Source organism: Gemmatimonadaceae bacterium (assembly GCA_036504815.1).
GTDB lineage: Bacteria > Gemmatimonadota > Gemmatimonadetes > Gemmatimonadales > Gemmatimonadaceae > PNKL01.
This window is the reverse complement of record DASXUN010000021.1, coordinates 57,672-288,357: the sequence shown is the minus strand read 5'-3', so window position 1 is coordinate 288,357 and position 230,686 is coordinate 57,672. Positions and strand designations below refer to the sequence as shown.

Here is a 230,686-nt window from a genome sequence, read left to right as displayed (position 1 = left end):
CTTGAGCCGCGGTGACGTCGCCCGCACGCCCTTCAGCCACGCCGCCAACTCGGTGCGGTCGGCGTGCGCGCTGTACCCGTTGAGCACCGCGACCTGCGCCTTCAGCGGCACCTCTTCGCCAAAGGTCTTGATCACCTCGCGCCGCTCCACGATGCGCCGTCCCAAGGTGTGTTCCGCCTGGAACCCGACGATCAGGATCGTATTGCGCGGATTGCTCGCCCCCTGATGCAGGTGGTGCACGATCCGCCCCGACTCGCACATCCCAGACGCCGAGATGATCACCATTGGCCCCGCTGATTGCGAGAGCTTCTTCGAGTCCTCGGCCTCCGGCGTATACCGCAGCAGCGGAAACTGGAACAGCGACTTCCCGTTGTGGCTGCGCACGAACCGCTCCGACTGGTCGAACACATCGGTGTTCTTCTCGAACACCGCCGTCGCCTTCGTCGCCAGCGGGCTGTCGATGTAGATCGGGAGTTTCGGGATCTCCCCCGCCTCGGCCAGTTGATGCAGGTCGTATACCAGTTCCTGTGTGCGTCCCACCGCAAAGGCTGGCACCAGCACGCGCCCCCCGCGCGCGGCGGTTTCGCGCACCACCTGCGCCAGCTTCGCGCGGGCGTCTTCCACCGTGCCGTGATCGCGATTGCCGTACGTCGACTCCATCAGCACCCAATCCGCCCCTTCCGGCGGTTGCGGGTCGCGAATGATCGGCAGTCCTGACCGGCCAATGTCGCCCGAGAAGACCAGCCGCCGCGTCTGTGTGCCTTCCGTGAACTCAACGGTGATCGACGCCGAACCCAGGATGTGCCCCGCCTCGGAGAAGACCACGAAGATCCCCGGCGCCACTTCGAACCGTTCGCCGTAATCGTGCGACACCATCAGTTCGGCGGTGCGCTGCGCGTCGCGAATGCCGTACAGCGGCTCGAAATACTCGCGCTTGTGCTTGGCCAGGAACTCCGCGTCCTTCTCCTGGATGTGGGCCGAGTCCATGAGCATCGGCTCGCACAGGTCGGCGGTCGCGTGCGTGGCGTGGATCGCCTTCTTGTAGCCGTTGCGCGCCAGCAGCGGCAGCCGCCCCGAGTGATCGATGTGCGCATGCGACAGCACCACCGCGTCGATCTGCTCTATGGGCACCGGCAGGGTCAGGTTCTTTCGCTGCACCTCGCTGCGGCGCCCCTGGAACATGCCGCAGTCGAGCAGGATCGTCTTGCCGTGCACCTGCACCACATGGCACGACCCGGTGACTTCGCGGGCCGCCCCCTGCACCGTCAGTTGCATGGCGCGATCTCCGGGTTACTTGGTGTCGTTCGTCGCCTGTCGCTGGAAGATCACCGTGATGCGCTGGTTGTCCTGCGACATCATTGCGGGCTCCCAGCCGCCGCGGCTGCGCTCGTTCAGCAGGTCGGTCAGCGCGTCTTCATCGTCGCGCACGCGGTCGGCGACGCGGAGGATTACGGCTTGGTATTCTTTCATGCCCGCGAAGATACTAGCTTTGCGCCGGATGGTCACCACCTCGAGCCCTCTCCGCCCATGGCGCTCACCGTCATTGAACACCCGCTGATCCAGCACAAGCTGTCGATCCTGCGCGACAAGTCCACGCCCACCAAGCTCTTCAAGGAGTTGGTTGACGAAATCGCCATGTTGATGGCCTTCGAGGCGACGCGGCACCTACCGCTCGAGCCGGTGACCATCGAGACTCCGTTGGAGACCATGCAGGCTCAGCGCCTCAAGGGGTACGAGCCGGTGCTGGTCCCCATCCTGCGCGCCGGACTGGGAATGGTGGACGGCATCAGGGCGCTGATGCCGTCGGCCCGCGTGGGTCATATCGGTCTCTACCGCGACCACGAGACGCTCGAGCCCATTGAGTACTACTTCAAGGTCCCGCCCGACCTCGGCCAGCGCGATGTCTTCGTGCTCGACCCCATGCTCGCCACCGGCGGGTCCGCCGTGGACGCCATCGCCAATCTCAAGGCGGCCGGCGCACGTCGCATTCGCTTCATGTGCCTCGTCGCCGCCCCCGAGGGCGCCGAAAAGCTCGTCACCGCTCACCCTGACGTCCCCGTCTTCGCTGCGTCGCTCGACCGCGAGCTCAATGAGAACGGCTACATCCTCCCAGGCCTTGGCGACGCGGGCGATCGGCTCTTCGGCACAAAGTAGCCGCCGTCGGTGTGCTCGCGATGCCCTTGAAGATGTGACCTCCGTTCCCTTCTGGGCGTCTCTGGTTTGGTAACCCGTGCCCTTGTTCGCACTCACGTGCGGTCCTATCTTGCCGAACGTCGCGAAGTTTCTCGAAGATCGCTGACCGCGACGCGCCGCTACCCCAGACGATGCTCATCAATCTCGTCCCGGACTTCTTGACGGTCCTGCAAAGCACCGATCCGGTGGCAGCCTACCAGCGCTACTTCGAAACGCATCGCCCGCTGCTCGAGGCGTACTGGCACAATTACGTGCTCGATCCAAGCGGTCCGCATTTCCAGGATGTCGTGCGTGAGGCGGTGTACGCTGACCGTGACGACCTGCGCGCGATGCTCGACCGCGTGGACATTGCAGTGCTGGCGCGCTCTGCCGAGGAGCAGTGCGCAGCGCTCTTTGAGTTGGACTCACGAGTGGACGTCGTTCTCATGGTCGGCGTGGGCGGCGCCAACGCCGGCGAATTGGTCGTTGGCGGCAAGGGGCTTGCCTTTGCCTGTCTCGAGCATTTTACGGGCGTCGCGAACACGTCAACCCGTGGACTCGGACTCGAGCCTGAATTGCTCCCGATGTGGCTATCGCATGAGCTCGCACACGCAGTGCGATACACGTCGCCGAAGAGCCGCAGCGCCATGAAACAGTTCATCGGTGAGCAGGGCGGCTACTATTCTTACTGGGAAACCGGCCGGCACGTAGCCCTGCGTGAGCATCTGGTGAACGAAGGCCTCGCCGTGCAGGCCGCGCGCCTGCTTAGCCCTGGTCATGCGCCGTGGGAATATTTTGGCTTCCAGCGTCGCCAGTACGTGCGCACGCGCGAGATGGAGCCGATTCTGTTCCGCTCCGTGGCTGAAGAGCTGGACCACGCCGCCCTTGGCCTGCGCCTGCGCTGGCTTTCTGGTGGAATGAGCGACGATGCGCGTACTATCGATCGGTATGTGATCCCGGAACGGGCCGGATATTTTCTGGGCGCGCGGCTCGTTGAGGACGCCATTACCGAACACGGGATCGCCAGATGTCTCCGAATGTCGGCACAGGAGCTGCTCGGGATGGCACCGGAAGAGATGGTGGCCAGAACGGCGTAACTACCGCGCTCCGGCTTCGCGGTCAGGATCCATCGCTCACGAAGGATCCCTTACTTCCCGACACAGAACGTCCGAAAGACCCGTTCCAGTACGTCATCCACGTCGACCGCCCCGATCAGTGACTCGAGCGCGGTAACTGCGGCCCGCAGATGCGTCGCCGCCACTGGTGCGGGCAGTGTTTCGGCCTCCCAAGCCCATCGAAACGCGCGCAATTCCTCCGTCGCCCGCTTCAGCGCTGCTTCATGCCGCGCCCGCGTGATGAGGGGGATCTCGTCCGTTGGCGGTGCAACCTGATCGGTGAGCGCCTTTCGGATCGCCGCGCGGAGCACATCCAGCCCCTCACCCGTTACGGAACTGACCGCCGTCTCGTCGACAGAATTCCCGCCTCCGGACGGAACGCTGTGCGCCGGCCTCCGTGACGAGGAGGCTCGAAGGTCGCGCTTCGTCGTCACGGGAATCACCACCCCGACGGTCAGGTGCCTCACCGCCTCCACGGTCGCCGCGAGCGCCTCCGGTGTCTCCGCACACGCCAGCACCACGTGCGCTTGCGCGAGATATCGCTCGCTGACTTCGATGCCCATGCGCTCCAGCACATCGCCGCTTGCGCGGAGTCCCGCTGTGTCCACAAGGCGCAGGGGATATGGCGAGTCGTCCACCAGGACCTCGACGGCATCGCGCGTCGTCCCTGGCACTTCGCTGACGATCACGCGCGCCTCGCCCACCAGCGCGTTGAGCAGGGCGCTCTTGCCGGCATTCGGCGGTCCGGCCAGCACCACCAGCGCGCCATCCCGGCCGAGTGCCGCTGCCGGCAATGTCGCCAGGAGCCGCTCCACCTGTGCGATGACCTCATCGCACGCGGCGACGACGCGCGTGCGGCTCAGCGGCCCGTGATCCTCCGACGGAAAGTCGATGTCATACGCAATCAGGGCGTCCACCTGCAATAGGGCATCACGCAAGGCGCCAAGGCGCCCGGAAAACGCACCATCCAGTTGGCGGACCGCCGCACGGTGAGCCGCGCGGGTCCGGGCATCAATCAGGTCCGCCACCGCCTCGGCTTGCACGAGATCCAGCTTCCCGTGCAGCACCGCGCGCTCGGTGAATTCGCCAGGGAGCGCGGGCCGAGCCCCGGCCGATACGCAGGCCTCGACTACCAGCGCGCTGACCAGCGATCCGCCGTGTACGGCGAACTCCACCACATCCTCGCCGGTGTATGAATGCGGCGCCTGAAACCAGGTCACCAGCCCGTGGTCGATCAGTTGCGCGGGTGTGTCGGGCGCGTGCAGCGATGAAAGCACCACCGCGCGGGCCCCCATCGGCACCGGCACCGCCACGCGCCGGGTGATGGCCAGCGCGTCGCGCCCACTGAGCCGCACGACCGCGATCGCTCCGCGCCCCGCAGCGGTGGCGCACGCCACAATGGTGTCATCGGCCCTGAGCGGCATGCGTCAATTTACCTCGGCCATGGTGGCCAGGGAGCGCACTGCGCGCGCTGTAGTCTCAAAGAACACGGCGCGCCACGCAGAACCCTGCGCGGCGCGCCGTCGTTACTCAAGTATTTGCAGCCTCCGTGCAACTCCGCGCGCTCCGGTCTCCGTGATGAAAGAGCCCGTGGAATATCACCCCGTCTTTGTCTTCTTCAGTCTCTCGCTTGCGATCATCCACTGCTGCGGCAGCGCCGCCAGGTTTTGCACCGTGTAGTACAGGTTCAGCCCCGACGCGAAGTTGATCAGGAAGAACGTCATCATCGCCGGCATGAGGTACGCCATCATCTTCGCCTGCGGGTTCGGCGGTGCATTGCGGATGCCGATCCAGCTCAGCACGTACATCGACGCGCCCATGAGCAACGGGAGGACGTAGAGCGGATCCTTGAGCGAGATATCCGGAAGCCACATGAACGACACGCCGCGGAATTCGATGGTGTTCTGGAAGACGAAGAACAGCGCGAACAAGATCGGCATCGGCAGCAGCATCGGCAGGCAGCCGAGCAGCGGGCTGAGCGGGCTCATCCCGTGCTCGGAATACAGCTTCATGATCTCCTGCTGCTGCTTCTGCGGGTCGCTCTTGTATTTCGCCTGCAGCGCCTGCAGCTCCGGCTGCAGCACCTGCAGCTTGAGGCTCGCGCGCATCGCCTTCTGGTTGAGCGGCCACATCAGCAATCGGATGACCACGCCAAAGATGATCAGCACCCAGCCGTAGTTCATCTGCGTGGTGCGCTTCATCCAGAGCAGCGCGCGCATCACGATGGTCGCGAACGGCTGCACCACCCCCTGCAGGAAGCCGCCGTACGGGTTCGCGTTCTCGAAGTCGCGGCCGAGCGCGCGCATGCGCTCCCATTCCTGCGGCCCCACATAGAGATCGAACGTTGTCGTCCCGTCGGCCGCGAGCGGCAGCACCGCCGTCGCCTGTCCACGCGTCGCCAGCTTCTGCGTGCGCGTGCCGCCCGTGAAGTTCACCTCGGCAATGGTCGGCGCCTTCTCCTGCGCCAGCATCCCGACGAGGAAGTACTTGTTCTTCGCGATCGCCCAGTACATCGGCCCCGCCTCGAGCCGCTGTTCGCCGGGATCAAGTTTCCGGAACGGAATCCCCTTCGCGCTTCCCTTCTGCGGCTTTACCGCGTACGCCAGCGAGTTGATATCGCCCAGCGTGTCCCCTTCCTGCGACACGAACCCAGTCGGCAGGTCGGCCAGCAGGAAGGCCGGCGGCGCGGCGCCGTGTACCGTCGCCCGCACCGTGGTCAGGAAATTCTGCGGGGCAATTGAGTAGTGCAGCGTTACATCGACGGCGCCGCTCACCGCATGGAGCGTCAACTCCTGCGCGCCGTTCGCCTGCGTGCTGCGCGTCGGCGTGAAGAGCACCTTCGAAAGATCGATCGTGTCGCGTCCGGTGAGCAGACGATAGCGCAGCAGTGGCTCATTGCGCTGATGGATCGAAACCGGGCCCTTCTTCGCCCCCAGGCTCGTGAACCCTGGCAGTTCCACCTCAATTGGCGCCGCACCGAGCGTCGAGAAGTGGATGTGGTTCACGGCGGTGTTGACGGTCACCGTTTCGGCGGCTGCCATCGCAGGAGCGGAGGCTACCGTCGGGCCCGTGCCTGTGCCCGTGCCCGCGGTTAGTTGTTGTGCCGCCCCGATCGCCCCGCTTGACGCGCCGGGCGCTGGGGCTGTCGCCGGTGCGACCGTGGCGGCGCCCTGTGTCGCGGCCGCGCTGTCAGCGACAACGGCAGCCGCCGCCGGCGGCGCAACCTTGGGACGCGGAAACAGGTAGGGCGTGGCGACGATCACCAGCCCCGAAAGCGTAAACGCGAGAAAGAGCTTCTTATCCATCGGCGGTGTGCGTGCTCGTCAGGGCACCGGGTCGTAGCCGCCCGGCCGGAACGGATGACAGCGCGCTATGCGCTTCAGCGCGAGCCACCCACCACGCAAAGCGCCATGCTTCTCCAGCGCTTCGATGGCATAGTGAGAACAGGTTGGATAATAGCGACACGCCGCCGGCAGCAGCGGCGACAACGCCACCTGGTAACCACGAACGAGGAGGATCAGCAGGAGTTTCACTCGGCCCCCTCCGGACCGCCTGGTGGCAGCTTCTTCAGCACCTGCCGAAGCGTTGTGCGCAGTTCGTCGAAGCTCGCCGCGTACGCCGTCGGGTTCGCGCGAATGACGACATCAAGAGCCCCGAGGGCTGGCAGCAGTTCCGTTCGCGCCAACTCCCGCAACCGCCGTTTCACCGTGTTTCGATCCACCGCCGAATGGCCGAAGCGGGGCACAACCACTCCGATGCGAGGGCCATGCAGAGGGGAAGCGATGTGTCGCACCTCGAGCTGCGCGGTGCGAATTCGCTTCCCCTGAACACGTACGGCCTCGAGCTCTCGTTCGCGGGTCAGTCGCGACGCGCGAGTGAGGCGAAGGCGATTAGGCGCCGGCGTACTTCGACGGGAGCTTCACAGTGAGGCTCTTCCGCCCCTTCTTGCGGCGGCGGCTGAGCACCTCGCGCCCCCACTTGGTTTCCATCCGGGCACGGAATCCGTGCGTCTTGATGCGGCGCTTGTTCCGTGGACGGTAGGTCGGCTTGCCCATATAAACTCCAAAATGCGTGGCTTCACTTCGTAGACAGAACGCTAAACGTAGTCGCGAGATGGAGATAGGTCAAGTCAGCCAATCTGGTTTGGACTCACGAGCGTTGACTTTTCCACATCGGGCTCATAACCTCGGCTCCCTCGTGGGTCCGCGGCTTTTTTCACCACGGAGACACGGAGGTTCATAGAGGGCCACGGAGAACTGCGACTTCTTGGGGGAACTGCGCTTGCCACTCCAATTTCTGCTCGGCGCGCTGTCGTTACCCCCAGTTTCTTGTAGTCCTCCGTGGCCCTCATCAGTCCTCCGTGCCTCCGTGGTGAAAAAGTCCAGCTAGCCACACCGAAGCCAGCCAGATCAGTCTCTGCTCTATCCTCTTGTTGTAGAACGATGAGTCTTTCCCCCAGCGACGCCTGGGCTCGCCTGCTCGATCGCGCGCGCGACCATATCCCCGCCCATACCATCGACCAGTGGCTCGCGCCGCTGGCTGCGCTCGAATTCGACGACCAACGGCTGACGCTCGCCGCCCCCGACCAATTTGCGGTCGATTGGGTTTCGTCCAAACACTCGCAGTACCTCGAAGGCCTCGCTCCAATCTGCCTCGGCCATCCCGTTCAGCTCGTCCTGAAAGTCCAGGATGAGCGCCGGACGCGCTCGCAAATGGACCTGTTTGTTCCACAGAATGGAGCCAGCATAGAGCCAGTATCGGTAGATAATACCGTTGTATTGAGCCAGTTGAACGAACGGTACACGTTCGACCACTTTGTCATCGGCAAGTCCAACGAACTTGCGGCGGCCGCTGCTGCCGCGGTCGGCGAAGCCCCGGCCACCTCCTACAACCCGCTCTTCATCTACGGCGCCACCGGGCTGGGCAAGACTCACCTCATGCAGGCCATCGCGCACCGCATCATCCAGCGCGACCCGGGCGTGCGGGTCACCTACATCACCGCTGAGCAATTCCTCAACGACGTCATCAACTCCATCGAGACCCGCTCGATGAACGAGTTCAAGCGTCGTTACCGGCAGTCCGATCTCTTGCTGGTCGACGACGTGCACGTGCTCGCCGGCAAGCAGCAGACGCAGGAAGAGTTCTTTCACACCTTCAACGCGCTCTACGAGGCGGGACGCCAGATCGTCCTGACTTCTGATCGTCCTCCCTCGGAGATTCCGCGACTCGAGGACCGCCTCAAGAGCCGCTTCGAGTGGGGAATGGTCGCCGACGTCTCGGCCCCTGACCTCGAGCACCGCATCGCCATCCTGCGCCGCAAGGCGCTGATGGATCACCTCGAGCACACCATCCCCGACGAGGTCCTGCATTTCATCGCCGATCACGTCCAGGCCAACGTGCGCGAGCTTGAGGGGTCCATCATCAAACTCCTCGCCTATTCGTCGCTCCGGCATCGCGTGGTGACCGTTGACCTCGCCCGTGAGGCGCTGCGCGACAAGATCCGCTCCGCCGAGGCCGCCGCCCCGCCCCGCACCACCCGCCAGGACAAGGTGCATCAGGTCCAGCAAGCCGTGGCCGCCGAGTGGGGGGTAACGGTGGATGGACTGACCTCCAAGACGCGAACCAAGGTCCTGACCGTTCCGCGCCAGGTTGCCATGTACCTCACGCGCGAAATCCACGGCCTCCAACTCGTCGAGATCGGCGCCGCTTTTGGCGGCCGTGACCATTCGACGGTCATCCACTCGTTGGAGCGCGTAGCGGACATGGCCAAGGAAGACGCCGTGTTCCGGGGGCGTGTGGAAAAGGTGAGGGAAACTGTGCGTCATACTCATTGGTGAACATCGGCCAGCGGACAGCCCCTATGTGACATATGTTCCACCCATTAGACCCGCACGAATCCACAGCCATTCAACGAGACCGGAAGGCAGGAAAGTGCAAGTAAATGAACCACTTGTATTGCTTTTCCACTTTCCACACGCTACTACTACTACCGCCACGTTTTTCAAATTCCTATGGATTGGTTAAGGAGTTCGTGCCAATCCCCACGTGACCCTCAGCACACCCACTAGGTATGCGGTTCACGATCTCTCGCGAGAAGCTGCAGGAAGGGTTGAACGCCGTGGCTTCGTCGGTTCCTACAAAGACGACGCTGCCGGTGCTGGCCAACCTGCTTGTCCAAACCACGGACAAGGGAATTCGCATTTCGGGCACCGATCTCGATATCGCGGTGTCAACGGAAGTGACGGCCGACGTGGAATCAGCCGGCGCGATCACGATCCCCGCCAAGAAGCTTTCTGAAATCGCGCGCGAGCTGCCCGCGGCGCCGGTGCGCATTTCGTCGTCGGGGGATCAGCGCATCTCACTCGAGTGTGGTCGCTCGAAGTTCAAGTTGCTTGGACTCCCGAAGTCCGAGTTCCCGTCGTTCCCCGCGGTGAACTTCGACAAGAGCATCCGGATTCCGTCAGGTGAGTTGCAGAAGCTCATCGCGCACACCGCCTTTGCCGCCTCCACCGAAGAAAGCCGGCCCATTCTCAACGGCGTTCTTTGGGAACTGCGTGCTGACGTGATGCGGATGGTCGCCACCAACGGCCATCGCCTGGCGAAGATGGAAGTCCCCGTGCGCGGCACGGGCGATCATGCGGACCTCATCATCCCACCGAAGGCGCTCGAGCAGATTCGCCGGCTCTTCCCGGCCGAAGAAGAGCTCGAAGTCGCGCAGGGCGAGAACCACCTTGGTTTCCGCTCGCCGTTCACCGCCGTCTTCACGCGCCTCATTGAAGGGCCGTATCCCAGCTACGATCAGGTCATCCCCAAGGACAACGATAAGATCGTCACCATCGACAAGGCCGCGTTCATCAGCGCGCTGAAGCGCATGTCGGTGGTTGCCTCCGACCAGACGCACCGCATTCGTCTGTCGTTCAACGCCGGGATGCTGAAGTTCAACGTCTCCACCCCCGATCTTGGCGAAGCCCAGGACGAGATGGCGATCCGTTACAACGGCGACCCCCTCGAGATCGGTTTCAACGCGGCGTACTTGCTCGAGATCCTGCGCTTCCTCCCCACCGACGAAGTGAAGGTCAGCTTCAAGGCTCCCGAGCGCGCAGCGACCATCGAACCGGAGGGCTGGAACGACCCGGCCAAGTATCTCTGCCTGCTGATGCCGTTGCGGCTCGTCGACTAGGCTTTTTCACCACGGAGGCACGGAGGAAAGGCTGAGGGCCACGGAGGACTGCAACTTCTTGGGGTTACAGCGCGCGCCACGCAATAGTCTGCGTGGCGCGATGTCGTTACCCCAGTTGCAGCAGTCCTCCGTGGCCCTCCGTGCTCTTCCGTGTCTCCGTGGTGAAAAAGGCATTGTGCCACACCAAACCAAGTTCACCACGTGAGCGTAAGCACCGAGCTCTGCCGCACGCTCTGAGAACGCCGGCTGCTTCTGAGGGAGAACGACAGCGAAGAGCTGCCTGACGCGCGGACGAAGTGACCGGCCGCTGGATCAAAGAGGTACGTGATGCTCCCGCTCGACTCGCCGGCGATCGTCACCTTCTCGCCGAACTGGTCGCCTTCGCCAGTCAGCCGACCGCGCGCCGAGCGTTCAACGACGACAAGCACCCGCTGCCCGTTCTCGACTTCCGCGCGCCGCACCACGAACCGGCGCACGCTCGTGCCGCGCAGCGGGACCCGATCGCGGCACGACAGGGTGTGTACCGTGTCGGTCCACTGCTGACCGACTGACAGCGTCGTCGGCACGACCGCCCACGCATCCTGCAGGCCCTGCACGGAGCTCAGCGCCGGGTCGGTGCACGCGGAGGCCTCCGTGGGGAGCGTGAAGCCAAGCGCGCTTGAAGTCGGCGTAGCCGTCGCCGAGAACGGACGTGCAAGCCGCAATCCCGCCGGCGTAGCAGGAACGGACGCACCCACCGCGACACGATAATCCGTCAGCTGGCCATCGACCTTCCGTGGCGCTCGTGCGGTCCAGGTGTACGACGCGGCAAGCGTGGCTTTCACCGTATCGGTGCGCACCACCGTGTCGCCCGAGATCACCACGGTTGCATCGGTGGTGATGATCACTTTCTCTGATCGCGCCGGAACGCCGACCGTCCACGGCCCGCTCGTGTTCAGCACAACCCCCGCCGCCGTCGTCACCGGCGTCGTCGGCACCGCTCGCCCTCCGCCCCCCGAAACGCACGCCGAGAGCGCAACCGCCAGCACGAGTACGAGGCTACGAGGTTGTGTCATATCCAGAAGATGATCTCCGCGGGTTTGGATAACTACCCCACAAGCGCGGGGTTTCTTCACCACGGAGGCACGGAGGAAAGGCTGAGGGCCACGGAGAACTATTACAACTTGGGGTAACAACAGCGCGCCAAACATGCTCTGGCGTGGCGAGCGCAGTTCCCCCAAGAAGGTGCAGTTTCTCCGTGGCCCTCCGCTTTTCCTCCGTGCCTCCGTGGTGAAAGAGCCCAGCGTGGCGCACAAAGAGAAATCCCTGCTGAGGCACGAAGCCAACAGCAGGGATGGAAATCGGCCGGCCTATAAGCCGGGTTCTGTCGGAACCGAAGTCCCGGACGGTCATTTCTCTGGGCGTACGGTCGCCCGCACGCTCTAGCAGCCAACCCGCGGCGTCTTGATCGCAGAGGACTGCTGCTCGCCGCCTATTTGGCCTTGCTCCCGCTGGGGTTTGCCTTGCCACGCATGTTGCCACGCGCGCGGTGGGCTCTTACCCCACCATTTCACCCTTACCTCCGCTTGCGCAAAGGCGGTGTCTTTTCTGTTGCACTGTCCGTCACATCTTACGATGTGCCCAGGCGTTACCTGGCAGCGTGTCCATGGAGCCCGGACTTTCCTCGGCGCGTTTTCACGCGACGCGACCGTCCGGCCGACCGACCTCCAGTCGAAAGATAGCAGTTTCAAGGCTCGAAAGCGGGTTTTGGGATATCGGTTCAGGTGACGTTCCGGCCTCCTGGCCCACCGCAGCGGTGACAGATGGACCGGAAACGCCGCCAGGCGATGACGCTGCGATGACGGCGCAACAAATCGTGCAGGCAGACCTCAACCTCGGAGGCTGCCATGACCGCTCGCTTCGCGCCGTCGCTTGCTCCCGCCGTGCTCACGTGGGTCGAGCCCAACGATCGTCCCCGTGTCGACGCGGCGGGCAGCGGCGTCTATCGTGCCGTGCACCACGACTCCGTAGATGCGCTTCGTCACGAAGTACGCCGCATCGCCCCTGCTGCTGTCTTCATGTCGGTCGGACGACCCCTGACGGACCACGCGCCGGGCGTGGCCCGACTGGTGCGCGAGTTTCCGCGGGTTCCGATGGTGGCCCTCCTCTCGCGCGTCGACCAGAGCACGCCACACGCCGTGCTGAATCTGGGCAACTGCGGCATCCGCAACCTGGTGGACGTGCGCGACGCCACCGGATGGCATCGCCTGCGCGACTTTGTTGCGCGCGAAGCCGTCGGTGAAATCGACCGTCTCGCGCTGGCGATGTTGCGCGAGGAACTCGAAGGAGCGCCGGACGACTGCTGGAGGTTCTTCGAGGCGCTCTTTCACGGACGTCAGCCAGTGACGACGGTCCGCACCCTGGCGCGTGCGCTGCAGGTGCTGCCCAGCACGCTGATGAGCCGGTTCTTCCGCGCCGGCCTTCCGGCGCCGAAGCGGTATCTCGCCTGGGCGCGCCTAGTGCGCGCCGCGCGCCTGCTCGAGAACCCGGGCCTCAGCATCGCCGATGCGTCAAACCAGCTCGAGTACTCGTCGGCCCAGAGTTTTGGCCGGCACGTCAAGACCGTGCTGGGCATTACCGCGGGCGAGTTTCGCCGAGCGCACGACGGCCAGGCCATGCTCAACCGGTTCCGTGACGAACTCTTGCGTCCGCACCGCGACAAGTTGCTCGACCTGCGCCCGCTTTCCGGCCGCCCCCTTGGCCGGCCGCGTCAATCGGCGGCATAGCTGGGCTTTTTCACCACGCTGGACTTCTTCACCACGGAGGCACGGAGAACTACTTGAGAGCCACGGAGAACTACTACGGCTAGGGTAACGACATCGCGCCACGCATGACTTTGCGCGGTGCACGTGGTTCCTCCAAGAAGTTGTAGTCCTCCGTGGCCCTCAGGCAGTTCTCCGTGCCTCCGTGGTGAAAGAGCTATCGTCCAACCACTGAGACCTCAATGCCATCGCCGGACCTGAAGCTCGAACCAGACGTGCTCACCGAACGAGTAATTGGCGCGGCCATTGAGGTGCATCGGCACCTTGGGCCCGGGCTGCTTGAATCGGTGTACGCCACGGCAATGGAGCAGGAACTAGTCGCCCGAAATATCGACTTCGCCAGCGAGGTGATGCTTCCCGTCTCGTACAAAGGCGCCACGTTGGACGGTCTGTTGCGAATCGACTTGGTGGTCGACCGGGATCTCGTGGTGGAGCTGAAAGCCGTCGATACTGTGCTTCCCGTGCACTGCGCCCAACTGCTGACGTATTTGCGTCTTGGCGGCTTCAGCAGGGGCCTGTTGATCAACTTCAACGTGATCAAGCTGGCGCACGGCGTCCGACGCTTCGTCAACTAGCTTTGCGTGGCACAACTCGTGCCTTTTTCACCACGGAGGCACGGAGAACTGCCTGAGGACCACAGAGGAATAACAACTTCTTGGAGGAACTGCGCGCGCCACGCAATGCTCTGCGTGGCGCGCTGTCGTTACCCTAGTGTTTGCAGTACTCCGTGGCCCTCCGGCATTTCTCCGTGCCTCCGTGGTGAAAAAACCGAGCGTCGCGCGTGGTGAAGAAGGCCAGAGTGCTACACTAAACCATCGCGGAAACGATCTCCCGGGCCCCCGCGAGCGACTCCACGGCGTACCCGGCCGCCTCGATCGCTTCCCGTCCCCCTTCCTCACGGTCGACCACGGCAAGCACGCCGACAATCACGCCGCCGGCCGTCTTGATTGCTTCGATCGCCTTCAGCGCGGAACCGCCGGTCGTGATCACATCTTCGATCACCACCACCTTGTCGCCCGCCTGAAACGGTCCTTCAATCAGCTTGCCGGTTCCGTGCGTCTTCGCTTCTTTCCTGACCGTGAACGCGCGGACCGGCGTCTTGGCGAGAGCGCTCGCATGCGCAATCGCATATGATACAGGGTCCGCGCCCAAGGTCAGCCCACCGACGGAATCGGGCGCCCAACCCCGCGCGCGAAATCGCGCGAGGGCCAGCGGACCGATGGCCGCCAGGCCGTCGGGGCTCATGGTGGTGAGCCGGGCGTCGATGTAAAGGTCGGATTGGCGTCCGGAGGCAAGCGTGAAATTGCCGCGGCGCGCGGAGCGCTGGGCAAGCATCTGAACGAGCGTGGCGTGGGGATCCATGAGGGCTGAGGTTATCCGAGCGTGATCGAGCGGTCAATGCCGGCACGGCGTCCGGGGCGGCGCCTGTCGCTGCTGGCGCTCGCCTTGGTCGTGGTGTGCGTGACAGCGGGACTGATCGTCGGCGATCATCTGGCCCGCCACGCCCTCGACGTCGGAGGGGCCGGCACGTCCGCGGCGGAGATCTGGCGCGATCGCATCGTCCTCTGGGTCTGTGCCCTTGGGGCGCTCGCGGCGCTCATCATCGCGCTGGTGCACGAACGCTCGCAGGCGCGACGCATCGCCGATCGCTCCGACGAACTCGAGCGCCTGTCTGCAGAACTGCTGCGCGCCAATCGGGCCAAGAGCGAGTTCCTGGCCAACGTTTCGCACGAGCTGCGTACGCCGCTCGCCGCCGTCGTTGGCTTCATCGACCTGCTCCGCGACGGCGCATATGGCGAACTCTCCGCACGGCAGGCAGGCCCGGTGGAGCGCATTGAAACCTCCGCCAACCACCTACGCGAGCTCGTGGACCAGATTCTCGACCTGTCCAAGCTTGCCGCCGGCCGTCTCGAGGTGTCCACCGAATCGCTCAGCCTGCGCGCGTTTGTCATCGACGTGGCGAGCGAGGTAGAGTCGCTGCTCAACGAGAAGGGGCTCGCCTTCAGCATCGCGGTGCCGGCGACGCTGCCCAAGGTGGACACCGATCCCACTCATCTGCGGCAAATCCTCGTGAACCTTCTCGGCAATGCCATCAAGTTCACGGAGCAGGGTACCATCACCGTGCGCGCGCTGCGTGTGCCGGATGGTGAGGTGGCGCAGATGGCCGGGCGTTCACGCCGCCGGCCGCTGCTGGCGGAAGGCGGGGCGTTCATTGCGCTGCAGGTGTGCGACACGGGAACGGGCATCGCCGAGCGTGACCAGGAAAGGATCTTCGAGGAGTTCGAACAGGTGAATGCCGGTCCGCGCGGCGATTCCATTCGGCGCGGCACCGGCCTTGGGCTCTCCATCTCCCGCCGGCTCGCGCGCCTGCTCGGTGGGGACATCACCGTGGAAAGCGATCTCGGTTCCGGCGCGACGTTCACCGTCTGGCTGCCGCTCGATCTCGTCGAGCCGCATCCAGCCATATCGAGATAGGGCGCGGGGCTTTTTCACCACGGAGGCACGGAGAACTGCCAGAGGGCCACGGAGGAACTACAACTTCTTGGGGGGAACTGCGAGCGCCACGCATTGATCTGCGTGGCGCGATGTCGTTACCCCTAGTTGTGCAGTTCTCCGTGGCCCTCAGGTCGTTCTCCGTGTCTCCGTGGTGAAAAAGTCCAGCGTGGCGACCGTGGTGAAAAAACGCACCCGAAAGCACCCTAGTCTCGCTTAAAGAGCCCCTTCATCTTCCCGAAGAATCCGCCGCTTTCCCCTGCACCTATTGCATCAGGGGCGAGCAACGCGGAGTGCAGCGCGCCGGAGAAGGTCATCACGTCGGAATACCGCGACTGGGGCGCACGTTCGAGCGCTTTCATCACCGTTTGCTCGACGGTCGCCGAGTACATCACGCCCTGCTTGGCCTTGTTCAACGCAAGTGGCGGTTGCGAAAGCAGTTGCGTGAACATCTCACGTGGCGTTCGCGCGGTGTACGGCAGCGCGCCGGTCAGCAACAGATACGCGATGGTGGCCAGGCTGTACTGGTCGGCGGCGGGCGTGACGATCTCTCCAGACAGAGCCTCGGGTGCCACATACATCAGCGTGCCCACAAAAAACCCGGCCCGCGTCAGCCGCTCATCCGGCGACACATCGGTCGCGGTCGCAATCCCGAAATCGAGCAGTTTCACGCTTCGCGTCGCCGGATCGTACATCAGGTTCTCCGGCTTCAGGTCGCGATGCACGATTCCTGCGGCATGCGCGGCGTTCACGGCTTCGGCGATCTGCTGGATGATGGTGGCAACCTCATCAGGCGGCAGCGGCGCGTTTCGCTTGGCGTACCCCTCGAGGATCTCACCCGGCGCCCATTCGATGGCGAGGTAATGGAGCCCATCGGGCGACTGGCCAGTTTCGATGGTGCGCACCACCTTGGGATGGATCACCCGTGTGCCGAACGTCGCCTCACGCACGAAGCGGGTGACCGCCGTCCGGTCCTGGCGCAAACGTTCGCGCAGTACCTTTACGGCGACGGAACCGTGTTCGGGGTGCTCGGCCTTGTAGACGGTGGCAGTGCCACCTTCTCCAACGCGGTCGAGCAAGAGATATCCGGCAATAGTCGTGCCGACGAGGGGGTCGCGAGCCACGCGGCGAACCTAACGGCGTGACACGGCGCTGGCAAGGAACGCAGGTGCTCTGAGAACCAATTTCCGGGGTACTGGATACATTATGCCGATGCTCCCTCGACCAATGAACGCCCGATTTCTGCCGCGCGTGACCCGAGGCGCCCTCCTCGGCGCGTGCCTTGTGCTGGCGGCCTGTGGTGGCCGCTCCAATCCGCCCGGCGGAGCACCAGCCCCGCGCCAGCCCGGCCTGGCGAACCGGCCCACCAGCGCGGGGCCGGAGTTCGACGCATCGCGCCTGTACACGCAGATGGGGTTCCTCGCCGCCGGCAACCCGCTGCCGTTCGTTGGCGCGGTCTCGTATCTCGCGACGACGAATTCGGACTCCACCGACGTCACCCTCGGGCTCTCTCTCTCGAACGCCTCCCTCGCGTTCGCGCGCGACGCCGACCGGTTCGTCGCCGGATACAGCGTGACCATCACGCTCCGGCAGGGCGGCACCGTCGTCCGTGACATCAGCGCGCATGAAGTGGTGCGCGTCGCGTCGTACAAGGAGACCACCCGACTCGACGAAAGCGTCGTCTTCCAGCAGGGGGTTGTCCTCGCCCCAGGCCAGTACGCGCTCGCGGTATCGGTGCGCGATGATGCGACCGCACGCGCGGCCTCGCAGGAGATGCTCATCGTCGTTCCGCGTCTTGGGTCGAACGGAACGCTCTCGACTCCGGCGCCATACCTGCAGGTCGTGCCACGCCGGTCACGCGCGACCGTGGCGGACCTGGTGGTGAATCCGCGGGCCACGGTGATTTTCGGGCGAGACACCACGATCGGCCTCTACGTGGAAGGTTACGGCGACGGCGCACGCATGCCACTCTCCGTGGAGGCGCGCAACGATGCCGGGCGGCTCATCTGGCGCGACACCCTCTCGCTGCCGCGCCGGGGAGACATTTTCAGCGGCGTGGCATACATCCCTGTGCCGAAGATCGGCATTGGGGTCTCTGTTGTGTCGATCTGGCCCACCGGACGGCCCGATACGACGCGCGCGCCCGTCTTCGTCACGTTTGGCGAAGGTCTCCCGGTCGCGAAGTTCGAGGACATGCTGGTCTACCTGCGCTGGTTCACCTCCCAATACCGCGTGAAGATGCTGCGCGACGCGGAGCCGGAGGCGCGTCCGGAGGCGTGGACCAATTTCGTGAAGGCCACCGACTCGAGTCCGCTGACCCCGGTCAACGAGGACCTGGTCGATTATTTCACGCGCCTGATGGAAGTGGCCTCGCGCTACCGTGAAGAAGGCACGCCGGGCTGGATGACTGACCGCGGCAAGGTCTTCCTCGGGCTAGGTGAGCCTGACCAGATCTATGACCAGGGACTCGCCGGCATGGGAACGCGCGGCCGCTCGCAAGTCTGGGAATACCGCCGGCTCAATGTCCAGTTGGTCTTCTACGATCAGACCGGCTTTGATCGCTGGCGCCTGACCAACTCCAGCGAGATGGAGTTCCAGACCCTCTGGCAGCGCCGCGTCAATCGATAAGCTCGGCGTGGCGCCTTGGCCTCTTTCACCACGGATACGCGGAGGAAAAGCCGAGGGCCACGGAGGACCACTACAACTCGGGGTAACGACATCGCGCCACGCAGATCATTGCGTGGCGCGCGCAGTTCCCCCAAGAAGTAGCAGTTCCTCCGTGGCCCTCAGCGTTTCTCCGTGTCTCCGTGGTGAAAAAGTCCAGCAATTCCACACAGAAAGCTTGCTTGACACCCGATACCGGCAGTCGTAAGACAATTGGGCGGGCCGGCTGCCCTGCCGGCTGACGCGAGGGATCACCGGGCGCAGGAGGCAGAAATGAAGGGGAAGGTGAAGTGGTTCAATGATGCCAAGGGCTATGGGTTCATCGAACAGGACGGCGGCGAGGATGTGTTCGTGCATTTCTCCGCCATCCAGATGGACGGGTTCAAGACCCTCGTCGAGGGCCAGGCCGTCGAGTTCGAGGTGAAGACCGGCGACAAAGGTCTCGCAGCCTCGACTGTCATGACCGTCTGACGGCGACCAGCCGAACGAACCACGCACTGCGCCACGGCCGCCTTCCCCTTGGGGACAGGCGGCCGCGATCGTTTTGGCTGGTATTCCCCCGACCCCCCGTCCAACTTTGAGCCATGTCGCAACCACCGGCGCCACGACTCTTCCTCGTTGACGGCTATGCGCTCATCTACCGGGCCTTCTTTGCGCTCGGCCAGCAGCCCCTGCGCAGCAGCCGCGGTGAGAACACCTCGATCGCGCGCGGCACCAACGACTTCATCGCGCGCCTCATCGAGAAGCACAAACCGGATTACCTCGGCTGGGTGCACGACAAGGGCCTCTCGTTCCGGCACGAACTGTATCCGGAGTACAAGGCAACCCGCGAACGCCTCGAACCGGAACAGCAGGTGGATTTCGACGAGGGGGTGGCCCGGGTCGAAGAACTTCTGGCCGGGTACAAGATCCCCATCCTGTCACTCGAGGGTTACGAAGCCGACGACGTGATCGGCACGCTGGCACGCCAGGCCGTGGGCGCCGGCGTCAACGCGGTGATCGTCTCGGGCGACAAGGACTTCGCGCAGCTCGTGCGCCCCGGCGTCTGGATCCTCAATCCGTGGCACGGCCGTCCGGGCGCCACCACGGAGAAGTGGTACGACACGGAGAATGTGGTCGAACGCCTCGGCGTTCCCGCCGAGCGAGTAATTGATTTTCTCGCGCTCAAGGGCGACTCGTCCGACAATGTCCCTGGCGTGAAAGGAATCGGCGACAAGGGCGCGACGGAGCTCATCGCGAAATGGGGTCCGCTCGAGAACATACTGTCCCACGTGGACGAGATCGAGCCAACCCGTGCCCGCAACGCCCTGCGCGAGTACGGGGCAAACGGGGTCCTGTCAAAGGAATTAGTAACAATTCGAGACGATTTGCCGGTCGCGCTCGACCTTGCCGCGCTCACGCTTGAGACGCCCGACTGGGCGCATCTGCGCGACCTGTTTGTGCACCTGGAGTTCACCACCGCGGCACGCAAGGCGGGAGTGCAGGCGGCCGCCGCGGGAAACACGACGCCGATGGCCGCGCCCGGTGACGCCGTCACTGGCGACACCCGTGAACAGGATGAGAGCGCCGCGACCCCAGTGTCCGAGGTGCGTTACACGACCGTGGATACGGTCGCCGCGATGAAGCGGCTCGTCGCGCGCTGCCGCGAAGTAGGGAGCATCGCCTTCGACACCGAGACGGTGCTCGATCCCGGCGCGCCGCCCATCGTCACGCCGTTGCGCGCGAATCTCGTGTCGATCTCCATCGCCGTCGCGCCGGGCGAAGCGTATTACCTGCCGTTCGCACACCGCGGCCTGCGGGCCGGACAGGGTGATCTCGACCTCGGCGACGCACCGCCGCCGCCGGTCGCCGCCGGGATCAAGAACCTCCCGCCGCTCCTCGGCGACGAAATGGCGCCGCTGCGCGCGATGCTAGAAGACCCGGCGGTCAAGAAAACCGCCCACAACGCCAAGTATGACCTGCTCGTGTTGCGGCGGGCCGGTGTGACGCTGCGCGGCCTGGATTTCGATTCGATGCTCGCCAGCTACGTTCACGATCCGGGCCGCCGGTCGCACGCCATCGATGCCCTCGCGCTCGAGTTCCTCGGCCGGTCCATGACCGACTACGGCGACCTCTGCGGCAAGGGAAAGAGTGCTATCGGGTTCGACGAAGTCCCGGTGGATGCGGCCCGCGACTATTCGTGCGCCGACAGCGACATGGCGCTGCAGCTTCGCGCCCGGTTTACCCCGCGTCTCGCCGAGCACGAACTGACCGCGCTGCTCCACGACGTTGAACTGCCGTTGGTGGAGGTGCTCGCCGACATGGAGTGGGCGGGAATCACCATTGACCTGCGGTGGTTTGCGTCGCTCAAGGAACGGTTTGCGCGCGAACGCGGCGCGGTGGAGCAGCAGATCTATGCCGCGGCGGGCGAGGAGTTCAACATCAACTCCAATCCCAAGCTGCGCGAAATTCTGTTCGGCAAACTGGGCCTGCCCATCAAGAAGAAGACGGCCACGGGCCCGTCCACCGATGCGTCGGTGCTGCAGGAGCTTGCGGACGAAGGGCACGCGTTGCCGTCGCTGCTGATGGAGTACCGCGAGCTCTCGAAGCTCGAGAACACCTATCTCGACACGCTCCCCGCCCTGGTGAATCCGCGCACCGGGCGCTTGCACACGTCGTTCAATCAGACCGTGGCGAGCACGGGCCGGCTCTCCTCCTCCGATCCGAACCTGCAGAACATCCCCATCCGCCGCGAACTCGGCCGGGCCATCCGCCAGGGGTTCGTGCCGCGCACGGGATGGAAGTTGCTCGCCGCCGACTACTCGCAGATCGAGCTGCGCCTGCTCGCGCATCTGTCGCACGACCCCGCATTTGTCACCGCATTCAAGGCGGGCGGCGATATTCACCGGCAGACGGCCTCGGTGATCTTTGGCGTTCCGCTCGCGGCCGTCACTTCCGAGATGCGCGCGCGCGCGAAGACGATCAACTTCGCGACCATCTACGGACAGGGTGCACACTCGCTGTCGCGACAGCTCAAGATCGAGCATGCGGAGGCGCGGGAATTCATCGACACGTACTTCGAGCGATTTGCAGGGGTTCGAACGTTCCTCGATAGCACGGTGGCGCAGGCCAAGCAGCGCGGCTACGTGGAGACAATCTTCCGTCGTCGCCGGTACATCCCGGAGTTGCAGGACCGCAACTTCAACATTCGGGCTTTCGGCGAGCGCACCGCGCAGAACTCCCCTATCCAGGGGTCAGCCGCCGACCTCATCAAGGTGGCGATGATCCATATTCACCGGGCCCTCACGACCTCGGGACTTCAGGCCACGATGTTGCTCCAGGTGCACGACGAACTCGTTTTCGAGGCGCCGGTGGATGAGCTCGATGCGCTGCGCATACTGGTCGAACACGAGATGACCACGGCCGTCGCACTCGACGTGCCGCTGGTGGTCGATATCGGCGTCGGTGACAACTGGCTGGACTGCAAGGCCTAGGGACAAATTGTCGCAGCTTGCGAGGATTTTGGCGAAACGAGCGATAGAAGGGGATGGTGGTTCAGGGTTCCCTTGAACGCCAACGCGTTGTAACATATACGCTTAGGGAAAGGAACTCGGCATGGCCCCAGCGTTGCGTTCTAAGGGCACAGCCAGTCCTTTGGCACGAGGATAGGGCCCCGTTGTTCCTGTGACCTACGACACAACCAGATCCCGGACGCCGAGCCAATCGATCATGACAGCACATCGCCGCGGATTCACCCTGATCGAACTGCTCATCGTCGTTGTGATCATTGGCATACTTGCCGCGATCGCAATCCCCAAGTTCCAGAGCACGAAGGGAAAGGCGAACGCCGCTTCGCTGAAATCGGACCTGCGCAACCTCGCCACCGCGCAGGAGGCGTACTTCTACGACAATTCAGCGTACGCCTCTGATGTAGCAGTGCTTCCCTTCAGCAAGTCGCCCGGTGTGGTGCTGACCATCACGACCGCCACCGGCTCTGGCTGGGCCGCGATCGCGACGCACCCGGCATCGTATCCGCTGACCTGCGCCTTGTATCAAGGCAACGTCTCTGCGCAAACCCCGGCAACTGTCGAAGGGTTGATCGGCTGTCAGTAGGAATCCCCGAACCCCGCTGGCCGGCCGTTCCCCCGTGGCGTGAGTTCGAACGCCGCCGCGACGGAATGATGTACGCCATGTCAGGCGGACTGTGGCTGCACCGGCACATCTGGCAGGGGCGTGCGATGGCGCACCTCGTGTCCGTCGATCGCGAGCGCCTGATTGACGTGGCGCTCGCCATTCGTCTCCCCGTCGAGCGACTCCAGTTCAAGCCGCTCAAGGATCCCGCGACCGGCCTGCGTCGCGACGCCTGGCATTTCGACCTCGGCGGGCCTTTTCTTCCGCCGTAGGGCTGGGTTCGGCGTGGCGACTTGGCCTTCTTCACCACGAAGGCAAGCTAGCTTTCTTCACCACGGAGGCACGGAGAACTACCTGAGGGCCACGGAGGAACTGCAACTTCTTGGGGTAACAGCGCGCGCCACGCATAGCGCTGCGTGGCGCGATGTAGTTAACCCCAGTTGTGGCAGTTCTCCGTGGCCCTCAGCTTTTCCTCCGTGCCTCCGTGGTGAAAAAGTCCGCGCGATCGCTTCTAATCCGTCAGGGCGACGCCGAGCGATGCCGGCGCGGCGGCGCGACGCGGGGTGCCGGCAAGCACCAGCAGCGTGAGCACATATGGCAGGGCCAGGAACAACTGGTATGGCACCGGCCATCCGAGTGACTGGAAGACGTACTGCAGTTGGCTTGCGGCACCGAACAGGAGCGCGGCGCCGGCCACTCCAACCGCGGACCAGCGGCCCAGCACGACGATGGCGATGGCGATGAAACCCCGCCCAGCCGACATTCCCTCGCTGAAGGTGCCAACCTGTGCGAGCACGAGCACGCCGCCAGCGAGGCCACCCATCGCACCCCCGAACATCAGCGCCAGCGCGCGGACGCGCCGTGGGGAAATGCCGGCGGCCATGGCCGCCTCCGGCCGCTCTCCTGTGGCGCGCAGTGCAAGGCCAGCCTGCGTGCGGCCCATCCACCACCACAGGGCCACCGCGAGCGCGTAGAGCACGTAGGTGATGACCGGTTGCTCGAAGAACGCGCGCCCAAGCAGCGGGATCTGCGACACGCCAGGCACAGCCACCGGTCCGATCGTCGGAACCGACAGCGCCGCTCCGGCCGTGCCGTACAACGCACGATACAAGGTGCCGGTCAGCCCCAGTGCGAGCATTGTCACCGCCGTGCCGGCAATCACAGCATCGGCGCGCAACCAGAGGACAACCAGCACCATGAGCATCGCGGTGGCGCACCCGGCAACGGCCGCCGCCGCAAAGCCGCCGCCAACTCCCCCGATGCCGGCGCCAACCAGTGCGCCGAAGGCGCCGGCGATCATCGCCCCCTCGAGGCCGAGATTGATGACCCCGGCGCGTTCGGTGATCAGTTCGCCGTACGCCGCCAGCGCGAGCGGCGTCGCGGTGCGCACCGATGCCTGGAGGAACTCCGCGGTGTCGATGCTCACAACCGCCGTCCTCCTTCGCGAGCGCGCTCAAAGGCCAGCACGCCAAGAATGATCATCGCCTCAACGACCGCGGCAAGGACCGACGGGACGTTGGCATCGCGCTGCATGGCGGCAGCACCCGCCTCCAGCGCGCCAAACAGCAAGGCCGAGGCAATGATGGCCAGTGGGTGAAGCCGCGCGAGCAGGGCAACGGCTATGGCGCTGTAGCCATAACCGGGCGACAACCCCTCGTACAACGCGAATGTCACGCCGGTTGCCTCGCTGGCGCCGGCCAGTCCCGCCAATGCGCCGCTGGCGAGAAAGACTACCGCGAGCGTGCGGGTGGGCCGAATGCCGCCGGCGCTCTGCGCGGCACTGAGGCTGGCGCCCACGGCACGCACGCGAAACCCCGCTGCGGTCTGCGTCAGGATCCACCACGTAGCCACCGCCAGCGCAACGGCAAGGACCAATCCGAGGTGCACACGATGGCCGTCGATCAGCGCCGGTAACCGCACGGCCGCAGAGAGTTCCACCGTCTGCGGATAGATGCGTGTCGGTTCCTGCAGCGGACCGCGGACCAGCCACGACACGCCATACGCGGCGACGAAGTTGAGCATCAGCGTGCTGATGACCTCCAGCACGCCAAACCGGAGCTTGAGCCACCCCGCCACTCCCGCCCAGGCCGCCCCCGCGACGACACCAGCTCCCAAGGTGAGCGGCAGCGCCACGACTCGCGGCCAATCGCCCACCGAAAGACCGACGGCGACGGCCGCCGCGGCGCCGGCGAGCAGTTGTCCTTCGGCACCGATGTTCAGCACACCGGCGCGAAACGCGATTCCCACCGCCAGGCCTACGAACAGCAAGGGCGTGGCACGAACCAGCGTTGCGGAAAGCACGGCGTACGGCGTGCCGAACGCACCGTTCCAGAGCGCGGCGAGCGCCTGCGCGATGTCATACCCGCCGGTCCAGAGCATGCCCAGGACCGCGACAATAGTCGCTGCCACCGTCGCCGCGGCGATCACGCGTGGGGTCATGGGGCGGCCGGTCACGCGGCACCCACCAGGGCCGCGGCCACCGCGGCGCGCTCCACCGGTAATTCGCGAACCTGTCCGGCGAAGACAACCAGCATCCGGTCGACGATGGGCAGGAGCTCGTCGATATCGGCGGAGTAGATGACCACCGAACTGCCAGCGGCCGCACTCGCCGCGCATTCGCGCAGGACATGGCTGGTGGCCCGAATGTCGAGGCCACGAACCGGGTTCTCGGCGACAATCAACGACGGATGCTCGTCGAGTTCTCGACCCACCACGAACTTCTGCTGATTGCCGCCCGAGAGCGCGGCGAGAGGGCTGGCGGGAGATGGCGCGCGCACGTCGTGCCGCATCATCACCCCGGCCGTCTGTGCAGCGATGGCGGACCACAGCAACCGGCCTCGACGCGCCCCAGCGCCGCGCAACGCCAGGTTCTCGGCGAGTGTGAACGCCTCGATCACTGCGTCACGCAGTCGATCCTCGGGGATGAACCCGATGACCGATGGCAGCGTGGCCGAGCCACCACTGGGCGTCAGGCGACCCGCGAGCAATCGCAACAGCTCGTGAACGCCCGATCCCTCCACCCCGACGACCCCGATCATTTCGCCGGCATGGCACTGCACCGTCGCGTCGTGGAGACGCAGCACGCCACGGGAATCGCGAACACTCGCTGCCTCGAGCCGGGCAACACAGGCGCCGGGTGCACTGGCGCGCGTGCGCGGCGCGAGCTCAAGGTCCTCCGTATCGTCGCCGGTCATTGCCCGGATGAGCGAGGGAACATCAAGGTCGGCCGCCGGCACCGTGGCCACATTGCGTCCATGGCGCAATACCGTGACATCGTCCGCGATCGCCAACGCCTCCTGCAACTTGTGCGTCACCAGCACCGCCGTTCCGCCGTCCGCCACGAAGCGTCGCAGCCAGGAAAGGAGTTCATCGCTTTCCCGGGGAGTGAGCACGGCCGTCGGTTCGTCGAGAATCAGGGTCCTCGCGTTTCCGTACAGTGCCTTGAGAATCTCCACGCGTTGCTGCGCACCGACGCTCAGGGAATCCACGCGGGCACCGGGGTCAATCGACAGCCCGGTCCGCTCGGCGAGCTGCCGGACGCGAGTCGCCACATCCCGCTCGCGCAACAGGCCGCTTCCACCGAGCGCGATGTTCTCGGCGACCGTCATCGCCGGCACCAGGGTGAAGTGCTGATGCACCATGCCCAGGCCAAGCGCGATGGCATCCCTGCTCGACGAGAGCGTGATCGGCGTGCCGTTCAGGGAAACGTTTCCCGCGTCGGGACGCACCATGCCGAAGGCGACACGCATCAGCGTGGTCTTGCCGGCCCCGTTCTCGCCGAGCACCGCGTGCAGGGTGCCGCGACCCACGCTCAGCGAGGTCGAGGTCAGCGCCCGCACGGCGCCGTAGCGCTTGTCTATCGCGTGCAGCGCGAGCGCGAAGTCGCTCACAACCCGGTTGGAGCCGGCACAAACGACCACGGGACGCCAGCCTGCTCCGCCATCCAGGCGGCGAGCGCCTGTACGCCAAGCGTCTCCGTGGCATAGTGCCCTGCATAGATGATCACGAGCCCCTTCTCATCGGCGTCCACCGCACTCCAGTGCGGCCCTTCGCCCGTGATGATCGTGTCAAGGCCAAGCTCCGTGGCTTCCCGCATCGTCTCGGCGTTTACTCCCGCGCCAGTCACCACGCCCCAACGATGCGTCCGTCGCCCCGCGTCGTGCGGCGACGCCATTGCGTGCCCGCCGTGCGTGCGAGCGAAGCGGTCGCACGCGGCAATCAGGTCATCGGTGGCGAGCGCGGCCTGGCCGTGCACGCCACAGAAGATCGTCTGATAGCGGGCGAACCCTCCCTCCGGTTCCAGTCCCAGAGTGCGCGCCAGCAGAACAGAGTTGCCCATCGTCTCGTGCGCATCGAGCGGGAGGTGCGCCGCATACAACGCCATGTCGTGCTCGAGCAATGCGCGCACGCGCTCCAGGTGCGGGCCGGTCAGCGGCTGGAGGCCGCCCCAGAAGAGACCGTGATGAACCACCAGTAGGTTGGCGCCGGCCTCCACAGCCCCTCGGATAGTGCGTCGCGAGCAGTCGACCGCGGCAGCGATACGCCGAACCGGAGTGCGGTTGTCCACCTGCAGCCCGTTGAGGGCGGGGGTGTAGTCGGGGGTCTCGCGGCAGCGCAACAGTTCGTTGGCGCGCTGCGCCAGCTCAGCGGCCGCGTTCATGGCATCCTCGGAATTCGCGGCGGTACGACCGGCTTGAACGTTCCATCCCGCATATGCTGCTCGATGGAATCCACCATCTGAAGCGCCCGCGCGGGAACGACGGTTTTCATCGTCGGGTTGAACACCCATTTCATGACACCGCTTTGCGTGTCAAGAACGTGCACGCGAGGCGTGAACGCGCCGCTCTTCACTTCGCGGGCAATGGACATGAACGCCACGGGCAGATCGATGACCACGGAGCCCAACGTGACATTCGGGGCGATGGCATTCTGGTCGGCATTGGACCCGATGACGTAGACGCCCTTCGTTTCCTTGGCGGCCTGGAAGATGCCAAGGCCGGCGGCGTCGGCGTTCTGGTAGATGACATCCACACCCCGGGCGATCTGCGCCAGTGCCTGTTCCTTGCCGGCGCCGGCGTCTTCCCAGTTGCCGATGTAAGCCGTCACCACGGTCGCCTTCGGATTGACCGCGCGCACACCCTGAACGAACGACGCAAAGCCTGACTTCACCGGCGGGAGTTCGGTTCCGCCGATGCAGCCGATCAGCCCTGACTTGCTCACGCTGGCGGCGACAATCCCGGCAAGATACGAAGGCTGCTCAAAAGCAAACGACATCGCCGCCACGTTACGGCTCGTGCGCGTTCCACCGGTTGTGACAAAGACCGTCTTCGGAAAGGCCGGTGCGACCCGCGCGGCAGCATCTTGGAACTCAAAGCCATGTCCGAAGACCAGCGAATATCCCTTGGCGCCGTACTGACGGAAGTTCTCCTCGAATTCCGCCGGCGTCTTGGTCTGGATGTGACTGATGTGCGCGCCCAGCGAATCGCGAATGCGCTGCAACCCCTCATACGCTCCCGCATTCCACGACTGGTCGGAGATCGGACCCGGCGTGAGAAGCGCTACCGAGAAAGGAGCACTATCCACCGCCTTGCTGGAATCCCGCGGTGCCGAACACGCCACAGAAATGCCAACAAGAATGTTGAAAACAAGAAACGTTCTGCCGAATCGTCTCACTTTATGTGTTTGTAATATATTGTAGGACAAGTAATTAGCGCCATTTTGAAAACAGATGATTGCGAAAGAAGCGTGGTGTGGAAAACCGTATAATACCCAACACGCCCATTCGCCGTGCTAGCTGACGGTGTGCACCATACGCACCGGCATCGCATCGTCTTCCGTCCGTCGTCCATCCTGCATTCTCACCGACCCGTTGATACGTGCGCCTTCGAGGACAACGATCGACTTCGTGTCGATGTCCCCGTTGACCACTGCCGAGCTTTGCAGCTCCAGGCGTTCGTCGGCGACAATCGCTCCGTCCACCAGGCCACCCACCACAACCTCACCGGCGTGGACGTTGCCGTGAATTGCGCCGTTGCGCCCGAGCATCATTTGTCGCGCACCGACGACCGAGCCCTCAATGCGCCCGTCGATCTTGATCGTGCCGTTGGTGTCGATGTCGCCGGTGATACGCATCCCGGCCGAGATGATGGAGAGTGCAGCTTCGGGGGAGCTGCTGCGCATCTCATTCTTGTCGCCGTCTTTCTTGAGGAGTGCCATGGGAGGGTCCTTCGTCTGGTCAGTGTGCGGCGGGAGATCCGGAAGGGGCGGGCGTGTTTGCCGGAGCGGGACGTTTGGTGTTTTGTGCGGGCGCTGACGGCGCGGGGGCGCTCTTGGACGGTGCGGGCGCTGTCTTGGCCGGCGCGGCTGACGAGTCTCGAGATATTGCCGGCTTCGCGTTGACCGCAGGGTTGCCGGCCGGGGGTGCTGGCTTTTCCTTCGCTGGTCCTGGTGAGGCGGTGGACGATGAAGCCGATGCGGCCGACGGCGCAACTCGCGCCGACGCACTCAGCATCTGTTGCACCTGCGTATACCGGCGCTGAAGTTGCTCCAGCGTCGCCTGCAACGTGTCGATCTTGGCGGCGTCCTCTTCAAGATGCGTGATGCGCCTGGTCAGGAACGGAACGCGCGCTGTCTGCACTGCAAAGTAGGCCCAGCTGAGCAGGGCGACGGCAAGAACCGCAGCGAACCAGCGCGAGACCACAAGCCGCAACGCCTGCACCTGCCAGGGACGAAGCACAAGCGTGCGATGCGCGAGGCCGCTTTCGCGCTGAACATGAATGAACATGTTCCCCCAGCCGCGACCAAACACGTTGCCGTGTTCGTCCGTGCCGGAACCCCGCCCCGGCGTGGTCACGCGATGCCCCGCTCTGCTCCGGCGAGCAGCAGATCGAGCAGGCGCGTGAGATCATCGTTGTTGTAGAACGACAGGCTGATCTGACCCTGCGCTGCACCCGTGAGCGTGAGCTTCACGTCCGTCTGGTATTTGCGGCGAAGCTGCTCCTCGATGTGGCGCGCCTCCGCCGGTCGCGAATCACCGGCCGTCGGCGCGCCTTTCTTGCGACTGGCGCCGCGCCCTCCGGCCTCGCGAACTCGCTGCTCGACCTCGCGGACACTCAGCCCTTCAGCCACCACGATCTTTGCGAGGTCGGCAATGCGAATGTCATCGCCGAGTGAGAGCAGGGCGCGGGCGTGACCCAGGGTGAGGGCGCCTTCGCGAACCTGGCGACGCACCGACGCAGGCAGTGTGAGCAGGCGCAGCATATTCGCGACGGTCGAGCGATCCTTGCCGACGATATCCGCTGTTTCCTGTTGCGTGAGCGAGAAAGACGACATGAGCTGCTGATACCCTTCCGCTTCTTCGATCGGATTGAGATCGGTGCGCTGCAGGTTCTCGACCAGCGCCAGTGTGAGCAACTCCTTGTCGCCGATCTCACGCACGATCGCCGGAATCTCGGTCCAGTTCAATCGTTGCGCGGCGCGGAAGCGACGCTCGCCCGTGATCAGCTCATAACCAGCACCACTCGGCGCCGGACGAACGGTCACCGGCTGAATGAGGCCGTTCACGCGAAGGCTCGCCTCGAGATCCGCGAGATCTTCTTCGCGGAATTCCTTGCGTGGCTGCATAGGGTTTGGCCGAATCTGCGTCACAGGAATGCGACGCACACCATCGCGTTCGCCCGTCGAGCGAACATTCTCATTTCGAGATGTCGGGCGACTTGAGAGAAGGGCCTCAAGGCCTCTACCCAAACGTGGTTTATCGGCCATATGTCGTTATAGTAATGTGAAAATGTCGCTATTGTGTCGCTAAAATTCGACTATATCAGCTTACTTAGCTGAAGACTCGACGGTCGTGCGTTCAATCAGTTCCTTGGCGACTCCCATATAGGCCTTCGCTCCGACCGACGCCAAGTCGTACACGATGATCGGTTTTCCAAAACTGGGGGCTTCAGCGAGGCGCACGTTTCGAGGAACAACGTTCTTGAAGACCTTCGCCCCAAAGTACTCACGAGCGTCGGCCGCAACCTGACGTGACAGGTTGAGGCGCGAGTCGTACATCGTCAGCACCACGCCATCAATGCCAAGCCCAGGATTCACGCTCTGCTGCACCAAGTTCACGGTATTCAGCAACTGGCTTAGTCCTTCGAGTGCGTAGTACTCGCACTGCAATGGAATCAAGACCGCATCAGCCGCGGCCAGCATATTGAGCGTGATCAGCCCCAGGGAAGGCGGGCAATCAATCAAGATGAAGTCGAAGCCATCGGTCACACGCTCCAGCGCACGGCGCATCGAGAGCTCCCGGTCCTGCTTCTCGACGAGCTCCACTTCGGCGCCAGCCAGATCTGGAGTAGCCGGCAGAACGCTCAGGTAGCGGAACTGCACCTCAGCAATCACGGCTTCATTGACGGCCTGTGGATCAAGCAGGACGTCGTACGTCGTCAGTCGAATATCATCTCGGCTGAGGCCAATGCCACTCGTTGCATTACCCTGCGGATCCCCGTCCACCAGCAGCACGCGCTGCTCCGCTGCGGCTAGGCTAGCGGCGAGATTCACAGCAGTGGTCGTCTTGCCAACCCCACCCTTCTGGTTGGCGATGGCGATGATTCGAGCCAAGGTCGGGGCTACTCCATCCTAAGATGCGACAGAAAATCGAACGGGAGGCCGAATATTGGCCTCCCGTCGTCACAAACGCCAGCGTAAATGTTCCACGTGGAACAATCTAGGCCATGGAGAGCCTCGTTTACTGCTTTATCACCCAGCGCACAGTAACCGTCTCCACGATCTTCAACTCCCCCGGGCTTACGGGTGTTGGCGCCGGGCTCGCCGCCATTCTCGCCATTCCGCCCGCCATATCCATGTTCATCAAAATGGGTCCATCGGACGCGCCGCCGCTGGCGATCTCGATGAGCGCGCCAAGCTGAACTCCAGCGGCATACGCCATGGCTTCCGCGTCCTGTCGTGCAGCGGTCACTGCCTTCGCTAGCGCTTCACGTCGAGCTTCGGCCGATCGAGAAGAATAGAACTGAAGACCCATGACTGTGGTCGCGCCCCGTGTGAGCGCCGCATCCACCAGAGCCCCAGTTTGCTCCAGCTTCTCGACCTCGACTCGCACAGAATTTCTCGCCACGTAGCCGGCGATCCTTGGCGGCTGACCCTGGCCGGGGTAGACCATCTCCGGCGTAACCTGAAGGTTCGCAGTCTGGATCTTCGCGGCGGCGATCCCCATCCGTCTCAGCGTATCGAGAACCGCCTGCTGCCGTCGGCTGTTATCGGCACCAGCTGCAGCGGCAGTGGACGCCCGCGTTTCGACGCCAAACTCCAATCGGGCGCGATCGGGCTTCACCTCGACCTCACCACGTCCGACAACGACGACGTGCGGCACCTGCACCAAGGCCTGTTGCGCGGTCAGTGGGACCGCAAGAAACCCGGCCAAGGCGAGGGTAATGAACGATGGAACGATCAGCCGATAAGGACGCACTAGAGATTCCCCCAAGTCATTCTGCCGATTATTTAGTAACAAAGTGCTACTAAAAAATACCCTACGGACGGACCAGTGACGCCCGGAAACCACCCGACGCCGGGTTGGCGACGCCGATACTGACGTTCCTTCAGGTACTGGTCCGCACCGGGCGAGGTTCCCCCGCTCGGACGCTCCAGACCCTTCAAATGTGAACGTTCTCGCCCGTCGCTGCACGGAGCCGACGGATCCTCACGGGAGCGCGCGCCACACCGCCAGTAAGGAGTCGCGCTGCAGTGGCACGAAGACCAGCGGTGCGTCCACCCGCGTCCCAGCTCGCCTGAGCAAATAGACCGGGCGATCAGGATACTGCATGAGAAGCAGCGAGTCGCGAGCATGCAGGTCGCGCGCGTAGACGTTTCCGCCGGTCGTAACCAGCCGCAGCGGCGCGAGGTGCATGAAACCCGCCCGGTCGTCCTCGATACGTTGCAGGCACATCGGTGAATAACGCGCGTCGGGGCGCACGCGCTCCGTGGGGTCCGGCGTCAGGGTGCTTTTCACGACATGTGCCGAATCCTGACCGAGCAGTGCGACGAGACGGTGTTCCGCGGCGGAACCACGCACCTGCTCGCGCTCGAGCGCGGTGATCTCCTGGTCGAGATGGCATGTGTCGGTGCCGCGGTAGATCGATTCCGTCAGCGGCCGCGAAACGCCCAGCGCCCACAGCCGCGCCACCAACTGCGCGCCCCAGCTCTCTCGAACGAAGACAAGCGCATCGTGCACGCGCTGACGTTCCGCGACCTGCGCGTAGTCCACTCGCATTGAGGTCAACCCGGCGCGATACGTCGCGATCCGCACAGGGAGGTTGAACACGACCGCGCCAGCAGCGCCAAACACGAGCGCAGCGGCCACGGCTCGGCGCGCATGCAGTGAAGCAATCCGCTCGCGGACGACCAGTGGTACGCGGGCCGTCCAGAGTACCAGCGCCGGCAGCAGTGGCAAGACAAAGCGCGGGCCGAGGTAGAAGCCGTCATGCCAGTACAGCCAGTAGAACACGATGATCAGCGCGCTGGAGCCCAGCAAATAGCGATCGAACGCCGTCACACGCCGCCACAAGAGAAGCGACATCACCGGGAGCACGAGCGACGGAAACGGCGTTTCGAACAGATAGGTCTGCAAGCGCCACTGGTAGAGCGACGCGAGCGCGAGCCCGCGCAAGGGCGTGTGCGGCTCCCCCCACGGCGCCGCATGGAACCCGAGGCCGTGCGTGGAGCCCCAGAGCACTTCGTAGCCGAACCGCAGCGGATGCCCGGTGGTCTGCAGGTTCACGTACATCATTGCGGCAAACGGGATGGCGACCCCGATCCCGGCAACCACATTCTCCGCCCAGCGGCGGGAGGAACGTCCGGCGCGAACCACGAGCCAGATGGCAGCCGGGAGCGCAAAGGCAAACGCATCCAACGGGCGGATCGTCGCAGCCGCGCCCAGTCCGAGGCCGAGGATCAGGGCTGTAAGCAGCGCGGGAGATGTTGGCTGCTCGCGGTCACGCGTCAGCACCGTCAACGCCACGAGCGAGACGAGGATCCAGAGCAGCGACGTGACGTGGTTCATGTAGGAGCCGAACATGAACACGCCAAACGGCGTGAGCGCGAAGAGCAGCGCTGCGCCCGTCACCCATCGCGCGCTGGCGGACGGTTCGGCGACCCGGGCAAGGCGGGCGAACAGCCAGACGCTCAGCGCGCCGCACACAGGCCCAAACATCCACGGGACACCAAGCAGGACGCCAAGCCAGAGCATGAACGGTCCGCCCGGCGGGAATTGCGCGTAGACGCGATCTCCCGTGTCCACGAGATGCAGGAACGAGAAGAACTCGCGGTGCGCCGGCGCCGGAAGCCACAGGTGCCCGTCGGCGTAGCGCTGGGCTTGCCAGAGCTGGGCCACTTCGTCAATCAGCAGCGGCCGTCGTGAAAAGATCACGGTCGCGACCACGGCGTACAGTATTAATGATCCAAGTGCTACTAAATAGACCTTCCGCGGGAGCGCCGTGCCGGCCGCATCGTCCGTTGCGCCGCTCCCCCAGCGACCGACCGCCTCGGGCCAGTGTCCGCGCCGCGAGGACAACCACGCGAGCGCCGCAATCCCGGCGGTGAGCAAGGAACCCGTCAGCCAGTCGCGAAGTTGCTCCGCAAGCCCGGGCATCTCGAGGCCCACCCGCAGCAGCGCGGCCCAGGGAATGAATCCCAGCGCCACGAGTACGATGGCCGCTGCTTGCGCCGGCCATCGGGGCGCCTGCGCCGCGGAGCGACGGATCATGCGCCCCTCATACCACACCCGGTAACGCGCTCTCGGAAGCCGGGCCGCGACGGCGTCGTCGCTCCACCTCGAGCACCAGATTCTGCAGGTCCGCCGGACTGACGCCGGGGATTCGCGCCGCCATCGCGAGCGACGACGGCCGGCGATGGCGGAGCTTCTGTCGCGCCTCGGTGGAGAGAGATTTCATCTCTTCGTACGGAAGGTCGGTCGACAACACGAAGTCTCCCATGCGACGCATCCGCTCGGCGGCCTCGCGCTCGCGCGCGAAATAGCCGGTGTACTTGAGCTCCAGTTCCGCGGTCACCACCGCCTCGCCGCCGGGAGCGTCTTCGACACCAGCGGCGTCGAAGAGCGCCCCGAGCGAAATCTCCTGCCGCCGGGCCAGTTCCGCGATCTTCACGCTGTGCGGAATGGGAGACGACCCGATGCGCTCGAGCAACGCGGCAACCTGTTCCGGGCGCACGCTCACGGTCGCCGCAAGTTCCGCGGCGCGATCCTCGGCACCGAGCCGCGCATCGATGAAACGCTGCTCCTCATCGGTGTACAGACCCAATGCCCGTCCGATGGGCGCGAGGCGTCGCAACGCATTGTCCTGTCGGACCGTGAGCCGGAACTCGGACCGCGACGTGAACAGCCGGTACGGTTCATCCACCCCGCGGGCCACGATGTCATCGACGAGCACGGCGACATATGAAGTGTCGCGGCCCAGGACCAGCGGGGCGCGGCCGGTGACGGCCAGGGCTGCGTTCAGTCCGGCCATCAGCCCCTGCCCTGCGGCTTCTTCATAGCCCGTGGTCCCATTGATCTGGCCGGCGAGATACAGGCCGGGCAGTTGCCGCACGGCAAGCGTCAGTTCGAGTTGCGTCGGCGGGTAGTAGTCGTACTCGATGGCGTATCCCGCGCGTGTCATCTGGACCTGCTCGAGACCAGGCACCGCGCGCAGCATGCGCAGTTGCACGTCGGCGGGGAGCGAGGTCGACAGCCCGTTGACGTACAGTTCGTGCGTGTCGAGGCCTTCGGGTTCGAGGAAGATCTGGTGGCGCTCCGCATCAGGAAAACGCACCACCTTGTCCTCGATGCTCGGGCAGTAGCGCGGCCCCCGCGAGCCAATGGCACCGCCGTACATGGCGGACAGCTCGATGGAGTCGCCGACGAGCGCCTTCACCTCGGCGCCCGCAAAGGTGATGTAACACGGCACCTGCGGCAGTGACGCTGCGCCAGCCGCGCCCTGCCGCCCACCATCCGCCATCCGCCATCCGCCATCCGCCATCCCAAAATGCGACCACCGATAACTGAAGTCCGCGAGCTCGCTGAGTTGCGGTTCGCACTTGGAGTAGTCGACGCTGCGGCCGTCGATGCGTGGCGGTGTGCCGGTCTTGAACCGCTGCACCTCGAGGCCGACCTCGGCGAGCTGTTCGGCCAGATGCGTCGTCGCGGCTTCCCCGGCGCGCCCACCGGCAAGCTGTGTGGTCGTGCCGATGTGGATCTTCCCGCGCCCGAAGGTTCCGGTGGTGACGACGACGGCTCGCGCGCCGAAGCGCCGGTTATCGAGCGTCTCCACCCCGGTCACGCGGCCCTGCGCAATGAGCAGCTGAGCGACCGTCCCTTGGATCAGCGTCACATTGGCATGTCGCTCGACCAGCGCGCGCACCGCCCGGCGATACAGGCCGCGATCGGCCTGCGCCCGTGGCGCCCACACCGCCGGTCCCTTGCCGCGGTTGAGCATCCGGAACTGAATGGTGGCGTCATCGGTCGCGCGCCCCATCACGCCACCCAGCGCGTCCACTTCTCGCACGACCGTTCCCTTCGCCACGCCGCCAATGGCGGGGTTGCACGACATCTGCCCGATGGTCTCGAGCACGCTGGTCACAAGGGCGACGCGACAGCCGAGGCGTGCCGCCGCCACTGCCGCTTCCGCACCGGCGTGGCCGCCGCCAATGACCAGGACGTCGAAGGAGGATTCAGTCCGCATGAGCGTATGGACAGTATAGCACGGCGAGAGCCCGGGCCAAGTTGCCCTCAGAGCGGAAAGACGCTATCAAGTATCTTCTGTGCTGCGTTGCTGTCCTTCCCGCGTTCCCATTGCTCGATTTTCGCTCTTCATCATGCCGCTCAAGCTCCCACACGACGCCCCCACGCTGCTCATTCGCAAGCGCGCCTTCGAGCAGTACGCCTTGGCGCGCGCCGACTTCGACACGGCGCTGCACCTGACGGATGAGGAGTTCCGCGTCGAGGGAGACCTGATCGCCGTGGGACCCGTATACGATGCGGAGGGACTGGCGCGGGTGATCGCATCGCTTGAGGCACGCGGCCTGGCCTATTTCGACGACTTCTTCGACCTCTCCGGCAACTGGCCCGAATGGCTGCAAGTCTACGCGATGGCCCACCGCGAGCGATTCACAGACGGTCCCGCGGGGTGACGCCGGCTCTCTTCGCCACGCATGCTTCTTTCACCACGGAGGCACGGAGAACTGCCTAAGGGCCACGGAGGAACGACAACCTCCTGGGGTAACAGCGCGCGCCACGCAAATCTCTGCGTGGCACGATGTCGTTACTCCAAGGTTTTGCAGTCCTCCGTGGCCTCAGTCCTTCCTCCGTGCCTCCGTGGTGAAAAAGGCCCGCGTGGTGAAGAAGACTAGAGTGCCTATTTGAGATGCTGCCGGAAGAACGCGATAGTCTGCGGCCAGGCCTGCTTGGCGGCTTCGAGGTTCGCCGGCTGATCCTGCGCGCGCAGGAATCCGTGGCCAGCCCCGTCGAAGATGCTGTAGGTGTAGCTCTTGTTGAGCGCCTTCATGGTGGTGTCCGACCATCCAATGGTCGCATTGACGCGCGCATCGTTGCCGCCGTACAGACCGAGCACCGGAACCTGAATCTTGGGCATCGAATCGCGCGCAGCAGAGGTACCGTAGTACACCACCGCCGCGCCAAGACCCTTGTTGTTGAAGACCGCGTGGTTGAATGAGGCCGATCCGCCCCAGCAATACCCGACGACACCGTACTTCTTGCTGGCGGCTGGAAGCGACATGCCGTAGTTGGCGACCGCGGCTACGCCCTTGTTCATCTCGGCGACGTTGACACCGCGAATGAGCTTCGTGGCGCTGTCGCTGCGCAGTTCGTCGGCCGACGGGCCACCGCGCACGCGCGAGAGCAGGTCCGGCGCGATGGCGATGTATCCGTCGGCGGCCAACTGATCGGCCACCCCACGCACCCAGGTCGACAGTCCGAAGATCTCGTGGATGACGACGACGACCGGCGCCTTCTTCCTGGTCTCGGGATAGACAACCCAGGCCATGAGCGAATCAACGGATCCTGGCTCCCACGCCACCTTCACCCACTCACCGTGACGGGTCGACGCGGCCAGACGCGCCGCGGCATCGGCCGCGCCGGCCGGAATGCCCGGGGTGCCCTGCTGCGTGGCCATCGGGTCGGCGACGGCCGCGCCCGACATTTCCATCGCATGCCCAGTGTGTGGATCAACCACTGCGGCTTGTTGACGCGCCGGCTGGTCAGCGCAGGCCGACGCCAGAACGGCAAGCGCGAAGAACGCTCGTGAACGCATGGGGGGCTCCTCGATTTCGTGGTGCGGATCGAACGCCGACGGAGGACGAAATGTTGCACCGAGTGGCAGTATCACGCCAATCTAATGAACATCGGCTCCGTTCCGAGATTCCTGCTGGCCACCCGAACACAGGGTCTGACTATGCGAGCGCTGATTGTCACGCTGCTCCTGACTGCCTCTCTGCAGGCTCAAACACCGAAGGTCGAATACACCAGGCTCGATATCCCTGCCGGCAACGACTCGGCGACCTGGGTCCCGGTGGCGACTATTCACGGTGCGCGCCCGGGAAAGACGATGGCCATCCTGAGCGGGGCGCACGGCACGGAGTACGCGAGTATTCTTGCGGCCCAGCAGCTGGTTCCGCGCATTGATCCCGATCAGTTGCGCGGCACCGTCATCGTGGTGCCGCTGATCAACCGGGCGAGTTTCGAACGCATGCGCGTGCACCTGAATCCGGTGGACGAGAAGTCGATGAACGGGAACTACCCCGGGAATGCCAAGGGATCGCAGACCGAGAGGGTGCTGGACGTCATCGCACGGGATGTGATCGCCAAGGCCGATGTCGTGATCGACCTACACAACGGCGATATCGACGAGAACCTGCGTCCCTACTCGTACTGGACCAGAACCGGGAACGTCGTTCAGGACAGCACGTCACTGGCCCTGTGCAAGGCGATGGGGCTCGACCACATCATCGTCCGGGATCTGGATGTCTCCAACCCAGCCAGCATCCGAAGCGCGAGCAGCTACTCACTGTCGTTGGGAAAGGTGGCCGTTGTGGCGGAAGCTGGCCGCTGGGCGCGCACCGATACCGAAGATGTTCAGGCGCTGGTGAACGGAATGCTGGGGGTGATGGGAGAACTCGGAATGCTTCCCCCGTCAAAGCGCAATCCACTGAAGTTCACCTGGCTTGGCGAGGATGCGAGGGTTCGAGCTGAGCGCGACCTGATGTGGACCGCAACCGTAGACCGAGGTGCCCAAGTGAAAACAGGGCAGATTGTTGGCTTTACTTCGGACTACTGGGGTCGCAAGGTGGACGACATAAAGGCGCCGAAAGCAGGATTGGTCACTTTCATACGGAGTGTCCCAAGCGCCTGGGCCGGATCGACCTTGCTGACGGTTGCCGAGGTGCTACCAGCGCCACATCCATGGAAGAAGCCGTAGACTGGAAATAATCTCACGAACGAGATATTATTGACAGCCAAATAATATTACTCACTGTTGAGCCATTCGATGACTCGCTCTTCCATAAAGTACCGCGGAGACCATGGCGGGCCTTCGATCCAGCCAACATGACCACCAGACTTCGTGAACTCTGCATGGAGAAAGTCGTTTTCTGGCAACAGTTTACGAACTCTATTCAACACCGCTGGTGGCAGGAACGGGTCATCTTCCGCGTTCAGCAGCAGAGTTGGTCGCCGGATGGACCGGAGAACGTGAATCGACGAAGACCTCGAGTAGTAGTCGAGCGCATCGGCAAAGCCGTGAACGGGACCGGTGACATAGTTGTCGAACTCCCAGAAAGTCTTCGCGGCAGAGAGCTGCTCCCAGTCGCATAGGTCAGGGTAACGGGAGCGTTTGGCCAGCGTCTTTGCCTTCAGGGTCGCCATGAAGTGGTCTACGTACTTCTGGCCGAGGCCCTGTTCCAGATGTCGGCTCCCGGCCGCAAGGTCACAAGGCGCAGAAACAGCTGCAGCCCGCGCCACATTCGAGACGACCAAGTCACCCTGCTCACCCAGCCATTTCAGCAGGACATTACCACCGAGGGAGACCCCAACGAGGCGAAGGCTTATGTCAGGATGCCTCGTGACGAGCGTCTGAACGACAAAGTCGAGATCGGAGGTCTCGCCCGAATGGTACATGCGACGTGCGGCGTTCACCTCGCCATCGCAACTGCGGAACAACATCAGGTCGGCTGACCAGCCAATCGAATGTGCCTTGGCGAGGAGACCCTGGGCGTAATTCGAGTTGATCGTTCCCTCCAATCCGTGCAGCACCAGCAGATGTGGCCGGCCGGGGGAAACAGAACCCGCCCGAGCGATCGAGAGGTGGTCGTTGTCAGGGGTGGTCCAGCGCTCAAGGCGTTCATGGGCGTGGATCTGCTTGCGGACCTTCTTGCCCCAAACGGTTGGCAGATGAGGGCCAGGGAGCCACCACGCGGGGCGGAAGGAAGACTTGAGTTCGGGCATGGACCGTTCTGGAGATTGACGTGAACGGAGAGTATGCGCACCCCGGGTGTCACACAACTATTATAGACACTGGTTTCGACTCCGAGTCCGCGCGCCCTGGCGTGCCCATTCCCTCGCGGCCATGGAAGTTCAGATCTTCGGCACGGCCAAATCGAAGGACACACGATCCGCACAGCGATTCTTCGCCGAACGGCGCGTGAAGGTGCATTTCGTGGATCTCAGGGAACGGGCCGCCAGCAAGGGTGAGCTCCAGCGGTGGGTGCAGCGATTCGGCGTCACCGCGCTGATCGACAAGTCGAGCAGGCGCTATGCCGAGCTGGGGCTTGGGGTTGCGCGCCTCGACGACGCACGGTGGATTGAGAAGCTGATCGCGGAACCCTTGCTGTTGATGATGCCGCTGGTGCGGTGGCAGCAGAAGGTGACGATCGGCGAAGCGACCGTTGAATGGACGCAGTGGATCAACGCCGAGAAGAAGACGTGAGCCACGAGAGCACCCACGGCGAACCGGAGCGCCGCTCATGATCTGGGCGTGGATTGGTTTTCTGGCCTTTGTCGGCATCCTCCTGGCGCTTGATCTTGGCGTCTTCAACAAGAAGGCACACGCGCCGAGCATGAAGGAAGCGCTGCTGTTCACCAGCGGCGTTGTCGTGCTGGCGCTCTGCTTCACGGGTTTCGTCTGGGTCGCCTACCACAACCACTGGCTTGGGCTCGGCAGTCATTTGGATGCGGTGGATCGGCAGGTCAACGACGGCCGTCTGGCGGCGGTGAAATTTCTCACCGGCTACGTGATCGAGTTGTCGCTGAGCATGGACAATGTCTTCGTGATCGCGCTGATCTTCCAGCACCTGCGCATCGCGACGCACCTGCAGCACCGCGTGCTCTTCTGGGGCATTCTGGGCGCCCTCGCCATGCGCGGCGCGATGATCGGTGTGGGTGCGGCGCTGGTGGCGCGCTACCACTGGATCCTGTACCTGTTCGGCGCGTTCCTGGTGTACACCGGAATTCGCATGCTCTTCACGACCGACGAAGAGGACGCGCCGGGCGAAACGTGGGTCATGCGTCAGGTGCGACGGTACTTCCCGATCACCGAGGAGTTCCACGGCCAGCGTTTCACCGTGATGCTGAACGGCCGCCTGTGGCTGACCCCGCTCGCGGTCGCGCTGGTCCTCGTGGAAACGACCGATCTGATTTTCGCCGTGGACAGCATACCCGCGATCTTCGCCATCACCGCCGATCCGTTTCTCGTCTTCACATCGAACGTCTTCGCGATTCTCTGCCTGCGGTCCCTCTACTTCGGTCTCGCGGGTTTGATCGAGCGCTTCAAGTACCTGAAGGTGTCGCTCTCGATCATTCTCGCCCTGGTCGGCGTCAAGATGCTGGCGTCGAAGTGGCTGGTGCAGTGGGTGGGCGAGAACCTGAACTTCTGGATGCTCGGACTCGTGGCGGGAATTCTGCTGATCGGGGCGCTGGCGAGCGGGCGCGGAGAAAGCAGCCGCGCCGCGTAGCGGTGTTGCATCCGCAGGTTCTTGGTGGGATGGGCTTCTTCACCACGGAGACACGGGGAAACGGAGCGTCACCAGCAGCGGCCGATGATCGGATGCTTGCGAATCGAGCACGCGAGCATCAAGCACGCGAAAGGCACTCGACACCAACGCGTAGTCGATGCGACGAACGGGATTCACGGCGGGGTACGTAAAGCCGGCGCCAAGTGAATCCGGCCAGGCATCGCGCAGACGGCTGAACAGCGGCTGCAGTTCGGGAGCCGACGGCGGGGCGTTAAGGTCGCCGAACATCAGGACGGGCATCTCCGCAGTGCCGATGACGGCCAGTGTCTCGATCACCTGCTGCCGTCGCACGGACGGATTGCCGCGATAATCGAGATGCGTATTGAAGACGCGTATTCGGACTCCGCGCACCTCGACAGCGGCTTCGAGGAATCCGGGCATCCGGCTTGGCGGCGCTCCCGCTGACTGTGTGGACAGTCGTGTGAGCGCGTGATTGGTGAACTCCACCACCGGATAACGACTCAGCACGGCGACGCCGTACTCGCGCGCCGGCACGCCGGGCTCGCTGGCGGAAAGCACATAGATCGGCGCGAAGCGTGCGGTCATGCCGAGCCGGGCTGCAAGTTCAGCCGCCTGATCCGCAAAGCCGCTGCGGGCGTGCCAGTGCACGTCAACTTCCTGCAAGGCGACGAGATCGGCATTGGCTGCGCGAATGACGTTGGCAATGTTCTCGAGACTGCCACCGCCCGCCTGAATGTTGTAGGTCATGACCCGCAACACCAGATCCGGATGTGGTGCGCGCGAGTGCCGGGCGCACGACAGCACCAGTCCCACGCAACAAGTCAGCCAGAGAAGGCGCAGTCCACGGACGCGATCCATGGTGATCAAACTACTTCACCGGTGGACGAACAGCACATATTACACGGGAAAACTCGCCTCAGGTGTTCCATGAATCCGCGCACGGCAACGCTCATCCGCACCACGGATCGCACGCACCTCGACGCCATCTGCGCATCGGGGCTGGACTGGCTCATGCTGGACGGCGAACACGCGAGCGTTGGACTGGCCGAAATGGCCACGATGCTGCGGGAGATCGGCGGCCGGCTGCCCTGCTACGCCCGCGTGCCCACGCTCGACGGGGAGCACATCAAGCATGCGCTCGCGCACGGGGCCTATGGTGTCATCGTGCCAAACGTCGACACGGTCGCGCAGGCCGAGACGTCGGTGCGGTTGGTGCGCACCTCGCAGTGGCCAGCCGCCAAGGTGGTGGTGCAAGCGGAGAGCGCGGAGGCCGTGCGCAACATCGACGGCATTGTTGCCGTTCCCGGCATCGAATGGGTGCTCATCGGGCCCTACGACCTGACGAGAAGTCTCGGGATACCCGAGCAGTTCGAGCTTCCCGCGTTCGACGCGGCGGTGCGAACCATCGAAGCGGCGTGCGTCCATGCCGGCGTGCCTGTGGGCATCTTCGGGATGACTCCTGAGCGCGTGGCGCCGTATCTGGCACGCGGCCACCAGTGGGTGGTGGTGGGGATCGATCGGGCGGCCTGAGGGGTAGACATCGGATGACCTGCAGGCTTCCCCTCGACTTTCACGGAGGATCCATGCGGAGATTCACGCTGATGCTCGCCTCACTGCTCGTGCTGGGCGCCGTTCCGGCGTACGCACAGACCGGACTGTTCGTCGGTGCGCAGGTGACCGGTGCCTCGCTCAACTACAAGGACGCGGCGCAGAATCTGGACTTTGGGTCCGGCTATGGCGTTCATGCCGGATTGACGCTGGGCAGCTCGCTCGGCGTGCTCGTGAACTACGACAAGAACACGCTGGGTTCGTCGGGAGGTAACACCGACCTCGGACAGTGGGACCTGCTCGGACGGCTGCGGTTCATTGGCGCCGGCCCGCTGAAGACCTACCTGACGGCCGGCATTACGGGACGCACCGCCGCTTCGAAGATCTACAACGGCACCACGGGCGATTTCGACTTCAGCGGGACCAACCCGACCGCCGGACTTACCGCGCAGTTCATGGTGACGCCCAAGCTGGCGATCGACGGCGGCCTGCTCTGGACGTTCGGCAAGTTCAATGACACCGGCGGTTACTCGGCGTCCCGCGTGGAAGCGACTGGCTCGCGTGTCTCGGTCGGGGCCAGCTTCTACCTCTTCGGCGGCAACTGATTTCGCTGCCCAAAGCGGGGCTTTCTCACCACGGAGGCACGGAGAGGAACCTGAGGGCCACGGAGAAACTGCAACTTCCTGGGGTTACGACGCGCGCCACGCACTATCCTGCGTGGCGCGTGGTCGTTACCCCAGTTGCGGTAGTTCCTCCGTGGCGCTCGGGCAGCTCTCCGTGCCTCCGCGGTGAAAAAGTCCCGCCTTGCGTCCAGATCCATCTCGCCAGACTGCCGTGGAATTAGGAGCCACGCCCAGGGGCGGCTAGATTTCACCATGACCAAGAAGACGACGAGCAGCACCTCCGATGCGGGCTTTGCCTCGCTCGGCCTTGATCCACGGCTGCTCGACGCGCTGACGGCGCTGGGCTATGAAGAGCCAACGCCAGTGCAACGCGCCACGATTCCCGTCCTGCTGCAAGGCCGCGACGTGCTGGCGATGGCCGCAACCGGGACGGGCAAGACCGCGGCCTTTGCCCTGCCGCTCCTGCACCGGATCACGACCGACGCTCCGCCCCGCGCGCGGCTTGCCGCGCTGGTGCTCGTGCCGACCCGTGAACTTGCCATGCAAGTGGCGGAGGCGATTCATCGGTACGGCAAACCGTTTGGCGCCGCCGTGATTTCATTGTACGGTGGCGCGCCCATGGAACAGCAGGTGCGTTCACTCAAGCGCGGTGTTGACGTGGTCATCGCGACCCCGGGACGCGCCCTCGATCACATTCGCCGCAAGACACTGCACCTGGATCATGTGCGGTGTGTCGTGCTGGATGAAGCCGATGAAATGCTCGACATGGGGTTTGCCGAGGATCTCGAGGCGATCTTGAGCGAGTTGCCGGCGGAGCGGCAAACGGCACTGTTCAGCGCGACGCTGCCGGCGCGCATCTCGGCCATCGCCAAGGCGCACTTGCGTGACCCGGAGATCATCCGGATCGAGCGGCCCGCGACGGCCCCGGGAGAGGTAGCGAAGGTTCGCCAGGTCGCCTATCTGGTGCCGCGCGCGCACAAGATGGCGGCGCTGGCCCGGGTGCTCGATGTGGAGGCGCCCGAGAGCGCCATGGTGTTCTGCCGGACGCGCACCGAGGTAGATCAACTCACCGAGACCCTGGTGGCGCATGGATATCGCGCCGAGGCCCTGCACGGCGGCCTCAGTCAGGATCAGCGCGATCGCGTGATGAAGCGGTTCCGGGCGAGGGGAAGCGACCTGTTGATCGCCACGGATGTCGCCGCCCGCGGCCTCGACGTGAAGCACGTGACCCACGTGGTCAACTACGACGTGCCGTGGGAGTCGGAGAGCTACGTGCATCGCATCGGACGCACCGGGCGTGCGGGGCGCGAAGGGGTGGCCATCACGCTGGCCGAGCCGCGCGAGCACCGGATGCTGCGCAACATCGAGGGTGCCACGGGACAGAAGATCGACATCGGGACCGTGCCTTCGGTGGCCGACTTGCGCACCCGGAAGCTCGAGCAGTTGCGGGATCAGGTGGTGGCGATCCTCACCAACGAGGATGTTGATCGCTACCGGCCGATCGTCGAGCAGCTGGCTGAAGAGCATGACGTGATGGACATTGCCGCGGCGGCCATTCGCATGGTCGCGCGCAAGAGTGAAAGCGACCAGGAACCGGTGGAAATTCCGAGCGTCGTTCCGCGCGGGGGAGACCGTGACGCGCACATGCCGCGTCCGGCACGCCAGTCACGGCGTGATCATGCCGGCAAGGTGGGCGGCGGGGCGGTGGCCAAGCTGTACATCGGCGCCGGTCGCAAGCTGAAGATCCGCCCCGGCGACATCGTCGGCGCGATTGCCGGCGAGGCCAACATCCCGATCGCCCAGATCGGCGCCGTGCAGATCGGCGACCGGCATTCGATAGTTGAAGTGCCCGAGGAGAAAGCGAGCTACATCATCGCCAAGCTCTCGGCGAGCACCATCAAGGGAAAGAAGGTGCGGGTACGCCGCGATCAGGCGTAGTGCGTCACCACGCTGCGGAAAAGCGGTCGAGGCGCCAGACCGGCGATATGTCCGGAGCGAACCGTTAGCGCCGCCGTTTGCGCGCTGCCTCCGCCGCGGCGCGCACGTCACAGCCATGCAGATGGTCGTTCACCAGACCCATCGCCTGCATGAACGCGTACATGGTGGTGGGGCCAACGAAGGTCCATCGACGCTGCTTGAGCGCCTTGGAGAGCGCCACCGATTCCGGCGTTGTCGCCATGGTGCTGAGCACCTCCCAGGTCAATTTGCGGGGCCGCGACTTCGGATCAGGCTCAAAACGCCAGACGAATTGCGCCAGGCTTCCGTCGGCATCAATGAGATCAGCGCACCGCCGTGCGTTGTTGATGGTGCTCTCAATCTTGCCGCGATGCCGCACGATGCCGGCGTCCTGGAGCAGACGCTCGACTTTTCGTGGCGTATAGCGCGCCACCTTCTCGATGTCGAAGTGATCAAACGCCGCACGAAAGTTCTCCCGCTTGCGCAGGATGGTCAGCCAACTGAGGCCGCTCTGGAAGCCCTCGAGCGTGATCTTCTCGAACAACCGACGGTCATCGTGGACGGGGAATCCCCATTCCGTGTCGTGATAGCGCACGTAAAGTGGATCGGCGGCGCACCAGAAGCAGCGTGTGAGCCCATCGGGGCTGGCGACATGTCCAGGGCGAGTTGTCATGGCCAGAAAGTAACATTTCGGGCCACCGTGTCACATGATCGCTGTCCTGCTGGTGTCGCTGGACGGATTCCGTGGGGACTGCATCAATCGGCCAACGGCCGTCCGCCGGCGCGCGCCGTGCTTCGCACCGATCGCTGATCGACGGACGAGAAAAGCCAACGGGGTGTCGGTTGATCAGGCCGGCACCCCGTACGCTTCACTACGTGTGCGTCAGTTGTCTCATGCAACCACAACCGGCTCAGGAAACCAGAGAGCTGCTTCTCGGGCCAAGGCTGGGATCATGCCTGATGCTGCCGCGAGGGCATCGAGCAGGTGCTCCAACAGGAACGGAGCAGCGATCTGCTCGATGGCGTACCGGACCTCGTTATCCCTCCAATACGCATAGCCGATGCGTAAACGGTTCGCGTTGACTTCGTTGAGCCACGCGCAGAGATCCTCGCTGAACGGCACATCAGCGACCACGGTCCCAAGGACCCTTACAACGGGCGGCTCCTCTTCCACCTGAACTGCCAGGGGAACGCCATCCACACCAACCACGATCATTCCCGAATCGTCGACCTGAAGTGTGCCCTCCGGCACATAGGGCGCGAGGCCAGCGAGGACTCGCGTGATGAGGCGTTGTCGAACCGAACCGGAATGACGATGCGTTGCTGGCTCGGACGTCGTAGAAGACCGCTTGGCTCGGGCCGGTCTCCTGCGCACTGACGGCATTGGAACCACCTCCCCGTAGTGGGCGCAGATCCAGCATGCAGTGGACGCCGGGAAAAAGAAATAGGCGCCCGTCCTACAGGGTGTGAGGCAAAGGCGTGGGAAGAAACCCTGCACGCATCGAGCCCTGCAACAAGCGCGCCGCCGGCACACGTGCGCGGCACCCGCGGGCGCCGTTACATCGCCGGCGACGTCTTCCGCACGGGCATGCCGCGCGAGAGATTCTTCGGATTCCCTCGCTTCGGAGCCCGTGATGACATCCCGCCGCGATTTCTTCAGTCTCTCCGCTACGGCGGCCGCCACGACGGTACTCGCAAGCTCGCGGGCGGAGGCGATGGCCGCACCGCTCACCGATGATCCGCCAGCGATCGCGGCGCTGAAGTCGATGCGCGGCCAAGCCTCACCCATCACCGTCGCGGAACGGCAACAGCGCCTGGAACGCGCCCGGCAGCTGATGCGCGCCAACAAGCTCGACGCCGTGATGCTGACCGGCGGTACCTCGATGGACTACTTCACGGGCATGCGCTGGGGAATCTCCGAGCGCCTGCTCGCGGTGATCATTCCGGTGCAGGGGAATGCCTTTCTCGTCACGCCGAAATTCGAAGAGGAACGGGCGCTCGAGCAGGCGCGTACGGGGCCGCTCGGTTCCAGCACCGAGGTGCTGGCGTGGGAGGAAGACGAATCTCCGTACGCGCTGGTGGCGAAAGGGCTTCGCGCCCGCGGGATCGCCACGGGCGTGCTCGGTGTGGAAGAAACGGTTCGCTGGCAGTTCTCCGACGGTGCCGCGCACGCACTGCCGCAAATGTCTCTTGTCAGTGCCACGCCAGTGTCGGCTGGCTGCCGTTCGGTCAAGGACGCACACGAGATCGCACTGATGCGTCTGGCGGCGCAGGTGACCCTGACCGCCTATGCCGCTGCCTGGAAATCGCTGCGTGAGGGAATGACACAGGGGGAGTTCGCGGCCCTGGTTGCCCGCGCCCACACCAAGCTTGGGTTCGACGGCGGGGCGGGCGTTCAAGTGGGCCAATACTCGGCATTGCCGCACGGCTCAGCGACACCCCAGGTGATTCGCGAGGGTTCAATCCTGCTGATAGACGGCGGCTGCAAGGTCGAAGGCTACAGCTCCGATCTCAGCCGAACCTTCGTACTCGGCAAGCCGACACAGAAGATGAAGGACGTTTTCGAGATCGTGCATCGCGCCCAGACAACGGCCGTGAAGACGGCGCGTCCGGGGCTGGCCTGCGGAGACGTGGATGCCGCCGCCCGCCAGGTGATCGTCGATGCAGGATACGGTCCGGGGTACAAGTACTTCAGTCATCGCGTGGGGCACGGACTTGGCATGGACGGGCATGAATGGCCGTACCTCGTCAAGGGGAACTCACTGCCGCTGGTGCCGCACATGACGTTCAGTGATGAACCCGGGATCTACATTCCCGGCGAGTTCGGGGTGCGCCTCGAGGACGACATGCATATCCTCGACGAGGGCGCGGAACTCTTCACACCACAGAGCACGAGCCTCGAAACGCCGTTCTAAGCAGCCATCGACCCTCCTTCCCAGACACTCGTGACGCACCGCCCCGACTACGAAGCGCTGGCCCGGCAACTCGACATGTCCGGCGAGTTCAAGGTGCTGCGTCGCTTCATGCCATGCGCGTCATACGGAGCGCTCGAGGAAGGCGACGAGGCGCGAACGGCGCTCTTCGTGGATGTGGAGACGACCGGCATGCAGTGGGTGAACGACCGCATCATCGAATTTGCGGGCGTCCCGTTCACCTTCGGCACGAAGAGCGGGCGCATCAGCAGCGTGGGAACGCCGTTCGTGTCGCTCGAGGATCCCGGACGGCCGATTCCCCCCGAAATCGTGCGCCTGACGCGCATCACCGACCAGATGGTGGCTGGCGCGCGGATTGATGCCGGCGCGGTGCAGGCGCTCGCCGATCAGGCCCAGCTGGTCATTGCCCACAACGCCCGGTTCGACCGGCCGTTCCTCGAGGCGCGGTTCCCGTTCTTCGCGGACAAACCATGGGCCTGCTCCATCAATGACGTGCCGTGGGAAACGCACGGCCTTGGCTCGGTGAAGCTGGGATGGCTCCTTATGGAGCACGCCGGCCTGTACTTCCGCGCGCACCGTGCGGAAGATGACTGCCTGGCGGCCATCCACGTGCTCGCGACGCCATTTGCCGATGATGGATCGCTGCCGATGCGTCACCTGATTGAATCAAGCCGCCGGCATACGATTCTGGTGCGTGCGGTCAACTCGCCGTTCGAGACCAAGGATCTCCTGAAGGGACGCGGGTACCAGTGGGACAACGGCACACCGGAGCGAGCCAAGGCCTGGCAGAAAGAACTGGCCGAGCAACAGTTGGAACCGGAATTGGGCTGGCTGCGGGATACCGTCTACAAGGGTCGCGGCGGCCCGGAAACGAAGAAGTTGACGGCGCGGTCGCGATATTCAGCGACGCGCTGACGCGGCGCCTCAGGGGATGCCTGTTCGATGAGTTTCGCCCTCGCAGCCCTCGCGGCCATGGTGATTCAGGGGCCGCCGCCGGCATCGGTGCGTGATACGGCAACGTACGAATCGGCGAAGCTGCAGGCGATCATCGCCGAGGCCGTGCGCGCCAACCGGCACGTGCCGCCAACCCTGGGCTCCTACACGGCGCAGGTCGAGAGTGAGATCGCCATCGGCAGCAAGCGGCCGGACAAGGGTGAGCTGTCGTTCTCGGTCGAGCAGGTTGCCAGTGAACTCATCTGGGATCGCACGGGCGCGTTCGAGCAACACGTGATTGGCTACCGCTCGCAGTCGGTGGGAGTCCAATTTGCCGGCATCGGGTTCCTTCGCAACGCGTGGGCGGTGCCGTCGCTCTATGGCAACCGGCTGGCCTTGCTCTTCGGACGCGACAGCACGTCCCGCCGTCCGCGCGTCGGCCGCCGGAACACGGAACGCTCGACGGTCCTTGCCGTGCATCCGCTGGCCGAGGATCATGCGCGCGTGTATCGCTATCGCGGCGGCGACACCGTGATGGTGCTGCGGTTCAACGAGCGCGAGATTCCGATCGTGCGGGTCGAGGTCGAGCCGCGCGCGGATGTTTCCGAGGAAACCGTGATCTTCACCGGGGAACTCGACCTCGACGCCGGACGCAAGCACATCGTGCGGATGCGCGGCTACTTTGCCCGCGTCGGTGCATCGATGCCGCGCGCCGGACTGCTGCGGGCATCCCGCCTGCAGGGCATCGCGTTCGTCGAGTTGGTGAACAGCGAAATAGACCAGAATTACTGGCTGCCGTCGTACCAGCGGTTCGAGGCGCAGGCGGCGGCGCCCTTCATCGGTGATGCCCGCGCCATCTTCCGCATCGTGTCGCGTTTTCGGAACTACGAAATCGCGGCGCCGGATAGTACGGTCGCGACGCGCCGCCGCGTTGGATCAGCCGATACCTTGGGCATTCGGGAGCATCGGCTGACCTTTGCCCCCGCCGACTCCATGCAGGCCTTCAACGGGTGGCGGGATGAAATCGGCGAGGCCAGCTCCGCCGTCGCCGCCACGGATTTCGACGACGTCGCGCCCGATCTCTGGCGGGCGACGGGACCGCCGCGGACCACCGTGCGTCCGGAACGCGTGCATGATGTGGTCCATGTCAACCGCATCGAGGGGATCTGGACGGGTCTTGGCATCACCCGGCAGTTTCGCGAACAAGCGCCAGGGCTGACCGTCCGTGCCATTGCGGGCTACGCATGGAGTGAGCGAACGGCGCGCGGACGGGCGATTCTGGAATACAGCCGAGCCAGGATGCGATACGGCGTGCGTGCCGGGCGCTCGCTCGACATCACGAATGACTTTCGCGTGGCATTCGATTCCGGCAACGCGACCAACGCCATCTTCGGCTACGACAACTACGATTACGTCGATCGCCGTTCCGTCATGCTCTCGGCGGCGCGGCTATTCCGCGACAAGTTCGGGAGTCTGGCGCGGATCGACGCCGGCGTGGTGGATGATCGCACGGCCCGCATGACGATGCATCGGGCGCTCCTCGGACGGCATCCGTTCCGGGAGAACCGTGCCGTGCTCGAGGGGCGCTATGCGCGCACCGCCTTCACCATCGACTGGCGTCCCGACGTGAACGGCGAACTGATGCGCATGGGTTATGGTGCCCGCGCGTACTACGAGCGCGGCGACGGCGACCTTGACTACCAACGCGTCGAACTGCGTGGCGCGATGCGCTGGAATAGCGGGCGCGTGACCGTGGCCGCGCGCGCGGAGGCCGGACAGCTCTTCGGTCGCGTGATGCCGCCGCAGCAGCTGTTCGAGCTAGGGAGTTCGGAGGCCTTGCCGGGTTACGGATTCAAGGAGTTTGCCGGCGACCGAGCCGCCCTGCTTCGCGGGGTCGTCATGTATCGCCTGAACGTGATGAGTGTCCCGCTGCGCCTCACGCGCCGGTTGTGGCTGCCGAGTCCGTCCCCGGCGCTTACGGCCGGCATTCAAGCGGGGTGGGTGGAGATCACGACCGCAGCCGCGCAAATCGCGGTGAATGAACTCGGGGTGATCGATCCCACGAAACTCGTACTCTGGCGGCCGGTCTCACAGGCAAGCGACGGGATCCGCGCCACGCTGACCGGAGGCATTCGGTTCTTCGGCGGCGCCGTCGGCCTGCTGGTGGCGCGACCCGTGGACCACAGCGAGAAATGGCGGTTTCTCGTCACGCTTGGCGGGCATCTCTAATACGGGCTTGGCGCGCAGGGTTTTTTCACCACGCTGAACCCAGCCCGGCACCGAACAACGCTGGTCAGAACTCCCCGACGAAACCGATTTCCGGCTCCAGCTGCTGGCCGAATTTTGCGGCCACCGCCGCCTGGGCATGCGCGATGAGGGCGCGCACATCGGCCGCGGTCGCGCCGCCGGTGTTGACCAGAAAATTGGCGTGAAGCGGGGAGATCTGCGCCGCGCCGATCGAGAATCCCTTCAGGCCACACTGGTCGATCAGCCGCCCGGCGCCGACGCCCTCGATCTTCTTGAAGACACTGCCAGCGCTCGGGTAGACGTCGAGACGCGGATGACGAGCACCCCGCCAGGCGAGATTCTCCTCCATCACCTGCCGCATCATCGCGGGGTCGGCCGGCGCCAACTGGAAGGTGGCGGAGAGCGCCACGTGTCCTGGTTGGTGCAGGAGGCTGACGTCGTAGCCGAACCCCATGGCATCGCGGGGGACTGTCTGGCGCGCACCAGACGGATCGAGAAGATCAACCTCCCGCAGCACTTCAGCGATGAACACCGTGCGTTCCCGCGCCGGAGCCGGCGACAGGAAATGCAGGTTCTGCCAAACCGCACCGCCGACGGTGCTTGGAATGCCCGCGTAGTGCTCCAGACCCGACAGGCCGCATTCTACCGCGGCGGCAATGAGGTCAGCGACCACCGTTCCGGACTCGGCCAGCACCACGCCATCCGCGCGGAACTCCACATGCCGCGCGACGTTGCGAATGACGAGTCCGCGGAATCCCCGGTCGCCGACGAGGATGTTGGCGCCCAGGCCGAGGACAAACCACGGAATGCCGGCTGCCCGTGCCGCGGCCACGGCAGTAGCGAGCGCGCCCGCCGACGTGGCATCGTACAAGACGTCCGCTGGACCACCGATGCGAAACGTGGTGTACGGAGCAAGCGGAACGGAGAGGCGAAGGGCCTCGCGCCCCAGGGTGGACGCGAGTTGATCGGCGAGCACGCCGGGGGCAGGCAAGCTTTTCTCGGGCATAAAGATGCGATCACGAATCATACGGCGGTTCACGCGAGCCGCCAGCGGAATACGACTTCTTGCGCTGGCCGTCACGCTGACGCTTGCGACGGCTCCAACCGTCCTCGCGCAGCGCGCCGATCTCGAGAAGATCATTCGGCGCACAGTGCTTCCGAATGGCCTGGAGGTGGTGGTCGTGGAGAATCAGGGCGTCCCCCTGGTCACCCTCGAGCTCGTGGTCCGCAACGGGGCCTTCACGCAGACGCCGGAATTTGCCGGACTGGCGCACCTCTACGAGCACATGTTCTTCAAGGCGAACGACCGATATCCGGATCCCGATGAGACGATCAATCGGGCCTCCGAGATGGGGGCGGTGTTCAATGCCTCCACGCGCGAAGAACTGGTGAACTACTACCTCACGGTCTCTGCAGACTCCCTGGCGGCCGGCATGGATTTTCTGGCCGCTGCGGTGCTGACACCCAAGTTCCTGCCGGATGAACTGACGCGAGAGCGCGAAGTGGTCATCGGCGAGTACGACCAGCAGGAGTCCACCCCGTTCTTCCGGTTCGATCAGGAGATGGGCAAGCGACTCTGGACGACGCAGTTCAGCCGAAAGAACACCATCGGCGACCGTGACGTCATTCGCGCGACGACGCCGGCGAAGATGCGGGCCATCAAGGACCTGTACTACATCCCCAACAACTCCCTGCTCATCATCGCCGGTGATGTGGATGCCGCTGCGGTGTTTGCGCAGGCGGAGCGGATCTTCGGCGGCTGGAAGCGCGGCCCGGACCCCTTTGTGGCCGCGCCTATTCCGCCCATCCCGCCGCTCCAGCGAAACGTCGGCTTGGTGCACGAGGACGCCGTCAATGCGGCGACGGTGCAGATCCAGTGGCATGGCCCCAGTGTACGCAAGGACGAAGACGCGACGTTCGTCGCGGACGTCTTCAGCGATCTACTGAATGCCCCGGGGTCTCGTTTCCAGAAACGGCTGGTGGACAGCGGACTGTGGGAAGGCGTGATCGTGAACTACTACACGCTGAACAACGTCGGCCCCATCACGGTGAGCGGGCAGACGAGCCCCGACCGGTTGCGCACCGCGCTCAAGACGCTCGATGCCGAACTGCGAGAGGTGCTGAAGCCGGGCTACTTCAGCACGGAAGAAATGGACGCGGCGAAGGCGCAACGCGCCGTGTCCAGCGCCTTCGAACGGGAGAAGGCCTCGGCCTTTGCCCACACCATCGGCTTCTGGTGGAGCGTATCCGGACTCGAGTACTACATGAAATACGTGGACGAGATGGCGCGGCGCTCGCCTTCGCAGCTGCAGGACTATGCCCGCAAGTACATCATCGACCGCCCGCATATTGTGGGCGTGCTGATCTCGCCTGAGGGGCGCGCGCAGCTGAAGCTGACGGAGGACGAACTGGCGCGATGGGGCACCACACCGCCGCGGGCGGTTCCTGCCGGCGCTGCCAAACGGCCGTCAACACCGGAAGGGGGCCGCTGATGCGCACCGCCGTGCTGCTTCTCGCCTGCTGGACCATGCCAGCGCTCGCCCAGCGCATCAACCCGACGCTGCCATCGGCCTCGCGTCATGCGCCCGTGGTGCCGGCGCATATCGACACCTCGACGACGAGCTACACCATCGACGGCATCCCGGTGATCCACCGAGCCGGCGCGGCGAACCTGGTCGTGGTGAACCTCTACCTGCTGGGAGGCGTGCGAAACGCCACGCCCGAGACGGCCGGACTCGAGCCGATGTACCTGGCAATCAGCGAACAGGGCACCGAGCGCTACCCCAAGGATGTGCTGCGCCGCGCCATGGCGCGCACGGGAAGCGCCATTGCCCTCGACGCGAGCGATGACTGGACGTTGTTCGGCATGCGCACCACGACGGAAGAACTCGACTCGGTCTGGACCATCTTCACCGACCGCCTCCTCCATCCGCGCCTCGAACCCGCGGAAATCGATTTCGTGCGCAACCAGATGCTCAGCGCGCTGCGTCAGCTGAACGAAAGTCCCGACGCCCTCCTCGCACGTGTGGCGGACAGCGTCGCGTTCCGCGGCCATCCGTACGCGCTGGCGCCCGCCGGTAGTGCCGCGACCATGACGGCCATCACGCGCGAGGCGCTGCTGCGCTGGCGGCAGCAGGGACTCGTGAAGTCGCGGTTCCTGCTGGTGGTCGTCGGCAATGTGCCGCGGGCCCAGGTTGAGCGCATGGTGTCGAGTTCCCTCGGCAAGCTGCCGGCAGGACACTACGCGTGGACGCTGCCCGACACGCTGCCGGAGCGGCCGTCATCGCTGACCGTGGTGCCGCGCGCGCTTCCCACGAACTACGTGAGCGGCATCTATCGCGGGCCACCGGCCAACGACCGGGACGCGGCCGCCCTTCGCGTGGCATCGGCGGTGCTGTCGGGCCAGTTCTTCAGCGAGATCCGCTCCCGGAACAACCTTACCTATACGGCGGCGGCCGATTTCCGCGACCGGGCGCTCATTTCGGGGAAGCTGTTCGTCACCACCACGCTGCCGGATTCCGCGCTCAAGATCATGCGCAGCCAGATTCGCCTGCTGCAGGACGTGAGGATTCCCACACAATCACTGGCCCCGCTGATCCAGCAGTTCCTCACCGAGTTCTTCCTCGACAACGAGACCAGCAGCGCGCAGGCGGATTTCCTCGCGCGCGCCCAACTCTACAATGGTGACTGGCGCGCCGCCGGCCGCTTCATGGCTGACTTGCGCGCCGTCACGGGCGATGATGTGCGCCGGGTAGCGCGCCGCTACCTGCGGAACATCCAGTGGGTGTACGTCGGCGATCCGGCGCGCATCACGCGCCAATTGGCCGAGTCGTTCTAGCGGCGCGCCGCCAACGCGGCGCGCACGTCGTCGAGTCCGACCCCAACCGCCCGCAGCGCGACCAGGGTGTGGTAGAACAGGTCCGCCGCCTCCTCGGTGGCGCGTCCCGGCTCACCATCCGCGCACGCGGTCACGAATTCCGCCGCCTCTTCGCCGATCTTCTTGAGGCGGAGATTCCGGTCGGCCAGCAGTCGCTGCGTATAGGTGGGCCTCTCGCCGCCATCGGCCCGCGACATCGCACGCGACTGGATCGTGGCATCCACGGCGGCCACGACATCACCCGCAGTCCCGGTGGATGCAAAGCATGAGACGGTGCCGTTGTGGCACGACGGCCCGGCCGGCGTGACTCGCGCAAGCACCGCGTCCGCGTCGCAATCTGGCTCAAGCGAAACCACCCGCTGGACGTTCCCGCTCGTTGCGCCCTTGTGCCACAGGCCCCGCGACCGCGAGCGGTAGTGCATTTCGCCGGTGGCCTCCGTGCGCTCGATCGCCTCGCGATCGGCCTGCGCAACCATCAGGACGGCACCCGTCACGGCGTCCTGTGCGACGACCGTGACGACGCCGCCGTTCTTGGTGAAGTCGAGCTGATCAGCGAGGGGCATTCGTGCTCCAAAGTAGGGCGCGGGCAGACTCGGCCAACGCGCCATTCGTGGCAATCGCATCACCGGCAAACGCATCACGCTGGCCATTCCAACCCGTGAAGACGCCGCCGGCTTCCTCGATGATCGGCAGGAACGGCGGGGCGTCCCACGGATTGAGAACCGGATCCACCATCACGTCGGCCCGGCCCGTGGCGACCAGCAGGTACCCGTAGCAGTCACCCCAACCGCGGCTTACCGCGGCCTGGTTCGACAGCAGTTCCCAGCCGGCCCGCCGATCCGCGGAGGGGAAATTGCGCGCGTCGGTCACGAGCACCGTGGCCGCCGCGAGGTCATCGACGGTGCTCACGCGGCAACGGGCGCCATTGTGCCAGCACCCTTCGCCCGGCGCCGCGGCGATGTGCTCCTCGACCGCCGCATAGGCGGCGGCGCCGGCCAGCACGTCATTGCCTTCGCACACCGCAACGCACGTTCCCCAAAACGGGACCCCCCGCACGAAGCTCTTGGTGCCGTCAATCGGGTCGAGCACCCAGCGGCGGCCGCTGGCCCCCGGCGTTTCCCCAAATTCCTCTCCCAGCACGCCATCGGCGGGAAAGCGCGCGTGAATCCACTCGCGCGCCAGCTGTTCCGCGGCGCGATCGGCCAGCGTCACGGGCGACCCATCCCCCTTGGCTTCGACGACGAGGTCCTGCTTATAGTACCGAAGTGCTACTAATGAGGCGAGGCGCGCAACCTCGAGCGCGGCCTCCATGAGCACGGCCGGTGACGGCCTCATGCCGCCTCCCGCACGGCCAGGCCGGCGGCACGCATCGCGTGCTTGAGGGCGGTCACCGTGACCTGGCCGTCGTGGAGGATGCCGGCCACGAGCGCGGCGTCGGCACGCCCGCGGATGAGGGCGTCGCAGACGTGCGCCGCAGACCCTGCCCCGCCGCTGGCGATCACCGGGACGGTCACGGCGTCGGCCACCGCGCGAGTGAGCTCGAGGTGATAGCCATCGCGCGACCCGTCACGATCAATGGACGTCAGCAGGATTTCCCCGGCGCCGCGATCGGCGCACTCGACGGCCCACGCCACCGCTTCGCGGTCGGTTGGCGTGCGGCCCCCGTGCGTGTAGACGCGAAACCGGCCGTCTTCCCATTGGGCGTCAATGCTCGCGACGATGCACTGCGCGCCAAAGCGGCTTGCCCCTTCGCTCAGCACCTCCGGACGACGAACGGCGGCCGAGTTGAGACCGACCTTGTCCGCGCCGGCGCGCAGGGCAGCGGCGATGTCGTCGACGGTGCGAATGCCGCCGCCGATGGTCAGCGGAATAAAGAGGCGCTCGGCCGTACGGCGGGCGAGGTCGAGCAGGGTCGTGCGCTCTTCGGCGCTGGCCGCGATGTCGAGGTAGACGATCTCGTCCGCTCCCTCCGCCTCGTAGCGCGTGGCAAGTGCCACGGGATCGCCCACGTCACGCAGCCCCACAAACTGCATGCCCTTCACCACGCGCCCCGACCGGACATCGAGACAGGCGATCACGCGACGCGTCAGCATCAGGCCCCCTCGAGCGAGACGGCGCCCTTGGTGCTGAAGACCACGCCGGTGTCGACGAGCGCCTGACGGAGTGCAAACCCGAGCGCCTTGAACGCCGCCTCGACAACGTGGTGGCGGTCGCGACCGCGCAGCACGCGAAGGTGCAGGGTCACCTTGGCCGCGTCGCAAAAGGAGCGCATCCAGTGTTCGTACAGCGAACTGGGAATGGGGCCGCGATAGTACGGCCGTCCGCCGGCATCGAGCACGGCCTGCACGAGCGCCTCATCCATCGGGACCGTTCGCTCGCCGTAGCGCGCGCATGTCGCCGGCAGGACGCGGCGCAGCGCCTCGCCCACCGTCAGGGCGACGTCCTCGATGAGGTGGTGCCGGAGATCGCCCGTCGCGTCAATGGTCAGGTCGAGTCCGGAGTACCGCGCGAGCGCCGTCATCATATGGTCGAGAAACGGCACACCGGTACGCACGCTCGCACGACCGGTGCCGATGGCCATCTCGACCCGAATCGTCGTTTCCGACGTCTTGCGTTCCACGGCGATCATTGCGCGAACTCCTCCGCGACAAGGCGCGGGTCGATTGCTCCGGTATACAGCGCCATGCCGATGACCGCCGCGGCCACCCCGCGGTCTTCGAGCGCGCGCAGGTCGGACAGGGTGCCGATGCCGCCCGAGGCGAAGACCGGAAATGGCGAGGCGTCCACGACGTCTTCCATCAAGGGGAGATCGGTGCCCTGCATCAACCCCTCCCGATGCACCGCGGTCACGAGCAATCCGGCGAGCGGAAGCGAAGCCACGTCGTCCACCACGGACAGCACGTCACGCGCCAGCGTCCGCGACCAGCCACGGGTGACCACCTTGCGATCGCGCACGTCCGCCGCGAGCAGGCACCGGCCGGGGTTGGCCGTCGCCATGCGTTCCAGCCAGTCCGGATCCTCAATGGCTCGCGTGCCAAGCACCACCGCGGCCGCGCCGGCGTCGAGGAGCGATCGCACATCCGCCTCCGTGCGCACACCGCCACCAACCTGGCAGGCGGCGGCGTCCTCGGCGAGCACCTGCGTGATCAGGTCGCGGTTGGCGCCACGCCCGGTGGCGGCGTCGAGATCCACCAGGTGCAGGCGCGTGAAGCCGGCGAGCGCCCACTGCCGGGCGATGCGCACCGGATCGTCGAGCCGAACCTCCTCGCGATCGTACTCGCCGCCCACGAGCTGCACCACGTGGCCTTCACGAAGATCGATGGCAGGAATGGCGAGCATGGATGTCAGCCTGGAAGGACGTCGGAAATGAACTGCCGGACAAACGAAACCCCGGCGGTCGAACTCTTCTCCGGATGAAACTGCACCCCCAGCGTACGCGCCGCGCGCACCGCCGCGGGGAAACGATCGCCCTCGTGCGTACTCCACGCCACGACGCACGACCGGTCCACTGGCCGGCATACGAAGGAGTTGGCGTAATACGCAGTGTGAAGCGACGCCCGGACGAATGCCCCATCGGTCACGTCATCCAGGGTGTTCCATCCAATCTGTGGAACTCGCGCGGCGGTGAGGCGCGTCACCTGCCCCGCAAAGAGGCCGATGCCAGCCCCGGGCCCCTCTTCGCTGGCGTCGAACAGCAACTGCATGCCGAGGCAGATACCGAGGCATGGCAAGCCGGCGCGCAGCGCGTCACGCAGCGGTTGCCGTGCCGCGGCAAGCCCAGCCGCGGCGGCGGGAAAGGCGCCCACGCCCGGCAGCACCAGGAGATCCGTGGTGATGGCGCGCGTGATGTCCGTCTGGAGTTCCACCGGGTGCCCGCTTCCGGACAGCACTTTCACCAGGGAGTGCAGGTTGCCCGCGCCATAGTCGAAGACCGTGATCGTCATGCCAACGCCCCGCGCAGGGCATCAAGAAACTGCTCCATGATGGGCAGGGGACCCATCCCGACACGGATCGCGTCACCAAAGACCGGGAGTGCCGTGAATGCGCGCACCGCCACACCACGATCCGCGAGCCGCGCCGCCAGCGCACGCGCGTCGCGCACCGGCACGCAGACGAAATTGCCGCGTGAGTCCAGTGGCGACAGCCCCATGGCCTGCAGCGCTTGCGTTACCTGTTCGCGCACGGCCACCGCATCGGAGGCCCGTGCTCGCATCCAGTCCGCGTCCTCGGTCAGCGCGAGCGTTGCGGCCCGTTCGGCCAGGGCATTCACCTTATAGGGCCCGGTCGATTTGCGCACCGCGGCAACGAGGCCGGCACTACCCACCGCGTACCCCACCCGCAGGCCGGCCAGTCCCCACGCCTTGGAGAAGGTACGCAGGACGAGCAAACGGCCGAGCGACGGCGCCTCCTGGAGGAAATCCTCGAACTCAGGAGCAAACTCCGCATACGCGCCGTCGAGTATCACGATGGCGTCGCTTTCATGCACGATTCGCCGAACCACCGCTGCCGGCGTCACCGTCCCGGTCGGGTTGTTCGGTGAGCAGAGGTAGATGACGCGAGCCCGGGTGGCGAGCATTGCGTCGGCGTCCGCGGCACCATCGCGTGTCAGCGGCACCGCCACCGGTTGCAGGCTGTTGAGGCGCGCGAAGATGGGCACCATCGAAAACGACGGCGCCGGATGCGCGAGAATCGCCCCCGGCTCGGCAACGGCGCGAAAGACGGCGTCAATGAGATCATCCGAGCCACAGCCGGCGGCGATCTCGGTGGGCTGTACCCCGATGCGCGCAGCGATCACGCCGGTGAGTGAACCAGCGGCGACGGACGGATACAAACTGAGCGTCGCGGCATCAACGGTGCGAATGGCGGCCAGCGCACGCGGCGGCGCTCCCCAGAGGTTCGCGTTGTCGCGCAGGTCGATGGCGCAGGTGGTGGCGTCGGGGGCGTACACCGGCACGCCCTCGAGCGACTGCCGGCCCACAGCATTTGCGTTCATCGAGCGATCTCCTGCCATTGGCGCGCCGACGCGGCGTGTGCCGGCAATCCCTCGGCATCGGCGAACGCGCCAACGTCGGCGGCCAGGCGCGCCGCCGTCGCACGGTCAATGCGCTGCCAGGTAGTCCACCGATAGAAATCGATGGTCGACAAGCCCGAGTAGGCGCGGCTCAGTCCACCCGTCGGCAGGACGTGATTGGCGCCACTCATGTAATCGCCGAACGCCACCGACGCCGTCTCGCCCACGAAGACGGTTCCCGCATTGCGCACGGAGCCCAGCAATGCCTCGGCGTCTTGCGTCGCGATCAGCAAGTGCTCCGGCGCCCAGCGATTGGCGAAGGCGACCGCTTCGTCAATCGATGCCGCCAGCAGGAGGGCGCCGCGTGACGCCAGGGCCGCCGAAATGACGGCCGAACGCGGTTCGCGCGAAGTCCACCCGGAGAGCAGGCGCTCGACGGCGTCGAGTAGCGCGTCGGACGTCGACACCAGCGCGACGGCGGCCATGGGGTCGTGCTCCGCCTGCGCCAGGAGTTCTCGCGTCACCACCTCGGGTGACGCCGAGGCATCGGCGATTACGAGCAGTTCGCTGGGGCCCGCCGGCGAATCGATGGCGGTGACGCTTGCCACCTGCGCCTTGGCTTCGGCCACGTACGCATTGCCGGGCCCCACGATGCGATCGACGCAGGGAATGGACGCCGTGCCGTACGCCATGGCAGCAATGGCGCCGGCCCCGCCCACAGCGAACAGACGGTCAGCCCCGGCGAGTTCGGCCGCGGCCATCACCACCTGGCTCGGCAAACCGTTGGCGCCCGGCGGTGAACAGACGAGGACCTCACCCACCCCGGCAACGCGCGCCGGGACGACGCCCATGAGCAGGGAACTTGGATACGCCGCGCGACCGCCAGGGGCATACACGCCGACACGCGCCAGCGGATCGGGGCGCCGGCCGATGACGGCGCCATCGGCCGTGACCGTCTCACTCGCCACGGGACGAAAGGCATCGTGCACCTGCCGGATATTCTCGGCGGCGTGCTCCAGCGAACGACGCAGGTCCGGCGCCAGCGCGCGGAGGGCTTGGCGCCATGCGGCACGCGGGACTTCAAGTGTCTCGAGTGTCGCGCCATCGAACTCGCTGGCCAGCTGCCGCAACGCGGCATCGCCCTCGGCGCGCACGCGTTCGATGATGCGGCGCGTGCGCTCGCGCACCATCGGATCGCCGGCGCTGGTGCGATCGAACAGGACGGCCCGCGCCTCGGCGTCGAGTGCGGCGATGGTACCTCGAACGGCGATGGACGGAGCGGTCATGCCATGAGCCTCTCGATGCGGGTCACGAGAATCCCCTCGCCACCCACCGCCTTGAGCTGATTGATGGTGCGATAGATGCTGGCGGCGGGCGCTACCGCGTGCACGGCAACCATCGATCCGCCATTCATCACGTCGATGACCGTCGGTCCGCTGATGCCGGGGAGAATGCGCTTCACCTCTTCGAGCCGCGCCCGCGGCACATTGGCCATCACATATCGCCGGTCGCGGGCCGCGAGCACCGACGCGAGGGAGGCCGTCAGCTCGTCGAGCGCCTGGCTGCGAGCGGGATCGCGCGGCGTACGGGCGACGACAAGGCGCGCGGTCGACTCGAGCACCGTGACGACTTCACGCAGGTTGTTGACACGAAGCGTCGATCCGGTGGAAGTGAGGTCGACGATGATGTCGGCGATGCCAAGGTGGGGCGAGATCTCCACCGCTCCCGAAACCGGAACCAGATCCACCCGTTTCCCGGCACGCGACATGAACTCCTGTGTCAGGCGTGGAAAGACGGTGGCGATCCGCGTGCCGTCGGCGATGTCATCCACCGACCTGATGGGAGACTCGTCGCGTACCGCGAGGACCAGGCGACAGCGGCCGAACTCGAGGTCAAGTCGCGAATCGAGCGCTCGCCCCGACTCCGATGTCAGATCCCAGCCGGTAATTCCGGCGTCGGCCGCGCCGTCGGCCACGAACTCGGGAATGTCCTGGGCGCGCACGAAGATGGCCTCGAACTCCCCGCCGAGGGACGCAACCAGGGCGCGCTCGGAAGACGAGCGCACCTCCAGTCCGGCGTCGGCAAGCAGCGAGCGGGCGTCGAGGTTCAACCGGCCTTTGTTGGGAATGGCTATTCGCAGCATAGTGGGGTCACGGGCAGGGGCACGGTGTGGTGCACGGGAGGGGATAAACGAAAGAGCCCGTCGGTATTCCGACGGGCTCGGGGATTCTGGCGAATCGGCGGCGTGGTTACGCCATCCAGATGCTCAGCCGCACGTGCACGTGCGCCCCCGGCCCGTCTGGCCGTGGTGGTGCACGTGGTGGTGGCGGCGCATCATCATGAGGTCGAATCCTAGTCGGTCGTGTAACCGGAGTCAAATTCACCGGTTCTGTGCACTCCAAACGGTCCGGCCGGCCACGGCAATGCGTCGGGTAGGGAACTCCGTCCCACGGCCGTGTGTTAGATGAGGCGCTGCGGAGGGCTTGAACCCTTCAATTGCCCCCCGCAATTCCCTAGATTTCCAAGGCTAGGGGATGCCCCCTTATTGACCTAACATCCTGCAAGATTTTCGGAGGCACGACATGCGGTTCATCGGTTCGGCGCTCGTGGCGAGTGCCATTGTTCTTGGCGCGTGCGGCGGCGGTGAGAAGGCTCCGGCGACGGACGCGGCGACCCCCGCGGCCGCCCCGGCTGTGGCAGCCACCGGCACGGCCGCCGCGATCACGGGCACGACGCACGAAGTGAAGATGTTCGGTGACGAGAAGGGTTATCGCTTTGAGCCCAAGGACATCACCGTCAAGGCTGGCGACGGCATCAAGTTCACGTTCGTCTCGGGTGGCCCGCACAACGTGGCGTTCAACGCGGCCGACATTCCGGCCGACGTGAAGCCGCAGCTCGACGCCAACATGGGCGCCGACAAGATGGCCGAGCTTTCGAGCAAGATGCTGATGAACCCGAACGAGTCGGTGACCATCTCGTTCGCCAACATCAAGGCGGGAACCTATCCGTTCAACTGCACGCCGCACCTCGCGATGGGCATGAAGGGAACGGTCACGGTCCAGTAACCGGCTGCGGCCTCGCGCCGCATGGTAGCTGAACGAACGACGGGCGGGTCCGACTCCGGACCCGCCCGTCTCTTCGTATCTTGCGGCGATGCCTCACGTCGTCGCCTCCTCGTCCGAACGAGCCGAATGGCTGGCGGCTCGCGCCCTCCTTGCCACGCGACGCCTTCGTCCCCTGGTGCCCGTTGCCCTGGCGGCCTTCGCGGTGGTGTTCGCGGCCGTCTACGCCGCGCGGGGACCACTGGCGAGACGGGCAGCTCGCGTCGAACAGGCGATGGTGCGTGAACAAGTGCGGGCCGTGGATACGCTCAGGCTGCTGGCAGACGTCGAGCACGCGCGTGCGCGGCTCGTGCAATACGACTCAGCGCTTCGCGAACAGCAACGCGAGGCGGACTCGAGTACCGCGACCTCCAGCCTGTCAGCGTCCGCCGCTCGGCAACGAGATTCGCTGCAAACGATGCTGGCGCAGCTGGACGCGCTTCTTGAGCGAGCAGCCAAGGCTCCGCTGACGGCGTCGTATCGTGCGCTGGCGAGTTCGCCGGCGCTGCGCGAGCTGGGCACCGTGCATCTCCTGATGGATACGCTCGACCTGCTGGAACGGGCGCGGCGGTCGCTCGATCCGGCCGCGGCGCCGCAAAGCGAGTTTGCTCGGCTCAGTCAGCGGGCCAATTCCATCGGTGCGGAGCTTCAGGCGATCGGGCTCGCGAAGAAAGTGTCTCTCCTGCGGCGCATCGATGCGATAGAAACGCCAACCGTCGATCACGGACCGGACACCCTCGCCGTGGACTCGACGAGAATACTGGCGCTTCGAGACAGCGCCGTTCAGAGACTCGCCGAGGCCGAATCCGCATTGGGTGATGCGCGCACGCAGTATCGCGTAGCGCGGGAGCAAGCCGATTCGGTGGCGCAATGGCGTGCCAGTCGCATTCTGGGTGCATCGCCCTTCGCGGCCGCACTGAGCGCCTTGCTGATGGCCGTAGTGCTCGTGTTCACGCTTGCTGTTGTCGGCGAGGCTCGGCACCCGACGGTGGCCCACGCCCGTGAAGCAGAGCGACTGACCGGGCTGCCCGTGCTCGCGTCCGCGAAAGCATTTCGCATTCCCAAAGCTGGCCGAGCGAGGCTGCAACCCGGCACCGGTGTCGAACCGTTTCGCATGCTCTTCCTGTCTCTCACGGCAAGCGGTACGCGGCATCGCGTCGTGGCCGTGACGGGCGACGATGCCGTCGTCACGGCCGCAGCCGCGGGACGGCTTGCCGTCTGTGCAGCAGCTGATGAGCATGCGACAGTGGTCGTCGACTTGGCCCCTGGCCGACCATCCACCGCCGCATACTTTGGCTGGCGCGATGAGCCAGGTTTTACCGAGGCGATCGCTGGCGTGCGGCTCTGGCGGGAGGTGGCGCGACCCATCGGCGCCAGCGAGGGCCTGGTCATGGACGTCATTCCTGCCGGCATGCAGCGCAGCGATACCGTTGCGTCGGTTGCCCACGCTTCGTCGCGCCGTGATTTCTCAGAGTTCCTGGCGGAGTACGACATCGCAGTGCTGGTGGCTCCGACGATGGGCTCGCTCGAATCAGTTGCGGCCGTCGAAGTTCCTCCACCGATTGTCGTCGTCGTCCGGGTAGCGAAGACTCGGTTGCAGGCTTTGAAGGCGATGCTCCTCGACCTGAAGAAACGCAAGGCGATGATTCTCGGGCTGGTGATCATTAGACAATGATGGCGTCATGATATCTGTATTGTGGCGCGATAATGGCTTGTAAGTACCTGAAGCGCCTATTTGAGTATCTTCGTCAGCTACGTCGACGAGTCGCGCTGACGACCGCTGCCGAGTCGGCGATGCACGCTTGGCATTCGTCCCTGAGATCCATGGACTCGGCGGCCAATAGAGTGGCCACCCTGTCTGATCCTCTGTCGCGCGTTCTCCCGCGTTCAGGAGGGGGACTGACCACGTCGCGCGCGGTGTCGACGTATGCGCACCGGAGTGACCACCAGTTGTCGTGCAGGGCTTAGCCCGCCGCGGTATCTTACGGATCGCTCACGCCCAGGCCGTCCAACCGACATGACCGGCTACTCCGACCGCATCAATCACGCGCTGGCCTTCGCGGCCAAGCACCATGACCGTCAGGTCCGCAAAGGCACGCGGTTGCCGTACGTCACGCATCCCGCGAACGTGGCGATCATTCTCGCGCGATACGGACAGCCGGATGAAACGGTGATCGCCGGCATCCTGCACGACGTCATCGAAGATTGCGTGCGGGAGAATTGGCCGCGCGACATGCTCGAGGAACGCATCGGCGAGAAGTTCGGGCCCGACATCCTGAACACGGTGCTGATGGTCACGCATCGCAATGTGGACGACGACGGCAACGAGATGGACAAGGAAGAGCGAAACGCCGACTACCTTGCCCGTCTGGCGCAGGCCAATGAGACGGCGCGATGGGTCTGTGCGGCCGACAAGATTCACAACGCGAGTTCAGTGCTCGCCGACCTGCGCCGAACCATCGATCCCGAATCCGTCTGGGGTCGATTCAGCGCCGGCAAGGAAGGAACCATCCGCTGGTATCGTGCGGTGTACGACCGGCTGAAGTCGCTCAATTTCTCCGGCGAAATTCTCGCCGAGCTGGGCGGCGTGGCGGATGCGCTGGAGAAGTACTCGGACATCGGCGCGGGACAGTCCGGCGGGTAACGGTCGCTGGTGACCTATCGCGCCGGATAGGTCCGCTGGACGTAGTCGTTGAGGATCACGAGGAACTCCTCGACAATCCGATCGCCCTTGAGCGTCCGGAGCAGCGCGCCATCCACATAAACCGGCGCCTTCGGTTCCTCGAACGTTCCCGGCAGTGAGATGCCGATGTTGGCGTGCTTGCTCTCGCCCGGCCCGTTCACGACGCATCCCATGACGGCAACCTTCAGCTCCTCGACGCCGGGATGCGAGTCCCGCCAGACCGGCATCTGCTCGCGCAGGTACGTCTGGATGTCCTCGGCGAGCTTCTGGAAATAAGTGCTGGTGGTGCGACCGCAGCCCGGACAGGCCGTTACCTGCGGGGTGAAGGAACGCAACTCGAGCGACTGCAGAATCTGCTGGGCGACCAACACTTCCTCGGTGCGATCGCCGCCCGGACGCGGCGTGAGTGAAACGCGAATGGTATCGCCGATCCCCTCACTCAGCAGGATCGAGAGCGCGGCTGACGACGCAACCATGCCCTTCATTCCCAGCCCCGCTTCCGTCAGACCCAGGTGGAGCGGGTAATCGCAGCGCGACGCCAGGCGACGGTAGGCGTCGACGAGATCCTGCACCTGCGAGATCTTGCAGGAGATGAGGATCTGGTCGTGGCGCAGTCCCACCTCTTCGGCCAGCGCAGCGCTTCGCAGCGCGCTTTCGAGCATTGCCTCGATGTAGACGTCCTTGGCGTCCGCCGGATCGGGGCGCCGCGCATTGGCGTCCATCATCTCGGTGAGCAGTTCCTGATCGAGCGAGCCCCAATTGACGCCCACGCGCACCGGCTTGTCGTTGTCCACGGCGATCTGGACGATCGTGCGGAAATTCTCGTCCCGCCGCTTGCCGCCCACGTTGCCGGGGTTGATGCGGTACTTCGCGAGCGCGCGCGCCGTCTCGGGATACTTGGCGAGCAGGAGGTGGCCGTTGTAGTGGAAATCGCCGATGATCGGCACGTCCACTCCGGCATCCCGCACTCGGCGTGCCATCTCCGGGACGGCCGCCGCCGCCTCTTCGTTGTTGACCGTGACTCGCACCAATTGCGAACCGGCCCGGGCCAGCGCAACAACCTGCCCGGCCGTGGACGCGGCATCGGCCGTATCAGTGTTGGTCATGGACTGCACGACGACCGGGTGCTCGGACCCAACGGCGACATTGCCGACGTGCGCGGTGACGGTCTTTCGACGGGAAGAGAAAACCACGGAATTCGGGGCTAGGGACATAGGAAAACTAACGCGCGGTGGACGTAGGCGGTCCGGAGCGCGATAATGCACCAAGGATCTCTGCAGAGGAATTCCGCCACATGTCCGACCCCTCCCCGTCCCCGAACGCCCCGGCGCCCGAAGCGCCTCCCCCTCCCCGCCCCGGACTCCTGCGACGGCACTGGGGGAAACTGACCCTGCTGACCATCGTGCTGGTGCCGGTTGTCGGCATGGCCCTGTGGGTGGCCGTCACGATGTCCTACACGTACTCCGAAGGGACGCGGACCGGCTATGTGCAGAAGCTTTCGAACAAGGGCTGGCTGTGCAAGACATGGGAAGGCGAGCTGGCGATGACCACCGTGCCCGGCACCGCGCCGCAGATCTTCAAATTCTCGGTACGTGGCGACTCCGTCGCGCAGGAGATCGAAAAGACATCGGGCAGCCAGGTGACCCTTTTTTACAAGGAGCACCGCGGCGTCCCGACGAGCTGCTTTGGCGAGACCGCGTACTTCGTGGACGGCGTGCGAGGGACGAAATAGCGCGATGCCGTACACGAACTGCAGCGTCTGCGGCGCGAAAGCGCTGGTCGGAGCCACCCGCTGTCCGCGGTGCCAGGCGCCGTTCGTTTCCTACGAGGTCAACGGTGAGCGTGTGCCGACGGTCAACTGCCCCAACTGCGGAGTGCAGCGACCGGTCGCCATCGGAGTGTGTCCAAACTGTCTCATGTCGACCGCCCCGTCCGGGCGGCGTCTCGTGCGCGGCCTCGTGCTGGCGAGCGTGGCCATCGCCGCGCTCATGGCGGTGGGATACGCAATCTCGCGTCGTGTCGAGGGAACGGCGTCGACGGGATCGTCCGCCACTGCGATTGACACCGTATTGCCCGGCGATACCGCCGTGGCGCGACGAACGGTGACCGACACCCTGCCCTCCCCGCTCCCTGCCACGAACACCGCGATCCCCACATCCGCTGGCGTCGAAGCACCAACGGTGACGAACGCCGTGAGGACAGCCGCAACGTTGCCCCCGAACGTCTCGCCAGCGACCACGACCACCCCCTCACCTGCCGTCAAGCCAGCGCCCCCGCCGAGCGTCGCGGTCCCGGACACGGGTCGGTGGGAAGCGGCGGTGGCCACGACGTGGGTTCGCGTGCGATCGGCCCCGACGCGCGAGAGCGACGTACTGCGCATGGTCGATTCGGCGCAGCGGGTGCGTCTTGGCCCTCCGCAGAACGGCTGGCGTCCGGTTCGCGTCGGCGTGGACCGCGGATGGGTTGACCCGCGGCTCTTCAGCGTCATCCCCGCGCCGAAGCCCTGAAGACCTCGGCGCGTTTCACCTTCAGCGCGCTACTGCTCGAGTTTGCGGCCGAACTCCGCCCGAATGCGCACGGTCCGCGCCAGCTCGTCTGCGTTCTGCAGCACCTTCTGTCGCAGGTCGAGCGGCAGCCTGGGATGCTCACGCAGGAACTGCTGCACAACGTCCAAGGCCGCCGGCTCCGTCTGGCCATTGAGGAAAGCTCCCAGCCACGAGCCGAGGAAGAAGATACGACGGTTGGCCTGAATGAAGGGCAGCGAGTCGAGCGCTGGACGCAGGAAGCGGCGTGTGAGCGCCTGATGGTCCGTCGCATTGAAGGCGCCGAGCGATCCACTGGCCCATTCTTCGTTGAGCGCGGAGTCGGCGAAGTAGCGCCGGAAGTAGTCGGCCTTGACCGAGGCATCGCCGCGCGCGGCGCCAACGGTGAAGGCGCGACGACGACCGTCCGGTGTGCTGTCCCGCCGCGCCTGCTCGGCAAGACGCGCAGTAGCGTCCTCGGTGCCAAGCACCATCAGGTGCGTCACGACCTCCCAGCGCAGCGGGTCGCGGACTACGTCGCCGGCGGCGGAATCGGCGGCAAGCACGTCGCGCAGGCGCGACAGGGCCGACGGGGTGCGTGAGACGCTGATGAAGGCGTCGAGGTAGGCGCGCCGAATGCCGTACGGGCGCGCGACGTCCCCTGCCCCGCTCCAGAGGAAACGCTCGACCACGCCCTGCAGGGAGTCGCGCGCAGCGTCGACGAGGTAGGCATTCATGGCACGACTCAGCCGGCCCAACTGGCTGGGGACGATCTGTTCGTCGTCCTCCCCGGGCAGGTCACGCACGACGAGCGCGACGAACCGTGCCGGGTGCAACCTCGCGGCGCGGACTTCGTCCCAGAGCGTGCCCCAGAGCATGGCGCGGAGGAGCGGGTCAGCAACCTGGGCCAGGTCGCCACTCAGCAACGCGCGGCGGCTTGCGGTGTCGAGATGCACCAGCTGATACCCAAAATCTCCGGCGTTCGGGAAGACGAACCTGGGGGCCGGCTTGCCTGCAGCGCGGGCCACCGTCGTTGTGCGGCCAGTGAGCTCAACGGTGAGCATTTCACCCGTGATCGCCCCTGCTGATTTCGGCGGTGTTGACGGGGGACAGTCAGCACACAAGAGAGTCTCCGGGTAGGCGAGTTGGACCCGCACCTTCAGCGGCCAACTTCCCTGCCCCGACACGCTCGGCTGCACCGGACGCTGCACCAGTTGCACTGTTTCGATGCGCCCGTTCCTCAGCGTCAGCTTCGTCTCAACTTCCGGCATCCCCGGACGCAGCATCCACTGCTTGCCCCACGCGGAGAGGTCGCGGTGCGAGGCCTGCCCAATCGAGCCCAGCAAGTCCTGCCAGGTGGCATTCGCGTACGCGTGCCTGGTCAGGAACTGCTGCACGCCGCGCCGGAAGGCGTCGTCACCGACCTGAAAGTTGAGCTGCTTGAGCACCGATGGTGCCTTGTTGTAGACAATGGCGCCGTAGTTGCTCTTGGCTTGGTCCAGATTGGCCAGCGATTGCCAGAGCGGCGTCGTCCCTGTGGTCTGGTCCACGCCGTACGCGGCCGGCTTGTTGCCCAGGTAGAATGTTTTCCACGCCTGGCTGGAGGGCTCCAGCTCGTTCAGGGCCTTCGCCGCCATGTAGGTGGCGAATCCTTCCTTGAGCCAGAGGTCGTCGAACCACTTCATCGTCACCAGGTCGCCGAACCACTGGTGCGCCACTTCGTGAAGGATGGTTGAGTATCGACCGAGCCGGCGCGGCAGCGTGGGCCGCTCGCGGAAGATGAACCGGTCTTCGTTGTAGAAGATCGCCCCCGGATGCTCCATGCCGCCGAACGGAAAGGCTGGCGCCAGCACGAAGTCGAACTTGTCGAACGGATATGGGCGGTTGAAGTAACCCTCCATCCACTCGAGCGCCCGGCGGTTGAGCGCGACCAGCGTATCGAGGTCGGCTTCCTTGGCGCGCGAGGCGCGCACGTAGACACTCACCGTGCGTCCGTTGGCGGTGGACGAGAGGCCACGCCATGGCCCAGCCGCGAAGGCGATCAGGTACGTGCTGAGCGGCTTCGTTTCGGCAAAACGGTGTGTGCCGACAGTGCCATCGACCTCGGTGCCGGTCTGCCGTCCGTTGGCGATGACGGTCCAGTTGGCCGGCGCGCGCAGCGCGAAGGTGACGCGGGCCTTGAGGTCGGGCTGGTCAAAACACGGAAATAGCTGATTGGCGTCGGCCGGAACGAGCAGGGTGTACAGATAGTCGTTGCCGTCGGTGCGATCGGTGGAGCGGATAATTGAGGCGCCGGTCGGAGCGATATCGGCCACGAAGGACAGTTGTACCGTGTTCTCTCCGGGCCTCAGCACTGACGGCGGCAGCGTGAGGTGCGCGCCGTTGTAAAGCGGCTCTGGGATGGACGCACCGTTGGCCACGACAGATCCCAGGCGACGCCCACGAAAGTCCAGGATGACGGCTCGAGTTCCCGTGCGGTGAAACCGAATCGCTACCTGACCCGGCGCACTGTCCCGCGCCGTGACGTCCAGCACGAGGTCATAGCGGACGTCAGAGATCGTCTGCGCCCTGACCGTGGCGAGGTTGCGCGAGATCCCGCGTCCGACGAGCATCGAATCGGGCTGGGAAGGGAAGGGGAGGGCGAGGAACAGGGCGCTCAGGGCGTGAAGCACGGGACTCGGGCCAGAGGGTAGGTGCCTAAGTTCCGAGGAAGTCAGCCTCCCAGCAACCCGGCGACCCGGGGTGCCCTTGCTAATTTGCCAGGAATCCGTACGTTGAAGGGGATGCGATCTGGAGACCTGGTTCGTCCGGGTCTTTTTTTCGTGCCAGCCCAGCGCGGGGGGCTCCAGTGGACCCGTGACAGTTACGATCGTCTTTGACTCGGGACAGGCCCGAGCGAGCGATCAAGAAAAACAGGAGCAGGGAATGCGTACGACCGGTAAGGTGAAGTGGTTCAATGATGCGAAGGGCTTTGGTTTTATTACGCCTGACAACGGGACCAAGGACTGCTTCGTGCACTACAGCGCCATTCAGGGTTCGGGCTTCAAGTCGCTCGCCGAAGGCGATGCGGTGGAGTTCGAAATCGTCCAGGGCGCGAAGGGCCCGGCCGCGGAGAACGTGACCAAGGTCGGCGGCTGAGCTTCACTCTGCCGTTCGTCCGTCCAGAAGGGCCCCGGGAAACCGGGGCCCTTCTTCTTTTCCGACTTTGGGGGCTATCTCAGGCCTTCTTCACCACGGAGGCACGGAGGACTACTTGAGGGCCACGGAGAACTTCCAAGTGCTTGGGGTAACGACATCGCGCCACGCAATGTCCTGGACGGCACGCGTTGTAACCCCAAGGAATTGTAGTTCTCCGTGGCCCTCAGCCGGTTCTCCGTGCCTCCGTAGTGAAGAAACCCTAGGAATAAGCGCCCAAGGTATCGACTAGTCTCGCACGGGTGGCCGGCCACGGCGGGGCGGAATGACGTTCTCGATGGCATCGGTCAATTTGGCCTGCAAATCTCGGCGGATCCGTTCGATATCAACGTGAATGGCCAGATGGCCACCCGGTGAGGTGATGATGCCCTCTCTCGAGCTCAGGGCCTCTTCCGCCAGCAGCAAGGCGGTGGGCGTTGGAATCGCATAGACGCGCGTCAGGTCGATGGCTACGGCCACCTGCTCAATGCTGGCGAACGAAAGCCGGCGTGGAACCCCCTGCCTGCCACGATCCATCCCCCGAACGGGATAACGAGAGAGGATGTTGTCGAGATCCTTCTTGGCCACACCGAGCGCGAAGGCCGCGGTTCCACTTGTAACGGCGCGCATAAAAATTCTCGTCAATGATTATAAACAAAACTCCGCAATGAGAACTATATATAGTCGTACCTAACAGCTTGTCAAGAAACGGTTAAACGACTCAATACAAACAAATGGACAATTGACACGAAAGGAACATCCGATCTGGATTGTTCCTGAACGCTCTTACTACCCAAGTAAGCCAAACGGACGCGACAGGACCGGTAGCTTCGGTCTGTTCGCGTCCGCCTAGATAGAACCCAGCGATGCCGCAACGAGGAAAGATGTTGCGCGGTACCCAAACTACTTCAGCGAGTCTCTTGCGATGGCAATTTGATGGGTGACCGCATCGGGACCAGTTCCGCCCTCCACATTCCGATGCTTCAGGGAGGCCTCCGGAAGAAGCTCGTTCAGCACATCTTCGTCGAAAGCGGCGCTTGCTGCCTTGAAGGAAGCAAACGGCAGTTCCGTCATTTCGACACCTTTTTCTTCCGCCTCGCGAACGAGGCGCCCGACGGCACCGTGGGCCTCACGGAAGGTGACACGCTTGCGAACCAGGTAGTCGGCAAGGTCAGTGGCCATCATGGAGCTGGTCACGGCCGCCCGCATGCGTTCGCGATTGAAGGTGAGGGAGGCCAGAGACCCGGTGACTGCGGGCAAGAGCAGGCACATCCCATCGACCGCGTCGAACAACGACCGCTTGTCCTCCTGCAGGTCCTTGTTGTAGCCACTCGGCAAGCCTTTAATGGTGCCGAGGAGGGCGACAAGATCGCCCAGCATCCGGGCGCCGCTCCCCCGTGCGAGTTCGAGCGCATCAGGGTTGCGCTTCTGCGGCATCATGGACGATCCGGTGCTGAACGCATCGCCGTACCGCACGAAACCGAACTCGCTGGAACCGAACAGGATCAGGTCCTCGGCGAGCCGAGAGAGGTGCGCGCCGAGCAGGGCGAGAGTGAACAGCACTTCGGCGATGAAGTCGCGATCACCCACCGCGTCAATGCTGTTGGGCGAGATTGCATGAAATCCCAGATCGTTCTGGATCGCGACGCGATCTACCGGGAAGGCCGAGCCGGCGATGGCGCCAGACCCCAGCGGCAACATCGCGGTTGATTCCGCGGCGGCGGCGAGGCGACGGCGATCACGGGCAATCGGCCAGAAATGCGAGAGCATCCAGTGCGCACCACTGACGGGCTGTGCCCGCTGCAGGTGCGTATAGGCCGGCATGATGTCGCGCTCGAGCGCCGCGGCCTGCGTGACCATCGCCTGCTGAAGGTCCCGCAACAGGAGATCGAGTCGCGCACACGCCGCGCGCGTCCATAGGCGCGTCGCCGTAGCCACCTGATCGTTGCGCGATCGACCGGTATGCAGGCGCGAGGCAACGTTTCCGACGGCGTCGTGCAACAGGCGGTCAATGAGCGTGTGCACGTCTTCGTCTGCTGCCTGCGGCTGGGCACCGTGCTCGAGCTGCTGGGCGACGACATCAAGGCCGCGTCGAAGCTCGAGCGCTTCGTCAGCGGAGAGCACGCCGGCGCCCGCGAGCGCTGCGGCCCACGCCTTTGACAGCTGGATGTCGAACGGCCAGAGCCGAAAATCGACGTCAATGGACCGATTGACGGCGTCGAGCTCAGGAGCGGGACCACCGGCGAAGCGGCCTCCCCAGAGCTTGTGAGACGTAGAGCTGCCGGAATGCGAATCGGCCATGGCAAGTGGTGAGTCTAGAGAGGGTCGTAACAAGCCAACCAGATGAGAAACTACATATTTATGCGTTCTGAATCAATGTCACCCAGGCACGTGTTCCCGCGCGGACAGCATCAGCGCGTGGCCAGTGCGAGCAACCGCTTGGCGACCCGCTCACGTGCCGCCTCCGTGCGGCAGATCAGCAACACCGTATTCTCGCCGGCGATCGTACCCAAGATGTCGGGGTTGCCTTCGGCGTCAATGGCTTCGGCGATGGGTTGCGCGCCGGCCGTGTGCGTTTTCACGACAATGAGTTCGCGCGTGAACTCCATATGCTGGAAGAGCTGCGGTAGCAGGCCGGAGAGCGTGGCACGCCCCTCTTCTCCTCCCGCGCGCTCCCCCGCCGTGTAGCGCACGCCGGTCGGGGTGGGAACGCGGGCGATTCGCAGGTCGCGCATGTCGCGCGAAAGCGTAGATTGCGTAACGTCCCATCCACCCTCGAGCAGGAGTTGGCGAAGTTCCTCCTGGCTGCCGATGGCACGCGTGGAGACGAGTTCGAGAATGGCGTCCTGACGTTCGCGTTTGGCGGCTGTCACGAAATCCTCTGTTGGCTGCGGGAGATTAGCACGGGCGAAGAGTGGCCGTAAGACGGTTGACAACGCAGCCTCGCAATATTATGCATAAAACGTGCATAAGATTCCAGTAGGCGTCCTCGGCGCCAGCGGATACGCTGGACGCGAACTCTGTGCGTTGGTGCAACGGCATCCGCGCCTTGAACTCGTCTTCGCCACCGCCAACGGTCGGCGTGGTGAAACCGCCGAGTTACCGGGTGGCGGCAGCGTCACGTTTGTGGCGCCCGACGATGTCCCCCTCACCAGCGCGGCGCTGGTCTTCAGCGCCCTGCCGCACGGCACGAGTGCAGAATGGGTGCAGCGGGTGCGTGATGTCGGTGCGCGCGCGATCGATCTCTCCGCCGACCTTCGCATCGGCAACACCGATGCGGACGTCGTATACGGCCTGACGGAGGCGCGACGCGACGAAGTGCGCGGCGCCGAACTCGTCGCGAATCCCGGCTGTTATCCGACGAGCATCCTGATGGGCTTGCTTCCCCTGCTCGAGGAAGGGCGCATCGCCGCGGGGGCCACCATCAGCGTCAGCGCGGCGAGCGGCGTGACCGGCGCCGGGCTGACACCGCGCGCGGACCTGCTGTTTGGTGAAGTCACCGAGAGTTTCCGGGCGTATGGCGTCGGCAACACGCACCGACACCTGAACGAGATGCGGGCGTTCGTCGCAGAGGAAGGCGTGGTTGCGGACCTGATCTTCACGCCGCACCTGCTGCCCACGGCGCGCGGCATCCTGGCGACGATGACCGTTCCGCTGACCGCGCCGCTCGATGACCCCCTGGCGCTGTGGCAGCGCCGTTTCCACAACGAGCGATTCATCGAGATCGTGAAGACGCCACCGGAAACACGGCACGTCGCGCACCGCAACGTGGTGCGCATCACGGTGCATCCGCTGGCCCACGTGCGGCAGCCGACGCTGCTGGTCCTGTCGGCGATCGACAACCTCATGAAGGGGGCAGCCGGCCAGGCGATGCAGAATGCGAACCTGATGCTCGGGCTCGAAGAAGCCCTGGGGCTTCCGGCGTGAGGCGCGTCGTGAAGATCGGCGGGCGCGCGCAGGGCGACCCGCAGCTGATCGTGCAACTGGCCGGCGCTGCCGGGCGCGGCGAATCGCTCGTGATCGTGCATGGCGGCGGCGATGAGGTGTCGTCGCTGCAACGCCGGCTCGGCGTGGAGCCGCAGTTCCGGGGTGGCCGGCGTGTGACGAGCGCCGAAGACCTGGAACTCGTGCGCATGGTGCTGTCGGGGGCGACGAACAAGCGGCTCGTCGCCCAGCTGCTCAGCGCCGGCGTGCGCGCGGTTGGCGTCTCGGGCGAAGACGCGGGCTTGCTGCAGGCGCACATCACCGATCCCGGTTTCGGGCGCGTCGGCGGCGCCATGACCGCACATCCGGCCCTGCTGACACATCTCTGGAGCGGCGGGTTCATTCCCGTGGTGTCGCCACTCGGCCGTGACGCGGACGATCCGCAAGGTGGCGGACTGAACGTCAACGGCGATGACGCCGCGGCGTCCATTGCCGCGGCGCTCGGCGCGGATGAACTGCTGCTGGTGGCCGACGTTCCCGGCGTCCTGACGGACACCGGCGCTACCATCGCCGAACTCGACGGCGCTGCCGCCCAGGCGCTGATCGCGGGCGGCGTGGCAAAGGGCGGCATGGCCGCCAAGCTCGAAGCCGGCGCGCTCGCGCTGCGCGGCGGGGTTCGTCAGGTGCGCATCGGCGACCTGCGTGCCATCACCGACGCGTCTGCCGGCACGCGTCTTCTTCTGTCCTAACGTCCCCCACGAGCCCGAGGTCCACGCCATGACTCCTGCAACCGCTCCGGCCACCGATGCCATCCTGGGGACGTATCGCCGCGCGCCGATGGAACTGGTACGCGGTGCAGGCGTCGAGTTGTTCGACGCCGACGGCAAGGCCTATCTCGACTTCGTGGCCGGCATCGCCGTGAACGCGCTGGGGTATGCCGACGCCGGCCTCGAGCAGGCGATGCGCGAGGCCGCCGAGTGCGGTTTCGTGCATGTCTCCAACCTCTACCGCACGTCCGCCGGCGAACGTCTGTCGGGGAAGCTGGTCGAGAGTTCCTTCGCGGATAGAGTGTTCTACTGCAACTCCGGTGCGGAGGCCAACGAAGGCGCATTCAAGGTGGCGCGCCGGTGGGCGCGCGCGCAGTCGCCGGCAAAGCACGAGATCATCGCGCTGCGCGGCGCGTTTCATGGGCGGTTGTTTGGCACGCTGGCCGCGACGGACCGGCCGCAGTACCGCATGCCGTTCCGTCCGCTGGCCGGCGGCATCTCCATTGCGGAGCGCGACCTCGGTGAACTCGAGAGCGTGCTGAACGCCGAGACGGTGGCCGCCGTGATCGTGGAGCCGGTGCAGGGTGAGGGCGGCGTGCGCGTCCTCGACCACGAGTTTCTGCGCGGCCTGCGCGCACTCACGAAGGAGCGCAACGTGCTCCTGATCGTGGACGAGATCCAGTGCGGCTACGGCCGCACCGGCACGTTCTGGGCGTACGAGCAGATTGGCATCACCCCCGACATTCTCACCACGGCCAAGCCAATGGCCGGCGGGCTGCCCATGGGGGCGATTCTCATGACGCAGGCAGTGGCCGACGCCATGCAGCCGGGTGATCACGGCACGACGTTCGGCGGCGGCCCCTTCGTGACGACTGTCGCCCTGCACGTCTTCGACCGCCTGCACGACCCGGCGATGCTACGGCATGTCTCGGAGAACGGCGCATGGCTGGGGAACGCGCTGCGTGCCCTGGCCGAACGCTCGTCCAAGGTGCGCTCGGTGCGCGGCGTCGGCTACATGTGGGGCATTGATGTCACGGACCCCGCCAAGGACATCGTGGCGCGCGCCCTGGATCTCGGGCTGCTCGTCTGCTCCGCCGGGGAGCACACCATTCGCCTGCTGCCGCCGCTGGTCATGCAGCGCGCCGATCTCGAACGCGGCATCCAGCTGCTGGAACAGGCCATCGCGTAGCGGGCGCGGCAGGGTCGCTCCGGCCTCCGTGCTGACGAAGGCCGGAACGTCCTGCGCCTCAGTTCCCGGCGGAACAGGTTCGCTTGAACTCGGCAGCTGCCCGTTTGGGGTTGTCCATCAGCGACCAGAACTCGGCGAAGTACTTTCGCATGCGTTCGCGCACGACCGGTGTCATCGCATCGATCGTCGAATAGGCCGAGTCAAGCGCCGCCCGGCGTTCCTTGAAGTGATCGATGGTCGGGGTCAGCAGTTCGACGGGACGGCAGTCGCCGCGCCAGAGGCGTTCGGTCACCATACGTATGGGCAGCGACTTGTCGGGGAAGGAATACCGGGTATTCACGGCGCCTGACCAGTCGAAATCGTACGGCACGGCGTGCACGGTGCCGATCGAATCCCGGAGCAGCGTGATGTTGTGCAGTCCGCTCACCGAGAAGTCGGTGTTGCCGATCATGTACTCGAAAAGCTGGGTGTAGCCCCACTTCTCGGACTCGAGATCGTCGAAGAGCGCGCCCTTGCTGTCGAACTTCTTGGCATTCCGCCGCTGGGCGAGATCGCCATCGTCCTCGACGAAGAACCCCCAGCTGGTGATCGGCTTGGCCTTGCCGTCAGCGTCCAGATAAGTGACCCTGGCGAGGCGCACCCGATAGCTCCACGGCGTGAGCGTCGTGTACATGCGGAAGACCGCCGCTTCCTGCAGGATGTACTGCTCGTAATCGGCGTTGGCGGGCCGGCAGCTGGTGGCCAGCTTGAGCTTGCGGTTGCCGTCGAAGATCGTCTTCCGGGCGGCTTCCTTGGCCACCTCGACGCGCAGGGGCGGGAAGTCGCAGTTGCGGAACTGCCGGCGATAGTGACCGCGCGTGCGCAGGGTGACGGCCACCTTGACCGGATTGCCGCTGGAATCCTTGTAGACCAGTTCCGCGGGGTGCAGCACTCGTTCCGTCGAATCGCGATCATTGACGAGTTTCGGCAAGCCGGTCGTGATCGTGACTTCGAGTGGCTGAGCGCGCCGGAAGAGGCCCTGGGCACCAGCGATGACGGGGGTGCCGGCGAAGACCGTCAGGAGCGAAGCGGCCAGCGCGACGTGCGCACGCGGACGGCGGGTCATCGTAGCTCCACGCGACTGACCCCAGCGCCGGGCACGGCACGAAGAACGTCGAAGATCACCCCGCGGGTGACCGTCTCGGCCAGCTCCACGCCGTATTCCGCAATGCGACACCCGTCATCGGCACGCTCGGCGCCCATGTATTTCCAGTCCTTGAACAGACTGCCGAACTCCGGCTCGATGAGGGGGCGCGTCACGTCGGGATCGGTGCAGGGGACGCGCAGCAGAAAGGAAAACTCGCGATGGGGCGTGTCGGCGGCTTCGGAGGCGATCTTCTTCTTGCGCTTCCAGGCGCGATCCGCCAGCGCCTCCAACTGCTCTGGGGCGAGGGATTTCAGCACCTCATCGTCCATCTTGGCCACGAAAGTCCCCGTCCGGCTGGCCATGCTGAGTGCGCGCTCGAGCTGTTTCTGCGCGCGCCTGCCCTCGAGCGAGGCGGGCGAGCGGCCAAACTCCGTCGCCCAGAGGCCGACGGTAAGCAGGTTGAAGCCGACGGACAGGACCGCCGCGATTCCCGGATCGACGGCGGAAGCCAGGCCGATGCCGGTGACGCAGAAGATGGCGGCGGCGTCCTTGGTGTCCTCGAGCGTCGTCCGGAAGCGCACCGCCGCGACGATGCCGCCAAGGGCAAACGCCAGAATCAGCGAGTACTTCACCAGGACCACGATGCCCGCGATCACCACGGGCAGCACCATGAGTGCCTGCACGACCGACTGCGAGTACCCCTTCTTCTGTCGGGTGAGCACATACACCCAGGCGACGGGCAGGGCGAAGAGGAAGGCGGACAGCATCGCGAACACGGCGTGAATGGCCGCGGGACCGGAGTCTCCCGATGCGGTGACGAGGTCCTTCTTGGAGGTCAGTGCGTTGAACGTCTCGATTCCGGCCTGCGACCCGATGCCGCCCACCGAAATCCCGTCCATCCAGTAGGCGGCGACGCCGAGCACGAGGTAGTACAACGTCGTGCGGAGCAGGATGTTGTCCCAGACCGGGACCTTCTTGCCGGAGCTGTTCACGGAACCTCGGAGGGATGGGGGCATCTTGTCTACGGGCTGCCGGGTGAACTTGTGACAGGAGGGGTGGGGTAAGCAACCAGGGGTCGCCCTCGGGCGTTCCCCCTCTGGCGGCAGGGCGTCCGACTGTCCATCCTTTGCCACCCTCGTTTTATCTCCCTGGAAGGCCCAACTTTGCTTTCTCGATTCCTCATCGCCGCCGGACTTTCGGCGGTCGTTGCGACCCCGGTGCTGGCGCAGAAGGTAACAGCCGGTACCAAGCCGACACTGGTGGTGTTCATCACCGTCGATCAGATGCGTGGTGACTACTACGCGCGCTTCAAACCCGACCTGACCGGCGGGTTGAAGCGGCTGGTGCAGGGCGGGGCCTTCTTCGAAAACGGCTTCCAGGATCACGCCGTCACCGAGACAGCGCCCGGGCACTCCACCGTGATGTCGGGACGGTTCCCAGTGCACACCGGAATCGCCGCGAACGCGCAGGGAGTAAACACCAGTCTCTCGCCCCTGCTGGGTGGGGCCACCGAGACCGGCGCCTCACCATTCCGTTTCAAGGGAACCACCCTGACCGACTGGATGCGCGTCGCGGACCCCGCGATGCGGTTCCTCTCAGTGTCGCGCAAGGACCGAGGGGCCATCCTGCCCATCGGGCGGGCGAAGGGTGACGTGTACTGGTGGAGCGGCAGCGCCGGGATCTTCACGACGAGCACCTACTACGCGGATTCGCTGCCGGCCTGGGTGCAGCGGTTCAACGCCGAACGGGGGTATGCCGCCTACGCCGGGAAGACATGGGACCTTCTCCTGCCGGCCAACCGGTATGCAGAACCGGATACGGTGTGGGAGGAATCCCAAGGCTCCGATTTCCTTTTCCCGCATCCATACCCAACCGACACCGCCGGTGTCGCCAAGATTCTGGCGAACTATCCAGTGATGGATTCGCTCACGCTCGCCCTGGCGCTGCGCGGACTGCAGGAGCGGCAACTCGGCGCCGAAAACGGCCGTACGGACCTGCTGGCCATCTCGCTGTCCACCACCGATGCGGTCGGACACAAGTACGGGCCGGATTCCCGGGAGATACACGACCAGATTGTCCGGCTGGATCGATACCTCGGCAAATTCCTCGATTCTCTCTTCGTGCTGCGCAACGAGAAGCGCATCGTGATTGCCCTCACGGGCGACCATGGCGTGACGCCGTACCCTGAGGTGCATTCGGGGCGCTATCCCAACCAGGATGCGAAGCGCGTGAATCTCGACCCGCTGGTGACCGCCCTCCGCCCGTCGCTTCGCGCGGCGGGGGTGAATGATGCAGCCTGGTCATTCGAGGACGGAGTATTTTCGGTATACAACGCGTCGTCATTCGACAGTGCAAAGGTGAACGTCGATTCCACGACGCATACGTTCGCCGCGGCCCTGCGACAGGTGCCCGGCGTGATGCGCGTTGACTTCCTGACAGAGCTGGCGAAGGCCGATCTGGCCAGGGACACGATTGCGCGGCGCTGGCTGCACATGTTCGCCCCCGGTGGTACCGTCCGCCTTGCGGTCACCCTGACGCCGTACAGCTACTGGGAAGCCACGACGTACGCGACCCACGGCATGCCGCACGACTCCGACGCGCAGGTTCCCGTGGTGTTCTGGGGAGCCGGCGTACGCGCCGGCGCGTACCGCGATGTGGTGCGCACGGTGGACCTCGCACCGACCCTGGCGGCAATTCTTGGTGTCACGCCGACCGAGGCCATCGATGGCGTGGTGCTGAAGAAGGCGGTGCGTGCGGCGAAATAGCGGCGCACCTGTCAGCAGGCGGCCGGGAGGACCGGCCGTCGCCGCGGCCTTCGATGCGCTGCGGTTTGGTCGCGAGCAGACCCTCGACCTGCGTTCGAGCCTGCCCACGGGCGTCGAAGCCGCCCGCCGGGCCGAGATATTCCTCCGCGAACGGCAGGTGACCGGGGCCCGTGAGGTGCTCGTCATCACGGGGCGGGGAAACCAAAGCCTCGATGGCGTTCCGGTCGTGCGGCCGGCGGTGGCGGCGCTCCTCGCGAAGCTGCGCCGGCGCGGCGTGGTTGCGGACTGGAAGGAGCACACCCCGGGCTCATTCGTGGTCGTACCAGCATCGATTCGCACGCTCCTCGAAGCCCCACGCCGGCACCGTACGCCGGTCGCGCCGACCCCGCTGGATCCCGCTGAGTTTGCGGGCCTCGCCGCGTCCACCCGACGCGTGCTGCGTCGCCTGGCCATCCGATCGTTGGCGGCGCTTGGCGCACCCGACGGCGAATCGTTCGTGCAGGATGAAATGCAGCGCCAATTCTCCATACTTGCCGCCAGCGTCTCCGCGGGCCCGCATCGCGAGGCGCGACTCCGCGCCGCCGCGGAACGAGCGCTGGACGAGATGGATGACGCCGAGTGACGCACCGATCTCCCACCCCAGTGAGCGCATGACCAAGACACCCGTCTTCCTCGAACAACGTCCCCTCGGCCGCAGCGGCCACCCCACGTCCATTCTCGGCCTTGGCACGCATCGCCTGGGTCAGGGGAGCCAGAAAGAGTTCGTGCGCGTCGTTCGCGAGGCCATCGACAAGGGCGTGACCGTGATCGAGACGGCGCACGAGTATGGCGACGGACGCACCGAACGCTGGCTGGGACTCGCGCTCGCGGACGGCTACCGCCAGCGCATAACGCTGGTGGCGCAGTGTTGCGCCCACCTGCGCGACTACAAGACGGCCATGCACCAGCTCGACGAGACACTGGGGCGGCTGAAGACGGATCGCGTGGATCTGTGGACGTTCCACGAGGTCATCTACGACAACGACGTGGAATGGATCTACGATCACGGCGGTCTCGACGCGATGCAGGAAGCGCGCGAACAGGGCAAGGTGCGCTTCATCGGGTTCGGCGGACACAAGTCGCCCCACATTCATCTCAAGCTGCTGCATCGCGGATTCACCTGGGACGCGGTGCTCATGCCGCTGAATCCGCTTGACGCCTCGTTCCGTTCGTTCGAGAAGCAGGTGCTGCCGGAAACGATTCGCAGCGGAGCGGCGGTCATCGGGATCAAGCCGATGGCCGATGGTGCGCTGCTGCAGGTGAAGGGAATCAAGCCCGAGGAAGCATTGCGCTACAGCTTGTCGCTGCCGGTCAGCTCAGTCATTTGCGGCATGGAAAGCACGTCGGTGCTGCGCAAGAACCTGAGACTGGTGACGGCCTTCCGCGCCTTCCATGCCGGTGAAATGGACGCGTTGCGGCAGAAGGCGCGCAGCGTCGCGGGAGACGGCCGCGCCGAACGCTACAAGACCACGCAGGAGCAGGATCTGCTGGCCGGGCAACTCGCGCATGGTTTCGTGGCGCCGGCCAAGAGGAAGGGCTGAGCCGGCGTCCTTTCCGCGAACGCAGTTGACGTAGATTGGTGCCATGTCCCTGAGTCCTGAGGAACTTCGCCGGTACGCGCGCCACCTGGCCCTGCCGCAGGTGGGTGCAGCGGGGCAGGAACGCCTCAGGGCGTCGTCGGTGCTCATCGTCGGACTCGGCGGGCTTGGTTCGCCGGCGGCCCTGTACCTCGCGGCCGCTGGCGTGGGGCGTCTTGGGCTCGTGGACGACGACTGCGTGGACGAGAGCAACCTGCAGCGTCAGGTCCTGCACGGGACCGCGGCCATCGGACGCTCGAAGGTCGAATCGGCACGGCAGCGGCTGCACGATCTCAATCCTCACGTCGTCCTCGAGGCGGTGGCCGAACGACTGACGCCCGCGAATGCGCTCGCGGTGATTGGCGCGTACGACGTGGTGATAGATGGCACCGATCAGTTCGCCGTTCGGTACCTCGTCAACGACGCGTGCATCATCACCGGCCGGCCGAACGTGTACGGCAGCGTGCACCGCTTCGAGGGACAGATCTCGGTCTTCGGCGCACCCGGCGGTCCGTGCTATCGCTGCCTTTTCCCGGAGCCGCCGGCGCCGGGCACGGTGCCAAACTGCGCCGAAGGCGGTGTGCTGGGGGTGCTGCCCGGCATCATCGGGAGCATGCAGGCCGCGGAGGCCATCAAGCTCCTTCTCGGCATCGGCACGCCCCTGATCGGCCGCCTGCTGCATTTCGATGCGCTCACGATGCGCACGCATGAAGTTGCCTTCGCGCGGGATGCCGACTGCCCGATGTGCGGCGACCGGGGAACGCGCCAACTGCTCGATGACTACAACGTGTTTTGTGGAACTTCACCGGCCGAATTGACGACGATGACCAGTGACAGCATCGAGCTGACCCCAGCGGAACTCAAGGCGCGGATGAGCGCCGGCTGGACACCCTGGTTGCTCGACGTGCGCGAGCCGTGGGAGTACGCGACCGCCCAGATCACGAGCGCCACGCTGATCCCGCTTGGCGATCTCGCGCACCGCGCGCACGACGTGCCGCGCGACACGGACGTCGTGGTCTACTGCCACCACGGCATGCGCAGCGCCCGCGCGGTGTCGATGCTGCGGCTTGACGGATGGCATCGGGTCTTCAACCTGAGCGGCGGCATCGACCGCTGGAGCGTCGAAGTCGATTCGGCGGTGCCACGCTACTAGATGGGACTCTACACGCCGGCGTCGGCCCTCGTCACCGTCGCGGCGCTCGTGGCGGCGCAGCGCGAGATGCGCGCACGTCACCGCGAGCAGGGGTTTGATGCACGGTTCGCCGGGCGGCGCACGGCAGAGGGGATCATCGCGGGCGCGGAAGGATTCGTGCTGGACGGGTTCACCGACCGCGCGGTCGTCCTCCTGCACGGGTACAACGATTCGCCACAGACGATGCGATCGCCGGCCGCGGCGATGCACGCGGCGGGGTGGTCCGTCTACGCGCCGCTGCTGCCCGGACACGGCCGCTCGTTGCGCGCGTTTGCCGCCACGGACGCCGACGCGTGGCTCGCCACGGCCCGCGACACGCTGGCCAACGCGCTCGCGCGCCATCGGCGCGTGGCCGTGGGCGGACTGTCGATGGGTGGTGCGATCGCGATGATTCTCGCCGCCGAGGAGCCGTCCGTCCGCGCGGCCGTGCTCTTCTCCCCATTCCTGGTGCAGAGCTGGCGGTTGGCGGCAATTGCGGCGCTGTGGCCGCTGGTGAATCTCGGAGCCAAGTACCTGGGAGGTGGTGGCACGGGGCGTTCGATCCGCGATCCACAGGCCCGCGCGTCACTGATTGCGTATGGCTGCTCGCCGCCACGCCTGATGCGCGAGGTGCAGCGGGTCGCGCGGCGGGCGCGAGCGGCGCTGCCGCATGTGCACCAGCCCGTGTGGATCGCACAGTCCGGAGACGACTACCGCATTTCGCGCGAGCAGGCCCAGCGCGCCTTCGATCGGCTCGCGTCGGGCGACAAGCGCCTGCACTGGACCACCGGCAACGGCCACGTGATCACCGTAGACTACGGACACGAGGAATTGGCGTCGGAAGCGGTACACTGGCTCGATTCACGAGTCCCCGCGCACTAGCAGCCTGGCCGGCTCCTACTGCGCGCGGGTCTCACCCGGTGACATCACCCAGAGGCGATCTGCCGGAAGCCCCGCCGCCTGCCAGGCGGCACGCGCGCGACGCGGCGGTTCGTCGAGCGGCTCGTCCGTGAGGACGAACGTTCCCCAGTGCATGCCTACCATCGTCGGCGCGGACGCCGGGTGGGCCTGCTGGAGCGCCAGGTACGCCCGGACCGCCTCTTCGGGATTCACGTGCACGGGCTGCATGATCCAGCGCGGTTCATAGGCGCCGATCGGCATGAGAATCGCGTCGAAGGGTCCGCACCGCCGGCCGATCTCCGCGAACCCGTCGTGCCAGCCGCTGTCGCCGACAAAGTAGATGGCGCGAGGCCCGATGCGCAGCACAAAGCCGCCCCAGAGCGTACGATTTCGGTCGAACGGCGAACGTCCGGAAAAATGCTGCGCCGGAAGACCGGTAACCTGCCAGGCGCTCTCGGCGTGTTGCTGCCACCAGTCGAGCTCGACCACGCGGGCCACGCCGCGCGCGCGGAGGCGGCGCGCGACGCCGAGGGACGTAATCCACTGGGCGGTCGGATGGCTGCGGGCAATGCTCCGCACCGTCCGGTCATCGAAGTGGTCGTAGTGATCGTGTGATTGCAGCACGACGTCAATGGGCGGCAGTTCGTGGAACGCGATGCCCGGCGCCACGTGTCGCTTCGGGCCCGCCCACGGCACCGGTGAACAGCGTTCGCTCCAGACGGGATCGGTGAGGACATTCAGGCCGCCCACCTGAATGAGAAAGGTGGAGTGCCCGACCCACGTCATGGCGAGTTCCGCGCTGTCAGCACGCGGCTGGCGCACGGCATGCGTCACCCGTCCCGGCGGCGTGCCACCGCTCGCCGTGAACAGCCGGCCGTGGCGTGCGCGTTCCCACCCCCAGCGCACCATGGCGCCGAGTCCGCGCAATTGGCCGTCGGGAGACGGATTCCGGAATCCGTTCGGGGTGTGATGGGTGGGAGACACGCCCGAAATCTCGTCGGCGGATGCCGGACGTGGTACCCGCGGACGCCCGGCGTGCGCCGGCGCCGATTCCAATGCTGTCGACGCCCGGGTAAATTCCCCGGTAGTACGGAGCGCCGACAGGCGGTTTCGTCCGCCGCCCCCCGCTCGATCCTGCTTCCGGAGAATCGCAATGCCCATGATCACCTGTGCCCGCTGCGGCCAGCAGAAGGAAGGATTCGAGCGGCCGCCGTTTCCCGGCGCCATGGGCGCGCGCATTCTGGACGGGACGTGCCAGGACTGCTGGGAGCTGTGGAAGAAGCAGCAGACGATGCTGATCAACCACTACGGCCTGAACGTGATGGATCCGCAGGCCCGGCAATTCCTGACGCGCAACATGGAGGCGTTCCTGTTCAAGGCCGGGCGGCAGGACGACGTCGACACGACGAAGCAAGGGCAGATCACGTACTAGCCACTCCGTCCGCTGGGACGGCAGGCCACCGCGCCAACGTGGCACCTGTTGACATTAGTCGCGCAATGTTACTTATTGGCCCGCGACATGTCCGCCAAGAAATCGCGCCGTCGCGGCGCCGCCACCGTCGATCTCGTGCTGTGCTCCGCACGCGGGGGCACGCTGCAGGTGCTGGTGATGAAGACGGCCGCCGGGAGCCCGGTGCTGCCGTACGTCTGGAGCGCTGAGGGCGAAGGACCCGAGTCAACGGCCCGCGAGCTTGCGCACGACATCCTTGGCCTGCCGGTCGCGTGGCTGGCGCCGGGCGCGGCGACCGCCGAGAAACGCCATCCGTCGGGCGCGGCCCTGTCGCTGCCGTACATCGGCGTGGTCGGACCGACCGTCGAAGCCCCGGACGATGCAGCGTGGCATCCCGTACCGTCGCTGCCCGCCGTGGCGCCGCGCCAGCGGGCGATGGCCGCCGCGGCGCTGGAGACGCTGCGCCTGCACATGGACAGTGCGCCCGTGGCCTTCCGCCTGCTGGCGGCCGCGTTCACCCTCAGCGAGTTGCAGCAGGCGTACGAACTGCTGCTGGGCCGCCGGCTGCACAAGGCCAGTTTCCGGCGGGCCCTGCAGGCGGCATATCTCGTGGCCCCGACGGACGAGTGGCGCAGTGAGGGGCGCGGGCGTCCCGCCCAGCTCTTCCGCTACGCGCCGCGCAAGCATCGCGGCGGGCACCGGAGCGTGCGGTTCGACCTGCTGGGCCGGTAGCGCGACGCAACCATCGGGACCGGTCGGCGCGAAAACGGTGGCACTCAACGGGCCCTCGCGGGTAAACGTATTAGTAGCAGAGTGTGTCTAAGGAACAAAACGGAGGCCGCGATGCTGACGTACCTGGACTCCCTGTGTGACGCGATGGCGAGCCGCGACCTGCCGCGGCTGCGCAACCTCGTGGAGGGACACCCGCTCGTCCGCCTGCTGCCGGCGGATGCGCTGAGCGAGGTGCACCGGTTCCTGGCGCAGAAGGCCGGGCGGCATGCCGTGCCGCTGGCCACGCTGCGCTTCCGCGACCAGACGGCCCGGCTGCTGAACGACCTGCCGTCGGGCCAGGGCGTTGCCGTGCCGATCGTCACGCCGGCGACCACCCCGCCGCGCCGCCGCCGTCGGTCGGCGCTGCAGACGGAGCTGCCGCTGTCGGCGTGACGCGGGCCTTCTTCACCACGGAGACACGGAGCACAGCCTGAGGGCCACGGAGAAGACCAACTTCCTTGGATAACAGCGCGCGCCACGCGATGCATTGCGTGGCGCGATGTCGTTATCCTGGTTGTGCCAGTTCTCCGTGGCCCTCTGGTAGTTCTCCGTGTCTCCGTGGTGAAGAAGACCAGCGCTACCGCATCCGCTCGAACGGGGTGTTGAGCACGGGATAATCCCGCCAGCCGCGGTAGTCGAAGTGCCACCACTCGGTGGGATTCACGACGAATCCCTCGGCTTCCATGTACCGGCGCAGGAGCGCGCGCCGTTCCCGTTCGGCCGCGGTGCCACCGGGATACTCCGCGTACGCACGCTCGGTGAACTCATCGTATCCGCTGGGCATGCGCACGGCACGGCCGGTCCTCCGGTCGTACAGCGTGAGGTCCACCGCCGCGCCGCGGTTGTGTCGCGAGCCAGTGGCGGGATTCGCCACGAACGTTCGCTGCGAATCAGGGGTGGCCTCCCAGAACATCCACGTCACGTACCACGGGCGGTAGGCATCGTGGATGCGCAATCCGAACCCTTCGCGAGCGAGCGCCCGGTGGGCGCGCACCAGCGCCTCGGCGGCCGGGCGCTGCAGGAACGCACGGGCCTGCGAGTACATGGCCGCGCCCATGAAGTTGTTCGTGGTCGCGTAGCGAATCTCGAGCTGTATCGTCGAATCGAGGGTGACGAGCTCCACCAGGTCGGCGGCTTTCGCCCCGGTAAGGCCGGCTGGCGGCGAGAGGGACAGTGCTTCGGCGCGCAGGGTCTCCACCGGCCGGAGCGGCGTGATGCGGAAGGTCGCGTGGGCCGCCGTCGTGTCCGTCTGAGCCGACGCCGGAAGCGCAGCGCACCACGCGAGCACGGCGAGGAAAAGGCGTCGCATGGAGAACAGTTGCACGTGGTGAAGGAAAAGGGAAAGGCCCCGGCATTGTCGCCGGGGCCTCTCGCGTCGCACCGTGGTGCCTAGAGCTTGATGACTTCGTTCGCCTGCGGGCCCTTCTGGCCCTGCACGATCTCAAACTCCACCTGGTCTCCTTCCGCCAGCGACTTGAAGCCGCTCGAGGAGATGGCGCTGTAGTGGACGAAAACGTCCGGCCCGCCTTCACGCGAGATGAAGCCGAAGCCCTTCGCGTCGTTGAACCACTTCACGGTGCCCGTAATGCGTGACATGAAACCGACCTCTCCCTCTCTGGGGCGAACGAAGATACGCGGCGCCCACTCGGCCCATGCCGAGCGGGGTCGTTGCAGCGACCGCGTATTGGTAATGGAGAGACCCGGCGGACGGTACTGGTCTGGTGTGTCTCCTGCTGCCGGGGCTTAGGCCGCGCCGGCGATGTAGCGGGCGAAGCGCCCGCAGTTGGTGCACTTCAGGGTGACGTGACTCCGCGGAGGCGGAGGCACCTGGGACGGGTCGCGCTCGATGTCGCCTGAGCACGACGGGCAGCTAAGAGGGTGGCCGTTGCGGTCGTTGGCGATGAGGTTCAGCGCCTGCGCCGGGTTGAACGAGTTCGGACGGGGCTTACGCATTACAACTCCGAGGGACAATCGGGAATGCCAGCCTGCGCGGGGGGCCTGCACCAGCTATGTGATAAATGTAACCACCACTGGAAGCCCCCCTTCAAAGAATGTGGCGATCGGAAGGATTGACATGTAAGTCTTTGATATCTAATAGGTTAAAGCGAAAGCGACTGTCGTCATCGATAATTCGTCAACGGACCATCGATCTCTGCGCGTTCGAGCGTTCCAGAATACCGAGCAACTGACTCGTATCGGACAAGATGACCGAAAAGACGAAGCGCCGGCTGACGAAAGCCGGCGCTTCGCTGCTCACCCTGGTCTGCTACACGAGCACGGGCAACGCGCGAATCTTCTCTTGCCATTCCCTCGGGCCGCTTTCGTGGACGTTGTTGCCTGCGCTATCCACGGCCACCGTCACCGGCATGTTCTCCACTTCGAACTCGTAGATCGCTTCCATGCCGAGTTCCTTGAACGCGACGACGCGCGACTTGCGAATGGCTTTTGCGACCAGATAGGCCGCGCCACCGACGGCCATGAGATACGCGGCCTTGTGCTTGCGAATGGCCTCGATGCCGGCGGGACCGCGCTCGGACTTGCCGACCATTCCGATGAGTCCCGTCTTGGCGAGCATCATCTCGGTGTACTTGTCCATGCGGGTCGACGTCGTGGGACCCGCCGGGCCGACCACTTCGTCACGCACGGGATCAACGGGGCCGACGTAGTAGATCACGCGATTGGTGAAATCGACGCCCTCGGGCAGCGGGGCGCCGGCGGCGAAGAGGTCGGCGATCTTCTTGTGGGCGGCATCACGGCCGGTGAGCAGCTTGCCGTTGAGCAGCAGACGGTCGCCCGTCTTCCACGATTGAACTTCGGTGGGCGTGAGTGCGTCGAGGTTCACCGACTTGGCATTGAGATCGGGCGCCCAGGTGACGTCCGGCCAGTCGCTGAGCTTGGGCACCGGCAGGTGCGCCGCGCCGGAGCCGTCGAGCGTGAAGCTGATGTGACGCGTGGCGGCGCAGTTCGGGATCATCGCAATCGGAAGCGACGCGGCGTGCGTGGGATAGTCGTAGATCTTGATGTCGAGCACGGTGGACAGGCCACCCAGGCCCTGCGCCCCGATGCCAAGGGCGTTGACCTTGTCGAAGAGCTCGATGCGCAGTTCCTCGATCTTGGTCTTCGGGCCGCGCGCCTTGAGCTGCGCCATGTCGATGTGATCCATCAACGATTCCTTGGCCATGATCATCGCCTTCTCGGCGGTGCCGCCAATGCCGATGCCGAGGATGCCGGGCGGACACCAGCCGGCGCCCATCAACGGGACGGTCTTGAGCACCCAATCGACGATGGAATCGCTGGGGTTGAGCATGGCGAACTTGGACTTGTTCTCCGAGCCGCCACCCTTGGCGGCGACCTTCACCTCAACCTTGTCGCCCGGGACAATCTCGTAGTGCACGACGGCCGGCGTGTTGTCGCGCGTGTTCTTTCGCGTGAACGCCGGATCGGCGAGAATGGACGCGCGCAGCACGTTGTCGGGCTGCAGGTACGCGCGGCGCACCCCCTCGTTGACCATGTCGGTGACGCTCAAGGTGGCGTCCCACTTCACGTCCATGCCGACCTTCAGGAAGACCACGACGACACCCGTGTCCTGACAGATGGGGCGATGGCCTTCGGCGCACATGCGCGAGTTGGTGAGGATCTGCGCGATCGCGTCCTTGGCCGCGGGTCCCTGCTCGAGCGTGTAGGCTTCGCCGAGCGCCTTGATGTAATCGACGGGATGGAAGTAGGAGATGTGCTGCAGAGCGTCGTGTATGCTCTGGATGAAATCGTCCTGCTTGATGACGGTCATGGGGCCTTCGGGTTGGATGATGCCGGTGGGGCCACTCTCAATCTACTAAAACGGCTATCCGGCGGACGGCGCTGATGCGCGTGTTTCCGCCGGAATCATCCGAGCAAAGGCGCAACCAGTCAGTCGGTGCGGAGCCGTCGAATGCTCCAGATGCCAAGCGCCGGACCGGCAGCGAGAAAGGCAAATGCCCACGGCCAGCCGAGGATGCGCACGATGATCGGCACCACCTGAATGGTGATGGTCGTGAGCAGAAACCCGAGCGACACCTGCAACGTGAGTGCGGTACCGACGGCATGCGCCGGGACGCTCTCGGTGACGAGCACGCTGAATTGCGCGCTGTCGGCAATGATGAAGAAGCCCCAGACCAGCGCGACGGGTGTCAGCAGCCACAAGGAGTGACCGAACAGCAGGCCGATCAGCGCACAGGCCGCACCGCTGACGGCCATGGCGATGGTCACGAGTCGCGCGCGCCCAATGCGATCGGCCACGGCGCCGCCCCACACGCAGCCCGCGCCTCCCACGGCGATGATGACAAACCCGATGACGGCCGAGATGCGCGTGGCGGCAGGCGCCACGGTGTGCGGACTCCCGGCGATGCTGGCCGCGACGAAGGCCGGAATCCACGTCCAGTACGCGTAGAGCTCGGTCATGTGGCCGAGATATCCGCCGGTGGCGTGGCGCCAGCGGACCTCGCGCACCACGCTGCGAGCAAGGGTCCAGGTGAACGGGCGCGACGGGAAGTGATAGGGACCGTCGGTGTATCCGAACCAGATCAATAACGCAGCAGCCACGGCGCTCAGCGAACTCATGGCAACGAGCGCCGGGACGGTGGTGCCGGGGAGGGCGCCAATGAGATACGGCCCCGCCTTGCCGACGGTCAGCGCGCCGACGATGGTCCCGACGGCGAGCCCGCGCCGCTCGCGGAACCAGGTGCTCGTCATCTTCATCGCGGGCGGGTACACTCCGGCGAGGCAGGCACCGGCGAGAAAGCGCGAGGTCAATGCCCATGGCAGGCCATCAGCCACGGCGAGGCCCGCGTGGAACAGGGCGCCGCTGAACGCTGACGCCGCAAAGAGCGTGCGGGCGGGCACGACATCCGCGAGATTCAGCAGCGCCGACAGCGCCGTTCCCGCGACAAACCCCAGCTGCACCGCAATGGTGAGCCACGCCACCTCGGCGCCATCCAATTGCCAGGCCCGCTGCAACTGCGGCGCCACGGCGCTGCCGGCGAACCACAGCGACATGCCGAGCAACTGCGATACCGACAGCAACGCCAGCATGCGCCAGCGTTGCGGGTGCCTGTCTCCGTCGGACCCCTGGGAGATTACTCCCATCCGTGCGGCCGGCGCCAGAGCCGTTTCTGTACGGGCCAAGGCCGCTTGAGGGTGAACGCGTCGTCCCCGAAATGCTCATCGTTCGCCAGCGTGTCCGTGACATCGGCGGCCTTTGCCGAGGCCTGGTCGGCCCAGTGCAGGATTTCCGCTTCAAGCGTCATCGGTGGCACGGCAGCGCCGAACTCGAGCGATCCGTGATGCGACTGAATGAAGTGCTGCAGTTCGAGTTCCTGGTCGGGCGTGATGGTGCCCGGGGGCAGGGTGCGCAGGCGCCGGTCGAGCATCATCGTGCCGAGCACGATGTGGCCCAGAAGGTGCCCGGCCGTGGTGTGGCCGAAGCCGGCGGGGCTGACGTGATATGACTCCACCTTGCCGACGTCGTGCAGCAACGCGGCCACGGTGACGAGTTCCACGTTGGCGTGCATCGTGCGGGCGATGCCCTGCGCAATCGTGGCGACTTCGATGCTGTGCAGCAGCAGTCCGCCGACCTGTGCGTGATGCCCGCTGGTCGAACCGGGGGCGCGCTCGAACTCCTGGCGAAACACATCATCGGCGAAGAAGAGGTCAAGCACCGTCCGCAGCGACGTGGAGGCGAGCGTGGCACGCTGCTGATCGATCCACGCCCAGAGCTCCTCTGTCCGGCGCGCGACCCGCGGCAGAAACTGCTCCGCACTGGCGGCCGATGCCGGAAGGACGCGCAGCGGCGCCGTCAGCGTGAGCTGGCGCTTGCCCTGATATTCACCCACCGTGCCGATGGCCTGCACGATCTTGCCCTTCTCGGCGCCGGCCACCCACGGGAGCTGTTCGGACCAGACGGGCGCCGTCTCGATGCGTCCGGTGGAGTTGCCGAGCGTCAGGCGCGCGAACGGCTTGCCATCGCGGGTCTCCTTGTCGGCGCGATCGAGCACCAACAGCTCGTGTTGGACGCGGTCACCGGGGTGGAGCTTGGAGAGATCTAGCACGGGGCGAGTGATGGCAGACGGTCGATGGCGGCGGGCAAATATATACTATCCTGCGGCACTGACCGTTGCCTCATCCAATCCACGCGCCGAGGGGCAAGAACACGCGCCCGGCATCGGGTGGATGGCCGGGCGCGGGCGATTGGGCGACGCAACTCGCTTCGATGAACTACTACGTATCCCGGGACGCGGAAGTTTCAGCCGGTGTGCGTTCCGCGTCGAGCAGCGTCTGCTTGCGATCAACCCCCCACCGGTAGCCGCCGAGCGTGCCATCCGCCCGCACGACGCGATGGCACGGAATCAGCACGGCGACGTTGTTGTGCGCGCACGCCTGGGCGACCGCTCGCACGGCCGTGGGACGGCCAATCTCGGCGGCGAGCTGCTGATAGGTGCGCCGCTCGCCGCGCGGGATGCGACGCAGCACCGCCCAGACGGATTCTTCGAACGGCGTGCCGTTCGTGTGCAGCGGCAGGGGGGTGTGCGCCGCCGCGCCGGCCAGCCGCCGCGTGATCTCCTCGTGCCATTCGTCCGGCACGGACAGCGTGCGGCTGAACGACGCCCAGGGCAGGGCGGCGCGCATCTCGCGCTCAAGCGCCGCGGCCGAATCGCCGAGCGCGAGATAGCGAATGCCGCGCGCCGTGACCCCGAGCAGCACGATGCCGAGTGGCGAGTCGAACTGGCCGAACGCAATGTCTTCGGCCGCTGACCGTGGCACCGGATCGTAACGGGCGGCACGCGGGCTGGGATGACGCGAACGAGAGGGGGCGAACGTGGGCATCGGGCTGCTCCGTGCAAAAGGGCACCGGGCGCGCCATGCGCCGGTGCCCTTAGTCTCGCTGATTTGCCGCCTGCGGCCAATCCGTTTCTTGCGCTGGAAATTCCGTTTCTTGCGCTCGGGATTCCGTTTCTTGCGGTCGCTCAGTTCACGTACGCGATCTCACCTTCGCCGTCGATGCCCATTTCCTGTTCCATGCCGCAGACGCCGCAGATCTTGATGCAATGCCACACTTCCCCGAATTCCTTGCGATTCGAAGCCGTGGCGGGCTTGATGGTGAGCTTCTTGTAGCTGTACTCCCCACAGTGCTCGCACGCATGCGCCTTGGCGACCTTCTCAGCGCGCTCTTTGGTGATCGGTTTCGGCATATCCTAACTTAGCCCTTGGAACTGCCGCCCGGCGGAAAGCCAAGCGCACCGGTGGGACGCGGCGCGTCACCAGCGGCCGCATTCTGGCCGGCGGCGTCCATGACCTTTCGCAGGGCGCCCATCGCCCCCAGGGCGCCGGCGGCTTCGCTGGGAAGGAAGATCGTCGTGCCCTTGCCCTGCGTGACCTGCGGCAGCGCATCGACGTAGCGAAGGCCGAGCAGGTACGTGGCGGCCTCTCCCGGTGGAAGCGAAGCCGCAACGCCCCGGATGGCCTCGGCCTCGGCCCTGGCCATCGCCAGCCGTGCTTCGGCCAGGCCCTTCGCGCGCAGGATGGCGGCTTCCATTTCACCCTGGGCCCGCAGCACCTGCGATTCGCGCGATCCTTCCGCCTCGAGGATGACGGCGCGCTTGCTGGCCTCGGCGTTGGTGACGGCCGCCCGACGCTCACGTTCGGCGCGCATCTGCAGTTCCATTGACTGCTGAATGTCGCGCGGCGGTTCGATGGTCTGCAGTTCCACGCGCGTGACGTCAACGCCCCATCCCAGCGACGCCTCTTCGATGACCTCGCGCATGCGCCGGTTGATCTGGTCGCGGCTGGTGAGCGTCTGGTCGAGTTCCATCTCGCCGACGATGTTGCGCAGCGTCGTGCGGGTCAGCGTCTCGATGGCGTAGGGGAGGTTCTGCACCGAGTACGTCGCCTTCTGGGGATCCGAGATACGGTAGTAGAGCACCGCATCGATGTCGATGGTGACGTTGTCCTTGGTGATGACCGGCTGGCTCGGGAAGTTCAGGACCTGTTCACGCAGGTCAATCCGGCTCGTGGTCCCGGCCACCAGCCGCTTGGCGCCGCTCACGTCGCTCGTGAGATAGCGCACGTCGATGTGGCGCGGCGACTCGATGAACGGAATGAGGATGTTGAAGCCGGAGCGCGCGATGCGGTTGAACCGGCCGAGGCGCTCGACGATCAGCACTTCCGCCTGGCCAACAATCTTGAAGGACTTGACGAACAATGCGATCGCGACGAACGCGACAAACCCGAGGAAGATTTCCATGGGACGGCAGACGGGAGACGGGAGACGGAAGGCGGAAGGGCGCCTCCAGCGATACTACTGCAATTCCGGTGGCGTGGCGAGCCATGAGCGCCTTCTGGATTTCTTCACCACGGAGGCACGGAGGAACACGGAGGGCCACGGAGAACTACCACAACTTGGGGTAACGACATCGTGCCACGCAGAGCATTGCGTGGCGCGCGCTGTTCACCCAAGAAGTTGCACTTCCTCCGTGGCCCTCAGGCAGTTCTCCGTGGCTCCGTGGTGAAAAAGGCCCGGAGTGGAGGCGCCTACTTCCTTGGCGTCCTGATCCAATCGGCGACGAAGATGTTAGTCTCCGTTGGCTTGTTGTCGTGGCGGTTGGATGCCCAGATGAGCTTCTTGCCGTCCGGTGAGAACATCGGGAAGCCGTCGAACGTCTCATTGAACGTGATCTGCTCGAGCTTGTCGGCGCCGGCCTTCTCGGCGCCGGCGTCAACGAGGAACAGTTCGAAATTCCCCGAGCGCGGGGCAAAGAAATTGGACGCGAAGATGATCTGCTTGCCATTGGGCGTCCACGAAGGACCGAAGTTCGCACCGCCCAGCGCCGTCACCTGCCGGTTGTCGCTGCCGTCGGCGTTCATCACGTAAAGCTCCACCTTGGACGGACGAATCAGCCCCTGAGCGAGCAGGTCCTTGTACTGCTTGAGTTCCACCGAGTCCTTGGGATGGTGCGCGCGATAGGCGATCCGCTTGCCATCCGGCGACCACCACGGACCGCCGTCGTACCCCACGGTACTGGTGAGGCGCTTCACGTTGGTGCCATCGACATTCATGGTGTAGATGTCGAGGTCGCCGTCCTTGAGGGACGTGAAGACGATCTTCCGGCCATCCGGCGAAAGGACGCCCTCGGCGGTGTAGACGTTGTAGTTGGTGAGGCGCCGGAAGTTGGAGCCGTCGCGGTTGACGGTGTAGATGTCGTACTTGTCGAGCGGCCACACGTAGCCCTTGGACGGATCGGGGCGCGGTGGGCATGCCGAGTCATGCGCGGTGGAGGATCCGAAGAAGAGCCGCTTGCCGTCCGGGAAGAACCATCCGCAGGTCGTCTTGCCGCGGCCGTCGCTGATGCGCTTGAGGGCGGAGCCGTCGGCTTTCATGACAAACTGTTCGTCGCATGTCCGGCCATCGCGCGTGGACTGGAACGTGATCCACTTGCTGTCCTTGCTCCAGTACGCCTCGGCGTTCTCGCCGCCGTTGGTGAGCTGGCGGAGATTGGCGAGATGCACCTCGCCCTTTTCCGGCGCGTAGGAGCGTACCTGCTGGGCGGACAGTGGAACCGCCGCGGCGAGCGCCGCGGCGGCGAAGAGGGTGAACAGGGTGAAACTGATGCGGTAGCTCATCGCTTGCCGGGAAGTGTCTGGGGGATGGACGACGCCAGCGTGAAAAGGTCGTGCTGCGTCTGGCCCTTGCGGAGCAGTTCCAGCGCCTTCAGCAACTGATTGTCGTCACTCACTTCGCGCCGCTTGGCGGTGGAATCACCGAAGGCGAGGCGGGAGATCCTGAGGTCGATCAATCGGTCGACGTACGTCGGGGCCGCATCCCAGTCCTTGCGGTCAACCAGGACGCCCTTCTTCTGCAGCTTCTCGTAGAACTCGTCGCGCATGGCCGGCGTGACGACGAAATCCGGCTTGACCTGCGATTTCCGCGCGAACGCGAAGTCGTACAGCGTGATGTAGGTGTCCTGTCCCTTGGAGCCGAGCACACGGGCGACCTTCTGTTCCGCGGTGGTCAGCGTATCGGGCGGAACGATGACATCGGGCGTGATGGCGCCGCCGCCGAAGACGACGCGTCCGCCATCCGACTTGTAGCGCGGACGCGACTTGCGCACCGAGTCGGACTCGAGGCTGTCCGGGCGCACCTCGACGAACTGGCCGTCGTCGAGCAGCTTGCGCTCCTTCTGGATGGAGCGGCCGCTCGGCGTGTACCACTTGCCGGTCGTGAGCTTGATCGCGTAGCCGCCATCGAGGCGGTAGACCGACTGCACAAGACCCTTGCCGAAGGACGTCGTGCCGACGATCAGCGCGCGATCGTGGTCCTGCAAGGCGCCCGCGACGATCTCCGAGGCGGAGGCCGTATAGGCATCGGTGAGAATGACCATCGGCAGCTTGAGGGCCACCGGATCGCGTTCCGCCTTGTGAAGTTCGGCAACCCCCTGCCGGTCGCGCACACTCAGAATTTCCTTGCCCCGCTCGAGGAACAGGTTGGACATCTCGAGCGCCTGATCGAGGAAGCCGCCAGGGTTGCCGCGCAGGTCGAGCACCAGTCCCTTGGCCCCCTCGTTCTGCAGGCGAATGACCTGCTGGGCGACCTCAGGAGACGCCGTCTCGTTGAAGTTCTGCACGGGGATGTAGCCGATCTTGCCGTCCAGCATGATGGCGAATGGCACGGCGGGAATGCGGATGACACGGCGCGTAAACGTCGCGCTGATCGGTTCCGTCCATCCGGGCCGCGCGAACTTGGCGGTGACCTTGGTTCCCGGCTCACCCTTCAGGCGCGACGAGACCTGGTCAAGCTTCCAGCCACGCGTGCTGGCGGTATCGACCTGGATGATCCGGTCTCCCTCATGGATGCCCGCCTCTTCGGCTGGGGTATGCGGGTAGACCTTCGAGATGATGATGCTGCCTTCCTGCTCCTCGATGAGCATGCCCACGCCACCGTAAAAGCCGCCGGTGTTCGTGTTGAAGGCCTCGAGCTGCTTGGGGGTGTAGAGCTCGGTGTACGGATCCTTGAGTTCGCGCAGGAGTCCGCGCGCGGCTTTCTCGTACAGGACGCCGGCGCTGACGGAGTCGACGAACCGGTCGCCGACGACCGACATCACCTGCTCAAACAGGCGCACCCCATCGCGCGTTGCCCGCTCCTGAATGACGAAACCGCCGGCCAAGAGGGGGGCTGCCACGACGACAAGCGCGATCAGGGACTTTCGGGTACGCGTCATTACGAGCCTTTCAAGGGGGAATCTCAAGCTAATCGGGCCTGGAAGGCTGGGGAATTAGCAGTTCTCCTCATCCCACCGGTCCGCACCGTTGGCGAAACTGCCCGCTGGGATGTCAGAACCCGTTGGCTGGCAAAGAGTTCCCTTCAGTCCGCGAGCTGATAGGAGACGGCCCAGGTCTTGTCGTGCGGGGCGATGACCGCGCTGCGAAGCACTCCAGCCGCCAAGAGCATCTCGTGGGCCGGTTGCAGCACGCGCTGGAGGTGCGACGGATAACGCTGGGCCAGCGGGAGTTGCTCGGCGAGCCGCTCGAGGGCAACCTCCCAACTTCTTCCGGACTCGCTGCGCGCCACCTGCAAGACGCGATACAGGCGCCGTGCCACCGGCGAGGACAGCTGGCTATAGCGCGCGGACGCCAACGTGATGGTGTATCCCGAGGCGATGTTGGACCGGATTTGCGGCGCGAGGGTCACGTGTGCGTCGCCCGGTTCGTTGTTCGTCAGGGTGTTGAACAGCGCCAGCTGATCGCGATCCGTCAGCCGCCGCCGGTCGATCGACACCGTGCTCAGAATGGTGAACTGTCCGGTCCAGCGCGTGCCGGCCGCTGCGTCGAACCAGGCATCCGTGGATTCCAGGGCGGTGCGCTGCAACCGATTGAGTGCGCTGCGCAGCTGCTCGTACGTCCGGCCGTCCACACGCCGCCCCATGGTACGGAGAAAGTCGTGCAGCGTAAACGACAAAATACCGTCGGCCGGCGCCTCCGCTTCGTGATAACGCCGCAGCAGCTCGACGTAGACATCCTGGTCGAACGTGCCCGGAAGCCGTTCACCAGGGGCGGGAAGCACACGCCACCGGCCGCCACCCTCGGCGACGTATGAAATCGCGACTTCCTCGCCAGAATCGCTGAGACGAAAGAGCGGCAACGCCTCGAGCGCGCGATCCAGGACGACGGTGCGCGCCAGCATGCGACGGCGTGGCGTATGGCTCATGCGACGGGACGCGTTCGCGGGCCGCGCAGCATCAACATCAGCGGACGTCTTCACGGCCCAGGGCAGCGCGAACGGACTCACGCATGGCGGCGACGAAATCGCTGCGCGCGGCCGCGCTGTCCTCACGCACATGCAGTTCGATGCCATCCGCCACGACGACACGGCGCCACGATGCCGCCGGCGCGTCGTCGTGCTGAACCGCCTGATCCGCGCCGGAGACGAGCGCCGGAGCGAGCGACTGCGCCACGCGCCGCTCGAGGGCATCACCGGTGGCGCCTGCCAGTTCCGCCTTGATGGCGTCGAGCGTCTGTCCTTCGCGCTGACGAATCTTGATCGCCAGCAGTTGCAACAGATGGCGATAGTGATAGGTGGCGGCGGTGCCTCGACCCATCGGGTGATCCAACAGTCCGTGGGCCACGTAGAACCGCACGGCACGAGCGCTCGGCGTGGCTCGCGCCGACGCGTTCGTCGGGCGCATGCCGGCCGCATCGACGAGCGCCGTGGCATGCGCCGCGAGGCCTCGAGCATTCCACGGTGCGTGCCGGGAATGCGCACGCAGCAGTGCCACTGTGTTGTCAGCCATCGTGACAAGAGAATAACGCGCGCGACGTCCGCCGGCGAGCCAGTGTCGCGCCAGCAAGGCGCCAACGACGAACGGCGGACGGTGGGACGCACGGATGTGCGATACCCACCGTCCGCCGTGAGCGACGGCCGGACACGCCGGCTACTTCTTCTGCTTCGCCTTCTTGACGGCCTTCTTCGGCGCGGCCTTCTTGACCGGTTTCTTGGCGGCCTTCTTGGGGGCTGCCTTCTTGAGCGGCTTCTTTGCCGCGGTCTTCTTGGCCAGCTTCCTGGCCGGTTTCTTGGCCACCTTCTTCACGGCCTTCTTCGGGGCGGCCTTCGCGGCCTTCTTGGCCGGCTTCTTGGCAACCTTCTTGGCCGCCTTCTTCGGGGCGGCCTTCTTGGCGGCCTTCTTGGATGCCTTCTTCGCCGCGGGCTTGGTCACGGGCTTGGCCGCGGGCTTGGCCGCGGGCTTGGCTGCGGGTTTGGCGGCGGGCTTGGCCACGGGCTTGGCCACGGGCTTGGCCACGGGCTTAACCGGGGCCGCCGCGACCGGTACGGGCACCGGAACCACGACCGGCGGGGCCACCGGCTTTGGTGCCGGCTTCGGCTTGGACGCCCGACGGGGTTCACCAAGGCCGGCGCCGAACAGGTCGGCGTCATCCTCTTCCTCTCCCGCGTCAAGGAGCACACCCGGCTCCTCCTCGTCCTCGTCGTCCGATTCCTCCGCGCTATCCCAGAGCGAATCGGAATGGTCCTTGTTGATCGCCCAGCCACCGTCCTCGTCGTCCTCGTCGTCATAGCTCATGCCGCCGCCGTAGCCGGAATCCTCCGGCTCGTCGTCCCGGTCCGCCGCCATGTGCTTGTCGTTGAGATCGCCGCTCAGCATGCCTGCCTCCCTATGGCTCAGTCAGTCAAAGAAAAGCGTTCGTCGCTCAACCGCTGAATACACTCCGCGAGCATCCTCGTCAAGCGGGGGTCCCAGTATCCGGTTCGGCCGCCACCGGGCGATGCACGGCCCGTGCGCGTCCGCGTGCGCGGAAACGCTCCGCGGCGTCGTCCAGGACCGTGTACATGGCTGGCACGACGAACAAGGTCAGAAGCGTGGACGTGATCAGGCCGCCAATCACGGCGCGCGCCATCGGCGCGCGCTGTTCGGCGCCCTCGCCGAGCGCGAACGCCAGCGGGAACATGCCGAAGATCATGGCCACCGTGGTCATGATGATCGGACGCAGGCGGATCCGGCCCGACTCGAGGATGGCATCGAGCCGCGATTCACCCGCATCGCGCCGCTGGTTCACGAAGTCGATCAGGAGAATGCCGTTCTTGGTCACGAGGCCCATCAGCATGATGATGCCGATCATCGACATCACGTTGAGCGTCCCTCTGGTCACCAGCAGGGCAATGGCGACGCCGAGGAAGCTCAAGGGAAGCGCCAGCATGATGGCGAGCGGCTGGATGAACGAGCCGAAGAGTGACGCCAGAATGATGTAGATGAAGATGACCGCCAGGATAATCGCCTCGGCGACATACCCCTTGGTTTCTTCCATGTTCTGCACGTCGCCCGTGAAGACGGTGCGATAGCCCGGCGGGAGGACGATGGAGTCCAGTGCGGCACGCGCGGCGTCGGCGACCCGTCCCAGCGGCGTGCCGGGAATGACCTGCACGTCGATCTTGACCTGGCGCTCGAGCGCGCGGCGCTCGATCTGCTGCGGCCCGACACCCGGTCGCACCTCGGCGACCTGCGACAACAGGACCGACGCCGGCAGGCCCGTGCGTGCGTCCGTGCCGGAGCCATTGACGGCAATCTCCGCCACATTCGCGGCGCTGGCGCGGAGCGAATCGGGGTAGATCACCACGACGTCATGCGAGTAGCCCTGCGGATCCTGCCACGTCGTGGCCCGCTGGCCGGTGAAGAGCGGCTGCAAGGTCTGCGCGATGTTGTTGATGCCGAGCCCGGCGGCCCACGCCTGCTGGCGGTCCACGCGCACATCGAGCTGCGGCACGTTGCCTTCGTCACTCGATCGGGTGCTGGCGACGCCAGGCAGGTTCTTCACCACGTCGTTGACCTGCGACGCGATGAGCTTGAGCCGCGTGACTTCGGGTCCCTGCACGTTGATGGAGATGGGCGAGCCACGGCCGCCGAAGATCGATCCACCGGCGCTGATGTTTGCCGTCAGGCCGGGGAACCTGGGAAGTTCCTTGCGGATGGCTTCCTGGATCTCGAACTGGCTTCGAGACCGCTCGGACTTGGGGACCAGCCGGACGTTGATGCCGCCCCCGGTCGCCCCGCCGCGACCCCCGACGGAGAACGACGTGAAGTCGACCTCCGGCAGCGTCCGCACATAGCGGTCGATGGGCTGGGCGCGGCTCAGCGTGTACGCCAGGCTCGAGCCCGGCGGCACGCGGTAGTTGATGGAGAACTCGCCGGTGTCCGCGTCCGGCATCCAGGTGAAGCCGAGCACCGGGACGATGGCAAGCGCCACCACGATCGAGGCAACCGCGCCGCCAAGCACCTTCCACCGATTGGCCAGCGCAATGCGCAGCCATCCCGGATAGCGATCGGCAATGCTCTCGAACCACGCATCGAATCGCAGTGCGATGCGCCGGATCGGTCCGGCGTGCTTCCATGCCTCCGGGCCGTGCTCCTCGGCATCCGGGTCACGCCAGACGCTCGAGAGCATCGGGTCGAGCGTGAACGAGACGAACAGCGACACGCTGACGGCGAAGGCCACCGTCATGCCAAACTGATAGAAGATCTTGCCGATCATCCCGCCCATGAAGGCGACGGGAATGAAGACGGCGACCACGGCCAATGACGTGGCAAAGACCGCGAGACCGATCTCGTCGGTGCCATCCTTGGCCGCCCGGTGATGGTCTTTGCCGAGACCGACGTGCCGGATGATGTTCTCTCGCACCACGATGGCATCGTCAATCAGCAGGCCGATGGCCAGCGAGAGCGCCAGCAGCGTCATCGTGTTGAGCGTGAAATCGAGCGCCCACATCGCGAAGAACGACGAGATGATCGACACCGGAAGCGTCAGGCCGGTGATGACCGTGGACCGCCACGAGTTCAGGAACAGGTAGATGATCATCACCGTGAGCATCGCGCCCAGCACGATGGTGAGCTGCACATCGTCCAGCGCCTGCCGAATGCGCCGCGAATCGTCGCGGGTGAGGCGCAACGTGACGTCCTGCGGGAGCGTGCGCTCCACCTCGCTGATGATCTCCTTGACGCCATCGGCCACGGCCACGGTGTTCGCGCCGGAGATCTTCAGCACGTCGATGGTCAGCGTGGGGAGTTCGCCCAGCAGCGACGCGGTGCGGCGCTCGGCGATGGTGTCGATGACGCGTCCCACGTCGCGCACGCGAATGGGGGCCCCGTTGCGCACGGACACGATGAGATCGGCGAAGGCGCGCGGGTCGGTGATGCGTCCCGTCACGCGCACGCTGCGCTCGGTGTCGCCCTTCCGAATGCGGCCGGCCGGCACTTCCTGGTTCTCGCGGGCCAGCGCGGCCGACACCATGTCGGGCGTCAGGCCGAAACTGCGCAGGGCCAGCGGATCGATCTCGACGTGAATTTCACGGCTGGCGGCACCGCTGAGCTGCACACCACCGACCCCTTCGACCGCTTCGAACCGCGGGCGGATGACCTGGTCGCCGAGGTCGGTGAGTTCGCGCAGCGAGCGTTCCTTGCTGGAGACCGCGACGGCCAGAATGGGCTGGTCGTTGGGGTCGAAGCGCGTGACGATCGGCTCGGTGATGTCGCGCGGCAGCTGGCGGCGGATGCGCCCGACCTTCGCGGAAACTTCCGGCTGCATCTTGGTGGGGTCGACACCCAGCTTGAACTGCAGGCGCACGTTGCCGCCGCCTTCGGACGACGTGGACGTCAGCTCATACAGTCCCTCGACCGTGTTGAGCGCGGTCTCGATGGGACGAATGACGTCGCGCTCCACCACTTCGGGCGAAGCGCCGGGATACGACACCTGCACGCTGATGATCGGGTAGGTGACGTCCGGGTATTCGTCGACGGCCAGCCGCTTGTACGACACCATGCCGAGCGTGACGAGCGCCAGCATCATCATCGTCGCGAAAACGGGACGCTTGATGGAGACGTCGGAGAGGATCATTGCGGCTTCCGCCCGCTCTTGCCCTTCAGCGAGCTGTCGGGCGCCGCCTTGGTGCCCGGAATGCCCATGCTGTCACCACGCGACCGGCGCGCTCCGCCGCCCGGAGCGGCACTGCTGCCTTCGCGGGTCTCACCGCCGCGCGCCCCACCGGGGCCGGCGCCGCGTTCATTGCCGATGATCTGCGCTTTCATGCCGCGACCCAGCGTTCCGACGTTGCCGACGACCACCTGGTCGCCGACCTGCAGCCCATCCTTGACCTCGATGAGACTGCGGGCCTCGTCGATCACCCCCACGGTTACCGAGGCCTGCTCGAGCTCGCCGCCCGTGATGCGGTATACGAACGGCTTGCCGTCCTGGCCGAAACGCACCGCCGGCTGCGGCACCACGAGCACGTTGGACAACGTTTGCGCGATGATCTGGCCGCTCGAGAACGTATTGCCCTTGAGCTCGCCATTGGCATTCGGGATCTGCACGTAGGCCGTGATCGAACGCGATGCCGGATCGATGGTCGGACTGACGCGAGCCACGCGTCCCGTGAAGGTCTTGCCGTCCGCGAGGAATCGCGCCATCTGGCCGGGCTTCACTTCATTTGCGCGACGGGCCGGCAGGGCAGCCGTCAGTTCCAGCACCTCGCTGCGGACCAGCGTGAACAACTCGGCGCCCCGCAGGATGTGCTCGCCGCCCTGGACGCGGCGGAATTGAATGGTGCCGTTCACCGGCGCGACTATGCGCGTGTCGCGCATCTGCGACTGGGCGGCGCGCAGGCGCGACTCGGAGGCGGCCAGCTGCGCCTTGGCGGCGACGGCCGCCTGTTCCGTGGCGCGCAGGTCGCGCTCGGCGATCGCGCCCGCCTTGAACAGGTCGCGCGACTGGTCGTAGTTCCACTGCGCGGTTGTCGCCGCGGTGCGGGCCGACACGACATCGGCCTCGGCCGAGCGCAGCGCGCTCTCAAAATCCACGGCCTCGAAGCGGGCGAGCGGCGCACCGGCGCGCACGCGGTCGCCTTCGCGGACATAGACCTGCTCGACGTTGCCCTCGAGCCGTGACTTGAGGCTCAGGATCTCGATCGGGCGAAGATCACCCGCAATCGGAATGCCCGCCTCGATGTTGCCGCGCGCAACCTTGGCCACGTCATTCACGCCAAGCACCACGGCGGCGGTGCGACGCGGACCGCCGCCGGCAGCGCCACCCGCACCGCTGCCCCGCGCACCGCCGGACGCCGCCGGACCGCCTGGCGCGGCGCCGCTCGCGGGCGGCCCCGCCGCGGCATCCTTGGGCTTGCCGCCGCAGGCGGAGGTGCACAGCGCGGCAACAGCGACCGCGCTAACGAATCGGAAGGGGACCAGAGAGTGCATTGCGGGCATCGGTGCGCACGGGGATTGTGGTCCCGTTTGGAAGCGGAATGTCACGGCCGCGGACGCGGGCCAGATCGGCCACGGCCAGGTAGAGGTCGAACGTTGCCTTCGCCTCCGTGGACCGTGCGGTGAGCAGTTGGTACTGAGCGTCGGACACTTCGAGCTGGGTGCTGAGTCCGCGCTGATATCGCATCGCGGCGAGCTGGTAGGCTTCATCAGCCTGCGCCGAGTTCTCCTGCCGGGCACTAAAAGCTGCGGTTGCGCGCGCGAGTTCATTGCGGGCCCGGGAGACCTCGAGAATGGCCGCCTCGCGCACCTGACGCAGCGTAATCTCGGCGATCTTTGCCTGCGCTTGCGCCAAATCCAGGTTGCCCTTGGCGCGCAAGCCGTCGAACACGTTCCACGAGAACGAGAAGGTGAAGTTCCGGTCGGGGAACCAGCCGTTGTTCTGGCAGGCCTTTCCGGCGGCGGAGCCGGGCGGGCACGCCGCCGCGGTGACGCTGCCCATGCGCATCGGGAACCCGTTCAGCGTCGGCAGTGCGAGATACCCGAGGTTGAACGCGAAGTTTAGTTGCGGGAGCAGGTCAGCCCGTGCGACGCGCACGCTGGCCCGCCGCGCCCGCGCGGTGAACTCGGCCGAACGCACCGACGCGCGCGGGGCATCCGGGGCGGCGTCGGCGGTCACCCGGTCGGCGAAGGACTTCACCGCGGCCGGGTCGAGGACCGTGGTGAGTTCCAGCGGCTGATCCACGGGGATGTCGAGAAGTCGCCGGACCTCGAGGAGCGCTACGTCCCGGTCTGAAACGGCCTGCAATGCAAGCGGCTCGAGGTTGGCGCGCTCCACCCGGGCCCGCAGCACATCGAACCGGGCGGCGCGTCCGGCACTGAAGAGCTGCTCGGTCTGGGTGACCCGCCCGCTGGCCAACGCGAGGTTCTCCGCCTGCAGCTGGGCGAGCTTCGCGAGATACGAGGCGTTGAGATAGGCGCGCTGGACATCGACGGCGAGCCGCGCGCGCGTCTCGGCGTGATCCATGCGCGCCGCGCCGCGCACGCTGCTGGCCGCCTGCGCGGCCGAGACAATGCGGCCACCCTGGAACAGGGCCTGCTGCGTGTTCAGCGTCGTGTTGTACGTGTACTTCTGGCCGAAGATCTGGCTGACCATCTCGGCGCGCGCGTTCTTGAGCACCTGCTGGTAGCTGCTGGTGAGGCGCATTTGCGGCAGCCCGGCCGCGCGGGCCGCCGTGACCTGCGCGTCCGTGGACTGCACCAGCTGCCAGGCGGCGCGGGCTTCGTCGCTGGTCCGCAGCATACGGGTGACGGCGTCTTCGATGGAAAGACGGAGCGTATCGGCGCGCTGGGCAAAAGTCGGCGCCGGGCAAGCCGCAATCGTTGCGGCGGCGAGTATCAAGAAGGGCGTTCGCATCTGTAATAAGGAAAACGCGCCGCTCCCGGCGCGCGTTGGTCGGTACGCAGGAGCGCGCCGTGCAGTCTGATCAGCTGCCGGAATCGTCGACGTTGAGGAAGACTAACGACTTGCGGTGCTGAACGACCTTCCGGAAGGCGTCAAAGACGGCCGGGTCAAACTGGGCGCCCGCCTCCGCGGAAAGAATGGCCATGGCCTCCTGCGGCGTCCTGGCTTCGCGGAATGCACGGGGCGAGGTCATGGCGTCGTAGACATCCGCGACGTGCAGGATGCGTCCGCCGAGGGAGATGTCCTGGCCGGACAGCGCGCGCGGATAGCCACGGCCGTTCCAGTGCTCCTGATGGTCCTGGCCGGACGGAACGACGCGGGCGAGGCGCCTGAGCGGCGTGAGGACCTCGACTGCACGGCGTGTCGCTCCAGCATCAGTTCGAACTTGCCGTCGCGCACGGCGTCGAGCGCCTCGTCGCCGTTGCGTGCGCCAACGGTCTCGTAGCCGCACGGCCGGAGGAACTGCACGAGGCCGGTGCGCAGGGCGTCTTCGTCATCCACAATGAGCACGCGATACGCAGCCGGCTCCGGCGTGCCGCGCAACAGCTGCGAGATGCGCTGGACGGTCGAGTTCACCGCGTGCTCGGTCATTCCGGCCTCATGTCCGTCGGGTCGAACGCAACGTGCGTTCATCAAGCAGCTAGCGCCTTCCGAAGGAAAGCGAGTTCCAAAGGCGACGTACGAATGGCTCCCTGACAGCGGACGATGCGTCTCCGTAGTTCGAACGAACCCAACCCACTGGCGACACCACCCTGCCATAGTGACGCTATTAAATCGCTATACTGGCTTTGTTATGTCGCGAAAATTGCCACAACCGCACTATATATAGCGGAGATCGCGCGCGTCCTCACGGCTTTCTGGCACGAGCATCCTTGATGGCTGCATCGATGTCATTGCCGTGGAACTCGTACTCCTCACGCTTGGTCTTTCGCTCCGCCGGCTCGGCCGCAAGCAACCGCCTGCCGAAGTCGCCCGCTGCCGCACTGTTCTTCGACGCCTCGGCCACGCGCATGGCCAGCGTCAGGCCGAGGAGATCCCTGGGATTCTTGATGAGGATCGTATCCGACTCGACCTTCGCCCGGCCGAGTTGTCCCGAGACGAGCGCCACGAGGCCGACATCGTACCGCTGGTGCACGTTGAGCGGCGCGAGCATGTCGAAGACCTGCAGCGCCATCGGAGCGAAAATGGCCGCACTATCGGCCTTGCCCTCCGAGGCATACGACATGACGCGGTTGAACAACCGGTCGGCCTGTTCCTGCGGCGACATCGAGGCGATGTCCGGCACACCACCGCCGCCGCTTCCGCCGCCCATCATCGGCGCGGTCTGGCCCGCGCTTGCCGGGCCCTCGTCAGTCGCCGACCGCGAGGCCTGAAAGAGGACGAGCGCAATGACGGCCACGAGGGCGACACCGGTGACGATCCACGGCACTCGACTTGGAGCCGCGGACGCCACGCCTTTCATGGCGGTGCCGCAGTGATGGCAGAACTGCGCGCCGAGGGTGAGCGCACCGCCGCAGTCAGGGCACTGGGCCCCCTGGAGGGCGGAGCCGCAGTTTGCGCAGAACTTGCCGGATGCGGGCTCGTGGCAGCGAGGACAGGTCGTAGACACGGTTGGGAGTCGGAAGATGGTAAGCGGTGCGACGGGGCCGCCGATCAGCGGAAAACTAACGTCGGCCGCCCCAAATTGGACGCAGTGCGCATTGCAATCAGGCGTCCAGACGCGCAGACTCCACCACCCGGCCCGCATCCCGACGAGACGGGCCCTGACCCTCGTCCTACCCTGCCGTGACCACCTCTCGAGCCCTGCTGAGCGACCTGCGTGGCGTGACCGCCAAAGACCTGATGGCGATTGTGGCGCAGCATCAAGTGCGCTTCGTCCGGCTGCAGTTCACCGACATTCTCGGCGTCAACAAGAACGTCGAAGTTCCGACGTCGCAACTGAAGAAGGCGCTCGAGGGTGACATCCTGTTCGACGGCTCCTCCATCGAAGGCTTCGTGCGGGTGGAGGAGAGCGACATGCTGCTGCGGCCGGACCTGGAGACCTTCCGGATCTTCCCGTGGAGCGACCCGCAGGCGCGGGTGGCGCGGCTCATCTGCGACATCACGACGCCGGAAGGCGAGCCCTTTGCCGGCGATCCTCGCGGCGTCCTGAAGCGACAGGTCGCGCGCGCCGCACGACTGGGGTACACGATGTTCGCCGGGATGGAGGCGGAGTTCTTCCTGTTCCGGCTCGGGCCCGACGGCGCGCCAAGCACGACGACGCATGATGTGGGGTCGTACTTCGATCTCGGCCCGGTGGACCTCGGCGAAGATGCGCGGCGCGCGATCGTGGATGCGCTGGAGCAGATGGGATTCGAGATCGAGGCGGCGCATCACGAAGTGGCGCACGGACAGCACGAGATCGATTTCCGGTACGCCGACGCGCTCACCACGGCCGATGCGCTTGCCACCTTCCGGTTCGTGGTGCGCAACGTGGCGCAACAGTTCGGCATGCACGCCTCGTTCATGCCCAAGCCGATCTATGGACAGAACGGCAGCGGCATGCACACGCACCAGTCGCTGTTCAAGGACGGGCAGAACGCCTTCTTCGATCCGAAGGGCGAGTTTGAGCTCTCATCGGTGGCACACCACTACATTGGCGGCCTGTTGCGGCACGCCCGGGGGATGAGCGCGATCACCAATCCGCTGGTGAACTCGTACAAGCGGCTCGTGCCCGGATTCGAGGCGCCGGTGAACGTCGCGTGGTCGATGCGCAATCGGTCGCCGCTGATTCGCGTGCCGGCGCGCCGCGGCACGGGAACGCGCGTGGAGTTGCGGTCGCCCGATCCCAGCGCCAACCCGTACCTGGCGCTCGCGGTCATGCTCGCGGCCGGACTGGATGGGCTCGAGACCGAGGCCTCGAGCCGCGAGCCGGTGGACGAGAACATCTGGGAGATGAGCTTCCGCGAGAAGCGGCGCCTGCGCATCGACGACCTGCCGCACGACCTCAACGAGGCGTGCGACGAACTCGAGAAGGACAAGGAGATGTGCGCGGCGCTCGGCGAGCATGTCACTCGACACTTCCTAGATGCCAAGAGACAGGAGTGGAGAGAGTACGTGACACAGGTGTCGGAGTGGGAGCTGGCGCAGTACTTGGCGAAGTACTGAAAAACAACAGAGAGAAAACAGAGAAACAACAGAGAGACAACAGAAGATTCTTCCTTACACTTCCGAGCGGCTTGATCCGCTCTTGCTGCCTGCTGACGCGGCATTTGACAGGGCATTGCTGGCGCTGCACCAGGAGCGCTACACGCTGGCTGCCGAATACGTGCGCGATGCCGACGTGGTGGACTGCGCGTGCGGCACGGGATTCGGCAGCGAGGTGTTGCTGCAAGCGGGGGCGCGGTCGGTGCAGGGGGTGGACCTGGACCGTGGCGCGCTGGAGTATGCGCGTTCGCGCCATGCGCATGACGGCATCACGTACTTCGAGGCCGACGCGCTGCGCTTTGCGCCCACACCGCAGCCTTCCGTGTGGGTAAGCATGGAAACGGTGGAGCATCTGCCCAATCCGACTGCCTACGTGGCGCACGTGGCGAAGGTGCTCCCGAAGGGCGGGCGGTTCATCGCCTCGGTGCCCGTGACCGTTTGCACCGACAGCAACCGGCACCACCTGCACGACTTCACGCGGGCCTCGTTCCGGCAACTGCTCTCGGCGCACGGGTTCAAGGAGATTCGCGCGCTGGAGCAGTCTCAGCGGATTTCACTGGGCGATATCTTCGGTCACGGGCACGGCGTGCGTTCCCACGACCGGCGACGCGGCCTGCTGCGGTGGTACGTCCGGCATCCGCGCGTGTTCGCCAAGCGCGTGCAGCTGACGGTCACCAAAGGTTTCGTGAACGAGTACCTGACGATCGTCGCTGAGTTGCGGTAGTCGAGTCTCCGCGATGTGGTATGCAGTTGCAGTAAGGGTCCCGCCTATCGCGGAATTGCGACAAGGCCGAGCGGGACGCGGCGGACGCCGCGCCAGGTGTGGGCGGATCCGCGCGCATCGCGCACGAGCATTTGCGCGGAGATGCCGCCGTCCAAGAGCATCGCTTGGCGCGCGCCGAGTGCGCCCATGAGGGCGGTCATTTCGGGAACGGTGAGGCCCAGCGGGATGAAGCCGAGTGCTTCGCCGCCGGCGTCGAAGCGGGTGAGCGCCACCAAAACAAATCCGTTTCGGTCGAGTCCGATGGCGAGTCGCGCATCGCGGTGGGTACAGTTGATGGCGCAGGGCGCGCGCAATGCGACTGGCACATCGCCATCGCCAGTGAGGAGCGACGGATACGACTGAAACGCGGCGGCGATGTCGCCGCTCCGTCGCAGGGCGGCGAGGGTATCGCCGTCCACGATGCGCACCGCGCCCTCTCGGTCGATGATGAAGGCGCTGGAGAGCGGGCCACGTCCCGGCCCAAGCCGTTCCTGTCCGCCGGCCACCACCCATCCCCAGGGCAACGTGGCCGTGAACTGTCCGGCGTTGACGGCGAATCGCACATTCGTTGGCGCGCTGGAGATGGACCAGGCGGGCTGCGCCGCGCTGTCGACACCCCACTGCACGTCAAAGCGCACTCGGCGCGGATCGAGCCGCGCGATGATGACGCGCGTGCGCCACGCCTCGCCGCCGGCCTCGAGCGAGAGTTCGCCCCACTCGACACCGGGCGCGCCGCGATGCCACACGATGGCGTGAGTGACGACCGGATGCGCGTGCTCCCATCGCACCGGGGCACGGTCCTCCCGCCACCACGCGGTGCGGCCGTTGGCGCCGCGCACCGAGAGCGTCGCCGGCTCGCCCGCGGCGACGAACGCCGCGGCGAGCACGAGCGCCGCGGTACGAATCACGGCTTGAGATAGGCGAGCAGCTCCGCCTTGCGGGCGTCGATCGCCGCGAGTTCCCCCTTGGAGAAACGCGTGCGCGTGCCGGTCACGGCCATCTGGGCGCGCTCGCGTGCCATCGCGAACTGCTGCTCGGTGAGTCCCGACGCCTTGCTCCCCTCGAGCACGGCGCGCGTCTCGATGGCGCGCGCCTTTATGTCGAGCGAGTCCTTGCGATCGTTGGCGCGGTCGAGCTCGATCATGGCCTGCGGCTTGGCGGGCATGGCCCCGCACTTGGCCGTGATGAACGCATCGTCCTTGGTGAGGTCGACGCCCCAGATCTTGTAGTAGTTATTGGTCGCCTTCTTCAGCGCAACGCTGTCGTTGTCGGCCACGGCCTTGGCCAGCTCCTGCTGGTAGACCGAGGCGTTCCGCGTGCGCTCGGCGGCCGCAGCAGGATTGGCGATCATGGCGGCGGTTGCCTTGCGCACCTCGTCCTCGTGCTTCTTGCTCAGCGCGTCTTGGGCATCGTTCTCGCAGCTCGACCAGCGGTTCCGCGCATTCTCGTAGCCCGAGCTCACTGCATTGGCGCGGTCGTTGAGCGTCGAGATCTGCCCCTCGAGCGCCTCCCGCTCCTTGAGGATCGCGGGAATGCCCCCGTTGGCGGTGAGCACGGCCTGCGCCGCGCCGAGTCCCTTGAGCAGCGCATCCACGCGCGGCGCGGTGAGTTCGAGAATCACGTCGTCGTACGTCGGCGGGGTCGGCGCGTTCTTGGTGTCCAGCCCCGCCTTCTCGGCGGCGGCCTGCATGGCCTTGTCCTTCATCTTCTTGGCGAGGCCGCCGAGTTGGGCATTGGCGGGGGCGGCGACGAGGGCGAGCAGGAGAACAAGCGCAATCGGGCGGAGAGACATAGGGGCCTCTTGGTGGGGCGGACCCGTGCAAAGGTGGTGTGGTGACGGGGCGGGATCAACTGTACTGCCACCACGAAGGGCGAAGGGCGCGAAGGGGCGCGAAGGCGCACGAGCGGGCGTGAAGAGGCGCGAAGGTGAAATGTAGGCGCTGCCGAATCGAGTGAGAGCAAGATCTCGTTGCGTGACAAGGCGTGACATTGGTAAGTTAGGACCACTATGCGAATACACGCGAGCAGTGCCGCTCTTCTCCTGACAGTCTGTGCTCCCGCCGTTTCCCTCGGCGCTCAACGCGTGCCGCCCGTGCGGCCACTCGGCCCGGTGGTCAGCGTCTCGCCCGAAGGCCTGTTGCGCTCCGTGTCGCTTGTGCGGTCGCTGCCGAATGGGGCAGTGCTCGTGCATGACCTCACGGGACGGCAGGTGGTGTTGCTGGATTCGCTGCTTCTCCTGCGACGCACCGTCCTCGACACGTCCGCGGCGAGCGGCGCGGGATACAACAGCCGCATCGCCGGCCTCATTCCGTACCGGGGCGATTCGTCGCTGTTCATCGATCCCGAGGCGCTCACGATGACGGTGATTGACGCTGCCGGCGAAACGGTTCGCGTGATGGCGATTCCTCGGCCACGGGATGCCGATTTCATGATCGGCGGGCCGTTCGGCACGCCCGGCGTGGATCCACTCGGCCGCATCGTCTATCGCGGATTCGCGCCCGCTGATCGTCGCGGTGCGAGTACCGGTCCACCGGAGCCGGGGAAGCCGTTCATTATGCCGCAACCGCCGGACTCGGCGCCGATTGTGCGCGTGGATCTGCGCGAAAAGTCCATTGACACCATCACGTGGGTGAAGAAGCCGACCGAGCGGTTTGAGGTGCGGCAGACGGACAAGGGTTTCGCTACGACCGTACGCACCAACCCGATGCCCGTGGTGGACGATTGGGTGTTGCTTGCTGATGGACGCATCGCCGCACTGCGCGGTCGCGACTATCACGTGGACTGGTTCGCGCCTGACGGAGCGCGCTCGTCAACGCCCAAGGTGCCATTCGGCTGGCAGCGCATGAGCGACGATGACAAGGTGAGACTCATCGACTCGGCGAACGTGGCATGGCAAGCCGAGCGAGAGCGTTTGAACAAGCAGGTGAACGGGGGCGAGGGCGAAGGTGTGCCGGTCGGCGGCGCCGCGATGCGGGCGCCGCCCGTGCGTTTTCAGGTGCCGAATTACCAGCCGGTTGATGCGAAGGAACTTGCGGACTACCGCCCGGCCTTCCGCACAGGAGCGATGAGCGTCGACACGCAGGGGCGGCTCTGGATTCGCACGACGGCCCTGTCCGACACCGGCCCGGTGTACGACGTGGTGGATGCAAGCGGAACGCTCGTGGACCGTGTGCGCCTGCCGTTCGGCCGCGTGGTCTCCGGATTCGGCCCTGGCGTCGTGTACCTCGGAGTGCTCGACGACAAGGGCGCGCGACTGGAGCGGGCGAGAATCAGATAGGCTGCTGGGCGAACTGCCACCACGAAGATTGAAGGGCGCGAAGGGGCGCGAAGGTGATGCACAGAGGCCCGCCCAAGTGGAGATGGCGGGCCTCTGTTGTCTCTCTGTTGGCTCTCTGTTGTTTCTCTAAACCGGAAACACCATCTCACGATATCTCGGTAGGGGCCAGAACTCGTCACCAATAGTGAGTTCCAAGCTATCGCAAACCTCTCGCACCTTGGCCATGCAATCCGCTCCGGTGCTCGTGAGGAACTGCGCGCACTTGCCGGGCGTCTCGTGCATCGAGTCGCCCTTCTCGGCGGCCGCGCGGAGCGCGGCGGTGCGCTTCTGGAGATCGGTGATCTGCCTGGCGAGCGTCGTTGCCGCGGCGGCCGCGGGGTTGGTCTTGATGCCGGCGGCCTTGGACTTCTGCGCGGCATCGGCGACGACGCCGAGGTACTTGAACGCCGCGGGGATGACCATCGTGTCCGCCATCTCGCGCATGGTGTGCATCTCGATGAGCATGTCCTTCGTATAGCGCTCGATGCGCACGTGATACCGGCTCTCGAGTTCGGCCTCGGACAGAATGCCGAGTGCCGTGAAGAGCTTCCGCGTGGTCGGGACCTTGAGATAGTCGAGCGCTTCGGGCGTGCGACGCAGGTTGAGCAAGCCGCGCGTCTTGGCCTCCTTCACCCATTCCTCGGAGTAGTTGTTCCCCTCGAAGCGGATCGACGCCGTCTCCTTGAAGGCGATGCGCACGACCTTGAGCACCGCGTCGTCAATGCTCTTGGTCTTCTTGAGTTCGTCCTTCAGGTCGGCGGTGAGCTCGCCAATGGCCTCGGCGACCACCGTATTGAGCACCATCACCGGGAAGGCGATGGACTGCGACGAGCCGACGGCGCGGAACTCGAACTTGGCGCCGGTGAACGCGAGCGGCGACGTGCGGTTGCGGTCGGTGTTGTCCTGCGCAATCTCGGGGAGCTTGGCGACGCCGAGCTTGATCATGGCGGCATCGGCTGACGTGCCTGTACGGCCGGCGACGATGTCCTCGATCATATTGGTGAGCATCGCGCCGAGGAACACCGAGATGATGGCCGGGGGCGCTTCGTTGGCGCCGAGTCGGTGCTCGTTGCCGGAGGTGGCGATGCCGGCGCGCAGGAGGCCCTGATGCTTGAAGACGGCCTTGAGGACCGCGGCGAGGAACAGCAGGAAGCGCAGGTTCTGGTGCGGTGTCTTGCCGGGCTTGAGCAGGTTGACGCCATCGAGCTCGTTGTCGGAGGCGACGGACATCGACCAGTTGCAGTGCTTGCCGGAGCCGTTGATGCCGGCGAACGGCTTCTCGTGCAGTAGCGCGACGAGTCCGTGCCGCATGGCCACCTTGCGGAGGATCGCCATCACGAGCTGGTTGTGGTCGGTGGCGATGTCCGTCTCCTCGAAGACGGGGGCCATCTCGAACTGGCAGGGCGCGACTTCGTTATGGCGCGTGACGATGGGCACGCCCAGGCGATAGAGCTCGTACTCCACTTCGGCGATGCAGGCCTGCACGCGTTCGGGGATGCCGCCGAAGTAGTGGTCTTCGAGCTGCTGTCCGCGCGGCGGCGGGGCGCCGATGAGCGTGCGGCCGCCCATCACGAGATCGGGGCGCAGCGAGAAGTGGCCGCGGTCAATGAGGAAGTACTCCTGCTCGGCGCCCATCGTCGTGTAGACGCGCATCGCGCCTTTATCGCCGAGTAGCTCCAGCACCTCCATGGCCTTGTGCGAGAGCACGTCGGACGAGCGGAGGAGCGGGGTGACTTCGTCGAGCGCCTCGCCGTTGTAGCCGATGAAGACCGAGGGGATGCACAGCGTCTTGGTGCCGGCCGAATCCATGATGAAGACGGGCGACGCCGGGTTCCACGCGGTGTAGCCGCGCGCTTCCCACGTGGCGCGGAGGCCGCCGGACGGGAACGACGACGCATCAGGCTCGCTCTGGATGAGCTGCTCGCCGGTGAACGACTCCATGGGGAGCTTGTTCTCATCGAACGAGAAGAAGGCGTCGTGCTTCTCGGCGGTGAGTCCCGTCTGCGGCTGGAACCAGTGGCAGAAGTGGGTGACGCCGTTCGACATCGCCCATTCCTTGATGACCTGGGCGACGGTGGGGGCGATGTCGACGTCGAGTTTCTTGCCGAGTCGGATGGCCGAGTTGAGCTTGGCGAAGACTTCCTTGGGGAGCTTGTCGCGCATCTGGCGCGCGCCGAAGGTGAGCGATCCGAAGTAGTGCGAGATCGGCTCTCCACCTTCCTTGGTGGAAGGGATGTCGGGCGGTGTGACCACGCGCGAGGCAATGGCCCTGATAGCGGCAACGCGAGGGTTCATGTGGGCTCTACCGGGATAGAGAATGGGCGGGTGCTCTGCAGAAAGTGCAGAATATACAATTATACGAGTACAACAACTCGAAATCAACTGCCATCAAGCAAATAGAGTACACACCTGACTGCAATTTCTGCAAAGAAATCACAACATATGGTGAATCGATCGTCGTGGCGTCTATTAACCGCAGTCATTGCAGATAGTTACACCGATCAATACGGGAAACTCACTCCAACAACGCAAGCTCTGCCGAAGCGTCAAGCGAGATGAAGAATGACCCCATCCGATCGACAGCCTGGAACGGATTTACTTCGGTTCCAGAGCGTTCCCGCTGTTTCACGTAAGGATTGGCCTAAAATCAACTGCCAACTAGAGTTATCGTGATCCGAAAATGCGTAAGGAAAGTGACTACGTAGAACTCCCAATCCTCCGATTGATTCCGGTACCGCGTTCGGACACAATCCTTCCATGGCGTTTTGGGCCTGATTGCTCAGTTGGTCTGAAGCCACCGCCCCCCAATGAGACTGCAACTAGCGCTGCGCATTCTGCCGCGCGGGCAGGGCTCGAAGTTGGGGTTTTTTTGCTGTCCAGACTCTCCGGGATGACCCCGGAGACCAAGCGGTGGAGGAGCCACGATGCGTCATTTCAGGTTCACCACGATGCTGGCAGGGGCACTCGCCTTGCTCGTAGGCTCAGGAGCCTTCGCGCAAGCGGGAGCACAGGCGGCGTCGTGGAAGGCGTCGGATTGCGAGTCTTGTCACGACAAGGCTCTCACGCCGGCGTACAACAAGTCGGCCCACGCCAAGGTCGAGCAGGCGTGCGCGAAGTGCCACAACGACGTCGACGCGCACTTCAAGGCACAGTCGGAAGGCAAGGACGGCCCCGTGCCGTCGCTGAAGAAGATGAAGGCCGCCGACCTGAACGCGAACTGCCTGAGCTGCCATGAAAAGGGCAACCAGGAGAGCTACGTGAGCGGCATGCATGCGCGCCGGAACGTCTCCTGCGCCTCGTGCCACAGTGTGCACAGCCCCAAGTCGGCGACGGCGCAGCTGAAGACGAAGTCGGACGCCGAGACCTGCTACGCGTGCCACAAGACACAGCGCGCCCAGATGAACCGGACGTCGCACCACCCGGTGCGCGAAGGAAAGATGGGCTGCTCAAGCTGCCACAACCCGCACGAGGGGAACACCCCGAAGATGGTGAAGGCGGAGACGGCGACGGAGCTGTGCTACTCCTGCCACACGGAAAAGCGCGGTCCGTTCCTCTTCGAGCATGCGCCGGTCCGCGAAGACTGCGCGACCTGCCACAATCCGCACGGCTCGAACCACATGCGGATGCTCAACCAGAAGATGCCCAACCTCTGCTGGGGCTGTCACCTCACGGGTTCAGGCCACTTTGGCTCGCTTGACAAGTACGCCACGGAACAGGGCGTGACGATCGCCCCGACTGGCGCGCCGTCCGGCTATCCGACGGTGAACTCGCGCTTTGTCGGACGTTCCTGCGCGAACTGCCACCTGAACATCCATGGTTCCAACTCGCCCTCGGGCGCCTACTTCATCCGGTAACCCACCCATGACACGCGCAATGAAGATTCCAGCGTTCGTCGCCATGGGGCTTCTCATGGTGGCATCGGCCGCGTCGGCGCAGAATGCGCCCACCAGCGGCGGCTCGATCACGATCAAGACGACCGGTGTCGAAGACGTGACGTCGTCCAAGTTCACGGAATACAAGGACATTCCGAACGGCGCCTCGATCTCGAACTTCAACCTCTTCTCGACCACGAAGCAGGTCGACTTCAACCTGACGGGCCAGAACGTGTCGCTGAAGAACCAGCGCTACTTCGGCTCGCTGAAGGCGATGGGCCTTGGCGTCAAGTTCGACTACAACCAGGTGCCGCACAACATGGGCTTTGACGCCCACGCGACGCTCGCCGAGTCGGCGCCCGGGGTGTGGACGGCTCCGTCGACGCTACGCACGGCGCTGGCGAACGCGATCAACGCGATGATGCCGACGTCGACCCGCACGATTCCGTGGTATCAGGGGCTCTTCACCCCGACGTTCCAGGCCGCCGGCCTCGTGGACATCACGGGCGTCCGCAAGACGGGCAACGTCGAGCTCGACCTGGGCAGCCACCTGCCGCTGCCGGTGACGCTGTCGTACACGAACACGCTGAAGGAAGGCTATCGTGGCCTGACCAGCATGAACATTCGCGGCGCACTCGGACCGGCGATGGAAGCAGCGACGCCGCTGGATGAGATGACGCACGACATCGGCATCAAGACGTCGTACACGTTCAAGCACGGCAGCGCGTATGCCGGCTACAACCTGAGCATCTACGACAACCGCGCGCAATCGATGCTGATCGACAACCTCGTGCAGGGGGTCGACCAGGTTCAGACGGCGGCGGTGGGTTCAACGGTTCCGGCGATGGGCGGTCCGTCCCGCGACCGCGTCGTCATGGCGCCGGACAACGAGGCGAGCACGGCCCGCGCCGGCGTGACGTTCAAGTTCGCGAAGCAGACGCGCATCAGCGCCGGCCTCGCGCTCTCGATGCTTACACAGGACGCGCCATTCTTCCCGTACACGGCCGCGGCGATGAACAGCAGCCCAAGCGGACTGAACCTGGCCAGCCGCGCGGCGCTGCAGCAGCCGTCGTACGGCGGCAAGGTCAACACGACCATGTACAACTTCGCGTTTTCGAGCCGGCCGGCAGAAGGGCTGACCCTGCGCGCGCAGTATCGGGTGAACGACCTGAAGGACAAGTCGGACAAGTACGTGATCACGGGTGATGCGTCGCAGGGCAACGGCGCCTGGACGGCCGTGACCGCGACGGCCGCCGATCCGTTCGGCCATGCGACGGCGAACATCTACGACACGAAGAGCTCGCGCTATTCGGCGTCGGCGACGTACGACTACCAGGCGTTCACGATTGAAGGGCAAGTGCGCGGCGGCCAGCTGGAACGGACGCATCGCGAAGCCGAGAAGGGGACGGAGAGTGGCATGGGCGTGACGGCCCTGTATCACTACAATGACTGGCTGGGCTTCCGCGGCACGTACGATTTCAGCAAGCGTACCGCCGAAGGCGAGACCGTCTACGGCTTCCAGCTTGACGAAGCCGCCTTCGAGAACACGAAGACGGGCGTCGAGATCGAACTCACGCCGGCGGACGGGTTCGACCTGAGCTTCGCGTATTTCCGTCGCAACGTCGATTTCGTCGACCGCCCGAACCGCATCGCGGTGTCAGCGGGCGTGCCGATCGCCGGTGCCGTTGCCACGCCGAACACGCCGAGCGGCCTGCTCGATACCAAGTACGACAGTTACACGGGTGAGTTCAACTACGTCGCCAATGCGCGCCTGACGATCGGCGGGTTCTACACGTTCGAGAAGGACGCACGCACGAACCAGTGGTCGACGACCAACTCGGCGACGGCGCCGGTCAACCCGCTGAAGATCAACAACCTGCTGAACTACGCCGGCACCGACGAGACCAATACCTACGGTGCGAACTTCACCTTCCAGGTCGTGCCCGAGAGGCAGACGTTCTCGTTCGCCGCGACCAGCCAGAGAGTGGACGGCCTGATGGACGTCACGGCGCTGGAAACGGGCACGTTCTACAACCCGGGCCGTACGACGCTGATTCCGGCCGGCCAGGGCGGCGCCGGTGACCTCACCGACTGGGACGACACCGAAATCACGACGCTGAACGCTTCGTACAACTACGTGGTGACGAAGGACTGGGCGATCTCGGCCGGGTACATGTTCGAGAAGTACGACTACAAGGATCCGTACAACTGGAACAGCAGCCTGATGCCGACGACGCTCATCTTCAAGATGAAGCCCGATGACGGCAAGTACACGGCGAACCTCGTGTACGCCAAGCTGACGTTCAAGTTCTAGGCCGGCTGGACCGCGGCGAATCGCCTGATGCTCCTGACAGCAGGGATTCGCGAGCGGTGAGGGAGAAGCGACGAGGTCCCCCGGGTGGCAACACCCGGGGGACTTCGTATTGTTGTGTGGTCAGCCATCAACGAGCACCGCGTGCGCATTGTCGTCATCGGAGCGACCGGACACATCGGGACGTGGCTCGTGCCACGACTGGTCTGCGCGGGACACGACGTCGTGGCCGTGTCCCGCGGCGAGCGCCTGCCGTATCAGCCCGCCGGGGAGTGGCAGGCGGTGGCGCATTGCCGCCTCGATCGTACCGTCGCCGAGCGTGAAGGATCGTTCGGCACGGCGATTGCCACACTACGGGGTGATGTCGTGGTTGATCTGCTTTGCTTCACCCCGTCGTCCGCCACACGGCTGATCGACGCACTGCGGGGCCGCGTCGGACTCTTCGTGCATTGCGGGACGCTGTGGGTGCACGGCAATCCGCGCACGCGACCGTATGACGAGACGGCGCTGCGCGAGCCCTTCGGCGAGTATGGCATCCAGAAAGCGGCAATCGAGCGCCTGCTGCTCGAGGCCGCCGCGAGTGGATTTCCGGCCACGATCCTGCACCCCGGTCACATCACGGGTCCCGGCTGGTGGCCCATCAATCCGGCGGGTCATCTCGACGAAAGCGTCTTCGCGGCGCTGGCGGCGGGGGAAATGGTCACGCTGCCCGACGATGGCCTGGCGACCCTGCAGCACGTGCACGCGGACGACGTGGCCCAGGCGTTTGCCTGCGCTGTGGCGCAGCCAGACGCCGCCGTTGGCGAGGCCTTTCACGTGGCGGCGGCGCAGCCGGTGACGATGCGCGCCTATGCGGAAGCGGCCGCGGGGTGGTTTGGGCAAACCGCGCGGCTGGACTTCTTGCCGTGGGAGGCCTGGCAGGAGACCGTGAGTGCTCGCAGCGCCGCGATCACGCGGGACCACATCCTGCACGCACCGCACGCGAGCATCGAGAAGGCGTGCCGACGGCTCGGTTTCGCGCCGCGCTACAGCGCGCTCGAGGCGGCACGCGAGGCAGTCGCCACGATGTACCCCGGCCGACTGCAGCCCTGAACGCTGGCGCGGGTGGCGGTCGAACCGCATCTTGTGGGCGCGCTGTCCCCCTCCGCTGTTCGCACCCCACTCCGGAGCGCTCGTGACGATCTGGTACGTCGACATCATGTGGGCCATGATGCTGTTCGGCATCACCCTGTTCCTGGGGTGCTTCATCGTCTCGAATCGGGCGATGCGCGGTATGCGGACGCTTGGCCTGGCGACGTCGTATGCCATCGGACTCTGGATGGCCATCGTCCTGCCGTGGCGGATTGCCGCCACGACATGGTGCGTCATCGCGGCGGCCTGCGGACTCGTGGTGTTTGCCTACGAACTCTGGGCGCGGTACCGCTATGCCGGCACGGGACGCCGCGCACGTCCGCTGATCCTCCTGCAGGGGTTCCTGTTCTTTCCCGCCCTCCTTCCCGATGCAATGGAGGGCATGTGCGTGGACCTGGGATTCCTGCCGCCGAGTCCAGAGGGGGACGATTCGCCGGCGTACGCGGGCGAGCAGGGATGAGCGACGGGCGCCAGCGGTAGCCGGCGCCCGTCGGATATTCAGAACGTCGCCAGCAGTGCGCTTAGTCGCCCGGAGCGCTCGGTCATGGCAGCCTGCTCGCTGACCAGCTTCTGCACGACCGCGTTGGTGTCGGCGCTGCCGCGAACGGCGGTGAAGTCGGCCATTCGGTCCTCCTCCGACATCCCGAGCCCGAAGCCAATGCGGGCGAAGGCACCGAACTCCTTGCGGGAGTCATCGAGCACCATCGCGTGCAGGGCCGCAGCCGCTTCATCGTGGGCGGCGAGGATCGTTTCCGCCTGTTCTCGCGTCAGCGCCTCCGGGGCGCATCCCTGATCCTCGGCGAACGCGGCGCAGACGTACTCCCACTCGTCGGCGTCCGATAGCGCGGCGATCTCAGCGAACCGCCGCTGCACCGCATCCAGCGACGCAAGCGCACCCGACACGATTTCCTGCTCCAGTGCCTGCAGTCGCTCGACGGGCATCAGCAGCCCCCCGACGTCGGTCCACGCGAGAGGCTGGCGCAGCGCGGACACATGCCGCAGGGCGTGCTGCACTTCCAGCCACGTCTTCGCCCCGGCCCGTTCGATGCGATCGAGCACGCGGCCGTTCAGGTATCGCGTCACACCGTGGGCATAGTACTTGGCCCCCTTCCGCAGCAGCAGGCGCTTGATCGCCACGCCGCCGTACTGCACCGAAAGCTTTTCCTTGGGCGTGGTCTCGTGCAGCCGCCGGAGCAGGGAACGCCCGGCACGCATCTTCTCCACGGTGAACGGCGTGAACACCCCGAACGAAATGAGGTCACGCCGGACCTTCCCCTTGCGCCCATCCCGCTTGGGCCACTTCTCGCCGTCGCGCACCGTGCCGACCGAGGCGAGGTTCATGCCGGGAATCATCTCCGACTGGCCGTTCACCTCATGGATATACGTGAATGGCAGGTCGGGCGTGTTGATGTTCGCATAGTGCTTGCCGATGACCACGCTGAATGCGCCAATGTGGGTCTCGTGCAGCACATAGGCGAATGAGCCCGTCTTGGTGCCGCGCTCGAACACGCCCTGGTGGACGGGGCCGAGCTTGTACATATGGTTGCTCTGGTTGGTTCCGGATCCTGCGTTGTAGAACGAGAACCCGGCGGCGATCAGCAGGGTCCCCTTGTGATGCGTGACAGTATACGGGCCACCGAATACCGACACCGCTTCGCCGTGAAAGAGCTCACAGTTGGCGAAGAACAGGGCGTGCTCCGCCGAGAACTGCTTGCCAACCCGGCATGCCTGCCCGACGAAGACCTTTTCCAGCAACGCGCCGCCGGTGACGCTGGCGCCCTCGGCAATGACGAAGTGCCGAGCCTGGACGGCTTCGCCGACCACGGTGGGATGCTCGGAGCAGCTCAAGATGGTGCCGTCCTCGAGCAACGCCGCCCCGCGAACCATCGCATGCGGGCCGATGGCGACGTTTCTGATCAGTCCGCAGTGCAAGACGCGGGCGTTGGCGCCAACGAGCCCTCGATCACTCCGCGCGGCCGCCACCTCCGCGTCGACCAGCCGCCCCAGGGCGCGGCGCAATTCCTCCGAATGCAGTCGGAATGCCTGCAGGTAGGCGAACTGCGCCGTGAGTCCCGGCACGAGGCGTACCGTTCGTCCGCCTCCTTCGTTGACCGCCTCGATCCCCATGCCGGCGCCGAAGGTGCAATTCGCGTCCGTCGTGAGTGACGCCACATCCTGGATGACGGCGCCGTCGTCGATCTGGCAGCGGGCCACGACCGAGCCAACGCGCGCGATGCGGACGTTGGCCCCGATGGTGCAGTCGGCCACGGTCGCGTCGAAGATGCCGCACGGCAGCTCAACGCCGTCCACCGTCGCATGTCCCCGGTTGACGCCGACCACCACGACGCCGTGAAAGTGCGCGTTGCGAATCCGCGTCAGGTCGGCGCCGGCGTCGATCGACAGCTTCGACCAATCCGTGGCACTGCATCCCTGCGTCTTCAGTTGCTCGATCTGCGCCTGCGTCGGGGAGGGCATGGGTGATTCGGAAGGTCAGAGTACCGGCAGCTTGAGGTTTTCGCCTTCGATGTCCTTGAAGTACTTCACCGTTCCCACCTTCAGCTCATAGGTGGACTCCTCGTCGCAGATGATCATGCCGTGGCGATGCAGCTGCAACTGGGAGACGGTCCACATGTGATTGACGCCCTCCTCGACCACCTTCTGCAGCGCGCGCGCCTTGCCATGACCGCTGACCAGGATCATCACCTCGTGCGCGTCCATCACGGTGCCGACGCCCACGGTCAACGCCGTCTTGGGCACCTTGTTCGGATCGTTGCCGAAGAATCGGGCATTGGCCACGCGCGTGTCATGCGTCAGCGTCTTGATGCGCGTGCGCGAGGAGAGCGACGAACCCGGTTCATTGAACGCGATGTGGCCGTCGGCCCCGATGCCGCCGAGAAAGAGCTGGATGCCGCCGATCTTCCGGATGCGCTCCTCGTAGTCGTCGCACTCTTCCTCCAGATCGCGGGCGTTGCCGTTCAGGATGTTGACATTCTCCTGGGGGATGTCCACGTGGCTGAAGAGATGGTGCCACATGAAGTGATGGTAGCTCTCCGGGTGCGTCTCAGGCAGCCCGACGTATTCGTCCATGTTGAACGTGACGACGTGCTTGAACGAGACCTTGCCCTGCCGGTGCAGGCTGACCAGGTGCTGGTAGGTCCCGATGGGTGAGGAGCCGGTCGGCAGGCCGAGGACGAACGGACGGTCCTTGGCCGGATTGAAGGCGTTGATCTTGGTGGCGATGGTGTGAGCGGTCCACTTGCTCATCGCCTCGTAAGTGTCGTGAATGATGATGCGCATAGTAAAAGCAGAGAGAAAACAGAGAGACAACAGAGAGACAACAGAGAGACAACAGAAAGACAACAGACTACAATGGGGACGGGGTTAGGGGAGGGAGACCAGAATCCTTGCGTCGGCGACGGCGCAGCCGCTGCCCTGATCGCGGACGATGAGGGGGTTGATGTCGAGTTCCTGAATCTGCGGGCAGTCCACGGCGAGCTGCGACAGGCGCTGCAGGCATTCCTCGAGTGCGGCGATGTCGCGATGCGGACGTCCGCGAGCGCCGGCGAGCATTGGGAAGGCCTTCACTTCGTGCATCATGGCGCGAATGTGCTCGACGGGAATCGGCGCGATCCGGAACGCGACGTCGCGGAAGATCTCGACGAAGATGCCGCCCAGGCCGAACATCACGACGGCGCCGAAGGCCGGGTCGCGCTTGACGCCGAGGATCACTTCCTCGCCCGGTCCCGCCATCTGCTGGATGAAGACGCCGTCGATGCGCGCGTCCGGCTGATGCGCCCGGACCTTGGCCAGGATGACGTCGTGGGCCGACGCCGCGGCGCCGGGACTGTCGAGGCCCAGCACGACCGCGCCGATATCGAACTTATGAATGACATCTGCCGACTCCACCTTCATCGCCACCGGAAACCCCACCTGCGCCGCGACGCGTGCGGCGTCCTCAGCGGTCGTGGCGATCCCGCTGCGCAGGACCGGCAGCCGATATGCCTCGAGCACCCGCATGGCATCGGCAGGCGTCAGATAGGAACGGCCCGACGTGACGTAAGCATCCAGCACGGCGTGCGCGGCATCGCGGTCGATGTCGGTGAACTGCCGGGCGGGGGTAATCGTGCGATGCTGCTCGACGCTGAAGTCATGCGCGCGCGCAAAGGCGCGGCACATCGATTCGGGGAGGATGTAATGCGGAATGTTGCGCCGTTGGAGAATGCCGATGCCGGATGCGACATCCGTCTCGCCCATGAATGACGTGTACGTCGGCTTGTCGTGCGCGGACGCGACGTTGCACACCTCCTCGGCGATGGTGTCAATGTCCGTCATCGACTGCGGGGTGAGTATCACCAGCGCGCCGTCGACGTTGTCATCCTCGAGAGCGCTTCCCATCGCGACGCGATAGCGATCGGCGCGCGCGTCGCCGATGACATCGACCGGATTCTTGATATTGGCCGTGACCGGGAGCGAGCGCTTGAAGATGTCGCGGGTCTGGTCGGAGAACGTCGCGAGTTCGAGCCCCTCGTGCACCGCCGCATCCGTGGTCAGCACGCCGGGACCGCCGGCATTCGTGATGATGGCGACGCGGCGTCCCCTGGGGAGCGGCTGGTACGTGAGCGCGATCGCGTTGTTGAACATCTCCTCGATCGTCTGGCAGCGGATGACCCCGGCCTGCTTCAGCGCGGCGTCCACGATCTCGTCGCTCGCGGCAAGGGAGCCGGTGTGCGACGCGGCGGCCGAGGCGCCTTGCCGCGTGCGGCCGGACTTCAGGACCAGCACGGGCTTGCCGGCCTCGTGGATGATGCGCCGCGCCGCGTCGACGAACGCCGCGCCGTGCGTCATCTCCTCGAGGTACATCAGGATGACCCTGGTCTTCGGGTCATCCTTGAGGGCCAGCATCAGGTCGATGTCGCTGATATCGGCCTTGTTGCCAAACGAAATGAACTTGGAGAAGCCGATGTTCTTCGCGTGCGCGTAATCGAGCACCGCGGTGCACAGCGCGCCGCTCTGGGAGAGGAAGCCAATGGACCCTTCGGCGGGCATGCGACGCGCAAACGACGCATTGAGGTGGACGTCGGGATCGGTGTTGATGACGCCGAGGCAATTCGGGCCGATGAAAGGCATCCCGTACCTGCGGGCGATCTGCACGATCTCCTCTTCCCGCTGGACCCCGGCGCCGCCCACCTCGCGGAAGCCGGCGCTGATGATGATGAGGCCCTTCACGCCCTTCTGGCCGCACTGTTCGAGGGCCAGCTTCACGACGCTGCTGGGGAAAACGATGACCGCGAGATCGACGGGGTCCGGAATGTCGAGGACGTACTTGTACGCCTTGACGCCCGCAATGGACCTGGCACTCGGGCTGACCGGGTAGATGGTCCCCTGGAAGTCGTCCTTCAGGATGTTGCTGAAGATGTCGAACGGCACCGTACCGGGCACGCGTGTCGCGCCGACGACTGCCACGGACCGTGGAGAAAAGATCGGCCCGAGCCGGTCGGTGCCCGGGCCGGAAGATGCAGGCATGGCGCCTCCAAGAGGGCTGCCGCGTGCTGTTCAGGTCACATACTGCGCGATGAAGTCCACGGCCCCGTCAACGGTCTGGACCTCGCGGGCCTTGTCCTCATCCATCTCGATGCTGAACTCCTCCTCGAAGCCGGCGACGAGCTCGACGCTCTTCAAGGAATCAGCCCCGAGGTCGAACACAAAGTTCGACGTGGGGAGCACTTCGCCAGCGTCGATGCCGAGAACGCGCGCGACGACCCTGGTGACGCGCTGCTGGAGTTCGGTGCGATCCATGACATTCTCCGATGCCGTTGCGTGAACCGGCGACGGTGGACGTGCGACGGAGGAACAGTGAATCAGCCCGCGATTCGGACCTGTCAATTCTGGGGTGAATCGAAGGGGTCGGCAACCGCGCTTCACCCGACGAAACCGGTCGATTTACCTGACGAGGGCTCAGCGCGCCCCGCGCGCCGAGCGCAGGATGGCGTATCCCACGAGATTCATGAGTGCCACCACCGCGGCGATCTTCAAGCCGAAGATGAGCGGACTCTCCACCTGAATGATCGGGAACATCGCGAAGAAGACGTAAGCCAGCGTCATGATGAGGCCGGACCACGCCGCCAGCTTCAGCCACCACGGCGCGGCGGGCGTGATGCCTCGCAGGCCGAAGAGCGGAATGGCGAACATCACGACGTACGCCAGCGCGTAGAACATGCCGCTGGCATTGAACAGCAACTGGAACGCCTCGGCCTGCCCCACGCCGATCAGGCTCAGCAGGGCGATGCCGAAGGAACTGGCCCCGACGACGATGATGGAGTTGACGGGGGTGCGATATCGGTCGTGCAGCTTGCTGAACCACGGTGGGAGCAGGCGGTCCCACCCCGCCACCATCGGCAACCGCGTGACCGCGGTGAAGCTCACGCTGGCCTGCGCGATGCGCATGCCGAGCGACATCAGGATGGCGACGGTGACCAGCGGTCCCGCAATACCAAACGGTCCGAAGCCAACGCGCAGGATCTGCGGCAGCGGTCCGATGAGATCGATCTGATCGGCGGGGATGAAGGCCACGACCGTGCCGGTGCCAAGCACAAACATCAGGGCGATGATCGGGGCGGCGATGATCACCGATCGGGTGACGGAACGCGCCGGCGACCGGGTCTCACCAGCTAGAATCGCCATGTACTCAAAGCCGCTGAAGGCGCCAAATCCCATCTTGGCCAGGATGTTCAGGTTGAGCAGCGTCAGTGCCGGCGCCGCGGTGCGCAGCGGGTGGTACTCCTTCAGGTGACCGCTCGCCAGGCCCAGCCACGGCAGGATGAAGAGCGCACCAAAGATGACCAGCATCATCACGCCGCCCACGTTGTGCACCCACTTGCTGAACGACAGGCCGATGGTGGAGGCAATGACCATCAAGGTGAGGATCACGAAGGATGCTCCCGCCACGAACCAGCCGTTCTCGGTCATCCACGCGGCCCTGGGCCCGAGGGCATACGACAGATAGGTGGCGACCTGCAGGCCGACTTCCGACGTGAACACGATCACGTAGAGCCAGAGGTTCCACGCGAGCATGAAGCCGACCGTCTGGCTGAACCCGAGCTTGGCCCACTGATACAGCCCACCCTCGAGCGGCATCAGGCGGTTCAAGTAGAGCACCACGGCCGCTGACGGCAGATAGAAGAACGCCAGCGCGAGGACCCAGAAGACGAGGTGGGAAGACCCGAGCTTGCCAGCGACCCCGATCCAGGTGAGGCCGACCACGAAAAGGATCTGCGTGAGCGCGAGGTCCACGACGCCCAGTTCCTTTTTCAGCGTCGCGCTCTTTTCCTCGACACGCGCCTCGGCGACGGCCAGCTCCGCCGCCGAGGCCGGGTGGTGCCCGTCGTGGTCGTGCTGCGTCATCAGGTCTCCCGGGCGAGAAGGTCCCAGCATCGTGCCCACGCCTCGAGCCCCTCGTGCAGCCGGCGCACGCGGAAGAATTCGTTGGGGGCGTGATAGTCCTCGTCGGACGTCGAGAACGAGAAGTACACGGTATCGATGCCCATGAGCCGCTTGAACAGCTCCATGATCGGCACCGTGGCACCCATGCGCACGATCAGCGGCGTCGAACCGTAGACGGCGTGCAGCGCAGAGGCCGCGGCCTTCAGCGCAGGATGGTCCGTCGCAATGTGTGCAGCGGGCGTGCCGTGATCGCCGGGCGTCACGAGGAGCCGCGTACCGGGCGGCACGCGCGACTGAAGGTGGCGAATCAAGCACGCCACAATCGCATCAGGGTCCTGATCTGGCACCAGCCGGCAGGTGATCTTGGCGTGCGCCTCGCAGGGAATGACCGTCTTCTGGCCGGGACCCTCGTAGCCGCCCCACATGCCGTTCACTTCCAGGGTTGGCCGCGTCCACTGCCGCTCAAGGAGCGTGTATCCCGGTTCGCCATACCCCAGCGGCGCACCGACCTGCGCGAGATACTCGGCGTCATCAAACGGAATGGCCGCGATGGCGGCGCGTTCGGCGGCGCTCAACGCACGCACCGCATCATAGAAGCCGTCCACGGCAATGCGGCCGTCGGGGTGATGCAGCGATGCGACGAGCTGAGCCATGGCGTGCAGCGGATTGGCGACGCTTCCGCCGTGCCGTCCGGAGTGCAGATCCTTAGTTGCCGCGGTGAGCGTGAAGTTGAGCCCGGCGAGCCCGCGGCTGGCCACGGTGAGCGAAGGCTCCGTGGGACGCCACATGGCGCCGTCGGCCGAGAGGACAAGATCGGCCTTCAGCAGGCCGAGGTTCGCGGCGATGAACGGCTCAAGACTGGGACTGCCGATCTCTTCTTCCCCCTCGAAGAGGAACTTCAGGTTGAGGGGCGGCGCTCCCGCCGCGAAGAACGCCTCCGCAACCTTGATGGGGATCAGCATCGGCCCCTTGTCATCGGAGACTCCGCGTGCAAAGAGCTTGCCATCGCGCAACGTCGGCGTGAACGGCGGCGTCGTCCATTTCTCAAGCGGGTCGGGAGGCTGGACGTCGTAGTGGCCATAGACGAGCACGGTCGGCTTGCCGGGCGCGCCGAGCCATTCGCCATAGATGACCGGATTCCGCGGCGTCGGCATGACGCGCACGGTGATTGGTCCGGCGGCGGACAGCGTCCGTTTGACCCACTCCGCAGCAGCGGTCATATCGGCCGCATGTGCCGGGTCGGTGCTGACACTCGGAATCGAGGCAAATGCCACCAGTTCGTCAAAGATGCGCTGGTGATTCGCCTGCAGGTGCGCGAGAACCTTCTCCATGGACATTACCGGCCTCCGTCCACCGACAGCACCTGACCCGTGATCCAACCCGCCTCATCGGCGGCGAAGCAGAGCACCCCGTAGGCGATGTCCTCGGGAGTGCCGAGCCGCTTGAGCGCGATGCGCTCGATGATCGCGCGCTGGCCTTCGGGGCCGTATGACTCCCACTGCCGTTCCGTCGACGGATTGCAGCGCACGAATCCGGGCGCAACGTTGTTGACCGTGATGCCCCACGGACCTAGTTCGTGCGCCAACTGGCGTGTCAGGCCGATCTGCGCCGCCTTCGCGGACGCGTAGGCCTGGATGCCGGTCAGGCTGATGCCGAGGCCCGCGCCGCTCGAGATGTTGATGATGCGGCCGCGGCGCGCCGCTTTCATGCCGGGAGCCACCGCCTGCGCGAAGTAGAACGCCGCCGTGACGTTGACGTCGAAGATGACGCTCCACTCTCCGGGCGTGATTTCTTCGAGCGGCCGTCCCACCTGCCCGATAACTCCGCCCGCGTTGTTGACGAGGATGTGCACGGCGCCAGACGTTCGGGCCGCCTCGGCGACGAATGCATCGACCGCGGGCTTGTCGCGCACGTCCAGCGGGCGCACGTCGCAGGCTCCACCGGCCGCGACGCAGAGGCGCTGTGTCTCGCGCAACTCATCGGCGAGCAGGTCACACCCCCAGACGTGAGCGCCGCGAGCGGCGAGGGCGAGGCTGATGGCTCGCCCGAAACCGTGCGCGGCGCCGGTGACGATGGCGGTCTTGCCGCTGAAATCAGGATGCATTGTTGCCTCAGTTCGGTTCGGCGTCGTTGAGCGCGTCGAGCGTGTCGAGCGACTGCTCGCGGACGCCATTCTCGATGTCGTGAATGAGCGATACCAGGCGTGCGGTGATGGGCGTCGGCACGCCGGCTTCCGCGCCGAGGGTGACCACGATGCCCAACTGGGCATCCACCTCGGTGCGGCGCTTGCGCACCGCAAGGTCGCGCCAGATGCCGCTGTGCGTCTTTGCCGAGGTGCGATTGTGGGCGACCAATCCATCGAGCGATTGCGCGGCGGCGCCCGGCGGCGCAGCGGGAAGGTACGCCGCGGGGGAGAAGCCATCGAAGCCCTCAGGCGTCACGCTCCGCGCGGCGGCGACGGCCAGGATCTCGCGTGCCAGCGCGATGTAGAGCGGACGGTACGCCGGGAGTGCGAGGGCATCGGCGATTGACTCGTTCGTCAGCGCAGTGGCGAAGAGCATGGCGCCGTACGCCTGCTTGCCCCACAAGTAGCCGAAGATGTTCGTCGTGACGATCGCGCGCTCCTCGAAATCGAGCCACGCCTGGTGAATGGCATGGATGCGCGGGGTGATGCGGCCGTCGATTTCGCCAAGCACGTTCGCGGCCCGGCCGCCGTAGTGCACGACGCCGGGTTCCAGGTAATCCGCACCAAAGTTCACGAACGCGCCCACCGTACGCGGCGCACCGACGATCCCGGCAATGGTGAGTTCGTTGAGTCCATTTTGCGCGGAGACCACGCATCCGTTTTCGCCAAGGTGCGGCCGCAGCGCTGTTGCGGCGCCCTCCGTATGATGCGCCTTGGTGGCGAGAATGATGGTCTCCCACTCACCCTGCACCGTGTCCGGCGTGAAGGCCGGGACCGCCTGGGTGAATGCGTCAATCGGCCCGGTGATGCGCAATCCGTGCGCGTTGATGGCATGCACGTGCTCGGCGACCGCGTCCACCAACGTGACGTCGTGCCCTTTCCGGGCGAGGAAGGCGCCAAGGGTGCCGCCGATGGCCCCCGCGCCCCAGATCAGGCATCGCATATCGAAGTTCCCTAGGAGGGTTCGCCCCACGCGCCGGTGAGGAGGGCACGTGTTTCCTCAACGGCCACCTGCCAGAGGGCGAGCAGTTCGTCGTCGGAGCGCTGGTAGAAGCCGCCGTAGTTGCCATCGCCGAGGTACTGACGCAAGGCGAGCGGATCGAGGAGACGAAGGCGTGCCATGTCCACCATCAGTCGCTGCGTGGTTGGCATCGTGACGGCAGGAATGCGCGTCCACGGAAAGTTCTCCATCCACGAACCGTGCGAGGCAACGGGATCAATGGCCTGCACCTTGGCCCAGGTAGCCGGTGCATTCCACCAATTGTGGAAGATCACCCGGCATCCCGGATGACCGGCTGCCCATTCCTGCGCGAACTGCTGCACGGCGCCGTTGCCACCGTGACCGTTGACGATGAGGATGCGCCGGAACCCGCTGTGCGCCATCGAATCGAGAATGTCGCCCACGACGCGCAGGTGCGTCTCGACCCGCAGCGAGATGGTGCCCGGGAATTCCCGAAAGTACGGCGTGACGCCGTAGGGGAGGGCCGGGAAGACCGGAATGCCAAGCGGTTCGGCGGCCTCGGCGGCAACGCGCTCCGGAAGAATGGCGTCCACCGTGAGCCGCAGGTATGAATGCTGTTCCGTGGATCCGAGGGGAAGGACGGCGCGGTCATCGCGCGTCAGGTACTCCTCCACCTGCATCCAGTTCATGTCGCTGATGCGCACGAGGCCATCCGTTCGCGGGGGAAGAAGAAGCGTGGTGCGAGATAGTATGCGCGTGGGCTACGCATGACGCCACGTGCACGCGGCGCGGCGTGACGAGTTGCCGCGGATGCGCTCCGCATGCAGACTCTCCCGAACGGAGGATTCCATGCGACCAATGCCCCCGAGGCTGCGACACGTTCCTCACGCCGCGATGATCGGCGCGACGATGTTCCTGGTGATGCTCGCGGGATGCGGGGATCGCGCCGCGGGCCTGCGTGGAGACTGGGACTACTACCGGATGCTGGGCGCCAAGCCGAGCGGCGGGTTTGATGCCCTGCGGCGGATGGGATTCGCGCACTTTGAAGGGGCGGACACGGCCGGGGCCTGGCTCAAGCGGCGCAGCGGGCAGCCGATGGAGGGCATCCACGGCATCGTCGTACAGGGCGATTCCGTCCTCATTGACCTCGCGCCGGGGACGTCGATTCGTGCCCGCATCGGCGGGGACACCATTGCCGGGCAGTACTATCGCGGAAAAGATGCGACGCAGCGCATCTGGTTCGTGCGACGCTCGTCGCCGCCGGAGTTCGAGCCGTTCTACCGGCTCTGGCCGGGCGATGTCTCGGACTCGACTTTCGCCGTGCGCATCGATCCGGCCATGCCAATGAAGGCGCGCGATGGCACCGTGCTGATGAACTTTGTCGGACTGCCGGTCGGGAACGGACCGTTCGGGGTCGTCATGGAGCGCACACCGTACCTGCGCATCGACAGTGCGGCGGCGGTGTTCTGGGCCTCGCGCGGCTACATCTATGTAAAGCAGGACGTGCGCGGCCGGGGCGGTTCGGCAGGGGTGCTCGATCCCAACGACCGGCAGGAACAGGACGGCTACGACGCCGTGGAGTGGGCGGCCCGGCTGCCCAAGGCGAACGGCCAGGTGGGAATGATTGGACGGTCGAATCCGGGACTCTACGCCTGGTATGCCGCCATCGCCCAGCCGCCGCATCTCACGGCCATCGCGCCGGCGGTGTCCACGGCCGATCCGCTGCGCATCGTGCCGTACATCGACATGGTGTTCTCGCCCACGATCATCCCGTGGCTCTGCCTGACGCAGGTGCGCGAGACGAACTCGGACATGAGCAACCTCGATGTCGAGGGCGCGTTTCGGACGCTTCCGGTGATCGAAAGCGCGCCCAAGGCGGGGTGCGGGCGTCCGCCGTACTGGAACGACTGGTTCGACCACCAGCAACTGGACCGCTACTGGCGCCGATTAAGTATCGAAGCGCGACTAAATCGCGTGCGCGTGCCGGTGCTGCACATCGGCGGGTGGTGGGACGATTCACGCGGCCCGATCCGCAACTGGCTCGGCATGGATTCCCTGTCGCGGAAACCGTTCCAGCGGCTCTTCATGGACGCCGGCGCGCACAAGGGGATCGATTACGTCAACGGGAGCTTCGGCCCGCAGGCGCGCATCGACTCGCGCATGCTGCAGCTCCGGTGGTTCGACCATTATCTCAAGGGACGCGACAACGGCGTGGACCGCGAGCCGCCGGTGGACCTCTTCATCATGGGAGACAACGGCTGGCGCAAGGAAGCGGAGTTCCCGCTGGCCCGGACCGCGTGGACGAACTTCTACCTGCACTCCGGCGGCAAGGCCAACGGCGGGGGCGGCGATGGCACGCTCGACACGATCGCGCCCAGGGCCGAACCGGTGGATACGTTCACCTACGATCCGGGCCGGCCGACGCCGTACCTCATCGATGCGCGCGAACTCGAGCTCAGCCTGAACGAAGACTACGCGCGCATCCATGCGGAGCGGCGGGACCTGCTGACGTTCACGACGGCGCCGCTGGCGAAGGCGGTGGAGATCACGGGGCCGATGACGGCCACGCTGTACGCGGCGACGGATGCCAAGGACACCGACTGGAACGTGATGCTCCTTGACGTCCATCCGGATGGGCGGGTGATGCGCATTCAGGATGGCGTGGCGCGCGCGCGATTCCGCGAAGGGTTCGACCGGCCGAAGCTGCCCGTGCCCGGGACCGTGTACCGCTACGACATCGACCTCTGGTACACCGGGATCGTGATTCCCGCCGGCCACCGACTGCGCGTGGCCGTGGCCTCGGCGGCGTTTCCGAAGTACGACCGGAACCTCAATACCGGCGGCGATAACGAGCGCGAGCGCACTTTCGTCAGCGCGCGCCAGACGATCGTCCACGACGCCGCGCATCCGTCACTGGTGCGGCTGCCGGTGATTCCGCGGTAGCTGGGCTCCATGGAGCGACGAAGGCCCCGGTGGCTTCACCGGGGCCTTCGTCGCTCACGGACTAGAAGTCCGTGTGCTCGGTACGCCGGATGATCTCGTCCTGCAGCGCTTCGGAAAGGTCGCAGAAGTAATCGCTGTAGCCCGCCACGCGGACGATGAGATCGCGATGCGCCGCGGGGTTGGCCTTGGCTTCGCGCAGCAGGTCGGCCGTGACGACGTTGAACTGCAGGTGATGCCCGTCGAGCTTGAAGTACGAACGGACCAGGCTGTGCAGGTTGTCGATGCCGTTGTCGCCCGCGAGGAGGGACGGCGCGAACTTCATGTTGAGCAGCGTGCCGCCGGTCTTCACGTGATCCATCTTCGCCGCCGACTTCAGCACGGCGGTCGGGCCCGTCCTGTCTGCACCCTGCACTGGAGAGATGCCCTCGGAGACCGGCAGTCCCTTCAGGCGGCCGTCTGGTGACGCCAGGCAGACCTCGCCGAAATAGACATGGCAGGTGGTGGGAAGCATCTCCAGGCGATAGGCGCCGCCCTTGGTGTTGGGGCGGCCGTCGATGGCCCCGAAGAGCATCTGGAAGGTACGCGTCATCAGGGCGTCGGCGTATTCGTCGTCGTTGCCGTACTTGTGGGTCTTGTTGAGCAGGCGCTGGCGCAGCACGGCCTCGCCGTCGAAGTCGGCATCGAGAATGCCGACGAAGCGCGCGAGCGGGAGGTCACCGCGGTCGTAGACGAGCTCCTTGAGCGCCGCGAGCGAGTCGGTGATGCTGCCGATGCCGACCGCCTGGATGAAGGTGTTGTTGTAGCGGGCGCCACCCGCGTTGTAATCCTTGCCCCTCGCGATGCAATCGTCGGTGATGACCGACAGGAAAGTGTGCGGCATCCGCGTGGCGTAGAGCCGCTCGATGAGCTGGTTGCCGCGGATCTTGATGTCGAGCACGTGCCGCACCTGTGCCTCGAAGGCGGCAAACAGTTCATCGCAGGTCGCGAACGATGCGGGATCGCCGGTGCGCGCGCCGACGTACTTGCCTGTCCGCACGTCGAAGCCGTCGTGCAGGGCGAGCTCCAGCATCTTCATCAGGTTGAAGTAGCCGGTGAGGATGTACGCTTCCTTGCCGAAGGCGCCGACTTCGACGCACCCCGAGCAGCCGCCCTCGCGCGCATCCTCGAGCGTCTTGCCCTGCCGGAGCTGCTCTTCCACCACCGCGTCGGCATTGAAGAGCGAGGGAAAGCCATAGCCGTTGCGGATGACGCGCAGGGCGTGCTTGAGCACGGCATCAGGCGTCTTGCGCGAGACCTGCATGTTGCTGCTGGGCTGCAGCAGGTGGAAATCGTCGATGACGTCGAGCAGGAGGTGGGTCACCGCGTTGGCCCCATCGGCTCCATCGCGCGTGAGGCCGGCGAGATTGATGTTCGCGAAGTCGGTGTATGTGCCGCTCTCGGCGGCCGTCACGCCCACCTTGGGCGGCGCGGTATGGTTATTGAACTTGATGAAGAAGCACTCGAGCAGCTCGCGCGCCGATTCGGGCGTGAGCAAGCCGTCGGCGAGTCCCGCCTCGTAGAACGGGCCGAGATGCTGGTCGAGATGCCCGGGGGAGAAGGCATCCCAGCCGTTAAGCTCGGTGATGACGGCAAGGTGGCAGAACCAGTAGTACTGGAGCGCCTCGTGGAAATCGCGCGGGGCATGCGCCGGGACGTGCCGGCAGGCCTGGGCGATCTTGAGCAGCTCCAGGCGGCGCGCGTCATCCGATGTGGTGAGCGCCTCGACGGCGGCGAGATCGGCGTGACGCTCGGCAAACCGCATGACGGCATCGCAGGCGATGGACATCGCGCGGAGCTGCTCGCGCCTGTCGAGCGCCTCGGGGTCGCGTTCGAAATTGAGTGCGTCAATGGCCTGCGCGATCTCGACCTTGAAGTCGAGCATCCCCTTCCGATAGAGCTTCCCGTCGGCAACGGTATGACCGGGAGCGCGCTGCTCCATGAACTCCGTGAAGCAGCCGGCCGCGTAGGCGTCGTGCCATTCCGGCGGCAACTGCGCGAACATCTCATCACGCACTGAACGGCCGTGCCAGTAGGGGATGATCTCGCGCTCGTACAGCTCGACGACCGACGCGTCCACCTTGTACGAGGTCTTGGGGCGCGAATCGAGGATGCGCAGGTCATCCGCGCTGTGGCAGGTCAGCTCCGGATAGGTGGGGACCGCCTTGGGCTCCGGTCCACGTTCGCCGACGATGAGTTCCCCGTCGCCCATCCAGAGGGTCTTCTTGTCGCAGAGCTCGTAGAAACTGCGTGCCCGAAGCACGGGCACGGAGAAGCGACCAAGGTTGGCCTTGTAGAACGCGGTGATGAGGGCGGCGCGTTCGCCACTGAGCGACGGAACGGCGTCGAGGCTCTCGCGGCGCAGGCGCTCGGTGCGCGCGGACGTGGCGGTGCTGAGGCTGTGGGCGGTCATGCGGCTTGTCCTCCGATGGTCGCCATCAGGCCGCGCTGCTCGAAGCGGGCGACGATGGCGGCGAGCTGATCCGGCGCCGGCGTGGCCGTGCCGTGCAGGGCGTAGTGCTTGCCAAGGCGGGCGAACTTCGCTTCGCCTGTCGGGTGGTAGGGAAGCAGGCTGATGTTGCGAATGCCCGGGATCGCCCGCAGGAAGTCCGCCGTGTCGCCGAGGTTCGCGTCATCATCGTTGACGGCGGGAATGATGGGTATGCGGATCCAGATGTTCGCACGCATTGCGGCGAGCGTCCGGAGATTGTCGAGAATGCGCACATTCGAGACGCCGGTGGCGGCTTCGTGACGCGCCGCGTCCATCAGCTTGAGGTCGTACAGCACGAGGTCGGCGTGTGCCGCGGCATCGCGCAGATGTTCCCACGGACCGAAGCCGCACGTATCGAGCGCGGTGTGCACGCCCTCGGCGCGCAGGCGGCGCAAGACGTCCGTGACGAACGGGGCCTGCACGAGGGGCTCCCCGCCGGAGATGGTCACGCCGCCGCCGGACTCATCGAAGAAGATGCGGTCGCGCAGCAGGGTGCCCACGAGTGTCGCGGCATCCGTGCGTTCGCCGACGTGCTGCAGCGCTCCAGTGGGGCAGGCCTCGACGTCGCAGATCTCCTTTCCGACGACGACGGGGTTGGCAAGTTCCTCGTCGGTGCATCGGCCGCATTGCATGCAGCGGTGCCGGAGCCGCACGAAGCTCGGCGAGACTTCCTGACTTTCCGGGTTATGGCACCACGAACAGGAAAGCGGGCATCCCTTCATGAACACCGTGGTGCGCACGCCCGGACCATCATGGACCGAGAAGCGCTGGATGTTGAAGACGAGGCCGGTGGCGGTCATTCGGCGCCGTCACCCGCGCCCGCATCGTCCGGTGCCGTCGCGTGGCCGGTGCGCGCGGCGAAGTAGTACGCGTGGATGTACTTCTCCTGCACGGTGAACGACCAGTGCACGTGCTGCAGATGATCGGCGGCGGCCTCGACATGGCCGCGCTCGAGGAGCGCGAGGAACTCCTCGTGCTCGACGACGGAGTGCTCCTCCCACGCCTGCATCATCGTCTGGCGCCGCGGCCAATCGTAGAGGCGGCGTTTGAGGAGGTGCACCTGCGCGACGAGACGAGCGTTGTCGCTGCGGCTGAGGTAGACGTCGTGGAAGGCGAGGTTGGCGCCGTAGTAACGATCGAAGTCGCGCGCGGCGACGGCGGTGGCCATCTCGGCGTCGAGCACGCGCATGCGCGCAAAGTCGGCCGGGCCGAGTGCGAAGCCGACCGCGCGAAGGGCCGCAGCCTCGAGGGCGCCGATGATCTCATAGAAATGACGGATATCGTCGAGCGTGAGATCGTTGAGGCGAAAGCCGCGGCGGGGGAGGACGGTGACGAAGCCCTGGCTTTCGAGGTTGAGCAGGGCTTCGCGGAGCGGCGTGCGACTGACGCCGAGCCGACGCGCGAGGGCGTTGAGATCGAGAAAGGCGCCGGGTTGAAGGCCGCCGCTCGCCATTTCGGCGCGCAGGACGTCGTAGACCAGCTCTCTGAGCGAGCGGGGGACGAGTTCGAGGTGCGGGGGCGCCGGTTCGGTCAGCCGGGGGGGCTGGGTTCTACGGATGGTCTTCCGGCGCGCGGGTTTCTTGGGACGCGCCATATATCAACTAATATATCAGTTGATATTCGTGCCGTCTATACCATATAAGCCGTGAATTATCAACACGTTACATCATAAGCCCATTTCTGCGCCGCTACCCTTTCGGCAATACCAGCACCGCCTCCGCACCTCGCGTCCCGACGCGGTTGCGTAGCACCAATGATCCGCCGTGCCCTTCGGCGATCTGCCGGCAGAGTGCCAACCCGATACCTGAGCCACTTGGCTTGGTCGTGAAGAACGGCACGAAGAGGTTGGCCGACTGCGGCACACCGGAGCCGTCATCCACCACGCGTATGGTGATCCGGCTCAACCCTTCCTCCCAGCACACGGCCACGTCGCCACCCATTTCGCGCGTCGCATCCACTGCATTCGCCACCAGGTTGATGAGCGCCTGCTCGATCTGATCGACGTCGAGCAGCGCGTGCACGCCGTCGCGGCCGACGACCTTCACTGACGCGCGCGTCTCCAGGGCCGCCACGCGACGCACCAACTCGGGCACGTCGACGTTCGTCCGCCGGGGCGCCGGCAATCGGGCAAGCCTTGCATATGCGGCCATGAAGCGTGTGAGCGCCTCACTCCGTCCGGCGATCACGTCGAGACCGCGACGCAAGTCCTGGTCCCAGTCAACGGGGCGCTCGTCGCGACGCGACAACTCGGCAAGGCTGGCGGCGATGGAGCTGATGGGAGCCAGCGAGTTGTTGATCTCGTGCCCGATCACGCGCACGATGCGTTGCCACGCCTGGCGCTCCTCCTCGCGCAGCACCCGACCGACCTCGGTCAGCACGAGCAACTGCATGGGATGCCCGCGCTGACGGAAGGTGCTCCGCCGCGCCACCCATCGCCCCTCCACCCCAGGGATGCCCATGCCCATTCCCGGGCCGAGGTCTTCACGCAGGAAATCTGCAAGGCCGAGCTCGCCCGCTCCCTGACCGATCAGCCGTTCGCTGGGCGCGCGCAGCAGTTGTTCGCCCGCGCGGTTGGCGAGCACGAGAACTTCTTCGTCGTCGAAGGCGAAGAGGGCGACGTCAATCTCCTCCATCGCGCAACGCAGCAGCGCACTGGCCTCGATGGCGCCGAGCCGCTGTTCGCGCAACGTGTCACGCAGCGCATTCACCTCATACAGCGCGAGTCCGAGGGCATCGTCGGGGTTCGCGCCACGCCCACGCACCGAGAAATCGCCCTCGCGCAGTGCGGCGAGCAGGTTGGCCACGGTGTTGACGGGATGAATGGACGCGTCGCGCAACGCGATGCTCACCAGCAGCCACCAGAGGACCACGGCGCCGGCGACGGTCCAGACCGTACGCACCGCGTGGTCACCGGTGAACAGCAGGAGCAACGTGGCCAGCACGGCTGGCAAGCCCGCGAGCAGTGCGTAGGCCAACAGGCGCGATTCGTACCGCCAGGGCCGCGCCGCGCGCGCCTCAGAGGCCATATCGCTCCATGCGCCGATACATCGCCGAGCGACTGAGGCCGAGGAGACGCGCGGCGCCCGCCACGTTGCCGGCATTGCGCGCGAGCGCCTTCTCGATGAGCGCACGTTCGACTTCCTGCAGCGTGAGATCCTCGAGCGGCGCTTCCGCGTCGCCCGCATTGGCGTGCAGGCCCAGGTCGGCGGCGCAGACCGCGTCGCCATCGGCCAGCAGCACGGCGCGCTCGACGGCGTGGTCGAGTTCCCGGACATTCCCCGGCCACCGATGGGCGAGGAGCGCATCCATCGCGCTGCCATCAAACCGGCGCACGGTGGCCTGATATCGCTGTGCGTGTCGCGCGAGGAAGTGGGCCGCTAGGAGGGGAATGTCCTCGACGCGCTCGCGCAGCGGCGGCAAGCGTATCTCTATGGTATTGAGGCGGAAGAGCAGGTCTTCACGAAACCGGCCGGCGGCCACCTCCTGCGCCACGTCGGCGTTCGTCGCGGCGAGCACCCGCACATCAAGCTGGCGCGTCCGGGACGAGCCGATGCGCTCGAACGACCGCGTTTCCAGCACGCGCAGCAGCTTGGCCTGCTGCTGGGGTGAGGTGTTGGCGATCTCGTCGAGCAGGATGGTGCCGCCATCGGCCAGTTCGAATCGTCCCATACGGTCGGTCTTCGCGTCCGTGAACGCGCCCTTCACATGCCCGAAGAGCTCGGCCTCGAACACACCGTCGGGCAGCCCGCCCACGTTGACGGCGATAAGCCCACGGGCGCTGCGCGGCGACGCCGCATGAATCCATTGTGCCACGAGCTCCTTGCCGGTGCCGTGCTCGCCGAGGATGAGGGCGTTGGCATCGGATGGGGCGACGCGCTCCATCAGCCGGAGCACGGGTTGCATTGCCGCCGATTCGGCGATGAGCAAGGGAAGTCCGTCGCGGCGCAGCGCGCGATTCTCCCCTTCAAGCCGCTGCGTCTGCCGCAGCGCGCGCCCCAACTCCACCTGCGACGCGACGATGGCGAGCAGGCGCGTGTTATCCCACGGCTTTTCCACGTAGTCGCGCGCGCCGCGACGGATGGCTTCCACCGCGCCACCGACGCTTCCCCACGCAGTCATCACGACGATGGGGACGGTGGAATCGGCGGCACGGACGCGGGCAATGAGGTCGAGTCCTTCCTGCCCGCCGGTCGTGTCGCGCGTGTAGTTCATGTCGAGCAACAGCGCGTCGAAGTCGCGCGCATCAAGCGCGGCCAGCACCGCACGCGGCGATGCGACGGCCTCAACGTCATATCCGGCGCCCCTGAGCAGGATGCGGAGCGCCTCGATGACATCGCCCTGATCGTCGGCAACGAGGATGCGCGGTGCGGGCGACGCAGTCATGGCATCAGGCACTCCAGCGGCAGGCAGGGGCGGAGTCGCAGTTCAGTGATCATCTCGCGCACCCGACAGCCGCGCAAGTCGCCGCGTGCGGCTGGTCGCGCGACGCGGTGCGCGAGCCACGCCTGCCATACGGCGGCAGCCGCAACGCGGTTCCAATCGTCAGCGCGGACAGGCGCGATCGGTGCACGGTCGGGAGTGCTTCATACCTGACGGTGAGGCGCGCCGTGCGCAGGACTTCCACGCCCAGCTGCACGCTCGCGCCGGGCACCGTGGTTCGCTCGAACCCGGAGAGGCGGACCACCCGCGGACCTGCGGCGACACCGACGTACAGCACGAGGGCGCGCGACCGCTCGGCATCCACCGGGCGATACCGGACGCCGGCGCTGACGGCGAAGATGCGCGCCGTCGAATCCGCGGACGCGATGCGCGAGTCGTTCAATTCGAAAATCGGTGCATACCCGCGCCGTTGCGGCCGGTAGAGTTCAAACGATGGCGACCAAGTGCCCTGGCCGAACCGGACGCGAGCGGCTCCATCCATGAACCACGTATAGGTGACGCCGACCAGCAGCGAATACCGCTTCCCGCGAATCCGCACGAACCCTTCGGGATACCACCCGTCGTCCGTGGTGGTGGCTGGGGCCGGAACGATGGAATCGGATTTGGTGGCGGGCCCCTGACCGATGCCGGGCTGCGGAACGGCCAGCGCCAATGCGGCCACGCACATCGTGGTGACGAAGGAATGGCGGTTCCTGTGCACGTCAATCGGCACGGAGCGCCTCCAGGGGTGAGATGCGCACCACGCGACGCGCGGGAATCCACGCCGCCATCAGCGTGATGAGGCCGAGCGCAAGCGCGACGGCGCCAATCACGGCGGGGTTCCGGGGATCGGTCTCGTACAGGATCTCCTGCATGCCACGCGAGAGCAGGAGGGCACCGCCAACACCAAGCACGACGCCCGCGACGGCAAGGGTCGCCGACTGCCGCAGCACCAGCCTGACGATGTCGGCCGGGGCGGCACCGAGGGCGATGCGTACCCCGAACTCGCGCGTCCGCTGTGCGACGCCGTACGCCACCACGCCATAAGTGCCGGCTGCGGACATCAACAGGGCAACGATTGCGGCGACGGCAAGCATGCCGGCCGTGGCGCTTTGCGGGGACGTCGCGCTCGCGACCACGCGAGGCATCGTCGCGACTTCACCGGCGGCGAGCCGCGAGTCAAGCGCGGCAATTTCGCGCCGGATGCCCGGCATCAATGCCTCCGGATCGCCGCCGGCGCGCACGACAAGCGTCATCGACCGCGCCGGCCACTGGCGTGCGGGAACGTACAGGACCGGGCCGGGGTCACGCGTGGCCAGCGGATTTCCGCGAACGTCGGCCACCACGCCGACGACTTCAATCCACCTACCGGCGTCGCCGTCAAGCGCTCGGGTGCGGAGGCGCTTGCCAACTGCGCTCTGTCCCGGCCACAGTCGCTTGGCGGCCGACTCACTGAGCAGCGCAACCGGCGTTGCATCCTCGCGATCGAACGCGCTCAGCACGCGGCCGCGCACCAGCGGAATGCGCAGCGCCTCCGCATACGACGCGGAGACCTGGCGCAGGCCGATGCTGACGGCGTCTTCCTTGCGCAGGAGAGGCTGTCCTTCGACTTCCACCGCGGTGCGCTGATCGGTCCACGTCATGGGGAGCACGGTCGTGACGCCGGCCGCCTCGACGCCGGGCAGGGCAGCCACGCGCTTCTCGAGATTGTCGAAGTAGGTGACGACGACGCTGTCGGACGGATAATCCTTCTCGGGGAGCGTCACGCCGAGCGTCAGCACACCGGTGGTGCGGAATCCCGGATCGGAGAGCGCTATGCGGCGGAACGTGTCCACCATCAGCGTGGCGCCCACGATGAGCTGCAAGGCCAGTGCGACCTCGACCACGACGAGGGCATTGCGCAGGTGTCGCGTGGAGCCGGTGCCAGTTTCGCCACGGCCGCCATCGCGCAGGGCGCTTTGCACATCGGCGCGCGCCGCAGTGAACGCCGGTGCCATACCGAACAGCAGGCCCGATGCCATCGCGACCACGGAGGTCAGGACGAGCGCACGCCAGTCAAGCTGCAGTTGACCGAAGCCCGGGATGTACGCCTGCACTTCGACGGGAACAGAGCCGCCGAGCGCGCCGAGTCCCCAAACCGCCATCACGCATCCGAGTGCGCCACCCAGAGCCGAGATGATGAGACTCTCGGCGAGGGTTTCTCGCACGATGCGCAGCGGCGATGCGCCGAGGGCGAGCCGCACCGCGATCTCCCGGCGACGTCCGGTTGCACGCACGAGCAAGAGATTTGCGGCATTGGCGCAGGCGATGAGCAGGACGAACGCCGCCGAGGCGAGGAGGACGATCATGAACGGACGCGGTCCGCTGCCGAAGAAGGACTCCGCGTCCTCCACGCGAAAGCTCCAGTCGGCACTGGCTTCCGGGTACGTGGTCGCGAGCCGGGCCCCCAGCATTGATACTTCGGCCGCGGCCTGCTCCTCCGTCACGCCATCGCGAAGACGCGCCAGCACCAGGGCAGAACGCGCCCGACGCTCGGCCGCCTCCGCCGTGGTGTAGGCGAGCGGCGTCAGCAGCTGGGCGCCGGCCGGGAACATGAAGTCCTGCGGCAAGATGCCGACCACGGTGTATGGGTCGCCGTTGATTCGCACACTGTGCCCGACGATGGTCGAGTCGCCGCCGAAGCGGCGCAGCCACAGCCCGTAGCCGAGCAGGATGACGCGCTCGACGCCCGCCTGATCGTCCGCCGCGGTAAAGTCGCGGCCGAGGATCGGCTTGCGGCCCAGCGCGCGCAGCATATTGGCGGAGACCTGCGCCGCCGTCACGCGCTCCGACAGGTCCGCGCCCTCGATGTTTGGCTGCCAATAGCGCGCCGCCGCCACCGCGGAAAAGGATCGCACGGTGGCGAGGTCGCGGAAGGCGGCGGGAGAAACGCCTTCGTAACGCTGCGGGGCCTTGATGGGCGACTCCCAGACATGAAGCAGACGATCCGCGCCGCGCACCTGCGGCAGCGGGCGGAAGGTGAAGGCGCTCGCCGTGCCGTACACGGTCGTCACGGAGCCGATGCCGAGCGCCATGCAGAGCGCCGCCAGCACGGCCAGGCCGGGGGCACGGCGGAGCGCACGCCACGCGTAGCGGACATCCTGGATCAGCGCGTCCATGCTTCACCTCGCGTTTCATCCACCACGCGGCCGTCGAACAGGTGCACCGCACGGTCGGCGTGATTGGCATACCGCGCGTCGTGCGTCACCATGCAGATGGTCGAGCCGCTGCGATGCAGCTCCTGCAACAGTGCCATTACCTGCTCGCCATTCACCGAATCGAGATTGCCGGTGGGTTCATCAGCGAGGAGAATGAGCGGCTCGCCCGCAACGGCGCGGGCGACGGCCACACGCTGCTGCTGACCGCCGGAGAGCTGCGACGGGAAGTGACGCATGCGGTGCGCCATGCCGACGCGCTCGAGCGCCGCCTCGACGCGCCGCTTGCGATCGGCGGCGGCGAGCTTCCGGTAGGTGAGCGGAAGCTCGACGTTCTCGTAGACGGTGAGCTCGCCGATGAGGTTGAAGGCCTGGAAGATGAACCCAATCTGCTCGTTTCTCAGGCGCGCCCGCTCGGTGGCGGAAAGACTCGCCACTTCACGTCCGCCGAGCTGGTATTCGCCCTCGCTCGGCGCATCGAGCAGGCCGAGAATGGAGAGCAGGGTCGTCTTGCCGCACCCGGAGGGACCCGCGATGGCCAGGTACTCGCCCGGACGGATCTCGAGGTGCACGCCCTCGAGCGCGTGCGTCTCGACCTCATCGGTGAAGAAGACCTTCTTGATGCCGTTCAGGCGGATGATGGCGGTGGTGGACGGAGCGGTCATTGGAGGCATGCTCGAGGCGTGAGTTAGCGAATGCGGACGCGCGGGACGTTGTCCCACTGCGACATGTCGGAGACGATGACGCGATCGCCGGGCTGAAGTCCGCGGAGGATTTCAATGGCGTTGACCGAGGCGCGCCCGAGTCGAACGGGAACGCGCTCCGCGGTCTTGCCGTCCGGCATCAGGCGAAAGAGGCTGACGGAGGCATCGGATTGGCCATACGCGGGGCGACCGACGTACAGCACCTTGGAGAGGCGTTCGAGTTCGACGGTTCCCTCGACCGAGAGATCGGGGCGGGCGCCGCGCGGGAGGGCGCCGTCGAAGGCAATGTCGACGGAAACCGTACCGCCCTGTGACGCGGGGTCAACGCGCGCCACCCGGCCCGCGACGACGCCATTGCGCGTGTCAACGCTGGCCGACTGACCGATGACGACATCGCGCGCCTGCGTCTCGGGGATGCGGATGACCGCCTTCAGCCGTCCGGGTTCGACGATGCGTGCCAGCTGCTGGCCGGAGATGACCCACTGCCCCGGCTGCAAGTCGAGGTCCTGCACGACGCCATCCACCACGGCCGTGACGACCATGGAGCGCACGCGCTCCTGCTGGAACTGGGCGATCGCGCGCATGCGCTCCACCTGCGTGCGTTGCAGCGCCACCTGCGAATCGACCGCCTGCGACATCAGACGCAGGCGGGCCTGTTCCGCCTCGAGCCGAGCGGTGAACTGGGTGGCGTTGTCACGACTGCGTGCCAGTTCGTGTGGCGACACCAGGTTCCGGCCGGCGAGCGCCTCGGTGGCGACCGACTCGCGCTCGGCCTGCTGCTGCTGTGCCCGAATGGTCGCGACGGTCGCGCCCTGATTCAACCGGCTGGACTCGAGCGTGGTGCGGAGCTGGAGCAACTCAGCTTCGGCGGCGGCCAGCGCGCGCTGGGCCTCGAGCGCTTGGAGTTGAACGTCCGGATTGGTGAGTTCCAGGAGGACGGCGCGCGCGGAGACTGCCGCGCCGCCGCGATAGTTGACGCGCTCCACCCGCCCAGCGGTCACGGCCGAGACGTAGCGGATGCGTTCGGGCTGCAGCGATCCCGTTCCGTGGACGGCGCGCAGCATCGGTCCGAGTCGGACCGTATCGATCATCAGGGCGGAGCTCTCCACCGCTGGAGCGGCTGGACCGATTCGTGAGAGCACGGCGGTGACGACCACCAGCGCAACAACGCCAACCGCGATCGCCACGCGGCGCTTCTTGGAATTTCTGGCAGGTCGGGCGATGTCCACGGGTTACTCCTCATTCGGTGAGTCATCCGTGAGAAAGGCACGAAGCGTACCAGAGCGTGCGAACTTGTTAAGTGGTGCATGTTCAACGCCTTAGCATTTGGTGCCACCGCCTGCTCAAAGCGATCAGCGTCCGGTTGTGGGACGCAAAATTTCGGAAGCGGACGCATCGCGAATCCGTCGCGCGTTTCTGCACCCGAAGGACGCAGACGGTTTCGATGCCGCTTCAGGTTGCGCCCGTTGTGCACCAAGTTTCCGGGGTCACATGTCCGTCGAATGACCGGACGTTGTCGGCAGCCACTGTTCGAACACGCAAGAACAGGAGAGGCAGGGTGAGCGAGATTGACCGAAGGGACTTTCTATCTGGCGTCGCCGCCACCGTCATCGCGGCCTCGGGGCTTGAGCTAGCGCATGCCGCCGGGTCGGATCAGCAGGGCTCGAAGCAACGCACCGACCCGCGTCCGGCCCTGGCCGCACTTGCCTATACGCCACTGCCACTCGGCACCATTCGTCCCCGTGGGTGGCTTGCGCGCCAGTTGCGCATCCAGGCCGACGGCCTGAGCGGACACCTCGACGAGTTCTGGCCGGATGTGGCACAAAGCCAGTGGTTTGGCGGCAACGCCGAGGGATGGGAGCGCGCGCCCTATTGGCTGGATGGCGCGATTCCGCTGGCGTGGCTTCTCGACGATGCCGCCCTGAAGGCGCGCATCACGAAGTACGTCTCGTATATCGTCGAGCATCAGCGCGCAGACGGCTGGTACCACGTCTACCCGGAAGATGCGGTGGCCAAACGCTACGACATGTGGGCCATCCTGCTCGCCAACAAGGTGCTGGTGCAGTACCACGAGGCCACCGGCGACGCACGCGTCCTCGAGGCGGTGACGCGCAGCCTGCGCGCGCTCTCCACCGGCCTCGACCGCACGCCCCTCTTCGATTGGGGGCGCACGCGCTGGTTCGAGGGGGTGATTGCGACGTACTACGTCTATGAGCGCACACACGAGCCGTGGCTCCTCGACCTCGCGCGCAAGCTGCGCGCCCAGGGCGTGGACTTCGAGGCACTCTACGCGACCGACGACATGAAGGTGCCGACGCCGCGCCGGGGCCTGTGGAAGTGGACCAAGCACGTGGTGAACGCGGGGATGTCGCCGAAGGCCGCGGCGCTCAGCTGGCGCCTTGACCAACGCGCCAATGATCGGGCGTGGCCACGGAAGATGATCGACTTTCTCGACCGCTACCACGGACAGGCGAACGGGATGTTCTCGGGCGACGAGACGCTCTCGGGAAAGAACCCGGTGCAGGGAACGGAGTTGTGTTCGGTGGTGGAGTTCATGTACTCGCTCGAGACGCTCGTCTCGGTCTTCGGCGATCCATACTTCGCCGACCGGCTGGAACGCGTGGCGTTCAACGCGCTGCCGGCGACGATGAAGCCGGACATGTGGGCGCATCAGTACGACCAGCAGGTGAACCAGGTGCAGTGCACCGTGAATCCCGATCACGGGTGGTCGTCGAACGGGCCGTCGTCGAATCTCTATGGGCTCGAGCCCAACTACGGCTGTTGCACGTCGAACATGCACCAGGGATGGCCGAAGTTCGCGGCGCATCTGTGGATGCGCTGCGCTGAAGGCGGCTTCGCTGCCGTCGCCTACGCGCCGTGCAGAGTGATGGCGGATGGCGGAGGGCAGAAGACAGAGATCGTCTGTGAGACGGAGTATCCGTTCCGCGAAACGGTCACCATCACCGTCACCACGGAGAAGGCAGCGCGGTTCCCGGTGCTCCTGCGCATTCCGGGGTGGGCCAACGGGGCGACGGTCAAGGTGGATGGGGCGCTGGTGGCGAACGCAAAGCCGGGAACTTTCCATCGGGTGGAGCGCGAGTGGCGCGGGAGCACCACGATCACCCTGCGCTTTCCGATGCGGCCCACGATGGCGGTGCGCTACAACGACCACGTGGCGATCGAGCGCGGACCGCTGGTGTACTCGCTGCGTGTCGGCGAGGAGTGGACGCGCATCAACGCGGACAAGCCACATCGCGAACTGCCGCATGGCGACTGGGAAGTTCGGCCGGCGACGCCCTGGAACTACGGCATCGTGGTCGAGAAGGGCACACCGGTCGGGCTGACGTTTGCGGAGAAGCCGATCGGGGACATTCCGTTCTCGCCGGAGGGGGCGGGTGTCGTGGCACGCGTCTCGGCGAGGCGCATTCCGAGTTGGGGCATCTCACGCGGGTGGGCATCGGAGATCTCGTCCACCGATGCGGAATGGGCAGACGCGTCGAAGCGGCTGAGCCTGGAGCCGGTCGAGACGGTGGAGTTGATTCCGTATGGATGCACAAATATTCGCATCACCGAATTCCCGAGAGTCAGAGGGTGACGGAAGACGGTGGACGGAAGACGGCAGACGTTGCACTGCAATGGAGCACTTCATGAAGCTGGTTTCACTCTTTCTCACGCTTGCTGCCGCCGCGCTTGAGGGGCAGGGGCCTGGCGCGGCGATTCCGCTGCCGGAGCATCCGCGCCCGGATTTTGCGCGGGCCGAGTGGGTGAACCTGAACGGCCGATGGCGATTTGCCTTTGATGCGTCCAACGGTGGTGAGCGCGCCGGGTGGGCGACGGGGACGCTTCCCGGAACGCGCGAAATCGTGGTGCCGTTCTCGTGGGGATCGACACTGTCGGGCGTGCCAGACTCAGCGGACATCGGGTGGTACTCACGCGCGATAACGGTTCCATCGTCGTGGAAGGGACGCCGACTGGTCGTGGTGTTCGGGGCCTCGGACTGGCGCACGACAGTCTGGCTGGACGGCAAGCAAGTCGGCGAGCATCAGGGTGGATACACGCCGTTCTCGGTGGAGGTGACGGCGCAGGCGAAGCCAGGTACGGTACAGCGACTCACCGTGCGAGTGGACGACACGCCCCATCCGTTCAAGCTCGAAGGCAAGCAAGGGTATGGCAAAGCGCGCGGAATGTGGCAGACGGTCTATCTGGAGGCGCGCGGGAGCACGCCGATTGACGCGGTGCACTTTACGCCGCGCGCGGACCTGGCTGGCGTCGGGATGGATGTGCGATTGCACGAAGCGGCGCCGCGCGACCTTACGTTGCGGCTGGCGTTCGCGAGCCGGCCGGAGCGAGCCGAGGTGACCACGCGCATCGCAAAGGGAGCGACAACGGCGCACGTCGATGTGGCGATGTCGGGTGCACGAAGGTGGTCACTCGAGGACCCGTTCCTTTATGGCGTGACAGTGACTGTTGGGTGCACGGGCACGGGCACGGTGGGGTGCACGGGAACGGAGTTTCACGAAGATCGGGTAGAGACGTACTTCGGAATGCGGACGCTTGGCGTGACGAAGCTCCCCGGGACGGACATTCCGTACGTGGCGCTGAACGGCGAGCCGGTCTACCTGCAACTGGCGCTCGACCAGGCGTACCATCCCGACGGCTTCTACACATTCCCGACCGACAGCGCGCTGCGCAACGAAATCCTGATGGCGCGGCAAATCGGGCTCAACGGCCTTCGTGAGCACATCAAGATCGAGGCGCCGCGCAAGCTCTACTGGGCCGACAAGCTGGGCGTGCTGATCATGGCGGACGTTCCCAACTGGTGGGGCCCGCCGGATTCCGCGGCCTTCCGCGAGCACGAGTTCGCCCTGCGCGGGATGATCGACCGCGACTACAACCATCCCGCGGTTTTCTCATACGTGATGTTCAACGAAACCTGGGGCCTGCACACCAAGGTTGGCGATCGCGACCGCTACCTGCCAGAAACACAACGCAAGGTGGCGAGCGTCTATCGCTTGGCGAAATCGCTCGACCCGACGCGGCTCATCGAGGACAACTCGATCTGCTGCGGGATGGGGCACACCGAGACCGACCTGAACAGCTGGCACGAATACCTGCCGGGGTGGCGCTGGGCAAGGTACGTGCAGCGGCTGAGTGACAGCACGTACGCGGGATCGCCGTTTCATTTCATGCCGGGGTTCACGCAAGGCACGCAGCCGATGCTGAACTCGGAGTTCGGGAACGTCTGGGGCTACAACGGCAGTACGGGCGACGTGGACTGGAGCTGGGACTATCACCGGGCCATTGACGCCTTCCGTCGCTTTCCGAAGGTGAGCGGCTGGCTGTACACCGAGCACCACGACGTCATCAACGAATGGAACGGCTACTGGCGCTTCGACCGCACGTGGAAGGAAACGGGGCTGGGCGATCTGGTGCCAGGGATGTCACTGCGCGACCTGCACGCGTCGCTCTACATCGCGGTAGGGGACTCGCTGCTGAGCCACGACGTGGCTGCCGGCGTGCACGTGGACGTGCCGCTCTACGCATCGTTCCTGAGCGGCAGCGCTGCGTTCGGCGACACGCTGATGCTGCGGGCCGAACTGTATGGATGGAACGCCTACGGCGAGCGGAAAGTGTACGGGACATACACGAGGCGCGTGCCCTACCGCCCGTGGATGTCCACGCCACTGGCACCACTGACGGTGACGATGCCAAGCGAGCCGAGCGTTGCGGTGCTGGCCGTGCGACTGGAGGATGCGGCGGGGACGGTGCTGCATCGCAACTTCACGAGCTTTATCGTGGCGGGTGCAGTACCGGCAAGCGGGGTGATGGCAGATGGCCGCCGTGTGCGCACGGCGAGCATTGGTGCTACGGCGATGGCGGATGGTCGATGGTCGGTCAAGCAGTGGACGGTGCTCGACAAGAAATACAACGGCACCGGGAGCGGGTATGTGGAGTATCGCCTGCCGTGGCCGGCAGGACTGAAGGCGAGCGATGTGGCGAGCGCCACGTTCCTCGTCGAGGCGTCGGCCAAGCGGCTGAACGGCAAGGATCGTGACACCACGGCTGCGGGTGGCGGCGACTACATGCGCGGCGGCGGCTTCCACGATCGCAGCGCGAACAAGAACAGCTACCCGATGACCAGCGCGTACAAGTACCCGAGCGCGGTTACCGTGCGCGTGAACGGGGAGATTGCGGGGCAGCGCGAGCTCGCCGACGATCCGGCCGATTCACGCGGCATCCTCAGCTGGCATGCGCAGCCGTACGACCGGACACTGCACGAAGCGGGATCATACGGGGAGCTGCTCCGTGTCCCGCTCAAGGCGGCTTCCATCGCGGCATCCGAACGAACGGGCGAGATTGTCATTCGCCTGGAAGTGAGCGACGCACTCCCGGGCGGACTTGCCATCTACGGCGCGCGTTTCGGCCGCTACCCCATTGATCCCACCGTGCTCTTTGTGCTTCGTGACAACGCCCCATGACGGTCCAGAGGACCCACCTATGCTCAACGCCACCCATCGCGGGATGCGCCGCGCTCTTGTCCCACTCCTGCTGGCGCTCGCCGCGTGCGGACGGGCCGGCGAACAGGCCGCGGGTGTCGCGGCGATGACACGAGCACCCTTCGGAACGGCACCGGGTGGTGAGGCGGTGGACCTGATCACGCTGACGAACGCGCACGGCGTGGAGCTGCGCGCGATGACGTACGGCGCGATCATCGTGTCGCTCAGGGTGCCGGATCGCACCGGTCAGCTCGGCGACGTGGTCCTCGGCTACGATTCGCTGGCAGGCTACGTGAAGTCATCGCCGTACTTTGGCGCGGTCGTCGGCCGCTACGGCAACCGAATTGCGAAGGGGAAGTTCGCGCTCGACGGCAAGACATACACGCTGGCGGTGAACAACGGACCCAACGCGTTGCACGGCGGCCTGAAGGGGTTCGACAAGGTGGTGTGGAGCGCCGACACGGTGCGGTCTGCCCACGGCGTGGGCATCAAGTTCCGCTACCTGAGCAAGGACGGCGAAGAGGGGTACCCAGGAAACCTCGACGCGACCGTCACGTACACGCTCACCGACAACAACGAAGTTGAGATCGGCTACGAGGCGACGACGGACAAGGCCACGCCAGTGAACCTGACGCAGCACTCGTATTTCAACCTGGCCGGGAAGGGCGATATCCTGGCCCACGTGCTGACGCTGAACGCCGATCGCTTCACGCCGGTGGATTCGACGCTCATTCCAACCGGAGAATTGGCACCGGTGGCGGGAACGCCATTCGACTTTACGGCGCCACACGCGATCGGCGAACGGATCGGCGCCGACCACCAGCAATTGAAATACGGTGGCGGATACGATCACAACTTCGTGCTCTCACGATCGGACACGGGACTGACGTTGGCCGCGGTGCTCAAGGAGCCGTCGACCGGTCGCACGCTCGAGGTGCGCACGACCGAACCGGGCGTGCAGTTCTACTCAGGCAACTTTCTCGACGGCACACTGACGGGGAAAGGCGGCGTCGTGTACCAGCACCGGACGGGGATGTGCCTTGAGACACAGCACTTCCCGGACTCACCGAACCAGAAGACGTTCCCGAGCACGATTCTTCGGCCGGGAGAGACGTTCCGGTCGAAGACGGTGTGGACGTTCAGGGTCGAGTAGGGTGGGTGCTACTGCCTACCACCACCCCAGCAGCTTCCACCACGCCAGGCCAACGGTTGCGAAGACACCGATCGACAGGAACGAGATGATGAGTCCGTAGAGCCACCAATCGCGCTGGCTGATGTAGCGAGAGCCGAAGTAGATCGGTGCGGGCGTGGTGCCGTAGTGCGTGAGCGATGCACTGAGGTTGGAAAGGTAGGCGAGGAGCAGCACGGCGAGCAGCGCCGGCGCGCCGGCGGCCAGCACCACGACAAGGAATGGCGTGAACATCGCGGTCACGTGCGCGGTGATGCTCGCAAATCCGTAGTGCGCGTAGAAGTAGACAAAGAGCAGCACCGCCAGCGCGGCTCCCCACGCCCAGCCGGTGGTCATCGCGGCGGATGATTCGGCAAACTTCCGCGTGAGCCCGGTCTCGCCCAGCGCTTCGGCCATGCGCACCAGGCCGCCATACCATATAAAGACGTCCCACGCCGGGCGCTCGCCAATGACGTCGTCCCACGTGAGCAGGTTGGCGAGGACGAGCACCGAGATGCCAAGCAGGCCGACGACCGCATAGTTGATGTGGTGCAAGGTCGTCGTCATCCACAGTCCCGCCACGAGCCCAAAGACCAGGAGCATGGTGCGTTCGTCACGCGACATGGGCCCCATCTTCTCGAGCTCCTCGCGCGCAATCTGGGCGGCGTGCGGGGTGTGCTTGATGGTCGGTGGATAGAGCCGGTAAAGCACGAGCGGGATGAGGATCAGCAGGACGAGTCCCGGCACGATGGATCCAAGGATCCACCGACCATAGCTGAGTTCCACGTGCGCCGTATCAAAGGCGAACTTGGCGATGAGCGCATTGGAGGCCTGGCCGGTCAACCACATCGCGCTGGCCAGGACATCGCCCTGATAAATGGTGAAGAGCAGGAAGGCGCCGAGCTTGCTCGCCGTCTCGCCAGGTCGCGAGTCGTACGCCTCGGCCAGCGATCGCGCCACGGGGTAGATGACGCCGCCGGAGCGCGCGCTGCTGCTGGGAATGAAGGCCGCAAGCAGCGTGTCGGTGGAGACGAGCGCGTACGCCAGGCCGAGCGACGAGTGACCGATGGCGCGGATGAATAGGAAGGCGATGCGCCGACCCAGTCCGGTCTTGATGAGCCCCCGCGACATGAAAAAGGCGCAGAGCACAAGCCAGACGATGGGATCGGCGTAACCTGCGAGCGCCGCCTTCGGCGGCATCACCTGGAAGAGCGCGATGGCGCAGACGCCGAGGAAGACGACGGCACCGGCTGGCAATGGACGCGCGATGGAGCCGACGATCGTCGCCGCAAAGATGGCGAGCAACTGCCAGGATTGCGGTGTGATGCCGTCGGGCACCGGCACCGCCATCACCACCGCGGCGGTGCCGAGGACGGCGAGCCATCGCAAGCCGCGATGGCTCACGGAACGACCTTGTCGCGCGCGAAGTTCGGGCCGAGGAGAGCACGCGCCTTCGTCATCGTGGCGTCGAGTTCCTTGCGGAGCGTCGAGTAGCGCGTGTATGCGTCGCGGCCGACCTTCTGGTCAGCGCCATTGGTCATGCCATAGAGGTACTGGATGTGCGACTGCAGTTCGGGCTTGCTGTAGCGAATGGCGGGCATCACGACCGTGAAGCGGATGCCGGCGACGCTCTTGGCCGTGTCGGCCGCCACGCCGCTGGCATTGGCGAGGCGTTTGGTAGTCTCGTCGAGCGCGGCAACGAGCTTGTTCACTTCGCTGACGAGGTCGCGCACCTTGATATTGTGATCGTACTGCACCTGCAGGTCGGCCACGGTGATACCATCGGCGGCAGAGCGCGGGTCGATCTTCACCGTCAGCGGCTGAGTGACGACCATACCGGCGGTCAGCCGGACCGCGTACTTGCCCGGGACGACCGTCGGTCCGCCGCCACCGCGTGCAAAGCCGCTGGCGCCACCTGCCGTCCAGGGGCCGTTGGTGGTGAGATCCCAGATGAAGCGGTTCATGCCGGCGTTGTTTGTGAGGCGGGGCGCGCCGCCGCCGAAGCGACCACCCGCGGCGGGGGCCGGCGCGGCGTCAGAGGCGGTATACGTGCGGACGACGTTGCCCTTGGCGTCGAGGAAGTCGAGCGTGACGGGCCCTGTGTAGGAAGCAGGGAGGTAGTAATCGATCATGGCGCCCGCCGGCGGATACTGCGGGTCAGCGCTCGCATCGCGCGTGCTCTCGACGCCGCCGAAGCTGCCGGCGTAGCGTGCGCGGATGGCGTCACGCGGCGCGAAGAGCTTCACCGCGGCCGTGGTGTTGGCCGCGAGCTGGTGCAGGGCCGTGAGGTTGTCGAGGATCCAGAACGCGCGTCCCTGCGTGGAGATGACAAGGTCGTTCTGGTGGACCTTCATATCGGTGATAGGCGTGTGCGGAAGGTTCTGCTGAAACGACTTCCACGTAGCGCCGTTGTCGAACGAGACGTACATCCCGAATTCGGTTCCGGCGTAGAGCAAACCTTCACGCTTCGGATCCTCGCGGACGACGCGCGTGGGTTCATTGGCGGCGATGCCATTGGCACCATCGGTGAGCCGCTTCCACGACGCGCCGTAGTCGTCGGTGCGCCAGATGAAGGGGCGGAAATCGCCGAGTAGGTAGCAGTAGACCGCATAGTAGGCGGAACCACGGCGATGCGGCGACGGGTCGATGTTCTGGACGCGGCAGCCCTTTGGCTGGTCCTTGGGCGTGATATTTTTCCAGGTCTTGCCGTCGTCGCGTGTGATGTAGAACGGGCCGTCATTGGCGCCGGTCCAGATGACGCCACGCTCGAGCGCCGACTCGCGGATTGCGTAGAGGGTGGAGTACATCTCCTCGCCGGTGCCGTCTACGGTGATCGGCTCGCCGCTGTAGTGGCCGCGAAGTTCCGGCGGATTGGCGGTGAGGTCGGGTGAGATGGTCTCCCACGTCACGCCTTCGTCGCGAGTGCGGTGCAGGTACTGCGAGCCGTAGTAGAGGACCCGCGCATCGTGGGGCGAGAACTCCATCGGCGAAACGCGCTGGAAACGATAGATGAGATCCTTGGAGGCATTGCCATACAGCGACTGGGCGCCGACCCAGTACTGCTTTTCGGAGCCACTGCTGACACGCAGGCGCGAGAACTGTCCCTTGCAGGAGCCGTAGACCGTGTCGGCGTTGGTGGGGTGCGGGAAGAGCGGGCCCGTTTCGCAACCGGGGCCGGTGCGCCATTCCTGCATCGGCGAATCCGGACGCCCCGACGACAGCGGGAGCGACGGGACGATGAGCGTGCTGTTGTCCTGCTGCGCGCCGTACAGGCGATACGGGAAACGGTTGTCCGCGTAGACCTGGTAGATCTCGGCGGTGGGCTGGTTATAGATCGTCGACCAGGTACGGCCGCCGTTCAGCGAGACGGTGGCACCGCCGTCGTTGCTTTGCACCATGATCTGCGGGTTGCTGGGATTGACCCACAGGTCGTGATTGTCGCCGTGCGGCGTGTTGAGCGTGCGCCACGTCTTGCCGGCATCGGTGGTCTGGTAGAATCCCTCGGTGCCGACCCAGACCGTATTCGCGTCCTTGGAGTTCGCCGTGATGTTGGTGTAGTAGAAGGGGCGCGTGATCAGCTGGCCGTAGTCGCTGGCGAGCGTAAACGACTCGCCGGCGTCGGTGGAGCGATAAAGGCCGCCGCCGGGCTTGGCTTCCATCAGGAGCCAGACGACGTTGGGGTCGGCGGCGGTGACGGCGATGTTGGACTTCCCGACGAGGCCGTTGGGGAGGCCCGTGGTGACCTTCTTCCACGTGGTGCCGCCGTCGGTGGACTTGTAGAAGCCCCCCTCGCGCGCGCCAGAGATGATGGTCCACGGTTTCCGTTCGCCGCGCCACATCGAGGCGTAGAGCGTACTCGGGTTGCCGGGCTGGAACTCGACATCCACCGCGCCGGTGGAGTCGGAAACGTAGAGCACGCGCTGCCAGGTCTTCCCGCCGTCGGTGGTGCGATAGACACCGCGCTCGTTGGTCGGCTTGAACGGATTGCCGATGGCGGCGACGAAGGCGATGTCGGGGTTCGTCGGATGGACGCGAATGCCACCGATGTTGCCGACGGCTGTTAGACCGACGTGTTGCCACGTCTTTCCCGCATCGGTGGACTTGTAGACGCCGTTGCCGATGGAGACGTTCGACCGAAGGCCATCGGAGCCCGTGCCCACGTAGATGATGTCGGGGTTCGAGAGCGAGACCTCGACCGCGCCCATCGAACCGACCGCGAAGAAGCGGTCGGAGATGTTGGTCCAGTTCTGTCCCGCGTCGGTGGTGCGCCACACGCCACCGCCGGTGGATCCCATATAGAACGTATGGGGCTGGGACGGGACGCCGGTGACGGTGGTGACGCGCCCGCCGCGAGCGGGACCGACGTTCCGGTACCGCAGATGCTGGAAGAGGGAGGCGTCGCCCGGCGTAGCCATCGGCAGTGGCTTGGCAGGGATCTGGGCCGAGAGGGCGACGGGGAAGGCCAAGAGAGCGAGGTGGCGCAGCATAGGGGCTCCGGGGTGGGTCTGCGGAGATACGGCTGAACGGGCAAAGATGCTTGATTGGGGGTGCAGGGGACAGGGAACAAGGGGTGGTGCAGGGGCACGGGCACGGTGGGGTGCAAGGTGCGGGAGACAGGGTGTGGTGCGGGGTGCGGGGGGCAATTGGTTGAATTGAGGGGCCACGGGTGGCTACCTTTCCTCTCAGAGGGCGCCGTAGCCAAGTGGTAAGGCAGGAGACTGCAAATCTCTCATTCGTCGGTTCGATTCCGACCGGCGCCTCTTAACTGCAGAGAGACAACAGAGAAACAACAGAGAAACAACAGAGAAACAACAGAGAAACAACAGAGAAACAACAGAGAAACAACAGAGCGCCGGGACCAGGGATCGTCCGGGCGCTCTGCGTTTCTTCCGGCACGCGCGGGCTATCGGTATCCGGGGCCGAGTTCGGGCCAGACAGACTGCAACGAGCGGCGCGTGCCGCGCACGACGCTGATGGGGACTTCGCGTTCCTCCTCCACCCCCCACGGCTCGCGAACGGTGGCAACCAGGGCGACCGAATCGGCGGCCTCGCGCAGTCGCTGGGGATCGATGCCGACTGCCAAGATGACGTTGCCTGACTTGTCACCGGGACCGAACTGCCAGTAGGTGCCGCACGGACAGACGGCGCGGGGGAGTCCATAACGCGGACCGTAGAAATCGATGGCGCCGGCCCGGCCATAGTTGCTTGCGAGAATCACGACGTCTCGTTGCTCCTGAGGCGAGAGACTTTGATAGACGCGCGCGACCTCACGCACCTTGGCTTCCCATCCGCGCATGTCGGCGTAGTCCTGCGGCAACTGCAGGATGGTGCCGGAATTGGTGGTCGTGGCGGCGCGGGTGCCGAGATGCGCGGCGTATGCGGCCATCTGGGCCGGTGGGAGAATCGGCAAGCCAAGCGGCAGGGTCACGACGCCCCAGAGCACGCACCCAGTGACCAGCGTGCGTCGCAACGCGACGTGCCACGGTGCACGCTCGACGCGTTCTATGAATGCCGCTCCGGCCGCAAACAAGACCGGAAAAATGGGGCCGACGTAGTACGACTTGCCCTGCAACGCGAGCAACAACAACCAGGTTGTCGCGCAGGCCACACCGATCACGCGATACGGGCGGAACGCGTCGGACCGCAGCAGCGCCACCAGACCAATAGTCGCGACGATAAAGCCGAACGGGCTGAAGAGCAGCTGGACCCCGGCGTATTCGGCGATGCCGATACGGCCGAGTTGCGCTTCCTGCAGCCCCGCCATCTGGGCGCGCAATGGCCAGTCAAGCGCGATCTGCCCCGCGATACTTGGCGCGCCAATCACCAATGCGAGCAGCAGCGCCGCATACGGCCACGGAGTGAGCAGCGCGCGCCGTTGCGGCGTCAGCAGCATTCCGGAGAGCATGCCGGCGCCAATGAAGAGAATGCTCCATTTGTTCAGCAACCCGAAGCCGCCGGCGGCGCCGAGCAGCATCCACCAGCGCGGCGAAGGCGTGCGCGCAATGCGTGCCAACGCGACAAACGCCACGCTCCACCAGAGTTGATCGAACACGACGGGCTGGAAGAGGCTTGCCGCCCGCATGAAGAGCACGTTGCAGAGGGTCAGCACCGCCGCGAAGACCTGTGCCTGCCGCCCACCGTTGAGTTCACGCGCCAAGACGGCGGCTAACGCCACCAGCGCCGTCCCGGCGAGCGCTGGGGTAAGCCGCACCGCGAAGAGCGAGTCACCCAGCAGGGCCCGCACACACTCGGCGAGAATCGCGATGCCGGGCGGGAAGTCCATGCGCCACAGCTGGAGGTGGCGCCCCATCGCCAGGTACAGGAACTCATCACGGTGCAGTTCGTACGGCGTGATGGCCGTCGCCACCAGGTGCACGACGAGCGTCAGTGCCAGGATGACCGCGAGTGGACGAACCGCGAGATCCGGGCGCGCGAAGTCGGCAACTGCGTCCGGCGCGCCGTGTCTGACGGCCGACGGAGACGCGGACATTTCAGGCGGCACTGGAGGAGAACACGGGACGGGTGGGGAACCCTGCATATCGCAGGCCCGCCTGCAAGTGTTCGTGCTTGAGCACGACGCTGTGCGGCGTGACCCGCGCGCCAACGCCGATGTCGGCACCGTAGAGGAGCACCGCGTTATTGCCGACCGTCGCGCCCCGCCGAATCGCGATGCGGTCCATCTTGAGCACGCGATCCTCGAAGGTGTGTGCCTGGAACAGACAGTCCACCGTACACCCATCCTCGAACGTGAGCATGTCGGGGTCGGGCAGGTCCTCGGCGAAACCGGAGCCCAACACCACGCGACGGCCGACTTTCACGCCGGTTACCCGCAGCAGGGCATTGAGCAGGAGCGTGCCATCGAGCTGCGACACCAGCGGTCCGGCACAGATGTGCCAGGCGAGGCACATCAAATCCCAGCGAGACGCCCAACTCGACCACAGCGGATGCATCGCCGGCTGGACCTTTCCGAGCAACGACCACTTGGCGAGCACCACCATCGCCGTGAAGGCCGCCCCGCAAAACAGCGTGGCGGCGGGTAGCGCTGCCAGGAAGAAAAGCGGCCACGGCACTGCCGACCACGCGCTCACCAGCGCATACCACGCGAGCAGCGCGACGACGAGCAGCGTCGGCACGACGAAACGCGCCAGTTCCCAGAAGATGCGCACGGCGTAGCGCCACGGCGTGGGGTCGAACGTGAACTGGGCGTCGTACTCGACCACTTCGCGATGCGGCAGCGCAAAGGCGGGATGCCCGAACCACGCAGTTCCGGCGTGCATCGTGGACGGCTCGGCGACCGTGCAGATACCGAGCAGCACGTCATCTGGCATCGCAAGGCCACCGCGCACGATCACGCCGTTGCCGAAGAACGTGGAGTTGCCGAAGGTCGTGTGTGCCACCGTGACCGTGCCGCGATGCACGCGCGGGAACCCGATATAGATGCCGTCGGCGAAGAAGTTCTTCTGACCGATCGTGATGGATTCGGGAACGGTATCGATGAGCGAACTGATCTCGCAGTCGCGGCCGACTCGCGCACCGGCCAGTCGCAGCCAGAATGGCCAGAAGAGCGTGCCGTAGAGCCACTTGCTCGCGTTGTCCACGAGCAACGGCTTGAGCCAGAGGCGCACGTACGTAGGGCTGTAGCGGGAGACGGGGACATCCGGCGCGCGCCCCAGCGCCCGGCAGGCCAGCGCGCTGAGCACGAGGCGCATCGGAATGGCGACGGCGATGAGAAGAGCGACGACCACAACGACTTGAAAGCTGAACACGCCGCTCAGCAGCCACTCCAGCACCTGCTCGTCGCCCATGAACCACCGGCGCATGGCCATCCACGAGAACAGGCCAAGCGGGAGCGCGAAGATCAGGGCGAGCGCAATGCGAGTATGATAGAGATGGAGGGCGTACGTCAGCGACGAGAGATCGCGCGCACGATCCACTGGAGGCGCATCCGGCGCGCGTCCAGCGCGCTGTGCGGGGATGCCATCCCACCGTTCACCCGCCGGGACTGTGGTGCAATCGTCCAGCGAAGCGTTGTCGGCGAGCATGGAACCTGCTTCCATCACGCAGCCGGCGCCGACGCCCGAATGCACGCCCAGCGTTACGTCATTGCCCAGGCGCACAGTCGAATAGACAAGGTGGCCGGCGTCGAGTTCGGCAATGCGGACGGCCGCATCCTGCGAGAGGGTGACATCGTCGCCGATCTCCAGCAGGTCCCACCCACCGCGCAGGAGCACGACGCCGCGGTGGATATGCACGCGCCGGCCGATGCGCGCGCCGAGCGCCCGCAGGGCCATCACCTGGAACTCGGTGCCTTCGAGAATCCACCACGGAATCGACTTCACGGCCTGCTGCACCAGCCAGTGCGGCAAGAATGCCGCGCTCCACACGCGCACGCGCCCAGGGGTGTAAGTGCCGATAAGCCGGCGCTTGGTGGAGACGGCAAGCGCCACGGCGATGGGTGCCCATGCCAAGACGGCGATCAGCGCCGCCGGTGGGGCGAGAATCACCGTGGGTACCACGCCGATGGCGCGCACGACTGCTGGCAGCAGTTTGAAGGCGACCAGCCAGAGGGCCGCGGATCCGACCAGCAGCGAACGGATCAGGGCCAGCGTCTGTCGTACCGTGAGGCCGAGGACCGGTGCGTCGAGCGCCAAGGTCGTCTCGCTGACGGGCGCATCCGTCTGCCGGGGTGCCCGTGCGCGTACCCGATCGGCGAGCGCCGTCACCGTGCGCCCCTCGTACACATCGCGCACATCGAGCACGTTGGTGCGCGGGTCATTGCGCAGGCGCGTGACCAATTCCGCGGCGCTGAGCGAGTCGCCGCCGAGTGCTGTGAAATAGTCGGCGGACACATCGGGATACTGCGCCATGCGCAGCACGTGCCGAACGGCCTCGGCGATGGCGAACTCGAGCGGATCGTCCGGTGCGACGCCTTCGCCACCGGCGGGCGTGCCATCGAGGCGCGGCAGGGCGCGCCGGTCAAGTTTGCCGCCAATCGATGTGGGGAGCGCGGCCACCGGCGCGATGTGCGACGGCACCATATATGGGGGCAACACCGTCCGCAGCGCGTCCTGCAACTCGGCGGCACTGGGCACCGGCACCATCATCTCGGGAACGATGAAGGCGACCAGCGTCTGGCGGCCATCACTCTCCTGTACGGTGCAGGCGGCCTCCCGCACGCCGTCGCAGGCGACAAGCGCGGCCTCGATGGCGCCCAACTCCACGCGATATCCCCGCAACTTCACCTGCGCGTCGAGCCGTCCATGATAGATGAGCGTGCCATCCGCTTCCCGCTGGGCACTGTCACCGGTGCGATAGATGCGGCCGAGCGTCGGGTGATGCGAAAAGCGCTGTGCGGTGAGGTCCGGCTGATTCCAGTAGCCGCGTGCGAGGCAAGCGCCGCCAAAGACCAGCTCTCCCGGCACGCCATCGGGGACGGGCTCGAGCGACTCGTCAACGATCCACGCCTGCACGTTGTGGATCGGGATGCCGATGGTGACCGGCGCGCCGACGGTGATATGCGCACGCGAGCAGGTCACCGAGCACTCGGTGGGGCCATAGCCGTTCACCAGCGAACGGCCGTGGGCCCATCGATCGGCCACGTCCTGCGGCAGTGCCTCACCGCCAACGTACAGCAGGCGGAGCGCTGGGAGCTCCTGCGCGGGGTTCTCGCATCCGGTCGCGCGCAACAACGTCGGCGGCGGGCAGAAGACGGTCACGCGTTCGTCGCGCAGCCAGCCGATAAGGTCGGGGCCGAGGCGCGCGGTGTCCTCGTCGGCGACCACGATGGTGGCGCCGGCGGCAAAGGCCAGCCACAGTTCCTCCACCGAGGAATCGTAGGCGGCCGACGAGCCCTGTACCGCGCGATCGTCCGGAGTGAGCGCGAACGCGTCGATGTCGGACTGCACCAGGTTGCAGATCGAGCGGTGCTCGATCATCACGCCCTTGGGGCGTCCCGTCGTGCCTGACGTGTAGATGACGTAGGCGAGCGAGGCGGGCGTAAGCCAGGCCGGCGCCGGCGGCGCCGTGGGCTGCGGATGCTGATGCGACAGGTCGACGACGTCGAGGATGCGCTCGACTGGAAAGCCGGCAGCGATTGCGCGGGCGCGTCCAAGCGCGTCGGTCAGCAGGGCGGCAGGCTGGGCGTCGGCGAACGTGTCGCGCAGCCGTTCATCCGGGAAGGCGAGGTCGAAGCAGGCATAGGCGGCGCCGGCCTTCATCACGCCGATCTGGGCGGCGTACAGCTGGGCACTGGTGCGCGGCAGGAGAATGGCGACGATGCATTCCTGCCTGACGAATGGCGCCAGCGCATGGGCCACGGCATTGGATTGCCGGTCGAGTTCCGCGTAGGTGGTGCGATGCCGATGCGGACGCAGACGGCCAGGCGGAACGTCGACGGCGACGTGCTGCGGCCAACGCGCGGCCGAGCGCGTGAAGAAATCGTGCAGCAGGGCAGGAGGCGGCGGACTCATTTACTCGTATCGTGCATGCACAAAACATATTGCGCCCCGCTCGCAATGGGACGGGGTGTGCACATGAACGCGTACGCGTGTTACCGGGTGCGGAGGTGACGCCGGCGCCGAGATCGCGCATCGTCGCGTGGCGTGGATGCCTCACGGGGATCGAGCAGGCGCCATGCGAGCCGCGCGAGCGCGTCGCGTGCCGTTGGCTCCCAGTCACGCTTCCGGTGCGGCTGATGGCGCGTCGCCATGCACCACGCGGTCTCGACGAGATCGCGCACGACCCATTGATCGAGTGCATCGGGGGCGTAGATCGGAGCCGTCACGGGTACCAGGCGCTCCGCGTCGATGAGCGTGCGCCATGAGTCGGGGGGCAGCTCAGCCCATCGCTCGACCAGTGCATACACGGCCCGCCAAACGGCAGCGGTGCGATCGTCATTGGCGCGTTGCATGGCTGCAGAGTGCAACGATGGGCGTGAATTGCGCATGAAGAGCGCCGCCCCGTACATAAACGAATGGTGAAGAACGCCGACGCGTGGCGGCGCCCCTTTCGCCAGCCCGCGAGATCCACCAGCATCAATGCACCTGTCCTGGACATTCCGACGATGAATGGTGTGCCGTTCTCCGTGCTGGTGATCGATGACGAGCCGCAGATCCGCCGCGTGGTGCGCAACGCACTGAAGGCAGAGGCGCTCGCCGTGGGTGACGCTGGCCCGCCACCCGCCGTGCGCGCGCTGGAGGCGGCGACGGGACGCGACGGGATCGACATTGCGGCGGCGGAACTGCCGGCCCTGATCATTCTGGACTTGGGTTTGCCCGATCTGACGGGCATTGCGGTCTGCCGCGAAATCCGCCGTTGGAGTCGCGCGCCGATTATCGTGCTCTCGGCGCGCCACGAGGACACGGAGAAGGCGGCGCTGCTCGACGCCGGCGCCGATGACTACATGACGAAGCCGTTCAGCACCGTGGAACTCCTCGCGCGTGCGCGCGCCCAATTACGCCGCGCAAGCCAGGTTGGCGGCCCGACGACGGCGGGTGATCGGGTGACGATCGGCGACCTGACCGTTGACCTGGCCCTGCGCCGCGTGGCGCGCGGCGAGGTGGTGATCCACCTGACGCCCACCGAATGGGCACTGCTGCGCACGTTCATCGAGAATCCGCGCAAGACGCTGACACACCGGCAGCTCTTCACGGCGGTGTGGGGCAACTCAGAGGGCGACGCCCCGCAATACTTGCGGGTGTACGTGGGCCACCTGCGCCGCAAGATCGAGCGGGACCCGATGCGTCCACGGTACCTCCAGACAGAACCGGGCGTGGGATATCGTTACGAACCGGATGCCGATGGCGCGCCCTGATCGAGAGTCGGCTGCCGTCCGCCGCCCCGCGCCACTGCGTGCCTGGCTGACGTGGTTCGTGGCGCTGGCGGCGCTCACGGCGGCAATGATTGCCGGTCGCGAATACCTCGACAAGGCGCACGTCGCGCTCCTCCTCCTGCTCGTCGTGCTCGGGGCAAGCAGCGCCGGCGGCCGCACACTTGGCATCTCGGTGTCGGTCGCGGCCTTTCTCCTGCTGAACTTCTTCTTCCTGCCGCCGCTCGGGACGTTCACGATCGCCCACCCGATGGACCTGGTGGTGCTGGCGACGTTCCTGGTGACGAGCCTGGTGGCCGCCCAACTGCTTTACCGCGCGAACCGTGAAGCGATGGATGCCCAGGCACGCGCCACCGAAATCGACCGGCTGGCTGCGCTGGGGGCTGAATCGCTCAACGCCGCCGACGCCCGCGACGCGCTGGGTGCCATCGTCGGGGTGATCCAGTCGATTCTCGGCGTGGAATACTGCGCGGTCATCGAGCATCCGGTGCCTGCAGAACTCGCGGAGACCCAGGACAGCGAACGGGAACTGCTGCTGCCGCTGCGCGTGCGCGACACGCCCGTGGGCGCCCTGCGCATCGAGGATGCTCGCGGCATAGGCCTCACGCCGGAACGGCGGCGACTGCTCGATGCGCTGGCGTACTACGCGGCGCTCGGTGTCGAACGGGTGCGGCTGACGGAAGTCGCGGAGCGCGCCGAGACGCATCAGCGGATGGAGTCGCTCCGCAATGCCCTGCTCACCTCGGTGTCGCACGACCTGCGCACTCCGCTCACGAGCATCAAGGGGATTGCGCACGAGATCGCGGATGGCGGCGACCCGCGCGCGGCCGCCGATATCGAAGTGGCCGCCGACCGGCTCAACGCGCTGATCGGGGACATGCTGGAATTCTCCCGCATCCAGGCGGGGGCGGTGCGACCGGCCTCCGCCATTGAGACGATCGATGACCTGGTCGGCGCCGCACTACAGCAATCCCGCGCGGTGCTCAAGGATCGGTTGGTCGCCATCGACGGGCCGGAAGAGATCCTCAGCGGGCGCTTTGTCTTTACCGACGCACTGCGCGTGCTGGTGAACCTGCTGGAGAATGCGGCCAAGTACTCGCCGTCGACGGCACCCATCGACCTGTGCATCCGCCGCGAAGGCGACCGGGTCACGCTGGCGGTGATGGACCGCGGTCCAGGCGTGCCACCGGCCGAGCAAGAGCGGATCTTCGAGCCGTTCTACCGGTCGCGTGCGACAGCGGCCGGCGTCGGCGGGACTGGGTTGGGGCTCTCGATCGCGCGCGGGTTGGCCGAGTCGATGGGTGGCGCGCTGAGATTCGAAGGGCGTGAGGGCGGTGGGGCGGTGTTCGCCTTCGAACTGCCAGCGACCGACGCGCCAGCGGCTCCTGGGGAGCCGTAGCGCCGGGGTCTTCACGGTTTCTTTACGGCTCCATTCCCGCCGTTCATGCGCGCTTCACGACAGACGGTGCATCGTGCGGTGTGACCTCACCCATCGTGCAATTCAAGCGCGTCCTGTTCGGCCGGCCACTCTCATCGGACCGGCTGGAACACGAGCGGCTCAACAAGAAGACGGCGCTCGCCGTGCTGTCGTCCGACGCGATCTCGTCCGTGGCCTATGCCACCGAACAGACGCTGCTCGTGCTGGCGATCCTCGGCGCCGTGGCGCTGCAGTACATCATTCCCATCTCGGCAATCATCGTCGGCCTGCTGGTGCTGGTGGCCGTGTCGTACCGCCAGACGATCTTTGCGTACCCGGCCGGAGGTGGCAGCTACACGGTCGCCAAGGAGAACCTCGGCACCGGACCGGGGCTCGTGGCCGCCGCGGCGCTGCTGACGGACTATGTGCTGACCGTGTCCGTCTCGATTTCGGGCGGCGTGGCGGCCATCACGTCGGCCTATCCGCAACTCGCGCCGCATACCGTGGCGCTGGGTGTCAGCGCCATCGTCATGCTGATGCTCGTGAACCTGCGCGGCGTGCGCGAGTCTGGGATTGCGTTCAGCGTGCCCACGTACCTCTTCATCGCGTTGATGCTGGCGCTCATCGCCACCGGCGTAATTCGCGGAGTGATGGGCCACGACCTGGCACCGCTGACCACCACCCCGCATGTGGATGCGGTGAGCGCGGCGCAACATCCGCTGGGATTTCCGGCAGGCTTTGCGCTGACGTACCTGCTGCTGCGCGCCTTCGCCGAGGGGTGCGTAGCGATGACCGGCACCGAGGCGATTTCCAACGGGGTTGGCGCATTCCGCAAGCCGAGCGCCCGTAATGCGGCGACGACGCTGGGGTGGATGGCTGCGATCCTCGCGACCTTCTTCATCGGGACGAGCTACCTCGCGCGGCACTACGGCGTGATGCCGAGCGAGACCGAGACCGTGCTGTCGCAGATCGGCCGGCAGGTGTTTGGGGGAGGCGCGCTCTATTATGCGCTGCAATACGCAACCTTTGCGGTCCTTGTGCTCGCGGCCAACACCGCCTTCGCCGACTTTCCGCGCCTCGCCAGTATCCTCGCCACCGACGGCTACATGCCGCGCCAGTTCGCGGCGCGCGGTGACCGGCTGGCCTTCTCCAACGGCATCATCGTGCTGGCGCTGATGGCGATCCTGCTTGTCTGGATGTTCGCCGGCGAGACAAGCGCGCTGATTCCGTTGTACGCGATCGGCGTCTTTGTCTGCTTCACGCTGTCGCAGACGGGAATGGTGATGCACTGGTTCAGGTGCCGTGAACCCGGATGGCGCTGGAAAGCGTCGCTCAACGGCCTCGGCGCGGTGGCGACCGCGCTCGTCACGGTGGTGCAGGTGGCGACGAAGTTCACGCACGGCGCCTGGATCGTGGTGCTCATCATCCCGCTGATCATCCTGCTGCTGCGGGGGATCCACCGTCACTATGAACGCTTCTCGGCGGAGCTGGCGTACACCGGGCAGGCACCGCTGATGTTCCTGCACCACACGGTGATCGTTCCGGTCAACGGCATTTCGAAGCCGACGGCGGGATCACTCGTCTACGCCACGACCATCTCGGAGGACGTGCGCGCGGTCTATGTGGAGGTAGACGACGCGAACACGGCCAAACTCGTGGCGGCGTGGGAGGCGTGGGACATCGGCGTGCCGCTCATCGTCATCCGGTCGCCGTTCCGATCGGTGCTGCGCCCAATCGTCGATTACGTGCAGGGACTGTCCATGCGTGGCGAGACCGACCTGGTCACGATTGTCGTGCCGGAAATCGTCCCGCGGCACTGGTGGGAGCACCTGCTGCACAACAAGACGTCGCTGTTCATCCGCACGGCATTCATGTTCAAGCCGCACGTGGTGGTGACGGCAGTGCCGTACCTGGTGGGTCACGCCGCGCGGCTGCAGGACCTGGCGAACTTTGATGAAATGGTGGCGTGAACGACGCGCGAGCGCTCAACTCGAGTAGTACGCCGCGTTCTCGTCGATATAGCCCTTGGTGAGATCGCACCCGTAGGCCCGCGCTGTTGCTACACCAGCGCCGAGTGAAACCTCGAGGTCCACCACTTCCACCTTGAGCGCGGCGCGCACCGTGGCGTCGTCGAAGTCGAGCCGCACGCCGTTGCCAACCACCTGATACCCATTGACCCAGGCATTGGTGGCCGTGGTGTTCACGGTCGCGTCAAAGCACTTGCCGATGGCCATCAGGATGCGGCCGACATTGGGGTCGGCGCCGTGCACCATCGTCTTGATCAGCGGCGAATTGAGGAGCGCCTTGGCGACGAAACGAGCCTCGGCGTCATTCACCGCCTCGCGTACGGTGACGCGCAGCAGGTGCTCGGCTCCCTCGCCGTCGCGCGCGAGCATTTCGGTCATCCGGATGCAGCCCGCGACGAGCGTGTTGCGGAATTGCCGCTCGTCCACGGTACCCGCGAGTCCGTTGGCGAGGATGGCGCACGTGTCGGACGTGCTGGTGTCCGTGTCCACCGAAAGCATGTTGAACGAGACGTGCACGGCCTCGCGCAGCAGGCGGTCGAGCGTCGGCGCATCGAACGCCGCGTCGGTGAAGATGTAGGAGAGCATCGTCGCCATGTTGGGCTCGATCATTCCCGAGCCCTTGGCCACCCACGTGAGGGTCGTGCCGCCGACCGACGCCGACAGCGCCTTGGGGTGCGTGTCGGTGGTCATGATCCCCTCGGCGCCGACGAGCGGGTCGTCCTGGAGATCGCCCTTCATGCCGCGCACGCCGGCTTCAATCTTCTCGACCGGCAGTTGGACGCCAATCACCCCCGTGGAACTGACGAGGATCTTGCCGGCTTCGGTGCCAAGCTCGGCCGCCGCGGCCGCCGCCATGCGGCGTGCGTTCTCGACGCCGCGCGCACCCGTGGCGACGTTGCTCACCTTGCTGTTGGCAATGATGGCGCGGAGCGATCCGCCCTTGACGGTCTCGCGCCCAAGGATGATGGGCGCCCCGGGGAACTGATTGCGCGTGAAGACGGCGGCCGCCGCCGCATCGACGTCGCTCGCGAAGAGCGTCAGGTCTCGCGCCTCAGGCTTGAGGCCGACATTGCGGCTGGCGCAGCGGAAGCCCTTGGGAAAACGGGCGCGGTCGTGAAAGGTCATAGGGAGGCGTCGCTAGAGCTGGGCGCGATTCTGCCAGAGCACCAGCACCCCGATGATGACGAGGAGCAGGGCAAAGGCGCGCTTCAATTGGCGGGTGGGAATGTGGTGGACCAGCGCGGTTCCCGCGAGAATGCCGACGATGGACACGCCAGTGAATTTCGCGACGAACAGCCACGGGACAATCTCGTAGCCGTGGTGCCCGAGGTACCCCGAGGCGGAGTTCATGGCGATCACGAGGAGCGACGTCCCGACGGCCGCCTTCATCGGGACCCGTCCGAGCACGACCAGGGCGGGAACGATGAGAAAGCCGCCGCCAATGCCGACGAGGCCGGTGAGGAGACCGACGCCGAGTCCAACCGCGAGCATCGGGGCCAGATGCGGGAGCGCCGTGGTATCGTCGGCGCGATCGCCGCGGCCGGCGCTTCGCAGCATCGAGACCGCCGCGGCAATCATGGCGGTGCCGAGGATCAGCAGCTGTGCCCGGCCCGAGAACCAGACGCTGGCGCGCGCGCCGGTGTACGAGCCGACCATCGCCACCGAACCGAAAGTCGCGGCGGTCTGCAGGCGCACGTTGCCGGCGCGCCAGTGCGACACGACGCCGACGAGCGCGGCCATGCCGACCACGGGGAGGCTCATCGCGATGGCGAGCTTGGCATCGAATCCCAGCACGTACACGAAGACGGGGACGGTCAGAATCGACCCGCCCCCGCCCAGGGTGCCGAGTGCGAGCCCGATCAGGGCGGCAAAGAGATAACCAAGCACGCCGTAAGATACGGCGAGCCGCGACGCCATGCGCCGCCGCTAGGTTGCGGCGGTCGTGGCCTGCTTTGCCTTCTTGAGGGCGTCGCGGAGCGAGATGTCCTTCGCGCCCGCGGTCAGCTTGCGGCCGTACCCAGCCCAGGACGCAACGCCGCCACCGAGCACATGGACGTCCTGCTTGCCCTGCCGGCGCAGCGCGGTCGCCGCCGTGGAGGCGCGGGCGCCCGAATGGCAGATCACGATGATGGGTGACGGCGCGGCGGCCAACTGCGTGAGCGACGCGGACAGCTGGTCGAGCGGAATGAGCGTGGAGCCGTCGATGTGACCCTGCACGTACTCGTTGCGGGTTCGCACGTCGAGCAGAATGGTGCCCGGATGCTCGACGCGAACGGCGTCAAACTGCTCGGGCCCGAAGGCTGAGCCGCCGAGGAGAGAGGCGAGGGAAGTGAAGAAGCTCATGGGCGTGATGAAATGGGTATATATAACTATATCGTAATATAGTGGATTATATACAGGAATCAAGGGGCCGTCCCGCGCCGCAGTTACCCGCCGATCGGCGGGTAGAACCGTGACGGCTGGCGGCGTTCGACGACGGTGTCGGCAAAAGCGGCCAGTCGCAGCAGCAACTGCTCGCCCCATCCGCGGCCGATCGCCTGCATCCCGATGGGGAGGCCGGCCCGGCCGTAACCGGCGGGGAAGGAGATGGCGGGATGTCCGGTCAAGTTGGTGAGGAAGGCGAAACGCATGGTCTCCATCGACCGGCCAAGATCTGACACGGCACCACCCGACGGATGCAGACGTGGCGCCGTGTTGCCCGAGGCCGGGGTGATGATGGCGTCGCAGTGCGCCAACGCCCGCTCGACGTGCGCGATGGCGCGCGTCCGCACCCGCTGGGCGTGGACATATTCGGCGGCCGTCGATGCCCGGGCGATGGCAAGATTGAGCTGCGTCTCGCTGCCGAACTCGCCCAGCCGATCGCGCACCTGCGGCCAGAGCGCCGTGGTCATCTCGGAAGTGATGATCACGAGATGGGCGAGACGAGCGAGTTCGAGCTCCGGAATCTCGACCTCAACCAGGCGCGCGCCAGATGCCGTCATCTCGTCGAGCAGCCGTTCACATGCGGCGACCACCTCTGGCTGCGCGTCCTGGAACCAGGGGCGGAACACGCCCAGCGTGATGCCGGCGAGCGACCGCGGCGCGCGATCATCAATGACCGCCGACGGATGCCCCAATGAATGCGGATCGTGCGCATCCGCCCCGGCCATGACCTGATACGCAAGGGCCGCATCCCGCGCGCAGCTGGCAAGCGGCCCAAGGTACGCAAGCGACCAGCACAGCGGGGCTGCGCCATACTCCGAAATGCGTCCGTAGGTCGGCTTGAGGCCGACCGTGCCGCAGAATGACGCCGGGAGGCGAATGGATCCACCGCCGTCCGCGCCGATGGCGACGGGGACGAGTCCCGCGCCGACCACACAGCCGGGCCCGGCCGAACTGCCCCCGGTGTGGTGGAGGTCGTTGTAAGGATTGCGCGCCGAGCCGTAATGCGCGTTGTGACCGCTGACGCCGATGCCGATCTCGTGCATGTTGGCCTTGCCGACCATCACGGCGCCAGCGGCGCGCAGGCGGGCCACGGCCGTCGAGTCGTGCGTGGCGGGCGGCGCATTCCGAAAGATCTTCGTCCCGACGGTGGTGGTGTATCCGGCCTGGTCGACTTCGTCCTTCGCCGCCACCGGCACGCCATCGAAGACACTGATCGGCTGGCCAGCCTTCCAGCGTTCCGTCGATGCGGTCGCCTGCGCGAGGATGTCCTCGCGGCGCATCGAAATGAAGCCGCGCAGCGGGCGCTCGCCCTGCTCGCTCGATTCCCACCGTGCCAGGAACTGCTGTGCGACCTGCAAGGCTGTGAGCGCACCGCTGCGATAGGTGGCGTGGAAATCCTCAACGGTGGGGAACCGGAAGCCGGCCCGGGCGTCATCGGCGCGTGCGTCGAGCGCGGGGATGGGCGGCGCGACGTCGGGCAGCATCGGCTCATTCGTGGGCGGATCGTCGACGACCGTGCGAAGCAGGGCATCGAGCCCGGCATCGCGACGCAGTTTGCCGATGAGCAGCGAGCCGAATCCCGGAATTCCGGTGATCGCATTGATGGTCCGAATACCCGTGGGGCCAAGAACCGGCAGGTGCACGCCCTTCAGGTCATACGTCACGGCGCGTTCCCCTTGAACTTCACGATGCGGCCGCGGGGGCCAACCGCCCATCCGGTGTCGCGCGCGGCGAAGTCGATGGTGTAGAGCGTCAGGGTGTCCCCGTGCGTCCAGGTGGCGCCGAAATCGTTCGTGAACGCCGTGCCGTACGCGCCGACCGCGGCAAACGTCGGCTTGGCCGCGCCACGCACCGCCACCACGCCACCGGTAATGCCCTGTGATGGCCACCTCGAGGCGCGTTTCCAGCTGACGCCCCCATCGGTGGTGACCATCGTGACATCGCCGCTGCTGCGCGACACGGTGTAATCACCGGCCACCGCGATGCCGCGACGGGTGTCAGCGAAGGCGATGCCGAAGAAGCCGGAGCTGGGTCCGGCCGGAATGCCGGCGCCGGAGACCTGCCAGGTGCGCCCGCGATCCGCGGTGCGCAGCACGCGCGCCTCGCGACCGCCGCCCGTGGCAATCCAGCCGTGGTTGCGACCCTGCACCGCCACCGACGTACCACTGGCCGCGAATGCCGCCTCGCCGGGGAGTCCCGGTGGGATGTTTCGCGGATCGACCCGCTCCCACGTGGTGCCGTTCTCGGTGCGCAGGATGACAAACTGGCCATTCACTGGATCACTGAAAGCGAACCCGTGCGATGAATCCCAGAAGGCGATGCCGTCGAGAAAGAGGCCCTTGGTGGTGTCGCTCCACTGCAGCGTCCAGTTCCGGCCGCCGTCGGAGGTGCGGTAGATGCGGGCCTGCCCCTGCTCGGCCGGGCCGGCGCTCATCGCGTAGGCGACACGCGAGCTGACGCCCTGCACGTCGCGGAAGTCGAGCGAGTCGGCGCCCGGAATGGACACATCCTCCCACGACTCGCCGCCATCGACGGTGCGCAGCACCGTTCCGCGACTTCCCCCCGCCCACGCCACCAGTCCGTTGACCGCGCTGATGCCGCGGAACGATGCCGTGGTGCCACTCGGTTGCAGGATCCAGCGCGGGTCGCGCGGCACGGCGGTGAGACGTTCGGCAATCGTCTCGGCGAGCGCGGCGGCGTTGGCGTTGTTGCGGTTGGTGAGCACGATGATGGTGGCCTTCAGCGTCGGATAGCGAATGACGGCATTCCGAAAGCCGATCGTGCTGCCGGTGTGCCGCGTGCGCGGCAGCGCATGCGTCATCTCGAGGTACCAGCCGAAGCCGTAATCGACGCCAATGCTGTCGGAGCGCGTCCCGCGGCGGAAGATCAGGGCGCGCAGCGAATCGCCGAGCAGTTCACGCGTCTCCAGTGCGTTGCTCCAGCGGTAGAGCTCGGAAACCGACGAGTAGATGCCGCCGTCGCCGAGGACCGCGCTCGTGCTGCTTTGATCGGTGCGCAGCCAGGCGCCGTTACGCCGCGAGTGCCCGAAGGCGCGCCGCTGCACCGGCGTGCGTCCTTCCTCACGGGCGAGCGTCCACGGCATGCCGACGCGGTCGAAGATGCGCGCCTTGAGGAAGTCGGCGAACCGCTGTCCCGACCGTCGTTCGACGATCATCGCGAGCACCGCGTAGCCGGAGTTGCTGTAGCGAAACCGCGTTCCGGGCGGGAAGTACGTCGAATCGAGGGCGGTCATCTGACGCAGGACGTCCGCATCGAGCACCTGCGTGGCCTGCGAGTCCGGGACGAAGTCCTCGTAGCTCTGGAGGCCGCTGGTGTGCGTCAGCAGGTGACGCACGGTGATGCGGCTGCCGTACGCAGGGAAGCCGGGGAAGATGTCGGTCAGCGTCTCATCCAGGCGCAGCTTCCCCTCCTGCACGAGCAGCAGGGTCGCCATGGCGGTGAACTGCTTGGTCACCGAGGCGAGCCGGAAGTTCGTGTGCGGCGTGATGGGCGTGCGCGCTTCAAGGTCGGCCAGACCGTAGCCCTTGCTGATGAGCACCTTCCCGTCCATCGCCACCAGGACGGCCGCTCCGGGCGTCGCCGGTGTGTTGAAATCGGCGAACAGCGAGTCAACGAATGCCTCGGTCAGCGGGCTCCCTGCTGCTGCCCGCGCCGTCACGCGCCGGGACGCGAGGTCGTATTCATCGCCGGGGAGCAGCGTGAGGTAGGGATAGCCCGGATCATTGGCATCGCGTCCGTTATGCACGAATGCCTTGCCTCGACCGATGATCTCTCCGCGGTCACCCTGCACGACGAGGGCGGTTCCCTCGTCGAGGCCGATGCCGAGCAGTTCCGGGTGGGCGGTGACGACCTGCTGCAGGTCGTTCTGCCGGTTGCGGGCCACGACATGCTGGTCAATGGCGGTATTGCGCAGGCATCCGAAGCCCTGCTCGTACCCCTTGGCCATCATGATGTTGTTGCCCGAACGGGCACCGCGCACGAGGTAGCTCGACAAGATCGAAGCGCCGGCCGACGTGCCACCAATGACACCGCCGCGACCGAGCACGGCGCGCAGCTCGCGCTCCGTACGTGTGCCGAGGTAGGCGTCGACGAGGCGCCATTGGCGCCCTCCCGGGAACCAGACGCCACGCGCCGCACGAATCGGGGCGACGAATGAGTCGCTTTCCGCGAGGCGACGGTCCATTGTATGCAGGACGGTCAGGTTGGTGGCGCCGGCAGCCCGCAGGCCGGCCAGGCCGCGCCAGTCGGCCGGATAGACCGAATCTTCGCCAGCGGTGGGAATGACGACAATCGGAGCGTCCGGTCCGCCGGCAAGCGCCACGAAACGCTGGAGGATTTCGGGACCCATGTTTCCGCCACCCACCACGACAAGCGAGCCCGTGGCGGGGCCGACCTGCGAGCGCGTGGGCACGGTGCGGCCGATCGGGCCGCGAGTGCACGAGAGCGCCAGCACGACGCTGCAGAGGGCCAGCACGGAGCGATGATGGATCATGGCTGGTCGGGCACCGCTGGGGGAAGACGGGCGTTCAGTCAGGGGTGGACCCGGTAAACATCCCGCGCGAACGCGTGGGCGGCCAGTAGATGGGGGGGGAAGACTCATGGAAGCAGGCATGGCGCTCGTCGCCGCCCTGGGAGTTGCCGGAGGGCTGATGCTGGTCGCGTGGCAGCTCTACCGGGTCACGGACAAGGCGAGCTGGGTGGACGCATTCTGGGCCGGCAACCTGGCGGTAATCACTTTCGGCTACGCCGTCTTCCTGTCGGGCGACGCAACGCGTCGCGCCGTGGTCGCCGTCGTCGGCGGCCTGTGGGGGGCTCGGCTCGCGGCGCACATTGCCGTACGCGTGATGCGCGGTCCGGAAGATCCGCGCTACGTGGCGTTGCGTGCGGAGTGGGGAGGCAAGCTCGCGCGGCGCTTCCTGCGATTCTTCATGCTTCAAGCAGTCGTGGATGTCGTGCTGAGCGTTCCGTTCCTGCTGATGGCGCTGGACGCCGCGCCCTTCGGCCGGCCGCTGGAACTCGCGGGGCTGATGCTCTGGGCGATCGCGTTGGGCGGGGAGAGCGTCGCCGATGCGCAGCTGGCCCGCTTCAAACGCGATCCCGCGCACCGCGGACGCGTCTGCCGCATCGGGTTGTGGAGCGTGTCGCGGCATCCCAATTACTTCTTCGAGTGGCTGATCTGGATCGCGTTCGCGTTGATGGCGAGCGGGGCGCCGTGGGGGTGGGTGGGCTGGAGCGCTCCAATACTGATGCTCTATTTCCTGCTGCGCGTGACGGGGATTCCACTCACGGAGAAGCAAGCGGTTGCGACCAAAGGGGAGGCCTACCGCGCCTATCAGCGCGACGTGTCGGCGTTCTTCCCGTGGGGGCCGAGGCGAGGGTAGCGGTGCGTTCGATGCGCGGCGCAAGCGACGCGGAAGGCATGCGACGCCAGTCGCGTTAGATTTCGCGCATGCGACCGACCTCCCTCGTGCTGCTTCTCATCGCCCTGCCGCTCGCCGCGCAGGCACCGCAAACGTCAGTCCGCAAGCGTACGTCGCCGCCACCGGCGGCGGTCGCGGTGCCGTGCGGGACCGCCGATACCAGTTGCGCCGCGCCGGAGATGCGCCGCGAGTTCCGCGGGGTGTGGGTGGCCGCCGTGTCGAACATCGACTGGCCGTCGAAGCCCGGACTGTCGACAGCGGAGCAGCAGGCCGAGTTGCTGGCCATCCTGGACCGGACGCAGGCACAGCACCTCAACGCGGTCATCCTGCAGGTGCGACCCGCCGCCGATGCGCTGTACAAGAGCCGCATCGAACCATGGTCGGAGTATCTCACGGGCCGGCAGGGGCGCGCGCCATCGCCGGCGTGGGATCCGCTCGCGTTCGCGGTGACCGAGGCGCACCGGCGCGGCCTCGAGCTGCACACCTGGTTCAATCCGTACCGGGCACGGCATCCCAGCGCCAAGGGGCCGCTGTCACGGCGCCATCTGGCCAACACGGCGCCGGCGTTGGTCAAGAAGTACGGCACGCACCTGTGGATGGACCCGGGCGAGAGCGCCGTGCGGAAGCGCACGCTGCGCGTGGTGCTCGACGTGGTGCGGCGCTACGACATCGATGGCGTGCACCTGGACGACTACTTCTATCCGTACAAGGAACGCACCGCCAACGGCACCACCGAGTTCCCGGACGCGCGCAGCTGGAAGAAGTACCTCGCCGCCGGGGGCACGCTGTCGCGCGACGACTGGCGACGGGAGAACGTGAACACGCTGGTGCGTCAGCTGAACGAACAGATCCACGCCGCCAAGCCGTGGGTGAAGTTCGGCATCTCGCCATTCGGCATCTGGCGGCCGGGCTTCCCGGAGCAGGTGAAGGGATTTGATGCGTACGAACAGCTGTACGCGGATTCGAAGCTGTGGTGGGAGAAGAATTGGGTGGACTACTTCACGCCGCAGCTCTACTGGCCGATCGCGAAACCGGAACAGAGCTTTCCGGCGCTCATGCGCTGGTGGGGCGAGCAGAACGCCAGCGAGCGCCATCTCTGGCTTGGCCTGTACACGAGCCGGGTGAAAGCCGCAACACCGGAGGGGAACGGACTCTCGCCGTCGAACGCGTGGACCGCGGATGAGATCCTGGCGCAGGTGGACACCGTGCGCGCCTATCCGCGCGCTTCGGGCACCGTGCACTTCTCGATGAAGGCCTTCATGAACGATCAGGCGGGAGTCGGCTCGCGGCTGCTCGCACAGCCCTATGCTGAGGTGGCGCTCGTGCCGCCGTCGCCGTGGCTGTCGAAGCGCGCGCTGCCGGCGCCGACCGTTCGCGTCAGGAAGAACACGGCGACCGGCGGATTGTCGGTGGCCCTTGCGCTTCCCAAGCCGCATGTCGCGCGCTGGTACCTGGTGCAATCGCGCATCAGCGGCATCTGGACGAGCCGCATGTATACGCCGAGCCTGACGGCCGAGCAGATCATCCCCAACCGTGAAGGCGTTCTTCCGGACCGGCTTGTAGTGACGGCGCTGGATCGGGCCGGCGTGGCATCTCCGGTGGTGCGGCTCGTCGTCCTGCCGTAGGCGCCGCCACGCACCAGGTGATACGGACCAAGGGCCGTTCGATCAACAGATGCGTCGGCGGCCCGTAAATTGGGTATGATCAATCCCCGTCTGCTGGCGCTGCTGCTCGCGACGCTGCCGATAGTCGCCTTCGCTCAAACGCCTCGTGTTCACGCGACGCGTGATGCCCTGAAACTCGACGGCCGGCTCGATGAGGCGGCCTGGTCGCGCGCCGACAGCATCGATGACTTCCGGCAGCGCGATCCGGTGGAGGGTGCGCCGGCCACCGAGCGCACGGTCGTACGGTTCATCGCGGCGCACGACGGACTGTGGGTGGGCGTTCACGCCTACGATCGCGAGCCGTCGCGGATCCTGCACGCGCAGCTGCGGAGAGACACCGAGTTAGAGACGGACGACGGCGTGCAGGTGCTGCTCTCCCCGCTGCAGGACAAGCGCACGGCGTTCTGGTTCGCGGTCAATCCCAACGGCGCGATGACGGATGGCGAGGTGGTGTCGTTCGAGCACGACAACATCAACTGGGATGCCGTCTGGGACTCCCGGGCCGCAATCACCGCCGATGGCTGGGTGGCGGAGATCTTCATTCCGTGGCAGACGCTGCGATATCGGGCGAGCGCAACCTCGTGGGATGTGAACGTGCTGCGCGTGATCCGGCGAAAGAACGAAGAGGTGCTGTGGAAAGCCTGGCGGCGAACCGAGGGGCTCAAGTTCCTCGAGAAGGCTGGCGAGGTGGAAGGATTCAACGACCTCCCGCCGCGCGCGACGGTGGAGCTGCGGCCGTACGCGTCGGCCACGGGAAACGGGACGACGCGCGCGTACTCGCCAGATGGCACGTTCAGCGCCGCTGGCGAGGCCGGGCTGAAGGGCGCCTTCGGACTCGATGCCAAGCTCGCCCCGTCACGCGGGTTGACGCTCGACCTCACCACCAACGCCGACTTCGCCCAGGCGGACGTGGACCGGCAGATCATCAACTTCAGCCGATTCCCGCTCTTCCTTCCCGAGCGGCGCCCCTTCTTCACCGAAGGCGCGGGGATCTTCGACTTCGGCCGCCCGCAGGAGACCCAATTGTTCTACAGCCGGCGGATCGGGCTCTCGCGTGACGGCGAACCGATTCCCCTCCAGGCGGGGGCGCGGCTGTCAGGGCGCATCGGAAGCCAGCAAGTGGGCGTGATCGCGGTGCGCACCGGCGGCGACCGCCCAACCTCGGACGCGGTGGTCCGCGTGCGACGCGACCTGCTGGGGCGCGGCTATGTGGGCGCGATGTTCACGGGCACGGATGCGCGCGGTGAGCAGCCGTCCACCGCGACGGGACTGGACATCAACCTGCCGTTCATCGTGCGCGGACAGAACCTCGTCTTCCTCGCGGCAACGTCATGGACGCACGACAGCACCGGCGGGGCGCCCAACTACTCGCGTTTTGCCATCGACTTCCCGAACGACTTCGCCGACATCGTCAATCGCATCGAGCGCGTGGAAGCCGGGTTCAACCCGGCGCTGGGTTTTGTCCGCTCCGACGGCATCGTGCGGTATGGCGGGTCCTTCCGAATCACGCCACGGCCGCACATACCGCATGTCCGCCAACTCGAGTTCAACCTCCTGAACTACCAGTACGTCCGGCGCCTGGACGGCAGCATGGACAACGCCTCGTTCGAGGTCACGCCGTTCGGCGTGAGGTTCAGCTCGGGCGACGAGTTTCAGGTGAACCTGCAGCGTCAGGGAGACGCACCGCTCGAGTCCTTCGACGTGTTCGACGGGACGACGATCACCCCAGGCAATTACTGGTACGATCGCTGGGGCTTCGAGTACGATGGATCGTCACGCCGTCCGCTGCGCCTGAACGTCGAAGCAAGCTTCGGGGAGTTCTACACCGGCGTCGGCGAGGACTACCGAGTGTCCGTCGAGGGACGCTGGCAGCCGCACGTGCTCTGGTCGCTGGAGTACGGCTACACCGATGGCCGCTTCCCCTCGTCGCGATTCATCGCGCGAACGACCACCGCTCGCATCGACTACGCCCTGACCCCGCGGCTCAATACGACGCTCTTCGCCCAGTGGAACAATGAGTCCAATCGCGGGGCCCTGAATGCGCGCCTTCGCTGGACCCGCTCGCCGGGGAGCGATCTGTATGTCGTGTTGAACAGTGCGTGGCCGACGTCCCTCGAGGGACGCTCGATCCCGTGGTCGCGGCCCTCACGAGGCGGGGTGGTGGTGAAGTATGTGCAGTACCTGCGGTACTAGAGAAACAACAGACAAACAACAGAGAGAAAACAGAGAAACAACAGAGAGACAACGGAGGGCTGGCATCCATCGCCAGCCCTCCGTTGTCTCTCTGTTGTTTGCCTGTTGTCTTTCTGTTGTCTCTCTGCCTTTAGGGCTCCCGCTCCTCGTCATCGTCCTCGAACGGGAAGCCGCTGCCGCCGCCACCGCTGATGCGCTCGACGCGCAGCACCTGCTTGTACGTCTGGCCCCCGACGCTGATCGACACCAGGTAGTCGCCCGTGCCGACAAACGGGGCGCCACCGCCACCCCGACGGCCACCGCCGCCGAACATGGCGAACATGCCGCCAGCGCCGCGTCCGGCGATCGCCTGGAAGACGCCCATCAACTGGCTCTGATCCGGGGCCGCTCCGCTCTCCGCCTGGCCGGCCTGCGCACGACCGCCCCCTGCGCCTGCCGGACGCGGTGCCGCTGCCGGCGTCTCACCCGGACGGTCCTGCCAACGCATGGGCTGGCCACCGAATCCGCCGCCCCCGCCGAACGCGCCGAACTGCTGGATCATCTGCTGCATGGCATCCGGGCCGCCGGTGAGGCCCGTGCGGATCCGCTCGAGCATGGGCTTGGGCAACGTCGACGTGCTATCGGCGGCGATGGAATCGAGCGCCGCGACGATCTTGCGGATGTTGTTGATGGAATCGCGCACTTCAGCCGGCGACAGCTTGGGCGACGGCGGCGCCTTGCCGCGGAAGTCCCACGTGACGCGCTGGATGCCGGCCGCACCCGGGCCGTTCAGCGTGCGCAGGGTGTCACCCGAGGCGTCCTGGATCACCACCTTTACCTGACCCGTGTTCGCCTTCGCCAGCCTGTACACGATCTCGGCGCCGTACGCCGGACTCGGCACCTGGAACAGGTTCTGGCCGACCGACTCCCCGTTGAAGGGCTTCTCCCCCCACTGGAATGCGGTGCGCGGCTTGAAGAGATACGCCGGCGCGGAGGCCACCGTCGCATCCATCTGCCGCAGCGCATTGATGTCGACGATGTAGAAGCCGCGGCCGTGCGTCGCGGCCACGAGTTCGCCATCGCGCGGATGAATGACAAGGTCCAGCACCGGCAGCGTGGGCATACCGGCCATGAACTTGGTCCACGACTTGCCGGCGTCGAGCGACGCGTACACGCCGACGTCGGTGCCGACGAACAGCAGGTTCTGGTTCTTGAGATCCTCGCGGATCACGTAGACGTAGTCCGGGCCGCCCGTCGGCAGGTTGCCGGCGATCGACGCGAACGTCTTGCCGCCGTCCTTTGTCATGAAGACGTAGGGCGTAAAGTCGCCGCGGCGATGGTTGTCGTACGTCACGTAGAAGGTGAGCGAGTCGAAATGCGACGGCTCAATGCGCGACACGTACGTTCCGGCCGGCACGCCCTTCACGTTGGCGGTGTGCTCCGTCCAGCTGCCGCCGTCGTTCAGCGACGACCAGAGGCGGCCATCGTCCGTGCCGGCGTACAGGATGCCGGGGCGCAGCGGCGATTCGTTGATCGAAACGATGGTGCCAAAAGTCTCGGCGCCCGTCGCATCGATCGTGATGCCGCCCGTCGTCTTGGTGGAGACGCGGATCTTCATCGTGTCGGCATACGACAGCTCGGGCGAGATGAAATACATGTCATCGCCCTGCTTCGTGGACTTCAGCACGCGGTTGGCGCCGAAATACATGACCGACGCGTTGTGCGGCGAGATGAAGAACGGCGTGTTCCAGTTCCACCGGATGTCGGTGTCAACGGAATCCCTCTTCTGGGCCGCGCGCAGCGCCTGCTGCCGCTTGGCCTGCTCCTTCGACATCGGCTTGGTGGTGTCGGGCCGGTCGACGAGAATGGAGTCTTCCCACTGCATGTAGCGCGGACGCCAGCTCGGCTTCACCAGCGCGGTGCGCTCACCCGTCGAGACGCGATAGCGGCCGATGTTGCCGCCCTGCGACTCGCCGTAGATGATGTCGGGGTTCGTCGGGTCGTTCGCGGTGACGAAGCCGTCGCCGCCATTGAACGTGAACCACATCGAGTTGGTGATCATTCCCTGCTTGCGGCGCGACGGTCCGCACCACGAGCCGTTGTCCTGCGCGCCACCGCAGACGTTGTAGGGCACCGCGTTGTCCACCGACACGTTGTAGTACTGGCCCACCGGGAGCACGTTGTTGGCGTCCCAATTGCCGCCGCCGTCCCAGGTCTGCGAGACGCCGCCGTCGTTGCCGACGACGATGTGCTGCGGATCCTTGGGGTCAATCCACATCGCGTGGTGATCGACGTGGATGCCGACCGTCGCGTTGCCGACCGTCTTGCCGCCATCGTTGGAGTACTTCACCGGCGTCGACGACCAGAAGACGCGATCCGGATTGTTCGGCGCGACGCGCACCTGCGAGTAGTAGAACGGACGGACGTTCTCGTCGTTCCGCTTCTCCCACGTCTTGCCGCCATCGGCTGAGCGATACAGTCCGCTCGGCGATTTCTGCGCCTTGACCTTGGGATCCTTCTTGGGGTTCGCCAGCGTGTCGGCTTCGACCATCAGGTATATGACGTCGGGATTCGACGCGGCGATGGCGATGCCGATGCGCCCCTTCGTCGTCTCCGGCAGACCGCCGCCCTTCACTTCGGTCCACGTCTCGCCGGCGTCGGTGCTCTTCCACAGCGCCGAGCCCTTGCCTCCCGAGTACTGGAAGTACGGGCCGCGGATGCGCTGGTAGCTGGCTGCCCACACGACCTTCGAGTCACGTGGATCGAGGGCGACGTCGATGAAGCCGGTGCTGTCGTTGATGAACTTCTTCAGCTGCCACGTCTTGCCGCCGTCCACGGACTTGTAGAGCCCGCGTTCCTTGTTGGTCGCCCAGGCCGCGCCGAGCGCGGCGACGTACACGACGTCCTTGTTGGCCGGGTCCACGACAACGCGGCCAATGTGCTGCGTTTCCTTGAGGCCGAGAAACTCCCACGTGCGGCCGCCGTTGGCCGTCTTCCAGATGCCCGCGCCCGGGGAGATGGAGTTGCGCGAGTTCGGTTCGCCCGTGCCGTAGTACACGGTGTTGGTGTCCGACGGGGCGATGGCGATCATGCCACCCGACGAAACGCGCTCGTTCTCGAAGACCGGACGGAAGGAGGTGCCGGCGTTGGTGGTCTTCCAGAGGCCACCGCCAGCGGACGAGACGTAATACGTGCGCGACGGCCACGGAATGCCGGCGACGTCCACGATGCGTCCCTGATGATTGGCCGGGCCGATGTTGCGCCAGCGGAAGCCGGCGATGGTCGCCGAGTCGAGCTGGGCGGCAAGCGGCGCCGCGGCAGCTGCACTCAGGACAACCAGTCTCAGGACAGATCTCATGGGTGTGAGGGCTGAAGGAACAGACGTGGAACGAGTGGATGGATCCTCGGCCAATTACGCTAGGCACAACTATAGTGTTGGCAGCGAAGGCGCCCCGAGAGGCGCCTTCGCGGTCCAGCTATTGGGGCATGCTTGCCGGAATGGGCCTCCGTTCGGGTGGCGGCATCTTCTTGGTCCGGCTGAACTCACGCCGCGCCGCATCCATCATGAGCGCCCGGTTCCACCAGAGCTGGATGGCCGAGTCGTAGCGGGTGAGCACGTTCTGCAGCCAGTACGGCCGGTTCTCGGCCCGCCAGCTCTTCTCGTAGAGTTCACGGCCCAGCACATAGGCTTCGCGCATCGTCTGCAGACGGCCGTTGATGCCGGAGATCTCCGAGAGCTCCACCCAGGTGACGGGCGTCGTGCGCGCCGGGTCGATGCTTCCAGCGTACGCCTTCACCATCTCGTCGGCGAACTGGAATTTCATGCCGATCAAGTCGAGGCGGCGCGCGCCCATGTCCATGGCATCCAACGCATCCTGCTCGCGCAGCGTCGGCTGCAGGCGACGCGCCTGCGCGATGAGCACCGAGGCCGACTCGGCATGGACTCGCAGCTCCGGCGCGGCAACGCGCACCTTCTTGGCGATCTCCATCCCTTCCGACGAGTACGGGTCCACCCAGTACAGGAAATCGTGGCCGTTGCCGGCGCCCGCCTTGCTGAGCGCGGCGTGGGCCAGCATCAGGTGCTGCTGGGCGGCGTCAATCTTGCCGGTGGTATCGCCGTGGAACTGCAGTCCATACGAGCGCTGAAAATGGGGAATCGACGACTCCCCCGGCTGCCACGAAGCGGCGGCCCCGAAGAGCACGCCGTACCACGTCTGGTTGAAGATCTCCTCTCCGTCGTCGCCCCAGCTGGTGTTGAGCATTCCGGTGGCGCCGAGCTTCTGTCCGTCGCGCACGAAGCCCTGGATGTTCTTGAGGGCGATGTTGTTATCGGGGTACGTCATCGACCAATTGTTGACCCCGGGGGCAACCCACGTCTGCATGCCGCTGCCGCTGAACGGCGTGAGGTACCGCTCGAAGTTGCCCGTGCTCCAGTAGTTCCAGGCCACCGCGACCATGTCCTTCGGCAGCGAGTTGACGAGTTGTGGCGACTCCATGGCGATGTCGCCCCAGAACAGGAACGTCTTCTTGCTCCCCTGGGCGCGCAGTTCCCGTTCGATGTCGCCGAGGAACTTCAGGTAGACATTGCCGAGCCCGTCCTTGGCGACGGCCTCCTTCGTCTGGCCCTTGCCCAGCTCGAACGTCTCGTCCGCGCCGAGGTGCACGAACTGTGACGGGAACAGGGAATCGATCTCGCTGAACCACCGCTTGATGATGTTCATCGACTCCGGCTGGCCCGGCGCCAGCACGTGGCCGTGCGGCGTCTCGGCGACCTTGCTGTAGATCTCGTACTTGAGCGCATGATGCAGGTGGCCGAAGGCCTCCTGCTCCGGAATGATCTCGACATGGAAGGGCTTGGCGTAGGCGACCAGCTCCTTCACCTGTTCGCGGGTCATCGCACCGCCGGGCGGGCCAACCAGCGGGTCGCTGTTGTAGGCCAGCGTGTGCTCGTAGTACGGCGAGTACGCGTTCATCTTGTATGCCGCGATGGTGCGGATGATGCGCTTCTGGAACTCGAGCGTCGGGACCGGACCGCGCGAGAGATCGTCGTGGAAGCCGCGCCAGCGCATGGCGGGCCAGTCGCGGACGACGCCCGTCTGCAGGGTCATCGCCGTGCCCTGTCCGGTGATGAGCTGCCTGACGGTTTGGGCGCCGTAGAAGAGACCGGCCGCGGAGGCGCCGACGACCTTGATGGACTTCGGTTCGGCCACGAGGACGTACCCTTCGTCCTTCATGTCCGGCGTGAAGGTCAGCTTGTGCCTTGCGAGGAGGGCCTTGGCCTCGACGGTGCCGCTGCGCATCAGCTGAACGGCGAGGGTACCGCCGACCGCGACCTTGGCGCCGCGCTCCTTGAGCGCGGCGGCAAGGTCGGCGGCCGCGAACTTGTCCTCCTTGTCGGCGCCGGCGGTGACCGAGATGGTGCCCTTCAGCGGGACGGTCGTCCCGGCAGTGAACTCACGCGGGGCAGGAAGCAGCCGTGGGGCTTGTGCGGCGGCGGCGAAGGGGAGGGCGGCGATCAGAACGAGGCAAGCGCGCTTCATATAGTAGTTCGGGCGAGGGTAGGGTAAGCAAATTGAATGTCGTCGCGGCGAGGAAGGGACGCCAGCGGGAACGGCGTGCCGGCCGCGACCGCCCAATGATCGGTGCGCGCCGGTGTCGGCCCCCCGCCTGCCTTGGGCGTAACCTGATTGCGAGCGCCCTGGCGCCACGGGTAGAATAGGGCAGCCCCCCTTTCGAGTGGTCTGTCTCGGGAGGAGTCATGGTCTTGCGCGTGGATGCCCTGGATCGCCGCGAATTCATTCGCGCCGTTGCGGCGGGCGTCGCCCTGATGCCGACGCTCGGCAAGGCTGGCGCAGCGCAGGCAATCGGACCGCGCCGCAGCCGGGTGGCGCTCGTGACCACCGCCGACCGCAAGCGCGGCGTCGCCGAGGTACTCAAGCTGCTCGACCTCTCCGCGGTGAAGGGCAAGAAGGTCGTCATCAAGCCGAACTTCAATTCGGCCGACGAGGCGCCGGGCTCGACGCACAACGATACGCTGGGCCAACTGGTGACCGAGTTGCACGATCGGAATGCGCGCAGCGTGACCCTGGGCGAGTCGAGCGGTCCGCCGAAGACGCAGGGCGTGATGGAGAAGAAGGGGACCTTCGATCTGGCGCGCGAACACCGCTTCGACGTGGTGGACTACGAGCAGATTGCGGCCCAGGACTGGGTGGCGTTTCCCAGCGCGCATTGGCCGGACGGCTATTCCCTGCCACGGCTCGTCGTGGAAGCCGACTACAACGTCTCGACGTGCTGCCTGAAGACGCACGGCTTTGGCGGCGTCTTCACGATGTCGCTGAAGCTCTCCGTGGGACTCACGCCCAAGTCGATCCGGCGGACGATGCACGCCTCCCCGGAGATGCGGCGCATGATCGCCGAACTGAACACGGGCTACCGTCCCGACCTGATCGTCCTGGACGGCGTGTTGGCGTTCACCGACGGCGGACCGTCGCGCGGCGAGCTGAAACAGGGGAACGTGATGATTGCCGGCACGGACCGCGTCGCAGTGGACGCGGTGGGCGTGGCGATGCTCAAGCACCTCGGCGCCAACCCGGCGATCATGTCGCGCAAGATCTTCGAGCAGGAGCAGATTGCGCGCGCGGTCGAGCTGAAGCTCGGCGTCGAAAGCGCCGATGCGATTGAGTTGGTGACGGCGGATGCCGCGAGCCAGAAGACGGCCAACGCGCTGCGGGCGATCCTCGCGCAAGGATGATCGCCAACGCGGGATGCACCCGCGCAACGAGGCCGGCGCCAGTGCGCCGGCCTCGCTGCGTTAGCGCGCTACGGCCTGCGTGTCGAGTCGCCCGCCGCAGGTGCCGTCTCAAGGCGCGGTATCGGACGTCCGATGATCGAGACGGTGCGATCGTCACCGAGGATATATAAATCGTCGCCCTTGGCGGCCATGCCGACGGGACGCACGAGCCCCGGAATCGAATGGACCGCCAGCACGCGATGCGTCGCCAGGTCAAGCGTGAGTAACGCGCTGTATGCGGCGCTGACGGCGTACAACTGGCCGCCAACCACCGTCAGCCCCGTGATGGCGTACTCGCCAAGCGATCGGTCCTTCGCCAGGGCAACACCAGCGTCCTTGGCGAGGGTCGGCACGAACTCTTCCGAGAGGGTGAAGTCCTTTCGATCAAACCGCGACACGACCATCCGCTTGACCCGTTCGGTTGGCACGGTGATGGTGTAGACCGAGTTGGAGGCCGGGTCATAGGCGGCGGACATGATGTAGAGCATCCGGGCACGCACGGTGCCAAAGCGCGAACGGTTCACCTCGTCGAACTTGTCGCGCGACTCGAGGAAGTAGCGGAAGTTGGAATCCGCGTTCGCCTTGTCGTTGGGCTTGAGGACCACGAAGCTCTTGTTCTCCCCGACGGCGATCAGCTCCCCCTTGTCGAGGAAGGCGCCGCCGGCGAACCGGCCCAGATCGACGGAGTAGCCGATGTCGATGACGGTGTAGCGCTCGATCTTGGCCAGCGCGCCGTCCGCCAGATAGATCCCGGCGTCAGTCGTGACCAGAAAACGATTGCTGACGGCATCGTATGCGAGATCCGTCGGCGTCCCGTTGAGGGCGAGGGTGAGCGGCTTGCGACTCTTGACCGTCAATTGAGGCAGGCCAGCAATCGGGCCCTTGGCGGGATCCGCGTCGAAGGTGGCAACGTCCGGTTTCTTCACCGCCCAACGGCCGCGGAAGGCGTACTTGAGGGGCGGCTTCCACTCCTCTGTCGACCAGTGCCAGTGCCTGGGGTTGAAGGAGAAGCGAATAGGATCGCTCTGTCCCATGAAGGGCGGCGGTCCAGTGCTTGCGAAGGCCTGCACGATATTGCCGCCGACGACGGCCACGAAGGCCCAGCCGGTGATGCGTTCGAGCGTAGTCAGGGTCCGCACTTCAATCGCGAGGTGCGCTGGCCGGACGAGGAGGAGCAGGGCTCCCATCGCGAGGACGCAAATCCAGTACGTGAAAAGCGCCCACGTATACGTGTGCGCCCCCATGATCTCGAGGCTGAAGCCCTGCCCGATGTCGCGCGCGCCGTGCATGCCGGTGTGTCGCATGCCCATGAACAGGCCCCACGCCGCGATCAGCACGGCCATGCCGACGTACTTGGGCCTGGGGCCAAAGCGCAGCACAAACAGGCCAACAAGCGAGATCAGCATCATGCCGATGCGCTGCTCCCAGCACATCACGCAGGGTGAATCGCCGCGCACAAAGCCAAGATAGAAGACCGCCGTGCCGACGGGAACGACGGTAAGGAACAGAACCGCGAGCGCGGTGATGGTGAAGACCGTCTCGCTCTTTCCGGCTGACGGCGGGGCGCCGGCGACCATCGACGGAGAGTCAGTCATGGTCAGTAGTTCAAGCCGGGAAGCATCCCGGTGCGGGTGGCCAGCGTGAACAGGAAGATCATCAGCAGGGTGCTGACGACGAGCATCCGGAAGGCCGCGCGCTCCCTCTCGGGCTTGCGCAGCACCAAGAGGGCGGTGAGGAGGATGAGGACGAGATTCAGGAATTCCACGACGGCACTCGCTCCAGTCTGGGGGGCCGGTTCGCGGTCAGGCGACCGCGGAGTGCGGCCGCCCCTGCAATGTGGCTGGCGGTCTAGAGCCGCATCAAGCCCAGCGTCACCAGTATGGGAATGATCACGGCCACAATGGCTTCGCCGGCGATGAAGCCAGAGGCCGTGGCAATGGAATAGCGGGTGTGCGACTCGGTGTCAGTCTTCTCCCAGGCCTTGTCCGCCGCCGCGCCGATGAACATCACGCTGACCGCGCTGATCGGGATCAGCACGCCGATGCCCATGCCCGTGGGAGACGGAACGAAATTGCGCCACGCCTTCTTCTGCTCGAGCAGGGTAAGGAGCACGCCGATGATGGCGCCGATCGCGAACGAGTTCTTCATCCAGCTGATGCGCATGATGGCCTCGGGCGTCAGCGCCCCCGGGCCGGACAACTGTTGCGTGACGATCTTGGCAAAGCCCACCCAGCGGGCCGAAACGGGGCTCGAGAGCTGGGCGCTGTCGCCGATGATGCCGTACGTGTCGCGCAGCATCGGGTAGGCGAACGCGAGTGCGAGGGCGCCGACCGGCACGGCCAGCAGTTGCATGTAGGTGAGGATCTTCGGTGTCGAGCCGATCATCGATCCCACCTTGTAGTCCTGCATGATGCCTTCGGACTCGGCGGCGACCGCACCGGTGACGCCGGACGAGACCATGCTTGCGTTGAGCGAGCCAGGAGCGATGGCCCCGAAGACCGCCTGCGTGAGGTTTGCCATCGTCGAGATGGGTCCCCAGTTCGTTTCGCCGAGCACGCGCAACGCCACCAGGCCGAGGGGCACCGCCAGCAGGATGGCGATGACCGACTGCCAGACGGGGGTGCCGAAGAAGGCCAGCTGGATGCCAACGAGCACCGTGGCGGAAACGACGCTGCCAATCCACACCCAGCGGAGCGGCATATCGCCGCTGACGCTGCCGGATTGCGAGAGGCTGCGGAACGTGGTGAGCAGCGACCGCCAGCGGAGGACCAGCGTGGTGATGCCGCCGGCAATGAGCACCGCGATGCCGGGCCACATCACCGTGAGCAGGATCTCGGTGCGCTTGGCGTGCTCTCCGATGTAGCCATGCTGATAGAGCCATTCTGGGGCGACGACCCAAGCGAGCACCGCACCGATCAGCATGCTGGCCGTGATGCGCAGGCCGATGATCATCCCGGAACCGATGTTCAGCAGCGACAGCGCGAAGCCAAGCCCCACGGTCGGCGACCAGCTGTTCACGCGAACGGCGATGACCTCGATGATCCAGCGGGCCTGCGTGGCGAAGAAGACGAGCCCCGAGACGAAGAGCGAGCCGATCATGGCGATGGTGGACTTGCGCGCCTGCGCGCCGCGCGAGTCGAGCATGATGAGCGTCTCACCCGCGGCGATGCCGTCGGGGAACGGGAGCTTCTCGTCATCGATGAAGTGCTTGCGGAGCGGGACGGCGAGAAAGACGCCGAGGATGCCGGCGGTCGAGAGCCAGAGCCAGATCTGCAGCCGCGTGAGGTGGACGTTGAAGCCGCTCCCCGGCTCGGCGGCCAGGATGTCAAAGGCGGCGAGCAACCAGCAGATGAAGGCGATCTGTCCGGCGCTCGTTCCGGCCGTCTGGACGACGTTGTTCTCCCAGCGGTTGTACCCCTTGGAGAAGATGCCGAGTGCCAGGAAGCCGAAGAACGCCGACACGACCGAAATGTTGGGGCCGATGCCGAACTTCAGGACGACATATGGATAGGACGCGCCGATGATGACGGCCACCAGCAGGCCGACGGCGATGGATCGCGGCGTGAACTCGCGGATGTGGGATGGTTTCTGCGGAACGGCGTCGCTCACGAATCACCCTCCGGTTGATCCCGAAGAAGGTAGCGCGGCCGGTCGCGTGGCGACACCACAATCGCGGCTGTCGCGCGCCCAGCGGGTCGCTGGCAATTCCGTGGCGGCGCACCGATTCTTAAGTCCATGCGCATTGGATTGGTGGGTTTCGCGGGGTCCGGGAAGACGACCGTCTTCAACACGCTCACGGGACTGCACGTCCCCATCGGCTTCGGCGGCGAGGTGCACCTCGGCACGGTCCGGGTGCCTGATGCGCGCATCGACAAACTGAGCGCGATGTTCAGTCCGAAGAAGACGACGTACGCGGAGATCGTCTACAGCGACATTCCCGGTGAGCACGGCGCTGAGAGCAAGGGACTTTCCGGGAAGGCGCTGCAGCAGATTCGCGACCAGGACGTGCTGGCGCTGGTGCTGCGCGATTTCCAGAATCCGGCGCTCGACGGAGCGCCGAACCCGATGAAGGACCTTGACGCGTTCGTGACCGAATGCCTGTTCGCCGACCTCGCAATGATCGAGCGCTGGCTGGACAAGGCGCGGAAGGAGCGACGCGACCCGCACGACATCGCGAACTTCGAGATGATGCGCGCGACGCTTGAATCGGAGCAGCCACTGCGCTCGATCCCCCCCAATCACCTCGATCGCAGCAAGCTGACGAACTTCGGCTTCCTGACTGACCGACCGTTGATGGTGGTGCTGAACCGGAGCGAATCGGAGGCGGCCGCTCCGATGCCTCCGGAGATGGCGAAGCGCCTCGGGCAGCTGCACGCGGCCGGGGTGGTGCTGTCGGCCAGCGTCGAGGCCGAGATTGCGGCCATGGATGCCGCCGACCAGAAGGCGTTTCTCGAGGACCTCGGCCTGACGGAGTCCGCGGCGTCGCGATTCATCCGCGGTACCTACAGCCTGCTCGACCTCATCTCATTCTTCACCGTTGGGCAGGACGAGGTGCGGGCGTGGCCCATCCTGCGCGGCACCCACGCCAAGCAGGCGGCGGGGAAGATCCACTCGGATCTCGAGCGCGGGTTCATCCGGGCCGAGGTGATCGCGTACGAGCATTTCATCGTGGACGGATCGGAACACGCCGCCCGCGACAACGGCCATCTCAAGGTGGAAGGCAAGGACTACCTGGTGCAGGACGGCGACATCCTGCACATCCGCTTCAACGTCTAGGGAGTCGGGGCGGGCCACGCGGCGCGCTGCACGCGCTGCAGGTAGTCCATATTCGGATTGAGCGGGCCGGGTCGAACGGTGAAATTGTAGGAGAAGAGGACGATGCCGCGCGCACCGAGGGTGCGGGCGGCATTGATCTTTGCCACCAGGGAGTCCGCCTCCATGCGGTACGCGCCCAGCCCCGCCCAGACCTTGGCACCGCCACCCGCCTCGATGGCCACCTTGACCTGGTCGCTCACCAGCTGCGTGTTGGTGTTGTACGCCATCAGGGCGGCGACGTCGAGAAAGCCGCGGCGCAGCCAGTCGGTCCAGTCCTGGAAACGGTTCTCGTACGCGTCTTTCGCATTCGCGAAGACATCCGCGGAAACCAGGACGTTGGGATTGCGTTTCTTCACCCCGAAGTAGACGCGCTCCACGATCTCGGTCATCTGCGCGCGCCGGAAGTCGTTGTACTGGGCCGGGAAGGAATCGGCATAGGCGAGGGGATCCGCGCCAAGCACGGCGAATCGCCCGCGCTGTTCTTCGGACAGCTGCGGAAGCAGCCAGCGGCGGAAGCGGTCGAGCGAGACGCGCGAGTAGTCGTGTGAAGGCGCCGGATACCGGACGTAGTCGAAGTTGAGGCCGTCCACGTCGTAGTGCTCGAGGACGTCCATCCACATGGAGTAGATGTGTTCCTTCGTCTCGGGGGCGGCGGGCGAGAGATAGACGCCCTCCACCTGCGCCCGTTCCAGCCTGGCCGCCTCGAGGATCCGGGCGCGGTACTGCGGAGTGAACGGATCCATCGCATACAGTTCGCGCGCCACGCTGTACGGCACGGCGAGCAAGTCGGGCCGACGGTTGAGCATGTGCGCCGTGTCAGTGGGCGGCGTGTCCATGTTCGCGAGGAGCATGGTATTGAGCCACGCGTGCACCGCGATGTTGCGGGCGTGCGCCTCCTTGATCACGAGCGCGAGCGGATCGAAGCCCTTGATGTCGGCGATACCGGCCGCGCGCGGTTCCCATCGCGCGTTGTAGTACGCGTCGCCACGTCCGCGCACCTGCACGATGAGCGTGTTGAAGCCGCTCGCGTGCGCGCGCGCCACCATCACCTTGATGCTGTCAGGGTGGGTGAGCACATCGCGCACCACCCAGAGTGCGCGCACCTCCGGCGGCATGGGAATGGGGGTCCGAACGACGGGCGGCCGGTGCGGCGCGCAGGCGGCGAGGGCGAGTGCGGCCAGGGCGAGGCCGCGCACTGATGTCAGCATGGGAGGAGTCACGATCGAGTGGTCCCGACAGATGCGAAGCCTATGAAAGGCGCGACGCGTTTCTATAATACGGAAATCGCTTCCCGTCGGCTGACGTCACCAGGGAAAACAAGACGGGCCCCCACGGGGCCCGTCTTGAAGATCAGGAACAGGAAATCAGGGTTTCTTGCGGCCGTACGCGGCGACGTTCTCGTCGAAGCGCGCGCGTCCCTCGGAGCTCAGCAACGCCCGCAGTTCGGCGCGCTCCTTGAGCCGAAGCGCCTCGAGGCGCGCGGTGGCCGTGGCATCGCGAACGCCATCCTTCTCATTCTGCCGGGCTTCCTTGTCCAGTTCGCGGACTTCGGCTTCGTAACGCTTCCGGCTCTCCTTGGCCGCCTTGCGCTGCTCCTTGGTCATCGGCACGCCCTTGAGCAGGGCCACGGGCTCCTTGCGCGCCACCTTGGCCGCGTCGCGAAGCGCCTTGGCTTCAGACTTGGCGACGTCCGCTGCCATCTTGCGTTCGCGCGCCTCGGTGCGGCTGGCTTCGGCCGTCGCCTGGCCCTTGTCCGCCTTCGGATTCGACTTCACGGCGCCTTGTGTCGTGACGGGAGGTCCGGCGGGCTGCTTGCCCTTCTGTGCTGCGGCCGGCAGGGCCACGCCAAGCAGCAACGTGGCGATGACCGCCGTTCGCGCAATCGAAAATGTCTGCACTGGCCTGTTCATGCGATCCTCCGATATGTAATGAAGAGGTCCTACGGGAGTTCACTGCGGACCAGCGTCACCACCGTCGTGATCGCTGGGAAGAGACCGGCTCAGACGGCGCAGCACCCGGCGACCGCCGGATGCTCCCCATCCCTGTTCTGTATAACCGCCCAGGTTCTTCAAGTTTCGCAGGACACGTGCTGCCAACTGCAATTAGCACCTGGCAGCACGAACCAAGGGTCAGACGGCGTCCTACACATCGACGCGCTGATCGTCCGGGGGGCCGTCGCGCGAGCGTTACGGCCGGACCGAACCCTGAATGACCGGCTTGAACAGCAGGCCGTTCTGGCTGATGGAGTTGCCGCGCATCACGAAACTGTTCGCGACGATGAAATCGACGAGCACCGTCGTGGTATCGTTGGCCGCGACTGCAACCGGCGTGGCGAAGACGACCTTGATGCCGCTGCGCGAACCGCTGGGGAAGAGAATGCTGGGGGTGCTCGTGCCACTCAGCACGGCGCCGTTCTTGAGCGTGACGCTCGATCTGGTGGGATCGAGGATCAGGCGGAAGCCGGCATAGTTTCCCGCGGCCACGCCCGCATTGCCAAGCGGCAGGACGGCGCCACTCTGGTACGCCAGGAGATTGACCAGCTGATTTGGCCGCGTGATCGTCGTCCAACCACCGGTGCTCGCGCTGTCATCCGGCGCGCCCTTGGCTGCGGCCGCCGAGTCGGTGTCGGCCATTCGCGCGTCCACGCGGACGACGAAGATGTCGACGCGCTGCACGGAATCGGTCGGGAACGGCGCGTCCGTCAGCTGCACCGCGATCGTGCCGCGGCCCGCTTCGGTCGTGGACGTGCCGCAGGCGGTGGCGAGTGTCGCGGCCGCGAAGAGCGCGGCGATCCCGGTCGTGCGCAGCCACGCGGACGGTGGCGTGTTCGCGACGGGTTTCGTGGTGGGCGTGGGTCGTGCGGAGGTTCTGGTGTTGGTCATGCGGTCCTCGTTGCTGGTGACGTGTGACGCCCGATCATCCAGCGGCATCGGGATGCGCCGCCACCATTTCGGGGGATGTCGAATGAGTAGGCTTCTCCCGCTTGCGAAACCATCGCGCAATGTGAGTAGTCCCAATGGTCCATGCCTCGCGTGGCCCGGGTGCGTGAGGCAAATTCAGCCTCTCTGCCGACGCTCCGCTGCACTGAACACAGGTGTGCCATGCGACCGACCTGCCGACCGTACATACCGATTGCGCTCCTCGCCCTGACGATTGCCGCCTGCGAGTGGCCAGCGACGAAATCTGCTTCACGCGCGGAGGCACCCGCGATTCCCGAACGGCGCGTGCCCGTCTTCCCCGCAGAATGGCCGTGGCAGCCGGGGGCGAAGGCCACCTTTGCCGCGCAGGCGATGGTGGCCAGCGACGATCCAATTGCGAGCGCGGCGGGCGTGGACGTCATGCGCGCCGGCGGCAACGCCGTGGATGGTGCGGTGGCCACGGCCTTCGCGCTGGCGGTCACGTATCAGGAGGCGGGCAACATTGGCGGTGGCGGCTACCTCGTCCTGCGCATGGCGGACGGACGCACCGACGCCATCGACTTTCGTGAGATGGCACCCGGGAAGGCCACCCGCAACATGTATCTGGACGCACAGGGAAACAAAACCGACAAGAGCCTCGATGGACCCCTGGCATCCGGCGTCCCCGGATCGGTGGCCGGGCTGACGACCGTCCTCGCGAAGTACGGCACGTTGCCGCTGCGGACCGTGATGCAGCCGGCGATTCGGCTCGCCGAAGACGGCTTTGTGGTCAGCGAGAACTTTGCGCGTTCGGTGCGCAACGACAGCGCACGCATCGCGAAGTTCCCCGTGGCCGCCGGCGTCTTCCTGCCGGAGGGCCGCGTTCCCGCCGTTGGATCGCGGCTCAGGCAGCCGTGGCTGGCGCGCACCCTGCGGCTCATCGCCGAACAGGGCGCCGATGCGTTCTACAAGGGGGAGGTGGCCGATTCGATCGTTGCGGAGATGCAGCGAGGCGGCGGCATCATCACGAAGGGCGATCTCGCCAACTACAAGCCGATCTGGCGGACGCCAATTCGGGGATCGTACCGGGGCTATGGCTTCATCACGATGCCGCCGTCGTCGAGCGGCGGCACCATCGTGGCGGAAGCGCTGAACATCCTCGAGACGTACGATACGCTGCCGCCGATTGCGACGGCCGACTACGCGCACCTCCTCGGATCGGCCTATCAGCGCGCGTTCATCGACCGGAACAGCCGGATGGGCGACCCCGCCTTCGTGCGTGTGCCGGTGGACACGATGACGGACAAGGGGTATGCGAGGCGGTTGCGCGCAACGATCGACCCGGTGCGCCATACGCCGACCCCCGCGCTGGAGCGGCGCATGCGCGAGGGGACCGAGACGACGCACTTCTCCGTCGTGGACGCCCGCGGCAATGCGGTGGCGATGACGACCACGACGAACGGACTCTACGGTTCGGGCGTCCTGGTGCGCGGGGCGGGATTCTTCATGAACAACGAGATGGACGACCTGGCGGCGAAGCCGGGCGAGCCGAACCAGTTTGGGCTCGTGGAAGGCGAGAACAACGCGGTGGCGCCGGGCAAACGGCCGCTGAGCGCCATGTCACCGACCATCGTGCTCGACCCGGCCGGGCAGCTGCTCCTGGTGGTGGGATGCCGCGGCGGGCCGCGAATCATCACGGCGACCTCCCAGGTGATCCTCAACGTCATCGATCACCGGATGTCGATCGCCGACGCGATGGCGGCGCCGCGCCTGCATCATCAGGCCCTGCCCGACACGCTGCGGACGGAGCCACGCGGTCTCGACCGGTCGACCATCGAAGCGCTCACCGCACGCGGGCATGCCGTGGGCTTGATCAGCAACGTGGGGCTTGTGAACGCGATCATGCGCGTGCGTGGCGGCTACGAAGCCGTGGGCGACCCGCGTCGCCCGGGCGGGATTGCGGGCTACTGAAGGGACTCTCGTTCGCGCTGTCGGCGGGCGCGCCCCCGCGGTAATTCTTAGTGGCACGCTGATCGCCGCCAATCCCCGAGGGAGCCCGTGTCTGCCACCACCTCTGCCGCAACGCCTGACTCCATGCGCGAACAGGTCATCACCTGGCGCCGGCACCTGCACCAGCACCCCGAGTTGTCATTCCACGAACGGAACACGTCGCAGTTTGTCGCGGACACGCTGGCGTCGTTTGGCGGACTGGAGATCTCCAGACCGACGCCGACCAGCGTGATGGCGCGGTTGTTTGGTGAGGCGGGACCGGGGCCGGTGCTCGCGATCCGCGCCGACATCGATGCCCTGCCGATCGTCGAGGCGAACACGCACGACTTCGTGTCACAGGCGCCGGGGGTGATGCACGCCTGCGGTCACGACGGCCATACCTCGATGCTCCTGGGCGCCGTGAAGGTGCTGCTCGGTCACCGGCGCGCGCTGCGGGGAGAGGTGCGCTTCCTCTTTCAGCACGCGGAGGAACTGTATCCTGGCGGCGCGTCGCAGATGGTCGCGGCCGGCGCGCTCGACGGCGTGGAGCTGGTCATCGGTGCCCATCTCTGGTTGTCGATGTCGTTCGGCCGCGTCGGCGTGAAGGCCGGGCCGTTGATGGCGTCGCTGAACACGTTCCGGATCACGATCACCGGCGCCGGCGGGCACGCCGCCATTCCGCAACAGACCATCGACCCGATCGTGACGGCGGCGGAGGTGGTCACGAGCCTGCAGCACGTCGTGTCGCGGAACGTCGATCCGCTGGCGTCGGCGGTGATTTCGGTGACGCAAATCAACGGCGGCAGCACGACGAACGTGATCCCCGGCGCCGTGGAGATGGCGGGCACGGTGCGCACCTTCGATCCGGAACTGCGACAGCGCATACCCGTGCTGATGGAACGCGTGGTGGCGGGAATCTGCAGTGCGCACGGCGCGACCTACGAGTGGACGTTCGAACCCGGGTACGCCGCCGTCGACAACGACGCGGCCGCCTGTGACCTGGTGCGGCGCGCCGTGGTGCGCGCCCTCGGACCGGACGTGCTGGTCGAGGCGAGGCCCACGATGGGCGCCGAGGACTTCTCGGCGTACCAGCAGGCCACGCCGGGCGCGTTCTTCTTCATCGGCGCACGCAATGAGGAACGCGGCATCGTCTATCCTCACCATCACGAACGCTTCGACCTCGACGAACGCGCGCTGGACTACGGCACGCGCATCTTCGTCGCCGCAGCCCTCGCACAACTTGGTGATCCCCATGCCGGCTGATTCGCCCGGTACGCGACGTTCACGGTGGCGCCGATATCACCTGCTGGCCTTGCTGCCGGCGCTCGGCATGCTCGGCGGACTCCCGTTCGCCAATCGGGTGCAGCCGCTGATTCTTGGATTGCCATTCGTGATGGCCTGGCTGGTGGCCTGGGTGATTGTCACCGCGGCCATCATGGCGTGGATACTGCGAACTGACACCGCGAACGGGCTGGCTTCAGACCAGGTGCAGGGGCAGGGAGAAGAGGGTGGTGCGGGGGAAGATGAGGGAAAGACCTCATGACGATTTCCCTCGCCATCCTTGGCACCTTCTTCATCATCGCCATCGGACTCGGGCTGCTCGCCAAGCGCGGGCACACGATGACGCTCGAGCAGTGGAGCGTGGGCGGGCGCGGCTTTGGTAGCCTGTTCGTCTTCCTGCTGATGGCGGGCGAGATCTACACCACCTTCACCTTCCTTGGCGGAAGCGGGTGGGCGTACGGAAAGGGCGCGCCGGCCCTGTACATCCTGTGCTATCTCACGCTGGCCTACACGCTGTCGTACTTCCTGCTGCCGGCCATCTGGCGCTACGCGCGCGGACGCGGGCTCGTGTCGCAAGCCGACTTCTTCATCGCCAAGTACGAGAGCCCGGCCATGGGATTGCTCGTCTCGGCGGTGGGAGTCGCGGCGCTGGTGCCGTATCTCGTGCTGCAACTGAAGGGGCTGGGCATCATCGTCACGGAAGCGTCGTATGGCGCCATTTCGCCGGTGACGGCGATGTGGTGCGGCACGGCGGCGCTGATGTTCTACGTGGTGGTGTCTGGCGTGCGCGGATCGGCGTGGACCGCGACGCTGAAGGACATCATGATCCTGGTGATCGTGGTCGTGATGGGCGTGTACCTGCCGTATCACTATCACGGCGGCTATGGCGCGATGTTCACGGCCATCGATGCGGCGAAGCCGGGATTCCTCACCCTCCCCGACAACGGGATGAGCCAGTCGTGGTTCATCTCGACGGTGCTGCTGACGTCGGTGGGCGTCTATACCTGGCCGCAGTTCTTTGCCGGGGTCTACACGGCGAAGAGCGAGAACGTCTTCCGCAAGAATGCGGTCATGCTGCCGCTCTACCAGCTGGTGGTGCTCTTCGTCTTCTTCACCGGCTTTGCGGCGACGCTGGCCGTGCCGGGACTGACCGGCTCCGACGCGGACCTGTCGCTGTTCCGCATCGCGAAGCTGACGTTCGCGCCATGGGCGGTGGGGATGATTGGCGCGGCGGGACTGCTGACCGCCCTGGTGCCCGGATCCATGCTGCTGATCACGGCGGCAACAATCCTGGCCAAGAACATCTTCCGCGTCGCGGTGCCCCAGAGCAGCGACCGCACGGTGGGCATCGTCGCGCGCTCGATGGTGCCGGTGCTGGCGCTCATCTCGCTCTATCTCGCGCTGCACGGCGGCCAGGCGATCGTCGCGCTGCTGCTGATGGGCTACAATGTCGTGACGCAGCTCTTCCCGGCGCTCGTGCTCTCATTCGGCGACCGGCCGCGGATTGGCACGACGGCCGCGCTTGCCGGGATCATTGCCGGCGAACTGACCGTGGCCGCGGTCACGCTGTCGGGGACGTCGCTGGCGAAGCTCGCCCCGGGGCTGCCGCAGGCGGCGAAAGACCTGAACGTCGGTGTGGTGGCCCTCCTCGTGAATATCGCTGTCATCCTGCTCGTTTCCGCCGTGATGCCGCGGCGGGTGAGGGAGCGCGTGGCATAGGGAGTTGCGGTGTCGAAGTGCGCGTGTGCGGTTCCTCCACCTGAACCTGTGGCTGTATGGCGGCACGGCGCCGCTGAATGGCCAGCCCATTGAAGTCGTGATCCGGCGCGTCACCTGCACTCCGGGCGTGCCGAGCACGATCACTCCCTCAACATCCTGCCGGTAGACGGAAACCGGGTCGCCGATATGCCCAACCTGTTTGATCCCCTTGTCGTACGCAGCGTGACGCTGCGCAACCGCATCGGTGTGTCGCCCATGTGCCAGTACTCTGCCACGGGCGGCCTGGCAAACCACTGGCACCTGGTGCACTACGGCAGTCGCGCGGTCGGCGGCGCCGGCCTCGTGATCGTGGAAGCAACGGCGGTCACACCCCAGGGGCGAATCTCGCCGCACGACCTGGGATTGTGGAACGACACCCAGGTGGAGCCGCTGGCGCGCATCGTGCGCATGCTGGAAGAGCATGGTGCCGTGGCGGGGGTGCAACTCGCGCACGCCGGACGCAAGGCCTCCACGCGCCGTCCGTGGGAAGGAGGGAACACCGCGCCGGCGGCGGAGGGCGGATGGGAGGATATCGTGGCGCCGAGCGCGCTGCCGTTCGCCGACGGCCACCTGATGCCCCAGGCGCTCGACGACACCGGGATCGCCGGCATCGTGCGCGCCTTCACGGATGCCGCGCGCCGCGCGCGGGCGGCCGGCATGCAGGTGATCGAATTGCACGCCGCGCACGGCTACCTGCTGCATCAGTTCCTGTCGCCATTCAGCAACCTGCGCACCGACCGGTACGGCGGATCGTTCGAGAATCGCACGCGCCTGGTGCGAGAAGTCACCCGGGCGGTCCGCGGTGCCTGGCCCGAGAAGCTGCCGCTCTTCGTTCGCGTATCGGCCACCGACTGGACTGAAGGCGGCTGGGACGTGGCGCAGACCGTCGAGCTGGCGCGCCTGCTGAAGGATGACGGCGTTGACGTCATTGACTGCTCATCCGGCGGCAACGTGGCGAAGGCGCGGATTCCGCTCGCGCCAGGTTATCAGGTGCCGTTCGCGGCCGAGGTGCGCCACCGCGCGGGGATCTTCACCGCCGCCGTCGGAATGATCACCGAGGCATCGCAGGCGAATGAGATCATCGGCACCGGCAAGGCGGACCTGATCTTCCTGGCGCGCGAGTTGCTGCGAGACCCATACTGGCCGCTGCATGCGGCGCAGACGCTGGGGCTACCGGGACGCTGGCCGGCGCAGTATCTGCGTGCGGCGCCGAAGGGGACGCCAGCGCCCGGCGTGAAAGCCTAGAACGGCCAGCGCGACACGGCGGCGCGGGGTCAGGAGCCCCGCGCCGCCGTGCGGCGCGTGCTACCGATGCCGGCGCGGCATCGGAGCGAAGCGACCGCTGCGCCCGCCGATGACGATCGGGAAGGTCACGCTGACCCCCGAGTAGTAAGGCCGGTAGTAGCCGAACGAGCCATACAGACCGAAGGCCCACGGGTCATAGAACGGGTACGGCGGTCCCCATCCCGTATACACGTTGGTGACGTGCGTCGGCTGACGGGTCTGCACGTCAGGCGCATTGACCGTCACGGATGAGTTGCCGACGACATCCCTGCACGACCGCCGGTCCTTGATGGCCTTGGCGATGAGCTTGCCGTCCATCCAGAGCTCCATCGCGGCCCTCGAGGGCGAATTGAGCTCGACCGACTCCCGCTCGTTGAGCGTGATGCGCGTGTGCTCGGTTCCCTTCTCGAGGCCGTACTCGAGATCGATCGGCTTGGTGCCGTCGTTGCGGATGACGAAGCGATCGTCGCAGACGTAGCCGAACGTCACCTGCGCGGCGTCGGCGATGGGCGTGCGCGCCACTTCGGTGATCTGCGCACGCACTGGCGAAGCGACGAAGGCGGCGCTGGCCACGATGCCAAGCGCCGCGAGGACGGAGTGACGCACGTTCTTCATGATGCAGTCTCCGGAGGGTACGCTCGACGGGCGGCGAGCGTCGCCGTCCGTCGGACCGCAGTCAGTCGTACCCGCGCCGCCGCCACGGGTTCCTGTCCAGAGGACACCCGGAGGCGAAGAAACCCTGCGCCGTGTCCGCGCGGCGGTCCTAGCGAGCCGCCCCGACGTTCTTCGTGGTCACATAGAAGTTCACGTCAACCTGGAAATCCGCGGCGGACGCCAGCGCGTACTTCCCCGACTGCCACTGCTCAGTGGGCGTCACCCAGTCAAAACCGGTGCCCGCGATGCGTACCTTGATGGGCATGTTGAAGCCCGGCACCACGTTCGCCCAGCGATAGCGCACGGTGCCGCCGTCAATCGCGTACTCAAGCACGGGGATCTGGATCGTCGTCAGGTATTGCTGGAAGATCTTCGACAGGTCCTTGCCCGACTCCCTGATCATGTAGTCCTTGATCTGGCTCCCGGTGACGGTCTGGTGCCAGAAGGTCTGCCCGAGTCCGCGCAGGATGCCCCGCCACTTGTCGTCATCGTTCACGATCTGGCGGATCATGTGCAGCATCGTGCCGCCCTTCGGATACATGTCGCCGGAACCGGAGGCGTTGACGCCGCGGTTGGGCGGTTCGATGGGCCGGTCGTTGCGGATGCCGCGGCGCACGCCCACGGCATACTCGGCGCCCGCCTGCTTGCCGAACTGGCACTCCGTATAGAGCGCCTCGGAGTAGTTGGCGAAGCTCTCGTGCACCCACATGTCCGCGTGGTCCTTGAACGTGATGTTGTTCGCGAACCACTCGTGCGCGCTCTCGTGCACGATGATGAAATCCCACTTCATGCCGTAGCCCGTGCCCGACGCATCGCGGCCGCGGTAGCCGTTGGCAAAGCCGTTGCCATAGGTGACGGCCGTCTGATGCTCCATGCCGTTGTTGGAGACCTCGATGAGCTTGTACCCGTCCTCGTACCACGGATACGGGCCGAACCAGTGCTCGAAGCACGCCATCATGGGGCGCGCCTGGGCCCACTGCTTCCTCGCGGCATCCATATGGTAGGCGAGCGGCCAGTAATCCATGGTCAGGGTGCCGCGCTCCCCCTGGTACAGTTCGGTGAAGTGATCATACTTCCCGATGGCCACGTTGATGGCGTAGTTGTTGATCGGGTTGACCGAGAACCACTCGTACGTGGTCGTGCCGTTGCCGTTGTTGCGAATGCTGCGCAGGCGGCCGTTGCCCACGCTGACCAACGGGTCGGGCACGGTGGTGACGATGCGCATGCTGTCAGGTTCGTCGGCCTCGGTGTCCTTGTTGGGCCACCAGATGCTCGCGCCGATGCCTTCATCGGTGGAAACTATCCACGGGCTGCCGAGGCTGTCGGTGCCCCACGTGAAGCCGCCATCCCACGGTGGCCGCTTGGCCGGCTGCGGCTTGCCATGATAGTAGACCGTCAGCTGCTTGCTGGCGCCGGCGCGCTGGGGCGACACGACCGTGACGAAGAAGGCGTTGCCGTCGCGTCGATACTTCAGCGCCTTGCCATCCTGCCTGATGCTGTCCACCACCAGCGGAACCTGCAGATCCACCTGCAGTTCGGACGCCGGCTTCAGCACGCGGTAGGTGATGCCGTTGAAGCCCTTGATGGAACTGTCGGACGGATTGATGGCGACGTGGAGGTCGTAGAAGGTGACGTCCCACCAGGCGCGCTGGGGTGTGTTGTAGGAGCCGCGCAGCGTGTCGGCGCGGGTAAAGGCACGCGCGCCCTGTGCCGGCGCGGACTGCAGCGCGGCCGAGGCGAGGAGGGCGAGCAGGGCCAGACGGGTCTTCATAAGTCCATCTCCGTTCAGTCAATCAGGACCAGCGGTCACTCCGGAATCTGCGCATCGGGAGCACCGGTAGCCAACGGACGGGTGCGCACAAACGTTTGACTTGATGGCTGGCAGATCGCGCGGCACGTGCGCAGAATCCCTCTAGAGGCGATGCCGCTTGCCCCCGTACCACTCTTCTGGCGGAGCACAGGACATGAAACCGATTGCGTTCACCCTCAACGGCGTCGCGCGAACGGTGTCCGTGGAGGCCAACCGGACACTGCTCTGGGTCCTGCGCGACGACCTCGGCTACACGGGCACCAAGTTCGGCTGCGGTTCCGCCTTCTGTGGGGCCTGCACCGTGCTGGTGGATGGCCGGGAAGTGCGCTCCTGCATCACGCCCATCAGCAGCGTAGACGGAAAGAAGGTGGTGACCGTCGAAGGGCTGGCCCAGGGCGACAAGCTGTCCCCGGTGCAGGAAGCGTTCATCGAACACGTCGGCTTTCAATGCGGCTATTGCACCAGCGGCATGGTGATTGGCGCCACCGCACTGCTGAACGCGAATCCCAAGCCCACCCGCGAGCAGATCGTGCAGGGCATGGAGCGCCACCTCTGCCGTTGCGCGGCCCACCAGCGCATCGTGGCAGCGGTCGAGTCGGCCGCGAAGAAGATGGCGGGAGGTGCCAAGTGATCCGCCAGGACGAAGAAATGGTCGTCCCCGAGGGTTGGGGATTTGTGGAAACGATCGACCGCCGCGACTTCCTGCGGCTCACGAGCACCGGCCTGCTGGTTGTGTTCGCGGTGAAGCCGCCGGAAGGCGCTCTTCGGCCCGTCTGGAACTTCGCCGAGCAGCAGCGCACGCCCCCTGACTTCAACGCATTCCTGCACATCGGCGCGAACGACCGCGTGACCCTGCTCGTGGGGAAGATCGAGATGGGACAGGGCATCATCACAGGCCTGCCGCAGATCGTGGCCGAGCAGCTCAACGTGCCGCTCGACCGGGTGGACTGCGTGCTGGGCGACACGGACCTGTGCCCCTTTGACAACGGCACCTTCGGCTCGCTCAGTGTCTGGCGGCTTGGCCCCGTGCTGCACGCCGCCGCCGCGGAAGCGCGCGCGGTGCTGGTGCAGCTGGCCAGTGAAAAGCTCGGCGTACCGGTCGCCGACCTCGAGGTGAAAGACGGCGTTGTCCTCGCGAAATCGAACGCAGCCAAGAAGGCAACGTACGGCGAGCTCACCGGGGGCAAGAAGTTGGAGCGGCGCTTTGAAGGGCAGGCCGCGCTCGACAAGGTCTCCGAGTACACGATCATCGGAAAGTCGTATCCGCGGCGGGACGCGGTGGAGAAGGTGACTGGAAAGGCGAAATACGCCGGCGACATCATTCCGAAAGACGCGCTCCACGCGCGCGTGGTGCGGGCGCCGGCCCACGGGGCGACGATCGTGTCGGTGGATACCAGCGCCGCCGAGCGCGTGCCGGGCGTGCGGATCGTGAAGGACGGGGAACTGGTGGCGGTGCTGCATGCGCACCGTGATGAAGTGGACCGTGCCCTCAAGCTGGTGAAGGCGACCTTCACGCCCTCGCCGAGCACGCTCGATCACGAGAACATCTTCGCGCATCTCGAGGGGTTCGCCGCCGAGGCACGCCCGGCCGGCGCGGCCGGCGACATCGCGGTCGGCGAGAAGGCCGCTGCCGAGATCGTCGGCGCAAAGTACAAGAAGGGGTACGTTGCCCACGCGCCGATGGAAACGCACTCGGCGGTGGCCGCGGTCGCGGCCGACGGCAAGGTGACGGTCTGGGCGAGCACCCAGACACCGTTCCCGTTGCAGACGCAGATCGCACGGGCGCTGAAGCTGGCGCCCGAGAAAGTCCGCGTGATCACACCGTTCGTGGGCGGCGGATTTGGCGGCAAGAGCGCCAACCAGCAGAGTGTCGAAGCCGCGCGGCTGGCCGTTGCCGCCGGTGTCCCGGTGCGCGTAGTCTGGAGCCGCGAGGAAGAATTCTTCTTTGACACCTTCGATCCGGCGGCCGTCTTCAACATCCGGGCCGGCCTCGATGCCAACAAGCGCATCGTGTTCTGGAGCAACGAAATCATCGGGGCGGGCGGGCGTGGCGCGGGCATGTTCTACGACATTCCAAACTACCGCACGCTGACGAAGGGCGGCTGGTCGGGGAATCCGGCAGGGATGCATCCGTTCGCCGTCGGACCGTGGCGTGCGCCGGGCGCCAACGCCAACGTCTGGGCGCGTGAATCGCACCTGGATATGCTCGCGGCGAAAGCCGGCATGGATCCCGTCGAGTTCCGGCTGCGCCATCTGCAAAACCCGCGCATGCGGCGCGTGCTGGAAGCCTGCGCGAAGAAATTCGGCTGGACCGCCAAGGCCACGCCGAGTCGACGCGGATTCGGAGTGGCACTGGGCGAGGACGCCGGCACCTACGTGGCGCACATGGCCGAAGTGAAGGTGGACGCCGCCACCGGAGCCATAAAGGTCGTGCGAGTCGTCTGCGCGCAGGACATGGGAGTTGTCGTCAATCCGGAGGGCGCCACCCAGCAGATGGAAGGGTGCATCATGATGGGACTCGGCTACACGCTCGCCGAAGAGGTGCGCTTCAGGAACGGCGAGGTGCTGGACAAGAACTTCGGGAGCTACACGCTGCCGAAATTCTCGTGGATGCCGAAGATCGAGACGCTCATCCTCGACTCACCCGACCTGCCGTCGCAGGGCGGCGGCGAACCGGCGATCGTGAGCATGGGTGCGGTGATCGCGAACGCCGTCTTCGATGCCACCGGCGTACGGATTCCGCAACTGCCGCTGACGCCGGCGCGGATGAAGGCGGCGCTCGCCAAGGGATAGACCGGCGCAGAGACTTGCTGCGAGAACGTCGCCACCGCCCGCGGTGGCGACGTTGTTCTCTATGGTCGGCGTCAGTCGCCCCTACTTGTTCGCGTCCAGCACCGCCTTGCGTTCGACCCAGCTCTGGCCGTCCGTGATCCACCTGGGTGCCGCTTCGCCCTTGAGATAATGGCCAAACGACTGGAGGATCCGCCGCTCGTAGTCCACGGCGTTCTCCCGCATCTGCAGGCCATGCCCTTCGCCTGCATCGCGGGTGCGGCGGACGGATGGACTGGACGCATGGGCGACTCGTCACGGTGACGGGTGAGGACGTGCAGGCTCAGACTTACGGCTCCCGGCGCCGCCCTGCCCTCGAGGACAAAGCGCTTGCGAAAGTCCGTCGAGGGGTCGATTGTCCGTGGTGAGGTTTGACGTTCACCTTGCCCGAGAATTACGAGATGCTCACGCCTGTGTCCGCCCTGACCCGCCGGCGCCTTGCCCCGGCACTTGTGCTTGGCCTGTGGGCGCTGGGTGCGCCGCTCGCGTCGCATGCCCAGGCGCGCCGCGATGTCCACGCCATCGACGCCCGCCCCGTGGCACCCTGGGTGCGCGATGGCGTCATCTATGAACTGAACGTCCGCACCTTCTCACCAGAGGGCACATTCAACGCGGTCACCGCGCGGCTGCCAGAGCTGCAAAAGCTCGGCGTCACCGTCGTCTGGCTGATGCCCATCCATCCCATTGGGGAAGTGAAGAAGAAGGGGAGCATCGGCAGTCCCTATGCCGTACGGGACTACATGGATGTAAATCCGGCCTATGGCACGAAGGCTGACCTGAAGAAGCTGGTCGCCGAGGCTCACCGCGTCGGCCTCAAGGTCATCATCGACATCGTGGCCAATCACACGTCGTGGGACAACGTGCTGATGAAGACGCCCGCCTACTACAAGCGTGATGCGTCGGGGCAGATCCTGTCGCCGTACGACTGGACGGACGTGGCGGCGCTCAACTACGCGACTCCGGTCACGCGCGCGTACATGCACGGCGTCCTGCAGTACTGGCTCAGGGAGTTCGATCTCGACGGCTACCGGTGCGACGTGGCCGGCGAGGTGCCAACCGATTTCTGGGAGGAGGCCCGGCGCAACCTCGAGAAGATCAAGCCGGAGATCATGATGCTGGCCGAGTCGCACGAGCCGGAGTTGCTGGCCAACGCCTTCGACCTCGACTACGGCTGGCCTGGGTACCACGCGCTCAAGGATGCGATCCTCGGCACTCGCAGCGCCCGCGCGGTGCGTGAGGAGTGGGAAGCGGAGCGCCGCGTCTACCCCAGGGGCGCGTTGCACATGGGGATCTTCGACGATCACGACGAGAAGCGCGCCATCACCTTCTTTGGCGAGCGGGCGGCCCTGGCCGCGGCCGCGCTGGTGTTCACGATGGACGGCGTGCCGCTGCTGTACAACGGCAACGAGGTGGGGGACGCCACCGAGAGCTTCGCCCCGGCGCTGTTCGAGAAGTTGAACGTCTGGTGGGCGATGACGGACCGCCGGCCGGAGTTCCCGAAATTCTACGACGGCATCATTCCGCTGCGCCGCGCGCATTCGGCGCTGCGGCGCGGACACACCACGTGGGTGCGGAACAGCGACGAGGATCGCGTGATCACCTTCGTGCGGTCGGACGCCACGGAGGACGTGCTGGTGGCGGTCAACCTCACCAACCGCGCGTTCACTGGCACGGTGGAAGTGGCGGGGAGCGGCTACGCGGAGATCACCCCGGGCACGACCGCGGCAGCCGCGGCGGCCGTGCCGGTACTGACGCTCGACCCGTGGGGCGTGCGCATCTTCCGGAAAGCTAAATAGTAGCGAAGTGATACTAATACGGCCCGCCGAGGCACGACCGGCGGGCCGGTCGTTCAGCGCGCCGGCGCACCCCCGGGCCGCCCCAGGCTGATCACGAACCCGGCGTAGCCGGGCAAGTCGACTGTCGCCTTGAGCCGTCCGTGCGCATCGACCTGAAGCGTCGGTCCCCGAGACTCGCCAAACAGCGTCCGCGGCCACGCGCGTCGCGAAGAGATGGCGCCATCGGCGGAGGTGACGGTCACCTCCTTGAGTGCCCTCGCGCCAACGTTGGCGATCACGAGCACCACGTCCGTCGCATCACGCCGCAGGAAAGCGACGACGGCGGCGTCGCTGGTGGTCAGGGGCTCCAGCACGCCACGCGCGAGTGCTGGCGACGCGGCGCGGACCCGGATCAGCGTGCGATGGAGGTTGAGCATTGACGACGCCCGGCCGGCCTGCGCCTCGACATTCGCGTCGAGCGAGTCAGCGGCCAGCGGCTCCCACGGTGTGCCGGTGGTGAAGCCGGCGTGCGGCGTCGTGAGCGACCAGGCCATGGGCGTGCGGATCCGCTCGTCCGGCTTGCCGCCCGTCATTCCCAGTTCCTCGCCGTAGTAGACGAATGGAAGCCCGGGGAGGGTGAGCAACAAGAGCGACGACACGCGCGCCTTCCCCCAATCTCCGCCAAGTTCGGTGCGCGTGCGCGGCTGGTCATGATTGCGCAGGAACGGCGCCCACCGCGTGGCCGGCTGCGCGCGCTGCAGCCGCAGCACCGGGGCGAGCATCCCTCGCGCATCACCGCGGCGAACCCCCGCGATCAGCGAGTCGGCCACTTCGAACGCGAAGTAGGCATCGAGCTGGTCGGGATAGTAGGTGAGCAGCGTGCCAGTGCTGTCGAAGACCTCGCCGATGGTGAACGCCCCCGGCTTTGCCTGGCGCACATACGCGGCATACTCGCGCAGCACGGCATGCGTGCCGGGTGTGTCGTCGACCTTCGATCCGTCTTCAACCAGGTACTTCACCGCGTCGAGCCGGAATCCGTCGGCGCCCATCTCATTCAGCCAGAACGCGGCCACCTTCTTCATCTCGTCCAACGCACCCGGCGCCTCGTAATTCAGGTCCGGCATCCCCTTCCAGAAGAAACCGTAGAAGAACTCGTCCCGGACCGGGGATCGGTGCCAGTTGTTGTTCCCCCAGCGGTTGTTCGGGCCGGGGGCCGGCGCAAAGCGATACCATGACCGATACGGCGAGTTGGGGTCGCGCAAGGCGCTCTGGAAGGCCGGATGCTTGCTTGACGTGTGGTTCAGCACCATGTCAACCAGCACCTTGATGCCGCGCTTGTGCGCGGCGGCGACCAGCCGCCGAAAATCGGCGTTCGTGCCATACACCGGGGCCACGCGGTAGTAATCGCTGATGTCGTAGCCGTGATAACTCGGCGACTCCATGATCGGCATCAGCCACAGGCAGCAAGCGCCGAGCGAACGCCTGCTCCGCGGGTTGCCGTCGTTGATGTAGTCGAGGTTCGCCGTGAGGCCATTGAGGTCGCCAATGCCGTCGCCGTTCGAGTCGCGGAACGAGCGGACGAAGACCTCATAACAGGTGGCGCCCTCGCGCCAATCTGGCACCGACGCCCGCGACGGGGACTGGGCCGAGAGTGCGGCGACGGCGACCACCGTTGTCGCGAACGAGGCACCGAGGCGCATGATCATCCCTAAGAGTGGCACCCGCGCTGCAGGGAGGCCAGATTCCCGGTGACGACTCACCTAGCCCCCCAATGAGTGATCGCACGATCCGTGATATGGCCCGCACGGCGGTTGGGTTGGTCTACCTGGCCGCGGTCCTGGCCGACCGGCTCGACGCCCAGCGTTCCCCCGCGCGACTTCACGCGGTGCAGGGCGTCCTCTTCGATTCCGTCGCCCAGGCGCCGCTCGTTGGTGCCGAGGTGCACCTGGCGTCCCGCGATGGAACCGGCGTTCCGTTCACGACTCGCACCGATTTGGAGGGCCGCTTCGCGATCGGGGGCGTTCCATCGGGCAAGTACGTGCTCGGCTTCTACCATGAGGCGCTCGACCTGCTCGGCCTCGACGCTCCCGTGCAGGGCGTCGATCTCGACACGGATTCCATCGTCCGCATGAACATGAGTATTCCGTCCGGGGGAATCGTGCGCCTCCTGCGATGCGGCGACGCCGAGGGCGACTCGAGCGGGAATGCGCTGCTCGCCGGGTTCGTGAGGACGGCGCGCGGACGGCAGTCGGCGCCCGGCGCCACCGTCACCGTGTCGTGGAGCGCAATCTCGCTGAAGACGGGAATGATGCGCACCGAACCTGGACGCGCGGTGGACACGGTATCTGCCGCAGGCACCTACAGCATGTGTCAGGTGCCGTCGGGCGTGGTCCTGAACTTCGAAGTGCACGCCCCCGGGTATCGGGACGTCGCCAGTCCGGTGACCATCTCCGCCACGGGGGCACTGCGCCAGGACGTCTGGCTGGTTGATTCGTCCGTGACGACTGGTCCGGCCGAAGTGCGGGGTCGGGTGCTCAACGAACGCGGCCAACCGCTGGTCAGCGGGCGCGTGCGGATTGCCGCGCTCGGGCGCGAGGCACCCGTCACCGACGGTGCCTTCTCGCTGATGGACCTTCCGTTCGGCACCTGGGTGATGGAAATCCGCGCCATCGGCCTCGAACCGCGGTCGATGCCGGTGCTGGCGTCGGGGCGGCGCAATACGACCTTGCTGGTGCGCGTGAGCGAGCAGGCGCAGCGCCTGGACGCGGTGACGATCACCGGCCGCGTCGACCTCGTCATCCACGTGCTCGACGCGGTGCTGGCCCGGCACCGGATTGCGAGCGGCTCGGTCTTCCTGCCGGGAAGTCCGCAACTGCTCAGCGCGCAGCGCGTGACCGACCTGCTCTCGAATGCACGCGGATTCACGGTGCGCAGTCCCACCGACATCCGCGCGCGCAACACGAGCAGCGGCGCGCGTTGCGAGAAGATCGGCGTCTACGTGAACGGGGTGCGCGCCATCGAAGGCGTCGAGGTGCTGGACGCAACCGCGCGGCCCGACCAGGTGCTGGCCGTCGAGGCCTATCCGGACGTGATGTCGGCGCCGTTCGAGTGGCGATCAGCGGACGGCGTCTGCGCCGTCATCGCGCTATGGACACGACGGTGAATACGCTTCGGCGTTGGGCGCGCTATGTTGCGTGCTCGCGCACCCACGCCGTGATCTCGGCGTGCGTGGCAAACCAGACGTCGCCCTTCGCCTTGGCGTGGCGGATGAGTTCCTCGACGATCCAGATGCGCGACCGATGCGTGATGATGTGCGGGTGCATCGTCACCTGGAAGATGCCGCCGGCCGCGTGCGCGCCGTCCAGCTCGCGCCGGAAGATCTCAAACACCGCCTGTGGCGGCGTGTACGGCCGCAATGACTGGAAGCGATGCATGCTCAGGTACGGCGCGTCGTCCCGAATCCACTCGACCGGGAGCTCCACAATGCCGCTCGGTGCGCCGTCGAGCAGCAGTTCATAGCAGTCGACGTCGGCCATCAGCGACGAATCGTACTGCAGTCCCATCTCGCGCTCGATGCGCAGCGTGTTGGGACTGAAGTCCCACGAGGGCGTGCGAAGCCCCACGGGACGCACGCCGGTGATGCGCTCGAGCGCCTCCGCTGACCGCATCATCAGGTCACGCTCGGCTTCGTACGGGAGCACCGAGTTGAGTTCGTGAATCCAGCCGTGGATGCCGATCTCATGACCTTCGGCCACCACCCGGCGCTGTTCGTCGGGATGCAATTGCGCGGAGACAGCGGGCACGAAGAAGGAGGCGCGCACGTCGTGGGTGCGCAGGATGTTCAGCAGGGCAGGAACCCCGACCCGGCTGCCGAACTCCCCCCATGCCATGCGGCCGATGGAACGGCCGCCCTCGCGAAGTTCGTTCGTTTCGTGATCGGAATCGAAGGAGAGCGCCACGGCGCAGCGGGCGCCGTCCTTCCAGGCCGCGGGGCGCAACGTCCGGCCGGCGCGCACCTGGTTGACGAGGGCGCGCCAGTGAGTCTCGGGCCACTGCCAGGGTTCCAGTGCGGGCGAATCTGGTGTCATCTGAGGGATACCGTCAGCGCAGCGGTTCGTGCGCCGTTTCCTTGAGGGAGAGTATGACGAGTCCGGTGACGACGGCGGCCGACATCACGTACGCCACCCAGGCGATGGGGTTGCCGGTGCGCGCGATGAGCCACGAGGCGATGTAGGGAGCGAAGCCGCCGAAGAGCGCGGTCGCCAACGCGTTGCCGGCGGACATCAGCGTGGAGCGGCTGCGCGTGGGGAAGATCTCGGCGATCGCCGACGGACCGGCGCCACTGTAAAGCGAAATCACCAAACCGAAGAGCACCTGTGAGGCGGCGATGACCGCAAAGGGCGGCGCCGTGAGAAAGAGCCGGGCCATCGGATATGGGAGGACGACGAAGGCCGCGCAGCAGGTCAGCAGCAGCGGCCTGCGTCCGATACGATCAGACAGGCGGCCCATCAGGGGAATCGAGACCAGCAGGACCGCGATGCCAATGGAATTGGACCAAAGCGACTGTGCGCCGGACAGTCCGGCGTACGTGCGCGTGAAGGTCGGCATGTAGTTGATGTAGATGTAGAACGCGACGGTCCACAGGATGGTGAAGCCGGCGGCGCGCGCCGTGAGTCCGATCGTATGGGCACTGACCTTCACCGACTCGGGCGCGGCTTCGCGATAGGCCGGTGTCTCACCGATGCTGCGCCGCATGTACAGTCCGACCGGTCCAATCAGGCCGCCGAACAGAAACGGGAGCCGCCATCCCCAGCCGGCAATCTGATCCGGCGTCAGTAACGTGTTGATGGTCGCCCCGGCGACCGAGCCGAGCAGCACCCCCGAGACGACCCCCACCTGCTGAAGACTGCCATAGAACCCGCGCCGGCCGGGTTCCGACCACTCGACCATGAATGCCGTCGACCCGCCCCACTCGCCGCCGGCGGAGAATCCCTGAAGCAGGCGGGCAATGACAATGATGATGGGTCCCGCGATCCCGATGGTGGCGTATGTCGGTGCCACGCCAATCAACACCGTGCCGGTCGCCATCAGGAAGATGGTGAGCAGCAGCGAGGTGCGCCTTCCTTTCAGGTCCCCGATGCGACCGATGACGATTCCACCCAACGGACGCGCCAGGAAGCCGACGCCGAACGCGGCGAAGGAAGCGAGCACCTCCGTCGCCTCGTCGCCGGTTGGAAAGAAATTCCGACCGATGACCGCCGCGAAGAATCCGTAGACGGCAAAATCGAACCACTCGAGAACGTTGCCCAGCGACGCGGCGGTGACGGCAATCCGCGCGGCACGCGCCGACGTTGTGGATGACGTGGCATTACCCAGCGGCGCTGCGTGGCGGCGACTCTGCATGGCAGGGAAAGTTGCACCGACAACTGGCGGGCGGCGAGTTGATTCTCGATTCTCGACCGTCGACGGCGCGAAGTGCCGCTGTCGTCCGCAGGCGTCGTGCCCGGCAAATCATTAGAATCAGGCATCGCCGCGTCATGGTGTCGCGGCCTCAACGGATCAACGATCATGCGCTTCATTCGCGCGCTCTTCCTTGCCGCGTGCACGGCCGCCTCGCTCTCCGCCCAGTCCGCGGTCTCTCCCGGTCGATTCGACCTGGGAAAGATGTGGACGTTCGAGTACGCCCCGTCCGAATACTTCTCGAAGACGTACGGGTTCGCGGCGGATTCCGCCTGGTTTGCCCGCGCCCGCCTTGCCGCGCTGCGCATTCCCGGCTGCTCGGCTGCGTTCGTCTCGGAGAACGGGCTGATCATCACGAATCATCACTGCGTACGGGGGTCGGTGAACGCCATCAGCCGGCCGGGCGAACACCTGCTCGACTCGGGGTTCGTCGCGCGGACTCTCGCCGATGAACGGCGCCTGCCGAACATGATTGCCGACCAGCTGCTCGCGGCGGTCGATATCTCGAAGGAAGTGAACGCCGCAGGCGATGCAGCGGGCGAAGGGGCCGCGCGCGACGACGCACGGCGCGCGGCAACGGCCGCGGCGCAGAATCGGCTGAAGGCCCAGTATGCGTCGCCCGGCGACTCCATCTGGGTGCAGGTGGTGGGGCTGTACAACGGTGCCCGCGCCTCGGCCTACGTCTTCAAGCGCTACACCGATGTCCGTCTGGTCGTTGCCGCGGAACTCGGCGTGGCCAACCTCGGCGGCGACTGGGACAACTTCACCTTCCCGCGTTATGCACTCGACTTCGCGGTGATGCGCGCCTATGGCGCCGACGGCAAGCCCGTCGCGAGTCCGGCGCACTTCGCGTGGGGCGGCGTCAACGGCGTCAAGGAAGGCGACGTCGTCTTCGTGATCGGCAACCCCGGCGCGACGCGGCGCCTCACGACGATCAGCCAACTGGAATATCAGCGCGACGTCGCGCTGCCATATACCGAGCATTTCCTGTCGTCGCATCTGGCCGCGCTCAAGGCGTTCCGCGATGCGAGCAACGACGAACGGCAGCGGGCCGATGCGATGGTCACGATGCTCAGCCTGTCGAACAGCTGGAAACCGATTCCGGGACGGCTCGAAGGACTCCGCGATGCCAACATCATGGGACGCCGGTCGGCCATCGAACGCGACCTGGTGAACGCCATCCAGGCGACGTCCGAGTTGAAGAGCACGTACGGCAAGCTGTTCGACCGGATGACCGAGCTGCAGCGCCAGCGGACGAAGTCCCGCACCGCGCTCACGGCCTTCTCAAATTTGGTCAGCCCCGCGGCGAGCAGTTCGACGCTGCAGGCCGGGTACTGGGCGTGGCGGGTGCAGCATGGTCCCGCCGACAGCGTGCCGGCCTTCCAGCAGCGGCTCGCGCGCGTGCGTCCGCAGGTGCGCGACCTGGAGCGCCGCTACCTGGCCATTTCGCTCGACGACATCGCCACGGCGTACGGCGCCGGGCATGAGTTCACCCGTGCCGCGCTGGGCGAGCGTACCGCCGCCGAAGCGGCCGACGCGATGCTCAGCGCGACGGCGCTCACCGACACTGCCGGTGCGCGCCGTGCCGCCGCCGGGGAGCTGGCCACAGACCCCGTGATGCAGTTGATGAACACAATCATGCCCAGCGTGCTCGCCTTCGAACTGGAACAGGCGCGCATCAATGTGGAGGAAGCGGCGCTCTCGGCGCAGATCGGCCGGGTGCGGTTCGAACTCTACGGATCAAACATCCCGCCGGACGGGTCGTCATCGCCACGCATCGCCGACGGTGTAGTGAAGGGGTACGAATACAACGGCACGCTGGCCGCGCCCTTCACGACGTTCTATGGCGTCTACGACCGAAATCGCAGCCATGGCGCGGGGAGCGACTGGGACCTGCCGTATCGCTGGCGCGTGCCGCCGGTCGGCCTGGATCTCGGCACGCCACTCAACTTCGTCTCGACCGCCGACAGCTACGGTGGCAATTCCGGTTCGCCGGCCGTGACGAAGGACCTGCGCATTGTCGGGCTCAACTTCGACCGCAACATCAATGCGCTGGTGCGCGACTATATCTACCTGCCCGAGCGCGGCCGTAACGTGATGGTGGATGTGCGCGCCATTCAGGAGGCGCTGGCGTATGTGTACCGGGCCGATCGCGTGGTGCGCGAACTCACCACCGGGCGAATGTAGGATCGGTAACTCGTGAATGACCTGGCGGCAGCCGCGAACGGAGGGTTGCCGCTAGGCGCAGTCGAAGATCACGCGATGCGTGCGGGAGCCCTGGGCGCCGAACACCAGCGACTGTTCGATGTCCGCCGTCTTGGAGGGCCCGCTCAGGAACCAGCCGCATCCGGCGCCAACGGGAATGCAGCGCACCGCCTCGTGCATCGTGGGCACGATGGCATCCCGTGGCACGACGATGACCAGATGCTCCTCGCGCACGATGTCATTGCGCTGGGCAAGACGAGCGGCATCGATGTACACCGCTCCATTCTCCGCCACCGCGACCTCACCGCGAACCACCATCGCGCTCTCGCGACCGTCGCCCAGCAGTTCGTCGAGCAGGGCGTCGAGCGGCTGCGACGGATGACGCACCACACCCTGACCGCCGACGTCGGCGAGCACACGCAGGAACCGCTCACGCAATGCATCGATCGCTGCCGGAGCCGCGACGAGCGGCGCCGCCGGCGGCGCGTCGGGAACGTTCGCTGCCCGGATGGCCGCGAGGATTTCGTCGCGCGCGCTCACGTGTGCCGTCCCTCGCGTTGTGCCCATTCGCGGAATGACTCATCCGCCAGCAGCGGCAGCGCGCGCCCCGGACGCGTCCAGGGATTCCATCGCCCCGAGATCCATGACGGGGGGAGCAGTCGTTGGATACGCCGGCCCCATCGCGCCAGTCGCTCGTACCGGTTGAGCGACGCGAGCACCCATCCCAACAGCGGGAAGAGGAGCGCATAGCCGCGCGGCAGCCGCTTGGCCGCCGCCGCCCGCGCCCGCCAGGCGAGCAGTTGCGTGGGGATATCGATGCGCACCGGACAGACGTCGGCGCACGACCCACAGAGCGTGGACGCGAAGGGCAGCGTGCTATGCACATCGAGGTCCACGGCCGGCGCGAGCATTGCGCCGATGGGTCCCTGAACTACGTGCCCGTAGCTGTAACCCCCGCTGCGGCGATAAACAGGGCAGGTATTGAGGCAGGCGCCACAGCGAATGCAGTGCAGGGCGGTGCGCATCACTTCATCGGCAAGCCGGGCCGTGCGGCCGTTGTCCACGAGGACCACGTGCATCGCCCCGCCGGGCTTGGGCGAGTTCACGTGGGTCGTGTACGAAGTCACGGGCTGTCCCGTGCCGCTGCGCGCGAGCAGCCGCAGCAGCACGCCAAGATCGTCACGCGTGGCGACGATCTTCTCGATACCCACGCAGGCGATATGGATGGGCGCCGAGTGCATGCCGAGGTCGGCGTTCCCTTCGTTGGTGCAGACCACGACACCGCCAGTCTCCGCCACAATGGCATTGGCCCCCGTGATGCCGGCACCGGCGTTGAGCAGCGCGTCACGCAGGTGCACGCGCGCCGCCGCGGCCAGCGCGTCGGGGCTCGATTCGCCTGCCGGCGTGCCGATGGTTCGGTGAAAGAGCTCGCCAATCTCCTCGCGCTTCCAATGGATGGCGGGGATCACGATGTGCGATGGCGGTTCCTTGGCCAGCTGGACGATGCGCTCGCCGAGGTCGGTGTCCACCACCTCGATGCCGCGCGCCTCGAGGAACGGATTGAGCCCGCATTCTTCGGTGAGCATCGACTTGCTCTTCGAGACGCGCGTGACCCCCGCGGCATGCAGGATGCCGAGCACGATCGCGTTATGCTCGGCGGCATCGCGCGCCCAGTGCACGACCACGCCGTTGGCGGTCGCCTTCCGCTCGAACTCCTCGAGCAGGTCCGCCAGCCGGCTCATCGCATGTGTCTTGAGCGCGGAACCGGCGAACCGCAGCTGCTCCCACTCCGGCAGGGCGGTGGCCTTGTCGCGCTTCTGCCGCATGAACCAGAGCGACTGGTCATGCCACGCGGCGCGTTCGGCGTCGACGAGGAAGCCCGCCGCCGCTTCGGAATGGCCGCGACGCGCGGCGCCGACCGGTGCGCTCATCGCGTCGCCTCCTCGAGCAGTTCGGCGACATGCATCGTTCGCAGGGACGAACCGCGGTGACGCGCGATCGCTTCGAGGTGCAGCAGGCACGACGGATCGCTGCTGACCAGCACCTGGGCGCCGCTTGCGTCCAAGTCGGCGAGCTTGTCGCAGCCCATCGCGACCGACACGTCCGCTTCGCCGACAGCGAACGACCCACCAAAGCCGCAGCACTCGTCCGGCCGGCTGAGAGTGGCGAAAGTCAGTCCGTCGAGTCCGGCGAGAAGCGAGTGCATGGGCCCGTCGAGCGGCTGGTGCAGCTCCGACGCACCGCCCAGCCGGAGTCCGCGCTGCGCGTGGCAACCCAGGTGCATTGCGACCCGATGCGGAAACCGGCCGGCAAGGGTCGGTCGTCCGAGCGGACCGGCGATGAACTCGCACAGCTCGTAGGTGACCTTGGCGGCGTAGGCGGCGGTTCCACTCCCGAGGAACGGCGGCAGATGGTGCCGCACATGCTGCGTGCAACTTCCCGACGGCATCACGATGGCGTCGAAATCACTGGATTGGCGAACCCAGTTCTCGGCAGCGGCGCGCGCGGCGGTCACCACGCCCGCGTTGAACATCGGCTGACCGCAGCACGGGGCGTCGAAGTCGAGGCGGACGTCGCACCCCAGCCGCTCGAGCAGCGCAAGCGTTGCCCGCGCCGCCTGTGGGCGGAATTGGTCGACGTAGCAGGGGACGGCCAGCGCGACGCGCATATTCACGACTAAGCTAGCGCCGCGGCCGCACCCTCGCCGCCGCACGGGGGTGGCGCAATGTCCCCTCAACGACGTGGCATGTTTTCTTGACGGTGCCCGCCCCGCCGACGACTATAGAGCCTGTCCGGCTAGTGGTGCACTGCTGAGGTGCCGCCTCACCGCGTTCATCGCCACCCTGCGTGGCTCTCCGGGAGCGTTCCCATTCCGATCACTCAGAGCATCCAACTCGGCGCCGTCGACTGGCTGATCCTCGTCCTCTACTTCACCACGGTGGTGGGGATCGGCGCGGCGCTCAAGCGCGGCATGAAGAGTTCCAACGACTTCTTCATGTCGGGACGCAATATCCCGTCGTGGATCGCCGGCCTCGCCTTCCTCAGCGCGAACCTGGGGGCGCAGGAAGTGATGGGAATGGCCGCGTCCGGCGCGAAGTACGGGATGATGACTTCCCACTTCTACTGGGTGGGCGCCGTGCCGGCGATGGTCTTCGTGGGCGTCTTCATGATGCCGTTCTACTACGGCTCCAAGGCGCGCAGCGTCCCGGAATACCTGAAGCTGCGCTACGACGAGAAGACGCGAACGTTCAACGCGTTGAGCTTCGCCACGATGACCGTCTTCTCGAGCGGCATCTCGATGTACGCCATGGCGAAGCTGCTCAACCTGTTGCTCGGCTGGAACTTCGACGTCGCCCTGTGGGCGAGCGCCGCGATCGTGCTCGCGTACATCTTCCTCGGCGGCCTGACCTCGGCGATCTACAACGAGGTGATGCAGTTCTTCCTGATCGTGCTCGGCTTCGCGCCGCTCGTCTTCCTGGGGCTGCGCGATGCGGGCGGCTGGTCGGGGCTCGTGTCGCGGCTCGACCTCGTGGCCACGGGAAGCCAGAACCTCGCGGGGCAGCCGTACCAGGCCGGCGCGTGGGTGAGTGCCTGGAACCATATGGGGACGCCCGGCGGCAACCCGATGGGCGTCGAGTGGTTCGGGATGGTGATGGGACTCGGTTTCGTCCTGTCGTTTGGCTACTGGTGCACCGACTTCCTGGTGGTACAGCGCGCGATGGTCGCCAAGGACGAGCAGGCGGCGCGGCGCGTGCCGCTCATCGCCGCGGTGCCCAAGATGCTCTTCCCGTTCCTGGTGATCCTGCCGGGCATGATCGCCATCGCGCTCACGTACAAGAGCGGGCAGACCGGGTTTGCGCTCCCGGTGAAGGGGAACGCGTACGACTACGACATGACGATCCCGCTGATGCTCAAGCACTACTTCCCGACCGGCCTGCTCGGGCTCGGGCTGACGGCGCTGATGGCGTCGTTCATGAGCGGCATGGCGGGGAACGTGACGGCATTCAACACGGTCTGGACGTACGACATCTACCAGAGCCATATCGCGCCGAGCAAGAGCGACGCGCACTACCTGTGGATGGGACGGATGGCGACGGTGTTCGGCACCGTCCTCTCGATCCTCACGGCGTACATGGCGCAGCACTTCAACAACATCATGGACATGCTGCAGCTGGTGTTCGCCTTCGTGAACGCTCCGCTGTTCGCCACATTCCTGCTGGGGATGTTCTGGAAGCGGACCACAGGGCACGGCGCGTTCTATGGCCTGCTGGCGGGCACCTTCGCCGCCGCGATGCATCACGGCCTGACGATTCCGGTGGGCGCCGAGAGCCTGTTCAAGGGCGGGTGGATCGGGCCGATCATGCACACGTATCCCAGCGAGATGGCGCAGAACTTCTGGACCGCCATCTGGTCGTGGTCGACGTGCTTCACGGTGACCATCCTGATCAGCCTGCTGACGAAGAGACTCAAGAGCGACGAGGAACTCCGCGGTCTCGTGTACAGCCTGACCGAGCGTCACAGCGAAGGACACCTGCCGTGGTACCAGCGGCCGATCTACATCGGCGCGATGATCCTCGCCGCCGTGACCGCCCTCAACCTCGCATTCCTCTAAGGGGGCGCCATGCGATTCGACTTGCGACTTCCCATCGGATTCCTGTTCTCACTCTTCGGCGCGATCCTGGTCATCTACGGCCTCGTGACACCGCCGGAGGCCTACACGCAGTCGCTCGGCATCAACGTAAACCTGTACTGGGGGGTGGTGCTGTGCGGGTTTGGCGGGGGGATGCTGATCTTCGCCGTGCGAGCGCGAGGGAGGCCATAGAGGTGCAGGGGCACGGGCACGGTGGGGTGCAAGGACACGGGCACGGTGGGGTGCACGGGACGGGGGAGAGATGAAGCGTCGTGAATTCGTGGAAGTGGCCGCCGTCGCGGCGGCGGGGTGCGCGCTGCCGGCGCCGTTTGCGCGCAGCGCGGGCCGAGTGAAGCATGTGAGCCTCGAGCTCTACTCGGTGCGCAATGAGATGCGAAAGGACCCGGAGGGGACCCTCGCCGCGGTGCGCGCGATGGGTTACGACGACGTCGAACTCCTCTGGTCGTTCGGCAACTTCGGGCGCACGAACGAGCAGGTGAAGGCCGCGCTGGCCAACACGGGGCTCAAGGCGTCGTCAGCGCACATCGCGCCGTCGTTGCTCACCAAGGACTGGCAGAAGAGCGTGGATGCGGCGGAGTACCTGGGACAGCAGTACCTGATCGTTCCGAGCCTGACCGCCGAGGCCGACAAGTCGCTCGACGAATGGAAGCGGTGGGCCGATCTGTTCAACGCCGCGGGCGCCGTGGCGCGGAAGGGCGGCATCTGGCTGGGATTCCACAACGAACCCAACCATATGAAGCCGATCGACGGCGTGGTGCCGTTCGACCTGTTCATCGAGCGCACCGACCCGGCTGCCGTGCGCCTGCAACTCGATGCCGGCAACATGCGCATGGGCGGCGGCGACCCGATGCAGTATCTAATGAAGCATCACGACCGGTTCTGGTCCTTCCATATCAAGGACGTCGTCGCCGACAACACCAGGGACACCGACCTCGGCACGGGGACGGTGGACTTCAAGGCGCTGCTCGGGATGGTGCGCGACATCGATGACAAGCTGTGCGTGGTGGAGCAGGAGGGGTCGGCGGCTCCGCTCGAGAGCGCCAAGCGCAACCTGCAGTACATGCGCGCGCTCCGCTTCTAGGCACGGAGACGAAATGGCGAAGCAGTTCGTGGCGGCTGTCCTCTGTCTGGGCCTTGCCGCCACGTCGGCGGCGCAGGCGCCGGTGGCGGCAAAGCCCGCGCCGCCGCCCAACGGGCCGGCGCGGGTGACAGTCTCCGGGCGTACAATCACTGTGCGCTACGATGGCGCGACCATCCTCACGGCTGAAGTGACGGCCACGCGCGGCGTGCCCACGGTCCGCCAGCTCGTGGATACGGCGAACGGCCGCGTCACCCAGGTCGTGAGCTGGGTGTCGGGCGCCGGCCGGTACACGCTGCGCGGCACAGTGCACACGACGGGCGAGGCGCTGGCGGTGGACGCCGACCCGCGCGAGGATGGCGTGCCGGTGGTGCGGCATAGTGTGGGGCCCAGCTACAACCAGCTGAACCGCGCGGTGTATGCGCGCGACCGCGACTGGCTGCTGAGCGTCGACTTCCCGGCGAGCGCCCGGATTACGCCGGTGGCCGGTGGCGATTCGGCGGCGTTTGAATTAGTAGCAGATGGCTACGAAATAACACTCCGCTTCCGGCCGCGCTTCTACCAGAAGCACCGTGGGCTCGCGCCCTATGAACCGTGGGCCTACCGCACCTGGCCGCGCTCGGTGGCGGGATGGACCTCGTGGTTTGCGTTCAAGGACCGCGTCACGGAAGCCGACATCCAACGCACCGCCGACGTGATGGCCGAGCGGTTGAAGCCGTACGGCTATGACGTGCTGCAGATCGACGACGGCTTCCAGCGGTCACCCATCTCGGTGCCGGACAACTGGCTCAACACGAATGCGAAGTTCCCGAGCGGCCTTGGCGGGCTGCAGCGCTATATCGCCGGCAAGGGACTGACGGCGGGCCTCTGGACCAACACGGCCTTTCACGATTCGGCGTGGGCGTACGCGCATCCGCAGTACTTCGTGCGTGATGCCGCCGGCAAGCCGTCGCGCGGCAACTGGGTGGGGTACGTGATGGACGGCAGTCCCGCCACGATGCGCGACCTGGTGCTCCCGGTCTATGCCGCGCTCAAGCGGCAGGGGTGGGGCTACTACAAGGTGGACGCCCTGCGGCACCTGCGGTACGAAGGGTTCAACAGCCACAGCGCGTACTTTGCGCAACGCACGCTGGACCGCGTGAAGGTGTACCGCGACTTCACGCAGCAGATCCGTACCGTGATCGGGCGCGACGCCTTTCTGCTGGCGTCGTGGGGACCGCGCCCGGAGCTCGTGGGGATCATCGACGCCACGCGGCTGGGTGACGACGGGTTCGGCTACGGCGGCTTCGCGCAGTTCAACTCGTTCAACAACGTAGTCTGGCGCAACGATCCCGATCATATCGAACTGAGCCAGCCGGATGGTCGGCGCGCGGCGACGCTGACCTCGCTCACAGGCTCGCTGCTGATGCTGACCGACAAGCCGGAGACCTATCACGGCGCCGCACTCCTCACGGCGCAGCGCACGGCGCCGGTGCTCGTGACGCGCCCGGGGCAGGTGTACGACGTGGATCCGTCGCGCACCGACCGGCTGTGGATGGTGGAGAGCGAGGTGAGCGGCGCCGGGCCGCGGCCGTTCGAGGCGGACCAACGGCTGCAGCAGACATTTTACCAGACTGACATTGCGCGTCCTTTCGAGCGGTGGACGGTGCTTGCGCGCACCGCAGGAGCGCCGACGACGATCGCGATGGAAGAGCTTGGGCTCGACACAGCGCGCGTCTACGTCGCCTTCGACTACTGGAATGACCAGGCCCTCGGCGCCATCCGGTCGTCGCTCGCGCTGGAGCCCGTGACGGGCGATGCGGTGCAGGTGGTCTGCCTGCGCGAGCGCGTGGACCATCCGCAGCTCCTGTCCACCAATCGGCACGTCACGTGCGGCGGCGCTGACTTGCAGGATGTGCGGTGGGAGGGGAGCGCACTGCGCGGCATCTCCAGCACGGTGGCGGGTGACGCTCTTGAGATTGCGGTGACGGAGCCGCCGGGGTGGGAAGCGATCGCGATCGAGTCGCCGGACGCTCGGGCGCAACTCGGGGAGCGGGTTGAGCCGGCAGGGCCGAACGGTGTGCGCTGGCGGAGAGTGGTGCTGGCGGGGCCGGCAACGACGTTGCGATGGACTGTTCGTTTTCGACAGACACCGTAGGGAGATTCGATGCGCACACTGCACCTGCCGCACCCCATGGTCTTGCTGCTCGCCTGCGTGCTCGTCGCGGCCGCGCTGACGCACGTCATTCCCGCGGGGCAATTCGACCGGCAGGAGGATGCGGCAACGGGGCGGACCGTGGTTGTCGCGAATACGTATCATCGGGTGGAAGCGCAGCCCGTCGGCCCCTTCGCCGCCTTCGTCGCGGTGCCGCGCGGATTCGTTGCTGGCGCCGAAGTGATTGTGCTTGTCCTGCTGGTGGGCGGGGCGTGGACCGTCGTGGACAAGGCGGGGACGCTGCGCGCCATCGTGGACTGGCTGGTCGCCACGTTCGGGAGCCAACGGCACCTCGCCATCATCCTGCTGTCATGCGCCTTCACGGCCGGTGGTGCACTCGAGAACATGGGCGAGGAGATCATTCCGCTCGTCCCGGTGCTGCTCCTGCTCTGCCAGGGGTTCGGCTACGATGCACTCACGGCCGCGGCGATGAGCATCGGCTCGGCGATGATCGGCAGCGCGTTCAGTCCGCTCAATCCCTTCCAGGCGGGGATCGCATTGAAGCTTGCACAGCTGCCGCTGCTGTCGGGGGCGTTGCTGCGCACTGGTCTGCTCCTGGTGGCGCTCGCACTGTGGACCTGGTGGACGATCCGGCACGCTGAGAAGCACCGCGTGGAGCCGGATGAGGCGCACCGGCCGTCGGCGCACACGTTCGACGCACGCCAGCGCGTCATCCTGCTGCTCATCACCGCGCCGTTCGTCGCGTACATCGTCGGCGTGCTGAAGTTCGGCTGGGGGTTCAACGAACTTTCGGCGGCCTTCTTCGTCTCTGGTCTATTGGTCGGATTGGTCGGCCGCCTCGGCGTGCAGGGCACGGTGGACGCGTACTTCGACGGCATGCGTTCCGTGACGGCCGCCGCGGTGCTGATCGGCGTGGCGCGCTCGATCTCGCTGGTGCTCGAGGACGGGCGCGTGATCGACACCATCCTACAGGGGCTTGTCACGCCGCTCGCCAGTGCGCCGCGCGCCTTCGCCGCGGTGCTGATGGTGCCGGTGCAGGCGTTGCTCCACATCCCGGTGAGCAGCGTGAGCGGACAGGCCGTGCTCACGATGCCGGTGATGATTCCACTCTCCGACCTGCTGGGTATCTCACGCCAGGCGACGGTGCTTGCGTATCAGGCCGGAGCTGGACTCACGGAGTTCTGGACGCCGACCAACGGCACGCTGATGGCGATCCTGCTCAGCGTGAAGTGCCCGTACGAGCGGTGGCTACGATTCGCCGCGCCGATGGTCGTGGTCCTGACGTTGCTCTTCATCGCGGGCATGATCGCCGTCTTGTAGGGCGGAGCCGCCGGGCAACGCGAGGCGTCACGCGAGAATTGGCGCGTTTCTCGTAGCACTTCTATATAGAAAGCAGGCACCAACGGGAGGAACTGTGTCCCAGCAGTTGAAGGGCGCCATCATCACCATGGCGATCGGCTTCATGTTCGTGATCTTCGAGTTCATTCTGAAGATCCGCACGTCGCTGGCCGGCATCTTCATTCTTGGCATGGGGGCGGGGCTCCTGCTGGGCGACCGGCTTGGCAAGAAGCAGGCCGGGCCAACGAATCCGATGCAACCGCTCTGACCCTTCCTGGGGTAGTTATCTTGCAGAGAAGGGTCGGCCGCATCCGCCGCTGACCACTCGCGGCCCAGAGGCCCCCATGTCACGCCCGCAGTCCGTCGGAGAAGAGATCGCGAACGCCGTGAGCCACGGCATCGGATTCGCGCTGGCCGTGGCTTCAATCCCGGTGCTTGTCATCGCGGCGATGCCGCATGGCACGCGCGCGGTGGTCGGGGCGGCGATCTTCGCGGCGACTGCCTCGCTGCTCTACCTGACCTCGACGCTCTATCACGCGATCACGAACCCACGCGCCAAGCAGATTCTGCGCGTGTTCGATCACGGCGCGATCTACCTGCTGATTGCCGGCACGTACACGCCGTTCACGCTGGGCGTCCTGCGCGGTGCCTGGGGATGGTCGCTGCTGGGGACCATCTGGGGACTGGCCATCTTCGGCGTCGTCGTGAAATCGGTCGCCGGCTTTCACATGCGCGGCCTCTCCACGGCACTGTATCTCGCGATGGGGTGGCTGGTGATTATCGCGGCGCGCCCGCTCTACCTGAACCTCCCCGCATGGGGACTGTTCTGGCTGATTGCCGGCGGCGTGGCGTACACGGCGGGGACGGTGTTCTACACGGCGCACCGCATGCGGTACTCGCACTTCGCCTGGCACCTGTGCGTGCTGGCCGGCACGGCCTGCCACTTCGTGGCGGTGCTAAGGTATGCGGTGGTGGTGTAAAGATCGCGGAAGGCGACCACGAATGAGCACCGTTGCCTGATATTCCAGCGACGCAGCGCCAAACGCCGGCAGAGCGAGACTGCTACCCGTCGACTTCCTACCGACGACCTCCCGTCCAAATGGCGACGATTCCGCAGCCGTTGCCACCGGCGATCTGCTGCAGTTCAGCAGGGGCAGACACATTGCTACCATAGATCTCAATGGCAGCAACCGAGGAAGCCGGAACCAGATCGTCCAAGTACATCCGAGTGCCTTCGGGTCCACCATCACGACGATTAATTGCCTCCTCCCAAGTGCCTCGCAAGAGCATACCGTCCACAAGAACGGTCATGGCACACTTCGGGCCCCGGCCAAGCAGTATCGCACGTCCGCCTCCAGCTGGCGTCGCTCTCACCATTGTCTCGCCCGTGAACATCTGCGTGATCCTGATCGGGTTCCGCATCTCAAGTTCTTCAGGCGTGATCAGCCGGGCAGCGTACGCACCGCGCTGCACACGGCGAAGGCGATCGTAGAAACCGGTGCGCTCGAGTGTGACGTTCCGTTCGGTCGAGACTGAGACAGTGTCGAGCTGTCGAGCGACTGTCTGTAGTACGACGTGGAAACTCCCGTCGCGCGCTGCACGACGCGTCCAGCCGTCATACGGTAAGAATCCCATGCGGCGCACGTAGATTCGTAGCGAGTCGGCTCGCGGAACGATCAGTATGACGTGGCCACTATCATCGGCCACCTTCGAGCCACCGGACGCTACGCTGACGAGTGCAAACGGAACCGGCCGAGCATATTGGTCGGTGATCCTGACCGTCGTACGAACTTCCTGTCCGAGTGCGCTAGACCCGATCAGACCCAGCATCACGATCAAGCGCGCCGCGATGTTACACGCGGGGCAACAGGACCGAACTCTGTCAGCGAGACGCATTTGTTCGCTCATTCCTAGCGATACCGGACGATTCCTGAAGGGCCTATGGCACCAGCAACGCGACATCTGGCTTGACAGATGTGCTGACTTGTTCCTCAATGCCCGCTTGAAGCGGCGAACAATCCAGCAGCGCTCGCGAGTCGAGTGAGTTCGCCGGTGTCTGGTGGACTCCAATACAGGCGACCGTTCACGATGACCGCAGGCGTGCCTGAGATGCCGAGTCGAATCCCGAGCGACACACCTTCTTCAACGCCAGGTATCGGGCCGGCGGCGCGTACGCATTCGCGAAAATCTTGGAGTCGCGATACGCCTGCGTCTGATGCGATGTCATCCCACGGTCGCAGACCGAGAGAATCTTGTGAAGCGAACACGTGAGCTAGCATAGGATCAAAGCGACCCTGTACTCGCGCACACTCCAACGCTCTCGCAGCGGGGCGTGCGAAGCGATGCTGCGGGAGCGGAAAGTGCACAGCCAAGAGGGTAACCCGCGGTCCCATCTGGTTCCGCCATGCACGAAGAGATGCCTCATACCTCCTACAGAACGGACACTCCGCATCAAAAAACGTCACTACAGTGAGTAGCGCTGCGCTATCGTAGGGTTGTCGAGCGGTGGCAAGCACCTCGGCCCACTCCGCGATAACGCGGGGTGGGCGTACGCCGGAAGCATCCTGAGCCTTGGCGGCCTGTGTACCGAAGAACTCGCGTCGAGCGATGGCAATGACAACTACCATGGCACAGAGAGCAATCGCGAAGCTCGTAACGCGGTCGGCAATAGCAGCCGCTCTCGATAGCTGCATGTTCAATCCTCGGAAATGTCGGATGGGTTGACCCGGTGGTCCGCGCACCAGGTCAGCGTAGGCTAGTCCGGCTCGTAGCAGACAACGAAACTCTGGCCTCCGCCAGACGCGCATCCCGGCGGGAACTCGGGCCCTCCTGGCCGCCAGCAACCACCTGCATACGAAGCGGGACCACAGTGCTGCTGACATGCGGAGTCATACACTGTCAAGTCGAATGGACACTCAATCTGGTTGGTGCAGAGCCCGCACTGATCCACCGTGCTGCGCGACGACGGCGCGGCAAGTGCGGTGGAAGCTGACTACAGGGCCGCGAGCGCGATGATGCCAAGCAGCTGCCGCGCTCGCCTTATCGGGGCACGCATATGAACTCCTCGTTAGTGAGTGAGCAACGGCCGATAGCGACTGCGGACACGCCGCTATCGACTCCGCAGAAACTACCGGTTATAGACTATTACGGCAAGTAACGCGGCAGTGGCAATGTATAATGCTTGCTGATGGCGAGGTTGGTGCGTGGCTCGCCTGCTCCCGGCGTTAAGGTCGCGGAACGAGAGATTGTAGCGAGGCGTCGAGGTAGTCGTGCCGCATGAACACTGTCTCCTCAGTATGGCGCCACTGTGAGAAGTTGCTGCATGTACTGGTCATCACTGGTTGGGTGTGAGCTAGAGCGCAAGTGTAAGACGAATGCCGGGGAGCTGTTGATGACACTCCGTGGACAGACAAAATGTGCAGGCGCCCTGATCGTCATAGCTAACGCACCGCGGCTGCGGCCTACTAGCCTGCGCTTCGGTGACGGTAGGGGGCCTCTCGACGTGCTCGACGTTGTCGGCGGTCACGTCGGCACGATACATGGGCACGCGATCCTCTACTACGCGCGCCAAACCTAGGCGACGTGAGGTCATCCTCCGTCGCACACGGTCGTACGGGGTGCTATGAAGAAGCGTTGCGAGGACTCAGGGAGTGGCCCCTTCTCTTCTGCCACCAGCACGCGCCGTAGGCACCTGATGCGAGACGTGGAGGAGCAGTCCACCTAGAGTCCCCGCCGACCCCGCACGGTAGCGCGCGTCGCCAAAGAAGACGGTAGTGTCGGCGCCCTGCACCTCGACGCGCACATACGGGAACTGCGACCAGACCAGGTAGTTGCGTGCCGCCGGCGTCGCGCGCGCTCGCAGCACGGCGGGCGCGTCCCAGTCTCCGCGCGGAATGACTATGCCGGTGAACGTCACGCGCGGATCAGAGAGCCATCGCAAGGCGCCGGGGTGGTACGCAACCGGTGTGCGCACGACAACGTCAGCGGCGAACGGATTGGCTGGCCGCGGCGAATAGAGCACCTCAGTGATGGGGGCGATGCCCGCCGCATCCGCCGCCGAGCGCGTCACCCGCTTGCCCTGCACACTGAGTCCGATCATGGTCGCGACGTACGCGAGCGCCAGCATTCCAGCGGTGCGGGCAAGGCGCGTGGCGCGCGACTGGTTGGGCTGGGCGCGCCGCGCCACGATGAGGCCGGTCCCCAGCAGCAACCAAATCCACGGGTCGATGATGAACACACTGTCGCCGCGGAACCACGTCTCGCTGAACGGCTTCAGCAGGCGGATGCCGTAGGTGTTGAGCCAGTCGAGCGCCGGATGGCTGAAGACGCCAAGCGCCGCCAGAGAGAGCAAAGCGTCGCCGCGCACAGGATTGGCCGATGGATCGCGCCGTCGTCGCACCCACCGGTCCCACGCCATGAGCAACCCGGCCACCGCGAACGGCAGCACGATCCACGCCAGCGGCCCGTGCGTCCATCCCCGCCGGCAGGCGAGCGTGGCATTGGCCTCGCCGAGCGCGGTGAAGATGTCGATGTCCGGCGCGTTGGCGCCTAGCAGGAGCGCGGCCGTGGCGAGCGGGGTGCGGCGGTCGAGCCCGGCGCGCGCCATCGTCGCGCCGGCCAGCGTGTGCGTGATGGGATCCATGAGGGGAGTAATGTCAACGAGAACCGCGCCGGACGCGAGTGGCGCCCGGCGCGGCAACTCGGCCTTGGCGAGGC

189 protein-coding genes, 1 tRNA gene, 1 other RNA gene and 1 pseudogene (1 of these 192 running past the window's edge) are annotated in these 230,686 nt (G+C 65.9%); 78 read left to right on the top strand and 114 right to left on the bottom strand.

Translation table 11 applies throughout. The features are described 5' to 3' along the window. Positions 1-1,275: the 5' portion of an MBL fold metallo-hydrolase gene (locus VGJ96_10930; GenBank protein HEY3287617.1), read on the bottom strand. 117 nt of this gene lie to the left of the window's left edge; 1,275 of the gene's 1,392 nt are visible here — the first part of the coding sequence; it begins with the start codon at positions 1,273-1,275; the stop codon falls past the left edge of the window. Between the two features lie 15 nt (positions 1,276-1,290). After that, entirely contained in the window at positions 1,291-1,470 is a 180-nt protein-coding gene (locus VGJ96_10925; GenBank protein HEY3287616.1) for a hypothetical protein, read from the bottom strand. A 57-nt stretch (positions 1,471-1,527) separates the two neighbouring features. Between VGJ96_10925 and upp the strand changes: the two genes are divergently transcribed. Then, a complete protein-coding gene (gene upp, locus VGJ96_10920; protein HEY3287615.1) occupies positions 1,528-2,154 on the top strand; it encodes a uracil phosphoribosyltransferase in 627 nt (208 codons plus the stop codon). A gap of 170 nt (positions 2,155-2,324) precedes the next feature. After that, entirely contained in the window at positions 2,325-3,269 is a 945-nt protein-coding gene (locus VGJ96_10915) for a DUF2268 domain-containing putative Zn-dependent protease (GenBank protein ID HEY3287614.1), read from the top strand. 50 nt (positions 3,270-3,319) lie between these two features. Here VGJ96_10915 and mnmE read toward each other — a convergent pair whose 3' ends face one another. The 5 genes and pseudogenes from mnmE to rpmH all read right to left on the bottom strand — a co-directional run bounded on the left by mnmE (position 3,320) and on the right by rpmH (position 7,342). Continuing rightward, positions 3,320-4,684 carry a tRNA uridine-5-carboxymethylaminomethyl(34) synthesis GTPase MnmE gene (gene mnmE, locus VGJ96_10910; GenBank protein ID HEY3287613.1) on the bottom strand — a complete coding sequence of 455 codons (1,365 nt, stop codon included), beginning with the start codon at positions 4,682-4,684 and terminating at the stop codon, positions 3,320-3,322. Between the two features lie 201 nt (positions 4,685-4,885). Beyond that, the gene (gene yidC, locus VGJ96_10905; GenBank protein ID HEY3287612.1) at positions 4,886-6,592 is read right to left on the bottom strand and encodes a membrane protein insertase YidC; all 1,707 of its coding nucleotides are present in this window, start codon (positions 6,590-6,592) and stop codon (positions 4,886-4,888) included. Between the two features lie 18 nt (positions 6,593-6,610). Further along, a complete protein-coding gene (gene yidD, locus VGJ96_10900) occupies positions 6,611-6,820 on the bottom strand; it encodes a membrane protein insertion efficiency factor YidD (GenBank protein HEY3287611.1) in 210 nt (69 codons plus the stop codon). Further along, positions 6,817-7,152, bottom strand: a pseudogene (rnpA, locus tag VGJ96_10895) (ribonuclease P protein component). The gene yidD and the pseudogene rnpA overlap by 4 nt, the downstream one beginning before the upstream one ends. Positions 7,153-7,177: 25 nt before the next feature. Next, entirely contained in the window at positions 7,178-7,342 is a 165-nt protein-coding gene (gene rpmH, locus VGJ96_10890) for a 50S ribosomal protein L34 (GenBank protein ID HEY3287610.1), read from the bottom strand. Between the two features lie 387 nt (positions 7,343-7,729). Here rpmH and dnaA point away from each other — a divergent pair, with 387 nt between their 5' ends. Then, a complete protein-coding gene (gene dnaA, locus VGJ96_10885) occupies positions 7,730-9,124 on the top strand; it encodes a chromosomal replication initiator protein DnaA (protein ID HEY3287609.1) in 1,395 nt (464 codons plus the stop codon). Positions 9,125-9,357: 233 nt separating this feature from the next. Further along, the gene (dnaN, locus tag VGJ96_10880) at positions 9,358-10,467 is read left to right on the top strand and encodes a DNA polymerase III subunit beta (GenBank protein HEY3287608.1); all 1,110 of its coding nucleotides are present in this window, start codon (positions 9,358-9,360) and stop codon (positions 10,465-10,467) included. A gap of 194 nt (positions 10,468-10,661) precedes the next feature. Here the strand turns inward: dnaN and VGJ96_10875 are convergent, their stop codons facing one another. Further along, entirely contained in the window at positions 10,662-11,522 is an 861-nt protein-coding gene (locus tag VGJ96_10875) for a hypothetical protein (protein ID HEY3287607.1), read from the bottom strand. A 281-nt stretch (positions 11,523-11,803) separates the two neighbouring features. After that, positions 11,804-12,170: RNase P RNA component class A (gene rnpB / locus VGJ96_10870), an RNA gene on the bottom strand. A 183-nt stretch (positions 12,171-12,353) separates the two neighbouring features. Here rnpB and VGJ96_10865 point away from each other — a divergent pair. Both VGJ96_10865 and VGJ96_10860 read left to right on the top strand, forming a co-directional pair. Beyond that, positions 12,354-13,232 carry a helix-turn-helix transcriptional regulator gene (locus VGJ96_10865; GenBank protein ID HEY3287606.1) on the top strand — a complete coding sequence of 293 codons (879 nt, stop codon included), beginning with the start codon at positions 12,354-12,356 and terminating at the stop codon, positions 13,230-13,232. A gap of 218 nt (positions 13,233-13,450) precedes the next feature. Further along, positions 13,451-13,843 carry a GxxExxY protein gene (locus VGJ96_10860; protein HEY3287605.1) on the top strand — a complete coding sequence of 131 codons (393 nt, stop codon included), beginning with the start codon at positions 13,451-13,453 and terminating at the stop codon, positions 13,841-13,843. 232 nt (positions 13,844-14,075) lie between these two features. Here the strand turns inward: VGJ96_10860 and pyrE are convergent, their stop codons facing one another. Beyond that, positions 14,076-14,630 (bottom strand): orotate phosphoribosyltransferase, encoded by a 555-nt coding sequence (gene pyrE, locus VGJ96_10855; GenBank protein ID HEY3287604.1) that lies wholly within the window; start codon positions 14,628-14,630, stop codon positions 14,076-14,078. A 21-nt stretch (positions 14,631-14,651) separates the two neighbouring features. Between pyrE and VGJ96_10850 the strand changes: the two genes are divergently transcribed. Next, positions 14,652-15,743, top strand: coding sequence for an ATP-binding protein (locus tag VGJ96_10850; GenBank protein HEY3287603.1), 1,092 nt, complete (start codon positions 14,652-14,654; stop codon positions 15,741-15,743). A gap of 224 nt (positions 15,744-15,967) precedes the next feature. On the opposite strand, the gene VGJ96_10845 is transcribed toward VGJ96_10850, so the two are convergent. Beyond that, complete coding sequence (locus VGJ96_10845) at positions 15,968-16,885, bottom strand: serine/threonine-protein kinase (GenBank protein HEY3287602.1); 918 nt, start codon at positions 16,883-16,885, stop codon at positions 15,968-15,970. 127 nt (positions 16,886-17,012) lie between these two features. Here VGJ96_10845 and VGJ96_10840 point away from each other — a divergent pair, with 127 nt between their 5' ends. From VGJ96_10840 to VGJ96_10820, 5 genes are all read left to right on the top strand, one after another. Next, positions 17,013-18,389 carry a GWxTD domain-containing protein gene (locus VGJ96_10840; protein HEY3287601.1) on the top strand — a complete coding sequence of 459 codons (1,377 nt, stop codon included), beginning with the start codon at positions 17,013-17,015 and terminating at the stop codon, positions 18,387-18,389. Positions 18,390-18,698: 309 nt separating this feature from the next. Continuing rightward, the gene (locus VGJ96_10835; GenBank protein HEY3287600.1) at positions 18,699-18,896 is read left to right on the top strand and encodes a cold-shock protein; all 198 of its coding nucleotides are present in this window, start codon (positions 18,699-18,701) and stop codon (positions 18,894-18,896) included. Between the two features lie 113 nt (positions 18,897-19,009). After that, positions 19,010-21,898 (top strand): DNA polymerase I, encoded by a 2,889-nt coding sequence (gene polA / locus VGJ96_10830; protein HEY3287599.1) that lies wholly within the window; start codon positions 19,010-19,012, stop codon positions 21,896-21,898. Between the two features lie 235 nt (positions 21,899-22,133). Next, positions 22,134-22,517, top strand: coding sequence for a prepilin-type N-terminal cleavage/methylation domain-containing protein (locus VGJ96_10825; GenBank protein ID HEY3287598.1), 384 nt, complete (start codon positions 22,134-22,136; stop codon positions 22,515-22,517). Positions 22,518-22,594: 77 nt separating this feature from the next. Further along, positions 22,595-22,807 carry a hypothetical protein gene (locus VGJ96_10820; protein HEY3287597.1) on the top strand — a complete coding sequence of 71 codons (213 nt, stop codon included), beginning with the start codon at positions 22,595-22,597 and terminating at the stop codon, positions 22,805-22,807. A gap of 239 nt (positions 22,808-23,046) precedes the next feature. Here VGJ96_10820 and VGJ96_10815 read toward each other — a convergent pair whose 3' ends face one another. The 12 genes from VGJ96_10815 to mnmG form a co-directional block, all read right to left on the bottom strand. Then, complete coding sequence (locus tag VGJ96_10815; protein ID HEY3287596.1) at positions 23,047-23,961, bottom strand: ABC transporter permease; 915 nt, start codon at positions 23,959-23,961, stop codon at positions 23,047-23,049. Beyond that, positions 23,958-24,974, bottom strand: coding sequence for an ABC transporter permease (locus VGJ96_10810; protein HEY3287595.1), 1,017 nt, complete (start codon positions 24,972-24,974; stop codon positions 23,958-23,960). The genes VGJ96_10815 and VGJ96_10810 overlap by 4 nt, the downstream gene beginning before the upstream one ends. 11 nt (positions 24,975-24,985) lie before the next feature. Then, complete coding sequence (locus tag VGJ96_10805; GenBank protein HEY3287594.1) at positions 24,986-26,425, bottom strand: ATP-binding cassette domain-containing protein; 1,440 nt, start codon at positions 26,423-26,425, stop codon at positions 24,986-24,988. Further along, a complete protein-coding gene (locus tag VGJ96_10800) occupies positions 26,422-27,195 on the bottom strand; it encodes a Nif3-like dinuclear metal center hexameric protein (GenBank protein ID HEY3287593.1) in 774 nt (257 codons plus the stop codon). Before VGJ96_10800 ends, VGJ96_10805 begins: the two co-directional genes overlap by 4 nt. After that, on the bottom strand, positions 27,192-28,118 hold the full coding sequence (locus VGJ96_10795; GenBank protein ID HEY3287592.1) for a BMP family protein: 927 nt from the start codon (positions 28,116-28,118) through the stop codon (positions 27,192-27,194). The genes VGJ96_10800 and VGJ96_10795 overlap by 4 nt, the downstream gene beginning before the upstream one ends. A 207-nt stretch (positions 28,119-28,325) precedes the next feature. Further along, on the bottom strand, positions 28,326-28,751 hold the full coding sequence (locus tag VGJ96_10790) for a polymer-forming cytoskeletal protein (GenBank protein HEY3287591.1): 426 nt from the start codon (positions 28,749-28,751) through the stop codon (positions 28,326-28,328). A gap of 19 nt (positions 28,752-28,770) precedes the next feature. Then, the gene (locus VGJ96_10785; GenBank protein HEY3287590.1) at positions 28,771-29,388 is read right to left on the bottom strand and encodes a hypothetical protein; all 618 of its coding nucleotides are present in this window, start codon (positions 29,386-29,388) and stop codon (positions 28,771-28,773) included. Further along, positions 29,385-30,299 (bottom strand): ParB/RepB/Spo0J family partition protein, encoded by a 915-nt coding sequence (locus VGJ96_10780; protein HEY3287589.1) that lies wholly within the window; start codon positions 30,297-30,299, stop codon positions 29,385-29,387. The genes VGJ96_10785 and VGJ96_10780 overlap by 4 nt, the downstream gene beginning before the upstream one ends. A 60-nt stretch (positions 30,300-30,359) precedes the next feature. Then, positions 30,360-31,145 (bottom strand): AAA family ATPase, encoded by a 786-nt coding sequence (locus VGJ96_10775; protein ID HEY3287588.1) that lies wholly within the window; start codon positions 31,143-31,145, stop codon positions 30,360-30,362. A 127-nt stretch (positions 31,146-31,272) separates the two neighbouring features. Then, the gene (locus tag VGJ96_10770) at positions 31,273-32,010 is read right to left on the bottom strand and encodes an SIMPL domain-containing protein (GenBank protein HEY3287587.1); all 738 of its coding nucleotides are present in this window, start codon (positions 32,008-32,010) and stop codon (positions 31,273-31,275) included. A 231-nt stretch (positions 32,011-32,241) separates the two neighbouring features. Then, positions 32,242-34,302 carry a hypothetical protein gene (locus tag VGJ96_10765; protein HEY3287586.1) on the bottom strand — a complete coding sequence of 687 codons (2,061 nt, stop codon included), beginning with the start codon at positions 34,300-34,302 and terminating at the stop codon, positions 32,242-32,244. 7 nt (positions 34,303-34,309) lie between these two features. Continuing rightward, positions 34,310-36,274, bottom strand: a complete 1,965-nt coding sequence (gene mnmG, locus VGJ96_10760) for a tRNA uridine-5-carboxymethylaminomethyl(34) synthesis enzyme MnmG (GenBank protein HEY3287585.1) — start codon at positions 36,272-36,274, stop codon at positions 34,310-34,312. Between the two features lie 133 nt (positions 36,275-36,407). Between mnmG and VGJ96_10755 the strand changes: the two genes are divergently transcribed. Next, complete coding sequence (locus tag VGJ96_10755; GenBank protein HEY3287584.1) at positions 36,408-36,722, top strand: hypothetical protein; 315 nt, start codon at positions 36,408-36,410, stop codon at positions 36,720-36,722. A gap of 224 nt (positions 36,723-36,946) precedes the next feature. On the opposite strand, the gene VGJ96_10750 is transcribed toward VGJ96_10755, so the two are convergent. Further along, the gene (locus VGJ96_10750) at positions 36,947-37,861 is read right to left on the bottom strand and encodes a dienelactone hydrolase family protein (GenBank protein HEY3287583.1); all 915 of its coding nucleotides are present in this window, start codon (positions 37,859-37,861) and stop codon (positions 36,947-36,949) included. An 84-nt stretch (positions 37,862-37,945) separates the two neighbouring features. Here VGJ96_10750 and VGJ96_10745 point away from each other — a divergent pair, with 84 nt between their 5' ends. Next, positions 37,946-39,025 carry a succinylglutamate desuccinylase/aspartoacylase family protein gene (locus VGJ96_10745; protein ID HEY3287582.1) on the top strand — a complete coding sequence of 360 codons (1,080 nt, stop codon included), beginning with the start codon at positions 37,946-37,948 and terminating at the stop codon, positions 39,023-39,025. A gap of 47 nt (positions 39,026-39,072) precedes the next feature. Here the strand turns inward: VGJ96_10745 and VGJ96_10740 are convergent, their stop codons facing one another. Then, the gene (locus VGJ96_10740) at positions 39,073-40,050 is read right to left on the bottom strand and encodes an alpha/beta fold hydrolase (protein ID HEY3287581.1); all 978 of its coding nucleotides are present in this window, start codon (positions 40,048-40,050) and stop codon (positions 39,073-39,075) included. A 121-nt stretch (positions 40,051-40,171) separates the two neighbouring features. Between VGJ96_10740 and VGJ96_10735 the strand changes: the two genes are divergently transcribed. Together VGJ96_10735 and VGJ96_10730 are read left to right on the top strand one after the other, a co-directional pair. Further along, positions 40,172-40,531, top strand: a complete 360-nt coding sequence (locus tag VGJ96_10735; protein HEY3287580.1) for an ArsC/Spx/MgsR family protein — start codon at positions 40,172-40,174, stop codon at positions 40,529-40,531. Between the two features lie 37 nt (positions 40,532-40,568). Then, complete coding sequence (locus VGJ96_10730; GenBank protein HEY3287579.1) at positions 40,569-41,555, top strand: TerC family protein; 987 nt, start codon at positions 40,569-40,571, stop codon at positions 41,553-41,555. Positions 41,556-41,594: 39 nt separating this feature from the next. Here the strand turns inward: VGJ96_10730 and VGJ96_10725 are convergent, their stop codons facing one another. Further along, positions 41,595-42,434 carry an endonuclease/exonuclease/phosphatase family protein gene (locus VGJ96_10725; GenBank protein ID HEY3287578.1) on the bottom strand — a complete coding sequence of 280 codons (840 nt, stop codon included), beginning with the start codon at positions 42,432-42,434 and terminating at the stop codon, positions 41,595-41,597. Between the two features lie 69 nt (positions 42,435-42,503). Between VGJ96_10725 and VGJ96_10720 the strand changes: the two genes are divergently transcribed. The 3 genes from VGJ96_10720 to VGJ96_10710 all read left to right on the top strand — a co-directional run bounded on the left by VGJ96_10720 (position 42,504) and on the right by VGJ96_10710 (position 45,685). Further along, positions 42,504-43,106 (top strand): aldolase/citrate lyase family protein, encoded by a 603-nt coding sequence (locus VGJ96_10720; protein HEY3287577.1) that lies wholly within the window; start codon positions 42,504-42,506, stop codon positions 43,104-43,106. 53 nt (positions 43,107-43,159) lie between these two features. Further along, positions 43,160-43,729, top strand: coding sequence for an outer membrane beta-barrel protein (locus VGJ96_10715; GenBank protein ID HEY3287576.1), 570 nt, complete (start codon positions 43,160-43,162; stop codon positions 43,727-43,729). A 270-nt stretch (positions 43,730-43,999) separates the two neighbouring features. Next, positions 44,000-45,685 carry a DEAD/DEAH box helicase gene (locus VGJ96_10710; protein HEY3287575.1) on the top strand — a complete coding sequence of 562 codons (1,686 nt, stop codon included), beginning with the start codon at positions 44,000-44,002 and terminating at the stop codon, positions 45,683-45,685. Positions 45,686-45,749: 64 nt separating this feature from the next. On the opposite strand, the gene VGJ96_10705 is transcribed toward VGJ96_10710, so the two are convergent. Both VGJ96_10705 and VGJ96_10700 read right to left on the bottom strand, forming a co-directional pair. Beyond that, positions 45,750-46,376 carry a DNA-3-methyladenine glycosylase I gene (locus VGJ96_10705; protein HEY3287574.1) on the bottom strand — a complete coding sequence of 209 codons (627 nt, stop codon included), beginning with the start codon at positions 46,374-46,376 and terminating at the stop codon, positions 45,750-45,752. Between the two features lie 219 nt (positions 46,377-46,595). Further along, positions 46,596-46,955 carry a hypothetical protein gene (locus VGJ96_10700; protein ID HEY3287573.1) on the bottom strand — a complete coding sequence of 120 codons (360 nt, stop codon included), beginning with the start codon at positions 46,953-46,955 and terminating at the stop codon, positions 46,596-46,598. Positions 46,956-47,418: 463 nt separating this feature from the next. On the opposite strand from VGJ96_10700, the gene VGJ96_10695 reads away from it, so the two are divergent. Genes VGJ96_10695 through VGJ96_10685 form a run of 3 tightly spaced genes read left to right on the top strand, consistent with a single transcriptional unit; the run spans position 47,419 to position 51,798 of the window. Further along, the gene (locus VGJ96_10695; protein ID HEY3287572.1) at positions 47,419-48,618 is read left to right on the top strand and encodes a Xaa-Pro peptidase family protein; all 1,200 of its coding nucleotides are present in this window, start codon (positions 47,419-47,421) and stop codon (positions 48,616-48,618) included. Between the two features lie 30 nt (positions 48,619-48,648). After that, positions 48,649-49,551: a 3'-5' exonuclease gene (locus tag VGJ96_10690; protein ID HEY3287571.1), complete on the top strand. Its 903-nt coding sequence runs from the start codon at positions 48,649-48,651 to the stop codon at positions 49,549-49,551. A 27-nt stretch (positions 49,552-49,578) separates the two neighbouring features. Beyond that, positions 49,579-51,798: a hypothetical protein gene (locus VGJ96_10685; protein ID HEY3287570.1), complete on the top strand. Its 2,220-nt coding sequence runs from the start codon at positions 49,579-49,581 to the stop codon at positions 51,796-51,798. Between the two features lie 64 nt (positions 51,799-51,862). On the opposite strand, the gene murB is transcribed toward VGJ96_10685, so the two are convergent. Next, the gene (gene murB, locus VGJ96_10680; protein ID HEY3287569.1) at positions 51,863-52,843 is read right to left on the bottom strand and encodes a UDP-N-acetylmuramate dehydrogenase; all 981 of its coding nucleotides are present in this window, start codon (positions 52,841-52,843) and stop codon (positions 51,863-51,865) included. Between murB and VGJ96_10675 the strand changes: the two genes are divergently transcribed. Together VGJ96_10675 and VGJ96_10670 are read left to right on the top strand one after the other, a co-directional pair. After that, entirely contained in the window at positions 52,827-54,308 is a 1,482-nt protein-coding gene (locus VGJ96_10675) for a pitrilysin family protein (protein HEY3287568.1), read from the top strand. The two genes, murB and VGJ96_10675, sit on opposite strands and share 17 nt — an antisense overlap. Then, entirely contained in the window at positions 54,308-55,654 is a 1,347-nt protein-coding gene (locus VGJ96_10670; GenBank protein HEY3287567.1) for a pitrilysin family protein, read from the top strand. The genes VGJ96_10675 and VGJ96_10670 overlap by 1 nt, the downstream gene beginning before the upstream one ends. Here VGJ96_10670 and hisIE read toward each other — a convergent pair. The 9 genes from hisIE to hisG are packed head-to-tail and all read right to left on the bottom strand — an operon-like array spanning position 55,651 to position 62,847. Then, positions 55,651-56,256 (bottom strand): bifunctional phosphoribosyl-AMP cyclohydrolase/phosphoribosyl-ATP diphosphatase HisIE, encoded by a 606-nt coding sequence (gene hisIE / locus VGJ96_10665; GenBank protein ID HEY3287566.1) that lies wholly within the window; start codon positions 56,254-56,256, stop codon positions 55,651-55,653. The genes VGJ96_10670 and hisIE overlap by 4 nt on opposite strands. Beyond that, positions 56,243-57,028, bottom strand: coding sequence for an inositol monophosphatase family protein (locus VGJ96_10660; protein HEY3287565.1), 786 nt, complete (start codon positions 57,026-57,028; stop codon positions 56,243-56,245). The genes hisIE and VGJ96_10660 overlap by 14 nt, the downstream gene beginning before the upstream one ends. Then, positions 57,025-57,786, bottom strand: coding sequence for an imidazole glycerol phosphate synthase subunit HisF (hisF, locus tag VGJ96_10655; protein HEY3287564.1), 762 nt, complete (start codon positions 57,784-57,786; stop codon positions 57,025-57,027). The genes VGJ96_10660 and hisF overlap by 4 nt, the downstream gene beginning before the upstream one ends. Continuing rightward, complete coding sequence (locus tag VGJ96_10650) at positions 57,786-58,322, bottom strand: imidazoleglycerol-phosphate dehydratase (protein HEY3287563.1); 537 nt, start codon at positions 58,320-58,322, stop codon at positions 57,786-57,788. The genes hisF and VGJ96_10650 overlap by 1 nt, the downstream gene beginning before the upstream one ends. Continuing rightward, the gene (locus VGJ96_10645) at positions 58,319-59,032 is read right to left on the bottom strand and encodes a 1-(5-phosphoribosyl)-5-[(5-phosphoribosylamino)methylideneamino] imidazole-4-carboxamide isomerase (protein HEY3287562.1); all 714 of its coding nucleotides are present in this window, start codon (positions 59,030-59,032) and stop codon (positions 58,319-58,321) included. Before VGJ96_10645 ends, VGJ96_10650 begins: the two co-directional genes overlap by 4 nt. A gap of 5 nt (positions 59,033-59,037) precedes the next feature. Continuing rightward, on the bottom strand, positions 59,038-59,637 hold the full coding sequence (gene hisH, locus VGJ96_10640) for an imidazole glycerol phosphate synthase subunit HisH (protein HEY3287561.1): 600 nt from the start codon (positions 59,635-59,637) through the stop codon (positions 59,038-59,040). Further along, entirely contained in the window at positions 59,634-60,686 is a 1,053-nt protein-coding gene (locus VGJ96_10635) for a histidinol-phosphate transaminase (GenBank protein HEY3287560.1), read from the bottom strand. Before VGJ96_10635 ends, hisH begins: the two co-directional genes overlap by 4 nt. Beyond that, positions 60,683-61,990 (bottom strand): histidinol dehydrogenase, encoded by a 1,308-nt coding sequence (hisD, locus tag VGJ96_10630; GenBank protein ID HEY3287559.1) that lies wholly within the window; start codon positions 61,988-61,990, stop codon positions 60,683-60,685. Before hisD ends, VGJ96_10635 begins: the two co-directional genes overlap by 4 nt. Further along, a complete protein-coding gene (gene hisG, locus VGJ96_10625) occupies positions 61,987-62,847 on the bottom strand; it encodes an ATP phosphoribosyltransferase (GenBank protein ID HEY3287558.1) in 861 nt (286 codons plus the stop codon). The genes hisD and hisG overlap by 4 nt, the downstream gene beginning before the upstream one ends. A 439-nt stretch (positions 62,848-63,286) precedes the next feature. Between hisG and VGJ96_10620 the strand changes: the two genes are divergently transcribed. The 3 genes from VGJ96_10620 (at position 63,287) to VGJ96_10610 (ending at position 66,449) form a co-directional block, all read left to right on the top strand. Beyond that, a complete protein-coding gene (locus tag VGJ96_10620; protein ID HEY3287557.1) occupies positions 63,287-63,769 on the top strand; it encodes a plastocyanin/azurin family copper-binding protein in 483 nt (160 codons plus the stop codon). Between the two features lie 175 nt (positions 63,770-63,944). Further along, positions 63,945-65,480 carry a hypothetical protein gene (locus tag VGJ96_10615; GenBank protein ID HEY3287556.1) on the top strand — a complete coding sequence of 512 codons (1,536 nt, stop codon included), beginning with the start codon at positions 63,945-63,947 and terminating at the stop codon, positions 65,478-65,480. A gap of 342 nt (positions 65,481-65,822) precedes the next feature. Next, positions 65,823-66,449 (top strand): HD domain-containing protein, encoded by a 627-nt coding sequence (locus VGJ96_10610; GenBank protein HEY3287555.1) that lies wholly within the window; start codon positions 65,823-65,825, stop codon positions 66,447-66,449. 14 nt (positions 66,450-66,463) lie between these two features. On the opposite strand, the gene ispG is transcribed toward VGJ96_10610, so the two are convergent. Then, positions 66,464-67,702, bottom strand: a complete 1,239-nt coding sequence (gene ispG, locus VGJ96_10605) for a flavodoxin-dependent (E)-4-hydroxy-3-methylbut-2-enyl-diphosphate synthase (protein HEY3287554.1) — start codon at positions 67,700-67,702, stop codon at positions 66,464-66,466. An 80-nt stretch (positions 67,703-67,782) separates the two neighbouring features. On the opposite strand from ispG, the gene VGJ96_10600 reads away from it, so the two are divergent. Beyond that, positions 67,783-68,220, top strand: coding sequence for a hypothetical protein (locus tag VGJ96_10600; GenBank protein ID HEY3287553.1), 438 nt, complete (start codon positions 67,783-67,785; stop codon positions 68,218-68,220). 184 nt (positions 68,221-68,404) lie between these two features. Continuing rightward, the gene (locus tag VGJ96_10595) at positions 68,405-68,995 is read left to right on the top strand and encodes a hypothetical protein (protein HEY3287552.1); all 591 of its coding nucleotides are present in this window, start codon (positions 68,405-68,407) and stop codon (positions 68,993-68,995) included. Positions 68,996-69,024: 29 nt separating this feature from the next. On the opposite strand, the gene VGJ96_10590 is transcribed toward VGJ96_10595, so the two are convergent. Next, positions 69,025-71,682: a M1 family aminopeptidase gene (locus VGJ96_10590; protein HEY3287551.1), complete on the bottom strand. Its 2,658-nt coding sequence runs from the start codon at positions 71,680-71,682 to the stop codon at positions 69,025-69,027. 253 nt (positions 71,683-71,935) lie between these two features. Between VGJ96_10590 and VGJ96_10585 the strand changes: the two genes are divergently transcribed. Further along, positions 71,936-72,148, top strand: a complete 213-nt coding sequence (locus VGJ96_10585) for a cold-shock protein (GenBank protein ID HEY3287550.1) — start codon at positions 71,936-71,938, stop codon at positions 72,146-72,148. Positions 72,149-72,433: 285 nt separating this feature from the next. Here VGJ96_10585 and VGJ96_10580 read toward each other — a convergent pair whose 3' ends face one another. From VGJ96_10580 to VGJ96_10570, 3 genes are all read right to left on the bottom strand, one after another. Then, complete coding sequence (locus VGJ96_10580; protein ID HEY3287549.1) at positions 72,434-72,772, bottom strand: hypothetical protein; 339 nt, start codon at positions 72,770-72,772, stop codon at positions 72,434-72,436. Positions 72,773-73,087: 315 nt separating this feature from the next. Continuing rightward, positions 73,088-74,485 carry an argininosuccinate lyase gene (gene argH, locus VGJ96_10575; GenBank protein ID HEY3287548.1) on the bottom strand — a complete coding sequence of 466 codons (1,398 nt, stop codon included), beginning with the start codon at positions 74,483-74,485 and terminating at the stop codon, positions 73,088-73,090. 110 nt (positions 74,486-74,595) lie between these two features. Then, on the bottom strand, positions 74,596-75,057 hold the full coding sequence (locus VGJ96_10570) for a hypothetical protein (protein ID HEY3287547.1): 462 nt from the start codon (positions 75,055-75,057) through the stop codon (positions 74,596-74,598). A 91-nt stretch (positions 75,058-75,148) separates the two neighbouring features. Here VGJ96_10570 and argC point away from each other — a divergent pair, with 91 nt between their 5' ends. From argC to VGJ96_10555, 3 genes are read left to right on the top strand one after another with little or no spacing between them, the layout of a single operon-like run. Beyond that, the gene (gene argC, locus VGJ96_10565) at positions 75,149-76,111 is read left to right on the top strand and encodes an N-acetyl-gamma-glutamyl-phosphate reductase (protein HEY3287546.1); all 963 of its coding nucleotides are present in this window, start codon (positions 75,149-75,151) and stop codon (positions 76,109-76,111) included. Further along, positions 76,108-76,857 (top strand): acetylglutamate kinase, encoded by a 750-nt coding sequence (argB, locus tag VGJ96_10560; protein ID HEY3287545.1) that lies wholly within the window; start codon positions 76,108-76,110, stop codon positions 76,855-76,857. Before argC ends, argB begins: the two co-directional genes overlap by 4 nt. Before the next feature lie 28 nt (positions 76,858-76,885). After that, a complete protein-coding gene (locus VGJ96_10555) occupies positions 76,886-78,064 on the top strand; it encodes an acetylornithine/succinylornithine family transaminase (protein ID HEY3287544.1) in 1,179 nt (392 codons plus the stop codon). 58 nt (positions 78,065-78,122) lie between these two features. Here the strand turns inward: VGJ96_10555 and VGJ96_10550 are convergent, their stop codons facing one another. Beyond that, complete coding sequence (locus VGJ96_10550) at positions 78,123-79,169, bottom strand: hypothetical protein (GenBank protein ID HEY3287543.1); 1,047 nt, start codon at positions 79,167-79,169, stop codon at positions 78,123-78,125. Continuing rightward, positions 79,166-80,182 (bottom strand): DUF4956 domain-containing protein, encoded by a 1,017-nt coding sequence (locus tag VGJ96_10545; protein HEY3287542.1) that lies wholly within the window; start codon positions 80,180-80,182, stop codon positions 79,166-79,168. Before VGJ96_10545 ends, VGJ96_10550 begins: the two co-directional genes overlap by 4 nt. A 171-nt stretch (positions 80,183-80,353) precedes the next feature. On the opposite strand from VGJ96_10545, the gene VGJ96_10540 reads away from it, so the two are divergent. Genes VGJ96_10540 through VGJ96_10520 form a run of 5 tightly spaced genes read left to right on the top strand, consistent with a single transcriptional unit; the run spans position 80,354 to position 85,624 of the window. Then, positions 80,354-81,955 (top strand): alkaline phosphatase family protein, encoded by a 1,602-nt coding sequence (locus VGJ96_10540; protein HEY3287541.1) that lies wholly within the window; start codon positions 80,354-80,356, stop codon positions 81,953-81,955. Further along, positions 81,942-82,577 carry a Smr/MutS family protein gene (locus VGJ96_10535; protein ID HEY3287540.1) on the top strand — a complete coding sequence of 212 codons (636 nt, stop codon included), beginning with the start codon at positions 81,942-81,944 and terminating at the stop codon, positions 82,575-82,577. Before VGJ96_10540 ends, VGJ96_10535 begins: the two co-directional genes overlap by 14 nt. A gap of 28 nt (positions 82,578-82,605) precedes the next feature. Next, positions 82,606-83,535, top strand: coding sequence for an aldo/keto reductase (locus tag VGJ96_10530; GenBank protein ID HEY3287539.1), 930 nt, complete (start codon positions 82,606-82,608; stop codon positions 83,533-83,535). 43 nt (positions 83,536-83,578) lie between these two features. Next, positions 83,579-84,724, top strand: coding sequence for a molybdopterin-synthase adenylyltransferase MoeB (gene moeB, locus VGJ96_10525; protein ID HEY3287538.1), 1,146 nt, complete (start codon positions 83,579-83,581; stop codon positions 84,722-84,724). Continuing rightward, positions 84,725-85,624 carry an alpha/beta fold hydrolase gene (locus tag VGJ96_10520; GenBank protein ID HEY3287537.1) on the top strand — a complete coding sequence of 300 codons (900 nt, stop codon included), beginning with the start codon at positions 84,725-84,727 and terminating at the stop codon, positions 85,622-85,624. 15 nt (positions 85,625-85,639) lie between these two features. Here VGJ96_10520 and VGJ96_10515 read toward each other — a convergent pair whose 3' ends face one another. After that, on the bottom strand, positions 85,640-86,626 hold the full coding sequence (locus VGJ96_10515) for an MBL fold metallo-hydrolase (protein ID HEY3287536.1): 987 nt from the start codon (positions 86,624-86,626) through the stop codon (positions 85,640-85,642). 169 nt (positions 86,627-86,795) lie between these two features. Between VGJ96_10515 and VGJ96_10510 the strand changes: the two genes are divergently transcribed. The 3 genes from VGJ96_10510 (at position 86,796) to VGJ96_10500 (ending at position 88,256) form a co-directional block, all read left to right on the top strand. Then, positions 86,796-87,074: an oxidative damage protection protein gene (locus tag VGJ96_10510; protein HEY3287535.1), complete on the top strand. Its 279-nt coding sequence runs from the start codon at positions 86,796-86,798 to the stop codon at positions 87,072-87,074. An 87-nt stretch (positions 87,075-87,161) separates the two neighbouring features. Continuing rightward, positions 87,162-87,824: a hypothetical protein gene (locus tag VGJ96_10505; GenBank protein ID HEY3287534.1), complete on the top strand. Its 663-nt coding sequence runs from the start codon at positions 87,162-87,164 to the stop codon at positions 87,822-87,824. 111 nt (positions 87,825-87,935) lie between these two features. After that, positions 87,936-88,256, top strand: a complete 321-nt coding sequence (locus tag VGJ96_10500; GenBank protein ID HEY3287533.1) for a hypothetical protein — start codon at positions 87,936-87,938, stop codon at positions 88,254-88,256. A 184-nt stretch (positions 88,257-88,440) separates the two neighbouring features. Here VGJ96_10500 and VGJ96_10495 read toward each other — a convergent pair whose 3' ends face one another. From VGJ96_10495 to VGJ96_10405, 19 genes are all read right to left on the bottom strand, one after another. Further along, positions 88,441-89,172 carry a M15 family metallopeptidase gene (locus tag VGJ96_10495; protein HEY3287532.1) on the bottom strand — a complete coding sequence of 244 codons (732 nt, stop codon included), beginning with the start codon at positions 89,170-89,172 and terminating at the stop codon, positions 88,441-88,443. Positions 89,173-89,252: 80 nt separating this feature from the next. After that, complete coding sequence (locus VGJ96_10490; protein ID HEY3287531.1) at positions 89,253-89,459, bottom strand: cold-shock protein; 207 nt, start codon at positions 89,457-89,459, stop codon at positions 89,253-89,255. 147 nt (positions 89,460-89,606) lie between these two features. Beyond that, complete coding sequence (locus VGJ96_10485) at positions 89,607-89,816, bottom strand: hypothetical protein (protein HEY3287530.1); 210 nt, start codon at positions 89,814-89,816, stop codon at positions 89,607-89,609. Positions 89,817-90,129: 313 nt separating this feature from the next. Further along, positions 90,130-91,650: a fumarate hydratase gene (locus VGJ96_10480; protein ID HEY3287529.1), complete on the bottom strand. Its 1,521-nt coding sequence runs from the start codon at positions 91,648-91,650 to the stop codon at positions 90,130-90,132. 119 nt (positions 91,651-91,769) lie between these two features. After that, entirely contained in the window at positions 91,770-92,930 is a 1,161-nt protein-coding gene (locus VGJ96_10475; protein ID HEY3287528.1) for an MFS transporter, read from the bottom strand. Between the two features lie 44 nt (positions 92,931-92,974). Continuing rightward, positions 92,975-93,946 (bottom strand): HD domain-containing protein, encoded by a 972-nt coding sequence (locus VGJ96_10470; protein ID HEY3287527.1) that lies wholly within the window; start codon positions 93,944-93,946, stop codon positions 92,975-92,977. Between the two features lie 169 nt (positions 93,947-94,115). Beyond that, complete coding sequence (locus VGJ96_10465) at positions 94,116-94,658, bottom strand: methylated-DNA--[protein]-cysteine S-methyltransferase (GenBank protein HEY3287526.1); 543 nt, start codon at positions 94,656-94,658, stop codon at positions 94,116-94,118. A gap of 203 nt (positions 94,659-94,861) precedes the next feature. After that, on the bottom strand, positions 94,862-95,086 hold the full coding sequence (locus tag VGJ96_10460) for a hypothetical protein (GenBank protein ID HEY3287525.1): 225 nt from the start codon (positions 95,084-95,086) through the stop codon (positions 94,862-94,864). 8 nt (positions 95,087-95,094) lie between these two features. Continuing rightward, the gene (locus VGJ96_10455) at positions 95,095-96,138 is read right to left on the bottom strand and encodes an SPFH domain-containing protein (GenBank protein ID HEY3287524.1); all 1,044 of its coding nucleotides are present in this window, start codon (positions 96,136-96,138) and stop codon (positions 95,095-95,097) included. A 287-nt stretch (positions 96,139-96,425) separates the two neighbouring features. Continuing rightward, complete coding sequence (locus VGJ96_10450; protein ID HEY3287523.1) at positions 96,426-97,514, bottom strand: hypothetical protein; 1,089 nt, start codon at positions 97,512-97,514, stop codon at positions 96,426-96,428. Further along, positions 97,511-99,109 carry a S41 family peptidase gene (locus tag VGJ96_10445; GenBank protein ID HEY3287522.1) on the bottom strand — a complete coding sequence of 533 codons (1,599 nt, stop codon included), beginning with the start codon at positions 99,107-99,109 and terminating at the stop codon, positions 97,511-97,513. Before VGJ96_10445 ends, VGJ96_10450 begins: the two co-directional genes overlap by 4 nt. Before the next feature lie 143 nt (positions 99,110-99,252). Next, entirely contained in the window at positions 99,253-100,095 is an 843-nt protein-coding gene (locus VGJ96_10440) for a replication initiator protein A (GenBank protein ID HEY3287521.1), read from the bottom strand. A 37-nt stretch (positions 100,096-100,132) separates the two neighbouring features. Further along, positions 100,133-100,678, bottom strand: a complete 546-nt coding sequence (locus tag VGJ96_10435; protein HEY3287520.1) for a MerR family transcriptional regulator — start codon at positions 100,676-100,678, stop codon at positions 100,133-100,135. A 141-nt stretch (positions 100,679-100,819) separates the two neighbouring features. Then, positions 100,820-101,545, bottom strand: coding sequence for a hypothetical protein (locus tag VGJ96_10430; GenBank protein ID HEY3287519.1), 726 nt, complete (start codon positions 101,543-101,545; stop codon positions 100,820-100,822). 79 nt (positions 101,546-101,624) lie between these two features. Further along, positions 101,625-104,786 carry an efflux RND transporter permease subunit gene (locus VGJ96_10425; protein HEY3287518.1) on the bottom strand — a complete coding sequence of 1,054 codons (3,162 nt, stop codon included), beginning with the start codon at positions 104,784-104,786 and terminating at the stop codon, positions 101,625-101,627. After that, the gene (locus VGJ96_10420) at positions 104,783-106,141 is read right to left on the bottom strand and encodes an efflux RND transporter periplasmic adaptor subunit (GenBank protein HEY3287517.1); all 1,359 of its coding nucleotides are present in this window, start codon (positions 106,139-106,141) and stop codon (positions 104,783-104,785) included. Before VGJ96_10420 ends, VGJ96_10425 begins: the two co-directional genes overlap by 4 nt. Continuing rightward, on the bottom strand, positions 106,110-107,564 hold the full coding sequence (locus tag VGJ96_10415; GenBank protein ID HEY3287516.1) for a TolC family protein: 1,455 nt from the start codon (positions 107,562-107,564) through the stop codon (positions 106,110-106,112). Before VGJ96_10415 ends, VGJ96_10420 begins: the two co-directional genes overlap by 32 nt. A 70-nt stretch (positions 107,565-107,634) precedes the next feature. Beyond that, positions 107,635-108,063, bottom strand: a complete 429-nt coding sequence (locus VGJ96_10410; protein HEY3287515.1) for an HD domain-containing phosphohydrolase — start codon at positions 108,061-108,063, stop codon at positions 107,635-107,637. 396 nt (positions 108,064-108,459) lie between these two features. Further along, the gene (locus tag VGJ96_10405; protein ID HEY3287514.1) at positions 108,460-109,074 is read right to left on the bottom strand and encodes a hypothetical protein; all 615 of its coding nucleotides are present in this window, start codon (positions 109,072-109,074) and stop codon (positions 108,460-108,462) included. Positions 109,075-109,397: 323 nt separating this feature from the next. On the opposite strand from VGJ96_10405, the gene VGJ96_10400 reads away from it, so the two are divergent. Both VGJ96_10400 and VGJ96_10395 read left to right on the top strand, forming a co-directional pair. Continuing rightward, complete coding sequence (locus VGJ96_10400; GenBank protein ID HEY3287513.1) at positions 109,398-110,759, top strand: glutamine synthetase family protein; 1,362 nt, start codon at positions 109,398-109,400, stop codon at positions 110,757-110,759. Positions 110,760-110,841: 82 nt separating this feature from the next. Further along, positions 110,842-111,522 (top strand): class I SAM-dependent methyltransferase, encoded by a 681-nt coding sequence (locus VGJ96_10395; protein HEY3287512.1) that lies wholly within the window; start codon positions 110,842-110,844, stop codon positions 111,520-111,522. A gap of 44 nt (positions 111,523-111,566) precedes the next feature. Here the strand turns inward: VGJ96_10395 and VGJ96_10390 are convergent, their stop codons facing one another. Both VGJ96_10390 and VGJ96_10385 read right to left on the bottom strand, forming a co-directional pair. Then, complete coding sequence (locus VGJ96_10390) at positions 111,567-112,469, bottom strand: phosphodiester glycosidase family protein (protein ID HEY3287511.1); 903 nt, start codon at positions 112,467-112,469, stop codon at positions 111,567-111,569. Next, positions 112,466-113,353 carry a hypothetical protein gene (locus VGJ96_10385; GenBank protein ID HEY3287510.1) on the bottom strand — a complete coding sequence of 296 codons (888 nt, stop codon included), beginning with the start codon at positions 113,351-113,353 and terminating at the stop codon, positions 112,466-112,468. Before VGJ96_10385 ends, VGJ96_10390 begins: the two co-directional genes overlap by 4 nt. Before the next feature lie 300 nt (positions 113,354-113,653). On the opposite strand from VGJ96_10385, the gene VGJ96_10380 reads away from it, so the two are divergent. Then, on the top strand, positions 113,654-114,838 hold the full coding sequence (locus VGJ96_10380; protein ID HEY3287509.1) for a hypothetical protein: 1,185 nt from the start codon (positions 113,654-113,656) through the stop codon (positions 114,836-114,838). A gap of 126 nt (positions 114,839-114,964) precedes the next feature. On the opposite strand, the gene VGJ96_10375 is transcribed toward VGJ96_10380, so the two are convergent. Then, on the bottom strand, positions 114,965-117,172 hold the full coding sequence (locus VGJ96_10375; GenBank protein ID HEY3287508.1) for a glutamine synthetase III: 2,208 nt from the start codon (positions 117,170-117,172) through the stop codon (positions 114,965-114,967). A gap of 629 nt (positions 117,173-117,801) precedes the next feature. On the opposite strand from VGJ96_10375, the gene VGJ96_10370 reads away from it, so the two are divergent. The 4 genes from VGJ96_10370 (at position 117,802) to VGJ96_10355 (ending at position 122,651) form a co-directional block, all read left to right on the top strand. Then, a complete protein-coding gene (locus VGJ96_10370; protein HEY3287507.1) occupies positions 117,802-118,731 on the top strand; it encodes a DmsE family decaheme c-type cytochrome in 930 nt (309 codons plus the stop codon). 7 nt (positions 118,732-118,738) lie between these two features. Next, positions 118,739-121,063 carry an MtrB/PioB family outer membrane beta-barrel protein gene (locus VGJ96_10365; GenBank protein ID HEY3287506.1) on the top strand — a complete coding sequence of 775 codons (2,325 nt, stop codon included), beginning with the start codon at positions 118,739-118,741 and terminating at the stop codon, positions 121,061-121,063. A 141-nt stretch (positions 121,064-121,204) separates the two neighbouring features. Then, positions 121,205-122,152 carry an NAD-dependent epimerase/dehydratase family protein gene (locus tag VGJ96_10360; protein HEY3287505.1) on the top strand — a complete coding sequence of 316 codons (948 nt, stop codon included), beginning with the start codon at positions 121,205-121,207 and terminating at the stop codon, positions 122,150-122,152. Positions 122,153-122,234: 82 nt separating this feature from the next. Continuing rightward, positions 122,235-122,651 (top strand): hypothetical protein, encoded by a 417-nt coding sequence (locus VGJ96_10355; GenBank protein HEY3287504.1) that lies wholly within the window; start codon positions 122,235-122,237, stop codon positions 122,649-122,651. A gap of 38 nt (positions 122,652-122,689) precedes the next feature. Here VGJ96_10355 and VGJ96_10350 read toward each other — a convergent pair whose 3' ends face one another. The 9 genes from VGJ96_10350 to VGJ96_10310 form a co-directional block, all read right to left on the bottom strand. Then, positions 122,690-124,666 (bottom strand): DUF4954 family protein, encoded by a 1,977-nt coding sequence (locus VGJ96_10350; GenBank protein HEY3287503.1) that lies wholly within the window; start codon positions 124,664-124,666, stop codon positions 122,690-122,692. 15 nt (positions 124,667-124,681) lie between these two features. Next, positions 124,682-125,488, bottom strand: coding sequence for a glucosamine-6-phosphate deaminase (gene nagB, locus VGJ96_10345; protein HEY3287502.1), 807 nt, complete (start codon positions 125,486-125,488; stop codon positions 124,682-124,684). A gap of 84 nt (positions 125,489-125,572) precedes the next feature. After that, positions 125,573-127,714, bottom strand: coding sequence for an acetate--CoA ligase family protein (locus VGJ96_10340; protein HEY3287501.1), 2,142 nt, complete (start codon positions 127,712-127,714; stop codon positions 125,573-125,575). A gap of 30 nt (positions 127,715-127,744) precedes the next feature. After that, positions 127,745-127,987 (bottom strand): acyl carrier protein, encoded by a 243-nt coding sequence (gene acpP / locus VGJ96_10335; protein ID HEY3287500.1) that lies wholly within the window; start codon positions 127,985-127,987, stop codon positions 127,745-127,747. A gap of 159 nt (positions 127,988-128,146) precedes the next feature. Continuing rightward, positions 128,147-129,592, bottom strand: coding sequence for an APC family permease (locus tag VGJ96_10330; protein HEY3287499.1), 1,446 nt, complete (start codon positions 129,590-129,592; stop codon positions 128,147-128,149). Further along, positions 129,592-130,968 carry a dipeptidase gene (locus tag VGJ96_10325; GenBank protein HEY3287498.1) on the bottom strand — a complete coding sequence of 459 codons (1,377 nt, stop codon included), beginning with the start codon at positions 130,966-130,968 and terminating at the stop codon, positions 129,592-129,594. Before VGJ96_10325 ends, VGJ96_10330 begins: the two co-directional genes overlap by 1 nt. Further along, positions 130,968-131,735, bottom strand: a complete 768-nt coding sequence (locus VGJ96_10320; protein HEY3287497.1) for an SDR family NAD(P)-dependent oxidoreductase — start codon at positions 131,733-131,735, stop codon at positions 130,968-130,970. The genes VGJ96_10325 and VGJ96_10320 overlap by 1 nt, the downstream gene beginning before the upstream one ends. Before the next feature lie 7 nt (positions 131,736-131,742). Next, positions 131,743-132,759: a 2-dehydropantoate 2-reductase gene (locus VGJ96_10315; protein ID HEY3287496.1), complete on the bottom strand. Its 1,017-nt coding sequence runs from the start codon at positions 132,757-132,759 to the stop codon at positions 131,743-131,745. An 11-nt stretch (positions 132,760-132,770) separates the two neighbouring features. Then, positions 132,771-133,481 (bottom strand): creatininase family protein, encoded by a 711-nt coding sequence (locus tag VGJ96_10310; protein ID HEY3287495.1) that lies wholly within the window; start codon positions 133,479-133,481, stop codon positions 132,771-132,773. A 145-nt stretch (positions 133,482-133,626) separates the two neighbouring features. Between VGJ96_10310 and VGJ96_10305 the strand changes: the two genes are divergently transcribed. Next, entirely contained in the window at positions 133,627-135,720 is a 2,094-nt protein-coding gene (locus VGJ96_10305; protein ID HEY3287494.1) for a CocE/NonD family hydrolase, read from the top strand. A gap of 61 nt (positions 135,721-135,781) precedes the next feature. Here VGJ96_10305 and hypD read toward each other — a convergent pair whose 3' ends face one another. The 9 genes from hypD to VGJ96_10260 all read right to left on the bottom strand — a co-directional run bounded on the left by hypD (position 135,782) and on the right by VGJ96_10260 (position 147,793). Then, complete coding sequence (gene hypD, locus VGJ96_10300) at positions 135,782-138,169, bottom strand: trans-4-hydroxy-L-proline dehydratase (protein ID HEY3287493.1); 2,388 nt, start codon at positions 138,167-138,169, stop codon at positions 135,782-135,784. Next, complete coding sequence (locus VGJ96_10295; protein ID HEY3287492.1) at positions 138,166-139,047, bottom strand: glycyl-radical enzyme activating protein; 882 nt, start codon at positions 139,045-139,047, stop codon at positions 138,166-138,168. The genes hypD and VGJ96_10295 overlap by 4 nt, the downstream gene beginning before the upstream one ends. Next, positions 139,044-139,841 (bottom strand): GntR family transcriptional regulator, encoded by a 798-nt coding sequence (locus tag VGJ96_10290; protein ID HEY3287491.1) that lies wholly within the window; start codon positions 139,839-139,841, stop codon positions 139,044-139,046. The genes VGJ96_10295 and VGJ96_10290 overlap by 4 nt, the downstream gene beginning before the upstream one ends. A gap of 94 nt (positions 139,842-139,935) precedes the next feature. Continuing rightward, complete coding sequence (locus VGJ96_10285) at positions 139,936-141,273, bottom strand: ATP-binding protein (GenBank protein HEY3287490.1); 1,338 nt, start codon at positions 141,271-141,273, stop codon at positions 139,936-139,938. After that, positions 141,263-142,630 carry a sigma-54 dependent transcriptional regulator gene (locus VGJ96_10280; protein HEY3287489.1) on the bottom strand — a complete coding sequence of 456 codons (1,368 nt, stop codon included), beginning with the start codon at positions 142,628-142,630 and terminating at the stop codon, positions 141,263-141,265. Before VGJ96_10280 ends, VGJ96_10285 begins: the two co-directional genes overlap by 11 nt. A 49-nt stretch (positions 142,631-142,679) precedes the next feature. Beyond that, positions 142,680-143,399: a hypothetical protein gene (locus VGJ96_10275; protein ID HEY3287488.1), complete on the bottom strand. Its 720-nt coding sequence runs from the start codon at positions 143,397-143,399 to the stop codon at positions 142,680-142,682. After that, positions 143,389-145,824 (bottom strand): ABC transporter permease, encoded by a 2,436-nt coding sequence (locus VGJ96_10270; protein HEY3287487.1) that lies wholly within the window; start codon positions 145,822-145,824, stop codon positions 143,389-143,391. The genes VGJ96_10275 and VGJ96_10270 overlap by 11 nt, the downstream gene beginning before the upstream one ends. Then, on the bottom strand, positions 145,812-146,525 hold the full coding sequence (locus VGJ96_10265; protein ID HEY3287486.1) for an ABC transporter ATP-binding protein: 714 nt from the start codon (positions 146,523-146,525) through the stop codon (positions 145,812-145,814). Before VGJ96_10265 ends, VGJ96_10270 begins: the two co-directional genes overlap by 13 nt. Positions 146,526-146,548: 23 nt before the next feature. After that, complete coding sequence (locus VGJ96_10260) at positions 146,549-147,793, bottom strand: HlyD family efflux transporter periplasmic adaptor subunit (protein HEY3287485.1); 1,245 nt, start codon at positions 147,791-147,793, stop codon at positions 146,549-146,551. 329 nt (positions 147,794-148,122) lie between these two features. Between VGJ96_10260 and VGJ96_10255 the strand changes: the two genes are divergently transcribed. From VGJ96_10255 to VGJ96_10245, 3 genes are read left to right on the top strand one after another with little or no spacing between them, the layout of a single operon-like run. Further along, positions 148,123-150,159 (top strand): beta-L-arabinofuranosidase domain-containing protein, encoded by a 2,037-nt coding sequence (locus VGJ96_10255; GenBank protein HEY3287484.1) that lies wholly within the window; start codon positions 148,123-148,125, stop codon positions 150,157-150,159. 52 nt (positions 150,160-150,211) lie between these two features. Beyond that, positions 150,212-153,043, top strand: a complete 2,832-nt coding sequence (locus VGJ96_10250; GenBank protein ID HEY3287483.1) for a hypothetical protein — start codon at positions 150,212-150,214, stop codon at positions 153,041-153,043. 19 nt (positions 153,044-153,062) lie between these two features. After that, on the top strand, positions 153,063-154,214 hold the full coding sequence (locus VGJ96_10245; protein ID HEY3287482.1) for an aldose epimerase family protein: 1,152 nt from the start codon (positions 153,063-153,065) through the stop codon (positions 154,212-154,214). A gap of 15 nt (positions 154,215-154,229) precedes the next feature. On the opposite strand, the gene VGJ96_10240 is transcribed toward VGJ96_10245, so the two are convergent. Together VGJ96_10240 and VGJ96_10235 are read right to left on the bottom strand one after the other, a co-directional pair. Further along, positions 154,230-155,633 (bottom strand): DASS family sodium-coupled anion symporter, encoded by a 1,404-nt coding sequence (locus VGJ96_10240; protein HEY3287481.1) that lies wholly within the window; start codon positions 155,631-155,633, stop codon positions 154,230-154,232. Then, positions 155,630-158,716 carry a hypothetical protein gene (locus tag VGJ96_10235; protein HEY3287480.1) on the bottom strand — a complete coding sequence of 1,029 codons (3,087 nt, stop codon included), beginning with the start codon at positions 158,714-158,716 and terminating at the stop codon, positions 155,630-155,632. Before VGJ96_10235 ends, VGJ96_10240 begins: the two co-directional genes overlap by 4 nt. Before the next feature lie 201 nt (positions 158,717-158,917). On the opposite strand from VGJ96_10235, the gene VGJ96_10230 reads away from it, so the two are divergent. Then, positions 158,918-158,989 (top strand) — tRNA-Cys (locus VGJ96_10230). 143 nt (positions 158,990-159,132) lie between these two features. Here VGJ96_10230 and VGJ96_10225 read toward each other — a convergent pair. The 3 genes from VGJ96_10225 to VGJ96_10215 form a co-directional block, all read right to left on the bottom strand. Further along, positions 159,133-160,719 carry a glycosyltransferase family 39 protein gene (locus VGJ96_10225; GenBank protein ID HEY3287479.1) on the bottom strand — a complete coding sequence of 529 codons (1,587 nt, stop codon included), beginning with the start codon at positions 160,717-160,719 and terminating at the stop codon, positions 159,133-159,135. A gap of 1 nt (position 160,720) precedes the next feature. Continuing rightward, positions 160,721-164,698 (bottom strand): amino acid adenylation domain-containing protein, encoded by a 3,978-nt coding sequence (locus tag VGJ96_10220; protein ID HEY3287478.1) that lies wholly within the window; start codon positions 164,696-164,698, stop codon positions 160,721-160,723. 80 nt (positions 164,699-164,778) lie between these two features. Then, positions 164,779-165,138 (bottom strand): hypothetical protein, encoded by a 360-nt coding sequence (locus tag VGJ96_10215; protein HEY3287477.1) that lies wholly within the window; start codon positions 165,136-165,138, stop codon positions 164,779-164,781. Positions 165,139-165,201: 63 nt separating this feature from the next. On the opposite strand from VGJ96_10215, the gene VGJ96_10210 reads away from it, so the two are divergent. From VGJ96_10210 to VGJ96_10200, 3 genes are all read left to right on the top strand, one after another. Then, positions 165,202-166,041 carry a response regulator gene (locus tag VGJ96_10210; GenBank protein HEY3287476.1) on the top strand — a complete coding sequence of 280 codons (840 nt, stop codon included), beginning with the start codon at positions 165,202-165,204 and terminating at the stop codon, positions 166,039-166,041. Then, positions 166,028-167,455, top strand: coding sequence for an ATP-binding protein (locus tag VGJ96_10205; GenBank protein ID HEY3287475.1), 1,428 nt, complete (start codon positions 166,028-166,030; stop codon positions 167,453-167,455). The genes VGJ96_10210 and VGJ96_10205 overlap by 14 nt, the downstream gene beginning before the upstream one ends. Before the next feature lie 80 nt (positions 167,456-167,535). Then, positions 167,536-169,443 carry an APC family permease gene (locus VGJ96_10200; protein HEY3287474.1) on the top strand — a complete coding sequence of 636 codons (1,908 nt, stop codon included), beginning with the start codon at positions 167,536-167,538 and terminating at the stop codon, positions 169,441-169,443. A 15-nt stretch (positions 169,444-169,458) separates the two neighbouring features. Here the strand turns inward: VGJ96_10200 and argJ are convergent, their stop codons facing one another. From argJ to VGJ96_10175, 5 genes are all read right to left on the bottom strand, one after another. After that, positions 169,459-170,625: a bifunctional glutamate N-acetyltransferase/amino-acid acetyltransferase ArgJ gene (gene argJ, locus VGJ96_10195; protein ID HEY3287473.1), complete on the bottom strand. Its 1,167-nt coding sequence runs from the start codon at positions 170,623-170,625 to the stop codon at positions 169,459-169,461. 12 nt (positions 170,626-170,637) lie between these two features. Then, complete coding sequence (locus VGJ96_10190) at positions 170,638-171,417, bottom strand: sulfite exporter TauE/SafE family protein (protein HEY3287472.1); 780 nt, start codon at positions 171,415-171,417, stop codon at positions 170,638-170,640. A 9-nt stretch (positions 171,418-171,426) separates the two neighbouring features. Next, a complete protein-coding gene (locus VGJ96_10185) occupies positions 171,427-171,843 on the bottom strand; it encodes a rhodanese-like domain-containing protein (protein ID HEY3287471.1) in 417 nt (138 codons plus the stop codon). A gap of 83 nt (positions 171,844-171,926) precedes the next feature. After that, positions 171,927-173,588: an amidase gene (locus tag VGJ96_10180; GenBank protein HEY3287470.1), complete on the bottom strand. Its 1,662-nt coding sequence runs from the start codon at positions 173,586-173,588 to the stop codon at positions 171,927-171,929. Continuing rightward, complete coding sequence (locus tag VGJ96_10175) at positions 173,585-176,437, bottom strand: serine hydrolase (GenBank protein ID HEY3287469.1); 2,853 nt, start codon at positions 176,435-176,437, stop codon at positions 173,585-173,587. Before VGJ96_10175 ends, VGJ96_10180 begins: the two co-directional genes overlap by 4 nt. 106 nt (positions 176,438-176,543) lie before the next feature. On the opposite strand from VGJ96_10175, the gene VGJ96_10170 reads away from it, so the two are divergent. The 3 genes from VGJ96_10170 to VGJ96_10160 all read left to right on the top strand — a co-directional run bounded on the left by VGJ96_10170 (position 176,544) and on the right by VGJ96_10160 (position 181,222). Continuing rightward, the gene (locus VGJ96_10170; GenBank protein HEY3287468.1) at positions 176,544-177,326 is read left to right on the top strand and encodes a DUF1295 domain-containing protein; all 783 of its coding nucleotides are present in this window, start codon (positions 176,544-176,546) and stop codon (positions 177,324-177,326) included. A gap of 68 nt (positions 177,327-177,394) precedes the next feature. Continuing rightward, positions 177,395-178,990 carry a family 10 glycosylhydrolase gene (locus tag VGJ96_10165; GenBank protein HEY3287467.1) on the top strand — a complete coding sequence of 532 codons (1,596 nt, stop codon included), beginning with the start codon at positions 177,395-177,397 and terminating at the stop codon, positions 178,988-178,990. 75 nt (positions 178,991-179,065) lie between these two features. Next, on the top strand, positions 179,066-181,222 hold the full coding sequence (locus tag VGJ96_10160; GenBank protein HEY3287466.1) for a DUF5916 domain-containing protein: 2,157 nt from the start codon (positions 179,066-179,068) through the stop codon (positions 181,220-181,222). A 130-nt stretch (positions 181,223-181,352) separates the two neighbouring features. Here the strand turns inward: VGJ96_10160 and VGJ96_10155 are convergent, their stop codons facing one another. Beyond that, the gene (locus tag VGJ96_10155; GenBank protein ID HEY3287465.1) at positions 181,353-184,559 is read right to left on the bottom strand and encodes a hypothetical protein; all 3,207 of its coding nucleotides are present in this window, start codon (positions 184,557-184,559) and stop codon (positions 181,353-181,355) included. 118 nt (positions 184,560-184,677) lie between these two features. Then, on the bottom strand, positions 184,678-186,741 hold the full coding sequence (locus VGJ96_10150) for a glycoside hydrolase family 20 zincin-like fold domain-containing protein (GenBank protein ID HEY3287464.1): 2,064 nt from the start codon (positions 186,739-186,741) through the stop codon (positions 184,678-184,680). 218 nt (positions 186,742-186,959) lie between these two features. On the opposite strand from VGJ96_10150, the gene VGJ96_10145 reads away from it, so the two are divergent. Next, positions 186,960-187,952: a DUF362 domain-containing protein gene (locus VGJ96_10145; protein ID HEY3287463.1), complete on the top strand. Its 993-nt coding sequence runs from the start codon at positions 186,960-186,962 to the stop codon at positions 187,950-187,952. A 68-nt stretch (positions 187,953-188,020) separates the two neighbouring features. On the opposite strand, the gene VGJ96_10140 is transcribed toward VGJ96_10145, so the two are convergent. From VGJ96_10140 to VGJ96_10130, 3 genes are all read right to left on the bottom strand, one after another. Continuing rightward, positions 188,021-189,586 carry a disulfide bond formation protein B gene (locus tag VGJ96_10140; protein ID HEY3287462.1) on the bottom strand — a complete coding sequence of 522 codons (1,566 nt, stop codon included), beginning with the start codon at positions 189,584-189,586 and terminating at the stop codon, positions 188,021-188,023. 2 nt (positions 189,587-189,588) lie between these two features. Next, positions 189,589-189,756, bottom strand: coding sequence for a dihydroneopterin aldolase (locus tag VGJ96_10135; protein HEY3287461.1), 168 nt, complete (start codon positions 189,754-189,756; stop codon positions 189,589-189,591). Positions 189,757-189,839: 83 nt separating this feature from the next. Further along, complete coding sequence (locus VGJ96_10130) at positions 189,840-191,600, bottom strand: OPT family oligopeptide transporter (protein HEY3287460.1); 1,761 nt, start codon at positions 191,598-191,600, stop codon at positions 189,840-189,842. A 126-nt stretch (positions 191,601-191,726) separates the two neighbouring features. Between VGJ96_10130 and VGJ96_10125 the strand changes: the two genes are divergently transcribed. Then, positions 191,727-192,767: a DUF933 domain-containing protein gene (locus tag VGJ96_10125; protein ID HEY3287459.1), complete on the top strand. Its 1,041-nt coding sequence runs from the start codon at positions 191,727-191,729 to the stop codon at positions 192,765-192,767. Here VGJ96_10125 and VGJ96_10120 read toward each other — a convergent pair. The 3 genes from VGJ96_10120 to VGJ96_10110 form a co-directional block, all read right to left on the bottom strand. Continuing rightward, the gene (locus tag VGJ96_10120; protein ID HEY3287458.1) at positions 192,764-194,014 is read right to left on the bottom strand and encodes a family 10 glycosylhydrolase; all 1,251 of its coding nucleotides are present in this window, start codon (positions 194,012-194,014) and stop codon (positions 192,764-192,766) included. The two genes, VGJ96_10125 and VGJ96_10120, sit on opposite strands and share 4 nt — an antisense overlap. 156 nt (positions 194,015-194,170) lie before the next feature. Continuing rightward, entirely contained in the window at positions 194,171-194,716 is a 546-nt protein-coding gene (locus tag VGJ96_10115; GenBank protein HEY3287457.1) for a hypothetical protein, read from the bottom strand. A 276-nt stretch (positions 194,717-194,992) separates the two neighbouring features. Further along, positions 194,993-195,688 carry a DUF4382 domain-containing protein gene (locus tag VGJ96_10110; GenBank protein HEY3287456.1) on the bottom strand — a complete coding sequence of 232 codons (696 nt, stop codon included), beginning with the start codon at positions 195,686-195,688 and terminating at the stop codon, positions 194,993-194,995. Between the two features lie 342 nt (positions 195,689-196,030). Here VGJ96_10110 and ggt point away from each other — a divergent pair, with 342 nt between their 5' ends. The 5 genes from ggt (at position 196,031) to VGJ96_10085 (ending at position 201,976) form a co-directional block, all read left to right on the top strand. Beyond that, positions 196,031-197,674: a gamma-glutamyltransferase gene (ggt, locus tag VGJ96_10105; GenBank protein ID HEY3287455.1), complete on the top strand. Its 1,644-nt coding sequence runs from the start codon at positions 196,031-196,033 to the stop codon at positions 197,672-197,674. Positions 197,675-197,797: 123 nt separating this feature from the next. Next, entirely contained in the window at positions 197,798-198,955 is a 1,158-nt protein-coding gene (locus VGJ96_10100; GenBank protein ID HEY3287454.1) for an amidohydrolase, read from the top strand. Further along, positions 198,945-199,235 carry a DUF3311 domain-containing protein gene (locus VGJ96_10095; GenBank protein ID HEY3287453.1) on the top strand — a complete coding sequence of 97 codons (291 nt, stop codon included), beginning with the start codon at positions 198,945-198,947 and terminating at the stop codon, positions 199,233-199,235. The genes VGJ96_10100 and VGJ96_10095 overlap by 11 nt, the downstream gene beginning before the upstream one ends. Next, the gene (locus VGJ96_10090; GenBank protein ID HEY3287452.1) at positions 199,232-200,692 is read left to right on the top strand and encodes a sodium:solute symporter; all 1,461 of its coding nucleotides are present in this window, start codon (positions 199,232-199,234) and stop codon (positions 200,690-200,692) included. Before VGJ96_10095 ends, VGJ96_10090 begins: the two co-directional genes overlap by 4 nt. Positions 200,693-200,878: 186 nt before the next feature. Next, positions 200,879-201,976, top strand: coding sequence for an NADH:flavin oxidoreductase/NADH oxidase (locus tag VGJ96_10085; GenBank protein HEY3287451.1), 1,098 nt, complete (start codon positions 200,879-200,881; stop codon positions 201,974-201,976). 60 nt (positions 201,977-202,036) lie between these two features. Here the strand turns inward: VGJ96_10085 and VGJ96_10080 are convergent, their stop codons facing one another. Beyond that, positions 202,037-202,630, bottom strand: coding sequence for a hypothetical protein (locus VGJ96_10080; protein ID HEY3287450.1), 594 nt, complete (start codon positions 202,628-202,630; stop codon positions 202,037-202,039). Between the two features lie 148 nt (positions 202,631-202,778). After that, positions 202,779-204,440, bottom strand: coding sequence for a M1 family metallopeptidase (locus VGJ96_10075; GenBank protein HEY3287449.1), 1,662 nt, complete (start codon positions 204,438-204,440; stop codon positions 202,779-202,781). 193 nt (positions 204,441-204,633) lie between these two features. On the opposite strand from VGJ96_10075, the gene VGJ96_10070 reads away from it, so the two are divergent. Together VGJ96_10070 and VGJ96_10065 are read left to right on the top strand one after the other, a co-directional pair. Further along, entirely contained in the window at positions 204,634-205,110 is a 477-nt protein-coding gene (locus VGJ96_10070) for a (2Fe-2S)-binding protein (GenBank protein HEY3287448.1), read from the top strand. Beyond that, positions 205,107-207,272, top strand: coding sequence for a molybdopterin cofactor-binding domain-containing protein (locus VGJ96_10065; protein HEY3287447.1), 2,166 nt, complete (start codon positions 205,107-205,109; stop codon positions 207,270-207,272). The genes VGJ96_10070 and VGJ96_10065 overlap by 4 nt, the downstream gene beginning before the upstream one ends. An 81-nt stretch (positions 207,273-207,353) precedes the next feature. On the opposite strand, the gene VGJ96_10060 is transcribed toward VGJ96_10065, so the two are convergent. Then, positions 207,354-207,494 carry a hypothetical protein gene (locus VGJ96_10060; protein HEY3287446.1) on the bottom strand — a complete coding sequence of 47 codons (141 nt, stop codon included), beginning with the start codon at positions 207,492-207,494 and terminating at the stop codon, positions 207,354-207,356. A 215-nt stretch (positions 207,495-207,709) separates the two neighbouring features. Here VGJ96_10060 and VGJ96_10055 point away from each other — a divergent pair, with 215 nt between their 5' ends. After that, on the top strand, positions 207,710-209,104 hold the full coding sequence (locus VGJ96_10055; GenBank protein ID HEY3287445.1) for an alpha-amylase family glycosyl hydrolase: 1,395 nt from the start codon (positions 207,710-207,712) through the stop codon (positions 209,102-209,104). A gap of 53 nt (positions 209,105-209,157) precedes the next feature. Here the strand turns inward: VGJ96_10055 and VGJ96_10050 are convergent, their stop codons facing one another. Continuing rightward, the gene (locus VGJ96_10050; protein HEY3287444.1) at positions 209,158-210,783 is read right to left on the bottom strand and encodes an alpha-amylase family glycosyl hydrolase; all 1,626 of its coding nucleotides are present in this window, start codon (positions 210,781-210,783) and stop codon (positions 209,158-209,160) included. Positions 210,784-210,854: 71 nt separating this feature from the next. On the opposite strand from VGJ96_10050, the gene VGJ96_10045 reads away from it, so the two are divergent. After that, positions 210,855-212,246, top strand: coding sequence for a hypothetical protein (locus VGJ96_10045; protein ID HEY3287443.1), 1,392 nt, complete (start codon positions 210,855-210,857; stop codon positions 212,244-212,246). Positions 212,247-212,268: 22 nt separating this feature from the next. On the opposite strand, the gene VGJ96_10040 is transcribed toward VGJ96_10045, so the two are convergent. Together VGJ96_10040 and VGJ96_10035 are read right to left on the bottom strand one after the other, a co-directional pair. Then, a complete protein-coding gene (locus VGJ96_10040; GenBank protein ID HEY3287442.1) occupies positions 212,269-213,171 on the bottom strand; it encodes a polysaccharide deacetylase in 903 nt (300 codons plus the stop codon). A 13-nt stretch (positions 213,172-213,184) separates the two neighbouring features. Continuing rightward, complete coding sequence (locus VGJ96_10035; GenBank protein HEY3287441.1) at positions 213,185-214,486, bottom strand: MFS transporter; 1,302 nt, start codon at positions 214,484-214,486, stop codon at positions 213,185-213,187. Positions 214,487-214,651: 165 nt separating this feature from the next. On the opposite strand from VGJ96_10035, the gene VGJ96_10030 reads away from it, so the two are divergent. Continuing rightward, entirely contained in the window at positions 214,652-216,730 is a 2,079-nt protein-coding gene (locus VGJ96_10030; protein ID HEY3287440.1) for a S46 family peptidase, read from the top strand. 51 nt (positions 216,731-216,781) lie between these two features. On the opposite strand, the gene VGJ96_10025 is transcribed toward VGJ96_10030, so the two are convergent. The 3 genes from VGJ96_10025 to VGJ96_10015 are packed head-to-tail and all read right to left on the bottom strand — an operon-like array spanning position 216,782 to position 219,416. Then, positions 216,782-217,288: an LUD domain-containing protein gene (locus tag VGJ96_10025; protein HEY3287439.1), complete on the bottom strand. Its 507-nt coding sequence runs from the start codon at positions 217,286-217,288 to the stop codon at positions 216,782-216,784. Next, entirely contained in the window at positions 217,285-218,679 is a 1,395-nt protein-coding gene (locus VGJ96_10020; protein HEY3287438.1) for an LUD domain-containing protein, read from the bottom strand. Before VGJ96_10020 ends, VGJ96_10025 begins: the two co-directional genes overlap by 4 nt. Beyond that, entirely contained in the window at positions 218,676-219,416 is a 741-nt protein-coding gene (locus tag VGJ96_10015) for a (Fe-S)-binding protein (protein HEY3287437.1), read from the bottom strand. Before VGJ96_10015 ends, VGJ96_10020 begins: the two co-directional genes overlap by 4 nt. A gap of 147 nt (positions 219,417-219,563) precedes the next feature. Here VGJ96_10015 and VGJ96_10010 point away from each other — a divergent pair, with 147 nt between their 5' ends. The 7 genes from VGJ96_10010 to VGJ96_09980 all read left to right on the top strand — a co-directional run bounded on the left by VGJ96_10010 (position 219,564) and on the right by VGJ96_09980 (position 226,950). Then, positions 219,564-221,360, top strand: a complete 1,797-nt coding sequence (locus tag VGJ96_10010; protein HEY3287436.1) for a sodium:solute symporter family protein — start codon at positions 219,564-219,566, stop codon at positions 221,358-221,360. 9 nt (positions 221,361-221,369) lie between these two features. Then, positions 221,370-221,570 carry a hypothetical protein gene (locus VGJ96_10005; GenBank protein HEY3287435.1) on the top strand — a complete coding sequence of 67 codons (201 nt, stop codon included), beginning with the start codon at positions 221,370-221,372 and terminating at the stop codon, positions 221,568-221,570. A gap of 70 nt (positions 221,571-221,640) precedes the next feature. Then, positions 221,641-222,480: a sugar phosphate isomerase/epimerase gene (locus VGJ96_10000; GenBank protein HEY3287434.1), complete on the top strand. Its 840-nt coding sequence runs from the start codon at positions 221,641-221,643 to the stop codon at positions 222,478-222,480. Between the two features lie 13 nt (positions 222,481-222,493). Further along, a complete protein-coding gene (locus VGJ96_09995) occupies positions 222,494-224,614 on the top strand; it encodes an alpha-galactosidase (protein HEY3287433.1) in 2,121 nt (706 codons plus the stop codon). A gap of 9 nt (positions 224,615-224,623) precedes the next feature. Continuing rightward, positions 224,624-225,952 carry a Na+/H+ antiporter NhaC family protein gene (locus VGJ96_09990; protein ID HEY3287432.1) on the top strand — a complete coding sequence of 443 codons (1,329 nt, stop codon included), beginning with the start codon at positions 224,624-224,626 and terminating at the stop codon, positions 225,950-225,952. Positions 225,953-226,046: 94 nt separating this feature from the next. Next, on the top strand, positions 226,047-226,238 hold the full coding sequence (locus VGJ96_09985; GenBank protein ID HEY3287431.1) for a hypothetical protein: 192 nt from the start codon (positions 226,047-226,049) through the stop codon (positions 226,236-226,238). 76 nt (positions 226,239-226,314) lie between these two features. Continuing rightward, positions 226,315-226,950: a hemolysin III family protein gene (locus VGJ96_09980; protein ID HEY3287430.1), complete on the top strand. Its 636-nt coding sequence runs from the start codon at positions 226,315-226,317 to the stop codon at positions 226,948-226,950. A 2,663-nt stretch (positions 226,951-229,613) separates the two neighbouring features. On the opposite strand, the gene VGJ96_09975 is transcribed toward VGJ96_09980, so the two are convergent. After that, positions 229,614-230,612 carry a metal-dependent hydrolase gene (locus tag VGJ96_09975; protein HEY3287429.1) on the bottom strand — a complete coding sequence of 333 codons (999 nt, stop codon included), beginning with the start codon at positions 230,610-230,612 and terminating at the stop codon, positions 229,614-229,616. Positions 230,613-230,686 lie beyond the last annotated feature (74 nt).

What these genes read in the sequence shown, in the direction of transcription:
- VGJ96_10160 (HEY3287466.1), top strand. Translation starts at nt 179,066, where the DNA reads ATGATCAATCCCCGTCTGCTGGCGCTGCTGCTCGCGACGCTGCCGATA.
- argJ (HEY3287473.1), bottom strand. Translation starts at nt 170,625, where the DNA reads ATGACCTTTCACGACCGCGCCCGTTTTCCCAAGGGCTTCCGCTGCGCC.
- VGJ96_10425 (HEY3287518.1), bottom strand. Translation starts at nt 104,786, where the DNA reads ATGATCCTCTCCGACGTCTCCATCAAGCGTCCCGTTTTCGCGACGATG.
- VGJ96_10070 (HEY3287448.1), top strand. Translation starts at nt 204,634, where the DNA reads ATGAAACCGATTGCGTTCACCCTCAACGGCGTCGCGCGAACGGTGTCC.
- VGJ96_10610 (HEY3287555.1), top strand. Translation starts at nt 65,823, where the DNA reads ATGACCGGCTACTCCGACCGCATCAATCACGCGCTGGCCTTCGCGGCC.
- VGJ96_10305 (HEY3287494.1), top strand. Translation starts at nt 133,627, where the DNA reads ATGCGACCAATGCCCCCGAGGCTGCGACACGTTCCTCACGCCGCGATG.
- VGJ96_10110 (HEY3287456.1), bottom strand. Translation starts at nt 195,688, where the DNA reads ATGACCAACACCAGAACCTCCGCACGACCCACGCCCACCACGAAACCC.
- VGJ96_10370 (HEY3287507.1), top strand. Translation starts at nt 117,802, where the DNA reads ATGCGTCATTTCAGGTTCACCACGATGCTGGCAGGGGCACTCGCCTTG.
- VGJ96_10520 (HEY3287537.1), top strand. Translation starts at nt 84,725, where the DNA reads ATGGGACTCTACACGCCGGCGTCGGCCCTCGTCACCGTCGCGGCGCTC.
- VGJ96_10060 (HEY3287446.1), bottom strand. Translation starts at nt 207,494, where the DNA reads ATGCGGGAGAACGCCGTGGACTACGAGCGGCGGATCCTCCAGTCGTTT.
- hisD (HEY3287559.1), bottom strand. Translation starts at nt 61,990, where the DNA reads ATGACCGCTCCGTCCATCGCCGTTCGAGGTACCATCGCCGCACTCGAC.
- VGJ96_10915 (HEY3287614.1), top strand. Translation starts at nt 2,325, where the DNA reads ATGCTCATCAATCTCGTCCCGGACTTCTTGACGGTCCTGCAAAGCACC.
- VGJ96_10790 (HEY3287591.1), bottom strand. Translation starts at nt 28,751, where the DNA reads ATGGCACTCCTCAAGAAAGACGGCGACAAGAATGAGATGCGCAGCAGC.
- VGJ96_10315 (HEY3287496.1), bottom strand. Translation starts at nt 132,759, where the DNA reads ATGCGATGCCTGATCTGGGGCGCGGGGGCCATCGGCGGCACCCTTGGC.
- VGJ96_10660 (HEY3287565.1), bottom strand. Translation starts at nt 57,028, where the DNA reads ATGAGGCCGTCACCGGCCGTGCTCATGGAGGCCGCGCTCGAGGTTGCG.
- VGJ96_10505 (HEY3287534.1), top strand. Translation starts at nt 87,162, where the DNA reads ATGTCCGCCAAGAAATCGCGCCGTCGCGGCGCCGCCACCGTCGATCTC.
- VGJ96_10235 (HEY3287480.1), bottom strand. Translation starts at nt 158,716, where the DNA reads ATGCTGCGCCACCTCGCTCTCTTGGCCTTCCCCGTCGCCCTCTCGGCC.
- VGJ96_10495 (HEY3287532.1), bottom strand. Translation starts at nt 89,172, where the DNA reads ATGCGACGCCTTTTCCTCGCCGTGCTCGCGTGGTGCGCTGCGCTTCCG.
- nagB (HEY3287502.1), bottom strand. Translation starts at nt 125,488, where the DNA reads ATGCGCATCATCATTCACGACACTTACGAGGCGATGAGCAAGTGGACC.
- VGJ96_10480 (HEY3287529.1), bottom strand. Translation starts at nt 91,650, where the DNA reads ATGACCGTCATCAAGCAGGACGATTTCATCCAGAGCATACACGACGCT.
- acpP (HEY3287500.1), bottom strand. Translation starts at nt 127,987, where the DNA reads ATGGATCGCACCGAACTCCAGCAGCGCGTCACCAGGGTCGTCGCGCGC.
- VGJ96_10040 (HEY3287442.1), bottom strand. Translation starts at nt 213,171, where the DNA reads ATGACACCAGATTCGCCCGCACTGGAACCCTGGCAGTGGCCCGAGACT.
- VGJ96_10225 (HEY3287479.1), bottom strand. Translation starts at nt 160,719, where the DNA reads ATGTCCGCGTCTCCGTCGGCCGTCAGACACGGCGCGCCGGACGCAGTT.
- VGJ96_10440 (HEY3287521.1), bottom strand. Translation starts at nt 100,095, where the DNA reads ATGAGCCATACGCCACGCCGTCGCATGCTGGCGCGCACCGTCGTCCTG.
- VGJ96_10435 (HEY3287520.1), bottom strand. Translation starts at nt 100,678, where the DNA reads ATGGCTGACAACACAGTGGCACTGCTGCGTGCGCATTCCCGGCACGCA.
- VGJ96_10325 (HEY3287498.1), bottom strand. Translation starts at nt 130,968, where the DNA reads ATGTCCATGGAGAAGGTTCTCGCGCACCTGCAGGCGAATCACCAGCGC.
- VGJ96_10155 (HEY3287465.1), bottom strand. Translation starts at nt 184,559, where the DNA reads ATGAGATCTGTCCTGAGACTGGTTGTCCTGAGTGCAGCTGCCGCGGCG.
- VGJ96_09990 (HEY3287432.1), top strand. Translation starts at nt 224,624, where the DNA reads ATGCGCACACTGCACCTGCCGCACCCCATGGTCTTGCTGCTCGCCTGC.
- VGJ96_10735 (HEY3287580.1), top strand. Translation starts at nt 40,172, where the DNA reads ATGGAAGTTCAGATCTTCGGCACGGCCAAATCGAAGGACACACGATCC.
- VGJ96_10740 (HEY3287581.1), bottom strand. Translation starts at nt 40,050, where the DNA reads ATGCCCGAACTCAAGTCTTCCTTCCGCCCCGCGTGGTGGCTCCCTGGC.
- VGJ96_10600 (HEY3287553.1), top strand. Translation starts at nt 67,783, where the DNA reads ATGTCCGACCCCTCCCCGTCCCCGAACGCCCCGGCGCCCGAAGCGCCT.
- pyrE (HEY3287604.1), bottom strand. Translation starts at nt 14,630, where the DNA reads ATGGATCCCCACGCCACGCTCGTTCAGATGCTTGCCCAGCGCTCCGCG.
- VGJ96_10925 (HEY3287616.1), bottom strand. Translation starts at nt 1,470, where the DNA reads ATGAAAGAATACCAAGCCGTAATCCTCCGCGTCGCCGACCGCGTGCGC.
- VGJ96_10475 (HEY3287528.1), bottom strand. Translation starts at nt 92,930, where the DNA reads ATGCTGGCGTTGCTGTCGGTATCGCAGTTGCTCGGCATGTCGCTGTGG.
- VGJ96_10020 (HEY3287438.1), bottom strand. Translation starts at nt 218,679, where the DNA reads ATGAGCGCACCGGTCGGCGCCGCGCGTCGCGGCCATTCCGAAGCGGCG.
- VGJ96_10875 (HEY3287607.1), bottom strand. Translation starts at nt 11,522, where the DNA reads ATGACACAACCTCGTAGCCTCGTACTCGTGCTGGCGGTTGCGCTCTCG.
- VGJ96_10165 (HEY3287467.1), top strand. Translation starts at nt 177,395, where the DNA reads ATGCGACCGACCTCCCTCGTGCTGCTTCTCATCGCCCTGCCGCTCGCC.
- VGJ96_10005 (HEY3287435.1), top strand. Translation starts at nt 221,370, where the DNA reads ATGCGATTCGACTTGCGACTTCCCATCGGATTCCTGTTCTCACTCTTC.
- VGJ96_10115 (HEY3287457.1), bottom strand. Translation starts at nt 194,716, where the DNA reads ATGAACAGGCCAGTGCAGACATTTTCGATTGCGCGAACGGCGGTCATC.
- VGJ96_10755 (HEY3287584.1), top strand. Translation starts at nt 36,408, where the DNA reads ATGCCGCTCAAGCTCCCACACGACGCCCCCACGCTGCTCATTCGCAAG.
- upp (HEY3287615.1), top strand. Translation starts at nt 1,528, where the DNA reads ATGGCGCTCACCGTCATTGAACACCCGCTGATCCAGCACAAGCTGTCG.
- VGJ96_10810 (HEY3287595.1), bottom strand. Translation starts at nt 24,974, where the DNA reads ATGACCCCACGCGTGATCGCCGCGGCGACGGTGGCAGCGACTATTGTC.
- hisG (HEY3287558.1), bottom strand. Translation starts at nt 62,847, where the DNA reads ATGCTGCGAATAGCCATTCCCAACAAAGGCCGGTTGAACCTCGACGCC.
- VGJ96_10645 (HEY3287562.1), bottom strand. Translation starts at nt 59,032, where the DNA reads ATGCTCGCCATTCCTGCCATCGATCTTCGTGAAGGCCACGTGGTGCAG.
- VGJ96_10485 (HEY3287530.1), bottom strand. Translation starts at nt 89,816, where the DNA reads ATGCGTAAGCCCCGTCCGAACTCGTTCAACCCGGCGCAGGCGCTGAAC.
- yidC (HEY3287612.1), bottom strand. Translation starts at nt 6,592, where the DNA reads ATGGATAAGAAGCTCTTTCTCGCGTTTACGCTTTCGGGGCTGGTGATC.
- VGJ96_10685 (HEY3287570.1), top strand. Translation starts at nt 49,579, where the DNA reads ATGAGTTTCGCCCTCGCAGCCCTCGCGGCCATGGTGATTCAGGGGCCG.
- mnmG (HEY3287585.1), bottom strand. Translation starts at nt 36,274, where the DNA reads ATGCGGACTGAATCCTCCTTCGACGTCCTGGTCATTGGCGGCGGCCAC.
- VGJ96_10280 (HEY3287489.1), bottom strand. Translation starts at nt 142,630, where the DNA reads ATGACTGCGTCGCCCGCACCGCGCATCCTCGTTGCCGACGATCAGGGC.
- VGJ96_10820 (HEY3287597.1), top strand. Translation starts at nt 22,595, where the DNA reads ATGTCAGGCGGACTGTGGCTGCACCGGCACATCTGGCAGGGGCGTGCG.
- VGJ96_10090 (HEY3287452.1), top strand. Translation starts at nt 199,232, where the DNA reads ATGACGATTTCCCTCGCCATCCTTGGCACCTTCTTCATCATCGCCATC.
- VGJ96_09980 (HEY3287430.1), top strand. Translation starts at nt 226,315, where the DNA reads ATGTCACGCCCGCAGTCCGTCGGAGAAGAGATCGCGAACGCCGTGAGC.
- VGJ96_10765 (HEY3287586.1), bottom strand. Translation starts at nt 34,302, where the DNA reads ATGATCCGTCGCTCCGCGGCGCAGGCGCCCCGATGGCCGGCGCAAGCA.
- VGJ96_10530 (HEY3287539.1), top strand. Translation starts at nt 82,606, where the DNA reads ATGACCAAGACACCCGTCTTCCTCGAACAACGTCCCCTCGGCCGCAGC.
- VGJ96_10710 (HEY3287575.1), top strand. Translation starts at nt 44,000, where the DNA reads ATGACCAAGAAGACGACGAGCAGCACCTCCGATGCGGGCTTTGCCTCG.
- VGJ96_10720 (HEY3287577.1), top strand. Translation starts at nt 42,504, where the DNA reads ATGAATCCGCGCACGGCAACGCTCATCCGCACCACGGATCGCACGCAC.
- VGJ96_10455 (HEY3287524.1), bottom strand. Translation starts at nt 96,138, where the DNA reads ATGGAAATCTTCCTCGGGTTTGTCGCGTTCGTCGCGATCGCATTGTTC.
- VGJ96_10185 (HEY3287471.1), bottom strand. Translation starts at nt 171,843, where the DNA reads ATGAGCTTCTTCACTTCCCTCGCCTCTCTCCTCGGCGGCTCAGCCTTC.
- VGJ96_10170 (HEY3287468.1), top strand. Translation starts at nt 176,544, where the DNA reads ATGGAAGCAGGCATGGCGCTCGTCGCCGCCCTGGGAGTTGCCGGAGGG.
- VGJ96_10445 (HEY3287522.1), bottom strand. Translation starts at nt 99,109, where the DNA reads ATGACGCGTACCCGAAAGTCCCTGATCGCGCTTGTCGTCGTGGCAGCC.
- VGJ96_10190 (HEY3287472.1), bottom strand. Translation starts at nt 171,417, where the DNA reads ATGGCGTCGCGGCTCGCCGTATCTTACGGCGTGCTTGGTTATCTCTTT.
- VGJ96_10585 (HEY3287550.1), top strand. Translation starts at nt 71,936, where the DNA reads ATGCGTACGACCGGTAAGGTGAAGTGGTTCAATGATGCGAAGGGCTTT.
- VGJ96_10245 (HEY3287482.1), top strand. Translation starts at nt 153,063, where the DNA reads ATGCTCAACGCCACCCATCGCGGGATGCGCCGCGCTCTTGTCCCACTC.
- VGJ96_10270 (HEY3287487.1), bottom strand. Translation starts at nt 145,824, where the DNA reads ATGGACGCGCTGATCCAGGATGTCCGCTACGCGTGGCGTGCGCTCCGC.
- VGJ96_10650 (HEY3287563.1), bottom strand. Translation starts at nt 58,322, where the DNA reads ATGATCGCCGTGGAACGCAAGACGTCGGAAACGACGATTCGGGTCGAG.
- dnaN (HEY3287608.1), top strand. Translation starts at nt 9,358, where the DNA reads ATGCGGTTCACGATCTCTCGCGAGAAGCTGCAGGAAGGGTTGAACGCC.
- VGJ96_10285 (HEY3287490.1), bottom strand. Translation starts at nt 141,273, where the DNA reads ATGGCCTCTGAGGCGCGCGCGGCGCGGCCCTGGCGGTACGAATCGCGC.
- VGJ96_10745 (HEY3287582.1), top strand. Translation starts at nt 37,946, where the DNA reads ATGAACATCGGCTCCGTTCCGAGATTCCTGCTGGCCACCCGAACACAG.
- VGJ96_10175 (HEY3287469.1), bottom strand. Translation starts at nt 176,437, where the DNA reads ATGATCCATCATCGCTCCGTGCTGGCCCTCTGCAGCGTCGTGCTGGCG.
- VGJ96_10030 (HEY3287440.1), top strand. Translation starts at nt 214,652, where the DNA reads ATGCGCTTCATTCGCGCGCTCTTCCTTGCCGCGTGCACGGCCGCCTCG.
- VGJ96_10320 (HEY3287497.1), bottom strand. Translation starts at nt 131,735, where the DNA reads ATGCATCCTGATTTCAGCGGCAAGACCGCCATCGTCACCGGCGCCGCG.
- VGJ96_10205 (HEY3287475.1), top strand. Translation starts at nt 166,028, where the DNA reads ATGGCGCGCCCTGATCGAGAGTCGGCTGCCGTCCGCCGCCCCGCGCCA.
- VGJ96_10800 (HEY3287593.1), bottom strand. Translation starts at nt 27,195, where the DNA reads ATGAACGCGGCCGCTGAGCTGGCGCAGCGCGCCAACGAACTGTTGCGC.
- VGJ96_10055 (HEY3287445.1), top strand. Translation starts at nt 207,710, where the DNA reads ATGCTCACGCCTGTGTCCGCCCTGACCCGCCGGCGCCTTGCCCCGGCA.
- VGJ96_10215 (HEY3287477.1), bottom strand. Translation starts at nt 165,138, where the DNA reads ATGCAACGCGCCAATGACGATCGCACCGCTGCCGTTTGGCGGGCCGTG.
- VGJ96_10075 (HEY3287449.1), bottom strand. Translation starts at nt 204,440, where the DNA reads ATGAAGACCCGTCTGGCCCTGCTCGCCCTCCTCGCCTCGGCCGCGCTG.
- VGJ96_10145 (HEY3287463.1), top strand. Translation starts at nt 186,960, where the DNA reads ATGGTCTTGCGCGTGGATGCCCTGGATCGCCGCGAATTCATTCGCGCC.
- VGJ96_10780 (HEY3287589.1), bottom strand. Translation starts at nt 30,299, where the DNA reads ATGGCCGATAAACCACGTTTGGGTAGAGGCCTTGAGGCCCTTCTCTCA.
- VGJ96_10635 (HEY3287560.1), bottom strand. Translation starts at nt 60,686, where the DNA reads ATGAACGCAAATGCTGTGGGCCGGCAGTCGCTCGAGGGCGTGCCGGTG.
- hisH (HEY3287561.1), bottom strand. Translation starts at nt 59,637, where the DNA reads ATGACGATCACGGTCTTCGACTATGGCGCGGGCAACCTGCACTCCCTG.
- VGJ96_10865 (HEY3287606.1), top strand. Translation starts at nt 12,354, where the DNA reads ATGACCGCTCGCTTCGCGCCGTCGCTTGCTCCCGCCGTGCTCACGTGG.
- rpmH (HEY3287610.1), bottom strand. Translation starts at nt 7,342, where the DNA reads ATGGGCAAGCCGACCTACCGTCCACGGAACAAGCGCCGCATCAAGACG.
- moeB (HEY3287538.1), top strand. Translation starts at nt 83,579, where the DNA reads ATGTCCCTGAGTCCTGAGGAACTTCGCCGGTACGCGCGCCACCTGGCC.
- VGJ96_10080 (HEY3287450.1), bottom strand. Translation starts at nt 202,630, where the DNA reads ATGAAGAACGTGCGTCACTCCGTCCTCGCGGCGCTTGGCATCGTGGCC.
- hisIE (HEY3287566.1), bottom strand. Translation starts at nt 56,256, where the DNA reads ATGCCCCTCGCTGATCAGCTCGACTTCACCAAGAACGGCGGCGTCGTC.
- VGJ96_10490 (HEY3287531.1), bottom strand. Translation starts at nt 89,459, where the DNA reads ATGTCACGCATTACGGGCACCGTGAAGTGGTTCAACGACGCGAAGGGC.
- ispG (HEY3287554.1), bottom strand. Translation starts at nt 67,702, where the DNA reads ATGTCCCTAGCCCCGAATTCCGTGGTTTTCTCTTCCCGTCGAAAGACC.
- VGJ96_10250 (HEY3287483.1), top strand. Translation starts at nt 150,212, where the DNA reads ATGAAGCTGGTTTCACTCTTTCTCACGCTTGCTGCCGCCGCGCTTGAG.
- VGJ96_10715 (HEY3287576.1), top strand. Translation starts at nt 43,160, where the DNA reads ATGCGGAGATTCACGCTGATGCTCGCCTCACTGCTCGTGCTGGGCGCC.
- VGJ96_10085 (HEY3287451.1), top strand. Translation starts at nt 200,879, where the DNA reads ATGCCCAACCTGTTTGATCCCCTTGTCGTACGCAGCGTGACGCTGCGC.
- VGJ96_10825 (HEY3287598.1), top strand. Translation starts at nt 22,134, where the DNA reads ATGACAGCACATCGCCGCGGATTCACCCTGATCGAACTGCTCATCGTC.
- VGJ96_10330 (HEY3287499.1), bottom strand. Translation starts at nt 129,592, where the DNA reads ATGACGCAGCACGACCACGACGGGCACCACCCGGCCTCGGCGGCGGAG.
- hisF (HEY3287564.1), bottom strand. Translation starts at nt 57,786, where the DNA reads ATGCTGACGCGTCGCGTGATCGCCTGTCTCGATGTCCGGTCGGGGCGC.
- VGJ96_10140 (HEY3287462.1), bottom strand. Translation starts at nt 189,586, where the DNA reads ATGACTGACTCTCCGTCGATGGTCGCCGGCGCCCCGCCGTCAGCCGGA.
- VGJ96_10595 (HEY3287552.1), top strand. Translation starts at nt 68,405, where the DNA reads ATGTCGACCGCCCCGTCCGGGCGGCGTCTCGTGCGCGGCCTCGTGCTG.
- VGJ96_10695 (HEY3287572.1), top strand. Translation starts at nt 47,419, where the DNA reads ATGGCCGCACCGCTCACCGATGATCCGCCAGCGATCGCGGCGCTGAAG.
- VGJ96_10385 (HEY3287510.1), bottom strand. Translation starts at nt 113,353, where the DNA reads ATGTCTCTCCGCCCGATTGCGCTTGTTCTCCTGCTCGCCCTCGTCGCC.
- VGJ96_10220 (HEY3287478.1), bottom strand. Translation starts at nt 164,698, where the DNA reads ATGAGTCCGCCGCCTCCTGCCCTGCTGCACGATTTCTTCACGCGCTCG.
- VGJ96_10415 (HEY3287516.1), bottom strand. Translation starts at nt 107,564, where the DNA reads ATGCGAACGCCCTTCTTGATACTCGCCGCCGCAACGATTGCGGCTTGC.
- argH (HEY3287548.1), bottom strand. Translation starts at nt 74,485, where the DNA reads ATGGCCGATTCGCATTCCGGCAGCTCTACGTCTCACAAGCTCTGGGGA.
- VGJ96_10050 (HEY3287444.1), bottom strand. Translation starts at nt 210,783, where the DNA reads ATGCGCCTCGGTGCCTCGTTCGCGACAACGGTGGTCGCCGTCGCCGCA.
- VGJ96_10705 (HEY3287574.1), bottom strand. Translation starts at nt 46,376, where the DNA reads ATGACAACTCGCCCTGGACATGTCGCCAGCCCCGATGGGCTCACACGC.
- VGJ96_09975 (HEY3287429.1), bottom strand. Translation starts at nt 230,612, where the DNA reads ATGGATCCCATCACGCACACGCTGGCCGGCGCGACGATGGCGCGCGCC.
- VGJ96_10265 (HEY3287486.1), bottom strand. Translation starts at nt 146,525, where the DNA reads ATGACCGCTCCGTCCACCACCGCCATCATCCGCCTGAACGGCATCAAG.
- VGJ96_10015 (HEY3287437.1), bottom strand. Translation starts at nt 219,416, where the DNA reads ATGCGCGTCGCGCTGGCCGTCCCCTGCTACGTCGACCAATTCCGCCCA.
- VGJ96_10125 (HEY3287459.1), top strand. Translation starts at nt 191,727, where the DNA reads ATGCGCATTGGATTGGTGGGTTTCGCGGGGTCCGGGAAGACGACCGTC.
- VGJ96_10295 (HEY3287492.1), bottom strand. Translation starts at nt 139,047, where the DNA reads ATGACCGCCACCGGCCTCGTCTTCAACATCCAGCGCTTCTCGGTCCAT.
- VGJ96_10375 (HEY3287508.1), bottom strand. Translation starts at nt 117,172, where the DNA reads ATGAACCCTCGCGTTGCCGCTATCAGGGCCATTGCCTCGCGCGTGGTC.
- VGJ96_10555 (HEY3287544.1), top strand. Translation starts at nt 76,886, where the DNA reads ATGACTCCTGCAACCGCTCCGGCCACCGATGCCATCCTGGGGACGTAT.
- VGJ96_10150 (HEY3287464.1), bottom strand. Translation starts at nt 186,741, where the DNA reads ATGAAGCGCGCTTGCCTCGTTCTGATCGCCGCCCTCCCCTTCGCCGCC.
- VGJ96_10405 (HEY3287514.1), bottom strand. Translation starts at nt 109,074, where the DNA reads ATGAAAGGCGTGGCGTCCGCGGCTCCAAGTCGAGTGCCGTGGATCGTC.
- VGJ96_10210 (HEY3287476.1), top strand. Translation starts at nt 165,202, where the DNA reads ATGGTGAAGAACGCCGACGCGTGGCGGCGCCCCTTTCGCCAGCCCGCG.
- VGJ96_10460 (HEY3287525.1), bottom strand. Translation starts at nt 95,086, where the DNA reads ATGCCGAAACCGATCACCAAAGAGCGCGCTGAGAAGGTCGCCAAGGCG.
- VGJ96_10290 (HEY3287491.1), bottom strand. Translation starts at nt 139,841, where the DNA reads ATGGCGCGTCCCAAGAAACCCGCGCGCCGGAAGACCATCCGTAGAACC.
- hypD (HEY3287493.1), bottom strand. Translation starts at nt 138,169, where the DNA reads ATGACCGCCCACAGCCTCAGCACCGCCACGTCCGCGCGCACCGAGCGC.
- dnaA (HEY3287609.1), top strand. Translation starts at nt 7,730, where the DNA reads ATGAGTCTTTCCCCCAGCGACGCCTGGGCTCGCCTGCTCGATCGCGCG.
- VGJ96_10100 (HEY3287454.1), top strand. Translation starts at nt 197,798, where the DNA reads ATGCGCGAACAGGTCATCACCTGGCGCCGGCACCTGCACCAGCACCCC.
- VGJ96_10670 (HEY3287567.1), top strand. Translation starts at nt 54,308, where the DNA reads ATGCGCACCGCCGTGCTGCTTCTCGCCTGCTGGACCATGCCAGCGCTC.
- VGJ96_10725 (HEY3287578.1), bottom strand. Translation starts at nt 42,434, where the DNA reads ATGGATCGCGTCCGTGGACTGCGCCTTCTCTGGCTGACTTGTTGCGTG.
- VGJ96_10350 (HEY3287503.1), bottom strand. Translation starts at nt 124,666, where the DNA reads ATGCCCTCCCCGACGCAGGCGCAGATCGAGCAACTGAAGACGCAGGGA.
- VGJ96_10620 (HEY3287557.1), top strand. Translation starts at nt 63,287, where the DNA reads ATGCGGTTCATCGGTTCGGCGCTCGTGGCGAGTGCCATTGTTCTTGGC.
- VGJ96_10835 (HEY3287600.1), top strand. Translation starts at nt 18,699, where the DNA reads ATGAAGGGGAAGGTGAAGTGGTTCAATGATGCCAAGGGCTATGGGTTC.
- VGJ96_10045 (HEY3287443.1), top strand. Translation starts at nt 210,855, where the DNA reads ATGAGTGATCGCACGATCCGTGATATGGCCCGCACGGCGGTTGGGTTG.
- VGJ96_10365 (HEY3287506.1), top strand. Translation starts at nt 118,739, where the DNA reads ATGACACGCGCAATGAAGATTCCAGCGTTCGTCGCCATGGGGCTTCTC.
- VGJ96_10860 (HEY3287605.1), top strand. Translation starts at nt 13,451, where the DNA reads ATGCCATCGCCGGACCTGAAGCTCGAACCAGACGTGCTCACCGAACGA.
- VGJ96_10450 (HEY3287523.1), bottom strand. Translation starts at nt 97,514, where the DNA reads ATGAGCTACCGCATCAGTTTCACCCTGTTCACCCTCTTCGCCGCCGCG.
- VGJ96_10420 (HEY3287517.1), bottom strand. Translation starts at nt 106,141, where the DNA reads ATGCACTCTCTGGTCCCCTTCCGATTCGTTAGCGCGGTCGCTGTTGCC.
- polA (HEY3287599.1), top strand. Translation starts at nt 19,010, where the DNA reads ATGTCGCAACCACCGGCGCCACGACTCTTCCTCGTTGACGGCTATGCG.
- VGJ96_10340 (HEY3287501.1), bottom strand. Translation starts at nt 127,714, where the DNA reads ATGCCTGCATCTTCCGGCCCGGGCACCGACCGGCTCGGGCCGATCTTT.
- murB (HEY3287569.1), bottom strand. Translation starts at nt 52,843, where the DNA reads ATGATTCGTGATCGCATCTTTATGCCCGAGAAAAGCTTGCCTGCCCCC.
- VGJ96_10550 (HEY3287543.1), bottom strand. Translation starts at nt 79,169, where the DNA reads ATGACCCGCCGTCCGCGTGCGCACGTCGCGCTGGCCGCTTCGCTCCTG.
- VGJ96_10510 (HEY3287535.1), top strand. Translation starts at nt 86,796, where the DNA reads ATGCCCATGATCACCTGTGCCCGCTGCGGCCAGCAGAAGGAAGGATTC.
- VGJ96_10035 (HEY3287441.1), bottom strand. Translation starts at nt 214,486, where the DNA reads ATGCAGAGTCGCCGCCACGCAGCGCCGCTGGGTAATGCCACGTCATCC.
- VGJ96_10730 (HEY3287579.1), top strand. Translation starts at nt 40,569, where the DNA reads ATGATCTGGGCGTGGATTGGTTTTCTGGCCTTTGTCGGCATCCTCCTG.
- VGJ96_10430 (HEY3287519.1), bottom strand. Translation starts at nt 101,545, where the DNA reads ATGCTGAGCGGCGATCTCAACGACAAGCACATGGCGGCGGACCGGGAC.
- VGJ96_10750 (HEY3287583.1), bottom strand. Translation starts at nt 37,861, where the DNA reads ATGCGTTCACGAGCGTTCTTCGCGCTTGCCGTTCTGGCGTCGGCCTGC.
- VGJ96_10120 (HEY3287458.1), bottom strand. Translation starts at nt 194,014, where the DNA reads ATGCTGACATCAGTGCGCGGCCTCGCCCTGGCCGCACTCGCCCTCGCC.
- VGJ96_10095 (HEY3287453.1), top strand. Translation starts at nt 198,945, where the DNA reads ATGCCGGCTGATTCGCCCGGTACGCGACGTTCACGGTGGCGCCGATAT.
- VGJ96_10000 (HEY3287434.1), top strand. Translation starts at nt 221,641, where the DNA reads ATGAAGCGTCGTGAATTCGTGGAAGTGGCCGCCGTCGCGGCGGCGGGG.
- VGJ96_10500 (HEY3287533.1), top strand. Translation starts at nt 87,936, where the DNA reads ATGCTGACGTACCTGGACTCCCTGTGTGACGCGATGGCGAGCCGCGAC.
- VGJ96_10675 (HEY3287568.1), top strand. Translation starts at nt 52,827, where the DNA reads ATGCGATCACGAATCATACGGCGGTTCACGCGAGCCGCCAGCGGAATA.
- VGJ96_09995 (HEY3287433.1), top strand. Translation starts at nt 222,494, where the DNA reads ATGGCGAAGCAGTTCGTGGCGGCTGTCCTCTGTCTGGGCCTTGCCGCC.